This window comes from Pseudomonas sp. 14A, assembly GCF_018132745.1.
GTDB classification, from domain to species: Bacteria; Pseudomonadota; Gammaproteobacteria; order Pseudomonadales; family Pseudomonadaceae; genus Aquipseudomonas; species Aquipseudomonas mercuritolerans.
Genome location: NZ_JAGRQJ010000013.1, coordinates 1 through 209792 on the forward strand (window position 1 = coordinate 1; position 209792 = coordinate 209792).

The window sequence follows — 209792 nt, forward strand, 5'->3', positions numbered from 1 at the left end:
ATCGCATGTGCCCGGTTTACGACTGCTGCGCAGCCGAGCGGGGATGAATCCCCTCGCCACAGTCATCATTCCAGTCAAAACCGAGTGCTCCCTTCGATCGATACCGTGGCAATGGGATCCCTTGTGGCAATGCGATCCCCTGTGGCGAGGGGATTTATCCCCGTTGGGCTGCGCAGCAGACCCAAACCTTGAGAACCGGTTTCTCCAGGAGAATCGCATGTGCCCGGTTTACGACTGCTGCGCAGCCGAGCGGGGATGAATCCCCTCGCCACAGTCATCATTCCAGTCAAAACCGAGTGCTCCCTTCCATCGATACCGTGGCAATGGGATCCCTTGTGGCAATGAGATCCCTCGTGGCGAGGGGATTTATCCCCGTTGGGCTGCGAAGCAGACCCAAACCTTGAGAACCGGTTTCTACAGGCAAATCGCGTGTGCCCGGTTTACGACTGCTGCGCAGCCGAGCGGGGATGAATCCCCTCGCCACAGTCATCATCTCAGTCAAAACCGGGTGCTCCCTTCAATCGGTACCGTGGCAATGGAATTCCCTGCGGCAATGCGATCCCCTGTGGCCATGGGAACCTCTGTGGCGAGGGGATTTATCCCCGTTGGGTTGCGAAGCAGACCCAAACCTTGAGAACCGGTTTCCACAGGCAAATCCCGTGTACCGGTTTTACGACTGCTGCGCAGCCGAGCGGGGATAAATCCCCTCGCCACAGTCATCATCTCAGTCAAAACCGAGTGCTCCCTTCGATCAGTGCCGTGGCAATGCGATCCCCCGTGGCAATGGAATCCTCAGTGGCAATGGGAACCTCTGTGGCGAGGGGATTTATCCCCGTTGGGCTGCGAAGCAGACCCAAACCTTGAGAACCGGTTTCTACAGGCAAATCGCGTGTGCCCAATTTACGACTGCTGCGCAGCCGAGCGGGGATGAATCCCCTCCCCACAGTCATCATCTCAGTCAAAACCGGGTGCTCCCTTCGATCGATACCGTGGCAATGGGATCCCTTGTGGCAATGAGATCCCCCGTGGCGAGGGGATTTATCCCCGTTGGGCTGCGCAGCAGACCCAAACCTTGAGAACCGGTTTCTACAGGCAAATCCCGTGTACCGGTTTCACGACTGCTGCGCAGCCGAGCGGGGATAAATCCCCTCGCCACAGTCATCATCTCAGTCAAAACCGGGTGCTCCCTTCAATCGGTACCGCGGCAATGGAATTCCCTGTGGCAATGCGATCCCCTGAGGCAATGCGATCCCCTGTGGCGAGGGGATTTATCCCCGTTGGGCTGCGCAGCAGACCCAAACCTTGAGAACCGGTTTCCACAGGCAAATCGCGTGTACCGGTTTTACGACTGCTACGCAGCCGAGCGGGGATAAATCCCCTCGCCACAGTCATCATCTCAGTCAAAACCGAGTGCTCCCTTCAATCGGTACGGCTTTGATGGTGGCGCGTGGGCCTGATGTCGGCCCCGGCGCTGGCACGCCTTGCGCGGCGCTTGGCAATTGCGGCGCCTGCATGTCCGGCATCGCCCAGCTGCGTTCCGGTTGCAAGCCGCCCTGGGCGCGGCGCATGAAGTCGTAGCGGTTGAGGGTGATGCTGCGCCCCGCTTCGCTGTCGCGGATGATGTACGGGCGCAGGAACACCATCAGATTGGTCTTGGTGATCGCCCGACGTTCGTTGCGAAACAGCGCGCCGATGCCCGGCAGGCTGCCCAGCCACGGCACCGCATCATTGCTCTGGCTGTAGCCGTCCTGAAGCAAACCGCCGAGAACCATGATCTGCCCATCGTCGAGCAGAATGCTGGTATCAATCGCGCGCTTGTTGGTGACGATGCCCGCCGCAGTCACGCTGTTGGACGCGCGCTCATCGATGCTGCTGACTTCCTGATAGATATCCAGCTTCACCGTGCCGCCCTCGGAAATCTGCGGGCGCACGTTGAGCTTGAGGCCGACCTCTTCGCGGGTAACGGTCTGGAACGGGTTGTTGCTGGTGCCCCCGCCGCCGGTGACGTAGCTGCCGCTGACAAACGGGATGGTCTGGCCGACAAAAATGCTCGCCGCTTCGTTGTCCAGGGTCAGCAGGTTTGGTGTCGACAGCACGTTGGTGCCGCCCTTGCTCTTCAGCGCCCGCGCCAGCACTTTCAGGTCGAGAATCTTGCCGATGCCGGGGATGTCGACCGTGCCGTTGACGTAGCCAAGATTCAAACCCTGCGGCAGCACGTCGATGCTGTTCTTCGCCCCCGTATTGAGACCCGCACCACCCAGATTGGCGCCACCGATCACGCCTTTGCCGCCGAGATCACCGGTCTGCCACTGCACACCGAATTCACTGGCATCGTCCTCGCCGACCTCGACGATCAGGCTCTCGATCACCACCTGCGCACGGCGCTGATCCAGCAAATCGATAACCTCACGCAGATTGCGATACAGCGGTTCCGGCGCGGAAATCAGCAGCGTGTTGGTGGTGGCGTCAGCCTGAATCGTCACCCCGCCAGCGCTGAAGGCAACGTTCTGTTCGCTGCTCTGCGTACCGCCACTGTTGCTGCCGCCACCACCACCCTGCGCATAACTGCCGCCACTTGCGCCGCTGCCAGTCGTCGTTGAAGTGCCAGTGCTCGGCGTACTGCTCTGGCCGTTCTGCCCGGCATTGCCGCCAGTGCTGCTGCCCATCGCGCTGAGCACCGACCGCGCCGCGTCGCTGCTGCCGCTGTCGCTCTCGCCGGTAAGCAAACCGCGCAACGCCTGCGCGAGTTTCGCCGCTTGGGCGTTGCGCAGATAAACCACGTGCAGATTGCTCGGATTGCTCTGCGCGTTGTCGAGTTTGTAGATCAGGTTGCGCGCCAGCTCGGTGCGCTCGGGGCTGCCGGCGCGGATGATGATGGTATTGGAACGTGGGTCGCCAATCACGGCGATTTTCTGCGTCGGATCATTGCCCGGCGCGTCGAGCAAGTCGGCGACCATCGGCGCGATATCGGCAGCGATGCCGTTCTGGATCTGCACCACATCGGTGTCGATCGCGCTCGGCGTGTCGATGCTCTCGATCAACTGCGCGACGCGGGTGAGGTTCTCGGCGTAATCGGTGATGACCACGGTGTTGTTGCCCGGATAGGCATTGATCGGATTGTTCGGCGAAACGATCGGGCGCAGCACCGGGATCAGGTTCACCGCGTTCTCGTATTGCAGACGAAACGTGCGCGTGAGCATGCCGTTGCCGGCCGGTTTGTCGGCGCTGTAGATCGGCCCGCCGAGCAGTTTGGCGTCGGCCTCGGGAACCACCTGCGCCACGCCGCCGACATCGACCACGCTGAAGCCCTGCATGCGCAACGCCGCGAGCAGCATGTCATAGGCCTGACGGGCCGGCACCTGACCTTCCGAGACCAAGGTCAGATTGCCCTTGACCCGTGGATCGACGAGAAACTGTTGCCCGGTGGCCCGCGACAGCGCACGTACCACCGCCTGAATATCCGCCTCGACAAAATTCAGCGTCACCGGTTGCTCGCCCAACGGATTGCGCGGGATCGCATTGCTCGGCGCAACACCAGCACTGCGCCCACGCTGACTGATGTTGTGCAACTGCTTGGGCACCGGCCGCGCCTGAGCCTGCGCCCGTTCGCGATCGGCCACCGCATCGCCGCTGCGCTGGGTGTTGGCCAGCGGCCGCCCGAGTTCGCTGTCGACCAATAGCGGCGGCTGATTCTGCGGGGCCGTAGTGCTGTTGCACGCGCTCAACGCCATCAGCAACAACGGCAGCGCCAGACGTGCCGGTTTGCAGCGTGACTCCTTCATGAAGCTTCCTTAGCGCCCTGCGCCTGATCCATGCGAACGGTGCCTGACAATGTGCCGGCGGTGACATCGGTCGAGGTTTCGTTTGCGCGTCGCAACTGCGCCTCGACCACCTGCAGAGAAAGTTGTGATGGCTGGCTGAGCAGCCAGTCGAGCAGCGCATCGGCCGGCGCGGCGTCGACATTCAGCTGCCACGCGCCACCCTCCGCCGCTTGTAATTGGTAATGCCCGGCGAGCCCCGCCGCTTGCAGACTTTGCTCCAGCGACTGGCCAACGCTCTGCCCTTGCGGCCGCACATTGACGCTGCGCAACAGCACTTCCAGCGCCTCGGTTTGCGCGCGCAACTTGGGCGTCTCGCTCTGCCAAAAAGTGATCGTGGCCAACGGCGGCTTGACCAGCGTCAGCCAGATCAACAGACCGACAAGCAGCAGCGCCATGCCGCCGACCATGCGTTTTTCGCGCAGCGCCAACGGCTGCCAACGCGCCTGCAACTGGCTGCTGAGGCGCTGCCAGCGCGCACGGTAAATCGCCAGCGTCGCCCTACTCATCGTCTGCTCCGCTGTCGTCGTCTTCGTTGGTGTTTGCGCTGGATTCATCGCTCGGGCGCAGCGTCCAGCCAGCGTCATCGGCAGTGACGCTGATGCCGGCCTGGGCCAAGGTGCTTTGCCAGTCCTTGTCGTTGCCGCCACGGTTTGCATCGCTGAGCAACGCCAGCTGCAAGGCGCCGTCGCGGTAACTCAGGCGCTCGACACTGCCGGCCATGAACGGCATGCCGGTGCCTGCCTGCAACACCAGCCGATTGAAGTTCTGCGCCGGATCATCGACCGCGCCTTTTTGCCGTTGCTCGAGTTGCTGACGCGCCTGTTGCAGCGGGTTGAGAATCACCGGCAATTCGGGAAAGGCCTGCTTCACCCGCTGACTCATTTGCGTCTTGAGCTGCTGGCCCTGCCGCGCTTCGCGGGCGGCGTAGAGATTCAGGCCGACCACCCAGACCGCCACCGCCAAAGCCACACACCCGACAGCACGACCCCAGCCTCGTTGCTCGCCGCCGGTTTGCTGCAGACCTCCGTGCAAACCCCAACCGGGCAAGGGGCCGATCCAGCGTTGTGCTGATCCGGCTTCAAACGATGCCTCATCAACTTCGTCACCGAGCAACGGCTCAACCTGCGCACTGTTCAAACTCTCGCGCCGGAGCAAATGCCCGTCCGCCACACAAGCGACAACCCCCGGCAGCACTGGCAGGCTGTACGGCGCCGGATACAAACCGCGCAGCGTCAACCCCGCCTGCTTGAGTACCGCAGCCAGACGCTGCAAGTGCTGCCGCGCCACCCAGGCGATTTGCACCTGCCCACTCGCATCACGAGGACTGTGGCCGATATGCATCTGGCTGCTGTCGCCGAGCATCAACGCCTGCGCCGCACACTGCACAGCGGCCGCCGTTTTGTTCGCGGGCAGCGGCGGCAGATCAATGCTGGCGAGCAGGCTGTCGGCCGGATGCAGAAAACACAGCAGCGGTGGTTGCTTCGGCCGTTGCCCCAACTGACTCAAAGTGAGCCGTTCCTCACGGCTGACCTGCCCCTGCCGATCCAGCCAGGCGCAGCTCACTTTGCTGTGCAACTCCAGCTCCGCCAGCGGCGGCAACGCAACGCGCAACTGGCTCATGCGCCCACCCGCGACCAGATCACCTGCGGCAGCCGATCCTCGCTGCGGTGCAGCAAAGCGTCGAGACTGACCCGGCGCTGATCACGCCGCGCTTCACCGCGCAAACGAAACCAGTCACTGGTGATGCCGACCTTGACGCTGCTCATTTCCAGCTGCGGCATGCGCAAGCGGTTCACAAAATCGCCGCGATTGATAAACCAGCGCCCGGCGTCACGCTCGGCAATCAACGCCGTCGCCCGCTCCAGCGAAAGCCCCGGCACATACGCCGCCAGCACCTGCGCCGTCGCGGTGTTGCCGTTGATCCACGTCGTCGCCGGAATCACCGTCACGTACGGCGCCAGTTGGCCGATCAGCGCATCGGTCACGCCTTCGACGCTGCGCAAATCATCCAGCGTGCGCAGCATCGGCACCTTCGGCGGTTGCGGTTTGTGATCGGCATCCGGCGAAGTGGCGCGGCCACTGTCGAAACCGGCTTTGCCCGTCGCACCAATCTGCGCATTCAGCAGATGCGGATAACCGGCAATCACCCGTTGGCGGATGCGCTGGCCGACAACGGCGCTCACACCGATCAACTCGCACAACCGCTCGAACGCCTGCACCTGCGCCTCATCGATGCGCTCATTGGCGACCAGATTGCGCAGGTTGAACTTGCCCTGCTCGTCCTCCAGCCGCCCGGCAAAACCCGCCGCCAACAACGGCTGCGCCCAAGGCTGATCACGCCGGGTCAACGGATCACGCAGGCGCGCATCCCACAGCAACTGCCGGCTGATCTCCAGACCACCCTGCGCGACCCAACGCCCCTGCACCCGCTGCTGATCGGCCTCCAGCGCCCGGGTCGCCATGCTCTGACGCGTCAACATCCCCGCCGCAATCACCGCCACCACGGCGGCAATCAACAACGCGCTGATAATCGCCATGCCCCGTTGCTTCGCCCCGTTGAGCGAACCTGTGTTCACGGCCGGCCTTACAACTGCCAGGAACCGATATCGGCATTCACGCCATCGCCGTCAGGCTGGCCATCGGCGCCGAGGGAAAAGATATCGACCTCGCCATTCGCGCCCGGGTTGAGGTACTGATAAGGCCGGCCCCACGGGTCATTCGGCAAACGCTCCAGATACGAACGCCAGTTGCTGTTCTTCGCATCCGCCGGCCGCTCGACCAACACCTTCAGCCCCTGATTCATGCTCGGATACGTGCCGTGATCGAGGCGATACAACTTCAACGCCTGCATCAACCCACCAATATCCTGCTTCGCCGCCGTCGCCCGCGCCTGATCCGGCCGGTCGAGCACCTTGGGCACCACCATCGCCGCCAGAATCCCCAGAATCACCACCACCACCATGATCTCGATCAAGGTAAAACCCTGCTGCCCACGCGGCATGCGCGGCGACTGACTGAGCGTGTTCAAAGGTGCGATATCCATCTCGACATTCCCTGGCTTGATCCGAATTCGACGCGCAGTGTTGCAAGAAGATATGTCAGGGATGTTGAAAATCCTCGGGTGTTTCCGTCGTCAAGCCGTCAAGGACGGGGGTTAGCGTCGAGGGCTGGGTTTTGCTTTTAGGCCATGTATGCGCGCGCGAACGCGAGAGGAAGGATTCACCCTGATTGAAGTGCTGGTGGCACTGGCGATCATCGCCGTCGCCATGTCCGCCGCCGTGCGTGTGGCGGGGTTGATGACGCAGAGTAATGGGCTGCTGCGGGATCGATCGATTGCGCTGATTGCCGCGCAGAGCCGGATGGCTGAGCTACGGCTGGAAGGTCGATTGCCGAATGGGGTGAAGGCTGTTGAATGTGATCAAGGGCGGCTTATGTTGCGCTGCGAACAGGTGATCGCCAGCGTAGAGAATGGCCGACTGCTCAGGATTGGAATCCAAGTATTCGACCGCAACCAAGATGCGCCGCCATTGGCCAGGTTGGAAACCTTACTGACCCGCCCACCGTAGGAGCTGCCGAAGGCTGCGATCTTTTGATCTTCCCTCCCGCAACAAACACAAATCCCCCTGTGGGAGCGAGCCTGCTCGCGAAAGCGCCAGCCCAAACAACAAATCAACCCGCTGGCGCCCCGCACATCACATCACCCCGCCACCTCCAAATTATCCATCACCCGATTCACCGCCAGCTCCCCCAACATGATCAGTTGAGCAACCCCCAACAGCGCCCGCCGCTGCGGCGCCGGCAACAAACTGGAAATGTCCTGAGCAATCGTCTTCGCCGAAGCAAGCGTTTCACTAGCATCAGCCAGCAGTTCTTCATTCTTGGTATCCGCCGTCACCGCATACATCCCACGCGCCTTGCGCGGCGGAGGCAGGAGATTGTTTGGTGACAGGTAATGATCGAGTGCGCGGTCAGCGGCTTCGTGGAGTTTGTTGGAATCTAGGGATTCGTACGGGGATGTGGGATCGGTTTCGGGCGGGTTGGGGGTTGGTTTGATCATCGTGAAGCTCCTTGATGACTGGAGCCGCCACTGTTCGCGGTCAAACAAACAGGGTGGCAGCTGTACGCGGGTTGACCGACCGGACATCAAGGAATCCGGCACACCCGAAGGTGTCCCACGCACAGCCACCGCAACAGAATTTCAGACAATGCCTGAACAGGTGCAGAACGCTGGCGCGCCTTGATATTGGGCGGACGGTCAAATCCGATCGCTGGTTCGTCAGCGACCGCACCACAATAGATCCCGCCCCATAGGCGCACAAGCCGGCGGATTCTGGCGTAGCTGTAGGCAAAGGCGCAAGGATATGTAGCCTTGTAGCGTGACTGTAGATGTCTTTTAAACATTCGTGTTTATGAGCCTCAATCGCGCCCCGCTTGGCGGGACAGGTGCGCCCCGGATCGGCCTGTCAAGCTGACTTTTACCCTTGAGAACGGCAGCTTTCGGCTAAAAGCCGTCGTTCGCCATCAAGTTAATGCGATTGATGAAAAACAAAGAATGAATGCGCAGTTGGCCATCAAAGCTTCAACTCAGCCAGTGCCTGGCAGGTCGTTCGACACTGCTCGCGGAATCAAAAATCCTGCATCATAGGAGGCGCATCGTGTCGTCCCATGTTGTTTTCTAACCATTGAAATAATGGATCCTTTATTGTTCATTGTCTCGTCAGCGCCAGGAAGATCGAGCGGCTTCAAGACTACCCCTGACAAAAATGTCAGGGTCGCCTAATGCAGTAAATTGGCTATCCTTAAGAGGATAGCAAGATTGCGCCTATGATCCCCCGCTGCCATGTATTTTGAAGCCTGCAGCCAAAGACGGCTGGATGCCCTAATTTCCATATGACTACTGAACACCGAAGATGTTATATGTACGAGGAGGGATGGGCACTTTTGCGCAAGTAGAGCGCTCCGCGCCAACAGTAAAATACAAGGATAACCTTGAATGGAATATTTAACAGCTAGACACATTGAAAATTCCTGCGTGATTACAAACCCAAACTTGAGCAGAGATTTTAATCGCAATTGCAATTGCAATTGCAATTGCAATTTGGCGAAAAGGCAAAAAAACCAATAGAAAGGTGCTCAATGATGAATTATTTTAGCACTCTTCTGTAAGTACATAAAAAGATAGTGACCTCAATCTGCGGAGCGTCGAACGTATGAAGCTGGATAAGTTAAGTTATTTAAAGGTCGCACTTGATGAAGAGTTTACACAGCAGAATATTAAATGCATGGTTCACTTCAAGACCGAAGACCAATGGGTTGAATTGGATGGTGGGAGCGTATCCACATCCATAGCTCAAGGGTTGGAAAAGGCAAAAGGAGAAACTACGGCTTTCCATACTGCCAGCAGTTTGACCGCGCGATATTATCTGCAAGAGTATGATGCAGTTGTTTCGTTGACTTTCGGTAAGTCGCCACGAGCCGAGACGCGCAAAAGATACAGGGTGGCGATAGAAAAAATCCAAGAAGGATCGTCAAACGCCTATCGTGTATCTCACCACTCACTAACACATTTACTAGCAAAGGATGCGTTTCGAGATATCCTTAAAGCTTCATTGAGTAAGATAGAGGATAAATCATCGTCCGACTTTGAGGCTCAGGAAATTGAACAGCCAACCATTTTGGCTGTGATGGCTTTGGATATTGATTATTTCAAGCAGGTCAATGACACTTGGGGGCATTTATATGGAGATCAGGTACTTAAAACATTTGGAAAACGCCTGGAAAAATGTGCTTCACACATCAAGATATCTGCACCGTCATCGACAATTTTTATCGGACACCCCTCGGGTGAAGAGTTTTTGATAATGATGACTGCAAACGCTTCAAAGGAACAGTTTTCTTTATGGGCAAATCAATTCAGGACTTGTATATGCGACGATGTGCTCCCGACTGATCTTGAGTGGCAGTGGCTCACCAGGAGCGACAATCTTTCCGCATTGACTCCACCTCCTATTACTGATCGTGGAGTTTCAACAAGCATAGGAATCGCGTTTCACACCAGCATTGCTCAGATAGATTTCGATGAGGACCCCTCGGCAGGCTTGCTTGATTTAGCTGATACAGCGCTTTATAGAGCCAAAGCAGCAGGCCGAAATCAAGTTATATTTTACGATGACATACTATCTAGTTGCGGGAAAATTATTGAGCACAATTTGAAGACTGGCGTGGTAGCAATCGATATAGGATCTAACGTCGGAGTTAATGCTGGTCAAGAGTTTAAAGTTTACCACCCCACTTTTACAGGCAAGACGAAATTCACTATTAATGACGGGCGAACGACCCGAACACTGGGGATTTACCCAAGGGTTGAAAGCAGCCGGATTGTGGTATTTAATGCCCAGCCTGAAATATCGTTTGCATTCATTGATGCAGCAGAAAATACCAAACTAGAACTTGAAGCTGGCTCATACTTAGAAGCTATACCTGCCGGGAGCATCGGGCATTTGCTTCCTAATACGTCAAAATACTTGGCCACTGACCCAGAGTCAATTAAAAGCGCCGACATAACCACGCTACAAAATTATATAGAAGATCAGGTTGAGAACTCTAATTCACCATTCGCAATCGTTGTGCGATTTACGCGCGAAGGGGAGTACCTAAGAAAGTACGGCACAGCAGCTTTAAACAAGGCCTTGGCGAGACTTTACAGAGGGGCGCAAGTTTCATTTTCACCTAGAAACATCATTGCAGTTCTAGATAGCGGTTCGATTTGCATCGTTGGTGCTGGGGATACATATAGCGAATCCACCTTATCATCTTTCACCAAAGAAATCGCAATGGAACATCCCGCCCTAGAGGTTACGGCAGGTGTGTTTTGCGCTGATGACCTCGCTACTGTGAAAGAAATGAATAATATAGATCTAGAACCGCAGGGAGCAATAGAGCTTGCAAGATTCTCGGCTTCTGAATCAGCGCGGCAAAAAAACAATCCGATATGTCATTTTAGTCTAAAGATGGCATTGAGAGCACTTCAGGAGTCACGTAAGTCCCAGCTATTTGATGTCGCTTATACAGACTTTAATCGACTTATCAAATTGGGAGTAGAAACAGCTCCGATATATAACCTCGGAGGGTTAGTCGCAGGACGCCTAGGTCTTGATCAAAAAGCACTTAGCCATTATCAAATTGCGATTAATAAAGACCCATCCAAAGCAATATACAAAACAAACTATGCAATAATAGCTTTGAAAATCGGGGAAATTGATCTTGGCCTCAAAATGCTAAGTTCTCTGACTGTTGAGGATATGGAAAATTTGGAGATGACACATCCTTATGGTTACTTTGCATACGCAAGCCTACTAGCCAAAGCGAAACTATCAGGTTCGCACCTCTTCAACCAAGAAGTATTTTCAGCGATAGCAGATCGCGCCATAAATTTTCCTGAAGCAGAACATCTTCAAACTGCAGTAAGAGAAATAAAAGAAGTGCTAGCTGAATAGTCCGACTATACTCAAGTGTCTGATTGATTTTCTCGTTACAGACTCACGCATCAATCTTGTAGATTATGCGTGAGACTTTGAAATAACAGTTCTATTGGGCTTAGCTTACATATCGCGAGCAGGCGCTTCCGAGCAGAGGCTGCCGCTCGCAACGGACATAAAAAGGCGCGCCAAGAGGTATGTTCTACAGTCAAGCAAACCATCACCGACCTCTTGGTGAAACTGAACCAGTTATACGTCGATCAGTAAAAACTAGTTTCGTGCTGCAGAGAATAATCATGGATGCGCTCCATATGAATCAAAACCTAAAATCCCTTTCACAGCTACGAACATAGTAGTAACTTTGCTCACGTAAATTCAGAGCATCTGAGGGCGACAATGTAATAACCATACTAATTCTCAATACGCAATGTTCGCTATTATTTGGGGCGGTGCATTTTCATATCACTCCTCCATAAAACTGAACGTCCGCTTCTGGCCGAAAGCTGCCGGTTGCGATGATAGTAATCGGCAACTCGAGTTGTTTACACAAATCCTGAGGTGTCGAACGGCGAGGCTTTTAGTTTAATACAAGCATCTAGAAACAAGCTCCCCAGCGGAGAGATTTTAACGCCGCCGCGAATTACTCTAGCTTCATATTCGGTTTTTTCTGAAATACCGAGGAGTATTTTTTGGGTTTCTTCGCCACTTTCCAACCTAGCATACCCATCAGAATCGTGTAGACCATATACAGACAGAATCTCTATAAGCCCCAGACGCCGCAAATTGTCTATGTAGTAAGGGCTCATGTTAGGTAGTTCGCACTGTGCATCATCACCAAGGAAATTTATTAGTATCGTGTGGTCGTACCCCGCATTGTTTTCCTTGGATTCTGCTCGAATAGTTATTATTGGGAAAGCATTTCTATCTAAAAACAATTTCATTATTTTCGCTTCATCAGCCGTCATCTGGCGAATAATTTCAACGAAGGCAGGATGAGAAGATTCTGCTGTTGCTTTATCCATGGCTGTGGCCAAAAGATTGGCATATAAATCACTAAGTGCTTCTTGATGACCGATGTATCGAAGGGCATCCAATGCGGGCCCTGCCACATTAAGCTTAGGCGGTATTATGTCTTCAACCGGTGTATCTTTAAGCTTTTCCGCTACTTTTGTCGTCACAAATTTACTAAGTTGATCGTAACCCCAAACTAGAGTGCTAAGAGGTGATAATGCGATATTCACGGTCTTAGCTACAGTGTGTAATCCTTTCCCGATCTCTCGAACGGAGGGCTGCAGCAAGTCTTGATAAATTGGAACTTCTTTGACTAAGCCTGTGACTGCATCAATCGTGCTTTTGACATTGTCTGAATCGGACACATATTTCTCCCAGTGTTCATATGAGTGATTATTGTGCCATGCGTGCGCGGAATACGCACCGCTATATCCTTCTCCCTGCCAGTTCGCTAACTTGCGCGCAGTTGTCTTGAGTGAGCGTCCGCTTTTGGCTGATAGCGGACAAAGGTAGAAGCTAACGCTAAGACCTCGGGGTTGTCCCTTTTCCCACTTTACAACTCGGACCGCATCAACCTCGGCAAACCCACCCCCTCCCCCAACCTCTCCACCCCCAACCGCACCCTCTCCCCACCCCGCTCAATTACCACCCCATCCCCCTCAACCCCCACCAACTTCACCCCAACCCCAACCTTCTCCCCCACCAAAAAACTCCTCGGCGCGCCATCATTCAAACTCAATATCGCCACCGTCCCACTCCCGCCCGCGATCACTCCACTCACCTTGATATCCACCGGCGCGGTCTCATTGGAGAACCACTGCAACGCCGGGCTATCACTCCTCGCCGCGAGCACTTGCGGGGTGGCTGCGGGGGTGTGGGATTCCGCCGAGGTCAGCAGCAGCGACGACCACGTCGCGACGCCCACCAGGGCGGCGAGCAGTGCCAGGGCCTGGACGGTTTGCGCCGGGGTAATCCGTGCGGTGAGTTTCATGGGTTGTCGCTCCTTGTTGTCCCTGCTGCCAGCCTACGCGGCAATTCTCTCCGTTTTATTTCACATGCCTTACATGTTCGCCGGGCACGATGGGGTGGGACGCCAAGGAGCGCGTGGGTGATGAGCAGGCAGCAGGGTTTTACGTTGATCGAGTTGATGGTGGTGCTGGTGATTATTGGCATCGCCAGTGCGGCGATCAGTTTGAGTATCAGGCCCGATCCGTTGCAGTTGTTGCGCAAGGATGCCGAGCGGGTTGCGCAGTTGTTGCAGGTGGCGCAGGCGGAGGCTCGCGCGGATGGGCGGCCGATTGTGTGGGTGGCGGATGCCAAGGGGTTTCGCTTTGGTCGACGTGGGGATGGTGGCGTGGGGTTTGAGTCGTTCAAGGAGGATGCGCAGTTGCGGCCGCGTGTGTGGCAGAGTCCGAAAGTGGAGGTGCGTGTGGAGCCCCGGCAGACGGTGGTGCTGAATGCCGAGTGGATCAATCCGCCGTTGCGGCTGGTTTTGTCGGATGGGGCCAATCGGCTGAGTGTGCTGCGCGATGGCAGTGGGCGGATCAGTATTCAATGAAGACTCAGCAAGGGTTCACTCTGATTGAGGTGATGGTCGCGATTCTGCTGATGGCGGTGGTGAGTCTGATTGCCTGGCGCGGGCTGGACAGTGTGACGCGGGCGGACAGTCATTTGCTGGCGAGCAGTGAGCAGAGCGATGGGTTGTTGCGCGTGTTGAATCAGTTGCAGCGGGATGTGGACATGCGCGCGGGGGTCGAGTTGAGCGAGCCGCGCAAGGTCGGGGCTGAGGATGAGGCGCCGACTGCGCCGCCGGCGGTGACGGTGCGCAGTAGCGACAGCAAGGGGTTTCGGCTGGACATTATTCGTAGCGCGGCGGATCAGCCGGGGGCGTTGCAGCGGGTACGCTGGTGGGTCAAGGGGGATACGTTGTATCGGGCGGTGGCTGAGGCGCGCAGTCGCTATCCGTTGCCTGCGCCTGGGAATGGGGTTGCAGTGTTGAGTGAGGTGAGTGATGTGCAGGTGCGGGTTTGGGAGGTGGATAAGGGATGGCGGCAGTTGAGTGGCAATCGGCGGGAGGATCCGTTGGGGTTGGAGATTCGGTTGAGTCGGGGGACTGTGCAGGGGGTGGAGAAGTATCGGCAGGTGATTGGGTTGTTGCAATAATTTGGCGGTCACCAAGCAAATGTGGGAGCGAGCTTGCTCGCGATTGCGGTGGGTCAGTCGATGTTTTTGCCACTGGGAGATCGCTTTCGCGAGCAAGCTCGCTCCCACAATTGGGTTGTGGGCGGTCAGTTGCAGGTTGGGTGGCTGTTAGGCCGTCATCGCTGGCAAGCCAGCTCCCACAGGGATTGAGTGCGACCGGAAGATATTGGTCAGTTGGGTAGCCGCTCTCGCGGGCAGGCTCGCTTCCATAGAAAGCAAGATCAAAAGATCGCAGCCTTCGGCAGCTCCTACATTGGGACTGGGTGTAGGCAGTTGTGAGGTTGGGTGGCTGTTAGGCCGTTATCGCTGGCAAGCCAGCTCCCACAGGGATTGAGTGCGACCGGGAGATATTGGTCAGCTGGGAGACCGCTTTCGCGAGCAGGCTCGCTCCCACAGGAAGCAAAAGCAAGATCAACAGATCGCGGCCTTCGGCGGCTCCTACATTTGGGTTGGGTGTAGGCAGTTGGGGATTGGGTGGCTGTTAGGCCGTCATCGCTGGCAAGCCAGCTCCCACAGAAGGCAGGATCAAGATCAGAAGATCGCAGCCTTCGGCAGCTCCTGCATTTGGATTGCGCTGGGCTTTGGTTAGCTGAGCACTACGACGCCGCCGGGCAGTTCGGTGCATTTGACGCCGTACGCATCGCGGATCAGCAAGGCGACGCCGGCGAGTTGGTCGAGGTTGAAGCGGGCCTGGACGCGGCGTTGGCCGAGTTCGCGGTTGAGTAGCAGGAGCATGCCGGGGCGGTAGCGGTTGATTTCGTCGATCATCTGGCTGAGGGTCGCGCCGTTGAACACCAGCACTTGTTGGCGCCAGTTCATCACGGCGGCGGTGTCGACGGTTTGCACGGTGCCTACCTGACCTTTGTCGTAGGTGATTTGCTGGCCCGGTTGGAGGCGCAGGCTACGGCCTGCAACGTCCACTTCGACTGCGCCGTCGAGGCAGGTCACGCAGACTTGCTGATCGGTGTTGCGCAGGTTGAAGCGCGCCTGGCTGGCGCGCAACCACCCTGCTCCGGCCTGCATTGCCAGTGGCAGGCGTGCGGTTTGCACTTCGACTTCACCGCTGACCAGTTCAAAACCTTGCGCGCCGTTTTCGACGCTGCGCTGGTTGATGCGGGTCTGGGTGTTGAGTTCGAGGCTGACGCCTTGTGCCGGTTCGACCCGGCGTTGCTGGCCGACTTCGGTGATGTAGTCGGCGCCCAGTCCTTCGAAGCCACCGGGAATGGTGCCGCGCACCAGGAGGAATGCGGCGGATGCGGCAATCGCGCCGCCGAGAAATGCCCGCCGACCGAAGCTGCGTCGGCCCTGCAACGCTTCGGCGGCCGGTTGCAGGTGATGCCATAGCCGCTTGGCTTCTTCGAAGGCCCGGGCGTGTTCGCCACTCTGCGCGCACCATTCGCGCAAGGCGCGGGCGTCGGCAACGGTGGCACGGCCCGAGGTCAGCAGGATCAGCCAGTCGTGGGCTTCGCTGTGCAGCAACTCGGTGGCCGAAGGCTCGGCGGGTTTCAGTCGAAAGATGTTCAAACGCGCAAATTCTCAACGGATTAATCGGGTCACTATTCGCTAGACGGTTTTCCGGCCCCGCGACCGAACCGCTGAAACACTTTTCTTTCAAGTTTCGCTGCGCAGAAGCCCAACGCGGCTTTGATTTCCTTCTCGACCATGCGCGTGGAAATGCCGAAACGCTGTGAGATTTCCAAGTGCGGCGCCTCTTCCAGCCGCGCGGCGATGAAGATTCGCCGACGCCGTGCGGGCAGTTCGTACAAGGCGCTGAGCAGGGCCTGCATCTCCTTTTGCCCACCGACCACCCGCGCCGGGTCGAGGGCCTCGTCGCTCAGTTGCAGCAGTTCCTCGACTTCGGTGCCGGTGAGCAGGCGCGCATCGGCCTGACGGCGATCGGCGGCGATGTTCAGGGCCATGCGATACAGGTAGGCGTTGGGCTTGAGCAGGTTCGGCGGGGTCTCCATGCGATCGACCCGCAGCCAAGTCTCGTGCAGCACGTCATTGGCCAGGTCCTCGGAGCCGAGGCGGCGGCGCAGGCGCACGCGAAAATCCTCGTAGGAGCTGAGGAACAGCTGGCCCATCACGCTTTGTCCGGCGTCTTTCATCCCCCGGAAACTCCTTCCCATCTCGTGCATTCCATGCGTTTCCCTGACGACTCCGGTAACAACAGCAACGTGACCGGCTGGCGCAAGGCGCTGGGCGTCGGCCGATCGATTGTGAGGTTGCGAAAACTTTCCACCAGCGCGTTATCGCGCCGTACATCGCCGGTCGAAGTGACCAACCGGTTGTGCTGCACCACGCCGTCGCGCCCGACCCACACCTGCAACACCGCGCGATAACTGCCCGGCCGTGTCAGCGGCGAGCGGCACAGCTTGCGCTCGATCGCCGCTTGCACCGCCGTCGCATAACTGCGGTTGACCGCGACAGCGGCCGGCGTGGGTTTGTCCGTCGGCACTGGCAGGTCTTCCACCTGCGCCGCTTGTAGAGTGAACGCGTCGGCGCGGGCATAACGCGCCATCAACCCGGTGCCGCCGAGCAGATGGCGCAAGGCGTCGGCGGCGGTGAATTCGCCATCCACGGCGAGGGAGCGACGGCCCCGGCTCAACTGGCTGTCGACCAGCACCGCGACGCCGGTGGCGCGGCTGTATTGATCCAACGCCCGGGCCAGCTCCTGCGCCGGGATGTGCAAGGTCATGCGCATGTCCGCCGTTGCCGGATCAGCCTCGGCTGCGCTGGCCAGCAGACCGAGCAGCCACCCCAGACCAGCGCGGCGCACAAGCGTCGCCGAGCGCTGAAGACTGATCCGCGAACTGCCTCGCTGCACGACTGGCGCACCCCTGAAAATCGCTATCCTGCGGGGCATTTATGACTCTGGTATGACGGGCGGTGCAAAAAAACCATCACGGGTTTTGCCCCGCGCTTGCACTAGACTCAAACCCATAGCGGCCCAATCGGGCGGGCCAGGAGGCGGACATGAAAACGCGGTGGATGTGGGTCTTGCTGATGACGGTGGGCGCGGCGCAGGCCGAAGAGCCGCTGGGCTGTGTCGAAGTCACGGTCGGCGGTTACAAGGCGCCGAATTACGATTGCCTGAGCCAGCAGATGGGCAACAATCCCGACGGCGCGGCGGCGGCGCAGAAGAACATGGAAGCGTTAAATGTGCCGGTGCACAAGCGCGCGCCGAATCAGGTGGGGCTGGCGACACCGGCGGCGACCAGTACGCGGATGGGCAATACATTTGGCACCTCGGTGAAACCGCAGCGGCCGGCGAATTAGGCAAGGTCAACATCAAAAGATCGCAGCCTTGGGCAGCTCCTACAGCGAAATGCGCATGAGCCCATGTAGGAGCTGCCGAAGGCTGCGATCTTTTGATCTTCAGTCACTCGGGGTCTGGCGGAAACTCACTGCCAACCGATTCCAGCTGTTAATGGTGCTCACCGCAACCGTCAAATCCACCAGTTCGCCTTCATCAAATTGCTCGCGCGCCTGCTGGTAGACGTCATCCGGCACGTGGCTTTCGGCCAACAGCGTCACCGCCTCGGCCCAGGCCAGCGCCGCGCGTTCGCGGGGGTTGAAGAAGTTGCTGTCGCGCCACACCGCGATCGCGTAAAGGCGCCGATCACTCTCCCCGGCTCGCCGCGCGTCCACCGAGTGCATGTCGGTGCAGAACGCGCAGCCGTTGAGCTGCGAGGCGCGGATCCGAATCAGTTGCAGCAGCGACGCTTCGATACTCAGGTTGCTGGTCAGCGCCTCCATGGCAAGCATCGCTTTCATCGCCTTGGGCGACGCGTTGTAGTAATCCAGACGCAGGGACATGGCGCGGCTCTCGGCAGGCGGAATAATGAGTTCACGGTAAGGGCTGTGCAGGCTGTGTTACAGCCCCAATTCCACGAATTTCGGCTGCACCACTGAACCTCGGCCAAACGCAATACCTGTGGGAGCGAGCTTGCTCGCGAAAGCGGTTTCCCAGACAAATATTCATCCACTGCACCACCGCCATCGCTGGCAAGCCAGCTCCCACAAGGTTTAACGTCGTTCACAAGATTTGTGCACGCCGCAAAAACTGTGGGAGCTGGCTTGCCAGCGATAGCGGAGTGTCAGACAACGAATCTGTTCAATGACACACCGCCTTCGCGAGCAGGCTCGCTCCCACAGGGACTTGCGCCAATTTGCGGTTTTTACTCCACGCAACTACTGCCAAAAGCCCAACAACGCTAATCTGACCGACACTTCACTCAACACCCGGGAGCCTCGTCGGTATGGAACTTCATGTCGTGATCAACGGCCGCAAGGATCTTGCCGGTCAGTTGTATCAGCAGTTGCGCGCGGCGATTGAATCCGGGCGATTGGCGGCGGGTACGCAGTTGCCGCCGAGCCGCTTGCTCGCCGAGCAATTGGGCATCTCGCGCAAGACCATTTCCGACACCTATGCGCAGCTGACCTACGAAAATTTCCTCACCGGGGTGATCGGCAAAGGCACCTATGTCAACGCCCGCCCGGCGCAGGTGCAGCGCAAGCAGAGCCACACCGAGCTGGCCAGTGCCGAGGTGATCGAGAGTTGGCGCAATCTGCCGGTGTTCCTCCGTCACCCGACGCTGGAAGGTTCGCTGCGCTACGACTTCATCGGCGGCGCCACCAGCAAAGGCCAGTTCCCCCACGACGACTGGCGCCGCTGCGTCGCCCATGCGATGCGGCAGATGGCGCAGTCGAAAGGTTTCTACAGCGTCGCCGAAGGCTTGCCGGCGCTGCGCAATGCGATCGCCCGGCACATCGCCTTTTCCCGTGGCATCAATTGTCAGGACGAGGACATCGTCGTATGCAACGGCGCGCAACAAGCGCTGGACCTGATTGCCCGCGTACTGACCCGCCCCGGCAGTCTGGTAGCGATGGAAGATCCCGGCTATCCGCCCGCGCGCTTGTTGTTCGGCACGCACGGCGCCGAAGTGGTCGGGGTGCCGGTGGATGCCGAGGGTATTCAGGTCGAGCAGATTCCCGATGGCACGCGGCTGATTTACGTCACGCCATCGCATCAGTTTCCGCTGGGTATGGCGATGAGTCAGGCGCGCCGCGAGGCCCTGCTTGCCCGTGCCCACGAGCTCGGCGCGATCATCATCGAAGACGATTACGACAGCGAATTCCGCTACGAGGGCCGGCCCACCGATTCGCTGTACAACCTCGATCAGCGCGGTATCGTCGCCTACGTCGGCACCTTCTCGAAAACCCTGCTGCCGGAGTTGCGCCTGGGCTACGCGATCCTGCCGCCGTCGATCATCGAAGCGGTGATTCGCGCCAAACAGCTCACCGATTTGCACGCCTCGACCCTGCCGCAATGGGCGCTGGCCAAGTTCATCGCCGAGGGTTGCCTGCTCAAGCACATCCGCCGCTGCCACACGATCTATGCGCAACGTCGCGAACGGATCCTGGAGCGCATGGCGACGGATCTGGCGCCATGGCTGCAAGCCGTGCCGGCCAGTGCCGGGTTTCACATGGCGATGTTCTGCAAGGTGCCGATCGACTTGCCGCTGGTCATCGAGCTGGCAAAAAAGGTCGAGGTCGGTCTTTATGCGATCAGTGGTTTCTACTACCAGCAGCCGGCGAAAGAAGGCCTGTACTTCGGTTTCGGCGCCATCGAAACCCTGGACATCGATATTGCTCTGGATCGCCTGCGCGACATCCTCGAACAGCTGTCATGAGCCGTTGGTATAAGGCTTTTACCGCCGATTGGTTATTGGTGATTCATGGCGGCAGGCCTATTCTGCACAGGCGTTATCCCTCAGTGAGCAGGATTCGTCCGGCCTGATTCAGGAGTGTGAGCAATGTCCAACGAAGTGATCAACACGGTTGAGGTCAAGGCCGCTGCGGGCCGCTCGGAAGAGCTCGGCAAGCAATTGCAGAAGATCGTCGACACCTTGCGCGAAACCCCGGGCTGCGATTCCTACCTGGTCGACCGCTGCCCCGAGGACAGCCACCGCTGGACGGTCAGCGCGCGCTGGCAGTCGGAAGCGGCGATGCAGGCGCATTTCAACCGGCCCGAGGCTCAGGGGTTTATCGACCTGATCGATAGCCGGCTGGCCAATAGCGTTGATTTCAACAGCTTTCCCATCGTCTGATATGCCCCATTCGCGAGCAGGCTCGCTCCCACATTGAAATGCGATCAACTGTGGGAGCGAGCCTGCTCGCGAAGGCGATTTGCGCCGCACCGAAATCCTTCCGAGGCCAATTGGTCACCTGATCTTCCCGAATATTGGCCGTTTGAACCGGCCACATTGCGGCCTACTGTGATTACACCCCAACCATCACAGGTAACCCGCCATGAAAGCCCTGCCCCTCTTCGCCGCCGCCCTTGTCTTCACCCTTTCCGCTTCGGCAATGGCTCACGACCCATCCGAGAAAGTCACCGTCCTGCAGGAACAACTGCTGAAAAACGCCCCCGGCAAGAAAGCCATGATGATCGAAGTCGATTACAAGCCCGGCCAGTCTTCGATCGCACACAAACACGAGGGCACAGCGATGGCTTACGTGCTCGACGGCGAGGTGATTTCACAGGTGAAGGGCGAAAAAGCCACCACTTACAAGAAGGGCCAGTTCTGGTACGAGCCGGCCGGTTCCGAGCATCTGGTGTCGAAAAATGCCAGTTCGACCAAGCCTGCCAAGTTGCTGGTGTTCATGGTGCTGGCCCCGGATGAACAGGTGCTGATCCCGCTGGAAAACTGATGGCTGCCTGATCAGCCATAAACGAAAGGCGCGAATCGAGCATTTGCGCCTTTTTTATTGCCTTGGGGCATTAACTGCAAACGCTTAAAGCCAATAAAACTAACCTCGCACAGGTTATTCAGCCAACGGTCAGGCCGGCAGGTTTACCCTGAATATCCGCCGATATCTTCGGCCCGTGCACACTCATCGACAGACCTTGTTTCACGGGAGAAACACCATGAAACCTGCGCTTCCCGCCCTGCTGGCGATTTCCGTTTTGCTGCTCTCTGCCTGCTCTGTTCCCACTGCCCCGCAAGCCGTCTCATCCCTCGACACGCTGCTGCCGCACCCGACCGGTCGCAGCGCTGCCACTTTGGTCAAGAGCGGTCCTGGCGTCTCGCTAGGCGTGATTTACAGCCCCGGCACCCAGGCCAATCGGCAATACCTGCGCGAGTACCAGACGAAGGCCGGCACCGGTTTTGGTCAGAGCCTGCTGGTGCAACCGATCCACGACGCCTACGTCGCCAGCTCCAGCCCGGATCGCGCGGTCGAGTGGGTCAACGCTTCGCTGCAACGCCAGTTCGGCTCGGTGACGGTGTACCCGGACATGCAAAGCCTGCGTGCCGCCAGGCCGGATGTGGTGGCGATCGTCGATACCCATAGCCAACTGATCACCTCGCGCAGCTCGGATATCCGCGCGGATGTCAGTGCCGATTTTTACGATGCGCAATTGAACTACATCGGCACAGCAAAGGGCTCGCAGGCGCGGGAACTGACCCCGGTGTGGGCGGACTTCAAGCGCTCGGAAGAGATCGTGGCGGATATCAATCAGCAGGAGGAATTGCAGCTGGCGGCGTTGCACGAGTTTGACCGTTCGCTGAGTAATCTGGTTGTGCGGCCGGGGGAGAAAGTGTCGATGCTTGAGGGTAAACCAGCTCAAAAGTTGTATTGAATGTAAGTGCCTCTTCGCGAGCAGGCTCGCTCCAACATTTGGAATGCGATCAACTGTGGGAGCGAGCCTGCTCGCGAAGGCGCCAGACCAGACACCACAAAAACCCTCAGACATTAAATCCTCGCCAAGACTGGCCATCCCTTCTTCCAAATCCACAATCATCCCCCGTTGTCCACTGTCAGCTTTGACAGTGGACAGCTTGGCCGCAACCTCCCCTAATACCAGCACTGCGTTGATTTGGCCGGTGCATATCGACTGATCGCTTTACGCAACAACTGCGTACTCGAGGAGCAGATCATGACTGGAGCCAAAACACCCGGCGTGCATAAACTGGACCCCACTTTCGGCCCGCGAAAAAATGGCCTCACCTGGTTCAAATTTCCCGAGCATGAAAATGGCTCGGCCGAGGGAATCACTGTCGCGCCTGACGGCAAGCTGTTAATCGCCGGCCATGTCGGTAACAAGTTCTCCATCGTGCGATTGAACGCAAATGGCAAACAGGACACTTCGTTTTCAAAGGACGGCGTGGCCAGCGGTATTTTCGCCCCTGGTTACAGATCCTTTGGCGGCAGTGTCACCATTCTTGGGAACAAGAACCTATTGCTTGACGGTTTCTTTTATCTACATGAAAAGGCACAGGCGCAGCGCGGCCTGGCAATGTTTCGCAGTGACGGAACGCCCGACACCCGATTTGGCGATGACGGTGTAAAACTCGTTGATCCGATTCCTTTGCCTGTCCTCATCCCTCCCGACATGCAACCGAGGCAAAACCGGACCACGGCAGCCGACTTGAGTGGCCGTTCCATCGAACTGGACAATGGAAAACTGATGGTATTGAGCAACCATCGATACTCCGTCAATGACCAATGCGGCCTTTTGATCAGGCTGCAAAGCAACGGCGATCTGGATACTACCTTTGGTAAAGGTAAGGGATACGTTGCGATTCGATACCTCGCGAACTTCACGTGGACAGGGCCAATGATCCGACTCCACGATGGCAAATTTGCCATCGCAGGAAACGTTTCAGGCAATTTCGGCTATCGCGCAATGATTGCCCTGTTCAGCGCCGAAGGTGAACCCGTCCTTGAGTTCGGCGACAAGGGTTATGCGCTGTTTGACGACCTGGACACCTTCAGCCAGATAAACGCGCTCGTCGAAATGCCTGACGGCAATATTGTGGGAATCGGCAGCGCTACCGACGAATCATATGTCAGCAAGGGTGTGCTTGTTTGCGTCAATCGCAAGGGAGACTTCGTTCAAGGCTTCAATCAAGGCAAGCCTGTCCAGACATCTTGGCCAAACGCCCGTTACGGCATCCAGTGGACTTCCGGCAAGCTGCGAGATGGCGGGCGCATCATAGTGCTTGCCAGCACACACGGCGAAGAAAACTCCGAAATTGTCATTGCTCAGTTCAAATCGGACGGACGTCCAGACGATTTTGCGGATAACGGTGTGCTTGTCATCAATCTGACCAACGTTCTCGACATGGGAGAATCCATAGCTCTTCAGAACAATCGGATTGTCGTATCCGGAACTTCATTGCCCTATCCTGACGGCGTGCGCTCCTTCGCCTTCCGCTGCGCTGATACGTTCTGAATGACAGACAAGAAAAAGCCCCGCCTCTTTCGAGAGCGGGGCTTTTTCATTCAGCCACTATTTACGCCAGTTCAAGCTCGGCATTCGCAGCAACCGCAGGCACGATGACTTGCCCGCTCAACGCCAGATCCAGCAGTTCGCGGTTGGCCACCGCGTACATGGCGTAGTCCGTACCGCTCGCAGCACGGATTTCCACCAGCATGGCGCGCCAGCGTTCGATCATGCTTTCGTGCTGGGCCATCCACAGCGCCAGGCGTGCTTCCACGTCCTGGGAACCGTCGCCCTGTTGCAGGACGGAGATGGTGATCGCCCGTTGCTGCCAGTCGACGTCATCACGGAACGCTTCACGGGCCAGGGCTTGCCAGTTGTTTTCCACCGGCAGAGCGCTGATCTGTTGCAGGTACCAGGTGATGTCCAGCGCAGAGCCGACGGCGAAGTAAGCCTTGGCCACTTCGGCCGGGTCCTGCCCGGTGACGTCGGCGGCTTCGATGATCGGCAGCAGCGTGTACAGGTGCGAAGTGCCCGCAACCATACGCGCCAGCAATTCCGGCACACCGGCTTCGACGTAGGCCTGATAGCGCGACTGCCAGTTCTCGCGGATTTCGCCGCTGAGCAGTTCGTCGAGTTTCAGGCCCAGCTCTTTCAGGTGCGGACCGAAATGCGCGACGTCACGAGCAGCGTTCTGCTCGTTGCGGCGGGCACGCAGGAACCAGCGCGTGGCGCGACGGCCCAGACGCATCAGCTCGTCCATCAGCTCCAGCTGCACGTCAGCGGAAACCTGATAGTCCAGCGCTTCGATCTGACGGAACCAGTGCGGGAGGTGGAAGATGTCGCGCACGATCACGTAAGCGCCAGCCACGTTTGCCGGGCTCATGCCGGTCGACTCTTTGAGTCGCTGCACGAAAGTGATGCCCATATGGTTGACCAGATCGTTGGCGATCTGGGTGCTGACGATCTCGCGCTTCAGACGATGGCGACGCATGGCTTCGGAGAACTTGCTGACCAGGGTCGGCGGGAACGCCGTTTCCATGTCGCGGGTCAGGTAATCGTCGTCCGGCACCAGCGAGCCCAGCAGCTGCTCTTTCAGGTCGATCTTGCTGTAGGAGATCAGCACCGACAGCTCAGGACGGGTCAGGCCGTGGCCCTCAGCGACGCGCTCGGTCAGTTGCTCTTCGGTCGGCAGGAACTCGATGGCGCGGTCCAGCTTGCCCCGGCCTTCCAGATCGCTCATCAGACGCTTGTACTCAGCGATGCGTGCGTAGGCACGGCGCGCCGCCAGGGACAGGGCCTGAGTCTGCTTGTAGTTGTTGCCCAGCACCAGATTGCCGACTTCGTCGGTCATGCTCGCCAGCAACTGGTTGCGTTGCTTGTCGGTCATGTCACCGGCCTGAACCACTTCGTTCAGCAGGATCTTGATGTTCACTTCGTGGTCGGAGCAGTCCACGCCACCGGCGTTGTCGATGAAGTCGGTGTTGGAGCCGCCGCCATTCAAGCCGAATTCCACACGACCCAGTTGGGTCATGCCGAGGTTGCCGCCCTCGCCCACGACTTTGCAGCGCAGCTCGTTACCGTTGACGCGCAGTGCATCGTTGGCCTTGTCGCCGACATCGGCGTGGCTTTCGGTGCTGGCCTTGACGTAGGTGCCGATACCGCCGTTCCACAACAGATCCACCGGCGCCTTGAGCAAGGCATTGAGCAGTTCGGTCGGGGTCAGCTTGTCAGCCTGGATGTCGAAGCGTTCTTTCATCTGCGGCGAGATCGCGATGCTCTTCGCGCTGCGCGAGAAGATACCGCCACCTTCGGACATGATGCTGGTGTCGTAGTCGGTCCAGGCCGAACGCGGCAGATCGAACAGACGCTGACGCTCGACGAAACTGGTCGCCGGGTTCGGGTTCGGGTCAATGAAGATGTGCATGTGGTTGAACGCAGCGACCAGTTGCAGCTTGTCGGACATCAAAAGGCCGTTACCGAACACGTCGCCGGCCATGTCGCCGACGCCAACCACGGTGATGCTGTCTTCCTGAACATTGATGCCGCGCTCGCGGAAGTGGCGCTGTACGCCGACCCACGCGCCTTTGGCGGTGATGCCCATTTTCTTGTGGTCGTAACCGGCCGAACCACCGGAGGCAAACGCGTCACCCAGCCAGAAGCCGTAATCGATGGCAATGCCGTTGGCGATGTCGGAGAACGTTGCAGTGCCCTTGTCCGCCGCGACCACCAGGTACGGGTCATCGTCGTCATGACGCACGACATTGACCGGCGGCACCAGCGCGCCGTCCTTCAGGTTGTCGGTGATGTCCAACAGGCCGGAAATGAAGATGCGGTAGCAGGCGATGCCCTCGGCCGCGATCTCGTCACGGCTGCCGCCCAGTGGCAGGCGACGCGGCAGGAAGCCGCCCTTCGCGCCCACTGGCACGATCACCGAGTTCTTCACTTGCTGGGCTTTTACCAAACCGAGCACTTCGGTGCGGAAGTCTTCTTCACGGTCGGACCAGCGCAGACCACCACGAGCGACGTTGCCGAAGCGCAGGTGCACGCCTTCGACGCGTGGCGAGTAGACGAAGATTTCAAACTTCGGCACTGGCTTCGGCAGCTCAGGGATCGCATGCGGGTTGAACTTGAAGCTGAAGTACGACTTGTTCTGACCGTTGGCGTCAGTCTGATAGAAGTTGGTGCGCAGGGTGGCTTTGATCAGGTCGAGGTAACGACGCAGGATGCGGTCTTCGTTGAGCACCTGAACATCGTCCAGTGCGGTCAGAATCGCTTGTTCCAGACGCAGTTGCTTGTCTTCCAGATCATCTTCGCTGAGTTTGCGCGCCAGATAGAAACGGGTCTTGAACAACCGGGTCAGCTCGCGAGCGATGTCGGTGTGGTTGTTCAGGGTGCTGGCGATGTAACCCAGGTCGAAGCCCAGACGAATCTGCTTCAGGTAACGGGCGTAGGCACGCAGCAGCGCCACGTCGCGCCATGGCAGACCAGCGGTCAGCACCAGACGGTTGAACGCATCGTTTTCGGCATCGCCACGCACGATGTGCACGAACGCATCCTGCAGGGTGTCGTTGAGTTGCTGGATGTCGAGGTCCAGACCTTCTGCGGCGGTGAAGGCGAAATCGTGAATCCAGAATTCGCGGCCGTTGGTGTGACGCAGGCGATACGGGAATTCACCCAGTACGCGCAGGCCGAGGTTTTCCAGAATCGGCAGGACGTCGGACAGCGCCAGCGGCGTGTCGGCGTGATACAGCTTGCAATGCAGCTCGCGTTGGCCGGAGACCTGACCGAGCGGCTGATAGAAGCTCATTACCAGCGGATTTTTTTCGTTGAGGCTCAGCAGGTGCTGCATGTCGACCACGGCCGAATGCGCGGCAAAACGCTCGCGGTAACCGGCCGGGAAGCCTTTCGGGAAGTCGGCCAGCACGTTGGTGCCGTGGGCTTCGCCGAAGCTTTCGACGGTCAGTGCGGCGTAGTCGTCCTGCCAGCTGCGGCAGGCCTGAACCACTTCTTTTTCCAGCAGCACCGGGTCGATGTCGAGACGGTTCTTTGGATCGACGCGCAGGATCAACTGCACGCGGGCCAGCACGGATTCCGAGAAGAACGTCCAGAACTCGCAGTCGGAGGCCTTCAGGCGCTCCATCAGCACTTGCTGGATCTTCTGGCGGACTTCGGTGGAGTAGATGTCGCGCGGCACGTAGGCCAGGCAGTAGCAGAAGCGACCGTACGGGTCTTTGCGCAGGAACACGCGGATCTTGTTGCGCTCCTGGATCTGCACGATCGACATCACGGTGGTGAACAGTTCGTCGACCGGGGTCTGGAACAGGTCGTCACGCGGCAGCACTTCGAGGACCTGCGCCAGTTCCTTGCCCAGGTGAGCCTTGGACTGGAAGCCCGAGCGGCGCTCGATTTCTTCGACCTTGCGGCGGATGAACGGGATGACCCGCACGCTCTCGCCATACACCGAGGAGGTGTACAGGCCCATGAAGCGGTGTTCCTTGATGACTTTGCCGTCGGCGTCGATTTCGCGGATCGACACGTAGTCCGGGTAGGCCGGACGGTGTACGCGGCTCGGGTGCGCAGCCTTGGCGAACGACAGCAGGGTCGGTTCGCGCAGGTAGGACACGGCGTAGTCTTCGATGCGCAGGTCTTCGTAGGTCAGGCCGGTGCGCAGCAGTTTGGTCAGGCCGAGGAAGGAGCTCTGGTCGTACTCGATGTGGCCGCCATCGGCCTGATCGGTAACCACGAACTCTTCGTAGCCAAGGAAGGTGAAGTGGTTGCCCACCAGCCATTCCAGGAAGCTCTTGATTTCGTTCTTTTCGTCGGCATCGACCGGGTAGGCGCTGTTGTCGAGCTGGGTGAGGATGTCCTGCACCTTGGCTTTCATCGGCTCGAAGTCAGCGACGGCGACGCGCACTTCACCGAGCACCTGCTCAAGCTCTTTGCTCAGCACGTTCAGCTCGGCCGCGTTGGCGCAGCGGTCGATTTCCAGGTACATCAGCGATTCGTGCAGCACGCCTTCGCCGGTGCTGCCCTTTGGCAGGACTTCCAGCAATTCGCCCTTGCTGCCACGACGTACGCTGAGCACGGTGGTCTGCAGGGTGTGAATGCTGTAGCCGCGACGGTTCAGCTCGGTACGTACCGAGTCGACCAGAAACGGCAGGTCGTGGTGCAGCACTTCGACCGCGGTGTGGGTCGACTGCCAGCCGTGGCGTTCGTAATCGGGGTTGTAGACACGCACTTGCGGTTGCGCGTGATCGAAGCGCTCAAGCAGGCGCCACGCAGAGAGAGTACAGCCAGCGAGGTCGGAGAGGCGACGTTGAGTCAGCTCGTCCAGGGAAATGATGCCGAAGAATTGTTCAGCGAACAGCGCCACTTGTGGCAGTGCCTGTTCACTGATGTGCTGCGCCAGTGCCGCTTGCAGTTGGTGCTGGAAGTCGGCTTTGCTGGCTGCGGTGAAGAACGCCATCTGTGGTACTCCGCTTAAGCTTGTTATTGATGGAAAGCGTCGCGTGCAACAGCCCTTTCGGGCCTCGTGTCGCCCTGTTCCTGATTCTCGGGCAGAGGAAACAGGGAGACAGGTGGGTGAAGCTGGACGGGACACTCAGGTCACATTCACCTTCCATGAATGAGCATCTGCAAAAGCGACTGCCAGCACTGCGGGCAATGCCTTTACGGGTGCTCATCCGTTGCGCAGCTTAATGGGTGCGACAATGTGTCTGCTTGCGGTGCTGCGACATATTCGGTCATTGGCACGTAAATGCAGGGTTTGGCCTGCATCAACACTAGCAGGCGTGCGCCGAAATGCAGGTTCGAAACCCCGGTTTCACGGGACTTTCGTGCCAGGTCGGTCGCCGAGGACGTTACATATCCGGAAACGAAAACGCCCAAGGCCCTGTTATCGACCCTGAGCGTGGCATCCGGTTCAGCGCCAGCGGTTGACGCGGATCAGTCCGGCAGTTCCTCAAAGGCTCTGAATTTGCTCACCGTGGCGCAGTCGTAGCACATCGTCTGCAGGATCTGCTTGTCCATGCTGGCGTCGATGTTGCTCGAATCGCATTCGCGGCAGAACAGGCGCAGATGGCTGAGCAAGTCGCTGTCGAACGCCACGGCAGAAAAGAATTGCGGGACCAGTTCGTCACGCCAGTACATGCCCGGCGATTTGGAAAATCCGGCGCCGCTGTCCTTGAGCACCACGTCGTAGAGCAAGCGCTGCAAGGCCGTTTGCGGTACTCGCGCATCGCGATGGGCGTTCTTGCGCCAGTTGCGCGCGAGCGCGTCCTGCGCCGTGCCCAGCATGTTGCGCGGAATGGTGTTGGAGGCGTGACTGCGCCCTTTGGAATTGCCGGTGGCGTAGAAGTGCGCGGCGTTCCTCACCGCCAGTCGGGCGAAGTAATACAACTGACTCACCGAGAAGTCCTGCAGCAACTGCCCGACCACCTCCTCGGCACGGGCTTCGGCCGTGAAGGCAAAATCCACTTCGGCGGCCAGCACACGAATGTACTGAATGGACGCTTCGCGGGCGAGACTGAAGACCAGCGAATAGATTTCGCTCTTCCAGGCGGCTTTTACGCTGCCAGACAACTCCTGATACAGCACCCGGTACAAATTCTCGCGGGTACTGCGCGCCACGCCGTCGAGCGTGACGCTGGGCAGCCAGCGCACCGCGCTGTAGTCGCGGATATTGCAGCCCTCGCTGCGATCGAAGGCGTTGATGTCGGAATCGGGGGAAACTGCCAGCACTCCGGCTTCGTGCAGGCTTTTGAGCAACTCTTCACGGGCCTCGAACGTCAGGGCGAGCAGTTCTTCTCTGGATGGCGCATTCAACGGCGCAATCCATTCAACGGTCGCGCCGTAACCATCATCCAGCAAGGCGAGCAACGTCAGCTTCTGCACAAACCCCAGATTGGCGTAAGGCACTGCGGGGCATCGCGCGCCATATCGAGCTTCCAATTCCAGGCGATCACGCGCGGCCCGGGCGGCAAGCTGCTGCTGGCGCACCTTGAAACATTCTGTGCAGCTGCAAGTCGTGTGGCGGGTATTGGTGCCGGGAAGGCTTTGCTGGTGCTCACAGCGTACGCATTTGAATGTACTGCGCAGCGAAAGCGGAGTACCTCTGGCGTGTCGGCGGATCCACATCGGCAATTTGCAATAAGGACAGCTGAGGTTGGCACTGATAACCGGGGGCAGAACCTTGAGCAGACTGCGCACCGTTGCAGGGATCTGAAATTCCGCCATCAGCGCGGCAGTTTTTTCGCCTTCGAGATAGCGCTTGTAGATTTCCTCGATCTGCTCATCGGACAGGTGGCGAATTTCTTCGGCGCGTTCGAAATATTGAGTCATGGCAAAGGTCCTTTTTTGGGGTTTTGGTAACGCACTCCGTTGCGCAAGAGCGGCGAAACTAACGGTAAAAAGGCGGCGATCACAAGCGAAAAATCGCAATTTCGGGTGGATTTTGCCCATCCGGTAATTGCCTTACGCCGGCGTCGGATTTCCCCTTCTCGCTGCTCGGAGATGGGCGACGGAAATGTCCTGCTTTGCGACTTTTTGCCGATGCAGGCAGCGCAAATCGGTCGAGACTGGCAAAATCGCGCCTTCGAACAGACTCACCGCCGCCACTGCGCAGGATTTCCCCCATGCAAATGACCACCGCCCTACTGATCGTCAACCCGTGCGACGACGAAGAAGACAACATGGCCATGCTCTGCTGCCACAGCGACAAGGGCGAGATGTTCCTGATGAGCCGTTATCCGGATGAGGATGAGCTGGAGATCACCCTGGATGGCGAGCCTTCGACGCTGGAGGGGGTAAAGGTCACGCTGACGTCGAAACTGCTGAAGATCGAGATTGCTGCGGCGGATGCCGATGCGTTGAATGGCGATGATGTGCTGGAGATCGCGTTCAACCCGGATATGGTGGATATTGATGAGGTTGTCGAGACTTTGAAGAATATTCTCCATGGGACCGGGACCTTTATCAGCGAAGTTTGATGTTGACCGGGCTGGCCCTTTCGCGAGCAGGCTCGCTCCCACATTGGAATGCGTACATCAGACCCTGTGGGAGCGAGCCTGCTCGCGAAGAGGCCGGAACTGCCATCCGATAAATTTCCTGCTGACGGAAGATCAAAAGATCGCAGCCTTCGGCAGCTCCTACAGGGGATCGCATTCAAGCCGGGAAGCTGCCAAAAGCCGCGATCTTTTGCTCTTTTGCACAAAATGCCGTTAGTCGCCGCCCCCCACGATGGATTAAAGTAACGCCCCCAGCCCCGGCGTTATCCGAACACCCCGGCCACCCCCTTTCCAGGAACAGTCACCGATGGAACATCGTGAAGCGCTGCTGGCGCTGCGAACCTTTCTTTCAACGCAGATTCTCGGCCAGGAAAAACTCATCGAGCGTTTGCTCATCGCCCTGCTCGCCGACGGCCATATGCTGGTCGAGGGCGCACCCGGTCTGGCCAAGACCAAAGCGATCAAAGAACTCGCCGAGGGCATCGAAGCCCAGTTCCATCGAATTCAGTTCACCCCCGACCTGCTGCCGGCCGACATCACCGGCACCGAAATCTATCGCCCGGAAACCGGCAGTTTCGTCTTCCAGCAAGGGCCGATCTTCCACAACCTGGTGCTGGCCGACGAAATCAACCGTGCGCCGGCCAAGGTGCAATCGGCCTTGCTCGAAGCAATGGCCGAGCGCCAGGTCAGTGTCGGCCGCAGCACCTATGAGCTGTCGCCGCTGTTTCTGGTGATGGCCACGCAGAACCCGATCGAACAGGAAGGCACCTATCCGTTGCCGGAAGCCCAGCTCGACCGTTTCCTCATGCACGTCAAGATCGGTTTCCCCGACGCCGCTGTCGAACGGCGCATCCTCCAGCAGGCCCGTGGCGAGGCGCTGAACGGCGAGACCAAGCCCGAGCGCCGGGTCAGCCAGCAGGCGATCTTCGCCGCCCGCAAGGAAATCCTCGGTTTGTACATGGCCGACGCCGTGGAGGAATACCTGGTGCAACTGGTCATGGCCACGCGTAACCCGGCCAAGTTCGACCCGGAAATGGCCGAATGGATCGCTTACGGTGCCAGTCCGCGCGGTTCGATTGCCCTCGATCGCTGCGCCCGCGCCCACGCCTGGCTGGCCGGTCGCGACTTCGTCAGCCCGGAAGACATTCAAGCGGTGCTGTTCGACGTGTTGCGCCATCGCATCATTCTGTCGTTCGAAGCCGAAGCCGCTGGCATCGATCAGGATCGCGTGGTGCAGCGGATTCTCGACGTCGTCGCCGTCGCTTGACCCCCATGAACGCCGCCCTGCCCTCCGAACCCGGTATCCGCATCAGCCTCGCCGAGCTGATCGAGATGCGTCACCGCGTGCGCGAGGTGCAACTGTTTTCCACGCCGAGTCAGCGCAGCCCGCTGATCGGCCTGCATCACTCGAAATTCCGTGGCCGTGGCGTCGACTTCGATCAGGTGCGGGTGTATCAGGCCGGTGACGATGTGCGCACCATCGACTGGCGCGTCACTGCGCGCACGCAGGAGCCGCACACCAAGCTGTTCCATGAAGAACGCGAGCGGCCGATTTTCATCATGGTCGAGCAAAGCACGCGGCTGTTTTTCGGCTCGGGGCTGATGTTCAAGTCGGTGCTGGCGGCGCAGGTCGCGGCGTTGATCGGCTGGGCCGCGCTGGGGCACAACGACCGCGTCGGCGGATTGGTGTTCGGCGACAACGAGCACTACGAAATCAAGCCTCGCCGCAGCAAGCAGAGCCTGCTGCAATTGCTCAACCGCCTGGTCAAGGTCAATCAATCGCTGCACAGCGAGCGCGAGCCGGATCGCGATGCCTTCGGCGTGGCCCTGCGCCGCGCCCGAGAAGTGCTGCGCCCGGGCAGTCTGGCCATCGTCATTTGCGACGAACGCGCGTTGTCCGACAGCGCCGAGCAGCAGTTGAGTTTGCTGGCGCGGCATTGCGATCTGCTGATGTTGCCGCTGTCCGACCCGCTCGATCACGCCCTGCCCGCCGCCGGCCTGCTGCGCTTCGCCGAGCGTGGCGCGCAGCTGGAAATCGACACGCTGAATTTCGACCTGCGCCAGACCTACCGCGCCCAGGCCGAAGCGCGCATCGCCCGTTGGGAATTGCTCGCGCAAAAGCTGCGGGTGTTGCTGATGCCGTTGAGCACGCAGAGCGAAATGGTCGAGCAGATGCGCGAGTTCCTGAACCCGCAGCGTCCGGGGAAAGGTCGATGAACGGCCTCGAACAACTGCAACCGCTGATCTCGCCGCCGCCGATCGCCTTCTGGCCACCGGCGCCGGGCTGGTGGCTGCTGCTTCTGCTGTTGCCGCTGCTGGGTTTTGCCGTGTGGAAGCTGCCCCGCTTCATCCCGATGAAAAAACGCCCGGTGGTGCGCGCCGAGCAACCGCTGGATCCGGTGCGCATCGCCGCGCTCGCCGAACTGGCGCAAATGCCGAAACCCTACGACGGCGCTCCGGCCGGCGCCTGGCTGCAACAACTCAACGGCCTGCTCAAACGCCTGTGCCGCAACCACTATCCGTACAGCCAGAGCCACACCCTCAACGGCCGCAAATGGCTGGCCTTCCTCGATAACCGCTGTCCCGCTGCCGGCCTGACGCGCTGGATGGTGCTGGTCGAAGGCGCGTACAAGCCGGAATGCAAACTCGACGACAAAGCCATCGCCGGCCTGACCCAAGCGGTCGACACGTGGATTCGCAAACATGTTTGAGTTCGCCTGGCCGTGGATTTTCGTGCTATTGCCGCTGCCGTGGCTCATGCGTCTGGTCCTGCCGGTGGCCGACAGCGGCGAGCCGGCGCTAAAAGTCAGTTTCCTCGCCGACCTCGAAGGCCTCGCCCGCCGCCGCGCCCGCGCCAACTTGCCGGCCTGGCGGCAGCAGGCGCCGTTTATCCTGTTGTGGCTGATTCTGCTGATCGCCGCCGCGCGCCCGCAATGGCTCGGCGAACCGCTGCCGATTGCCGCCAGTGGCCGTGATCTGCTGGTGGCGGTGGACGTGTCCGGTTCGATGGATTTTCCAGACATGCAGTGGCAGGACGAAGAAGTCAGTCGCCTGTCGCTGGTGCAGCATTTGCTCGGTGATTTCCTCGAAAGCCGCGACGGCGACCGCGTCGGCCTGATCCTGTTCGGCAGCCAGGCCTACCTGCAAGCGCCGCTGACCTTTGACCGGCGCACCGTGCGCGTGTGGCTCGACGAGGCGCGGATCGGCATCGCCGGCAAGAACACGGCGATCGGCGATGCCATCGGCCTGGCCCTGAAACGCCTGCGCCTGCGCCCGGCACAAAGTCGCGTGCTGATTCTGGTCACCGACGGCGCCAACAACGGCGGCGAAATCAATCCGCTGACCGCCGCAAAACTGGCGGCCAGCGAAGGCGTCAGAATCTATCCGATCGGCATCGGCGCCAATCCCGAGGACAGCGGCTCGACCGGCCTGCTCGGGGTCAATCCGAGCCTCGATCTGGATGAACCGGCACTCAAGGCCATCGCCGAAATCACCGGTGGCCAGTACTTCCGCGCCCATGACGGCCTGGAGCTGCAAGCGATCAAGGACACCCTCGATCAGCTCGAGCCGGTGACTCAACAACCGACTCAGGCACGCCCGGCGCAAGCCTTGTATCACTGGCCGCTGGCGCTGGCGCTGTGGTTGAGTCTGTTGCTGGTCGTGCGCGAACTGTGGCCGGACAATCCGCTGCAACGCCTGTTTACCAAGCAACTGTATTTGCAAAGTCCGCTACCGGACTGGCGTCAGCGCTTGCAGCGTTTGCGCCTACGGAGGCGCCGATGATCGCGCTCTGGCCGCACTGGTTCCGCCCTTGGTGGCTGCTGCTGTTGCCGCTGCTCGGCTGGCTGCTCTGGCAACTCTGGCACCGACAGAAACGCGCCGGCCGCTGGCAGATGATTCTGCCGCCTGCATTTCACGCTGCGCTGCTCAGTGGCGGCAGCGGGCGCCAGAGCAAACTGCCGTGGATCGCCCTTGGCGTGGCGTGGTTGCTGACCATTCTGGCCTTGCTCGGGCCGAGCTGGGAGCGCGTCGAACAGACCAGCCAGAAACCCGCCGACCCGCTGGTGGTCGTGCTCGAATTGACCCCGGAAATGCTCGCCACCGACTCGCCACCGACGCGTCTGGAACAGGCGCGGCGCAAGCTATTCGACTTGTTGCAAGCGCGCAGCGATGCGCAGACTGCCATCGTCGTCTATGCCGGCAGCGCGCACACGCTAGTGCCGCTGTCGGATGATCTGGCGACCAGTCGCAATCTGCTTGACGCGCTGAAGCCGTCGCTGATGCCGGAAGCCGGCCACCGCGCCGATCTGGCCGTGGACAAGGCGCTGGCCTTGCTCAAGCAAGGTGCGCTGGGACAGGGACGGATTCTGCTGATCGGTTCGTCGCTCAACGAAGAGGAGCGGCGCGGTATTCGCCGTGCTCTGAATGGCGAGTCGACGCAACTGCTGATGCTCGGCATCGGCACCGCCGAAGGTGCGCCGATCGCCCAGGAGGACGGCAGCTTCCTCAAGGACGAGCAAGGCGCGATCCGCGTGCCGCAACTCGACAGCCCGGGCCTGGCGACATTCCTCAACAGCGTGGGCGGCGAGTATCACCCGGCGCGTCTCGACGAGGCTGATCTTGGCGCCCTCGGTTTGCTCAACGGCCCGCGCAGCCTGCGCGACGACGGCCAGACCGTGCGCCTCGATACGTGGGCCGATCAGGGTTACTGGCTGCTGTTGCCGCTGTTGTTGCTGGCGGCGTGTGCCGGGCGCCGTGGTTGGCTGTTCTGCCTGCCGCTGCTGTGGTGCCTGCCGCAACCGAGCTACGCTTTCGACTTCGAAGACTTGTGGTTGCGCCCCGACCAGCAAGGTTTGCACCTGCTCAAGCAGAAACGCCCCGCCGAAGCCGCGCAGCATTTTGAAGATCATCAGTGGCAAGGGGTGGCGTTGTACGAGGCCGGCGACTACAGTGGCGCCGCTCAGCGTTTTGCCGAGGGCAGCGATGCCCGCGCCCACTACAATCGTGGCAACGCTTTGGCGAAAAGCGGTGAGCTGGAAGCGGCGATTGATGCCTACGAACAGTCGCTCGAGCTGCAACCGGATCTGCGTCCGGCGCAGACCAACAAGGCGCTGGTGGAAAACCTGCTGAAGCAGAAAAACGCCCCGCCGCCGCCCGAACCGGACAACCAGCCCAACGAACAAAGTCTGCCCGGCGATGAGCCTTCGCCCACCACCGCGCCCCCTCCGGCGGTGAGCAGTGAAACCCAGAGCGAGGCGCAACCGGCCGAGTCGGCCAGCGAACCGCCGCCGACCGCCCCGCCGCTGCCAGGCCCTCACGAAATCCCCGGTAGCAACGAGGAAGAGGAAACCGACACGGTGCCGACCCTGCGCCCGAGCGAGAACAACCTCGAAGGCGAGCAGCGTCAGGCGCTCGAACAATGGCTGGGCAAGATCCCGGACGACCCGGGCGAACTGCTCAGGCGCAAATTCTGGTACGAACAGCAACAACATCAGGATCAGGAAAACAATCGATGACCCGCTTCACCGCTCTCTTGCTGCCCCTGCTGATCTGCACGGCCACCGCTCAGGCGGCCGAGCTGACCGCCAGCGTGGATCGCAGTCGCCTGAACTCCGGCGAGACGGTCGAGCTCACCCTCGAAACTGACGACGTCACCCAGTTCGGCAAGCCCGATCTGTCGGCGCTGGAAGCGCTGTTCGAAGTGCGCGGCACGCGCCAGGTCAACCAGCTCAACACCCTCAACGGCGACAACCGCGCGACCACACGCTGGATCATCACCCTGCTGCCGAAAGAAAATGGCAGCGTAGTGATTCCGCCGCTGCAACTGGGCGAAGCGCAGAGCCAGCCGATCACCGTGCAGGTGATCGCCAGCGACAACCGCGAAGACAACAACAGCCTCGATCCGGTGTTCATCGAAGCCAGCCTCGATCAGACCAGCGTTTACGTGCAGGCCCAGGCCATACTGACCCTGCGCATTTATCACTCGGTTTCGCTATACGACGACAGCAGCCTGAGCCCGCTGCAAATCGCCGATGCGCGCATCGAACAGCTCGGAGACACGCGCACCTATGAAAAGGACATCAATGGCCTGCGCCACGGCGTGATCGAGATGCGCTACGCGATCTATCCGCAACACAGCGGCCTGCTGACGATCGCCCCGCAGACGTTCAGCGCCACGCTGGTTGATACCGCGCCTTCAGCAGACGCCTCGGGGCCGAAGCCCGGCAAACTGATGCGCGTGAGCTCGGCGTCGATTCCGCTGACGGTCAAACCGAAACCGCTGACCTACCCGGTCGATGCGCCATGGTTGCCGGCGCGCAACCTCAGCCTCAGCGAAAGCTGGAGCCCGGAACCGGATCACACCCAGGTCGGCGATTCCCTGACCCGCAGCCTGACCCTGAAAGTCGAAGGCCTCGCCAGCTCGCAACTGCCAGCCCTGCCCGCCACCGACGTCAACGGCCTGCGCCGCTACCCCGACCAACCGGTGCTGAGCAACCAGAGCAGCGACCGCGGCATCATCGGCAGCCGCGAAGAACGCGAAGCCCTGGTGCCAAGCCGCAGCGGCGCGATCGACCTGCCAACCGTCGACGTGGTCTGGTGGAACACCTTCGAAGACCACCTCGAACACAGCAGCCTGCCCGCGCGCACCCTGCAAGTGGCGAACAACCCCAGCCTGCAAATCGACACCCCGGCCGGTACCCTGCAACCGAGTACGCCCGACAACGACACCCTGTGGTGGTGGAAACTCAGCACGCTGATCCTCGCCTGCACCACCCTGCTCGGCTTCGGCCTCTGGTGGCGCGCCCGCTGGCAACCGGCAATCCACCGCGCCGCTCAGACCGGCCCGAGCCCACGCACCCTGCTCGACGACATCAAACGCGCCAGCCAGGCCAACGACCCCCACGCCACCCGCCAGGCACTGGACGCCTGGGCACGGCAACAACCAGAGACTCTGGCAGACATGGCGGCGCGGTTTGTGCCGTTGTCGGATGCGTTGGACGGGCTGAACGGCGCGCTGTACAGCGAGACCGGGCAGCACTGGCAGGGTGAGGATTTGTGGCGGGCGATTCGAACTATTCCCGCCGCCGAGCGCGTGCAGGATCCGGTGAGTGAGAGTGGATTGCCGCCGCTTTATCCGAAGTGAAAAGCGAAAGATCGCAGCCTTTGGCAGGCCCTACGGATTGTGTAGGGGGCTGCCGAAGGCTGCGATCTTCTGATCTCAAAGTCGGGGATCAATACTCGAATTTCGTTTTGACTTGTTCGCCTTCGCGGTAGGAGAGGACGAATGACTTCCATGGCTCGCCGCGCTTGATTGCGCTGTCCTGTAATTCGCGGACCAGACGTAGAATTATCGCGCCGTTGATGTCTTCCTCGACATTCCAGTCCTCGACGCCATCTCTCTCAACGCACAGCTCCGTCTCGATGTAACCCTCCCCCAACTCCACGCCATAACGGAACGCGTCATAACCATGGACGATGCCGGCTTCGACCACCTGAAAGATCTCTTGGACGATCTTTATGTCTTCGGTAATCACTGTAAAACCTCCAGATTGCGGCGAATGCGGGTTTCCTCAGAGTGGCGGCACAGATGCAGAGATCGTGGGTTGCGCAGTTTGATCCGCTGTAGGAGTCTGTAGAGAGGTCAATAGCTGAAATTCGTTTTCACCTGTTCGCCCTCGCGGTATGACATGACAAAAGATTTCCAAGGCTCTCCACGTTGCACGGCGTTGGCTTTCAGTTCTTTTGCCAGAAAATACACGTCGGAAATATCAAAATCGATCTCGGCATCCGTCACTTCAATGCCGTTCTTTTCGACGGTCAACTCGGCCTCCATAAACCCCTCTCCCATCTCGATCTCGTAACGAAAAGAGTCGTGGCCGTGGACGATGCCGCCATGAACGATTCGGAAAATGCTTTTAATGACTTCTAGATCTTCGATGACCATGCCTGTCCGTTCGACGTCCCGTGGTTCAATAACCAAATTTCGTTCGCACTTGTTCGCCATCGCGATACGAGAGCACGAAGGATTTCCATGGTTCGCCCCTTACTGCTGCATTTTCGTGAAGCTTCTCCACGAGCATGTAGATTTTTGAATTATTGAAATCCGTTTCGGCATCCCATCTCTCAACACCATCTTTCTCAACGGCAAGTTCAGCTTCCATATAGTTACCGCCCCATTCGACGCTGTAGCTGAAAGCGTCGTAGCCATGAACGATCCCGCCTTCCACCAACCGAAAGATCTCTTGGACGATCTTCATGTCTTCAGTAATCACTGTAAAACCTCCAGAGTGCGGTGGAAGTGGAGTTTCCTCAGAGCCATGAAAATGAAGGATTACCTATCGGTAGGCAGGTTGATGTACAGGGATTTGATCAATGCGTCCTCACCGTCCTCGATGTCCGGTACATAAAAGCTTATACCAAATTCGCTAACGTCAAACCCGTCATCGTCAATGACAGGTTGAATGCCGTTACTGCGGAACAGACTCAGTATGCGAGACAATTTTTGTCCCACAAGTTTGTGCCCAATCCAGGTGACGCCGCTTCTTTCGAAAAACTCCGCACCTTTCACGACATCTCGATGGTCATAAAAGACATGCAAGTCGTATCTTACAAACGCATCCGTCGTATTCAACGAGGCAGCCGTTTTCTTGAACTCCTCAAAATCACCACCCAAAATGCTACGCACCTGCGTTCTGGACAAGGTGCCATTCAGAGGTCCTACCGTTCCAAATACCTGGAATGAAAAATCCACCGTCATTACCTCCTGAAATCGTTCGGATCTATTTTGGAGGCGTACTCCAACATTTGTCTGATTCCTTCATCGTACTTGTTGCCAAACTAACTTCTGATGTCGTTGACGTAAAAAGGGACAGACCACGTTTTCGGAGTACTTTCCAAACATGGTCTGTCCCATTATCCCTTTTCAGAGATTAAATACGGAGCGAACATGCTCGGCAAGTCCAGTTAAATCTTCGTAGGCCAGTGGACCGAGTGAAGGTTCATGAGTAGACAAGTAGACGGCTGCTGTCATATTTTTTTGCGAGCCACAATCACCAACTTCCACAACCTTGACGGTGCAATCATCCAGTTGATCCCTGGGAGCCCTTCTCGTGGCCGGCCTACAAGCGACCATGACAAAGCCCCCTCATAGCTCTCCACCGCGGCTTTCAACTTGTCGATGTCAACCTTGTTAATACACTTAAACCTGAAAGCGACGAAAGGTGGCAGCGCAGAATGATCCTCCCGCTGCATTTCATTGCCGACCCTAATTTTGGGAAACCGCTGTTGGTACTTTTGCCACTCCAAGACGGCAATTTCAGCAATATCGTTCAAGAGACGGCCTTCTTCATTCTCAACTGTCATAAATCAAAGACCTTTCAATTTATCTGAAATTCTAACACCGTCTGGATTCATCCCTTCGATGTGCGGCTCCCAATCACCTTTCGAGAGAACCGGGGACAGACCACGGATTGTTAAACGTGGTCTGCCCCGTTTATCCTCGCTGAACAATTTCCTCTTTAATGTATGAAGAGAAAATCCCATCGCCCTCATCTAAATGTAATCGACCACATTTTGGACAGCGATATACAGTAAAAGCCCCATCGCTTATCGCATCATAAAACCCTTCCTCGGAGAGTCCACGAGTTGAAAGGATGCCACCTATAGCATCTATCGTTGTCTCTGGAACCAGAGACAACTCGGATTCAGAAGTACCATGGGACAGGTTAATCACATGACCGCAGATACAAGCGAATTTCGACATGACTATTTACCTCCTTGAGGTCGGTTAAAGCGAACAACAGAGCCATCGGCTTTCTGGAAAAATATCGTCTTGATGTTCTGAGCGTTCGACTTACCCCACATACGACCCGCTATCGAAGACATATCCGCTGCGGAAATATCTGCCTGAACAATCACACCACTGGCCTGACTCGCTTTCTTTTCGATATTTTTCAGGATGTTTGAAGGATTAAGATTTTGTGGGGTATACACGTCAATCGGGCCTAGTCCTTCAATCATCAAATCAGCAGTACGTTGCCCCTGAATTCCTTGGGATGACGCGGTTGCGAGGAACGTAACATCATAACCCAGACGAGACAGTTCCTCCCCGGCCCGTACCTCGTTTGCGTCAGGTATGGCACCTGACTCCGTCGTTATCGTTCCAGCCGTGCTGTACATATTGCCTGGCGATGGGCCTGGATTTACGGCTGGGGACGTAGTGCTCCACCCTTCCCCGTTTTCAATTGTGCTTCCCCCTGTGCTGCTTGGCGAGGAAGGCTCAATGGTATATCCGCCGGCGCTGACAGGATGAAGAACGTCAGTATCGACCACAGGATTGATCAACGTCCCAAACTTGGGGTCCAGCATGTGTATTGGGAATGCCGTACCTAGTATGGTTTCCCACAACTCTGAGGCCAACTTGACACGTTCTTGTAGTTGCAACCCTGCATCTTTAGTGGCCTCCATCAACCCATTCACCGCCTCGCGCATCGCCTCCTGGTTCTGCGGCGAAGCTGCAACTGTCAACAGCGCTCCGGCAAGCACGGCCAATGCACCTCCGGCTGCCACTACAGGTAGAAACTGCGATTGCCCGGTTGCGGGTGTTTGCAGGCGCTTGAAGGCATACAGCAGGCTCAATGCTAACTCAGGATTGGTCTCTCCAATTTGGTTGATGCGGTCAATCATGGCTTGCGCCTCGGGAGACGAGGCGCCGTTCATCATGCTCGCGATCACTATCTTGATCGTTTCCTTTCGAGTGGATTCATTACGCATGCGCTTGAGAATCACTCGAGTAGCGGCTCGATTGGCCAGAACGAGATTCGCGCTATTGATTCCATTGCCAACGACGAAAGCGTTCGTGGCGAAAACCAGATCTACCAGTTTGTTCAACGACTCGAGGCTGTTCTCACCGTACTTCTCCGCATTTTCCACCCACTGATTGAATGTCTTTTCGGGATTCATGACAGCGCTGATCGAGGAGCTGCTCACGTAAAGATCCGTTCGGTGCTCGTCATCACGAGTCACCTCATAGGCTTTACCGACATCACGATTGAGCCCTGCGGTCGAGTCCTGGCCCGTCTGCTTATCGTGACGAACGACAATTTCACCCGTGCCCACCGTCGCATTGAGGGTTTGTTCACGATCCTTGTCATATTTGTAGCCCTCTACCGCCCAACTGCTTTTACCATCGCCTTCCATCCCCTTGTTGGGTTTGTCGGCTTGGGAACCACCGCCACTGCCGTAACTGCCGCTAACATTGAGGTAGTAACCGTGCTCGTTATCCTTGCCGGTGATATTGCGGTAACCGAGGGTGTCGGTATCGAGTTTCAAATTGCCGTTGTCAGCGGTAATCACCGAGCCATCTAGTTGAGTATGTTTTTCGGTTCGGATATCAATTTTGCTTTTGCCACTGATGGTGGTCTGGTTTTCGACCCAATTGGTTTTCCCGGTTGTCTGCCCATAACCGAGCGAACCACTGACAGTCGCGCCGATACTCACCGCCACGGTAAGGCTAGCGTCAAGTTCCTTGCCTTCGACCTTACCGGTATTGGGCACCGAGGTCACAGTAAGGTTACGCCCGACATCTCCTGTGACTTCGTCCCCTCGTAAAGTGGCACCGGCGATATTGGTATCACGGCCGCTCTCAAAATTCAGGCCCTTGCCTGCATACAGATAGGCTTCTTGCTGCTCAACCCCTTGACGTTTGAGATCCCCCAAACCGACGTTGACAGAGCCGTAGAAGCCGAAGCCGTCCTGCCCGGCGATCACTCCGCCCTCAGCGCCCCAGCTACGACGATTATGGTCACTGCTGTAGGCATTTTGTGTGGAGAGGATATTCAGATCATTGCCAGCCTTGAGATTTATATCGCGCTCAGCAATTGCCCTTGTGCCAATCAGCGTCAGATCGTTTTTGGCATCCAGGTTGATGCTGCCACCGGCATTGAGTTGTGTCGGCGTGGAATTACCCTGAGTGGAATTCTCTTCGCTTGCGGCGTTGCTGATACCAACGCCAAGCTTGAAGCCCCCCGTTGTGCCTCCCTTGAGGCCGCCTTTGCTTTGAGTCTGATTGCCTTCGCTACCGTCAGCACCATGGGCAACGTCAAGCGTGATATCGCGACCGGATATGTTGATGTTGCGGCCAGCGTCAAACTTGCTGCCGTGAACCACGACGTCATTACCCGCGTCAAGCGTGATGTCATTGGCTGCCGACAGTGTCGAAGGACGATTGGTAACCGATGTTTGCGTCCGGGTCTGGCTGATGCTCGACGCCCCCGCGTGGCTATCGAACGTCGCCCCGGCGAAAAACTGGCCCAGGGTATCGACCGACTTCAATACACTCGAGCCTTTGCTGACGCCATCCTGTCCTTTACCGGTGCCCTGGAGGGTGTCGAGTGTATTACCAATGTTGTAGGCGACCGTGGTCGTAGTACCGTTGCGTTTGATGCTGTCCCAAGTGGTGATCGCTTCGGCCTGCTCTGCCGCATCAATGTTGATGTCACGCTCGGCATTAATCTTCAGATCGATGCCCGACTGCATGTCCGACCCTTGCAGATTGACGTCACGACCGGCGTTGAGGTTAAGGTTCTGCCCGGCAGAAATCGAACTGCCCGCAGCGGTGTGCCCGCTGCTATTGACTCCGTTCTTGATGGTTTCATTGCCGACAAAAGTGCTGAACGAGTTGCTATCAATGGTTTGTTTGATGCCATAGCTTTTGTTGGTTTCCCAACTGTTGTCGCGGTGTTCATCTGTGCTTGCAACCACGTTTACATCGCGGCCGGCATGGAGATTCGCATCATGATTTGCATTGATGCCGCTTCCGATAATGTTGATGTCCCGAGTCGCTTTCAGGATTGCATCGTGACCGGCATTAATTTCGCTGCCAACACTCGTGGAACTCACGACTTCACGTCCGCCCTTGTGCGACGCATTAGCCGTGATATCGGCGCCAGCACCCGGGGTGCCCGCAAACAGTCCAACTGTGTCCTTCAGAGACAGACCCAGCTTTTTCTTGAACTCTTCAGCGCGGCTGTAGGCTTCGTTGTCAGCGGAGGAAAGATTGATGTCACCCGTCTTATCCAGAAGTCCGGCGTGCAACTCCGCATTGTTGTTGGCGTTGATGACGCTGGCATTGAGATTGATATCCCGGCCGCCGATGATAACGGCGTCGTGATCGGCATTGAGCTCGCTGCCGACCTGAGTAACGGTTGTTTGCAAATGGCTGCTGCCACTTTTCGACAGGCCGAAGGTGCCGGTTTTGGTTTTCTTGGTGTATGTACCGGTTTCTTCGGTGGCGGAAAGTATCGCCACGTCATTTGTCGCACCCAAGACGAGGTCGTTTTTGGCGTTGAGCTGGCTGCCAATGATGGTGACATTGCGCCCGCCATCCAGACTGACAGCGCCGTCTTCGTCCTTGGAGGCGTTGACGGTCAGATCACGGCCGGCCTCAATTACCGAGCCAACGTTTTCGCTCTCATAGCTTTCCGATTGAGTGGTTTTGCTTCGTCCGAACGAACCCTTTTTCTTCTTGTAGTAATAAGACGAACTCTCATCCTTCGCCGAAGCTACGGTGATGTCCTGTTCTGCATCGAGGCTGATGTCCTCGGTCGCTTTGATGCGGCTGGCAATGATGCCCAGGTCGTTGCCGGCGTTCAGCGCGATGTCACGGCCGGCGTTCAACACCGAAGACTGCTGCGTGATGCTATGGGTTTCGTTCGCGCGCTTCTTGCTGCGCGAAACGTAGTCGCTTTGATCGGCGGCCGAGGTGATGACGATATCGTTGCCCGAATCGACGCTGAGATCGCGCTTGGCGTCCAGTCGACTGGCCACAATCGCCACGTCGCGATCGGCACTGATCGACAGATCCCGCCCGGACGTCACTTCAGCGCCGTGCTGGGTGATGGTCTGGTTAAGGAAGTTGCTGCCGCGCGAGTCGGTGCGGCGATCCTGGACCGAGGTGATATTGACGTCGCGATCCGCATCAAGCGTCATGTCCTGACCGCTTATGAGCACACCGCCGATGTTATTGATATCGAGGCCGGCCTTGATCGTCAGATCGTTGGCTGCTTCGATTCGCGCGGCGTTGTCCAAGTAGTCACGATGGAACACGTTGCCACCGCGGCTGACATCTACGCTGTTGACGTCGCGCTGGTTGATCACGCTGCCGTTGGTGGCTGTCAGGCTGACATTCTTGCCGGAAATGATGCCGCCGGACTTGTTGATGATGTCGTTGCCGGCCTTGAGCGTCAGGCGTTCGCCCGCTTCGATCAGGCCGCTGTTGGTGAGGTTATTGCCTGCTTCTGCCGAGAGGTTGTTCGAGGCGCGCAGCGTACCCGCGTTATCGAGATTGCCGCCGGCGATCAGGGTCACGTCTCCACCCTGAATCAGTGCCCCATTTGGCGCCAACCGGTTATTGGCCTGGGCCAGATACAGCACCGGCACCAGCACTTTTTCACCATTCACTTCGTGCTCTTCAAGCCAGACGATGTCATGGGTCAGTGCTGCCACTTGCTGCGCGGTCAAGGTGACGCCCATCGACAGGTTGAGCTGGTCCTTGCTGGCGATGGCGTTGTTCATCAGGTACTTGAACATCGCTTCGTCGGAAGTCTGGCCGTCGATGAAGCGCTGACCAGTACGGGCGACCACGGCCTGCTGCACCAAGCGTTGTTCAAACAGGCCGTCGCCCAAGCGCTTGGCGCTAGTGTCGGGGTCGTAGCCGAGCTTCTGCAGCAGGTAATCCGAACTCTCGAATTTTTTCAGGTCGGTGAGTACCGGATTGGTTTCGATCAGGTATTTGTGTGGGTTGGAGCGCACGCTGGTGTCAGGCAGACCCTGTACACGTGGCACGTCAAAGGAAACATTGCCACGATCAGGCGCTGAAACCCGGACAAGTCCGCCGCTCTCGGCGGCATTGACGCTGATCATTGCGGTCTTGTCGTTGAGATTCAGCGACTGACGATCAGCCAGTGCCAGTTCACGGTTTTTCACCGAGACCGGGGCGTTGTCGTCGATCTTGAACTCGGTAGCATGTCGGACCGGCATCCCGCCCGCATGTGTCGAGGGTGCGGCGCTGATAGAGCTGATCTTCCAGGCTTCGGCGGCCACCATCGCCGGTTCGCTACCGTCCTTTTTGCTCAGACGGAACAGGCCGTTGTCGCCGCTCGGCAAGGTGAAGCCCGGCAAGGCCAGGGGGTTGACCTGCTGTTGGGCCAGATCTGGAGGTAGCTGCGCGTTGATGCGAATGACGGTTGGCGTGACCTGGCCGGCCAGTTGGGTGGACCCCAGGCGCGATGCTCCCCCGACCGATGCGTTGCCGTTGCGGACAACACCGTTGTCGATTTTGTTGGTTGCGTTTATGTAAACGGTGCCACCGGCCTGGACGACCGCGTTTGCATTCGATGTCGGGGTACTTTCAGTGACGGTGTCTCTGGTGAATACCGCGTTCTTGAGAAAGTCCGGGGCCTCTGCACGAACGCCGGTGTCATAACTGGGCGCAGCGTAATGGAGCTTTCCAGAATCGTATTCGACAGCGATCGAGCCGAACGTGAGGTATCTGATAGCTTCGCGACCACCCTGACGCCCGCCAATCCGGGTCAGCGACTCAACGTCATTCATATCCCAGACGTGAATATTGGGAACCATTGTTCTTTTGCCGTTCAGCGCTCCGATGTAACCGGAGTCGTAATCCGGATCGTTGGCCGCGTTGTAATTCAAAACGTCCTGCCAGAAGCCCCAGCTTCGGGCTGCACGCGGCGCATCTAGCCAACGCGTAACGGTGTAATCCCCCGCCGTCGCCCCTTGGTTAGTAAAATTCTCAACGTTGAATGTAAGATTTCGACCAGCGCTGACAACCGACGCATTATTGATGAATTCGCGTCCGTTCCCCGTAAGGTCGCGCCCGGCCGTCAAGGTGCCTGATGCCGAATCCCTGACAATGGTTGAGTGGTATTTTTCAACCCAGACCAAGTGACTCGGCAGGCGACTTTCGAAATTGATGCCACTGAACGAGGTGCACGTCGTGCATCGAACACCAATGGTTCCCGAGACCAGCCCGCCACCGGCAGCAACTTCAAACACATCCTTGCGATTCTCGATGTGATCGGCCGACAGACTCAGATCACCCACACTTTCGATGGTCGCCGAAATGTTATCGATCGAAGAACTCCAGCCGTTGCTGTCATCGCGGGCAATACTGATATTGCCTATACCGTAGATGTCGGCGTAACGATTGGTGAGCGACCCAACGCGCAGGTTCATGTCACGGCCGCTGAAGATCAGCCCGTTCTCGTTGAGCAACGAATCACTGTTGATCCGCAGCTTGCCGGCGCTGCCCAACGTCCCGTTGTTGACCAGCGACGCGGCATTAACGGCCAGGCTGTCGGCGGAAGTGAGCCGGCCCAGGTTGGACAGGGTGCCACGGCTGGTGACCGTGGCGGTCGATGCACCGGTGATGCTCGCCACGCTGCTCAAATCGATGCGCGAAGCCAGCAGCCCCAGATCGCCGACACTGCTCACCCGCCCATTGCCGCCGTAAGTCCCGCTCAACTGAATATCAAGCCCGCCATCACTGGCAATCAACCCCTCGTTCGTCCAGTTCCCGCCACGCCCCACCAACTGATTCGAAGCCAGCAATTGCCCACTGGCCGTCTGCACGAAATTGCCGACATTCACCGTCAAGCGACCCGCCTGGATCACGCTGCTGTTGGTCCAGCTGTCCGCGTTCAGGGTCAGGCCGCCACGGGTCACCAGTGAGCCGCCGGCGTTCATTACGTTGGTGGTGGAGATGCCGAATTCACCGAGGCCGACATGGGTCACTGTGCCGCCAGCGTTGAGCAAGCTCGGTGCGGCGAGGGTGAAGTCGGTGTTGGCGGTTTCCACCAGGCCGTTGCGGTTGTCGAACTGGCTGCCGATCTGGAAATCGGTTTTGCCGCTGCCGCCGAGGGCACGCAGTTTGCCGCTCTGGTTGTTGAGGTTGGCGGTGCGAATTGCCAGGGTGCTGGCGCTTTCGATCAGGCCGCCGTTGTTGGCGAGATTGCCGCCAAGGCCAATGTCGATGAGGCTGCCGCTGACTTGGCCGGCCCTGTTGTTCATTGAACCGGCGATGACGTTCACCTGGCCGCGGGCATAGATGCCGCCGCCACTGTTGTCGAGGGCGTTGCCGCCGGCGTTGAGCAGGATGTCGCCGCTGTTGGCGGCAATGCGCCCGCCGTCGCTGTAGATGCCGCCCAGTGCGCGCAGGTCGAGGCGGCTGCCTTCGATCTTGCCTGACTGGCCGTTGCGCAGCACACCGGTCAGACGGGTTTGCAGCAGACCTTTGAGGCTCGACAGCACGCCGCCTCGGCTGTCGAGGCTGGCGGCGGTGAGGTTCAGATCGCCGTTCTGCGCAATGATCTTGCCGCCCTGGTTGTCGATTGCGCCGTTGCCCGTGTTGACGGTCAGCGCGGTCATGCTTTGCGCCGCGCCGCCGGCGTTGTTCAGTGCGGCTGCGGTGAGGATGGCGTCGGCGGCGCCGCTGGAAATCAGGCCATCGCCGTCGTTGCGCAGCAGGCCGCCGGCGGTGAGATTCAGTTGGCCGCTGCCCGCGATGGTGCCGCGCTGGCTGTTGTTCAGATCGCCGCTGGTGAGCAGGCTCAGCAGGCTCTGGCTGATCATCTGGCCGCCACGGTTGTCGATGCTGGTCGAACGCGTCAGCACTAGCGGCCCGCTGCTGCCGAGCGTGCCGTTGACATTGGTCAGCGCGCCGAGCAGGTCGAGTGTGACGCGATCATCGCCGACCAGACTGCCGCCGCTGTTGTTCAACGCACCGCCGGTGAAGGTCAGGGCTTTTTTCGCGCTCAGGTTACCCAAGGCGTTGTTCAGACTCGCCGCCCGGATATCGAGGGTGTCAGCGCTTTTGATCAAGCCGCCGGAAGCGTTGCTGATTTCACCGCCGAGCACAGTTAAGGTCTGCTTGCCGTCGCTGGTCAGCGTGCCGGCGCTGTTGTTGAGGCTGGCGGCCTTGATGAAAAGCTCGCCCTTGCTGCCGACGCCACCCTGGCTGTGGTTGATCAGCGCGCCGCTGAGGTCGATGCTGACATTGCCGAGCTGGCTGGAGATCGCGCCTGCGAGGCTGTTATCGATGTTCCCGCCGGACAGGGTCACGCCAGTCCAGCCGGAGATGAGACCGCCATTGTTTTTCAGCTCGGCCGCCGTGAGGGTCAGTTGCTGATTGCTGATCAGGTTGCCGCCGCGATTGTCCAGGCTGTTGGCGCTGAGGCTGAAGCTGTTGACGCTGGAAACCTCACCTTTCTGGTTGTTCAGGTCACGCAGGCTGGAGATGCTCAGCACGCCTTTGCTGTTGATCACGCCGTCCTGGTTATTGAGGTCACGCAGATGCGCAATGCTCAACGCGCCTTTGCTGCTGATCACCCCGCCCTGGTTGTTGAGGTCCTGCGCGGTGGCGCCGAGGTCGATGGCAAGGCCAGCGGCACCCACCAGCGTGCCCTCCTCGTTGTTCAGGCCGGTGCTGTTGAGGGTCAGTTGTTGCGCGGCGCGGATGCTGCCCTTGTTGTGGTTGTCGAGCAGGCCATCGACGGTCACCGAGATATCGCTGTCACTGAGCAGTACGCCGCCATCACTGTTGTCGAGACTGGCCGCGCGAACCTGCAATGCTGCTGCCGCGATCGTGCCTTTGATCGAGGTCAGGGCCTTGTCGAGGGTCAGGCTCAGTTTCTGATTGCTCAGCACTTGGCCGCCGCTGTTGTCCAGCGATTTGGCAATCAGTTCAAAGGCCTGCTCGCTGGAAATCTCGCCGCCACGGTTGTTCACCTCAGCGAGATTTTTCAGCAGCAACTGCCCTGGCGCATTGATCACCCCGCCGTGGTTGTTCAGCGCACCACCGTGCAGGTCGACGCTGACGCTGGCGTGGCTGCTGAAGAGTTTGCCGCCCTGCTGATCGAGGCCCTGAATATCGGCAGTCAACGCATTGCCAGCGCCGAGGCTGCCAGCCGTGTTGGTCAGTTTGCCGGCGCTCAACTCAAGCTGATCGGCGGCGTAAATGCTCGCCTGACTGTTATTGAGTTCGCCGGTAGTGATGTGCAGATTGCTTTTGCTGCTGATCACGCCTTTCTGCTGGTTGTCCAGCGCGCTGCTGGTGAGCGTCAACGCTGCATCGGTCAACAACTGGCCACCACGGTTGCTGACCGCACCGCGTGTGTCGACGCTGAGCGCTTTGGCGCTGGACAGCGTACCGCCATCGTTATTGAGGCTTTGCGCATCGATCGCCAGCGCACCTTCGCTGAACAGACTGCCCTGCGCGTTGTTCAGCTCACCCGAAAGAGTGATGGCGAGGTCTTGTTGCGTGGCCAGGCGAGCGCTGTTTTCCAGACTTTTGCCGACCAGCGTCAGGCCGGTAGCGCCGGACAGCACGCCGTTGTTGCGGTTGATCACCTGGTTGACGGTCAACGCCAGATTGCCGCCCGCCAGCATGTAGCCGCTGTCGCTGTTGTCGAGCCAGGCGCCGATCAGGCTCACGCCGGCCTTGCTCGACAGTTCACCGCTGCGGTTATCGAGACGGTCGACGACCAGTTGCAGCGCTTGGGTCGAACCGACCAGGCCCTCGCGACGGTTATCCAGACGCGCCGCCGTGAGCGTCAGGCCCTCGTCGGCGATGACCACGCCAGCCTGGTTGTCGAACAGATCGGTGACGGTGAAATCTACCGTGCCGCGCCCGCGAATCTCACCGCCGCTGTTGTCGAGGCTGGCACTGCGCGCTCGGAGGCCAGCGGAGGCGATCAGGCCTTTTACGTTGCTCAGCGCACGGTCGATGACCAGGGTGAGTTTTTCATTGCTGAGCAGCTTGCCGCCGTCGTTGTTCAGGCTTTGTGCGTTGAGATTCCAGGCTTTGGCAGCGGAGATTTCACCAGCGCTGTTGTTCACATCCTTGAGGTTTTTCAGCAGCAGTTGGCCCGGCGTATGAATATTGCCGCGCTGGTTATCGAGCAGGCCATTGTTGAGGTCCAGGGTCAGGTCGCCGTTGCTGAACAGCTCGCCGCCGTCCTGCTGCAGCGAGGTGACGGAAGCCTGCAGAGTTTTCTGGCTGCCGATGATGCCGCCGGAGTTATCCAGATGCGCGGTGGTCAGCAACAGCGTGCCGTCTGTGGCGAGGCTGCCGCCCTGACGGTTTTTGAACTCACCGGTGTTCAGGGTCGAATCATCTTTGGCACTGAGGATGCCGTTGTCGCTGTTATCGAGACTGCCGCTGGTGAAGGTCAGACCCTTTTGCGAGGCGATCAGCCCGCCCTGATTCTGCACGCCAGCGACGCTGGTCAGTGCCATCGCTTCCAGGCTCGACAGCTTGCCCAGGCGATTGTCGAGGCTGCCGAGATTCAGGGTCATCTGCCCTTCACTGCTGATCAGGCCTTGCTGGTTGTCGAGGGCATTGTCGAAGGTCAGGTCCAGTGTGTTCTGGCTGACGATCCGCCCGCCCACGTTGCTCAAACCGATGCCGCTGAGCGTCGCCGCGCCTTTGCTGAAAATCAGGCCATTGGTGGCATTGATGATCTGCGCGACTTTCAGGCCCAGCGTAGTGTCGGACAGCACCTTGCCGCCCTCGCTGTTGTCCAGGCGTGCGCCATCGATATGCAGGTCGAGTTGGCTCGAAAGCGTACTGGCGCGGTTGTCGATCTGGTCGACATTGACGGTCAGGGTCTTGAGCGACCCGACCAGGCTGTCCTGGCGGCTGTTGAGAGTCTTGCCGGTGAGTTTCAAATTGCCTTCGGCAACCAGTTCGCCGGTTTGCTGAGTCAGGTTGTCGATGCTGGCGTCGACATCGCCCTTGCCGGAAATCCGTCCGGCATCGTTGGTGACATCCCGTGCTTTGAGGTTCAACAGTCCGGTCGAGGTCAGCAAGCCGCCGTTGCTGTTGTTCAGCGTACTGCCTTCGAAGGTCAACGCTGCCTTGCTCTCGGCGCGGCCCTTTTCGCGGTTATCGAGATTATCGATCAGCACCGTCATCGCTTTGTCGGCGCGCAACACACCCGCACGGTTGTCGGTGGTGGCGCTGCTGACGGTCAGGGTGTCGAGACCGGAAATCTTGCCGGCGCGGTTATCCAGGCGCGTGGCCTGCACGTCCATCGCACCGTTGGCCAGGATCAGGCCCTTGTTCTGGTTGTTCAACTGGTCGCTGATGCGCGTGGTCAGCGTGCCTTCGCTGGTCAGCTGGCCTTGCTGGCTGTTGTCCAGTTGTTGCGCTTTGATCGCTACGGCCTGTTTCGCGCCGATCCGTCCGGTGCGATTGTTGATGGCGCCGAGGGCGGTGATGTCGAGCAAACGGCCAGCGGTGATCAGGCCGGCGACGTTGTCCAGCGAGGTGACCGTGAGTACTACGTCGCTCTGGCTGCCAAGTTCACCGTTGCTGTTGAGCAACTGACCGATGTTGCCGGTGAGTCTGCCATTGCTGGTGAGCGTGCCTTGATTGTTCAGCACCTGATTGCCAATGAGGGTCAGGCTGTTGTTGCCCAGCACTTTGCCGGCGTTGCGGTTGTCCAGCGTGCCGGCAGTGATGCTTGTGGTCTGGCCACTGAGCAGACCATTCTGGTTGTTGAGGGTTTGCGCGGCGTTGACGGTCAGGTTGCGGCTGGCGCTGAGGCTCTTGCCACTGTTGTTCAAATTCTGTGCGCGAAGGCTCAAATCACCGTTGCTGTTACGGCCGCCGTCAGCATTGACGCCGGCTTCGATGGCGCCGGCGTTGGTCAGTTGCCCATCTGCGCTAAGCACCACGCTGTCGCGGGCGGCCAAGGTCTGGCGGTTGGTCAGGTTGCCTTGGGTCTGCACATTGAGCGACGTGCCGGCGTAGACCGGTCCTTGCGCCTCAAGGCTGGCCGCTTTGACGTTGACCGCGCCGGTAGCCGAGGTGTCGGCCAGGCTCAGTTGCCCGTTCGCATCGAGCTGAATATCACCACCACTGGCGATCATTTTGCCGTCGAGTTTCACCCCGACCCCGGCCTCGGTGCCGACCAGTTTGATCGCCCCGGCATACATGCCGCCGAGTGCCGAGGAGTCGATGGCCAGTTGCGGTTTGGCGCTGCCGTCGTCGGCGCGGGCCGTGGCGTTGAGGCTGTCGGCGTTAACGTCGTTGCGCCCGGCGACGATGGTCAGGTTCTGTGCTTGGATCTGCGCATTGATCTTCGCGCTGCGGGTGATGATTTCGAAGCGGTCGATATTGGTGGCGTTGATGCCCGCGCCTTCGATAGCCACGCTGCCCTGATCGACCTGAAAGCGATCCAGCCGACCGTTTTCCAGCACCGGTTTACCGGTAGTCAGCGTCACCCGTGGTGCGTTGATGAAACCGCAGCCATTGCAGGTAATGCCATACGGGTTGGCGACAATCACTCGCGCTGACTGCCCGGCCACTTCGGTGTAACCGCGCAACTGACTCGGGTTGCCGCTGATGACTTCGTTGAGAATCGCCTGCGCCGAACCGCTGTTTTTCAGGTTCGGGTTGCCGATGACGTGACCGCCCAGTTGCGTGTTCGAAGTTTGAGTCGCGCCGTTGTTGAGGATGACGCCCTGTGCGCCGACGTTGTAATCGTGGAACTGGTTGTGCGACAGGCCACTGGCGTTGGGCGTGGCGATGTTGACGATCGGCACGCCGTTGCCGGCACGGTCCAGCGTGGTATTCGGGTTGGCCACGACAATGCCGTCGGCCTGCGCCCACAGCGGTTGCCAGAACATGACGTTGGCCAGCAGGAAGGCCAGTCCGCGCTTGGGCATGCCGAGGAACTGCTCGCGTTTGGCCGTAGCGGCAGAAGGCTGGCGAGCGAGGAATGCGTACTGGCGAACGTCCATGTAGAAGATCCTGCAACGGGCAATAATCGGTCTGATCAGGTGCCATGCTCGGCCGTACAGCGGCTCGGATGAGCGCAAAGCGTCGCTGGCATCCCTGCAATAGCGCACTAGTATCAAAATAGTGGCGCGATATTAGATGGCCACTATTTTGGCGTCAATTAATGGATGCGTTGAAGAATCGATTTCGATGAGCGGTACAGCTCAAATCCGTAGGCAATGAGCTTGTTAACGGATCTATTTATCAGCGTCGGTTTGCGAGCGCGGGTACGCCTTCAGGGTTACTCACGGTTCATCCGAAGTAACCTCTGTAAGATTCCGGATGATCCCTTGTAGGTTTCATCCCGAGTGTTCGATTCCTACGCAAAACACAGAACGATCTGACTGCTGTCGTTTTTCAGATACACGCACATTTCTCTGTCACAAACAGACACAGGGAAATGTGCTCAATGATGCACCCCGCCAACCTCGCGGCAGCCGCCGCGTCCAAAGCCCCGATCATCGGCCCCGCCGCCTGCCCCTTGCGCAACACCCACGTGCAACTGCTACCCCTCGCGTACGGCCTTGTCGAAAAACCCTTCGACCCCAGCAGCGAACTCACGCTGCCGTACACCCTGACCACGCGCCCCATGGGCATCCGCCGCCTGCGCGATGGTTGGCTGTACATCGTCGACAGCCTCAGCGGTGAGCTCTATGAATACCGCGTGCTTGAAGGCGTCATCAGCGCAATGCTGCATCGCGGCAAAAGCGTCAGCGAGGAGCAGCGCAGCGCCATCGAAGAACGTCCGGCGTTGATCTTTTCGCGCAAGAGCACCCTTTACGTGACCTTTGCCGACGTGCAGTTGAGCGCGGCGAAGTGCCAACAGGTGCTGGACAGCGCGGAGGAACGCGAGCACTTCATGCAGGCGGTCGATCTTGGCCCGGTGCATTGTCTGATCGGCGGCGAGCATTTGCTCACCGTGGCCCAGGCGAAACAGTGGCTGGCGGAAGTGGCCTGCACAGCGAAACCGCTGGCCGAGGCCGACGCCACGCGGATGCCGACGGTGCAGGTCAGCGATGCGCCGGAGCACGAACGCGAACCCTATCTGTGGGAAAACCCACGGCGTTTTCGCGAGGCGCATATCGGCGAATTTCTTGGTCGGGTGCGCGGGCCTTATCAGGACGACACGCTGTTTCTGCTGGTCAACGACGACCTCGGCGTGATGCGTGATCTGGCTGATTATCAGGACCTGGTGGTCGGCTGGGTCGAGCAGTGGAGCAACACCGACAACAACGAGCGCGACTATCTGTTGGCCAGTTACATCGAGTCGCTGAGCCAGTTGGGGGCTCAGGATTTCGACTCCTTGGCCAAGGCCAGCGACGATCCGCGCGCCCAGGCATTGTTTGCTGAACTGGAGCAATTGCCCGAGCCGGATCGGGAAAATACCCGGCAGGCGCTGCTTGAGTATTTGAACAAAGGTGGTGAGGTTGTCCCGACCGATACTCAGGCTCGACCTGAACTGCAGCAACAGCGCGAAAAGGCTTTGGACGAGTCATTGGCGCTGAACCGTTTCGACGGCGTCGCCCCGGATTTCACCGCGCACGCTCGCGTCACCGCCGAGGCGGACCGACGCTTTTACACCCGCGAATATTTTGCTGAAGTCGCCCCGGCCGACTTCGTCGAGCGTCATCTGAGCACACTGGTCGAGCTCGGCAAGGATCAGAACAGGCGCATGAAAGACGTGCTCGACGGCCCGCTGCTCAGCGGCAAACGCGGCATCAACGACCTGATCGACCGTCCGGCCATGGACGAGGTGCTGAACAGTCATCGCGACAACCTCGGACGCTGGAATCGCCTGCTCGAACGCATCACCGCCGACCGCGCGCAACTGCTGTGCGCCGGGCGTTTCCATCGCTCGGCGTGGTATTTCGACGGCCAAGTGCAGATCGATCAGGCGCTCGCCAGCGAATACGCCTGCCTCAAGGACATCGGTCGCAGCGACGCGGCCAATGAGCAAATGCTCGGCTACCTCGAACAACACCCGCAACTGACCCGCCCGCTGTTCTACACCTTGCCGCTGCGCTTGCAGACCGAACAGGCCGGGCAATATTCAACGCTGTTCAACGCCGGCATGGCGATGTTCAACAACCTGCCGGACTGGCTGGCCAAATTGAAGAGCATCGAGCAGCCGCAGCTGCCGGCCCTAGACGATCTGCCGGCACACAGCCGCGTGCTCGCCGATGCCGTGCAGGACACCTACAGCCCGGCGCTGAACCTCGGCCTGAGCCGGGCGCTGGAAGGTTTTGATCTTGCCGGCGAGAAAATCCCCGACCTCGACGAACTGTTCCAGCGCCTGCCCAAAGCCCTGCGCCTGCGCGTCTTCGACGCCGCGCGAACCAGCGGCGTGACCTTCACTGTGTCCACTCCGGCGGAACAAGCGGCGCTGCAAGCCACGATCAAGGAAGTGCTGCGCGAGCGCGACTACCTGAAAACCCTCAACCGCGAACGCAACCAACTCACCCACAACAAAAACCGCCAGGGCCACAAAACCGCCCGGGCGGTGGAATTGCAGCAGGAAATCGTCCGCGTGCGCACGCAATTGGCGCTGTTCGAAGGCCGCCTTGCGGCAGCGTTAAGCCCGATTGACGAACTGCCAGATCGCTCGGCCCGACTGTATGGCGCCACCCCGGCGAAAGCGGGATTGACGGTGGTGTTTCCGCCGGCGCAGCAAGGGGAATTGCGCGGGTTGCTGGAGAATATTCGCGCGGGGGTGGCGGGGGTTTCGAAGGCGAGTCTGGTGCGGACGGAGGGGATGGGATTGTTGGTGGTGTTGGTGCAGGTGGTGAATTTGGTGGGGGCTTTGCGGGAACTGCGTAGGCAAACAGCGAATAAACGAGTTTGGCAGCCATTCGCCAATGCGATTGTCGCTACTGGGGCTGCAGGATTTACTGCCGCGCAAAGTCTTGGGGATACAGCCTTGAAAAACCGCAGTTCATTTCTGGCGACGAATCTTCAGCAGGCGGCGCTGAAAAACGTGCATGTGCAGTTGGGGAAACTGCATATTGGTCTGGGCAGTTTCACCTATGCCTTGGGTTTCCTGTCTTCGCTGCAAAGCGTGAAAAGCCATTATGCAAACTGGCAACAGGCCGTTCGCGGCGGAAGCTTTCACGCCGAGAAAAGCACTGCGTTGGCCGCGATTGGCGCGTTGGGTTCAACTGCCAATAACGGGTATGCCTTGAGCCATACCATTCACGCCGGGCACAGAGTTTTGATCGCCGAAAACGCAGCGGCAAGAGCCGCAGCCTGGGCCGCTGCTGGCACACGCCTGTCTACTGTTTTCTTTCGTTTTAACCTGGGCGGTGCGTTATTCACTGTGCTTGAACTATCGGGGGTCTGGCTGTTCAGCCGTTACAACATCAGCGCGCATGATAAATGGCTGAAAATAACGCCATGGAGCCGGGATCCGGATATGCGTGGTGATCATTCGCTCAAGGATTATCAAAATTATCTGGCTTTTTTGATTCACGCGCCCTATGTGCAACTCGGCGTGCAAGCGCATGACTCTCGACTTAAAAGCTTGCTGCTGAAAGCCAAGCCCAGCGATATCCATCTGGTCCTGCCTCGATTGACCTTGAAGGATCTGACACCTCCCTTGGGTGGGAAGCCGACGCATCACTTAGGTATCGGCGCGCACCGCATTTCAGTTCCATTACACAGCCGAGGAACGCCACGAGAACAGCGGGACGTCATCAGCGACGAAATCGTAAAGAGTCTGCGCATCGTCAAGTCCATGCCGGAGGGACTGGTGCTCTGTCTTCAGTACCCGGTAGCGCCCGACTCGGAATTTACCCCAGCAAAAGAAACACTCGAGCTGGCCATCCGCATTCAGGCTCTGGATGAGAATGGTCAATGGGTATCACGAACTCGGGTGATACATGTTGAGCCTCGCGGGAAAGGTCATTTTCCGGTGGTTTCACCTGAGCTTGTAAAAGACAAACCACCTGTACTGTTCATCGAAACACAGTTTCTGGACCCAGCCGACCATGCCGAATGACCAAGACAACGCAAGCAACCAGGCCAGGCAGGCGGGAGATATCGAACCGTTTCCAAGCGGAAAAATTATTTATCTGGCACCGTTGCCATTGCCTACCGTACAGCAACCCTTTGGACCGCAAATCGGTGAACTGAATCACGTCTTCATGGAATTCGGGATAGGACCGCCGCAAGTGTTCATGTGGCAGGTAACAGTAGGGTTGCCCTTTAGTGCAACCTTCATGATCACGTGCCTTTTTCCCGCAATTGCTGGTTTTATGTTTTTTCTGGCAGGTTCGGGGTGGAATGACATATGCGGCGCCATCGAAGGAGTTTTCGATGCTTTGATTGGTACGGGCTCTTTGACCATTTTTTGTTGTTTGTGTATTAACCTGGGCGTCTGGCACCACGTCCACAAAAAACGCCTCTCCCTCATCCCAACCCGCTTCAACCGTCAACGCCGCGAAGTCTGCTTCATGCCCGAAGGCGCCACCGAACCAGTCTTCGTTCCATGGGAATCGCTGTCCGCCTGGATCATCGAAGCCAAAGGTGCCAGCCAGTTCGGCGTCCATCGCCAATACGGCATGGGCATCGGTTTTGATCACGGCGAAACCCTCACCAGCCTCGAATTCCAATGCGCCGGCCTGGAGCTTGCGATCAGTCACTGGGAAGCGATTCGCGGTTACATGGAGTACGAAGTCAACGACCTCAAATCGATCCAGGACCTGCAAGACCTTCAAGGCCTGGACGACCCGCCCCACGAAGGCCTGCATACTTTCCGCAATGCCCGCGCGCGGATGCATCAGCAGATCCGTGAAGGCCGCCGCTCGCGGTTGTCGGGGTTCTTCTGGTACCTGTATCACGTCATGACTTTATGGACGATTCCAAACCGTCTGCTCGAATGGGAAATTCGTCGGCTGGAAAGAATCGGCAAACAGGCGCTGCCGGAAATCATGCGCGAATGGTCCGAGCCATTGCCGAAAGAGCAATGGGCCAAGCCCAGCGAAGAGCTGTTGCGACTGAGCGAACAAGTGCGGCAGATGCACAAGCGCCAGCCGCATCGGCAGATTACCGAAATATTCGCCGCTGTCGGTGCAAGCAGACACACGACAAGGCAAGGGGCGTGATTTGCCAGTAAACTCCCCTCCTCTCGCCGCCCTTTGTTCCTCGCGGCCACCCTCTTGATCAAAATGCGGAGTCCACCTTGCGTCTGTTCCACACCTCCGACTGGCACCTTGGGCAAAACCTGCACGGCCAGGAGCGCGATTTCGAGCACGCGTGTTTTCTCGAATGGCTGCTGCGCCAGTTGCACTTGGCGCAGCCGGATGTGCTGCTGATCGCCGGCGATATCTTCGATACGGTCAATCCGCCGGTCAAAGCTCAGGAACGCCTCTACGATTTCATCGTCAGCGCACACGAACAGCAGCCGCTGCTGACCATCGTGATGATCGCCGGCAACCATGATTCCGGCTCGCGGATCGAGCTGCCGGCGCCGTTGATGCGGCGTTTGCGTACTCACGCGTTGGGTCGGGTGCTGTGGCTGGATGACGGGCAGCTCGACGCCGAACGTTTGTTGCTGCCGCTGCCGAATGCGCAGGGAGAAATCGCCGCGTGGTGTCTGGCGCTGCCGTTCTTGCGCCCGGCGGAAGTCACTGGCGCGCATTTGGGCGACAACTATCTGCGCGGCATCGGTCAGGTGCATGAATGGCTGATCGCGGCGGCGGATGCCAAGCGCCAGCCCGGTCAGGCATTGATCGCTATCAGCCACGCGCACATGGCCGGGGGTTCGGTGTCGGAGGATTCCGAGCGCAGCCTGATCATCGGCAATGCCGAAGCCCTGCCCGCCAGCCTGTTCGGCGAAAGCATCAGCTATGTCGCCCTCGGCCATTTGCACAAGCCGCAGAAGGTCAACGGTGAGGAGCGCATCCGCTACAGCGGTTCGCCGATTCCGCTGTCGTTCTCCGAAATCGGTTATCAGCATCAGATTCTCGATGTGGTCCTAGACGGTGAAACTCTGGTCAGCGTCGAGCCGAAACTGATCCCGCGCTCGGTCAATCTGCAGCGCATCGGCCCGGCGCCGCTGGCCGAGATTCTGCTGCAACTGGCCGACCTGCCGAACATCGATCTGCTCGCCGAAACCCAGCGCCAGCCCTGGCTCGAAGTGCGCGTGCGCCTGGATGAGCCGCAACCGGATCTGCGCCATCAAGTGGAAACCGCACTGCAAGGCAAAGCCGTGCGTCTGGTGCGCATCGCCGCTGAATACGCCGGCAATCGCGGCGCCGATGGCAGCGATGAAAGCAACACGCTGATCGAACTCGACCAGCTCACCCCGCAGGAACTGTTCAGCCGCGCCTGGCTCGACAATTACGGCAACGAGGTCGACGAGCAGACGCTCAAGGACTTCGCCGAACTGCTGCAGGACGTGCAACTGGAGGGCGAGCAGCCATGAAAATTCTCGCCATTCGTTTGAAGAACCTCGCCTCGCTGGCCGGGCCGTTCGAGATCGATTTCACCGCTGAACCGCTGGCCAGCGCCGGCCTGTTCGCAATCACCGGCCCGACCGGCGCTGGCAAAAGCACGTTGCTCGATGCATTGTGCCTGGCGCTGTTTGGCGCTGTACCGCGCCTGAACAACACCGGCCGCGATGCCAAAGTCCCGGATGCTGACGGTGAAATCGCCACTGGCGACCCGCGCACCTTGCTGCGACGCGGCACCGGTGAAGGCTATGCCGAAGTGGATTTTGTCGGCGTCGATGGCCGCCGCTATCGCGCGCGCTGGGAAGCCAATCGTGCTCGCGAGAAGGCTGGCGGCAAGCTCCAGGCCAGTCGGCAGAGCCTGCGCGACATCGATCAGGATCAACTGCTCGCCAGCCAGAAAGGCGAATACAAAACCCAGCTGGAAGCCGCGCTGGGCCTGAACTATGAACAGTTCACTCGCGCTGTGCTGCTGGCGCAGAGTGAGTTCAGTGCGTTCCTCAAGGCTGACGACAACGACCGCAGTGAACTGCTGGAAAAACTCACCGACACCGCGCTCTACACCCGCCTAGGCCGTCGCGCCTTCGACAAGACCAAAGAAGCCCGCGAAGCACACAAGCTGTTGCAGGATCAGGCCACCGGTGTGACGCCGCTGGCACCGGAAGCCCGCGCCGAACTCGACGAGCGTTTCAACACCGCGCAGCAACAGATGAAGGCGCAACAGGCGCAGCTCAAACAACTTGAGCAACAACACAGTTGGCTGAAGGATTTGCGTCAGTTGCAGGACGCGCAAAAAGCCGCCAGCGAACAACTGCAAACCGCGCAAAAGCAGTGGCAGGCACTGGCCGGCGAGCGGGTGAAACTGGCGCGTCTGGAACAGCTTGGCCCGCAACGTCATCAGTTCGCGCGCAAGGCTGAGCTCGATGCGCTGCTGACGCCACTGGCGACGCAGATTGCCGCGCACACCCAACAACACGCGACGCTGGGCGAACGCCAGACGCAACTTGCGCAAAACCTCGACGCAGCGAAAGTCGCCCTGAGCGAAGCGCAACAACGCCAGAGCGAAAACGCGCCGTTGCTGCGCCAGGCGTTTGAAGAGCAAAGCACCCTCGCCCGCCTGATCAAGGACACCGCCAGCAGCGCCGAAGCCCGGCAAGCGGCCGAGCAAGCGTTCAAGGATGGCCAGAGCACGATTCAGGCTTTGCAGGAAAAACAGGCTGAGGTCGCCGAGCGTTTGCAACGCATCGCCACCGAGCTTGAGCAGAGTGCCCATCTGGCGCCGTTGAGCGATGCCTGGAGCGCCTATCGCGATCGTCTGCAACAGCTGATGCTGATCGGCAACCGCTTGAACAAGGGCCAGAGCGAACTGGCGTCCCTCGAACAGAACGCCGCGCGCAGTGCTGAGCAACTGGCCTCGCACAAACAGCAACTGGAAGTGCTGTTCAAAGAGGCTGGCGCAGAGCCGGACGCAGTCGCCGAACAGATCGGCCTGCTCGGCACCTTGCTGCAGGACAACCGCAAACAGCTGCGCGCAGTCGAAGACCTGGCGCGCTTGTGGGCGTCTCAGCAGGATCTCGACAAGCGCAGCGCCGAGTTGCAACAACGTCAGCTCGACGCGCAGCAGCAACGCGAACGCCTGACCCAAGACGGGGTGAAAACCAAGGCCGAACTGACCGTCGCCGAGCAGACCCTCAGCGTCACTCGCGAACTGCTCGAGCGGCAGCGGCTGGCGCGCAGTGCCAGTGTCGAAGAGTTGCGCGCGCAGTTGCAGGACGATCAGCCCTGCCCGGTCTGCGGCAGCAACGAGCATCCCTATCACCAGCCCGAAGCACTGTTGCAAAGCCTTGGCCGTCACGATGAAAGCGAACAGGCCAACGCCCAGCAAGTGGTCGATCAGCTCAAGGAAAAACTGATCGAGCTGCGCGGCGAAGTCGGTGGCGTGATCGCGCAACAGAAAGAGCTGCTGCAACAACAGGAACAACTCGCCGCCCAGCAACAAGCCCTCGCGCCAAGTCTTGACGCGCATCCGCTGGCCGCGCAGCTGTTCAACCAGGACGCTGACAAACGCGACGCCTGGCTCAGCCGCCAGACCGAGCAATTGAACCAGAGCATCACTCAGGACGAACAACGCCAGAGCGCCCTGCTCACCTTGCAACAGGACGCGGCGCGCTTGTCGCAGCAATTGCGTCAGGCTGAAGCGGCGCATCAGCAAGCGGCGCAACAGCTGAGCCATCAGCAGCATGAACTCAACAGCGATCGTCAGCGCCTGGAAGAAGAACTTGCCGCGTTCGGCCCGCTGCTGCCCGCTGACACGCTTGAAGCCTTGCGCCTGGAGCCGGCGGCAACGTTCATGCAGCTGGACCGGCAGATCGCCGAGCGTCTGGCTCAGCTTGAACAGCAAAAGGAAGAACTGGGCGAACAGCAGCAACGCCAGCAAACTTTGGAGAAAGAACAGGATCGCCAGCAGCTGCGCACTCAGCAGCTGCACAGTGCCGAGCAGCAATTCGCGGCGTTGACCGAGCAGCAGCAAAGCTGTCAGGAAAAACTGGCGCAACTGATCGGCGAACACAGCAGCGCCGAACACTGGCAGCAACAGCTGGAACACTCGGTGGAACAGGCGCGCACCGCCGAAACCAGTACGGCTGAAGAGCTGCAAAGCGTGCGCACGCAACTGGTGCAGATCGCCGCTGAGCTCAAGGCCCAACAGGAACGCCTGCAAGCACTGCAAGCTGAAGACCAGGCACTCGCCGGCAAGATCGCCGATTGGCGCGCCAGCCATCCGGAACTGGATGACGGCGGCCTCGAAGACTTGCTGCGCTTCGACGACGCGCAAGTCGCCACGCTGCGCCAGACCCTTCAGCACAACGAAAAAGCCATCGAACAGGCCCAGGTCCTGTTGCAGGAGCGCGATCAGCGTCTGCTCGATCACCAGACCCGGCAGGACGGCAATCTTGACGCCGAACAGCTGGACAGCGCCCTCGCCGAGCTGCAAAAGCAGTTCGCCGTCAGCGAGCAGCAGTGCGCCGAACTGCGCGCCGAACAGGTTGAAGACCAGCGCCGGCAGAACGCCAATCAGGCGCTGGCCCAGCAGATCGCCGACGCCTATGCCGAGTACCAGCGCTGGGCGCGGCTCAGTGCCTTGATCGGCTCGGCCACCGGCGACACCTTCCGCAAGATCGCCCAGGCCTACAACCTCGACCTGCTGGTGCATCACGCCAACGCGCAGCTGCGCCAACTGGTCAAACGCTATCGCCTCAAACGCGGCGGCAGCATGCTCGGTCTGCTGGTGATGGACACGGAAATGGGCGACGAACTGCGCTCGGTGCATTCGTTGTCGGGCGGCGAGACGTTCCTCGTATCGCTCGCCCTTGCGCTGGGTCTGGCCTCGATGGCGTCGAGCACGCTGAAAATCGAATCGCTGTTTATCGATGAAGGCTTCGGCAGCCTCGATCCGGAATCCTTGCAACTGGCGATGGACGCCCTCGATGGCTTGCAGGCGCAGGGACGCAAGGTGGCGGTGATTTCCCACGTGCAGGAGATGCATGAGCGGATTCCGGTGCAGATTCAGGTGCGGCGTCAGGGCAATGGTCTGAGTACGCTGGAGGTGAAATGAACACACTGTATTCGTTCCGCCGCTGCCCCTACGCGATGCGTGCGCGAATGGCCCTGCGTTATGCGGGCGTGCCGGTGGAGATCGTTGAGGTCAGCCTCAAGAACAAACCGGCGCAGATGCTCGCGCTCTCGCCCAAGGGCACCGTGCCGGTGCTGAATGCCGATGGCGTGGTGATTGATGAAAGTCTGCAGATCATGCGCTGGGCATTGGCGCAGAATGATCCGGATGATTGGTTGCTGGCCGGCGACTCGTTCGCAGCGCTGTGGATGGAAAAACTTATTGAGGGTAATGATCAGATTTTCAAATCGGCATTGAATCGCTACAAGTACGCCGAGCGCTACCCCGAGCAGCCGATGGAAGCTTATCGAGCTGAAGGTGCGTTGTTTCTGCACAGGCTGGATGAGCTACTTGAAGGCCGCGATTATTTGCTCGCCGATCACCCAAGCCTCGCCGACATCGCCCTGCTGCCCTTCGTCCGACAGTTCGTTCATGTTGATCGCGAGTGGTTTGCGCAGACCCCTTATGTGCGCTTACAAGCCTGGTTGCAGCGCTTGCTCGAATCCGAGCTGTTCACCTCGATCATGAAAAAATAACCCTCTCTCCCTCTTGATCGTTCCCACGCTCCGCGTGGGAATGCAGCCGGGGACGCTCTGCGTCCCATTGGAACGCGGAGCGTCCCTTGAGGCATTCCCACGCAGAGCGTGGGAACGATCTTCGTCAGGCCAGGGCGTTACACATGCCCAGCGCCATGCAATCCACTTCAAACGGCCCGAGAAAATCCACCGCGACCTTGACCGGTGGATTGCCGGCCATCAGCCCCAGCGTGTTGGCGCGTTCAATGTTGTGCGCGATGTTGTGGTTGGCCTCTATGGCCCGGGCCAAACCGCCCACCGAGCCCTGGCCAAACCCCAACAGTGAGGCGCCGTTGGTCATCAGCGCGAGGCTGGCGATGACCCAGAGTCTGTAGCCTTTCATGCGCCACCGACTCCTGCGAGTTCGGCCCTGTCGACCATCGCGCTTTGCGAGCGCAATTCGAACTGGATGCCAGGATGGGCGACGTCGATTGGGGCGTCGAAGCTGTGTTCCATTTGCGCGCCGATGCTGACGAACAGCACCACGGCCAGGTACAGACCGATGGCCAGGTAGGCGCCGCGTTTGGCGGAAGTGAGGATTGCGCTGGCCATGGTGTTCTCCGTGGGCAAAGGTTTCGATGGCCACAGAATCAATCAAAAAAGCCGGAGCAACCACTCAGGGTTTGCAATGATGAATATCAGCTTCGTTGATTATTTACCTGCTCTATTCCCTCGCTTGAAGAAACCTATGACCAAATGCCACGCATACGTGTAGGAGCTGCCGAAGGCTGCGATCTTTTGATTTTGCTTATGAAAAACAAGATCAAAAGATCGCAGCCTTCGGCAGCTCCTACAGGAGAACGGTGCGCTCAGGCTTGGGTTTTGTGATCCAGCGCAGCGTAGAAGTTGGCGCTTTGTTGCAGGTATTTCTGGGTGTAGCTCTGGGTGTGGGATTTTTTGCTGGCGATTTCGACGTTGGCACCGGCTGGCAATACCACGGTGGCAGAAATGGCGGAAGCGGCGATGACGGAGAAGAGATTGAAGTTCATGGCGGTAACCCTCGTGTTCGTTTGCTTGGTTTGCCCGGTCGGGCTGTGAAACAAACGTAACGCTCGAGGGTTGCTCGCTTGAAATCTTTTGTAGCATTAGCCGTTATCAGTGCAATTAATACAACGATGCAGGCCCCGCAGACCGGGGCCTGTGGCTTATTGTCGCACCAGGAATTTCAGATCGCTTGGCGCGTCGATCAGCAGTTTTTGCACGGTTTTGCCCAGCAGACCGGTCTTGGCATCGCGCTCGACGACGACAATCTGGTTGCTCTTCTGGTTGGCAATCAAGACGAATTTACCGCTCGGATCGAGGGCAAACTCGCGCGGGTGATCACCTTCGACCGAGCGCTTTTGCAGCTCTTTGAGCTGACCGGTCGCCGGATCAATGCCGAACACTACGAGCTGATTGGCCGTGCCGCGATTGCTCACGTAGAGAAACTTGCCATCAGCCGAGGCATGCAGCGCCGCGCCGGCCTTGTCCGAGGTTGGCTGGCCCGCTGCCAGATCGACCAGTTGCGTCTGGGTCAGCACGCCGTCCTTGTAGTCGAACACCGCAACCTGCGCGCTCATCTCCATGGTCAGCCAGGCGTGTTTGCCGTCGGCGCTGAACAGCAGATGACGCGGGCCACTGCCGGCCGGCAGCGCTACCGAGGCGGTTTTCGCCGGGGTCAGCGGCAAGTGCGGGTTGGCCTTCGGGTCGTACTGATAGATGAAAACCTTGTCCGCGCCCAAATCATTGGAGAACACGTAGCGACCGTCCGGTGAGGACACAGTCGAATGCACGTGGTTGGAAGCCTGGCGCTCAGGGTTGACCCGACTGGCCGGGTGGCCGCTCATCTGCACCACCGGTTTCAGCTGGCCGTCGGCATCGACCGGCAATACCGCCAGGGTGCCGCCCGGATCTTCCATCACCGAGTAGTTGCTGACGAACAGGTGTTTGGCATCAGCGCTGAGGCTGGAATGGGTCGGCTCGTTGCCCAGGCTCTGCACTTGATTGATCAGGCTCAGCGCACGGGTTTTCGGGTCGATGACGAAGCTGCTGACGCGGCCGACCGGGTCAGTCTGGCCCGGGCCGTTTTCGTTGACCACGAACAAACGCTTCTGGTCTTTCGAGAGGGTCAGCCACGAAGGGTTTTCGGTCTTGACCACTTGCAGCGGCTTGGCGTCGATCTGGCCGGTGGCGCTGTCGAACTGCATGCGGTAGATGCCCTGGCTGGAACCGGCAGTGTAGGAACCGACCAGCAACTGCAAGGTGTCGGCAGAGGCACTGGAAAGCCCCATCGCGCCGACGCTGCCGGCCATCAGCAAAGGCCAGAAGTTACGCATTTTCATTATTGTCATCCTCATCGTCGCTGCTGCTGACTACGTCGCCGAGGCACACCAGACGATGCTCGCCCGTGGTCTTGGTGTCGCTGGCGTAACCGACGATCAGCCAGCTCTGCAGCGTCTCATCGAACGTCGCCGCCGCAACCTGCGCCGGGGTGAATTCCCAGTGCTTGGCTTCACGGCCATCGATGCATTCGATGTGCAGGTTATCGACCTCGTCGAGGGCGAATTCGAAGGCGTGCAGGCCGTCGATTTCGACCATACCGCAGTGTTCGAGGGCGTTGAGAAGGGTTTGGGCAGTCATGGCAAACAGTCTTTCTAGGGGGGAAAGGGCCAATGATAGCCCAATGTGATCCAGAGGCCCCTGCTGGAACCTCTGTGGGAGCGAGCCTGCTCGCGAAGACGGTGTGCCAGCTAACAAATAACTGGCTGATATTCCGCGTTCGCGAGCAGGCTCGCTCCCACAGGGGACATCGGCTTGGCTTTAGATCGCCTCACGCGATGGCTTGCCATCCACCAGACGCTGAATCCGCAGCGGGTTGGCGTTTTTCAGTGGTTCGGGCAGCAAGCTGTCCGGGTAGTTCTGGAAGCACACCGGGCGCAGGAAGCGGTCGATCGCCAGCGTGCCCACTGACGTGCCGCGCGCATCGGACGTCGCCGGGTACGGCCCGCCGTGCACCATCGAATCGCACACTTCGACACCGGTCGGATAACCGTTGAGCAGGATGCGCCCGACCTTCTGTTCCAGCAGCGACGTCAGTTCGGCGAATTGCTCGAAGTCAGACGGCTCACCGATGATCGTCGCGGTCAATTGACCGTGCAGGCCGTGCAGCGCTGCGCTCAGTTGTGCCTGATCGGCCACTTCGACGATCACTGTGGTCGGACCGAACACTTCTTCCTGCAGCACTTCATCGCCGTTGATCAACAGGCTGACATCAGCCTTGAACAACTGCGGCTGCGCCTGATTGCCCTGCTGCGGATTACCGGCCAGATGCTCGATGCCGCTGTGCGCGAGGAGTTTTTCCAGGCCTTTGCCATAGCTGCCGAGGGTGCCGGCGTTGAGCATGGTTTGCGCCGGTTGATCACCGATTGCAGCGGCGACTTGTTGGACAAACGCGCTGAACTGCGGCGAGCGAATACCGATGACCAGACCCGGGTTGGTGCAGAACTGACCGCAACCCTGAACCACCGAAGCGGTCAGATCGCGGGCGACGGTTTCCGAGCGCGTGGCCAGTGCCTCCGGCAGCACGATGACCGGGTTGATGCTCGACATCTCGGCGAACACCGGGATCGGTTGCGGACGTGCGGCAGCCATGTCGCACAAGGCGCGACCGCCCTTCAGCGAACCGGTGAAACCAACGGCCTGAATTGCCGGATGCTTGACCAGCCATTCACCGACGCCGCCACCGTAGATCATGTTGAACACGCCAGCGGGCATACCGGTTTTTTCTGCGGCACGAATGATCGCGTCGGCGACCAGTTCAGCGGTGGCCATGTGGCCGCTGTGGGCCTTGAATACCACCGGGCAACCGGCGGCCAGTGCTGCTGCGGTGTCGCCACCAGCGGTGGAGAACGCCAGCGGGAAGTTGCTCGCGCCGAACACCGCGACCGGGCCGAGGCCGATGCGGTACTGACGCAGGTCCGGACGTGGCAGCGGCTGGCGATCCGGCAGTGCCAGATCGATCCGTGCGCCGTAGAAATCACCGCGACGCAGGACTTTGGCGAACAGACGCATCTGCCCGCTGGTGCGACCACGCTCGCCCTGAATGCGACCAGCCGGCAGCGCGGTTTCGCGGCAGACCACGGCGACGAAATCGTCGCCAAGCGCATCCAGCTCATCCGCGACTGCGTCGAGGAACTGCGCGCGACGTTCGGCGCTGAGGCTGCGATAGGTCGGGTAAGCCGCAGCGGCGGCCTTCGCGGCGGCGTCGACTTCTTCGGCCGTGGCCTGAATGAAATCGTGCGGCAGGGCTTCGCCAGTGCTGGCGTCGACCGAGTGCAGTTTGACGCTGCCGGCGGCGCTGCGCTGACCGCCGATGTAGTTGTGACCGAGAATCTGAGTCATGGGATCTCCTTAAAGGGTGCCGATGCTGTCCGGTTCAAAAGCCGCTTCGACCGGTGCGATGCCGTTGACCAGCGGAGCGCCGAAGTCGCCCTGGCTGATCTCGAACGTGTCGCCCGGCTGGGTGCGGATGCCGTCGGCAAACGACAGGGTCGCAGTGCCGAAAAAGTGAATGTGCACGTCGCCCGGACGCAGGAACTGACTGTACTTGAAGTGGTGGTATTCGAGGTTCGCCAGGCTGTGGCACATGTTGGCCTCGCCGCTGAGGAACTCGTTCTGCCAGAGCACTTCGCCGTCACGCAGGATTCGGCTGGTGCCGGCAAGGTGTTGAGGCAATTCACCGGTACGAAGTTCCGGGCCATAACTGCAACTGCGCAATTTCGAGTGTGCGAGGTACAGGTAATTCTTGCGTTCCATGACGTGGTCGGAGAACTCGTTACCGACGGCGAAACCGAGGCGATACGGCTTGCCATCGTTGCCGATGACATACAGGCCGGCCATCTCCGGCTCTTCGCCGGCGTCTTCGGCGAACGGCGGCAGCGGGAACGGCTGCCCCGGACGCACGACAATGCTGCCGTCGCCCTTGTAGAACCACTCTGGTTGCACGCCGGCCTGCCCCGCCGCTGGTTTACCGCCCTCCACGCCCCATTTGAAAATGCGCATGGTGTCGGTCATCGCCGCTTCATCGCCGGCCTGCTGGTGCATCTTGTCGCGGGCCGAAGCGCTGCCCAGGTGCGTCAGACCAGTACCGCTGACCAGCATGTGTGCCGGGTCCGGGTGATCCAGTGGCGGCAGGATGCGCAGGTCTTTGAGCAACTGCGCGTAGTCGTGGCTGGCACCGAGGCCGAGGCTTTGCACTTGCTGCTCAAGGGAGCTGCCGGCCTCGATTGCGGCCAGGGCCAGATCACGGACACTGCGGGCGTCCTCGACTTCGCGGACCTGACCGTTGTCGACCACGCCGACACGGCGCTCGCCGTTGGGTAATTCGAATTGAACCAGATGCATGATTTTCTCCTGTTCCATCAAAAACGCCGCCATCCCCTGTGGGAGCGAGCCTGCTCGCGAAAGCGGTGTACCAGTCACCAGCAGTGTTGAATGTGATGGCCTCTTCGCGAGCAGGCTCGCTCCCACAGGGGCCAGTGTTGGTCAGTCAGGTTCGGGTCGCGCCACGGGCGCTGGCGGCGAACTGGTCGACGGGCAGCACATGCTTGCGTTCCAGAACGCGGTAGACGATGCCGGTCAGAATCAGCCCGAACACCATCACGCCCGAGAGAAAGTACAACCCTGAAGCCAGATTGCCGGTGTATTCCTTCAACGCGCCAATCACGAACGGCCCGATATAACCGCCGAGGTTGCCGACCGAATTGATCAAGGCAATCCCCGCCGCGGCACTCGCGCCAGCAAAGAAGCGCCCCGGCAAGGTCCAGAACACCGCGGTGCACGAGAACAACGCGAACGCCACCAGACACAGTGCCGCCAGTTGCGCCGCCGGCAGCGACAGCCAGGCACTGAGGAACAGGCCCAGCGCACCGAGCACATAAAGCACCGCCAAGTGGCCGTAGCGATCATTCAAACGGTCGGAGCTGCGCGGAATGATCAGCAGGCCGATGATCCCGAAAATGTATGGCACCGAAGAGACGAACCCGGTGACCAGATCGCTGCCGCCGAACTGTTTGATCAAGGTCGGCAGCCACAGGCCCAGACCATAAATGCTCAGGGTCACCGGCAGATAGAACAGCGCCAGCAGCAACACGCGCTTGTCTTTCAGCGCATGCAGCGGATTGCCGTGACGGGTCTGGCCGTACTCCTGCAAGTCCTTTTTCAGTTCGCCGGTCAGCCAGTCTTTTTCCGCCTGATCCATCCACTTCACTTGCTGCGGGCCGTCCGGCAGCCAGCGCAGCACCGGCCAGGTCAGCAGGATTGCCGGGGTGCCGATGACGATGAACAGCCACTGCCAGCCGTGCAGACCAAGGATGCCGTCCATGCCCAGCAAGCCACCGGACACGGGACCAGTGATCATCATTGCAATCGGTTGCGAAAGGATGAACAGGCCGAGGATCTTGCCGCGATGGCGCACCGGGAACCATTGGGTGATGTAGTACAGCACGCCAGGGAAGAAGCCCGCCTCGGCCGCGCCGAGCAGAAAGCGCATCACATAGAAGCTGTGCGGCCCTTGCACGAAGGCCATGCCGATGGTGATCGCGCCCCAGGTGATCATGATTCGTGCGAACCAGCGCCGTGCGCCGAAGCGTTCGAGCATCAGGTTGCTGGGAATTTCCAGAAGAAAGTAGCCAATGAAAAACAGCCCGGCACCGAGGCCGTAGGCGGCATCGCCAATACCGATGTCGGCGCCCATGTGCAGCTTGGCGAAGCCGACGGCGGAGCGATCCACATAGGCGATCAGGTACAGCAGGATCAGGAAGGGAATCAGTTTCAGTGTGATGCGCCGGACAAGCCGCAATTCCTGGCTCATGAGATCGGTCTCCGATTGTTGTTTTTATAGAACCTCGGGGGACGCCTCTCGCCAAAACAGCCAGGGCCATCCCTCCGTCGAAAACGACTATATAGTAATACTAATTACCCAACAACACTTCCAAAGCGCGGATTTTGAGCTTAGATTAAGCGTCAGCTCGCAAACAATAGTCTTACAATAAGAGAATCGATCATGTCTGATAAGAAACCCACCCTGCGCTCCGCCCAATGGTTTGGCACGGCCGACAAGAACGGCTTCATGTACCGCAGCTGGATGAAGAATCAGGGCATCGCCGACCATCAGTTCCACGGCAAGCCGATCATCGGCATCTGCAATACCTGGTCGGAACTGACCCCGTGCAACGCGCACTTCCGCCAGATCGCGGAGCACGTCAAACGCGGGGTGATCGAGGCCGGTGGTTTTCCGGTGGAATTCCCGGTGTTCTCCAATGGCGAATCGAACCTGCGCCCGACTGCCATGCTCACCCGCAACCTGGCGAGCATGGACGTTGAGGAAGCGATTCGCGGCAACCCGATCGACGGCGTGGTGCTGCTGACCGGTTGCGACAAAACCACTCCAGCACTGCTGATGGGCGCGGCCAGTTGCGACGTGCCAGCCATCGTCGTCACCGGCGGGCCGATGCTCAACGGCAAGCACAAGGGCAAGGACATCGGTTCCGGCACCGTGGTCTGGCAGCTCAGCGAACAGGTCAAGGCCGGCACCATCACCATCGATGACTTCCTCGCAGCCGAGGGCGGCATGTCGCGTTCGGCGGGCACCTGCAACACCATGGGCACCGCGTCGACCATGGCGTGCATGGCTGAAGCGCTGGGCACTTCGCTGCCGCACAACGCGGCGATTCCGGCCGTAGATGCGCGGCGTTATGTGCTGGCGCACATGTCCGGCATGCGTGCGGTGGAGATGGTGCGTGAAGACCTGAAACTGTCGAAGATTCTCACCAAGGAAGCCTTCGAAAACGCTATTCGTGTCAACGCTGCCATCGGCGGTTCGACCAACGCCGTGATCCACTTGAAAGCCATCGCCGGGCGCATCGGCGTCGAGCTCGATCTGGACGACTGGACCCGCATCGGTCGCGGCATGCCGACCATCGTCGACCTGCAACCGTCCGGGCGCTTCCTGATGGAAGAGTTCTACTACGCCGGTGGCTTGCCAGCGGTGCTGCGCCGCCTGGGTGAAGCCAATCTGATCCCCAACCCGAATGCACTGACGGTCAACGGCAAATCCATCGGCGAGAACACTAAGGACGCACCGATCTATGGCGAAGACGAAGTGATCCGCACCCTCGACAATCCGATTCGCGCTGACGGCGGCATCTGCGTGTTGCGCGGCAATCTGGCGCCACTGGGCGCGGTGCTCAAGCCGTCCGCCGCTAGCGCTGAACTGATGCAGCATCGCGGTCGCGCGGTGGTGTTCGAGAACTTCGACATGTACAAGGCGCGGATCAACGATCCGGAGCTGGACGTCGATAAGGATTCGATTCTGGTGATGAAAAACTGCGGGCCGAAGGGTTATCCGGGCATGGCTGAAGTCGGCAACATGGGCCTGCCGGCCAAGCTGCTGGCAGAAGGCGTGACCGACATGGTGCGTATTTCCGATGCACGAATGAGCGGTACGGCGTATGGCACAGTGGTTTTGCACGTTGCCCCGGAAGCCGCAGCGGGCGGGCCTTTGGCGGCGGTAAAGGAAGGCGACTGGATCGAGCTCGATTGCGCCAGCGGCCGTTTGCATCTGGACATTCCGGATGCTGAACTGGCCGCGCGTATGGCTGATCTGCAAGCACCGCAGCAGTTGCTGGTGGGCGGTTATCGTCAGCTATACATCGATCACGTGCTGCAGGCGGATCAGGGTTGCGACTTTGACTTCCTCGTCGGTTGCCGAGGCGCTGAGGTTCCGCGTCACTCTCACTAAAAGCGCAATTCCCCGGTGGGAGCGAGCCTGCTCGCGAAGAGGGAGTGTCAGTCGACATCTATTTGACTGATATGCCGCCTTCGCGAGCAGGCTCGCTCCCACAGTTGCTTTTGCGTATCGCCTCAAATCTGTGCCGTGCCTGCTATGATGCGCGGCATCTCCATCGCTCAGGATCGCGCCACTCCCCATGGATTACCGCAAACCTTCCGACCGTAAAAGCATGCATTCGCGCATCGTCCAGGAACTGGGCATGCAGATCGTCTCCGGACGCTTTTTGCCCGACGACAAACTGCCCGCCGAAGCCCTGCTTTGCGAGGAGTACGCGGTCAGTCGGCCGGTGTTGCGCGAAGCGACTCGAGTGCTGGTGGCCAAGGGGCTGGTGTATTCCAAACCGCGCGTCGGCACAGTGGTCAAGGCCCGCCGCGAATGGCACATGCTCGACCCGGACGTGCTGCACTGGCTGATGCAGAGCAGCCCACAGAATGAATTCTTCAACGTGCTGACCAGCGTGCGCAGCATCATCGAACCGGCAGCCGCCGCCCTCGCCGCCCAGCATGCAACCGATGCCGACATCGCCGCGATCAACGAAGCCTATCAACGCATGGAAGCCGCGCCGACTCCGGAAGCGCTGTTGCAGCCGGACCTGGACTTCCACAGCCGCATCGCCGATGCGACGCACAACGACCTGCTGGCGAACCTGTGCAACATGTTGGCGGTAGCGATTGCCGAGGCGTTGAAGCATTCCAATCAACGGCCGAATCTGCATGAACTGGCGTTGCCGAGGCACAAGGCGATTCTGACCGCCATCGAGAACCGCGATGCCTTGGGGGCCCGGCATGCCACGTTGGTGCAGCTGGATGATGCGCGTAGTGCGTTGAGTGTTGTGCTTGGCGCAGAGCTTTCTTAGGGCTTGAGACCGCTTGCCCTCACCCTAGCCCTCTCCCAGAGGTAGAGGGGACCGATTGGGGGATATTTGAGATTTACGCCGACTTGAACGATTTGCGCTGAATCCAACATCGCTTGGTATTGCAGGTCCAGTGATTTGCTTTGAATCCATAATCGACCCGATCTTTCAGGTCGGTGTATGGCGAGAGACACCGCGGTCAGTCCCCTCTCCCTCCGGGAGAGGGCTAGGGTGAGGGGCTCTTGATCTTGAAGCACAAAAAAAGCCGCAACCCCCAAAGGTTGCGGCTTTATCGTTTCAGCCTGTCAGATCAGTGGGCAAACAACGAGTTGCCCTTCTGCCCTGCCAGCTTTTCAGGCTTGATCAGGAACTTGGCCAGCGCCGGCAGCAGCCACAGCGCACCGAACATGTTCCACAGCAGCATGAAGGTCAGCATCAGACCCATGTCGGCCTGGAACTTGATCGCCGAGAAGATCCAGGTGCACACGCCGATCGCCAGGCACAGGCCGGTGAACAGCACTGCTTTACCCGTCGACTTCAGCGTCTGGTAATAGGCTTCCTGCAACGGCAGCCCGGCACGCAGGAAACTTTCCAGACGGCTGTAGATGTAGATGCCGTAGTCGACGCCGATCCCCACACCCAGCGCCACCACCGGCAGCGTCGCGACTTTCACGCCGATGCCCATGAACGCCATCAGCGCGTTGCCGAGGACCGAGGTCAGTACCAGCGGCAAGACGATGCACAGGGTTGCCGCCCATGAGCGGAAGGTGATCATGCACATCACCGCCACGCAGATATACACCAGAATCAGGATGGTCAGCTCAGCCTGTTTGATGACTTCGTTGGTGGCTGCTTCGATCCCGGCGTTACCGGCGGCGAGGATGAATTCGAGGCCGTCCTTGTTGTTTTCCTTGGCGAATTCCTGCACCGCACTCACCGCACGGTCGAGGGTTTCGGCCTTGTGGTCGTTGAGGAACACCAGCACCGGCGCCAGCGAGCAACTGTTGTTGTACAGGCCGTCGGCACGGGCGATCGAGTTGTTCAGCACGTCCGGATTGCGCGACAGGGTTTCCCATTTCAGGTTGCCCTCGTTCATGCCCTTGATCATCTGCTTGGACACGGTCACCAGCGAGATCGCCGACTGTACGCCCTCGGTGTTCTGCATCTTCCACATCAGCTGATCGATCGGCGCCATGGCTTCGTAACGCGAGCAGCCTTCGGCCTTGGTCTTGACCATCACCACCAGCACGTCGGAGCTGGTCGAGTAGTTGCTGATGATGAAGTTATTGTCCTTGTTGTAACGCGAGTCCGGACGCAGTTCCGGCGCGCCCTGGTCGAGGTCGCCGATCTTCAGGTTCTGGCTGTACCAGAGGCCGCCACCGAAGGCGATCAGCGCCAACGCTACCGAAATCGGCGCAACTTTCGGGCTGGCGAAGTTCGACAGCAGACGCCAGAACGGGTGTTCGCGGTTCGCATCTTTCTTGCTCTTGGCAATCGCGCGCTTGCTGATGCCGACATAGGAAATCGCCACCGGCAGCAGGATCAGGTTGGTGAACACGATCACCGCAACGCCGATAGACGCGCCGATCGCCAGTTCACGGATCACGCCGATGTCGATGATCAGCAGGGTAATGAAGCCCACCGCATCGGCCAGAATCGCGATCATCCCCGGCAGGAACAACTGGCGGAAGGTGCGTCGTGCAGCCGTGAGGGCGTTATCGGCCTCGCTGGATTGCAGGGCGATACCGTTGATCTTCTGCACACCGTGGGAAATGCCGATGGCGAAAATAAGGAACGGCACCAGCATCGAATACGGGTCGAGGCCGAAGCCGAAGAAGTGCATCAATCCGAGTTGCCAGACCACCGCCACCAGCGTCGTGCTCAACACCGCGATGGTGCTGCGCAGGCAGTTGGTGAACCACAGCAGCAGGATCAGGGTGATGACAAAGGCGACACCGAAGAACAGCACCACCATCACCAGACCGTCGATCAGGTCACCGACCTTCTTGGCGAAACCGACGATGTGGATCTTGATGTTGGGGTTCTGCGCTTCGAACTTGTTGCGGATCTTGTCTTCGAGCTCATGGGAGAACTGGCGATAGTCCAGCGCCAGCAACTTGCCCTGATCCTGCGGGTCCGGATAGGCCTCCAGCAGCGGGATGTCGACGATGCTCGACTTGAAGTCGTTGGCCACCAGACGCCCGACCTGGCCGGACTTGAGCACGTTGTTGCGCAGCAGATCGAGGCTGTCCTGCGAGCCGTTGTAGCTCTGCGGAATCACTTCACCGCCGGCGAAACCCTCTTCGGTCACTTCGGTCCAGCGTACGCTCGGGCTCCACAGGGATTTGAGGCCGGAACGATCGACGCCGGAAATGTAGAACACTTCGTCGTTGATCTGGCGCAGGGTCTCCATGTACTCCTTGGAGAAGATGTCGCCGTCGGTGGCTTCCACCGAAATACGCACGGTGTTGCCCAGGTTCGCCAGATCGTTGCGGTGCTCCATCATCTTTTCGATGAAGGGATGCTGCAGCGGGATCATTTTTTCAAAACTGGTCGACGGCCGAATCAGCGTGGCCTGCCAGAACAGGAAAATGCTCACCACCAGGCAGATCAGGATCACGGCCGGACGGTTGTTGAAGATCAGGCGCTCGAGAACCGTCGCCTTTTCCTGCTGAGGAGTGATCAAGGAAGTCATAGCCCCGCCTTCTTGTTATTGGTCTCGGCACCGTTTGGCTGGGTGATGTGCAAGCCACCCTGCCCGGTCAGAATCAGGTTGCCGTTGCCGGCGGCGGTGACCGACGACAGCGAAATGCGATCCGGGCGGTTGAACACGCTGAAGGTTTCGCCGTTGTCGCTGCTGCTGATCACCGAGCCGCCGTTGCCGACGATGACGATCGAGCCGTCTTCCAGCAGCGTGCCGCCGGACAGGCCGAACTCCAGCGCACCGCGTGCGGCTTTGAGTTCGACCTGCTCCCAGTTGCTGCCGAAATCAGTGGAGCGATAAAGATTGCCGCGCAAGCCGTACGCCAGCAGGGTTTGCGGCTGCGCCGTGCCGATCACGCCGAACAGTGAACCTTCGTACGGGCCTTCAAGCTTTTCCCAGGTCTGGCCGTCATCGGCGGAGCGGAACATGCTGCCGGACTCGCCGACGATGAACAGCCCGGCGTCTTTCACGGCGGCGATGGCGTTGAGGTGGAACTGGTCTTCGTTGTCGAGGCGATCGCTGACGTCTTCCCAGTTTTTGCCGCCGTCGGTGGTTTCCAGCAGCGTGCCGTAGGCGCCCACGGCAAAACCGCTGCTGGCGTCCTTGAACCAGACGTCGAGCAGCGGCGATTCGCGTGCGAGGTCTTCGAATTGTTTGGTCCAGGTCAGACCGCCGTCTGCACTGGCGAGAATCTGCGCGTCGTGGCCCACGGCCCAGCCGTTTTTGTCGTCGACGAAATACACGGCGGTGAGCAGTTGCCGGGTTGGCACCTTGGCCTGGGTCCAGGTCTTGCCCTGGTCATCGGAATAGACGATGTGCCCCCGATCGCCGACCGCGACAAGACGCGCGCCGGCATGGACGACATCGAGAATCAGGCTTTTCGCGGCCTTGCCCGATTCGGTGGCATAAACCACGTCAGCCGGGGCCTCGGCGGCAATCACAGGTGCCGATAACGTGGCAAAGCCCAGCAGTGAGAGTGCTGTGGCCAGCAACGCGGTGTTGCGTAACGCCGGCGGGCGGCAACGACTCATAGACCTTCCCCTATTTATTATTGTTGGGCCATCGGGCCTTCAAGGGCGCCGCAAGGGTGCTCGGCTAGTGGCAGATCAGAAGCATCATCCTGAAACCCGCAATCCAGAGCCCCTTCGGAAGCTGGCTCATCCTATCGGGCTTTGCAAATGTCTGACAATCGGCGCCACGTTATCTTTTGTTAACCGAAAGCGGCCCTCTGTAACCAATCATTTTCCCTGTGGGAGCGAGCCTGCTCGCGAATGCGATGTACCAGTCACCCTGTTTATTGGCTGACCCACCGCTTTCGCGAGCAGGCTCGCTCCCACAGGGGTTAGGGGTGGTCTTGGTATTTGTAGTTGTCAGTGAATGCAGGGCCATTCGCCGGATGGATACGGCAAATCTTGCGAAGGGGACTTGCAGGATCGGTATTATGGTATACCATCAGACGCACAGACACTCTCAATCCCCCAACGGAGCAGCTCATGAGTTTCGAAATTCGCAAGATCGTCAGCTATGTCGAAGAAACCTTCATCGAAGGCGGCAAGGCTACTGACAAGCCGGTGACCATGGTCGGCCTCGCCGTGGTGATGAAGAACCCGTGGGTGGGCAACGGTTTTGTCGAAGACCTCAAGCCGCAGATCCGCGCCAACTGCTCCGACCTCGGCGCAATGATGGTCGAACGCCTGGTCGGAATCATCGGCGGTGCCGAGAAAATCGAGGCCTACGGCAAAGCGGCCGTAGTCGGCGCTGATGGCGAAATCGAGCACGCGTCGGCGGTGATCCACACCCTGCGCTTCGGTAACCACTATCGCGAAGCGGTGAAAGCCAAGAGCTACCTGAGCTTCACCAACAAGCGCGGCGGTCCGGGCACGTCGATTCAGATCCCGATGATGCACAAGGACGACGAAGGCCTGCGTTCGCACTACATCACCCTGGAAATGCAGATCGAAGACGCGCCGCGTGCCGACGAAATCGTCGTCGTGCTGGGTTGCGCCGACGGTGGCCGCCTGCACCCGCGCATCGGCAACCGCTACATCGATCTGGAAGAACTGGCCGCCGAAAAAGCCCAGTAATCACAACAAGAAAGGCATTGCAGGAGCGCTCCATGATTCGGCTCACCGCTGAACTCACCCCGGCTGGCACCAGTTACCTGGCGACCGGCCAAGGCCAGCCCGTGGTCTTGATCCACGGCGTGGGCCTGAACAAAGAAATGTGGGGCGGGCAGATTGTCGGCCTCGCCAGCCAATACCAGGTGATCGCCTACGACATGCTCGGCCACGGCGCCAGCCCGCGCCCGGCCAGCGGCACCGACCTGCTCGGTTACGCCGATCAGTTGCTCGAGCTGCTCGATCACTTGAACGTGCTGCAGGCAGCGGTGATCGGTTTCTCCATGGGCGGTCTGGTCGCGCGGGCCTTCGCCCTGCATTACCCGGAGCGCCTGCAAAGTCTGGTGGTGTTGAACAGTGTGTTCAACCGCAGCGAAGAACAGCGTGCCGGCGTGATTGCGCGCACTGCGCAGGCTGCCGAACACGGCCCGGACGCCAATGCCGAAGCCGCCCTGTCACGCTGGTTCAGCCGTGAATATCAGGCGGCCAATCCGGCGCAGATCGCCGCGTTGCGCCAGACCTTGGCCAACAACGATCCGCAGGGCTACCTGACCACCTACGAATTGTTCGCCACCCAGGACATGTACCGCGCCGACGACCTGAGCAGCATTCAGGCGCCGACGCTGATCGCCACCGGCGAACTCGACCCCGGCTCGACCCCGGAAATGGCCGAGCAACTGGCCCGGCGCATCCCCGGTGCGAAGGTTGCCGTGCTGCCCGAGCAACGGCATATGATGCCGGTAGAGTCGCCGCGTCTGGTCAACCAGATGCTGCTGGAATTCCTTCAGTTCGCACACTCCCGACAAAACCATATAAAGGGGATCGTTGCATGACACTCGCACGCTTCCAGATGTGCATCGGCGGAGACTGGGTCGACGCCCTCTCCGGCAAGACCTTCGAAAGCCTCAACCCGGCCTCCGCGCAAGCCTGGGCGGAACTGCCCGACGCCGATGAAGCGGACGTCGAACGCGCCGTGCAAGCGGCGCAAACTGCTTTTGACAGCCCGGCGTGGCGCGGTCTGACCGCCACCGCGCGAGGCAAACTGCTGCGCCGCCTCGGTGATCTGATCGCAGAAAACAAGGAACACCTGGCGCAGCTGGAAAGCCGCGACAACGGCAAGCTGATCCGCGAAACCCGTGGCCAGGTCAGCTATCTGCCGGAGTTCTTCCACTACACCGCAGGCCTCGCTGACAAACTGGAAGGCGGCACCCTGCCGCTGGACAAGCCTGACCTGTTTGCCTACACCGTGCACGAAGCCATGGGTGTGGTCGCCGCGATCATTCCGTGGAACAGCCCGCTGTACCTGACCGCAATCAAACTGGCCCCGGCCCTCGCCGCTGGTAACACCATAGTGATCAAGCCGTCCGAGCACGCCTCGGCGACCATTCTCGAGCTCGCACGCTTGGCCCTCGAAGCCGGGATTCCGCCGGGCGTGGTCAACGTCGTTACCGGTTACGGCCCGAGCACCGGCGCCGCCCTCACCCGCCATCCGCTGATCCGCAAGATCGCCTTCACCGGCGGCGCGGCCACGGCGCGGCATGTAGTGCGCAGCAGCGCCGAGAATTTCGCCAAGCTTTCGCTGGAGCTGGGCGGCAAGTCGCCGAATATCATCTTCGCCGACGCCGATCTGGACAGTGCAATTAACGGTGCGATTGCCGGCATCTACGCGGCGTCCGGGCAGAGTTGCGTGTCTGGTTCGCGCTTGCTGGTGCAGGACGAAATCTACGACGAATTCGTCAATCGTCTGGTCGAGCGCGCCCAGCGCATCCGCATCGGCAACCCACAGGAAGACAACAGTGAAATGGGGCCGATGGCCACCGCGCAGCAACTGGCGGTGGTCGAAGGTCTGGTCGCCGATGCGATCGCCGAAGGCGCGCGTTTGCGCACCGGTGGCAAGCGTCCGGCGGATCTCGGCGAAGGCTGGTTCTACGAGCCGACGCTCTTCGAATGCGATCGCAATTCGATGAAGATCATGCAGGAAGAAGTGTTCGGCCCGGTGGCTTCGGTGATTCGTTTCAAAGACGAAGCCGAAGCGCTGGCGATCGCCAACGACTCACAGTTCGGCCTCGCCGCCGGCATCTGGACCCGCGACCTCGGTCGCGCCCATCGTCTGGCCCGCGATGTGCGCTCGGGGATCATCTGGGTCAACACTTACCGTGCGGTGTCGGCGATGGCGCCGATCGGCGGCTTCAAGAACAGTGGCTATGGACGCGAAAGCGGCATCGATTCGGTGCTGGCCTACACCGAACTGAAAACGGTGTGGATCAACCTCTCCCAGGCGCCAATGCCTGATCCGTTTGTGATGCGCTAGGAGTCCTGCGAAATGATCGAACCCGGCATTTACAAAGACGTCATGAGCTCGTTCCCGTCCGGCGTCACGGTGGTCACCACCCTCGACCCTGACGGTGGCATCGTCGGTATCACCGCCAGCGCGTTCAGCGCGCTGTCGATCGACCCGGCGCTGGTGCTGTTCTGCCCCAACTATGCGTCCGACACCTACCCGGTGCTGCGCGACAGCAAGAAATTCGCGATCCATTTGCTCTCCGCCGAGCAGACCGCCGAAGCCTACGCGTTCGCCGGTAAGGGCAAGGAAAAGGCCAAGGGCATCGAGTGGCACCTGAGCGACCTGGGCAACCCGATTCTGGCCAAGGCCACGGCGATCATCGAGTGCGAGTTGTGGCGTGAATACGACGGCGGCGATCACGCGATCATTGTCGGCGCAGTGAAGAACCTGATCCTGCCCGAGCAACCGGTGACGCCGATGATTTATCACAAGGGCAAGCTCGGCCCGTTGCCGACTCTGGCCTGACAGCCAGACACGATTGCCAATGTGGGAGCGAGCCTGCTCGCGAAAGCGGTCGATCATTCAACATTTGCATCGACTGACACGACGCCTTCGCGAGCAGGCTCGCTCCCACAGGGAACACCTGTGGATTGGAGGAATGATGAGTAACGAGAAGTATGAAAAAGGTCTGAAAATCCGCACCCAGGTATTGGGCGAAGCCTATGTTCAGCGCTCGATCGAGAACGCCGACGACTTCACCCGCCCGCTGCAGGAAATGGTCACCGAATACTGCTGGGGCCATGTCTGGGGGCGTGAGGGTCTGTCGCTCAAGGAGCGCAGCATGATCAACCTGGCGATGATCTCGGCGCTCAACCGCCCGCATGAACTCAAGCTGCATGTGCGCGGCGCCTTGCGTAACGGCCTGAGTCGTGAGCAAATACGCGAAATTCTGCTTCAGGTCGGCATTTATTGCGGCGTTCCGGCGGCCGTGGACAGTTTCCGGCTGGCCCGTGAAGCCTTTGCCGAAGCCGACGCCGAGGCCTCCAGTTAACCCTCGGCTGTTTTGATGCCCGTCTGGCATGGACAGCCAAGCTCAAGAGCGGACCCCATGAAACGCCAGCCACTCGACGACAGCTTCAAGGTCAATCGCAACCCCGTTACCCTGCGCGAAATCGTGCTGGACAAACTGCGTAGCGCGATCATGAATTTCCAGCTCATGCCAGGTGATCGTCTGGTCGAACGCGACCTCTGCGATCGCCTCGGCGTCAGCCGCACTTCGGTGCGCGAAGCTCTGCGCCACCTTGAATCCGAAGGTCTGGTCGAATTCGCCGACGCCAAAGGCCCGCGCGTAGCCATCATCACCCTCGACGACGCCGTCGATATCTACGAACTGCGTTGTGTGCTCGAAGGCCTGATCGTCCAGCTGTTCACCCTGCGCGCCAAAGCCAAGGACATCAAAGCCCTGGAAAAAGCCCTCGATGACAACCGCAAAGCGTTGAAGGACGGCGAGCTGCAACAGGTCATCGACTCGGTGCAGGGCTTCTACGACGTGCTGCTCGAAGGCTCGGGCAACCATGTCGCCGCCACGCAATTGCGTCAGTTGCAGGCGCGCATCAGCTATCTGCGCGCGACCTCGGTCTCCCAGGAAAACCGACGCGGCGCGAGTAATCACGAGATGGAAAAAATGGTCGAGGCGATCAAGAGCGGCGATCCGCTGGCGGCGCATCAGGCCTGTGTCGATCACGTCCGCGCGGCCGCCGCCGTGGCCCTCGATTACCTCAAGCGCAAGCAGGAAGAGACAGGCGTCGCCGTCAAAGGTACCCCGGCGATCACCCTGCCGATCGCGCTGAAAGAACCCCGCATAGGTCAATGACATGTTCAGCCCGAGCTTTTGCCCGAAATGCGGTGGCCCTGACCTCGGTCAGCAGACGCCGCCGGGCGATACGCACGAGCGCCTGATGTGCCGCGGCTGCGGCTATATCCACTACGTCAATCCGAAGATCATTGCCGGCTGCATCATCGAGCAGGACGGCAAATACCTCTTGTGCCAACGGGCGATCCCACCACGCCCGGGCACCTGGACGCTGCCGGCCGGTTTCATGGAAAGCGGTGAGACCACCGAACAGGCGGCGCTGCGCGAAGTCTGGGAAGAAAGCGGCGTGCGTGCGGAAATCGTCTCGCCGTATTCGATTTTCAGCGTGCCGAAGATCAGCGAGGTGTACATCATCTTCCGCGCCATCGCCCTAAAGATCACCGGGCAGTACGGGCCGGAAACCATGGATTACAAGTTCTTCGCCCCTGAGGAGATTCCGTGGGAGCAGATCTACTACCCGGCGATCCGGCAGATTCTCGAGCGCTATATCGAAGAGCGCCAGGCTGGGGTCTACGGGATTTACATGGGGAATGATGACAGCGGCAAGATTCATTTCATGCGCTGACATTTGCCTGAACACAAAACCTGTGGGAGCGAGCCTGCTCGCGAAGGCGTCGTGTCAGTCAATACAAATGTTGAATGTTCGAACGCATTCGCGAGCAGGCTCGCTCCCACAGGATGGTGGTGTGGCTCAGTTCGGGGCAACGCCCTCGACGATAATGATCTCCGCCTTCGCCCATTCCTCGCGATAACTCTTCGCCTCCTGATACGCCGCCGAGTGGTAGCACGCCACGGCTGTTTCGTAGCTTTCAAACTCGATGATCACGGTGCGCTGTGGCGTCTGCCGTCCTTCCATCGCTTCGCTGCGCCCGCCTCTGGCCAGAAACTTGCCGCCGAAAGCAGCAATCGCCTGCGGGGTGCGCTGGGTGTATTGGCTGTAGTGCTCGGCATCGGCTATATCCACATGTGCAATCCAGTACGCCTTCATAGTGACCTCTTTGTTGATTTTGTATTATGGTATACCAATATATTTCCAACGAACCCTGAGAGTCCAGCATGGCCTTCAACAGCATCGAAGAAATCATCGAAGATTATCGCCTCGGCAAAATGGTCCTGCTGGTCGATGACGAAGACCGCGAGAACGAAGGCGACCTGCTGCTGGCCGCTGATCGTTGCACACCGGAGGCTATCAGCTTCATGGCCCGCGAGGCACGCGGGCTGATCTGCCTGACCCTGACCGACGAACATTGTCAGCGCTTGGGCCTTGAGCAAATGGTACCCACCAACGGCAGCGTGTTCAGCACTGCATTTACCGTGTCGATCGAAGCGGCGGTCGGCGTGACTACCGGCATTTCTGCCGCCGACCGGGCCTGCACCGTTGCCGCCGCCGTCGCGCCGAATGCCCGCGCCGAAGACCTGGTGCAGCCCGGCCACATCTTCCCGCTGCGCGCCAAGGAAGGTGGCGTGCTGACCCGCGCCGGGCACACCGAGGCCGGTTGCGATCTGGCGCGTCTGGCCGGTTTCACCCCGGCCTCGGTGATTGTCGAAGTGATGAACGACGACGGCACCATGGCGCGCCGCCCGGATCTGGAGCAGTTCGCGCGCAAGCACGGGATCAAGATCGGCACCATTGCCGACCTGATCCACTATCGCCTGAGCACCGAACACACCATCGAACGCATCGGTGAACGTGAGCTGCCGACGGTGCATGGCACGTTCCGTTTGATCACTTTCGAGGATCGCATCGAAGGCGGCGTGCACATGGCGATGGTCATGGGCGACTTGCGCCGTGAAGAGCCGACGCTGGTGCGTGTGCATGTGATCGATCCGCTGCGCGACCTGGTCGGCGCCGAGTACAGCGGGCCAACGAACTGGACGCTGTGGGCGGCGCTGCAACGGGTCGCGGCGGAAGGTCATGGGGTTGTGGTGGTGCTGGCCAATCATGAATCGTCGCAGGCGTTGCTCGAACGCGTGCCGCAGCTGACCCAGCCGCCACGGCAGTTCAGCCGTTCGCAATCGCGGATTTATTCCGAGGTCGGGACTGGGGCGCAGATTCTGCAGAACCTTGGAGTGGGCAAGTTGCGCCACCTCGGCCCACCGCTGAAGTATGCGGGGTTGACCGGGTATGACCTTGAGGTGGTTGAGAGCATTCCGTTCACTGAATGACGCCGCCCTCACCCCAGCCCTCTCCCAGAGGGAGAGGGAGCCGACCGCGTTGACCGGTCGCTATACATCGACCTGAGATACCGAGTCGAACTCAAATTTTGAACAGCACAAAAATCGGCTCCCTATCCCCCTCTCCCATTGGGAGAGGGCTGGGGTGAGGGGCTGGATCTCACATTCACAAAATATCTCAGGCCGAACGGCTCAAAAAAACCAACCTGCCAGATAACCGGTAAGGCAAAGTGCTTGCACAAAGTTTGGAATACCATAATATGATATTCCATAGACCGGACGACCTGAAAAACCGTCCAGCTACTGCTCCCGACAGGCGGGCAACAACGCAAGGCCCGCTCAAAAACACAACAATGAGGGCGTGAACATGGTGTTGAACAAAGCTGCAACCGCGATCTTTTTCGCGGGACTGCTCAGCGTTACCGGCCAGGCTGCAATGGCTGCCGAAAGCGTGAATTTTGTCAGCTGGGGCGGTAGCACCCAGGATGCGCAGAAACAGGCCTGGGCCGATCCGTTCAGCAAGGCCAGCGGCATCACCGTCGTCCAGGACGGCCCCACCGACTACGGCAAACTAAAAGCCATGGTCGAAAGCGGCAACGTTCAGTGGGACGTGGTCGATGTCGAAGCCGATTTCGCCCTGCGCGCCGCTGCCGAAGGCCTGCTCGAACCCCTCGACTTCAAAGTCATTCAACGCGACAAAATCGACCCGCGCTTCGTCAGCGACCACGGCGTCGGCTCGTTCTTCTTCTCCTTCGTCCTCGGCTACAACGAGGGCAAGCTGGGCGCCAACAAGCCGCAGGACTGGAGCGCGCTGTTCGACACCAAGACCTACCCCGGCAAACGCGCCCTGTACAAATGGCCAAGCCCCGGCGTGCTCGAACTGGCGCTGCTGGCCGACGGCGTTGCGGCTGACAAGCTCTACCCGCTGGATCTGGATCGCGCCTTCAAGAAACTCGACACCATCAAGAAAGACATCGTCTGGTGGGGCGGCGGCGCGCAGTCGCAGCAACTGCTGGCGTCCGGCGAAGCGAGCATGGGCCAGTTCTGGAACGGTCGGGTGCACGCTTTGCAGGAAGACGGCGCACCGGTCGGCGTGAGCTGGAAACAGAACCTGGTCATGGCCGACATTCTGGTCATCCCCAAAGGCTCGAAAAACAAGGACGCGGCGATGAAGTTCCTCGCCAATGCCAGCAGCGCCAAAGGCCAGGCCGACTTCTCCAACCTGACCGCCTACGCGCCGGTCAACCTCGACAGTGTGGAGCGTCTGGATTCGACGCTGGCCCCCAACCTGCCGACGGCTTACGCCAAGGATCAGATCACCCTTGATTTCGCTTACTGGGCCAAGAACGGTCCGGCTATCGCGACACGGTGGAACGAATGGCTGGTCAAATGAAAATCGCGGCCACTGCGCCCCGTCCTTCAACTGCCACCGGGAGCGCCGCCGGCGCTGCCGGTTCGGCCTTCAAGCAACGCTGGCGCGGCGCCGGCAACCTCGTCCCGGCGCTGCTGTTCCTCGGCCTGTTCTTTCTCGCGCCGTTGATTGGCCTGCTGTTGCGCGGTGTGCTCGAACCTGTGCCTGGCCTGGGCAACTACGAACAACTGTTCGCCAACTCGGCCTATGCGCGAGTGCTGCTCAACACCTTTTCGGTGGCCGGGCTGGTGACGCTGTTCAGCCTGCTGCTGGGCTTTCCGCTGGCCTGGGCGATCACCCTGGTGCCGCGCGGCTGGGGGCGCTGGATCCTCAACATCGTGCTGCTGTCGATGTGGACCAGCCTGCTCGCCCGTACCTATTCGTGGCTGGTGTTGCTGCAAGCCTCGGGGGTGATCAACAAGGCGTTAATCGCCATGGGCATCATCGATCAACCGCTGGAGATGGTGCACAACCTGACCGGCGTGGTGATCGGCATGAGCTACATCATGATCCCGTTCATCGTGCTGCCGTTACAAGCAACCATGCAGGCCATCGACCCGATGATCCTGCAGGCCGGCTCGATCTGCGGCGCCAGTCCGTGGACCAACTTCTTCCGGGTGTTCCTGCCGCTGTGCCGGCCGGGTCTGGCCTCAGGTGGTTTGATGGTGTTCGTGATGTCGCTCGGTTATTACGTCACCCCGGCACTGCTCGGCGGGGCGCAGAACATGATGCTGCCGGAGTTCATCATTCAGCAGGTGCAATCGTTCCTCAACTGGGGCCTGGCCAGTGCCGGCGCCGCGTTGCTGATCGCAATCACCCTGGTGCTGTTCTACTTCTACCTGAAGCTTCAACCGGAATCCCCGGTTGGCGCCAGTAACGCGAGGTAAGCCGACATGCTCCTGACCCCAAATGCCATGAGCCGGCGCATGCGTTTCGGCCTCTACGCGACTACTGGACTGATCGGTTTGTTCCTGCTGTTGCCGATCGTGTTCATCGTGCTGCTGTCGTTCGGCTCCTCGCAGTGGCTGGTGTTCCCGCCACCGGGCTGGACGCTGAAATGGTACGGCCAGTTCTTCTCCAACCCCGACTGGATGAACGCCGCTGCGGCCAGCCTCAAGGTCGCCGTGCTGACCACGATCTGCGCCGTGGCCCTCGGTTTACCGACCGCGTTTGCGCTGGTGCGCGGGCGTTTTCCCGGCCGCGAGATGCTCTACGGCCTGTTCACCCTGCCGATGATCGTGCCGCTGGTGATCATCGCCGTGGCGGTGTACGCGCTGTTTCTCAAGCTCGGCTACACCGGGACGATGTTCGCTTTCGTCGTCAGCCACGTGATCGTCGCGCTGCCGTTCACCATCATCTCGATCATCAACTCGCTGAAGCTGTTCGATCAGTCGATTGAAGACGCGGCGGTGATTTGCGGTGCCTCGCGCTTGCAAGCGGTGTTCAAGGTGACGTTCCCGGCGATTCGTCCGGGGATGGTCGCCGGCGCCCTCTTCGCCTTCCTCGTTTCGTGGGACGAAGTGGTGCTCAGCGTGATGATGGCAAGCCCTACTCTGCAAACCCTTCCCGTGAAAATGTGGACCACCCTGCGCCAGGACCTGACCCCGGTGATCGCCGTCGCTTCGACGCTGCTGATCGGCCTGTCGGTATTGGTCATGGTGATCGCCGCCGCCCTGCGCCGGCGCAACGAAATCAGCGCCTGAGCGCCCAGGAGTACGACATGAGTGCCGTGATCAAAGACGCATCCCAGCAGAACGACAAACCCCTGGTCAGCCTGCGCAACCTGAACAAGCACTACGGCGATTTCGCTGCCGTCGACAATATCTCGCTGGACATCAAGGACGGCGAATTCCTGACCTTTCTCGGCTCCAGCGGCTCGGGCAAGAGTACGACGCTGTCGATGCTCGCCGGTTTCGAAACACCGAGCAGCGGCGAGATCCTCGTCAACGGCCAGTCGCTGGTCAATGTGCCGCCGCACAAGCGCGACATCGGCATGGTCTTTCAGCGTTACTCGCTGTTCCCGCATCTGTCGGTGCGCGACAACATCGCCTTCCCTCTGGCCATTCGCAAACTGGCTGCGGCCGAGCGCGAAAAGCGCGTCGATGCGATGTTGAAACTGGTGCAGCTCGAACAGTTCGCCCATCGCCGCCCTTCGCAACTGTCTGGTGGTCAGCAACAGCGTGTCGCCATCGCCCGGGCGCTGGTTTACGAACCACGCATTCTGCTGATGGATGAACCATTGGGCGCGCTGGACAAGAAGCTGCGCGAGGACTTGCAGGATGAACTGCGCCAGCTGCACCGGCGCCTGGGCATCACCATCGTGTACGTGACCCACGACCAGGAAGAAGCCATGCGGCTGTCGCAACGCATCGCGATTTTCAGCCACGGCAAAATCGTTGGCCTGGGCAGTGGTTACGACCTTTACCAGAATCCGCCGAATGCGTTTGTTGCGTCGTTTCTGGGCAATTCGAACTTCCTCAAGCTCAAGGCGCAAGGCAATGCGGCAGCGAGTTTCGAGGGACAGTCATTGTCGATTCGGCTGACGTCCGGGTTGCACACTGATCAGGATGTGCTGCTGATGGTGCGTCCGGAAAAGGCCTTGGCGCTGAGCACGCAGCAGGCGCTGGATGAGCCGCTGGCGGCGGGCTGGAATGAGGTGTCGGCGAATGTTGTGGAGGTGCTGTTTCTGGGTGAGAGCCAGACGTGCAGCGTGGTCACTGCGGGCGGTACTTCGATGACGGTGAAGGCTTTGTCCGCCGCCGGCATGCCGCTCAAGGCTGGCGATCCGGTCCGGGTGCGCTGGGCGACGGCGGATGCTTGTGTTTATACCGAATGGACCGAGAGCGATTTGAACAAGGCTGCCGGTGCTCACTGATTGCGCTGAGTCAGTTGGATCTACCCCCTCACCCCAGCCCTCTCCCCCCACGGGGGGCGAGGGGGAAAGGGAGCCGATCTTCATGCTGTTCAAAATGTAAGTTCGACTCGATATCGCACGTCGGCGTATCTTGCAACAACACCTCGGTCAGTCCCCTCTCCCATTGGGAGAGGGCTAGGGTGAGGGCAAGCAGGCGACACGGTATTAGCCAATGGCCCGGTACCCTTCAATCTCATCCGGCCAAGCCGTCAGCACTTCAAACCCGCTCTCCGTCACCGCGACCATATGCTCCCACTGCGCCGACAAGGAGCCATCCTTGGTCAGCACCGTCCAGCCATCCGGCATGTTCTTCACATGGCGTTTGCCGGCATTGAGCATCGGTTCCACGGTGAAAATCATCCCGGCCTTGAGCTTCAGCCCTTGATTGGGAAAGCCGTAATGCAGGATTTGCGGTTCGTCGTGATAGACCTTGCCGATGCCGTGGCCGCAGTATTCGCGTACCACGCTGAAGCCCTCCGCCTCCGCCAGGCTCTGGATCGCATGACCGATATCCCCCAGCGTTGCGCCCGGTTTCACCGCGCGAATGCCCGCGCACATTGCATCGTAAGTGGTCTTGATCAGGTGCTGCGCCTCGGGGCTCGCCTCACCCACGACGTACATGCGGCTGGTATCACCGAACCAGCCATCCTTGATCACGGCGATGTCGAGATTGACGATGTCGCCGTCCTTCAGTGGCGTACCCGATGGAATGCCGTGGCACACCACATCGTTGACCGACGCGCAGACGGTTTTCGGAAAGCCGTGATAACCGACGTTGGCCGGCACGGCTTTCTGCACATTGACGATGTAATCGTTGCACAACCGGTCCAGCTCATCGGTGGTCACCCCGGCCTTCACATGCGGCACCAGCATCGCCAGTACTTCAGCGGCGAGCTTGCCGGCGGCGCGGGATTTTTCGATGTCGGCCGGCGTGTTGATCTTGATCTGGTTTCTCATGCGCTGACGGCTTCCTGAGTCAGTTGTTGCAGATCCAGTCCGCCGTTCTGTTCGGCGCGGATCAGCAGGCGGCAAATGGCGCTGTGGTCGAGGTTGGGATGCAGCTCGGCGAGCATGCCGATGCGCATCCAGTGCTCGGCCTGCGCGTTGATCGAGCGGCTGAGGGCGTTGCTGGAGATGCGCAGATTCTCGTGCATGTCCTCTGAAATCTTTACGATGCCCATATATGAATCCGATACGATGTGTATATGGATCGTATATTAGCCAAGCTTACCCCCGGATTGCAAACGCTCCTCCACGGAAACATGCGCCCGTGTAGGAGCTGCCGAAGGCTGCGATCTTTTGATCTTGCACGTTAAAGACCAGATCAAAAGATCGCAGCCTTCGGCAGCTCCTACAAAGGCAGATTCGGCTCCACTTGAGCGGCCTGATCGACTACCATGCCCGCGCCGGTTTCCACACGGAATTAATAGGGAATCCGAAATGCTTGCACAGCATCAATCGGAACTGCCCCCGCAACTGTAGGTGCCGAGCCTGCTCCTCGACTGCCACTGGGTGAATCCCGGGAAGGCCGGAGCGTGGCGATGACGCATCAGTCAGGAGACCTGCCGGCACAGTGACTGACTAACCGGCGGGGTGTCCGGGAAGGACATCGTGCCGTGCGCATTTTCCCCGTGCCGGCCTTGCGCAGTTTCCACGACCGCGCCCGAGGTGTGTTTCCAACCGTACCCGCCCGCTCCCGTACGGTTCCCCTGGAGACTGCCCCATGCTGCTGCCCCGCGTTGCCACCCTACTCACCGCTCTGAGCCTTTGCCCCCTGGCGCAAGCGGCGCCGACTGCGTATCCGCTGACCGTCGAAAACTGCGGCAGCAGCCTGACCTTTCAGCACGCGCCCACTCGCACGGTGACCATCGGCCAGGCCGGCACCGAAATGCTCTACGCTTTGGGTCTGGGCGACAAGGTCGTCGGCACCTCGTTGTGGTTCAACGACGTGCTGGGCACATACAAAGCGCAGAACGACAGGATCGAGCGCCTCGCCGACAACGAGCCGAGTTTCGAAGCGGTGATCGCCAAACGCCCGGAGCTGGTTGCCGTCGAGCTGGAATGGATGGTCGGGCCGCAAGGCGCGGTCGGCACTCGTGAGCAGTTCCATGAACTGAAGATTCCCACCTACCTGCTCCCCTCCGATTGCGAAGCCAAGGACAACCTCGTCGGTTCGGACGGCACGCGGCTGGCGCCGTTTCGCAGCGACAGCATCTACAAAGCCGTGAGCCAGCTCGCTGCAATTTTCGACGTGCAGGCGCGTGGCGAGCAGCTCAATGAGCAGCTCAAAGCCAGCCTCGCGCAGTCGATCGCCACGGCGAAAAAGCAGCAGCGCAAAGACGTCAGCGCCCTGGTGTGGTTCTCCAGCGCCGAGATGGACATCGAGCCGTTCGTGGCCGGGCACAAAGGCGTTCCCGATTTCATGCTCAGCACCCTCGGCGTGCGCAACGTGGTCGAGTCGGATGAAGAATGGCCGACCGTCGGCTGGGAAACCATCGCCAAGGCCAACCCGACTTTCCTGGTCATCGCGCGCATGGATCGTCGACGTTTTCCGGCGGACGACTATCAGAAGAAACTCGCGTTCCTGCGCAGTGATCCGGTGACGCGCAACATGGACGCGGTCAAGCACAACCGCATCATCATCCTTGACGCCATGGCCATGCAGGCCAGCCTGCGCACCTTCGACGGCCTCGAACAATTGGCCAGCGCCATCAACGGCTACGACCTGTCGCCATGAGCAGACGCCTGATCCGTTTGCTGCTGGTGCTGTTGACGCTGTCGGTCGCGCTGATTGGCGGCGTGGCCATTGGTGAGACTTCGATCGAGCCGAGCGTAGTGTTGCAGGTGCTGGCCAACAAGCTGTGGGGCGCCGGTTATGTGCTCGACCCGATCGACGAAGGCATTGTCTGGAACTATCGCCTGACCCGCGCGCTGGTCGCGGCGGCCTGCGGCGCCGGCCTGGCGACGTGCGGGGTGATCCTGCAATCGCTGCTGCGCAATCCGTTGGCCGATCCGTATCTGCTGGGTATTTCTGCAGGCGCCTCGACCGGCGCGGTGATGGTCGCCCTCCTCGGCGTCGGTGCCGGGGCGATTTCATTGTCGGTCGGTGCCTTTGCCGGCGCGGTGACAGCGTTCGTACTGGTGATTCTGTTGGCGCGAGTCAGCGGCTCGGCCAGCGGCACCGGGCAGATCATTCTCGCCGGGATCGCCGGCTCGCAATTGTTCAATGCCCTCACCGCGTTTCTGATCACCCGCTCGGCCAGCTCCGAACAAGCGCGGGGGATCATGTTCTGGCTGTTGGGCAATCTCGGCGGCGTGCGCTGGCCGTCGGTGTGGCTGGCAGTACCTGTGGCTGTATTGGGATTGGTCGTTTGTCTGTGCCACCGGCGAGCACTGGATGCGTTCACCTTTGGCGCGGATTCGGCGGCATCCCTCGGCATTGCCGTGCGCCGCGTGCAGATTCTGTTGATCGGCTGCGCCGCGCTGGTAACGGCGGTGATGGTATCGATCGTCGGCTCGATCGGTTTTGTCGGGCTGGTGATTCCCCACGCAGCGCGGTTGTTGCTCGGCACCGGTCATGCGCGTCTGCTGCCGGCCAGTGCGCTGGGCGGCGCGGTGTTTCTGATCGCCGCCGATGTGCTGTCGCGCACCCTGATAAAGGGTCAGGTGATTCCGGTCGGCGTGATCACCGCACTGGTCGGCGCGCCGGTGTTCGCGCTGATTCTGGTAGGCCGGAGATCGGCGCGATGAACACGGTTCTGAGTTGTGCGGGTGTGGGCTTCAAAGTGCGCGGCGCCGAGTTGCTCAATGGTGTCAGTCTCGATGTTCAGCGCGGCGAGACCCTGGGCATTGTCGGGCCGAACGGTTCGGGTAAATCCACGTTGCTCAAATTGCTGGCCGGACTGCGTGACCCGAGCGTGGGCCATGTGCAGCTCGACGGTCAGGCGCTGGGCAAGATGTCACGGCGCAGCATCGCGCAGACACTCGCAGTGGTTGAGCAACAGGCCGATACCGACGATGGCATTCGCGTGTTCGACGCGGTGGCGCTGGGGCGCACGCCGTGGTTGTCGGCGCTGCAACCGTGGTCGCCGGCCGATGACGCCATCGTCGAGCAAGCGCTGGTCGACGTCGACGCCGTGCACCTGCGCAACCGCCTCTGGCGCAGCCTCTCCGGCGGTGAACGCCAACGCGTGCACATCGCCCGCGCACTGGCGCAGCGCCCGCAGATCCTGCTGCTCGACGAGCCGGCGAATCACCTCGATATCCAGCATCAGTTGAGCATTCTGCAAGTGGTGCGCGCACTGCCGGTGACTACGCTGATCGCCCTGCACGATCTCAATCAGGCGCTCAAATGCGATCGCCTGGCGGTGCTGGAGCGCGGGCGTCTGGTCGCGCTTGGCGAGCCGCTGCACGTGCTGACGCCGGAGCGGTTACAGACGACTTTCGGGGTCAGGGCGCACTATCTGACGGACCCGTTCGATGGTGCGCCGATATTGCGCTTCCTCGCTTGATGCATGTGTAGCTGACACACCACTTTCGCGAGCGGGCTCGCTCCCACAGGGGTTTTGTGTATTGCAGTGAGTGCCGAGTAAAACGCGAATTGTGCAGGCTCAGTCCTGCGAAGCGCTACGCACGCAACGCTTGCGGCTCGCTGACCGTCCTGGCGAGCACGGCCACCTCCTCGCATTTCTGTACGGCGAACGCCAGCCAGCTTTTCAGTTCCGCATCGAGGTGGTCTTGCCGGCTCAACTCCTCCGGGCTGTGCAGCAACGAGCAGGACGGCGCCACCCACAAGCGATCGCCCAAACGCTCATGAGCATGGCGCAGCGTCGCCAGCGCGTTTTGCAGATCGCAGCGCCAGACGTTACGACCGTTGACCACACCCAGCGACAGCACTTTATAGGCCGGCAGACGATCCAGAATGGTCGGGTATTGATCCGCCGCGCGCACCAGATCGATGTGCAGGCCATCGACCGGCAGGTTCGCCGCCAGACCGAGGTTTTCTCCGAGACCACCGAAGTATGTGGCGAGCAGTTTTTTCAGCGGATCGCGCTGGATCTGGTTGTAGGCGCGTTCGAAAGCATTCTTCCAGTCCTGCGGCAGATCGAGCACCAGAATCGGCTCATCGATCTGCACCCACTCCACACCCAACGCCGCCAGCCGCGCGAAGATCTGGCCGTATAGCGGCAGCAGGCGATCAAGCAAATCGAGCTTGTCGAAATCGGCGCCTTTGGTTTTGCCCAGCCACAGATAGGTCAACGGGCCGAGGATCACCGGTTTGACGTTGTGCCCCAGTGCACGGGCCTCTTCGGTTTCTTCAAACAGCTGCTCCCAACCGAGCTGGAATTGCTGATCGACGCTGAATTCCGGTACGAGGTAGTGATAGTTGGTGTCGAACCATTTGGTCATTTCCTCAGCGTGGCCGTCGCTACAGCAAGCATTGCTGACGCCTCGGGCCATGCTGAACAGGGTCTGCAGCGTGGCTTCGCCGTCATGCGGGCGGAAGCGCTCGGGGATCACGCCGAACATCAGCGAGTGGGTAAGCACCTGGTCGTACCAGGCGAAATCGCCGACCGGCAGCAAGTCGATGCCGGCGTTTTTCTGCAAGTCCCAATGGACCTTGCGCAGCTCACGCCCGACGTCACGCAGGCCCGCCTCGTTGAGTTCTCCTTTGCAGAACGCCTCTTGCGCTTTCTTCAGTTCGCGGTCGCGGCCGATGCGCGGAAATCCAAGGGAATGGGCCAGTGCCATGACAAACAACTCCAGATGCTTATTCGATGGCGGGTATTGTCGGGAACCGTGCTTAGTGAAACAAACTCAATAAATTCTAGATCATCACAAGTTCTACTCATGTAAAGACGGCCGTGTAGGAGCTGCCGAAGGCTGCGATCTTCAGCCCATAGGGACGCAGGGCGTCCCCGCCTGCATTCCTACGCGGAGCGTGGGAACGATCAGAACGTCTCAGGGCAACAAGCCGGTTTTCGTTCTATCGTTAGATCCAAATGGCTGGATTTTCCAAGGATTAAAGGTTGCGAGAGAAGATGTCTGCGCCTAATTTGCACGCGAGTCTTTTCCCCGCGATCGGAACGCGATCAACACCATAAAGAGGTGAAGAAATGTCGAAGGAATCACGCCCTGCCGTGCTTGGGCTGATAGGCAATACTCCGCTGGTTCAGGTCACCCGCTTCGATACCGGACCCTGCACGCTGTTTCTCAAACTCGAATCGCAGAACCCCGGCGGCTCGATCAAGGACCGTATCGGTCTGGCGATGATCGACGCTGCCGAACGTGACGGTCGCCTGCAACCGGGCGGGACGATTGTCGAGGCCACTGCCGGCAATACCGGTCTGGGTCTGGCGCTGGTCGGCCGCGCCAAAGGCTATCGTGTGGTGCTGGTGGTCCCGGACAAGATGTCCACCGAGAAAGTCCTGCACTTGAAGGCAATGGGCGCCGAAGTGCACATCACCCGCTCCGATGTCGGCAAGGGCCATCCCGAGTATTACCAGGACGTCGCCGCGCGTTTGGCCAAGGACATTCCCGGCGCGTTTTTCGCCGACCAATTCAACAATCCCGCCAACCCGCTGGCCCATGAATGCAGCACCGCACCGGAAATCTGGGCGCAGACCGAACATGATCTGGACGCCATCGTCGTCGGCGTCGGTTCGGCCGGAACCCTGACCGGATTGAGTCGTTTCTTCAAACGTGTGCAACCGAATCTGGAAATGGTCCTCGCCGACCCGATCGGCTCGGTGATGGCGCAATACAGCCGCGACGGCACCTTGCCGACGCCCGGCTCGTGGGCGGTCGAGGGCATTGGTGAAGACTTCATTCCGTCGATCACTGACCTGTCCAGCGTGCGCCACGCCTATTCGATCAGCGATGCAGAAAGCTTCGATCACGCGCGCCAGTTGCTCAAGGCCGAAGGCATTCTCGGCGGCTCATCGACCGGCACCCTGTTCGCCGCCGCGCTACGTTATTGCCGCGAACAGACCGAGCCGAAACGCGTGGTCAGCTTCGTCTGCGACACCGGCACGCGCTACCTGTCGAAGGTCTACAACGACCAGTGGATGACCGATCAAGGCCTGTTGCAACGCAAAGGCTATGGCGACCTGCGCGACTTGATCGCACGGCGTTTCGAGGATGGTCGAGTGATCAGCGTCGGCCCGGACGACACCCTGCTCACAGCGTTCCAGCGCATGCGCCTGGCGGACGTTTCGCAACTGCCGGTGCTGGTCGAAGGCAAGCAACTGGTGGGCGTGATCGATGAGTCCGACATCCTCCTCGGCGTGCACGAAGACGCCGCACGTTTCAGCCAGTCGGTGTCGAGTGTGATGACCGACAAACTGCAAACCCTCGCCCCGACTGCGAGCCTGGCCGAGCTGGAATCGGTGCTCAGCCGTGGCCTCGTCGCGATCATCGCCGACGCCTCCGGCTTCCATGGCCTGATCACCCGCACCGACATGCTCAACCAATTACGGAGATCCCTTGCATGAGTCAGCACGACGATAAATCCCAAGGCTTCGCCACCCGGGTGATCCACGCCGGGCAAGAACCGGACCCGACCACCGGCGCGCTGATGCCGCCGATCTATGCCAACTCCACTTACCTGCAAGACAGCCCCGGTGTGCACAAGGGTTTCGACTACGGCCGCTCACACAACCCGACGCGCTTTGCCCTGGAACGCTGCGTCGCCGATCTCGAAGGCGGCACTCGCGCCTTCGCCTTCGCCTCAGGCCTGGCGGCGATTTCCACGGTGCTGGAACTGCTCGATGCCGGCTCGCACATCGTTTCCGGCAATGACCTGTACGGCGGCACATTCCGCCTGTTCGACAAGGTTCGTCAGCGCAGCGCCGGGCATCGTTTCAGCTTCGTCGACCTGACCGATCTGTCGGCGTTCGAAGCCTCGCTGCAGGACGACACGCGCATGGTCATGGTCGAAACCCCGACCAACCCACTGCTGAGCCTGTCGGATCTGGCCGCGATTGCACGCATCTGCCGCGCGCGCGGGATCATCTGCGTCGCCGACAATACTTTCGCCAGCCCCTACATCCAGCGCCCGCTGGAGCTGGGTTTCGACATCGTCCTGCACTCGACCACCAAATACCTCAACGGCCACTCTGACGTGATCGGCGGCATTGCCGTGGTCGGGCAGAACGCCGAACTGGCGGAAAAACTCGGTTTCCTGCAGAACGCCGTCGGCGCGATTTCCGGGCCGTTCGATGCGTTCCTGACCTTGCGCGGGGTGAAGACCCTGGCGCTGCGCATGGAGCGCCATTGCAGCAACGCCCTGGACCTGGCGCAGTGGCTGGAGCAGCAACCGCAGGTCAAACGCGTCTACTATCCGGGCCTGCCCTCGCATCCACAGCACGCACTGGCCAAGCGGCAGATGCGTGGTTTTGGCGGGATGATTTCTGTTGATCTGAACAGCGATCTGGCCGGCGCACGGCGGTTTCTGGAAAACGTGCAGATCTTCGCATTGGCGGAAAGTCTGGGCGGTGTGGAAAGCCTGATCGAGCACCCTGCGATCATGACCCACGCGACGATTCCACCGGAAACCCGCGCAAAGCTGGGGATTGGTGATGGGCTGGTGCGGTTGTCGGTGGGGGTTGAGGATGTTGAAGACCTGCGCGCCGATCTGGCTCAAGCACTGGCGAAAATGTAGAACGCCGCAAACTACAAAGCCCGCATGACGCGGGCTTTGTGCTTACAGAGGCTCACAGGGCATTTTCGACCGCCTCGCCTTGTCGATCACGCAACCCGCGCAACGTCGCGCGCAGCTCTGCCGGACGCACCGGTTTCGACAGAATCGCAATCTGTCGATCGTGCAAGGCAGCCTGAATCTTCTCGATGTCATGCCCGGTGATGATCATTGCCGGCACCGCCCAACCGCGCCGCCTGCGCATTTCATCAATGCATTCGATGCCAGTGGCGTGGGTGCCGAGGTCATAGTCGGCGACGATGATGTCGCAGTCGGTGTGCAGATCTTCAGCAGACCACTCGGCCTGCACCACACAGCCCCAGCGTTCAAGCAATGCTGAAGTTGCCAGCAACACGTTGCGGTCATCCTCCACCAGGCACACTTTCAGCCCCGTCAGCAAACCCACCTGCCGCGCCTCATCGCGAACGAACAGTGACTGCGGCGCCGCGACGATCGGCAAACCGGCAAGGGCCACCGTTGTGCCGCGTCCCAACTGTGATCGCAGCGCAACTTCTAGCCCGATCAATTCAGCGAGACGCTTGATGATCGACAGCCCCAGCCCCACGCCTTCGACGTCTTTATCGCGTACTTGCCGCACGCGATAAAATTCCTCGAAGACCTTCTGCAGATGTTCTTCGGCGATGCCGTTGCCGCAGTCATAAATGACGATCGCCAGCCCTGCTCCGCGTCTACGCACGCCGATCAGCACCGGCCGTTGCGCGCCGTACTTGAAGCAGTTGGAGAGCACGTTCTGCACCATGGTCGCCAGCAGCGCCGGGTCGGTTCTGACCCAGTAGTTGCACGGTCGCAGCCGCAGTTCGACACCCGCCCAACGCGCTGCTTCCTGATGTTGGCGGACCAGGTCGGCGAGCCATTCACCGAGGCTCAGTGTTTGCCATTTCGCCTCGACCCGACCGTTATCGAGGGTGTAGAGGTCGAGGATGGAACGGAACAACTGCGAGACGTTGAGCAGCGATCGATCGATGTTATCCACCAGCCGGCGCTCGCCATCGCCCAGGGACGATTCGCGCAGACAGGCAGTAAACAAGCCGATCGAATGTATCGGCTGACGCAGGTCGTGACTGGCCTGCGCGAGGAAGCGCGACTTTTCCAGATTCGCCGCCACCGCTTCTTCGGACGCCTTGCGCGTACGCTCCAACAGCAAGTGCGCATAAAACGGGATCACCGTGCTGGTGATCAGCAGCATCAACACCATGAACGGCTGCGCCTGCCAATAGGGCGTCAGGCGATAGACCACCAGCAGCGCCGTAAGCGCCAGGCCGGTGGCGATCGCCAGATAGCGCGAGCCGTAGCGCATGCCGTTGCCGAGATTGACCCAGACCATCACCGCGTACAGTGGCAACGCCGCTTCGCCGCCGATCACCAGCCCGAAACAGGTACCGGTGTAATCGTGGACCATGGCAAAAATCCGCCGCGCCGGGTAATGCCCCGGCCAACGCGCAATGGCCTGGCGGAACATGATGGAGGCCAGCAGAAACAGGCTGATGTAGGTAATGACCGGCAGGTAGGTCTCGAAGCGATGGCCCGGCAAAAAGACCAGTACGACCATGTAAACCACCGCGATGGCGGCGATGATGATGCGCAGGTTGGCCTGGTCGAGTTCGGTGTTTTTCTCGAACTTCATGGGAAACGTCCTTGTGCAGCGATTGCAGTTTCGGAAGCAGCCTACAGGCAACCTTCGCGTCCAGTGCTAAGGTGCAGGCCTTGAATCACGCCTGACCCAGGGAGGGTCGCATCATGACGTGCCGGATCATCATAGCCGACGATCACCCACTGTTTCGCGAAGCGATGTTGCGCACTGTGCAGCGCTTGCTGCCGAGTGCGGATACCGAAGAAGCCGGCGACTTCGACGCTGTGCTGGGGCTGTTGGCGCTGGGTAACGAGCCGGACACGTTGATGCTCGATCTGCGTTTTCCCGGGCTGACCTGCATCAGCCAGCTCGCCGACTTGCGCCAACGATTGCCGCGCACCACGCTGATCGTGGTGTCGATGGTCGACGATCAAGCGCTGATCAGTGAAGTCATGGCGGCGGGCATTGACGGTTTTATCGGCAAGAACATTGCGCCGGATGAAATCGGCCAGGCGATTCTGGCGATCCGCAATGGTGAAGTGCTGGTGAAGTCGGCGCCGTCCGGCCTGTTGCCGCTGGAAACTGCGACGACGCTGACGCCGCGTCAACAAGACGTGCTGCGTTTGATCGCGCAAGGCAAAACCAACAAGGAAATCGCTCGTGAACTGGATATCTCCCCGTTCACGGTACGCATCCATGTGTCCTCGTTGTTGCGTACGCTGGATGTGCCGACGCGGGCGGCCGCGGCAGTAAAGTTTTCCGCAGGATTCTGAGGCTCAGCCGTGCAGCCCCGGCTCTTGGATATTGGCCTGATTGGCTTACTGGCGATCGGTATAGATCGCGTCACTGGTGAATGGTAAAGCCAGCAATGTCGCCTTTGCTCAAGCATTGAACACAGGCGTAGTAAAGGCAGCCATCGCCCCAGGGTTTGACCAACGTGCTGACCGACGGCGTGGTGGCGTTGTCGCTGTATCTGGAGGTGACCGCACCGGCGGCGCTGTAATTGCGTGACTCGATGTCCTGGGTTGATGCCGCAGGTTCCAGCATGATTCAGACAGGCCTGTTTCGCCTGCCTGTAAAGATTCAACGGGCCAGATGAGCCACTCGGCTAATCGCGCCAATCAGGCAAAATCTGCTTTGGGCATTTGGCAGTCCGGGCATAGCCAGTCTTCATGAACGTCTTGCCAGGCCGTACCGGGCGCAATTCCGTTTTCCGGATCTCCGGTCGCCGGATCGTATTCGTAACCGCAAACGGTGCAGGTTTTAGTCTGTTCTTGCGTCAACATCATCAATCTCCTTCTGTTTAAAGTGCGACGGTTGAAATCAGGCCGGCAGCGCCAAGGATGAAGCCAATCAATGCGCCGCGTTGCGGCAACTCGCGGAGCATGGCGTAGATCACAATAGGCTCCAGCACCAGCAACAACGTCAATGAAGCGACCGTTACCACCCAGATATTCCCGGTACCTTGATAGCCGAGCCAATAAGCCAGAACCAAACTGATCCCGGCTATGCATATCAAGAACATCGGTTTGATGAACATGCCGGGGGTTTCCATGACCTTGCCCGGAAGCTTGGAGGCGTAGACCTCACTGTAGATTGTCAGTATCTCGCCAAAGACCATCAGCAAAAGAGCGATGATTATGTAATGTTCTTTTTTCACAAAGATCTCTTCTGCAGAATTGACAGGATTTCATTGATAACAATTTCGCCTACTTCGTCGCTGTCCAACTGAAAATGTGGGCCATCGTGGTCAAACAGAAACGTGTTTTTGTACTCCCCCCCTTCAAAGCCGCCGATTTTCCGCAGGATGCTCTCCGCCCGATCAAGCTTATCGGCGTGAAAGGTCTTTAAGATTTTTATCGCATTGCCAAAATGAATGGCTTCGTCGGCGATCAGGTTCTTGATCCACAAGTTGAATCCGGGATGGCCGAAGTCCTGGTAAAAGGTGTCTTTCTTGTACGTTTTCACCGAAACGTATTCATCGTAAGCGAATAACAGGAGCAGATTGAATTCACTGGCAAGTATGTCTTCAAGCCCTGTGAAATCGCCAACACGACCTTTCAGGTAATTGATGAGTTCACGTTCGTCAGCGCCAAAGACCAGCCGGTTCAGCTCGAAGAATCCGTCCGCGTGATTGCGCTCATCGGCATACCAGAAATCCAGGTACTGAACGAAATAAGGGGAAAATTCTCTACGCCGGGTGTACAAAAAATTATAGAGATTCACAGAGTCGTATTCAGACACAAGATCGGCCATAAAAAACGCCTTAAAAGACTGATCGATGCCAGGATTGATCCATCCACTGGTAGCGACATCTTCGAAAATAGCCCTTGAACTCCAGTTACGCTTTTTCAAGAAAGCCGCTTCCATGCTATTTCTCTCCCGATCTCATGCAGTCATTCACTGAATTTTTTTACAATTGCCGGAATAATCATGTCCTTGATTTCCTGCCGGGAAATCGGGAAATCCGGCGCGTTATGATCCAAAACGAATGTTCCGGTGTAACTGGGCTTCTCGAAATCAATTTGAAAAATCTCCTCGAGTATCGCAGGCACTTCCTGAATTCTTCGCGGATACAATTCCCTGGCTTTTTTTACGAAGGCGAAGAAGTGCGTTACTTCGTCTTTTTTGGTTTTACGTATCCATGCCGACAACTGTTCCGAATTGAAGTTATCGTAGCTTGCGATGCTGCGATGATAAACGTGCGTCGTGATGATCTCGTCATAAGCAAGAGTCACCAACAGCTTTAGCGGATCAGCCGCAATGTTATCGACAATGCTGAAGTCCGGCTTGCGCAGCTCAACACTCAGTGAAACTTCATCAAAAGGAATAGCCGAATACGAAGCATAAATAAGCGCAAAACCGTAGGCATGGTCAATTTCATCTTTCAACCAAGGATTGAGCACGTCTTCGAGGGATTTGAAGACCTCTGGATAATTACCTTCCAGATACCAGTACAACCGGCGCGCGTCATATTCTGTGATTACCGAATCGAAAAATATCTCCCTCCATTCCTCGCGCTCCGACTCGTTCAGTTCCACTGCGGGAAAGCTGAATCCAGACAAGACTGCGGAAGCATCGGGAGTGGTGCGCGTGATCGCGCCGGTTGCCATCGACATACATTCTTCCTTGATAGATTGAACAAGAACCTGGAAAACACTCAGACCAGAAAATTGCCAAACAACAGTGCATCAGTGGCGGCATCCGGTCGCCATTCGGTCTGCTGAAAAACAATCGGCTGCCAGTACTTTTCAACGATTCCGTAGATGAACTCCCAGTCCAGATATTCACTTTCCAGAATTCCGGCCCGAGGATTGGCCTGCGCCCACGCCATTCCAGCGACAATACTGGACACCACCTGCAGACTCGTGGCGCTGTTGTATTTGGCCATCTTGCGTGCCTTGCCAATGGACAGATTCGAGCCCATCCACACTGACGGATACTTGTCACTGATCAGAAACACGCCCAGTTCATCGATACCGGAAACAATGCCGTCTTTTAGTACCTCCTTGGTTAACACCCGCTGTTCATTTCCATTGTCCAGCAGGGACATTGAAGCCACGGCCTGATCACAGGGGTGGTATGCGTAATAAACGGTAGGGCGATAGCGGGGGTTATCGCCATCGCCTACGGTCAGATATTCGGCAATCGACAGCGACTCATTGTGGGTCAACAGGTAACCGGAAAAGTCCAGATAGTTCGGAGACCAGCTTCTGACTCTGACCTCACGCCCTTGCTCACTCATGGCTATCGCGTAATCGTTGCGAATCGCCGCTTCAGGCAATCTGACCTCATGACTGCCCCAGCCCAGTTCTGCTGGCTGCAGGCATTCGGTAATCAAACCGTCCACCGACCAAGTGCACATGAAGTGCTGTTCCGGACGCTGATCTCCGCAGACTTGAGTATCGCGCTCGGATATCTGGATGACCCTGATACCCAAGCGCTCGGCCAGTTCAGCCCAATCTTCGCGATCCCCGGTTTTATAAGCAACGTCATTGACCGCGGCCATTTGCGTCAATGCTTTTTTCAGCAACACGGAAATGAATCCCGGATTGGCACCGTGAGCGACAACAGCCGTTGCACCATCAGGGCGTTGCTGTTTTGTAAAACGCTTGAGACCCTCCCGCAAAGCAAAATTGCTGGTCAGGCCTGATTCGACTTCGGCTGTGTATTCCCAAGGTTCGATGCAAGTATCCAAATACAGTGCATCGTGCCTCTGAGCCAACATTATCAATGATTGAGTGGAGACCGAAACAGCCAGATTCAACAAAAAAACCTGGTCATTCAGAAAAGGCCCTATAACCTCTTCAAAGTTATGCGGGGTAATCAGTTTCTTTATCAAAGTCGCTGAATATTCTTGCGCAATGGCCTGTTTGGAGACGTCCAGATCTTTATCAAAGATTACAACATCGACCTGAAAACGTTCATTAATCAGGGGCAGCAAGGCCTGGGCAATGCTACCAAATCCGACAATGACAATCCGACTTATAGTTTGCATACGTAGAGTCCTTTACGTAAATCCTATTCACATACAGGCGCGCGGTCGCGAAGTACCAATATTGCAAAAACTATCGACACTCGGCAGTCGATAATCGCTGAGTCTGCGACTGACCACTATAGGTTGATGTCTGCGAAGACGATGTCCTTATAACTCTCGTAGTACCAAGCTTCATGCCCGGTATCCATGCTTGCGAAAATTGGATCCTAAACAGCCGACTGCGGCATGGCAACCCCAAAACAAGAATATTTTTGAGCGTTTTTCGCGGACAAAATGCTTGTTCTCAAACCTGACAATCACTAACTAATTGATAAAAATCAATTAAACCCGATAAGACCGTTGCATCACTTCCGTGAACAACCTCACCTCGGTAGCCGCTGGAGCTGCGATGCTTCGATTCGTTATGTCCACACATGTGCTCTGGACTAAGGGTCAACCTGCGCCATCAACTCCGGCACCGACTCCGGCCGGCGCGCATAACGCTGTGCCAACACTGCGCAGACCATCAGTTGAATCTGGTGAAACAGCATCAGCGGCAGAATCAGCACGCCGATGGTGCTGCCGGCAAACAGCACCTGCGCCATCGGCACGCCGGTGGCCAGGCTCTTTTTCGAGCCGCAGAACAGAATGGTGATGCGGTCTTCCTGGTTGAAGCCGAACGCTTTGCTCAACAGAATTGATGCAACCAGAACCAACGTCAGCAGGATGCAGCAGACCACCACCAGACCGAGCAACTCGAACAACGGAATCTGCTGCCAGATGCCCTCGTTGACCGCTTCGCTGAATGCGCCGTACACCACCAGCAGAATAGAGCCCTGATCAACGAATTTCAGCCAGTTCTTGTTGCGCCCTACCCACGCGCCGATCCAGCGGCGGGCGATCTGCCCGGCAATAAATGGCAGGAGCAATTGCACACTGATCTTGACGATGGCATCGAGGGTTGAACCGCCGTCACCGTGAACGTTGAGCAGCAGCGTTACCAGCAGCGGCGTGAGAAAAATCCCGAACAGGCTTGAAGCCGCCGCACTGCAGATCGCTGCCGGAATATTGCCCCGCGCCAGCGAAGTGAAGGCAATCGCCGACTGCACAGTGGCCGGCAACGCGCAGAGGTAGAGCATGCCCATGTACAGCTGATCACCGATCAGCGGTGACAACAGCGGTTTCAGCGCCAGACCGAGGATCGGGAACAATACGAAGGTCAGGCCGAACACCAGCAGATGCAGACGCCAGTGGCCGGCGCCGGCGATGATCGATTCGCGCGACAGCTTGGCGCCGTGCAGGAAAAACAGCAGGGCGATGGCCATGTTGGTCAGCCAGCCGAAGCCGACCGCGACTTGACCGCTGGCGGGCAGGAAGCTCGCCAGCAGCACAACGCCGATCAAGGTCAGCGTGAAGTTATCGGGCAGAAAACGTGGGCGCGTCATGAGATTCATCCGGGGGTTGCCAGTGCGTGCCGACGACTCTAACGTGACTGGCAATTACCGACTAACGCCGAAGAGCCGCAAGATGCCGCCTAAAGGACATTCCAAAAGCGTTCGCCGCAGTGTTCCCGGGTTGCCCAGCCTGCCGCGCCCCGTGTACGGACGCACCGAATCGCTGCCGAATCGCGCCCTCACCCGCCGCCACAGTCATCCGTGGGTGCAGTTGTCCTACGCGATTCAGGGCGTGCTCGAAGTGCAGACCAGCGCCGGCCGATTCGTCGCGCCGCCGGAGCGTGCGGTGTGGATTCCGGCCGGCGTGCCGCACCGGGTGTTCAGCGCACCACACACGGAAATGCGCAGCCTGTATATCGACAGCAGCGTCACCGGTTGGGCCGCCGAGCATTGCCATGTGCTGGGCGTCAGCGATCTGCTCAGGGAGTTGATCCGCGCCTTCAGTCAGGTCCCGGTCGACTATGACGAGAACGGCCCTGACGGACGCCTGGCCCAGGTCATCCTTGATCAACTCGGCGACGCGCCGACCATCGACCTGATGCTGCCGCTGCCGCAGGACGCTCGCCTGAAGCAGATCTACCAGAGCCTGGAGCAACACCCGGAACAGCAGACCACGCTGAGCCACTGGAGCGAAAAATTTGGCGTCACCGAAAAGACTCTGACGCGCCTGTTTTTGCGCGACACCGGCCTGACCTTCCGCGCCTGGCGTCAACGCCTGCGCTTGCTTGGCGCCCTGGCCCCGCTGGAAAAAGGCGAGCGAGTGACCGATGTTGCGCTGGCCTGCGGATACGACTCGACCTCGGCGTTTATCGCCGCGTTTCGTCAGCAGTTTGGCGAAACGCCGGGAGAGTTTTTCCGCTGACACTTCGTTTTTGCCGAACTGTCCGTCAGGAATAAACGATTTTTCTTTGCTCCAGATCCGTCGCTAGCATGGCCCCGTCTGACTTTGATCGAGAGGGTGCAGTGATGCCAGTGGGAGCGAGCCTGCTCGCGAACGCGGGGTGTCAGGCAACCTCCATCTCACTGACCCACCGCATTCGCGAGCAGGCTCGCTCCCACAGGAGATGTGCTTGCTGCAAATAAAAAGACAGGGGAGCGTGCCATGCCTGCCACGAACATCAATATCGGCGAACCCTGGATGTGGGGTGCCTTCATCATCTTCGTTCTGGCCATGCTGGCCCTGGACTTGTTTGTCTTCGGCGGGCGCAAGGCGCACCGGGTGTCGGTGCGGGAAGCGTCGGCCTGGGTGGTTGCCTGGTGCCTGTTGGCGCTGAGCTTCGCGGGATTGCTCTGGTGGTATCTGCACGGCGAATTCGGCGGTGAAATCGCCCGACAGAAAACCCTGGAATTTCTCACCGGTTATCTGATCGAGCAGTCGCTATCGATCGACAACATGTTCGTCTTCGTGATGATCTTCAGCTACTTCGCCGTGCCGCCGGAATTGCAACGACGCGTGCTGCTGTACGGCGTGCTGGGCGCGATTGTCATGCGCGCGATCATGATTTTTGCCGGTGTGTGGCTGGTGTCGCAGTTCGAGTGGCTGCTGTATGCATTCGGTGTGTTCCTGATCATCACCGGGATCAAGATGCTGGTGTTCGCTGATCATCAACCGGATCTGGAAAAGAATCCGTTATTGCGCTGGGTTCGCGGGCATATGCGCATCACCAGTGGCTTTCACGGCGAGAAGTTTTTCATCCTGCAGAACGGCGTGCGCTGGGCGACGCCGATGTTTTTGGTTCTTGTGCTGATCGAGGCCAGCGACCTGATGTTCGCCGTCGACAGTATTCCGGCGATCTTCGCCGTGACCACTGACCCGTTCATTGTTTTCACCTCGAACATCTTCGCGATCATGGGCCTGCGTGCGTTGTACTTCCTGCTGGCAGACATGGCTGACCGCTTTCACCTGCTCAAGTATGGCTTGGCGATCGTGCTGGTTTTCATTGGCGGCAAGATGGTGCTGATGCCGTGGTTCCACATGCCGGTGGAATGGTCGCTGGCAATCGTCGGGACGGTGATTCTCGGGTCGGTGCTGTTGAGCCTGGTGACCAGCCGCGAGGCAGAACGCCGCCCTGAATGACACAACACAACCCACCTGTGGGAGCGAGCCTGCTCGCGAATACGCCGGATCATTCAACATAGGAGTTGAATGACACACCGCTTTCGCGAGCAGGCTCGCTCCCACATTTGAAGTGCGGTGCTCTTATTTATCGGACTTGATACTGGTCCACACTCGCGTGCGCACCCGCTCCATTTTCTGCGGCAACGGTTGCACCACATACAGGGTTTTCAGCGCTTCGCTGGTCGGGGTCAGGTTGGGGTTGTCGGTGATGTCCTTGTTGACCAGCGGCATCGAGTCCTTGTTGGCATTCGGGTAACCGAGGAAGTCACTGATCGGTGCGATCACTTTCGGGTCGAGCAAGTGGTTGAGGAATTCGTGGGCCTCGGCGACGTTCTTCGCGCTCTTCGGAATGGCGAAGGTGTCGAACCAGATCGGCGCGCCCTCCTTTGGCAGACGCCAGTCGACCACCACGCCGTTGCCCGCCTCTTTGGCGCGATTGCCGAACTGGTAGAAGCTGCCGGAATAACCGATCGCCACGCAGATGTCGCCGTTGGCGATGTCGGTCATGTACTTGGCCGAGTTGAAGTAGGTCACGTAAGGACGAATCTTCATCATCAAGGCCTTGGCCTTTTCATAGTCCGCCGGGTTCTGGCTGTTCGGGTCGAGGCCGAGGTAATGCAGGGCCAGCGGCAGGATCTCCGACGGCGAATCGAGCATCGCCACGCCACAGGCCTTGAGCTTTTCCATGTTCTCGGGCTTGAACACCAGATCCCAACTGTCCACCGGCGCGTTGTCGCCCAGGGCAGCCTTGACCTTGGCCGGGTTGAAGCCGATCAGCACGGTGCCGTACATGTACGGCACGCCGTACTGGTTGCCGGGGTCGTTGGCGTCGAGCAACTTGAGCAACGCCGGATCCTGGTGCTGCCAGTTCGGCAATTTCGACTTGTCGAGTTTCTGGAACACGCCGGCCTTGATCTGGGTTTCGATGAACTGGTTGGACGGCACCACTAGGTCGTAACCGGAGTTGCCGGTGAGCAGTTTGGCTTCCAGGGATTCGTTGGTGTCAAAGGTGTCCCAGGTCACTTTGATCTTGCTTTGCTCGGCGAAGTCCTTGGGCACTGACGGCAGAATGTAATCCGCCCAGTTGTACACCCGCAGTTCGCGCTGCTCGGCCTGGACGGCGCTGGCCAGCAGCGTCAGGCCACACACGGTGGCGCCCAGAATGCGTTTGATCGTGACCATGGTTGTTTCCCCGAATGCGACGTGAGATCGATGGTTTTTATGTTCTGTACACGGCAGTGGCTGTAACGATAGCCAAGGGCAAAAAAGGTCGAGCCTGTTGTTATGGTTTCGATTCTTGCTGACAGCGTAGCGCGATGACAGTAGGCGGCAGGCCAAAAGGGGATCGATATGGCCAATTTGCGTGACCGCTGAAATACGCAAACAAAAATGCCCGGCACTGGGCCGGGCATTGTCGGTTGGCGTTTGGATCAGTCGGTATAGCCGAGTCTGGCCGCCCTGCTCTGCTGCGCCTGACCACGGGTTGCGAGGCAGTAATACAGCGGCACCGTTACCACCAGACCGACCAGCCAGGACAGGTCGGCACCTTCCACCAGATTGGCGTACGGCCCGACATACAGCGAGGTGTTGGCGAACGGCAGCTGCACGATGATGCCGATGAAGTAGGCAATGATCGCGTGCAGGTTGAAGCGCCCGTAGATGCCACCGTCGGCGCGGAAGATCGAGGCGATGTCGTAGTTGCCACGCTTGATCAGGTAAAAGTCGATCAGGTTGATCGACGCCCACGGCACCAGCACCAGCAACAGCGCGAGAATCAGTCCTATGAATTCGGAAATGAAATCCGCCGAGGCACCGAGGGCGACCACACAGCATCCGGCCAGGATCACGCTCGACAGCACCACGCGCACCTTGATGCTCGGCGTCCACTGGCTGGCGAACGTCTGGATCGAGGTGATGATCGACAGCACCGCGCCATACAGATTGAGCGCGTTGTGGCTGATGATGTTGAGCAGAAACAGCACCATCAGAATCGGCCCCAGCCAGCCGGTGGACTGCTTGACGGCCGCCATCGCTTCAGTGCCTTCCGGCGTCGCCAGCACTGCCACCGCGCCAAAACTGAACGACAGAATCGTGCCCAGCGTCGCGCCCAGATACGTCGCCCAGAAGGGTTTGGCGATACCGATGTCTACTGGCAGATAACGCGAATAGTCGGAGACGTATGGCGAGAAGCTGATCTGCCAGATGATCCCCAGCGACACCGTCGCCAGCCAGCCGGACAGATTGAAACTGCCGCGCGTCAAAAAGTCCGCTGGCAGTTCATGGGCGAAGATATAGATGAACCCGGCGAGCAACGCGCCACCCATCACCCAGGTGCCGATGCGATTGAGCGTGTGGATGAAGTTATAGCCGATCACACCGATCGCCGTGGCGGCCAGGGCGCCGATCAGAATGCTCAGCGGTGCCGGCACTGACGGCGCAATGCCGACGATGGATTTACCGGCCAGCACGATGTTGGAAATGAAGAAACCAATGTAGATGAGCGCTGCGAAGAACACGATCAGCAGCGCGCCATAGCGGCCGAACTGACCGCGACTCTGGACCATTTGCGGAATGCCCATGCGCGGACCCTGCGCCGAGGCCAGCGCAATCACCACGCCGCCGATCATGTGCCCCAGCGCAATCGCCAGCAGCCCCCAGAACAGATTCAGATGGAACACCTGGACCACCATGGCGCCGGTGACGATGGGCAGTGGCGCGATGTTGGTGCTGAACCAAAGAGTGAACAGATCGCGGGCCTTCCCGTGGCGTTCCGCGAGTGGGACGTAATCGACCGTATGATTCTCGATCAACGGATCTTGCCGGGACATCTGGGACATATGCATGAACTCGAGTTTGTCTGTTTTTATCTTTGTATGAAGCCAAACCGGGAGGACTCTTGGGTCGCCCCTCAGATGCAGACCATATTATGGTATTCCAAACTTTGCACAAGCCTGATCCGCTGATTCTGTTGCTCTCTGATCCGCTATCCTCGCTGATCCCACCCCTGACCGGCTAGCTGAAAGCCCCGTAAACACTGAATTTACGACGAAAGTGGCACGTTTATCGGTTCACCAGAAAAGCTCTTGCAAGATATGTATTACGGTATACCATCAGACCTACAAACCATAAAAACCGCGTCACACCACCCGAGGACCACCCAATGATCGATGCTGCCATTTACAAACAAGTCATGGGCTCGTTCCCGTCAGGCGTCACCGTTATCACCACCCTGGACGACGACGGCCAGATCGTCGGCCTGACCGCCAGCGCGTTCAGTTCTTTGTCGATCGACCCGGCGCTGGTTCTGTTCTGCCCCAACTACAGCTCCGACTCCTATCCCGTGCTGATCAAGAACAAACGCTTTGCGATTCACCTGTTGTCCAGCGTGCAGCAAAGCGAGGCCTATGCCTTCGCGCGCAAAGGCAAGGACAAGGCGCAGGGCATCGAGTGGACGTTGAGCGAACTGGGCAACCCGATCCTCGCCAATGCCACGGCGGTGATCGAGTGCGAGTTGTGGCGTGAATACGAAGGTGGCGACCACGCGATCATGGTCGGCGCGGTGAAGAACCTGATCGTCCCCGAGCAGGTCGCCGGACCGCTGGTGTATTGCCACGGCAAGATGGGTGCGTTGCCGGTTGTGGCGTGATTTCACCAGATCTCGGATATCCCATGTGGGAGCGAGCCTGCTCGCGAATGCGATGGGTCAGTTGTTACATTTTTGACTGACCCGACATCTTCGCGAGCAGGCTCGCTCCCACCGGTTTTGGTGTTGCCTGGGCGACCGTGTCAGGTCCTAAACCGGCTCACCAACTGATTCAACGTCTGCGACAACGCCGTCAGGTTCTGCGCATCCTGGCGAGTTGAATCCGCCAGGCTCGCCACCAACTGCGCATCGCCATGAATCTGGCTGATGTGCCGATTGATGTCTTCCGCCACTTGATGCTGTTCCTCCGCCGCCGTGGCGATCTGCGTGTTCATGTCGCGGATCACGTCGACCGATTCACGTATCAATTCAAAACTCGCCCGCGCCTCGTTGATCGACACCACGGTTTCCTGCGAGACCTCGAGGCTGGCGTGCATCTGCTTGCCCATCTGGTGGGTGCGCCGCGCCAGATTGCCAAGCAGTGCGTCAATCTCACCGGTGGAGTCGGAAGTGCGTTTGGCCAGCGCGCGAACTTCATCGGCGACCACGGCAAAGCCCCTGCCCTGTTCACCGGCGCGCGCGGCCTCAATGGCGGCGTTGAGCGCGAGCAGATTGGTCTGCTCGGCAATCGATCGGATGGTGCCGAGGATCGACTGGATGTCGTTGCTGTCCTGCTCCAGTTGCTGCATCGACTCGGCGCTGTGGCCGATCTCCTGACTCAAGCGCCCGACGTTACTCACCGCCGCGTCGATCTGCTGCTGCCCGGTGTGAGCCTGACGCTGACCGTTGTCTGCCGAGTCGGCCGCCTGACTGCACGAGCGCGCAACCTCGTTGGAAGTGGCGACCATTTCGTGGAATGCGGTCGACACCATGTCCACCGCCTCACGCTGACGCGAAGCGACGTCGGCCATTTCCGCCGAGACTTCGGTGGCGCTGCCAGAGCTGCTGTGAATCTGCCCCGCTGCCTGGCCGATGCGCTGAATCAACGTACGAATCGCTTCAAGAAACTGGTTGAACCAGCCGGCCAGTTGCGCGGTTTCATCCTGCCCGCGTACTTCCAGTCGCGCAGTCAGATCGCCCTCGCCTTGAGCAATACCTTCGAGACCACTGGCGACACCACGAATCGGCTTGACCATCAGTCCGGCAAACCACGCACCGACCATCGCAAACAGCAACGCGCAAACCACAGCGATAGCGCCGATCAGCCAAGTCAAACGCGTCGCCCCGGCCATCACTTCACTGGCTTTCACCAACCCGACAAACCGCCAGCCCAACGCCTGCGACGGCCAGACCAGCGCCATGTAATCCTCCCCGGCCAGTTGCACCTCGACCAGGCCTTTGCCCGCCTCGGCCAGTTGCTGATAACCGTCGCCGAGATCGCTGAGTTTCTTGAAGTTGTGCGCCGGGTCGCTTGGGTCCACCAGCACGGTGTTGTTGGCTTCCATCAGCATCAGATAACCGCTCTCACCGAGGCGGATCTGCTTGACCAGGTCGGTCAATTGCTTGAGCGACACATCGATGTTGACCACGCCGGCATTGCTGCCCAACTGGTTATTGAAGCTTCGCACGGTGCTCACCAGCACCACGTCATCCGCCGCCCAGTAATAGGCCTCGGTGCGCAGGGTTTTGCCGGGATTGGCCATCGCGGTTTTGTACCAGGGGCGGGTGCGCGGATCGTAGTTCGCCAACTTCGCATCGCCCGGCCAGAACAGATAACCGCCCTGCTCGGTGCCGACAGATAGATAGGTGTAGGCCGGGTGCGCCTTGGCCAGACCCTCGAACAGCTTGAACAGCTGTTGATCCTGCGGCCCCATCGGCACTTGCGCGGCGTCGCTGCTCAGGTAGCGTTTGAGGCTGGTGTCGATGCTCTGCAGTTGCGGATGCTCGGCCAGATAGGCAACGTTTTGGCTGATGCCCTCGAAAAATAGCTGCATCGCGTTTTCCACCTGACGCACCTCGCGCCCGGTGCTGTCGGTAAAGGTGTCGCGCGCGCCCTCGCGGACATTGAGGATGATCAGCGCTGCCACCAGTAACACCGGCAGGCTGGCGATTACCGCAAACGCCAGAGTCAGTTTTTGTTTTATGTTCATTGCTTGCGCCTTCCTTGTTCGAAGTGTCGGTCAGAAATATTTTGCGGATATTCCGTATTATGGTATACCAATATTCAATCAACCGAACAGCCGTCCTCGAAGGCGTGCTTGAATGGTGAGAAGACTCGCGAGCGCAACGCGTTCACGTCAGTTCGACAGGCCCGCACACGACCGGCCAATTACAAAAGACTCGAGGTAGCGTCATGAAATTTTCCCTGTTCGTACACATGGAACGCTGGGACGAAAGCGTCAGCCACCGCCAACTGTTCGAAGACCTGACCGAACTGACCCTGATGGCCGAGGCCGGCGGTTTCAGCACCGTGTGGATCGGCGAACACCACGCCATGGAATACACCATCTCCCCAAGCCCGATGCCGCTGCTGGCCTACCTCGCAGCGAAAACCACGACCATCCACCTCGGCGCCGGCACCATCATCGCGCCGTTCTGGCACCCGCTGCGCGTCGCCGGCGAATGCGCCCTGCTCGACGTGATCAGCAACGGCCGCATGGAAGTCGGTCTCGCGCGCGGCGCCTATCAAGTTGAATTCGACCGCATGGCCGGCGGCATGCCCGCCTCGAGCGGTGGCCAGGCCCTGCGCGAAATGGTCCCGGTGGTCCGTGCCCTATGGCAAGGCGACTACGCCCACGACGGCGACATCTGGAAATTCCCCACCTCCACCAGCGTGCCGAAGCCGATCCAGAAGCCGAACCCACCCATGTGGATCGCCGCCCGCGACCCGGATTCGCACAACTTCGCCGTCGCCAACGGCTGCAACGTGATGGTCACGCCATTGATGAAAGGCGACGAAGAAGTCCTCGACCTGAAGAACAAATTCCAGACCGCACTGGACAACAACCCAGACGTACCGCGCCCACAATTGATGGTGCTGCGCCACACCCACGTGCACACCGCTGATGACCCGGACGGCTGGAAAGTCGGCGCCAAAGCCATCTCACGTTTCTATCGCACGTTCGATGCGTGGTTTGGCAACAAGCAAACACCAGTCAACGGCTTCCTTGCGCCGAGTCCGGAAGAGAAGTTTGCCGGACGTCCGGAGTTTGAACTGGAGAGCCTGCACAAGACGGCGATGATTGGTACGCCGGAAGAGATCATTCCGCGCATCAAGTACTACCAGGAACTGGGGGTGGATGAGTTCAGTTTCTGGTGTGACAACAGCTTGCCGCATGAAGAGAAGAAGAAGTCGCTGGAGTTGTTTATCAAGCATGTGGTGCCGGCGTTTCGCTGATTACTCGTCGGACGGTCTCTGACCCACTAAAAGGCCCCGGACTTGTCCGGGGCTTTAGTTTTTAGAGATCACGGGAATGCGCTGGCCCGGCTGGGTGACATCGTAAACACGCTGCTCGCAACCCCGCCCAACAAACTGAAACTCCACCAGGTAGACCTTGCTTCGCTCCGGCGTAAAAGTACTGTTCAGCGGCCCGCGGCTATAAGTATCGCAGGTGCCCATGCCGTTGGAACGCCCCGACACCTCGAAGGGTTCGTCGGCATTGGCTTGCATTTCCAGCTGAGGGAAGTGCTTGAACGTGGCGCTATTGGCCGCTTCGCTGAGTTTGGCGATCCAGCCGAATACCTTGCTCCGTCCGGAATCCACCACAGTACCCAGCACTTCCATTCGTTGATAGGGATCTGAAGCCCGGCGAACCGAGAACTCGACAGGGTATGTGTAGCCTGTAGATTTCATGATGACTTTGACGTGTTGTGCATCTGGCGTTGCCGTTCTTTGCTGAAGTTGGACACCATCCTTTTAAACGCTGGGGGAAGAGTCTCTGACGTTTGCATAGCAGCCCAGCAGTGGGAGAGCCAGCATTAATTGCAAAAGGATTACTTTGCAGTTACCTCTCACTCCTCACCTCTCATCCGCTGATTTAAACGTAGGCTTTTCATAAGAGGACTCTCGCCGCCAGTAATCTCGATTTTAAACTTGGCGTACGCTGTTTCAAGGTCGCGGTATTGTTGTAGCCCTCCTTCAATAAAGGCGTAGGTGCCTGGAATGTCGTTCCATTGAACGGGCATTACAATTGCCCCCGCACGAGCATCTGCTATCAAAGTCGACAATGCTTTATGCAAACAACTAACTTTCGCATCAGATGCATATTTAGAGATGACTTCCTCCAGATACTCCGCGCTTTCCCTCAACATAATCTGGTCCATATCCAACCTCAATTTCTAATTGTTCCAACCAGTTCCGGAGCCGACCATGGCCCGCGATTCGGCACGATATATTGTGTAGCGCCACCTGGCCTGGTCATCAACCCTCCCAATTCAGTGGTCGGCGCTACTTTACTGACGAAGACCGGCGATGGCACGCTCGGGGAGATCTTATAGACATCATAGACCGGGGAATCACTTTTTATCGGTAAGCCGAAATAATCAGCGAGGCTATATCCAGATTTTGAGGCTGCTTTCAGGTCGGCTTCCGTTGTGAAAAATGGAGAATAGGGAGAAACACCGTCGCCTTTAGGGACGATTTTAACGAGAGGCGAATTTGTAATTAACATCTTTGGCGCACCTGATCCGGAAGTTAACTGCCCAACGGCTCGCATGACTATGTTACTCAAATCGGCAGATGGATCAGCGGCAATGAGTTGACTTAGGAGCTCTCGTCCTTCGGCGGTTTCCAAGTAGTGGTCAGCTGTTGCTCGATCTATACCCGACGTCTTGAACGTGCTGACACTATCGATTTCCGCCGCATAGGTTGTACGAAGTGTTGCCAGCTTTTTCGCTGACTGCGACTTCGCCAGCACCTCCAACACTGCATCGACAACAGCCTTACCACCTCGGACCCCGGTCATCGAGAGAAGAACGTCGTCAATGGCGCTGACTGACAATATCCCTTTACCTGCTATCGATCCCAATCGATCTGCGGCGTCAGATACATCAGAAACGTAAGTCGAAAGGTTGACTAACTCGTTTTCATAACGAGTTGTCTGGTCTTTGCCAAACTGCTTCCAGTGCTGATAAACCGCTCCGGGGCCATAAGTACCTTCGGCGTTAAACAGGGTTGAATCGTTGAACTGCTCGTCTGTCGCGTTAAACGCAAACACCGGTGCACCGTTTGCAATAATCGGTCGTCCGTCACTCCAGGTAAGCGGGATCTTCTGATCGGCTAACTGATTGATAGCGACATAAGCGTCACCCATATCTTCGGCGAAATTTCTAGACTCCGGATCATTCCCGACAGCCTTGCTCATCACGCTCTTGAGATGCGCCAGACCCACAGCATCGACTTCAGCACCGGCCGCAAGCAGCAGCAAATCTTCCCAACGCGCGCCCGAACGAGACGGCCCCCGCGCAGCCAACTCTTCGGCTTGTTTCTTAAGCAGAGGAACCTCCTGTTGCCTATGCAACTGGCGGTTGAACGTCTCTACGCCAGACGCGCTGTTGGCTGCGGTTGTTGCCCCGGCAGCTCCACCACTAGATCCTGCTGCTGCGCCAAGCCCGGAAGCAATCAGAGTGCCCAACGCATCCTGTTGCTCTTCGCTCAACCCACTGTCTTTCAGTAGCTTGGCAATCATTGGCATCAGCGCAGCGGAGACACCAGCACCCAGTGCGCCGGCGGCAAGGCTACTCCCCGACAACCCCATCACCGCGCCGACCAACGAATGCAGCATGACACGTGCAGCCCCACCCTCGGCCCATGCCGCGCGAGTCACGCTATCGGTCGCGTCGTGTTCTTGCTTGTCAGCGTAATCACCGATTTTCTTGAAGGCGTCATTAGCAGTTGTGTTAGCAACGACCCCGATAGCAGTCGTACCGCCCACGGCTCCCAGGCCCACAGCAATCAAACCTGCCGCGACATCCGCCATGATGCGTTTGTCACCGCCCACCGCCCAACTCGTGTACTCATCGAACGCAGCCTTGCGCTCTTCGTCGGTGGTGGCTGACTTCATTTTGTCAGCAGCCGCTTGCTGCTGGGCGTTGGCCACTTTGCCGATGATGTTTCTCGACAGCGAGACCGTGCTCTGGATCAGATCAATCCGCTCTTGAATGGCTTGTTGATCAGGTTTGTCCAGGGCCTCATTCGCATGCGCCGTATCACGATTCAGACCCACCAGATCATTCACGCCTGCAGCGTTGCGCACGATGATGGTGCCTTCGCTGACGGCACTGCGGGTCTTGCTCTGATCCGAGTCTTCAAGCGCCAGCGGAACACTGCCTCCGATGCTCGTGCCGGATTTTCCGCCATATGACACTGAGATGCCGGCAGATTGAGCACTGATATCACTTGTATTTTTTATGTCGCTAACGAACAGCCGATCGGTGCTGAGCAGGTTTTTGTCTGGCGTTGCGTCACTGGCAATGACAGCACCCTGCAAGGTGGTGTTTTGGCCAACAGTAATGTCGTAGCCACCCTTGCCAGCGAATAACCCGCTCTGATCCGTCACCGCTTTGTAGTCACTGTTCATGTTGCCAGCGGAAAGGCTCGCAGAACCGGTGACTGGTGCTCCGTAGCAAAATGGAGGTATGCAAATGCTGGCACCGAAGCCTGCACTGCCTTGTTTGCTGGTCTGAGTCTCCGTGTCCTGACGAGATGTGATGGTCAGATTGCCGTTTATCAGAGCCTTGATGGTGTCAGCTCGAACTTGCGCGCCCGCCAGCGTAGTGTCGTTGCCGCTCTGCAGGGAGAGAGAGCCCGTGTCGACGGTCGTGTTGACTTGAGTTACAGAGCTGCCGGTGCCTTTGTTTTTGGCAACAGACGCTCCGAGGTCAAGGGTAAAGCCATTCTGTTCGCCCAGGTTAAAGCTGGCGCCGATGGCGGTTTTATTATTGCTGCCGTCGTTAGTCCAGTCGGCGGTGTTCTGCGCACTTTCCAGAACGATCGTGTTCTTCGCAATCAACGCAGTGTCAGCGGCTTTCAAGCTACTGCCGACGATATGGATGTCACCGGCCGTTCCCGGCGCCCCGCCATCAGCGATGATCAACAGGCTCTGGCCAGCATTGATCGTGCTTTGTTTCGCTGTCTGACTGGTGTACTCGCTGATGCTCTTGCTATGGGTGTTTGCCAGTTCAGTGCCGATCTTTATCAACGAACCATTGCTGGCGGAACCTTGTTTCTTGCCATAATCAGAGCCCGCACCTTCGGCATTTCCCGCAGCGCCGCCAAGATCATTTAGCGCCATGGCGGCTTGCGCGTATTTGACCGCTTGAAGTCGCGGATCATCGGCGTTCCTGGCCGCCTCTACCGAATTGTGGATTGTATTGACCGTATCAACGATCATGCCTCCGATGACGCGCCCCACTCCTAAGTTACTGGATTTGTCGGCACTACTTTGACTTGAGCTTTCCATGCCCGCAGCAATGGTTACCTTTGATCCAATAAGGGTCATATCCTTGGTACTGACCAGATCACTGGCGATAACGCTTAGCTCACGACCACTTGAAAGCTTCACATTGCCTGCGCTGGATCCGATTGTGCTGCCGGTCAACGTTATCTGGGAATACTGGCCGTTGTGACTTTGGCTACCAACAGACAGATGTTGATTACCGGTAATGTCATCGACACCCAGATTGTTTGCCGTCAGCACCCCACTAAGATCGCGACTTTTCTCCTTGTGATACTCGTTTCGAGTAAACGTGTTCTCCGCCGCTTTGATGGTCAGATCGCGACCAGCCTGCACAGTTAAATCCTCTGTGCTTACCAAAGCCGAACCGGTAATCATGACGTCGCGGCCAGATACAACGTCCACGGTATTACCTGAGATCATGCTGCCGACCGCAGTGGTTTGCGTCTCGGATACTCGGTCCTTCACCTTGCTGGATTTCAGGCCACCCAGGCTTTTTTTACTCGAACTGCTCTCGTGGCGAACTGTTTGCGAATCCGTGACAGCAACGATTTCAACATCATTGCCTGCGACCAGCTTTACTCCTCCCTCAGCAGAAGCGACTTCGCTACCTTTGATAAGAAGATCTTCATTAGCGACTAGGCTGATGTTACCGCCCGCAGTTATGGAGCTGGCGATATTTGTGGTGCTAGCCGTCTCATCAAGCCGACTTTTCTTACCCGAAGAACTTTTTTTGGTCTTGGTGTAGAAGCTGTAGTCGCTGTCTTCCGCTGACTGAAGCGTCAGATTTGCACCCGCTGTCAAATAGGCTTCGTTTCCGGCGCTGACCCGACTGGCAATCAGATCCAAGTCCTTACCGGAATTGAGCATTACGGTGCTACCTGCAGTCACCGTTGCAGAAACCTGCCTCACCTCATCATCCTGACGAGACATCTTCTTGTTGGCAGAACGCGAGTGCTCTTCATCCGCCGCCGAACTGATCACCAGATTCTCATTCGCCGACATCGACACATCACGCTTGGCGTCAATCGCACTGGCAATCACGTTGATGTCACGTTTGGCATCCGCTTTGAAATCACGCCCCGCATCAATATCGGCGCCCAGTTGCGTGACGCTGCTGACGGCTCCTCTCCAGCCAAGCGATGCGCTGTTGTCGATCTGCACCGCCGCCACGTTAACATCGCGACCGGCACTCAATGCCATGTCCTGACCGCTTTTCAAAACACCACCGATGACGTTGATGTCCTTGGCTGCTTTGATGGTCAGGTCGTTGGCAGCCTCGATCCGTGCGGCGTTATCGGCGTAATCCGTATGCTGGGTGACGGAGCCGTATTTGTCGTCCACCGAGGTGATGGTCCGTTCGTTGATCACATCGCCCGTGCGCGTGGTCAGGCTGACGTCCTTGCCGGCAATGATGCCGCCGGCCTTGTTGACGATGTTGTTGGTGGCCAGCAAGTCCAGACGGTTGCCCGCCTCGATCGAACCGCTGTTGACCAGATCCTTGCCCGCAGTGGCGGACAGATTATTGGTGGCCTTGAGCGTCCCGATGTTGTCGAGGTTTTCCCCGGCAATCAGCGTCACATCATTACCGGCAATCAGCGCCCCGGTCGGGCCCAAACGGCCGTTGGCCTGGGCCAGATACACCACCGGCACCAGCACTTTTTCGCCGTTCACTTCGTGTTCTTCGAGCCAGACGATGTCGTGGGTCAGTGCCGCGACTTGCTGCGAGGTGAGCCCAACGCCGACGGAAAGGTTGAGCGCGTCCTTGCTGGCGATGGCGTTGTTCATCAGGTACTTGAACATGCCTTCGTTGGAGGTCTGGCCGTCGAGGAAAGCCTGGCCAGTGCGTGCGGTGACGGCTTGCTGGATCAGGCGTTGTTCGTAGAGGCCATCACCGAGGCGTTTGGCGCTTTGGTCTGGGTCGAAGCCGAGTTTTTCCAACAGGTAATCGGAGCTCATGAACGACTTGAGCTCGGTCAGCACCGGATTGGTTTCGATCAGGTATTTGTGCGGATTGGACGGTGCCGTGGTGTCCGGCAGGCCGGTGACACGAGTGACCGGACGGGTGTCAATCGACTCCTTCATGTCGTTGCCGCGACTCGGCATGCCCGACCCGGCACTGCCCTCGGGCACCTTGACGTCGACCGTACTGGCAACCGCCTGAACCATGCTTGGGGTGCGCTGGAAGGTATCAACGGCGCGCGTGCTGTCAGACACCGGTGCCGGGGCATCGATGAACAGGTTGCGCGGCCCGCCGCTGCTGGCGGCGACCAGATGGTCCTGGGCATTTACCGCAACATTACCGACCGTCCACGTTGGTGCTGGCCCGGTATTGCTGGCTACGGTACTGCTGGAGCCCTGCCCGCTCAGGCGGAACAGACCGTTCTCACCCGTCGGCAGGGAGAAGCCCGGCAGGCTCAGCGGATTGACCTGTTGCTGGGCAAGATCCGGCGGCAGTTGGCTGTTGATGCGCACGACAACAGTACCGCTGTTGCCGACGTTGGTATTGGCGACTTTATTGGTGCCACCGTTAGCGCTGTAGTCCTGATGAATGACGCTGTTGGCGATTTCCTGGGTGGCGGTTATCGAGACATTACCGCCGGCCTGAATCACTGCATTGCGAGAGTTCGCGACGTCGGTAGCACCGGTACTGTTTACGGGCTTCTCGACAGCGACGCCTTGTTGGTAAGGCGCCAGCTCACTCGGTATCGCCATCAGATTATTCGGGTCGTACAACGACGGCGTTGAAGTCTCAAAGCCCGCGCTGTATCCGGACATCGCCCGGCCGTATTTGCGACTGCCGACGTTCTCGCCTGTCTCGGCATCAACGATGACGATGCCATTGCCGACGGTTTTGGCGATCGCTTTACGGATCAAACCCTCGGGCGCGATAACGTAATAGACGAACGGAAAATCAGGATTGTTGCGCTGGTTGTACGGCAGGATCACGTTGGCCATGAATTGCGCCGTTGTGCCTGTGCCCATCTCGAAGTTGTACTGACGCGTGACTTCAACGGTTCCGCTCTTCGCACCGATGTTCTTCAGACTATCGGCGATGATGTTGATGTTGCCGCCCGCCGCGACCGTACTTTTGCTGTTGAGGAATGTGCCGCCCTGGAAGGTGAAATCCTTGCCGACGTTGAACATCGCCGAGGCGCTGCTATCTGTGTCGAAGAATTGATAAGTCTCACGGGTGGCGAGGAAGTTGTTGAAGGTGCCCCCGACGCAGTCACCGCAACTGGCGGCGATCAAGCCCGAGATCAGCTTGCGTTCAACCGACGCTGTCGGCCCTTCCGTACGGTTCTCAAACACATCCGCATTCATCGTGAAGCCGCGCCCGCTCTCCATCGAGCCGGAGATGTTGTATATCCCCGCCGCCCGTGCCGCGCCGCCATAGCCGCCCATTACCACATCGCCCAGGCCGTAGAAATCACCGTGCTGGTTGGTCAGCGTCCCGACGCCAAGCGTCATGTTGTTACCGCTGAAAATCAGCCCACGGTCATTGAGCAGCGAAGGCGTGTTGATGATGAGGTTCTGTGCCGCACCGAGGGTGCCGTAGTTGGCAACACCGCCCGCATTGATCGTCAGGTCTTCGCTGGAGGTCATGCGCCCGGCGTTGGTGAGCTGTCCGCCGATATTGACGGTCGACGTCGCGCCTACCGCAAAGCTGCCGCCCGCCGCGACGTTCATCTGCGCGGCAGAAACGTAAGCGCCGCGCTGACTGGTCAAGCGGCCGCTGCCGCCGTAGGTACCGCCGATTTGCAGATCGAGGAGGCCATCACTGGCGATCAGCCCGTCGTTGCTCCAGTTGCCGCCACGGATCTGCAGCGAATCCGAAGCCAGCAGCTTGCCGCTCGCGGTCTGGCTGAACTGCCCGACATTGACGTTCAGGCGACCGGCCTGAATGACGTTGGAGTTGCTCCAGCTGTCGGCGTTGAGTTCCAACAGTCCGCCGGTGACGATGCTGCCGCCGGCGCCGACGACATTGGCCGTGGAGATGTCGAACTTGCCGCGTCCGACATGGTTGAGTTGCCCGCCACCGTTGAAGAAGCTGCCGACAACCAGGGTCATGTCGGTGTTGGCCGTTTCCAGCACGCCGTTGCGGTTGTCGAGCAGACCGCCGATCTGGAACAGGGTCTTGCCAGTGTTGCCCAGCGAACGAAGACGACCGTTCTGGTTGTCGACGCTGGCGGCTTTTACGCTCAGTTGGGTTTCGCTTTCGATGACGCCCGTGCCGTTGCGCAACGCACCCGTCAGGCCGAAGTCAATGCGATTCGCGGCGATCTGGCCGCTGGCATTTTCCAGATTCGAGCCGGTGACGCCGAGCGATCCCTTCGCATACAGCACACCGCTGCTGTTATCCAGCGCGGCGGTGGTAATGCTGCTGTCAGCGGACTGTGCGGAAATGCGCCCGCCGTTGTTGTTCAGCCCGGCCAGTGCGGTCAGGGTCAGAGCCTGCGCCTGGATGATGCCGCCCTGACGATTGTTGTTCAGGTCAAAACCGTTGCGCAGCACGCCGACGGTGCGTGCTTCCAGTGCGCCTTTGATGCTGGAAAGAATGCCGCCACGGTTGTCGATGTTGGCAGCTTTGACAAAGACCTTGCCGTTTTGCGCGATGACCTTGCCGCTCTGGTTGTCGAAGTCAGCGCCGATGTCCAGGGTCAACGCGCCTTCGCTCTGGATCGAACCCTTGCCGTTGCCCAGGCTGGCGGCGCTCAGCTCTACGCCAGCGTTCTGGCTGTAGATCAGACCGTCAGCGCTGTTATTGACGGCGCCCGTTGCGATGATCTGCAACTGATCGTTGGCCGCGACCGTACCCTTGTTGCTGTTGTCCAACGAACCGGTACGCACCTCGAGGGTTTTCTGGCTGGCGATCTGCCCGTTCTGGTTGCGCAGGTCGGTGACGCCCTTGAGCAACATCGCGCCGCTGCTCGCCAGCTTGCCGGCGTTATTGTTCAGCTCGCCGCTCAGGCCGAGAGAGATTGCGTCGTTGCTGGCGATCTGTCCGCCACTGTTGTCCAGACGCGAGGCGGTTGCGGTGAAAGCCTGTTCGGCATTGACTGATCCGCCGACATTGGTGAACGCCGTGCTGACCACATCCAGTGCCGCGCCGCTGAAAATCAGGCCCTGGCTGTTATTCAGCGCACCACCCAATGTCAGGGTCTGCGCTGCGCCACTGCTGAGATTGCCCTTGTTGCTGTTGTCGAGGCTGCCCGCTTTGACGGTCAGGCTTCCCTGAGCAACCAGTGCACCGTTGCTACTGTTGAGCAGCGCGTCCTTGAGGTCGACCGAGACATCGGCGAACTTGCTGGAGAGCGTTCCGCTGTTGCGGTTGTCGAGGCTGTCGGCGTTGACGGTGAGTCCCTGCCAGCCGGAGATCAGGCCTTTCTGGTTGTTCAGTGCAGTGCCACGCAACAGCAGTTTTTCGCCGCTGATGATCTTGCCGGAAGTGTTGTTGAGCGCTTGAGCGATGAGATCGAAACCGAGGTTGCTGGAAATCTCGCCGCTCTGGTTATTCACGTCACGCAGGCGTTTGAGCGTCAGTGGCCCTTGGGCAGTGAGCAAGCCGCGCTGGTTGTCGAGATCGCCATTGGCAAGGTCGAGGGTCACGGCTTTGTCGCCCAGCAGGCGTCCGCCGTTCTGGGTCAGGGACGTGAGTTTCAAGTCCATGTCACCGCTGGCAGAAACCTCCCCGTCTTCGCTGGAGTCCAGCCCGGTGGCGATCAGGGTCAGGTTGCCCTGGCTGTTGATCAAACCACTGTCGCGGTTGTTCAACCCGGCACTGCTGATCTCGAGCGACTGCGCCGCGCTGATCAAGCCTTTGCCGTCATTGCGCAGCAAGCCGTCCACAGTCAGGTCGAGGTCGCCCCGGCTGACCAGGTTGCCGCCGGTGTTGTTCAGGCTTGCCGCGTGCGCGTCGATGGCGGCGGCGCCGATCATGCCTTTGACGTTGTCCAGCGCCGCCGCGATGCGCAGGGTCAGGCCCTGATTGCTCAAGAGCTTGCCGTCGCTGTTGTCCAGGCTTTGTGCAGTCAGGGTGAACGCCTCGGCGCTGGAAATCGTGCCGCCCTGGTTGTTGACGCCCTTGAGCTGCTTGAGCAGCAGCGCGCCCGGGGCGTTGATCAAACCACCGATGTTGTTCAACTGACCGTGGTTCAAATCCAGGCTAAGTTGCGTGTTACTGAACAGCTTGCCGCCTTGCTGATCGAGGCCGCTGACCGAAGCCATCAGCGCGTTTTGACTGCCGATACTGCCGTCGCCGCCGTTGGTGACCTGACCCGCCGTGAGGTTCAGGGTGTCGGCACTGCTGAGTCGACCGTTGCTATTATCAAAGGCGCCAGTGGTCACGGTGACCGCGCCTTTGCCGCTGAGCGTGCCCTTCTGGCGATTATCGAGGCTGGCGCCAGTCAGCAGCAGCATGCCATCGGTGACGATCTGGCCAGCCTGGTTATCGATGCTGCCGTCACTGTCCAGCTTCAGATCCGCCGCGCTGGACAGGCTACCGCCAACGTTAATCAATTTCGCGGTGTCGACCGTCAGCGTGCCTTCGCTGCTGACCTTGCCCGAGCTGTTGTCAACGGCGCCGGTGAGGTTCAGCGACATGCCTTGCTGGCTGAGCAATTCGCCGCTGTCGTTGGCCAGCGAGTCCCCCTGCAGGGTGAACCGGGCACCTGCATTGATCAGCCCTTTGCTGCGGTTGAGCACTTCGTCGACAGTCAGGGTCAGGCCTTTGCCTGAAAAAATCTTGCCGCCGTCGCTGTTGTCGAGTTTTGTGCCAGTGACCAGCAAATCGCCGCTGCTGCTGATTTCGCCGCCACGGTTGTCCAGGTCAGCGACGGTCAGGGTCATGTCCTTGCTCGAACCGAGCAAACCGTTCTGCTGATTATCGAGTTGACCGGCCTGCAGTTTGAGCACGCCGGTGGCGATCAGTTGCCCCTTCTGATTGTTGACGGTTTTGGCCTGCACGCCGGCATCGGCCTTGCCGGCGATGTTGCCTTCACGGTTGACCAGTTCATCAGCGTTGACGGTCAGTTGGCCGTCAGCGATGACCGTACCGAGCTGGTTATCCAGGGTCTTGTCGACCGTCAGCAACAACTCACCGCGACTGCTGATCAGGCCCTCATGGTTGTCGAGGCTGGCGCTGTGGCTGTCCAGCGAGGCGCCGGAGATCACGCCTTTGAGGTTGTTCAATGCCGCAGCGATGCGCAACGTCAGGCCTTGCTGGCTGAGCAGTTTGCCGTTGCTGTTGTCCAGTTCATGCGCAGCAATCGTGAAGGCTTGCTGACTGGAAATTTCCCCGCCCTGGTTGTTTACGCCGTTGAGGTTTTTCAGCAACAGCGTGCCGGGTGCATTGATCAAACCGCTCTGGTTGTTCAACTGGCCGTGGTTCAGATCGAGCGTCAGGTCGGTCTTGCTGAACAGTTCACCGCCCTGCTGATCAAGCCCGCTGAGCGAAACATCCAGCGCCTGCTGACTGGCGATGCGGCCAGCGGCGTTGTTGACCTGGCCGGCCTTGAGCGTCAGCGCGGCACCGCCAGTCAGTTTGCCGCCCTGACTGTTGTTGAATCCGCCGGTCTCGACCCGGCTGCTGCCTTGGGCGTAGATCACGCCTTTCTGGCTGTTATCGAGGCTGCCACTGTTAAGGGTGAGCACACTGTCGGTATTGATCACACCGGCGTTATTGAGCAGCGCGCCGGTGCTGGTCAGTTTTAGGCTACCGGCGCTGCCGAGGCTGCCGGTGCTGTTGTCGATGCGTGCGGCATTGATGGTCAGCGTGCCGTCGCTGTTGATCACGCCAAGAGAATTGCTCAGCGCATCATCAAGGGTAATCACCAGACCGTTGAGGCTGCTGAGCGTGCCGCCGCTGTTATCGAACGTGGTGCCGGTGATTGTCGCCGCGCCTTTGGTCGCGGCGATCAAGCCCTTGCTCTGGTTGATCAGTTTGCCGACGTTCAGCCCGAGATCGCTGCCGGAAAGAATCTTGCCGCCGTTGCTGTTGTCCAGACGCAGTCCTCTGACGTTCATCAACAGGCTGCTGGAGATTTCGCCGCTGCGGTTGTCGACGTCATCCACCGATAGGGTCAGTGCTTGGGTGGTGCCGACCAGTCCGCCGTTACGGTTATCGAGGGACTTGCCGCTCAGGCTCAGATTGCCTTGCGCGACCAGTTCGCCACCCTGTTGCTGCAGCAGGCCGATGGTTGCCAGCAAGTCGCCCTGGCTGGCGATGCGCCCGGCAGCGTTTTGGATCTCTGCGGCGGTAAGATTGACCGCGCCGGCTGCGCTGAGCAGACCACCGCTGTTGTCCAGACGATTGCCCACATAGGTCAGGCCTTGTTTGCCGCTGATCACACCCTTTTCGCGGTTATCCAGTTGCGCGACATTCAGGTTCAGTTGCTGGTCGGCCTGGATCACACCGCCCCGGTTGTCGACCGCGTCGCCGCGCACGGCCAGCGTGTTTTTACCGATGACTTTGCCGCCGCTGTTGAGCAGCGTGCCGGCCTGCAGATCAATGGCGCCTTTGGCCGAGATGTCACCTTTGTTGCGGTTGTCGAGGGTGCCACCGATGCGCGCCGTCAGGCTGCCATCGCTGACCACCGCACCGGCCTCGCGGTTGTCCAGACTCGCGGCTTTGAGATTGACCAAACGCCCCGAACCAAGAACGCCATCACGGTTGTCCAGCGCCCCGCTCAGGTCGATGTTCAGGCCCAGATCACCGAGCATCTGCCCGCTGCGGTTGTTGAGCATGCCGCCGCTGATGCTGATGTTTTGCGCGCTGAGCGTGCCGCTTTGATTGTCCAGAATCTGCGTTGCGCTGACCGTCAGGTTGCGGCTGGCGGTGAGGTCTTTGCCGCTGTTGTTGATGGCTTGTGCGCTCAGGCTCAAATCACCGCTGTTGTTACGGCTGCCGTCAGCATTGACGCCGGCTTCGATGGCGCCGGCGTTGGTCAGTTGCCCACCGGCGCTGAGCACCACGCTGTCGCGGGCGGCCAAGGTCTGGTGATTGGTCAGGTTGCCTTGGGTTTGCACATTGAGCGACGTGCTGGCGTAAACCGGAGCTTGCGCGTCGAGGCTGGCAGCCTTGACGTTGACCGCGCCGGTAGCCGAGGTGTCGGCCAGGCTCAGTTGCCCGTTCGCATCGAGCTGAATATCACCACCACTGGCGATCATTTTGCCGTCGAGTTTCACCCCGACCCCGGCCTCGGTGCCGACCAGTTTGATCGCCCCGGCATACATGCCGCCGAGTGCCGAGGAGTCGATGGCCAGTTGCGGTTTGGCGCTGCCGTCGTCGGCGCGGGCCGTGGCGTTGAGGCTGTCGGCGTTAACGTCGTTGCGCCCGGCGACGATGGTCAGGTTCTGTGCCTGGATCTGCGCATTGATCTTCGCGCTGCGGGTGATGATTTCGAAGCGGTCGATATTGGTCGCGTTGATGCCCGCGCCTTCGATAGCCACGCTGCCCTGATCGACCTGAAAGCGATCCAGCCGACCGTTTTCCAGCACTGGTTTACCGGTAGTCAGCGTCACCCGTGGTGCGTTGATGAAACCGCAGCCATTGCAGGTGATGCCGTAAGGGTTGGCGACGATGACCCGCGCCGACTGCCCGGCCACTTCGGTATAGCCGCGCAACTGACTCGGGTTGCCGCTGATGACTTCGTTGAGAATCGCCTGCGCCGAACCGCTGTTTTTCAGGTTCGGGTTGCCGATGACGTGCCCGCCCAATTGCGTGTACGTGGTCTGTGCCGCGCCGTTGTTGAGGATGACGCCCTGCGCACCGACGTTGTAGTCGTGGAACTGGTTGTGCGACAGGCCACTGCCGTTGGGCGTGGCGATGTTGATGATCGGCACACCATTGCCGGCGCGGTCCAGCGTGGTATTCGGGTTGGCAACGACGATGCCGTCGGCCTGCGCCCAGACCGGTTGCCAGAACATGACGTTCGCCAGCAGGAAGGCAAGTCCGCGCTTGGGCATGCCGAGAAACAACTCACGGTTTTTCACGACCGCATTCGGTTGATCTGCGAGGAAGGCAAACTGGCGAACGTCCATGTGAATGGCCCCGATTACTAGCGTTTAGATGAAGAAATCCAGGCGGAAATAGATCGGCGCTTCGCGCTCGGTCAGCGCGTCCGGTCGTTCCAGGGAATGGGCGAAAGTCACGCTGGCGGCCACATGCTGACCACGGGCGAACAACTCCAGCGAGTTGCTCGACATGCGCCCGTGCTGATCGCCGTTGTAGCGATCGCCGCGAATTACGCCCTGGTCGTAACCGAGGCTGGTGCCGTACTCGGCGAACACTGGCCGCAGCCATTCGGCAGTCACCGGGCGGCTCCAGCGCAGGTCGTTGCGCCAGTAGCCACCACTGTCGCCGGACAGCGACTGATCCTTGTAGCCACGGATCGACGCCGAGCCGCCGAGGCTGGTGCGCTGTGGGCTGAACAGCACATCTTCGCTGCGCTGGCCGGTCATCAGGCTGCTGAAGCTGAAGGACTCACCGAGTAATTTGAACGGCTGCAAATAGCTCAGGGTTGCGGTGTATTTGCGATAGCGTGCATCCGGTTCGCCGGGGCCGGGATCGTGACTGCCCTGCGCATCGAAAGCACCGATGCCCTCCTGCAAGCCAGCGTCGAAGTTGACGAATGCGCTGCCGACACGACGGCCATGGTTGAAGCCGAATTGCGCTTCGCTGATGCGATTGCTGCTCAGTTTGAGTTTGCTGTCTTCGATGAAGTTGTTAGTGCGCAGGTACGAAAGTCCCGCGCTGAGGGAGGTCTTGCTGACCGCGTCGCGATGGATCACGCGCTCGGCGCGCAGCTGATGGTTTTCGCTGTCGCCGGTCTGCTTGAAGTTGTAGCCGTTGGCGGCGATCTGCGAGCGGTACTCGCTCTGGCTGTAGGTGTAACTGAACGTCCACCAGCCCCACGGCAGACTGTAATTGAGCATGGCGTTGTTGGAGGTGTGCTGGTGATCGGTCATCGCATCGTGACCGCCGCGCAGGCTCAATTGGTCGGCGAGACCCAGCGGGCTGTCCCAGTCGAACGATGTGCCCCACTGCTGCTCGCCGGTGCTGCGCTGGCCGTCGTTGCTGCGCGAAAGGCCGGCGCGCCAAGGTTTCTGCGGCGTATTGGTGACGCGCACTTCGCTGCCGCCGACATTCTGCCCCGGCGCCAGCTCCATTTTGGCCTGGTTGGACGGCAGGCGATTGAGCTGGTCGACCATCTGCTCGATCTCGCGCAGGTTGACCAGTTCACCGCTTTTGCCGGGAAAGGCCATGGCCAGTTCGCGATCCGAGAGCCGGCTGTTTTCTGCGCCTTTCATGCCTTCGAGTTTGCCTTCGACCACCAGCACCTTCAGGTGCCCGGCGGACAGGTCTTGTTGCGGCAGATAAGCGCGGCTGGTGACCAGACCTTTTTCGATGTAGTGATCCGTGATGACTTTGAGCAGCTCGTTGAGCTGCGGCACGCCGAGGCATTCGCCGATATAGGGCTTGAGCAGGCGCGCCTTTTCACGCTCCGAAAGGCTGTCGGCGCCCTTGAGCTCGATGTCCTTGATGGTGAAGCAGCGAGTGTCGACAGGGGTTGTCGGCTGTACGGGTTTAGCGTCTTTGCCGGGCAGATCCTTGAGTTCTTCGAGGCGCCGCTGCTGCTCTTCGAGCAAACGGTTCTGACGTTCGCGGATCAGATCGGTTTCACCAGGAGTGGGCGCGGCCCAGGCAGATTCAAGCGGAGAAAGGCAGAGCAGCGCCAGGCACAACCGCGCCGTGAAGGCGGGTGAAAACATGTTCGATCCCTCGACATAAAAAGTGACATCAAAATAGTGGCGCGATATTAGATGGCCATCATTTTGACGTCAAACTTATGTTTGCGCCGTTCATCGGTGTTTGCCGCGCGTACATACGGGTGAAACCAGCACTTGCGTACAAGTGGCCGACACATTTTGCGCGGATAGTGGCGGTTGCCCATTCGGCATCTATTCTCGTCCACACACGATCACAAGGAGTTTGCATGAGCACCTTCAAGACCCAAGACGGCACCGAGATCTATTACAAGGACTGGGGCAGCGGCAAGCCCGTGCTGTTCAGCCACGGCTGGCCGCTGGATGCCGACATGTGGGAATACCAGATGGAATACCTGAGCAGTCGCGGCTACCGCACCATTGCCTTCGACCGCCGTGGTTTCGGTCGCTCGGAGCAGCCGTGGACCGGCTACGACTACGACACCTTCGCTGATGACATCGCTGGCCTGATCAACCATTTGGACCTGCGCGACGTGACCCTGGTCGGCTTCTCGATGGGTGGCGGCGACGTCAGCCGCTACATCGCCCGCCACGGCAGCGAGCGTGTTGCCGGCCTGGTATTGCTCGGTGCGGTGACGCCGCTGTTCGGCAAGAAGGCCGACTTCGCCGAGGGCGTCGACAAATCGGTGTTCGACGGCATCAAGGCTGGGCTACTGAAAGATCGCGCGCAGTTCATCGCCGACTTCAACGCGCCGTTCTACGGCACCAATCAGGGCCAGAAAGTCTCTGACGGCGTGCTCACGCAAACCTTGAACATCGCGCTGCTGGCATCGCTCAAGGGCACCGTCGATTGCGTGACCGCGTTCTCGGAAACCGACTTCCGCCCGGACATGGCCAAAGTCGATGTGCCGACCCTGGTGATCCATGGCGACGGCGACCAGATCGTGCCGTTCGAAACCACCGGCAAGCAGGCGGCCGCGCAAATCAAGGGCGCCGAATTGAAGGTTTATGCCGGCGCGCCGCACGGCTTTGCCGTGACACATGCGCAGGCGTTGAATGAGGATCTGCTGGCGTTCCTCAACCGGTAATTTGCGCTTGGCCCAAGCGGCCGGTAAATGCTGATCGACCAAGGCCCGCGCGATGCGGGCCTTGTGTTTTGCGCTATGGTATTTTTTCTGCGTCCACTACCGGAGAAGGAAATCCCATGCTGCGAATACTCGGCAAAGCCTCATCGATCAATGTGCGCAAAGTGCTGTGGACCTGTACCGAACTGGACCTCCCGTTCGAACGCGAGGATTGGGGTTCGGGCTTCAAGTCGCCGAACACGCCGGAGTTTCTCGCGCTCAACCCCTGCGCCATGGTGCCGGTGATCCAGGACGGCGATTTCACCTTGTGGGAATCCAACACGATCATTCGTTATCTGGCGACGCGTTACGGCGGCGCGCATTTGTATCCGGTTGAGCCCATCGCCCGCGCGCGGGTCGATCAGTGGATCGACTGGCAGGCCTCGTAGCTGAATCGCTCGTGGTCGTACCCGCTGATGGCGCTGGTGCGCAAGTCGCCCGACTATCAGGACCGCGACGCGTTGGCCGCCGGTTGCCGGGACTGGACGCGCAACATGCAAATCCTTGATCGCCAATTGGAGAAGACCGGCGCTTACGTCAGTGGCGAGCAGTTTTCCCTGGCGGACATTCCGATCGGACTGTCAGTGAATCGCTGGTTCGAAACGCCGCTCGATCACGGTGACCTGGCTGCGGTGCGCGCCTATTACGATCGCTTGAATCAGCGCGACGGTTATCGTTTGTACGGGCGCAACGGCACGCCATAAAGATGCGCTCGATCAGGCTTGCTCACGCACCACGCCCCGCTCTTCGAGCAAGCGCACGAACATGCTCAGACTGCGCGACACCGTGCCTCGGCGCCACACCAGCCAGGTGGTCAGATAACGAAAGTCCGCGGTCAGCGGCCAGACGCTGACCGTCGCGCTGCCGGGCATGCTCTGCAGCATTTTGCGCGGCATCAGCGCCAGGCCGGCACCGGCGCTGACGCAGGCGAGCATGCCGTGGTAGGACTCCATTTCGAAGATCTTGCCGGGTACGGCAGCGTCGGTGCTGAACCATTTTTCGAAATGGTGACGGTAGGAACAGTTGGAACGGAAGGCGTAGATATTCTCGCCGTTAACGTCCGCCGCACGTTCGACCGGTGAATGATTGAGCGGCGCGATGACGACCATTTCCTCCTCGAACGCCGGCACCCCTTCCAGGGCCGGATGCAGCACCGGGCCGTCGACAAATGCGGCGGCGAGACGCCCGGAGAGCACACCATCGATCATCGTCCCCGATGGCCCGGTTGAAAGATCGAGGTCGACCTTCGGGTGCTGCTGGTTGTACGCCGCCAACAGTTCGGGAATACGCACTGCTGCGGTACTTTCCAGCGAGCCCAACGGGAACGCGCCCTGGGGTTCCTCACCCGCCACCGTGGCTCGGGCTTCCTGCACCAGATCGAGAATGCGCCGGGTGTATTCGAGAAAACTCCACCCGGCCGGTGACAGGCGCAGACGGCTTTTCTCACGGATAAACAAATCGACGCCGAGGTCCTGCTCCAGCTGTTTGATCCGCGTGGTCAGGTTCGACGGCACGCGATGAATGTGCGTGGCGGCAGCGCTGATGCTGCCGTGCTCGGCCACGGCCTTGAAGATTTCCAGTTGCACCAGATCCACAGTCATTCTCCAATCGTGAAGGAAACGCTCTTTATTATTCAGTTTCCAGAAAACTAACGCCACCCTACTCTAGGCCCATCCGACGAACCTACAGGACAACGTCAATGAGCCAGATTTCCAGCCAGACCCACGCCATCTCCATCAACCCTGCCACCGGCGAGCAGATCGGTCATTACGCGTTTGAATCCGCCGCCGCCCTTGATGCGGCACTGACTCGCGCTGCCTTCGCTTTCGGCAAGTGGAAGCGCAAGCCGCTGCAGGATCGTTCGCGCCTTTTGACCGCACTCGCCGGCGCGCTGCGTGAAACCTCAGAAGCGATGGCGACCATGATCACCCAGGAAATGGGCAAGCCGATCGCCCAGGCCCGTGGCGAAATCGAGAAATGCGCCAAGCTCTGCGAGTGGTACGCCGAACACGGCCCGGCCATGCTCGACGCCGAAGCCACCCAGGTTGAAGGCGGCAAGGCGCGCATCGAGTACCGTCCGCTGGGGCCGATTCTGGCGGTGATGCCGTGGAACTTCCCGATCTGGCAAGTGCTGCGCGGCGCGGTGCCGACGTTGATCGCTGGCAACACTTACGTGCTCAAGCATGCGCCGAACGTGATGGGCAGCGCTTACCTGCTGCGCGATGCGTTTGTCCGCGCCGGTTTTCCCGATGGCGTGTTTGAAGTGATCAACGTCACCCCGGAAGGCGTTTCCAGCGCCATCGCCGATCCGCGCATCGCCGCCGTGACCCTGACCGGCAGCGTCCGCGCCGGCATGGCCATCGGTGCTCAGGCCGGTGCGGCATTGAAGAAATGCGTGCTGGAACTGGGCGGCTCCGATCCGTTCATTGTGCTCAACGATGCGGATCTGGATGAGGCGGTGCACGCGGCGGTGGTCGGCCGTTATCAGAATTCCGGCCAGGTCTGCGCGGCTGCCAAACGTCTGATCATCGAACAAGGCGTGGTCGAGGAATTCACCCGCAAGTTCGTTGAAGCGACACGCCAGTTGAAGATGGGCGATCCGCTGGAGGCCGACACTTACATCGGGCCAATGGCGCGGTTCGATCTGCGTGATGAACTCGATCAGCAAGTGCGCGATACCCTTGAAGAAGGCGCGACCCTGTTGCTCGGTGGCGGCAAGGTCGAGGGCGCTGGCAACTACTACGAGCCGACGATACTGGCCGATGTCACCGACCGCATGACCTCGTTCAAGCAGGAGCTGTTCGGCCCGGTCGCTTCCATCATCACCGCCCGCGATTGCGCACACGCCGTGGCCTTGGCCAACGACAGCGATTTCGGCCTGACTGCCACGATCTACACCGCCAACGTCGCGCTGGCCGAGCAACTGACCAGCGAACTGGACACCGGCGGCGTGTTCATCAACGGCTACTCCGCCAGCGACCCGCGCGTGACCTTCGGCGGCGTGAAGAAGAGCGGCTTCGGTCGTGAGCTGTCGCACTTTGGCGTACGCGAATTCTGCAATGCGCAAACCGTATGGCTGGATCGTAAATAAGCTTGGCGCTGTAAACCTGTGGGAGCGAGCCTGCTCGCGAAAGCGTCCTGTCAGTCACTGCTGCATCGACTGACACACCTCTTCGCGAGCAGGCTCGCTCCCACAGGGACACGGCTGCGCAGATGATTTGGCGCACGACTCCCACATGCTCTGCTTCGATTTACAGATACTTCAGCCAGCTGATGTCGCGCCGCCGCGCTTTCAATGCAGAGAACCAGCGCACTGCCGGGAACAGCACCACGGCAAGAACCACTGACGCCAGCCACACCGCCGTCACCGTCGAAAAGCCAAAATAGCTTCCCTGATTCAGGCCAAACAGCGCCACGCCAATCAGGTACAACACCTTCAACACGTACAAGTGCAGCAGATAGAAAAACATCGGCGCCGAACCGAACACCGTCAGCCAGCCAATCCAGCGGCGACTCTGCACGCGCTCAAAGGCGAGCAACAGCAACAGCCCTACGCTCACAGTCAGCGCGATGAACAGCAGCGACGGCGGGTATTTGGTGATATTGAAAAAGCTCATCAGTGTCTGCACCAGCGAATCGCTGATCGCCCACGGCTTTTCGCCGTAGCCATTGATCAAGCGCAGCGCCACAAAGCCCAGCAATCCAGCGACCCCGGCAATCAGCAAACGACGCTGACGCACCGCCGCGTCCATGCCGCGAGCAAACCACTGCCCCAGCGCATAGCCCAGGCCGATTACACCAATCCACGGCAGCAGCGGGTACGAGGTGCGCAGGCGCAGGGTTTCGCTGATCTCGATCCAGCCTCGATCATGCAGAATCGCCCAAGGCACATGCAGCGCCGACTCGACCGGAAAATGCACCGCGTCGAGCAGGTTGTGCCCGGCGATGATCGCCACGCTCAGCGTCAGCAGCAGCGCACGTGGCAACCAGACCAGCAGCGCCAGCGCGATCATGCTCAGGCCGATCGCCCAGATCACTTGCAGGTAGATCACGCTCGGCGGCAACTGGAAGGTCCAGGCGAAGTTGACCAAAGTGAATTCGAGCGCCACCAGAAACAATCCGCGCTTGAACAGAAACGCGCTGACATCGGCTTTGCCGGCGTATTTTTCACCGTACAGCCATGCCGACAGGCCGGTCAGCAAGACAAATACCGGCGCACACAAATGCGCCAATGTGCGGCTGAAAAACAGCGCCGGCTCGGTGCTGGCGATGTCCATCGGATCGGAGACCTGTCGGTGCAAGAGGAAGGTTTCGCGTACGTGATCGAGCAGCATGAACAGGATCACCAGGCCTCTGAGCGCATCAATGGATAGCAGCCGGCCAGTCGTCAATGGGGCAGAACGGGGAAGCACAGGGGTCATGGGTCTTTCGCAATCGAGAGGAATAACACCGGACAGCCACAACGCCGCCCGCAAATTTCGCGTTACCTTATAACATCAGAATAACAAAACCCAAACATCCAGCATCGAAGTTGCCCATCAGCGCCAGCCTTCTATAGTGAACAGATCCGCCCTGCCCTTGAGCGCTGTCCATGGTCAACACCGAACACCTGATCATCTGCGAGCACTGTGATTGCGTGTACGAGAAAGTCGTGCTCGGCAAACACCAGAAAACCCTGTGCGTGCGCTGCGGTGGCGTGCTGCAGCGCTTCAACGGCCTGACCATCGAGCAGCGTCTGGCGCTGACGTTCACGGCGGCGATGCTGTGGCTGTTCGCCAATTTCTATCCGGTGATGAGCATCAGCCTCAAAGGCATGAAGAACAGTGCGACCCTTTGGGATTCGGTGCTCGCGCTGAGCCAGGGGCCGATCACCTTTATCGCCATGGTCGCAGCGATCGCGATCATCATCGCCCCGGCATTTCAGCTAGTGTTGCTGATCTGGGTGTTGAGTTTCGCCCTCGGCATGAGGCGGGCACCGGGGTTCAATCTGTGCATGCGCTGGCTGGAAACCCTGCGCCCGTGGAGCATGCTCGAAGTGTGTCTGCTGGGGGCAATGGTCGCGGTGTTCAAACTTGCCGGCCTGCTCGATGTGCTGCCCGGGATCGGCCTGTTTGCCCTGGCGGTGCTGAGCCTGATGATGATCCGCATTGCCGGCCGTGACATCCGCGAACTCTGGGACATTTTATGAAGCGTCCACCGACCGCCAGCGAACTCAACCTGTGCCTGTGCCACAGCTGTGGTTTGGCCTGTGACATGACCAACGAGCCACACGAGTGCCCACGCTGTGATGCGCCGTTGCATCGGCGCAAGACCAATTCGCTGGCGCGAACCTGGGCTTACATGCTCGCCGCCCTGGCGTTTTATATCCCGGCCAATCTGCTGCCGGTGATGAATACGGTGATGCTCGGCAACGGCGCCGACAGCACGATCATGAGTGGCGTGCTGGAGTTCTGGGAGGCCGGAGCGTGGGACATCGCCCTGATCATTTTCATCGCCAGTATCGCGGTCCCGGGGGTCAAGTTCGTCGCCCTGACCTTGCTGCTGGTCACCGTACAGCGCAACAGCGATTGGGCGCGCAGGGAGCGTTCCAAGCTGTACCGCTTCGTCGAGCTGATCGGTTACTGGTCGATGCTCGACGTGCTGGTGGTCGCGCTGGTCGCGGCGCTGGTGAAGTTCCAGGCGCTGGGCGATATCGAGCCACGACCGGGCATCCTGTTCTTCGGCCTGGTCGTGGTGTTCACCATGCTCGCGGCGATGAGTTTCGACCCACGCCTGATCTGGGACAGGGACACCAGCAACACGCTCAGCGACGCAGCGTCTCCAGCAACACCTGCAACGGATGGCGCAGCGCCTGATCCGACTGGCGCTTGACCTGGCTGCGGCAGGAGTAGCCGGTCGCCAACGCCTCGCCCTGCTCCGCCGGAGCCTGCACCTGACGCGCCCACGATTGCTCGTAAATGATTGCCGAGGTCTGGCGATTACGTGCTTCGTGGCCGTAAGTACCGGACATGCCGCAGCAACCGGTGGCTTGTGTGGCCAGCTTCAGACCGGCACGTTCGAAGACCTGTTCCCACTGGCGGGTCGCGGCCGGCGCGTTGGTTTTCTCCGTGCAATGGGCGAGCAGACGGAACGCTTTCGGCTGAGCCTCAGGCGTCCGTTCTGGCATGACCTTGAGTAACCACTCCTGCACCAGGGCCACTTCTGGGCACTCATTCAGGCCCGGTACTTTCAGGTATTCCTGGCGATAGACCAGAGTCATCGCCGGATCCAGCCCCAGCAGCGGCACGCCGGTCTGCGCCAGCGCCTGCAATTGCCCGGCGTTGCGCAACGCCGCGCGATTGAACGCCGAGAGAAAGCCCTGCACATGCAGCGGTTTGCCGTTGGCGCTGAACGGCGCGAGATAGACCTGATAACCCAGACGCGAAATCAGCTCGACCAGATCAGCCAGCAGCGGCGCTTCGAAGTAGCGGGTGAAGGCGTCCTGCACGATGACCACGCTGCGTTCGCGTTGCTCCGGGGTCAGTGCCGACAGCGTTGCAACCGTTGCTGGCTGCACCTGCCAACGGCGCATCGCTGCGTGGAAATCGAAACGGCTGAGCAACGGCACATCGACCATGCCACCAATACGCGCCAACGCGCTGCGCACAAAGTCCGCGCCCATGACACCGTTGTACAGCCCCGGAATCCGCGCCATGTACGGAATGGTGTATTCCAGCGAAGCAATAAGGTAATCCCGTGCCGGACGCAGATAACGGCTGTGATACAGCTCAAGAAAGCGCGAGCGGAATTCCGGCACGTTGACCTTCACCGGGCACTGCCCCGCGCAGGATTTACAGGCCAGACAACCGGCCATGGCGTCATACACTTCGTGGGAGAAGTCCGCCGACGGATCGCGACTGTTGCGCCAGCGCTGCCACAGCGAGCGGAAAAACGCCGGTTTGCGAATCGCATCCGAGAGCACATCGACGCCCGCCTCGCCCTGCAACCGTAGCCATTCGCGAATCAGCGAAGCGCGGCCCTTGGGCGACTGCGCGCGTTCGCGGGTGGCTTTCCACGACGGGCACATGGCGTCATCGGGATCGAAGTTGTAGCAGGCGCCGTTGCCATTGCAGTGCATGGCGGCGCCGTAGCTTTGCCAGACTTTCTCGTCGATCTGCCGATCCAGCTCGCCGCGCAGGGTCACTTCGTCAATTTTCAGTAGCGCTGCACCGCTGTTGGCCGGCGTGGCGATTTTGCCCGGATTGAACTGGTTGAACGGGTCGAACGCCGCTTTCAAGGCTTGCAGCGCCGGGTACAATTCGCCGAAGAATGCCGGCGCGTACTCCGAACGCAGGCCCTTGCCATGCTCGCCCCAGAGCAGGCCGCCGTAGCGCTGGGTCAACGCGGCGACGCCATCGGACACCGGACGAACCAGCGCCGCTTGCTGCGGGTCTTTCATGTCGAGGATCGGCCGCACGTGCAGTACGCCGGCGTCGACATGGCCGAACATGCCGTACTGCAAACCGTGGCTGTCGAGCAGGTCGCGCAGCTCGGCGATGTATTCGGCCAAGTGCTGCGGCGGCACCGCGGTGTCTTCAACGAACGGCTGCGGGCGGGCTTCGCCGGCGACATTGCCGAGCAGGCCCACCGCCCGTTTGCGCATGCCATAGACCTTGTTCACCGCTGCCTGACCAACCGCCAGCGTATGGCCCAGGCGCTCCACGGTGCGGTCGTTTTGCAGATGTTCGAGGAACGCTTCGACGCGGCGCTGCAGGTCTTCGGGATCGTCACCGCAGAACTCGACCAGATTGATGCCCAGAGTCGGCCGCTCAGCGTTTTCCGGAAAATATTCGGCAACGCCGTGCCAGACGATGTCCTGCATCGCCAACAGCAAGACTTTGGAGTCGACGGTTTCAATCGACAACGGCTTGAGCGCCATCAACGCCCGCGCATCGCGCAAGGCATCCATGAACCCGGCGTAGCGGATGTTGACCAGCATGGTGTGCTTGGGAATCGGCAGCACATTGAGTCGCGCTTCGACAACAAAGCCAAGCGAGCCTTCAGCGCCACAGAGCACGCTGTTGAGGTTGAAGCGCTGATCGGCCTCGCGCAGATGCGCCAGGTCATAACCGGTCAGGCAGCGGTTGAGATCGGGAAAGCGTGCCTTGATCAGCTCGCCCTGTTCATCAATGATCTGCCGCGCACAACGATAGACTTCGCCGACGCGATCATCGCGGGCGCACTGCGCTGCAAGCTCATCCTCGGCCAGCGGCAGGCCGTGCAGACGCTCGCCGCCGCGCAGGATCATCTCCAGTTCCAGCACATGGTCGCGGGTCTTGCCGTAGGTGCAACTGCCCTGGCCGCTGGCGTCGGTGTTGATCATGCCGCCGACCGTGGCGCGGTTCGAGGTCGACAGTTCCGGAGCAAAAAACAGCCCGGAGGATTTCAACGCGGCGTTGAGCTGATCCTTGACCACCCCGGCCTGTACGCGCACCCAGCGTTGTTCAACGTTGATTTCCAGAATGCGGTTCATGTGCCGCGACAGGTCGACGACGATGCCGTCCGTCAGCGATTGGCCGTTGGTGCCGGTGCCACCGCCACGCGGGGTGATCACCACTTTTTTGTACGCCGGTTCGGCAATCAGCCGCGCCACCCGTGCAACGTCTTCGGCATCCAGCGGAAACACCGCCGCTTGCGGCAAGCGCTGATAGATCGAGTTGTCGGTCGCGAGCACCACGCGGCTGGCGTAATCGGCGCTGATTTCCCCGCGAAAGCCGCTGTCTTTCAGGGCGGCGAGGAATTGTTGGTAATCGCCGGTCAGGGCTCTGGCAGGCGACAGCTGGGCAATCATCGGTCGGGTCATCTCGGTCAAATCGGGCTGTGTGGCGGTGAACAGTTGTGCGCAAGGAATGATTGCGTCAGGCTCCGCCATCTGATTGCGCCCATGTTCATTGCTGGCCAGCCATGGAACAAGCGTAATTTCGACCCGCTATCGATGAGTTTTACGAATGAACCCGCGCACCCTCACACCGTCCATGTCGCTGCTGCTGGCTTTCGAGGCCGCCGCTCGCCATGAGAGCTACACCCGCGCCGCCCATGAATTGTCACTGACGCAGAGCGCGGTCAGCCGCCAAGTACAGATTCTCGAGAAGATGCTCGGCATGCGCTTGTTCAGCCGCGAAGGCCGGCACGTGGTGCTGACGGATGTCGGGCGCATGTATCAGCGCGAGCTCAGCGAAGCCCTCGGGCAGATCCGCAGCGCAACCTTGCAGGCGATGGCGTTTGGTTCGGGCATCCATAGCCTGCGCCTGGCGACGCTGCCAACCTTCGGTTCGAAATGGCTGCTGCCACGGTTGAAGGATTTCTACACGGCGCACCCGGGCATGACCGTGCACCTACACTCGCGGATCGAAACCATCGATTTCGACACCAGCGAAATCGACGCGGCCATCTGCGTCGGCGGCGGTGAGTGGCCAGGCCTGACCGCCCTGCCCCTGCACACCGAAGAATTGGTGGCGATTGCCAGCGCGCAGTTGTCGGCAACGGAACACGAGGAGGCCGAGCGACACATTGCCGGGCAGTTGTTGCTCAACGTCAGCAGCAATGCCCAGGCGTGGGCGGAATGGTTCAGCCATCACCAACTGCCACATCGCAGCATGCGGATCGGGCCGAGCTTCGAAATGACCTCGCACTTGATTCAGGCGGTACGCGCCAATATCGGCGTGGGCCTGGTGCCGCGGATTCTGGTCGAAGATGAGTTGCTCAAGGGCGAGTTGCTGCAACTGGGCGAGCCGATTACCAGCCGCCGCAGCTATTACCTGGTGTATCCGCCGCGCAATGAGAATTTGCCTTCGTTGAGAGCGTTTCGGGATTGGCTGGTTGATACCCTCTGAACGATCGCGTCGCGGCCATTCGCGAGCAGGCTCGCTCCCACAGGGAAATGTATGCCAAGTGTGGGAGCGAGCCTGCTCGCGAAGAGGCCAGTCGCAACGACCTCAAAACCTCGGCTTGACCGCCCGCCAATCCGCCTTGTACCGCTGCATCTGCCGCACATCATCCCTCTGGCGAATCCCGCACGTCAGGTATTGATCATGCAGCTTGGCCAGTTGCTCATGGTCCAGTTCCAACCCCAACCCCGGCGCACGGGTGATCTTCACGCAGCCATCGACAATCGGCAGCTTGCCGCCCTTGATCACTTCCTCGTCCGGCTCCTGCCACGGGTAGTGGGTGTCGCAGGCGTAATCCAGATTCGGCACCGCCGCCGCCACATGGGCCATGGCCATCAGGCTGATGCCCAAGTGCGAGTTGGAATGCATCGACACGCCGAGGCCAAACACATCGCACATTTTCGCCAGCGTCTGTGTATCCCGCAGGCCGCCCCAATAATGGTGGTCGGCGAGGACGATTTGCACGCTGTTCTGCGCAACGCTGCGGCGGAACTCGTCGAAATCAGTGACCACCATATTGGTCGCCAGGGGCAGACCGGTGCGTTTGTGCAGTTCAGCCATGCCATCAAGGCCCGGGGTCGGGTCTTCGTAATACTGCAGATCGTCGCCGAGCAGTTCGGCCATGCGAATCGCCGTCTCCAGTGACCAATTGCCGTTCGGATCAATGCGCAGCGGAAAACCCGGAAAGGCTTTTTTCAGCGCCTTGATGCAAGCCACTTCATGCTCCGGCGGCAAAGTGCCGGCCTTGAGCTTGATGCTCTTGAACCCGTACGCTTCGATCATCCGCGCTGCCTGCGCGACGATCTGTTGCTCGCTCAGCGCCTCGCCCCAGTTGTCCGGCTTGTAGGGCGAGTCGATATGCTCGGCGTACTTGAAAAACAGGTAAGCGCTGAACGGCACTTCATCGCGGATCGCCCCGCCGAGCAGGTCCACCAGTGGCACGTTCAGGTAGTGCGCCTGCAAATCGAGAAAAGCTACTTCGAATGCCGAGTAGGCATTGCTCACCGCTTTGCTGGCGTGGGAACCGGGCGCCAGTTCGGCGCCGGCAATGCTCGCCGTTTTATTCGCCGCCACGGTGGCCTGCACGATCGCGCGCAATTGATTGAGGTTGAACGGGTCGAGGCCGATCAACTGGCTCTGCAGCTGTTGCTGGATCGCCAGCGCCGGGGCATCGCCGTAGCTTTCGCCGAGGCCGATGTAGCCGTTGTCACTTTCAATCTCGATGATCGAGCGCAGGGCAAAGGGTTCGTGGATGCCACTGGCGTTGAGCAGTGGCGGATCGCGGAAGGCAATCGGGGTGACGCTGACACGGGTGATTTTCAAGATAACGCTCCTGACAGATCAACAATCGATTCAGTGGCTCGCAGCCGGACGAGCCGGCGCCACAACGGCGGCTTCGTCACTTGGCTTTGCCGGGGTTTTACCTTTGGCGCCAGGCGCCGTGCGGGCGAAGAAGATCACCACGGCGGCGATCAGCGATGTCGCCGCCAGGCCATACAGGCCGCCCTCGATGGAGCCGGTGGTTTGTTCGAGAATGCCGAACGCGGTCGGCGCGACGAAGCCGCCAAGGTTGCCGCTGGAGTTGATCAGCGCGATCACCGCCGCAGCGATGCGCGCATCCAGATAGCTTTGCGGAATCGGCCAGAACAGCGCCGATGCAGCTTTGAAACCGATGGCGGCAAAGCAGATGGCGACGAAGGCAAACACCGGGCCGCCGGTGGTTGACATGAACATACCGATGGCGGCGATCACCAAGGTCAGCGCGACCCAGGCCTGCTGGAATTTCCATTTGCCGGCCATCGCTGCGAAGACGTACATGGCGACAATCGAAATGATCCACGGAATGGAGTTGAGCAATCCGACCTGGAAGTCGCCGAGATTGCCCATCTTCTTGATCATGCTCGGCAACCAGAACGTCGCGCCGTAAATGGTCAGGGCAATAGAGAAATAGATGAAGCAGAACAGCGCAATCTGCCGGTCGGCCAACAGCTTGAACATCGACGGCTTGGCGACTTGTACCGCTTCGCGAGCGCGCTGCTCCTCGGCAATCGCCGCGACCAATGCGTCTCGCTCCTCCTCGCTCAGCCACTTGGCTTGACGCGGGTGCGATTGCAGCCAGAACCAGACGAAAGCACACAACACCACCGACGCTGCGCCTTCGATGAGAAACATCCACTGCCAGCCGTGCATGCCCAGTCCGCTGATATGCAACAGCGCACCGGACACCGGGCCGGAAATCACCGAGGCAATCGCCGAGCCGCTGAGAAACACCGCCATGGTTTTGCCGCGCTCGGACGCCGGCAGCCATTGGGTGAAGTAATAAATGATCCCCGGGAAGAACCCGGCCTCAGCCGCACCGAGGATAAAGCGCAGCACGTAGAAACTGGTTTCACCCTGAACAAAAGCCATGGCCATGGCCGCAGCGCCCCAGGTGAACATGATTCGGGTCAGCCAGGCCCGCGCGCCGTAGCGCTGCAACAGCATGTTGGACGGCACTTCGAACAGTGCGTAACCGACGAAAAACAATCCGGCGCCAAGTCCATAAGCCGCTGCGCCAATGCCCAGATCGGTTTCCAGATGGCTGCGCACGAAACCGATGTTGACCCGGTCGATGTAGTTGACGATGAACATCACCACGAACAGCGGCAGTACGTGGCGTTTGACCTTGGCGGCGGCGCGGGCGAGCACCGTGATGTCCGGTGGACTCTGAAGGGTTTTCAAGGGGCGACTCCCGATCTTGTTTTTTTAGGGATGACTTGAAGCAATGAGCCGATCATGGACGTCGCGCATTGATCCCGTCTAATCTAAACAGGCATTCGATTGATACCCGGATTAGATCAATGTTCGAGCTCACCCAACTGCGCTGTTTCACCACGGTCGCCACCGAACTCAACTTCCGCCGCGCCGCCGAGCGCCTGAACATGACCCAGCCGCCGCTGAGTCGGCAGATTCAGCTGCTGGAGCATCACCTTGGCGTCGAATTGTTTACCCGCAGCACCCGAAGCGTTGCTCTGACGGCAGCGGGCCGGGCGTTTTTCGTTGAGGCGCAGAATCTGCTGGAGCGCGCCCAGCAAGCAGCGATCACCGCACGCCGGTTTGCCGAGGGCGACATTGGTTCGGTGAACATCGCATTCGTCGGCAGCGCGGTGTATGAGTTTCTGCCCAAGGTGATCGCCGAAGCGCGACTAAAACAGCCTCAGGTGAAAATCGATCTGGCGGAGATGAACACCTATCAGCAGCACGAGGCCTTGCGTGCCCGCCGCATCGACCTGGGCATTGCCCGGGCGCCATTGCAGGAACCGGGCTATGCCACCGAATGCCTGGTGCGCGAACCGTTTGTGCTGGCGGTGCCGAGCGGGCATCGGTTGGCCAATGCAGCTGAGGTGTCAGTGAATGATCTGGATAAACAACCGTTTCTGATGTACTCCCATGAAGCCTATCCGCCGTTCAACGAACTGTTGACCGGCACGCTGCGCTCAGCGCGGGTGGCGCCGGATTACGTGCAGTGGCTGGGCTCGTCGCTGACGATTCTGGCGCTGGTCAACGCTGGCATGGGTCTGGCGCTGGTACCGCGCTGCGCGACCAGCGTGGTCTTCAGGAATGTGGTGTTTCGGGAGATCGATCTGGGCGAAGGAGTGCAAAGCGAACTGCATCTGATCTGGCGGGAGAACAATGACAACCCGGCGTTCGCGATGTTGCTGGAGGCGATTCGCCGGGCGGTGGTGCAGGGTTGGGGCTGAAGAAGTTTATCGTCTAGACCGTGGTTTCAGAGGCGGCGGCGCACTGGGGCCTTTGATCAAGGGCACGTCCAGCATTTTTCCGTCCGGCCCGACAAAGAGTCGCTCTAAATGCTTTGGCATGGGTTGTGGTGCTCTGGCAGTTGGCATGTTGATCCCTCTGATACTGGGCTGAACTCGACCCATTTGACTTTCGCGGAATCTATCAACAAAAACTCCGCGCCAATAGATGCAGGTTGGCCATCATCCGTGAGCCAACGCGGATATTTCATGACGAACTGACCATTGGACGATTCCCGTGGCCACTCGACCGGCCAGCCAAATACGCGCCTTTCATCGTTTAAATGAAGAGTTATAAAGCGCTCATGTTGGGCGAAAGCGCAGAACCATTCACTGGGGAAAGAAGATTGTTTCGTGACGTTTCGCTTACGTAACCAGCCGTGCAATTTGTCACTCGTAGCCAGGTAACAGGCAAACAAACCCAGCAATAGCGAAAACACAAATGCCCAGAGTGTTTGCGCCCGATCATTCCAGCTTCCTAATGAAACCCCTGTCGAGCCGATCCACAGGCACAGGTTGCCCACTGCCAACACCGCGCCCTGAATCACAAATGTAAATATCAGCGCCTGCACGATCTGCCCAAACGTATCCGGTCGCTTGAATGCAGTGAGGGAATAGAAGATCCAGGTCGATAGAAACCCGGGGATGAGGTACTGCAACAGCGGAATGATTTCCTTGACCAGATCATCCATGATCCGAGGCTCCTTTGAGTCATGCCGATCCCGTCACGGGCCGACATTCAAAGCCTAGTCAAGGATCCGGCAGCGCTTCCCGGATAACTGTCACAGACCATTGCGGTGGCTGGCCGCAGCCTCCATCCCATGAAAAAGGCAGACAACGAACTTCGGTGTCTGCCTTTTTTGCGAATCGAGCGCCTTTTCTAAAGGCAATCACGCACCGATTGGCGCAGCGACCCGGACTTGGCCCATGGCGGCCCCTGGTAGAGGGACACTTTGCTTCCGTTTTTATATTTGACGATATCGAGAATTTCATCCGCCGTGATGATGCTCGGCGCGGTAATCCGGTAGCCGTTGGAAATCGACGCCTGAGAAGTCTTCGCGACGTCCTTCTGCCACAACGGTAACAAACACGCAGCATATTCCCTGGGAGGCTTTTCACTGGTCTTGCTGAGGTTTGGCTCACCTGGCACCAACGACGCCGGTAACGAGCAACCCGTCAACAGAGCCAGGCTCAAAGTGCCGATCCATACGCGCATGCTGTTTACCTGTTTCGAAAAAACGTGAATGTACCGTTTAACCGTGTGCACATCCATCGTGGCACCCCGCCGTTACCGACGATTGGACAATTTTTCACATCCGTTCAGCCGGGCGTCAGATGACCTGGCTGCATCTGCAAAAATGCGACTACTCTTTTCTACCGAGAATGTTCTGGAGGTGATCATGCGGCTCAATGAATATGAACACGAACTTCAACGGGATCTGCAAAGCGTGGCGTCGGACCTGAGGTGGTCGGCAGTCGACCTCAAGCGCATCGCCGAACAGCTGCGCAAATCCGGTAACGAGGCAGACGCCCAGACTGTGTTGCGTTCTTGCGAAATCCTGCAAAGCGACGAGGAGAGATTGCAGATCTATGCCAAGGAGGTAAAAGCCCGGACCATCAGCCGAATCAAGGTTCACTGAGACTTAGTTCAAACAGCAAGCCCCGGGACGCACCCGGGGCTTTTTCGTTACGACGCGTCAACTGACATTTTGCCTTTGCACCTGCCTGGGACGTTGCCTGTAACCGGGAAGCGCTGCCGCATAGGCCATCGCCTCTTCCCTGGTGGTAAATGACGCCAGTCGATCACCTTCAGTGCAGACCCGCCATGGGCCGTTGTTCACGCTGAGCACGTCGTAACCGTTCATGTGCAGCTTGTTCAGCATTGGAATGCTCATGAGCACCTCCTTTTTGCCAACGGGTATTTTCGGTGTAAGTGCTCACCTTACACCCGCTCCCCGCTGCGCTGTAAACCGGATATCGCGCGCCGTCCCGTCAATAGGCTGGCACTTTTCCGTGTCGAAATGGCTCCCAATTCAAAGGGAACCTTTAAACCCGCATGCGGCTCGAATATTGCAGTTTGATTACAGTTTTATGACACGCACCAGCAGGGCATTCATGAAAGTACGCGCCACCGTCATTTGCGAGCAGGATCGGCACATCCTCCTGGTTCGCAAACCCCGCCATCACTGGTCATTGCCCGGCGGCAAGGTCGAGCCCGGGGAAACCCGTGCGGCGGCGGCCGTGCGCGAATTGCAGGAAGAAACCGGGTTGAATGCTGACGAAGTGCTGTACTTGATGGATCTGCAGTCGGGGAGTACGCGGCATCACGTCTATGAGGCTTCGGTGGTCAACATTGACGATGTCCGCCCACAGAACGAAATCGTCGACTGCATCTGGTTTCCGCTCGATGCCGTGCACAATCTTGAGACCAACGACGCGACACGGCGCATCGTGCGGGCCTTTCAACGGCGTTTATAGCGATCAACCGGCGAAAGCTCGGCGCCCCGCGTTGATTTCCGTGCGCAACTCACCGATGAAGTTGGAAATATCGCGAATCGTGACCAGATGCTCGGGAGATACGCCATCCAGCAACAGTTCTACACGCCCGCTGCCCGGCTCATACACCTTGATGCGCAACAACCCCTGCTCCGTTGGCGCGCAATCACATTTGTACGTGGGAAAGCCTGACTCGACGATGCGGCAAATATCGGCAATGGCAAGCATGGACGGGCGCCTCGCAGGCGGAGAATCGATCCATCGAGCATAGATGCAGGAAGTGCTTATTGCCCGGCCCGCAAATGCCAAGTCGATCACAAAGTACTCACGGCACTCAATGCGCGTCGTGATCCCAGATCCAGTTCCACATTCCGGGCAGATTCACCGGTTCAGCGCTTTGCTGAACAGTACGCGCCAGCGCGGCTTTTTCCAGCGCGGCCTGATCGTCGTAGAACGGCTTGTCCGCCAGTCTGACCCCGGTCGCCGCCGCGCTATCGAGCAGAATCTGCAGATATTCCCGGGTGTGGCGCGCCGTGTAACGATTGAGATCATGGAACGTCACGACCAGCGGAATCACGCCGTCTACCGTGGGCAATTGACCAAGGGCGATACGTTCGCGCACTTCCGATAACTGCCGCAGCATGTTTGCGCGGCGCCGCGGGCTGGCGTTAAAGCCCCAGATCTTGCCGTCATTGGCACTCAAATCCGTGAGCAAGACGTGCAAGCCATGTTTCTGATAGGCCGAAAATGTGCGTTTGTCATAGTTCCAGAACGGCGGGCGCAACAGCTTGGGCGGCGCCCCGGTGATCGCGGCGATGTCAGCACTGCCATCGGTCAGCGACTGCTCCAGTTCCTGCGGGTCGAGTGAGCGATGGTTGGTGTGCCAGTGGGTCGCGGTGTGAAAAGCGAGAACATGTCCCTCTGCCTGTTCGCGATGCATCAGGCTGCGGCCGATCTCGCTGTCGCCTGCCCTGGGTGCTCGGGTCTACACAAAAAACACGGCTTTGATGTCTGCTTGCACCGGATTGCTTTTGAGGCTGTCGAGAACAGTGGCGGTGGGATTCCAGAATCCTGAAGCGCTTGGACCATCATCGAACGTCAGCAGGAAACGCACGGGCGCCTGGGCTCGCAGACGGCTCTCGGTTTGCGCGGTCATTTCGATCGGCGCGGCGATGCAGCCGGCCAGACCCAACGCGATGAGCGCAGCACAAAGAAGTTTGCATCCGGAAATCATGTCTTGCCCTGAGGCCGCGGCCGTCGTGTGATCGAATGGCAAAACTCCCTCGCCCTTTGTCCATCCCTGCGCAGCTATCTGCGAGCGCAGGTTGGATACGGTACACAGGGTTTGGTTCCGGTGCTGGTTTTCAGTGCGTCAAGGCTTGTTGAAATGAAGTGTCGATGATGCCCGCCGTGGCCAGCGGTGCCGGCAGTGCCTTGACTTTGAACAGGAAGTCCGCCGTGCTCTGCAGATCCGCAGCCGCCTGTTGATCCACCGGCCCGACGCTCATGTGCGCCTGGCGTAACCAATGTCGTGAGACCTGTTGATCGAGGTTGGCCTTTTTCGCCCAGAGGTCAGCGTACTCGTCGGTGTGGTTATCAACCCAGGCGCGCGCCTGTTTCAATCGTCCGAGAAAATCGGCAATCGCCGCACGCTTGCTGTCGATGGAAGGAGTCGACGCAGCGATGGCGCTCAGCCCTGGCATCAGGTTTTTCGCCGTCAGAATCGGTCGCGCACCGGAGAACACAATCTGTTGCGAGATATACGGCTCCCACACCGGAAAGGCGTCAATGCTGCCCTGTGGCAGCGCGGCGGCCGCGTCGATCGGCATCAGCTTGACGAAGTCGACGTAGTTTTCCGGTAACCCGCCCTGCTCCAGCGCGCGCAAAGTCAGTTGCTGACTCCAGGCTCCCGGCCAGTAGGCGACCTTTTTGCCCTTTAGATCGGCAATGGTTTTCACCGGCGAGTCCTGGGCACCAGCAAGGCAATGGTGTCGGGGTTCTGCCGCGTTACGCCGATCAGTTTCACTGGTGCCTGTTTAGCAACGAGAAACAGAAAACCCGAATCGCCGAGAAACCCGAGGTCCAGCGAACCGCTCTGCAACGCCTCGGCGAGCGGCGCGGCAGCCTGGAAGTGCTTCCAGTCGACCGTATAAGGTGCGTCTTTCAACACTCCCGAGGCCTCAATCGAAGCGCGGATATTGTAGTAGTTCTGATCGCCGACATGCAGGACCAGAGGCTCCGAGGCGTAAGCAAGTGGTGAGATCAACAAGGCAACGGTCAGCGCGCGGCGGAGGAAACAAGACAACTTCATGGCGAGTCCTGCAGATGGGATTTACATAGACCATAACGCTCTTGATTTCAGTTTTTAAATTCTAATTTTGCATAACGTAAGCACGGTATTACCGCACGGTGGAACCATCCACGCAGGCGCAACTAGACTGAGATTTCTCGAGGAGATTTCAGTCATGTGCGGAAGACTCACGCAGTACCGCGGCATTCACGATTTCGTTGCGGTGTTGAGCATCCCCGATGCTTTGATCAATCACGTTGGCGATGCGCCGCTGGATCGCTACAACGCGGCGCCCACCACGGCGCTGGCGGTTCTGCATCAACACGAACGGGCCATCCATGCCGACAATTTGCGCTGGGGCTGGCGCCCGCACTGGGCCAGGGATCGTGCCCCGCCCATCAACGCTCGGGTGGAAAAAGTCGCCCACGGCGCGTTCTTCCAAGCGATCTGGCGGCAGCGGTTGATCGTGCCGGTGGACAACTGGTTCGAGTGGGTTGATACCGGGGAAAAATCCCGACAGCCGTGGTTGATTCGTCGCGCGGACCACACCCCGGTTTTCTGCGCGGGCATCGGCCAATTTCCGGCACCAGCGGCTGCGCCGAGGGAGGACGATGGATTCGTCATCATCACCGCCGACAGCCTGGGCGGCATGCTCGATATTCATGATCGCCGCCCCGTGGTTTTCGATTCGGCACGAGCTCGGGAATGGCTTGATCCGGCTACGCCAGTGGACCGCGCCGAGCAGATGTTGCTGTTTGAGGGCGAGCCCAGCGAGGCCTTCGAGTGGTACAAGGTCGGCAAAGCGGTCGGTAATACGCGTAATCAGGGTGCGCAGTTGATAGAACGAGTCGACTAAATAATCCGTGCATCCTTGCGTTAATCAACCAACGGCTCCGCTGAGTCCTCCGCGTTACAGAAAGCGTTTCACCCGCGATACAACCCTCATGAAACAGCCGTTTGAGCGAATCAACCGCCTGTCAGACATTTCGACAGTCATACATACATTTTTCCGTACTGCGGATAGCATGCGCGCCGCCTTTCCGATTGGTATACCAGTTGACCAAAGAGTCAAAGAAATCAGGAATCCATCAACAACTTTCAAGCCTTGCAGAGAAATAAGTGAGCGACGATTTTGCAATCAAACAGGTCAGCGGCCTGAAGTGTGTCCATCTGTCCAAGACAGAACGCCTGGAACTCGACTGTTTTATCGGCCATTACATCAAGACCCGAAACCTGCACAGCGTGCCCGACATCGAACGCACCCTGCGCAGCACCCTTGAGGGTTATCCCGGCCATCCGCCGGTGATGGTCAATGAGCTCAATGCGTGGATCGATCGAACGTTGGGGTATCGCGCGACATACCCGGACTTCACGCAGCTGGAAGACCTCTGAAACGCAAAGAGCCCCGCTGACTGCGGGGCTCTTCACATGCTTTGTTCAAGGTTTCAAAGGACGCTCCTGATCGCGGTCCGACAGCTCGCGGCTGTCATCGCGCTTCCAGGTTTTTTCCTGTCTATTTTGCCGCTCGATCTCTTCCTCTGTTGGCTCATCTTCTTCCGGACGCGTTTGCTCGTTTGCCATGTCCACTGCCCTCACAACAGTTGATCATTGTTAAGGGTAGAACACATTTCTTCGCCCAAATTCACCACCGAATGTTGTCCCGCGCGGCGTACCATAGCGCCATCCATCTTTAAGTCAGGAAGACGCCATGCTTTACCGAATCGCCGCCGACGGGCTGGTGCTGTTTCACCTGTGTTTCATCTTGTTCGTGCTGTTCGGCGGGCTGCTGGTGCTGCGCTGGCCACGGCTGCTATGGCTGCATTTGCCAGCGGCCGCATGGGGAGTGGCGGTCGAGGTGTTGCACCTGACTTGTCCGCTGACCTACTGGGAAAACCTGATGCGCCACGCGGCCGGGCAGACCGAATACGCCGATGGCTTCATCGAGCATTACATCTGGCCGATCATTTACCCGGCCGGTCTGACCCCGCAGATACAACTGGCACTCGGCAGCGTGGTGCTGGCGGTCAACCTGCTGGTGTACGCACGACTGCTGCGCTCGTGGAAACTGCGCCGCGCCCGACGCATTCCGTTTTAACGCGCGGCTGGCTTCAACGTCTCCAGCCACTGCGGATCGAAGCGTGGCTGTTCAGGATCGAGGCCCAGCGCCTGCATCCGCGCCTTGTGCTGTACGACTTCGTCACGCAATTGCCCGTGATCGCTGGAGTTGCCATCCAGCTCATGCATTTGCAGCAATCCGAGGTGATAGAAACGCAACACCTTCATCGCCGTCGGATCGTTGTTCTGCACCGCCGCTGTCACCTGATGCATGACATTGGTGATGCTCATCAGATTGCGCTTGAGGCGCCAGCTGTACACCGCCGGCGCCATCCAGGTCTGGTGCCAGAACCGCCCGCGCAACAGCGCCGCCGTCAGCAGGAATGCCACGAATACCCCGCCCACGTTGAATCGCAGATTATCTCCGTCCGGCTCACCGAACACTGCTACCGCAACAGACGAAAACAGCATGGCCAACAGCAGAAACAGCACGGCGATGATGATCGTGCTGCGGCGGGTCTGCTGACGAAAGGTAGCGGGGTCCATCGGCTGAATCTCGAACATCGAAAATGACTTCCCTGAGTGACAAAAGGCGCAACGGAAAAAACTCGCCGGCGCATTATCGCATCGCACCGGGTTTTAGCTATGCTGGGGCTCCTTTTCATCTTTTCAGCGTCCAACGGGGACATGGCGGTACAGCGCAGATCGTGCCATCTTCATTCATGGATACACACTATTCGGATGCCATCCGCTGCGTTGTGGATGACATCGTTTTAAGGATCACTGCATGACCCAACGACACGTAATCAATGCCTCGGTCAGCCCGAAAGGCAGCCTGGAAACCCTTTCTCAACGTGAAGTTCAGCAACTGAGCGAAGCCGGATCCGGCAGCACCTATACCCTCTTCCGCCAGTGCGCCCTGGCCATCCTCAACACTGGCGCACATGTCGACAATGCCAAGACCATCCTCGAAGCCTACAAGGACTTCGAGATCCGCATTCACCAACAGGATCGCGGTGTGCGCCTGGAGCTGCTGAACGCTCCGGCCGACGCGTTCGTCGATGGCGAGATGATCGCGAGCACCCGCGAAATGCTCTTCAGCGCCCTGCGCGACATCGTCTACACCGAAAACGAACTCGACAGCCAGCGCATCGACCTGAGCAATTCCCAGGGCATCAGCGACTACGTGTTCCACCTGCTGCGCAACGCGCGCACCCTGCGCCCGGGCGTCGAACCGAAGATCGTGGTGTGCTGGGGCGGCCACTCGATCAACACCGAAGAATACAAATACACCAAGAAAGTCGGCCACGAACTGGGCCTGCGCAGTCTCGACATCTGCACCGGTTGCGGCCCTGGCGTGATGAAAGGCCCGATGAAGGGCGCAACCATCGCCCATGCCAAGCAGCGCATTCACGGCGGTCGCTACCTCGGCCTGACCGAGCCAGGCATCATCGCCGCCGAAGCGCCTAACCCGATCGTCAATGAGCTGGTGATCCTGCCGGACATCGAAAAGCGTCTGGAAGCCTTCGTCCGTGTGGGCCACGGCATCATCATTTTCCCGGGCGGCGCCGGTACGGCCGAAGAGTTCCTGTATCTGCTCGGCATCCTGATGCACCCGGGCAATGAAGGTCTGCCGTTCCCGGTGATCCTCACCGGGCCGAAGAACGCTGCGCCGTATCTCGAACAGCTGGATGCGTTCGTCATTGCAACCCTTGGCGAAGCGGCGAAGCAGCATTACGAGATCATCATCGACGACCCGGCCGAAGTGGCGCGGCAGATGACTCAAGGCTTGAAAGCGGTGAAGCAGTTCCGCCGCGAGCGTAACGACGCGTTCCACTTCAACTGGCTGCTGAAGATCGACGAGGGCTTCCAGCGCCCGTTCGATCCGACCCACGAAAACATGGCCAACCTGAAACTGCATCGCGACCAGCCGGCCCACGAATTGGCCGCCAACCTGCGTCGGGCGTTTTCCGGAATTGTCGCTGGTAACGTCAAGGACAAGGGCATTCGCCTGATCGAAGAACACGGGCCATATCAGATCCGCGGTGATGCGGCGATCATGCAGCCGCTTGATGCGCTGCTCAAAGCCTTCGTCGCCCAGCACCGGATGAAGTTGCCGGGCGGCGCGGCGTATGTGCCTTGCTACCAGGTCGTCGCATAGTCTCAAGCCGTCACAAAACCCAATGTGGGAGCTGGCTTGCCAGCGATAGCGGTCTTTCATTCACAGAGACGTTGAATCAGACGAGGCTTTCGCGAGCAAGCTCGCTCCCACAGGATTTATGGTGTGGCGCAAATTGTAGTCACAACCTAAATTCCCCCTGTGGGAGCGAGCCTGCTCGCGAAGAAGCCCGAAAGAACACATCAATCTTTCGGGCTATCCACCAACCGCCGAGCCAACGCTTTGGCCTGCGCAGCGACGTCCGTCACCGCCGTACTCTCCCACCACATCCCGCGCAACGGCGGGCCCATGGCGAACAACCGAGCGCTCACCTGCCCTTCGGCATCCACCACTGCGCCGTCCTTTGCTGTGATCCCCAGCGCCAGCGGCCCCGGCTGCACCAGTCCCCGCGCCAGCAATTGCTGCGGCAACGGTCGTGCGACTCGCCGCCAGTCGTATTCGATACCGCTGGAGTTGATCAGCGCCGCACCGCTCACTGTAGATGTTTCAGTCTCACCCCGCGGACGGATGCGAATGGTCACAGCATCGCCCGCGCCGGGCTCAATGCCCTTGAACGACGCTGCATGAATGCGCAAGCGCCCTTCTTGGTGCAGCCGTTCGATCAACTCGGCACTCAGTGGCGGCGAACGATGGTGATGACTCTCCCACCATGGCCGTACATGCCGTACGAATTGTCGACGCTGCACGTCAGTCGCCTGACTCCACAACCGCGCGATGTGCGCGCGAACCGTATCCAGCGGCGCCTGCCAGTCGATGCCTTGGGCGATTGCGTCGCGACAATGTCGGCGCAATTCGCGCAACAACTGGCGGGGCGTACGGATGCTGTGATCTGCTGCCAGAAAATCCACCCAGGCCGGCGGTTGACGGCGCACGTGCGGCAGCAGGCCATGCCGGGAGAACACCTCGATCGGCCCGCGATGCCCGGCCTGCTCGAGCGACACCACGGCATCAACCATGGTCAGACCGGAGCCGATGATCAGCACGGTGGACTGCGGGTCGAGTTCACGCATGGCCGCCACATCCCAAGGATCGAGCGCGGCGGCGTTAAGGCCACTGGATTGCGTCTGCGGCGTGCGAGCGGCAGGATACATGCCGGTGACCAGCACTGCCTGCGATCCACGCAAAATCTGGCCATCGCTCAAGGTGAGCTGCACTGAACCAGCATCAACTTGCAGGTCGACGGCTTCAGCACAAATATGTTCAACGGTCGAACCTTGCAGGGCACCCACTGCCCTGGCTTCGGCAAGACGCTGTTGCACATAGACCCCGAACAGTCCACGCGGCGGAAACAGCTCACTGACCGGCACGTCCTGCTCGGCAGATTCAGGCCAGCCGCCGCCGGCAATATGCGCGGTCAGCCACTGCGTCAGATCATCAGGATTATCCGGGTCGACGCTCATCCGCGCCGCGTTGCCGTTCAGCGTATGCCCCAACTCGACGGCACTGTAAGCCTCGCCCCGGCCCAGTTCAGCGCGCGGCTCGATGATCAGAATCCTTCGTTGCCCAGGCAGGTGTAACAATTGCACCGCCAGCATCGCGCCACTGAGGCCGCCGCCGATGATCAGGATCTCCGCAGGCTGCTCCATTCAGATCACCACATTACGTACGAACCGCGCGGCCACATCGCCATCGTTGCGGTAGGCATGCGGCTGATTGCTGGCGAACATGAAAAACTCTCCTTTGTTGATGTGCTGCGGCTGCTCGCCGAGCATCAGCGTCAGGCAACCCTCAAATACGTAAATCTGCTCGCTCCAGCCATCGGCGTCCGGTTGCGACGGGTAGACCTCGCCCGGTTGCAGACACCACTCCCATTGCTCGACTTCTCGGCTCGCGGTGGCTTTGGACAGCAGCACGGCCCTGCTGCCGGGAATCGTACCCGCCCAGGCAACCTCATTGATGCGACTCGGGTCGCGCGCATCGGGGGCTTGGATCAGATCGCTGAAGGCAACGTCAAGCGCTTCGGCGACGCGATCAAGCGTGGTCAGGCTGACATTTTTTTCGCCTGCCTCGATTGCCACCAGCATCCGTCGGCTCACCCCAGATTTTTCCGCCAGTGCGGTCTGGCTCATATCCGCAGCATGGCGCAGGCGTCGAACGTTCTGGCTGACGTGTTGCAGAACGGAGGCTCGCTGAGTCAAATCTTTGTGCACTATATTGCTCACTCGGTGGGGTTGGGCAGTATACTGCGCAACGTTGGCGGCATTGTGCGGCCTCCCTTTTAATGTGCGCAAGGTCATGATGTCGCCAAACAATTCTGCGTCCCGAATCCGCTTCTCCCACTTCAGCAAAGCCGAGTGCGTGCTGGTGCTGATCACCATGATCTGGGGCGGCACGTTTCTGATTGTGCAACATGCCATGACGGTCAGCGGCCCGATGTTTTTCGTCGGCTTGCGCTTCGCCGCAGCGGCGGCGATCGTGGCGATGTTTTCCTGGCGGCACTTGCGCGAGTTGACCTTGTTCGAAGTCAAGGCAGGGTCGTTCATCGGTGTCGCGATCATGCTTGGTTATGGCTTGCAGACGGTCGGGTTGCAGAGCATTCCGAGCAGTCAGTCGGCGTTCATTACCGCGTTGTATGTACCGTTTGTGCCGCTGCTGCAATGGCTGGTGCTGGGACGGCGTCCGGGGTTGATGCCAAGTATCGGCATCATGCTGGCGTTTACCGGTTTGATGTTGTTGTCGGGTCCTTCGGGGGCGGCGCTGAATTTCAGTCCCGGAGAAATCGCGACATTGATCAGCGCCGTTGCGATTGCTGCTGAAATCATTTTGATCAGCACTTTCGCCGGGCAGGTGGATGTGCGGCGAGTGACGGTGGTGCAACTGGCGGTGACGGCGGTGTTGTCGTTCTTGCTGGTAGTCCCGACCGGTGAAGTGATTCCGGATTTTTCCTGGTTGTTGCTGGCGACCGCTTTGGGCCTGGGCGCGGCTAGTGCGGCGATTCAGGTAGCGATGAACTGGGCACAAAAGAGTGTTTCGCCGACTCGGGCGACGTTGATCTATGCCGGTGAACCGGTGTGGGCCGGGATTGTCGGACGGATTGCCGGGGAGCGCTTGCCGGCAATTGCGCTGGTTGGGGCCGGTTTGATTGTTGCGGCGGTGATTGTCAGTGAGTTGAAGACCAAGGGAAGGTCCGCCGAGGCAGAAGCTGAGCTGGAGCGGGAAACGCAGGGGTGACCCGCAATCTCTTCTGGCTGCACCCATGCTTTCGCGAGCAGGCTCGCTCCCACCTTTTGAAATGCATTCCAGTGTGGGAGCGAGCCTGCTCGCGAAAGCGCTGCTCCATCGTTACCTCTGAAACAACGCCAAACACACAATTCCCAACTACTTTGTAGGATTCTGAGACATCCTCGCGTTTGGTGATCAGGGAGCTGGCACGTATGATGCTTCACAAACTTCCGCAGATTAGAAGCCTATGTCCCTGATAGTTCTACTGCTTCTGCCGTTCATTGGCAGCTGTCTGGCAGCGGTACTGCCGCACAATGCGCGTAATGCCGAATCCCTGCTGGCGGGTCTGGTCGCTCTGATCGGCACCGTTCAGGTCGCAATGCTGTACCCGCAAATCGCCCACGGTGGCGTAATCCGCGAAGAATTCATGTGGTTGCCCAGCCTTGGGCTGAACTTCGTTCTGCGCATGGACGGCTTCGCCTGGCTGTTCTCGATGCTGGTGCTCGGCATCGGCACACTTGTCTCTTTATATGCCCGTTATTACATGTCGCCGGACGACCCGGTGCCACGCTTCTTCGCGTTTTTCCTGGCATTCATGGGCGCCATGCTTGGCCTGGTGATCTCCGGCAATCTGATTCAGATCGTGTTTTTCTGGGAGCTGACCAGCCTCTTCTCGTTCCTGCTGATCGGCTACTGGCACCACCGCTCCGATGCGCGGCGCGGTGCTTATATGGCGCTGATGGTCACCGGTGCCGGCGGATTATGTCTGCTGGCGGGGGTCATGATCCTCGGCCATGTCGTTGGCAGCTATGACCTCGACAAGGTCCTGGCCGCCGGCGATCTGATTCGCGCACATGCCCTCTACCCTGTTCTTTTGCCACTCATCCTGATCGGCGCGCTGAGCAAAAGCGCGCAATTCCCGTTTCACTTCTGGCTGCCTCACGCCATGGCGGCACCGACGCCCGTCTCGGCCTATCTGCACTCGGCGACCATGGTCAAGGCCGGGGTTTTCCTTTTGGCACGTCTGTGGCCGTCGCTGTCCGGCAGTGAGGAATGGTTCTACATCGTCAGCGGAGCGGGCGCCTGTACGCTGTTGCTCGGCGCGTACTGCGCGATGTTCCAGAACGATCTCAAAGGCTTGCTGGCCTACTCGACCATCAGCCATCTCGGTCTGATCACTTTGCTTTTGGGCCTGAACAGTTCACTGGCCGCGGTGGCGGCGGTGTTTCACATTCTCAATCACGCGACGTTCAAAGCTTCGCTGTTCATGGCCGCCGGCATCATTGACCACGAAAGCGGTACCCGTGACATTCGCAAACTCAGCGGCCTGATCAAGCTGGTTCCCTATACGGCAACACTGGCCATGGTCGCCAGCGCCTCAATGGCCGGCGTGCCGCTGCTCAACGGTTTCCTGTCGAAGGAGATGTTCTTCGCCGAAACCGTGTTCATCAACGCCACCGCGTGGGTCGAAACCAGTCTGCCGATTGTCGCGACCATCGCCGGCATGTTCAGCGTCGCCTACTCCCTGCGTTTCACCGTCGATGTGTTCTTCGGCCCCACTGCTACTGATCTGCCGCACACCCCGCACGAACCGCCACGCTGGATGCGCGCACCCGTCGAGTTGCTGGTATTCACCTGTCTGCTGGTGGGGATTTTCCCGGCGCAGATCGTCGGGCCACTGCTCGCTGCTGCCGCGCTGCCCGTAGTTGGCGGGGAGTTGCCGGAATACAGCCTGGCCATCTGGCACGGCTTGAACGCGCCGATGATCATGAGCCTGATCGCCATGTCCGGCGGCATCCTCCTGTATCTGCTGTTACGCAAGCAGTTCAAGTTGGGTCGCTTCAAGTACCCCCCGCTGGTGGGCCGCTTCAACGGCAAGCGTTTGTTCGAGCGCAGTCTGGTCGTAATGATGCGCATCGCCCGGCGCGTCGAGCGGCGACTGGGCACCAAGCGCTTGCAGATGCAGCTGTTTCTGATGGTATTGGCCGCCGTGCTCGCCGGCCTGATCCCGATGCTGCACAGCACCCTGACCTGGGGCGACCGGCCGAAGATCCCTGGTTCCATCGTCTTCGTGACCCTGTGGCTGCTGGCGATCGCCTGTGCGCTCGGCGCCGCCTGGCAGGCCAAATATCACCGTCTCGCCGCCCTGACCATGGTCAGCGTCTGTGGCCTGATGACCTGCGTGACCTTCGTCTGGTTCTCGGCGCCTGATCTGGCACTGACGCAATTGGCGGTAGAAGTGGTGACCACGGTGTTGATCCTGCTCGGCCTGCGCTGGTTGCCGCGACGCATCGAGGAAGTCTCGCCGCTGCCAAGCAGCCTGCGCAAGGCGCGCATTCGTCGTCTGCGCGACTTGCTGCTGTCGATCGCCGTTGGTGCGGGTATGGCGCTGTTGTCCTACGCCATGCTCACCCGGCAGACGCCGAACCACATCTCCTCGTTCTACCTCAGCCGCGCCCTGCCCGAGGGCGGCGGCAGCAACGTGGTCAACGTGATGCTGGTGGATTTCCGAGGCTTCGACACTCTCGGCGAAATCACCGTGCTGGTCGCCGTAGCGTTGACGGTATTCGCCCTGCTGCGCCGCTTCCGCCCGCCGAAGGAAAGCCTGCAATTGCCAGCGCAGCAACGTCTGCTGGCACCGGACGTGGTCACCGATCTGGTCAACCCGCGTTCGGCCAGCGACACCGCGCTCGGCTTCATGATGGTGCCGGCGGTACTGGTGCGCCTGCTGCTGCCTGTCGCGCTGGTGGTGTCGTTCTACCTGTTCATGCGTGGCCACAATCAACCGGGCGGCGGTTTTGTCGCCGGGCTGGTGATGTCGGTGGCGTTCATCCTGCAATACATGGTTGCCGGCACGCAGTGGGTCGAGGCACAAATGAGCCTGCGCCCATTGCGCTGGATGGGCACCGGACTGTTGTTCGCCACCGCCACCGGTCTCGGTGCGATGCTGGTCGGCTATCCGTTCCTGACCACTCACACCTGGCACATCAGCGTGCCGTTGCTCGGCGATATCCATATCGCCAGTGCGCTGTTCTTCGACATCGGCGTGTACGCCGTGGTGGTCGGATCGACGTTGTTGATCCTCACCGCCCTCGCCCACCAATCGGTGCGTGGTCACAAGACTGCATCGCTGCCCAAGTCCGTCGCCAGCAAAGGAGCCGTCTGATGGAAGAAGTCATCGCAATCGCCATCGGCATTCTTGCCGCGTCCGGGGTCTGGCTGATCCTGCGGCCGCGAACCTTTCAGGTCGTAATGGGCCTGTGCCTGTTGTCGTACGCGGTCAATCTTTTCATTTTCAGCATGGGCAGCCTGTTCATCGGCAAAGAGCCGGTGATCAAGGACGGCGTGACCCAGGACTTGCTGCATTACACCGACCCGCTGCCCCAGGCGCTGGTACTGACGGCGATCGTCATCAGCTTCGCCATGACCGCGCTGTTTCTCGTCGTATTGCTCGCCTCGCGCGGCTTGACCGGCACCGACCACGTCGACGGCCGGGAGCCTAAAGAATGATGGCGATGACTCACCTGATCGCTGCACCGATCCTGCTGCCGCTGCTGACGGCTGCGATCATGCTGATGCTCGGCGAGAAGCACCGGCCGCTGAAGGCGAAAATCAATCTGTTCTCCAGCCTCCTCGGCCTGTTCATTTCAGTGATGCTGCTGCAATGGACGCAGACCACCGGCGTGCCGGGATCCATCGGTGTGTACCTGCCGGGCAACTGGCAGGCACCGTTCGGCATCGTTCTGGTGGTTGATCGCCTGTCGGCACTGATGCTGGTGCTGACCGGCGTCATCGGCGTAAGCGCCCTGCTGTTTGCCATGGCCCGCTGGGACGGCGCCGGGTCGAGTTTCCACGCACTGTTCCAGATTCAGTTGATGGGCCTGTATGGCGCGTTCCTGACGGCGGATCTGTTCAACCTGTTCGTGTTCTTCGAAGTGTTGCTCGCCGCGTCCTACGGTCTGTTGCTGCATGGTTCGGGCCGAGCGCGGGTGTCGTCGGGGTTGCATTACATTTCGATCAACCTGCTGGCCTCGTCACTGTTCCTGATCGGCGCTGCGTTGATCTATGGAGTGACCGGCACGCTGAACATGGCCGATCTGGCGATGAAGATCCCGCTGGTGCCGGAAGCCGATCGTGGTCTGCTGCACGCTGGCGCGGGGATTCTTGCGGTAGCGTTTCTGGCCAAGGCTGGGATGTGGCCGCTGAACTTCTGGCTGGTGCCCGCCTATTCCTCGGCCAGCGCGCCAGTGGCGGCGATGTTTGCGATCATGACCAAGGTCGGCGTCTACACCCTGCTGCGCCTATGGACCCTGTTGTTTTCCGGTCAGGCCGGCGCCTCGGCATTCTTCGGCGGCGACTGGCTGATTTACGGCGGCATGGCGACCATGGCTTGCGCAGGGCTGGCGATTATCGCCGCGCAACGCCTGGAGCGCATGGCCAGCCTGAGCATCCTGGTGTCGGCGGGCATCCTGCTCTCGGCGATCGGTTTCGCTCAGCCCAACCTGGTCGGCGCTGCGCTGTTCTATCTGGTCAGCTCGACCCTGGCGCTGAGTGCATTGTTCATGCTCGCCGAACTGATCGAGCGCTCGCGCTCGGCCAACGAAATTCCGCTTGAAGACGAAAGCGAACTGCTGCCGCGCCCGCAGGAGTCGCTGCAACCGCCCAAGGGCATCAACCTCGACGACGAACAGAAAGCCGTGGTCGGCCAGGTCATACCATGGACGATGGCCTTCCTGGGCTTGAGCTTTATCGCCTGCGCACTTTTGATCATCGGCATGCCACCGCTGTCCGGATTTATCGGCAAGCTCAGCCTGATCGGGGCATTGCTCAACCCGCTGGGACTTGGCACTGCGGCGCCGCTGCCTCCCGGCGCATGGGGATTGCTGGCCCTGTTGATCCTGACCGGTCTGGCCTCCCTCATGGCCTTCTCCCGCCTCGGCATTCAGCGTTTTTGGACGCCGGAAGAGCGCCCGTCGCCGTTGCTGCGCAAGCTTGAGTGCGCGCCGATTTTTCTCCTGCTCGGGCTGAGCATTGTCTTGACGTTCAAGGCTGAGCCGCTGCTGCGCTACACCCAGGCCACGGCCGATGCCCTGAACAATCCGCAGCAATATGTGCTGGCCGTGCTTGGCACACGTGCGGTGCCGAGCCCGCAAGCCAGAGCCGACATGCTCGAGGTGCAGCCATGAATCGACTGTTTCCGGCGCCGTGGCTATCGCTGGCATTGTGGATTCTGTGGCTGACCCTGAACCTGTCGGTCAGCCCGGGCAACCTGCTGCTCGGCGCCGCGCTGGGTTTCGCCGCGCCGCTGATGATGCGCAAATTGCGGCCGAAACGTGCGCGCATCCGCAACCCCATCGCCATCTTGCGCCTGTTTTTCCTGGTCGGCCGCGACGTCATCATGTCCAACCTGGTCGTCGCCTGGGGCGTACTCAACGCCGGGCGTCGTCCGCCCAGCTCGTGCTTTATCAAGGTGCCTCTGGACTTGCGTGATGCCCACGGCCTTGCGGCACTGGCGATGATCTGCACCGTGGTGCCCGGCACCGTATGGTCGGAACTGGCGCTGGACCGCAGCGTTCTGTTGCTGCACGTCTGGGATCTGCACGACGAAGCGCAGTTCATCGAGCACTTCAAAAGCACTTACGAGCGGCCGTTGATGGAGATTTTCGAATGAGCCCATTGCTGTCGAATGCGATTCTGCTGACGCTGTTTCTGTACTGCCTGGCAATGGCACTGACCCTGGTGCGCCTGTTCAAAGGCCCGTCAGCACAGGATCGGGTACTGGCGCTGGATTATCTGTACATCGTCGCGATGTTGATGATGCTGACCCTGGGCATCCGTTACGCCAGTGACACCTACTTCGAAGCGGCGCTGCTGATCGCGCTGTTCGGCTTCGTCGGCTCGTTTGCCCTGGCGAAATTCCTGCTGCGTGGCGAGGTGATCGAATGAATGCCGAATTGTCTTTGTGGGTCGAGATCCCAGTGGCGGCCCTGCTGGTGCTCAGTGGCATTTTCACGTTGCTGGGCGCAACCGGATTGCTGCGCATGAAGGATTACTTCCAGCGCATGCATCCTCCGGCGCTGGCCTCGACGATTGGGGCCTGGTGCGTGGCGTTGGCCTCGATCATCTGGTTTTCAGCGCTGAAGTCCGGGCCGGTGGTGCATGCCTGGCTGATTCCGGTTCTGTTGGCTATCACCGTGCCGGTGACCACCCTGCTGCTGGCGCGGGCGGCGTTGTTCCGCAAGCGGATGGCCGGGGATGATGTGCCGGCCGAGGTGAGCAGTCGTCAGACTGAAAGTGGTAACTGATGATTTTCTGGCGCCTGTGATGGCGCCATCGCTACAGTAGGAACGCGCCCTCCATTGTGGGAGCGAGCCTGCTCGCGAAGAGGCCAGTCGGGGCATCGCCAATTCCGGATCGGCTCAAACCCACGCTACTGCCAACAACCCCGCCCCCAGCAGCGCACACAACGGCGAGTACACCCAGGTATCCAGCCGCGCGAATCGCGAATCCTTCACTTCCTTGAAGAACCCGACCAGATTCGAATCACCGATCGCCCGAGCAAACATCAGCAACGCGATCGCGCTGATCACCCATTGCAATGCCTTGTGCTGCACCGCCGGCACGCCCCAACCGACCCGCATACAAACCAGCGCCGCAATGACCAGCAGCGCAGCGGCGACTGCCAGCGTCAGCCAGCCTGAGGGCTTGAAGGCCGGGCGTACCGTGGCGACGAAGCCCGACACCGGCACCTGCGGCACCACCACCGCAGCCGCCCATTGCCCACCCAACGCCCAATACACATGCATCAGGCCGATTGCCGCGAACACAGTCACCAGCCATTGAGCCAACACAAAGGTCATGGTTGAAATCCTTCAAAGGGATTTGAACAAACCATCGTAGTCGGATTTTTTGGCCGTGCACGACCGGTCGGCGGTGCACGGCGTTGACCGCGTTATTTCAGATCAGCCGTCACCTTGTCGGCCACATCCCTGGGCAGCCACGCCTGCCACACATCCGGATGCGCCTTCATGAACGCGACCGCCGCCTCACGAGGCGCGGTGTGCTTGTCACTCATCTCCGCCAGTGCCTTGTTCAGCGGCTCGATGGGAAAATCGACCTTGCTGAAGAACTCGGCAATTTGCGGGTTCTGCTTTTGAAACGGCGTAGACACGCCAATCGACAGCTTGGATGCCAGCGATCGGGTGGGCTTTGGATTGGGGTTATCGGCGTCGGTCAGCGTCTTCCACGCCTCGGCATCGAACGGCGGCTCTTCCAGTTGCACCAGTTTGAATTTGCCAAGCAGTGGCGTCGGCGACCAGTAATAGAACAGCACTGGTTTGCCGCGACGAATCGAAGAGCTGATCTCGGCATCCAGCGCTGCACCCGAGCCGCTGCGGAAGTTGGTGTAGTCGTCCTGCAAGCCATACGCCGTCAGCTTCTGCTTGTTGACCACTTCCGACGTCCAGCCGATCGGGCTGTTGAGGAAACGCCCTTTGCCCGGGCTTTCCGGGTCCTTGAACACGTCCTTGTATTTCTTCAGATCAGTGACACTGCGCAGATCCGGCGCCAACGGCTTGATGCCTTTGGCCGGGTCGCCCTTGATCACGTATTCCGGCACCCACCAGCCTTCAGTGGCACCCTTTACCGTATCGCCCAGACCGACGACCTTGCCCTCGGCTTCGGCCTTGACCCAGACCGGACTGCGCCCGGCCCACTCCTCTCCAATCACTTGGATGTCATTGTTGGCCAGCGCGGTTTCAAGGGTAATGGTGGTACCCGGCAACGTATCGGTCGGCAAGCCGTAGCCTTTCTCGACGATCACCCGCAGCACCTCGGTGATCAGGCTGCCGCTTTCCCAGTTCAGGTCGGCAAAGTGGATCGGCGCCTGTGCCGCCTGCAGCGATTGCGCTGACGTCAGCAAACCGAAGGTGGCCACGCTGGCGGCCAGTAACCGTCGAAATCCGTTCATGCATTGCACCTCGTGCTGTTCACAGCTATGGCAAGTCTGGCCTGACGGGAGCGCAAGCCTCTGAATAACTCAGTCAACTGACTTTAGCCGAGGTTCCTGCTTTTTCCGGGGTTTGCTGCGCACGGGGCTACGTTTCAGAATTTTCCTGCAGGCTTTGCAGCTCACGCCTGACCATGCTGGCGTAAGCCGCCGGTTGCAACGCGTAAATCTGCGACGCAACCCAACCAAGCCAGGCTCCTTGCAGTTCAGCCTTGCGGGCGAACAAACGCTGCGCTTCGGCGCGTGCGCTGTCGAGATTTTGCGAATGAAAGTCTGCGCGCTTCACTCGCTGGCCTTGAAGGTCACCAATTCGCCCTTGCGCCATTTGGCGGCCTTGGCGGTGACGGCCTTCAAGGTTTTGGTCAGGCCTTCCTGCAGTTGCTCATTGGCGGCGAACACGGTCACCACGTTATGGCCTTCCTTGAACAGGATCGCGTGACCATCGGCCGTACTGCCGAAGGCGTAGTCGCCCAAGCCGTAGACCGTCAGTTTGATGTCGCGAAAACGAATGTCCATCTTGCCGCCTTCGCGGCTGGGCAGAACGGACGCGATGAAATGGTCGCCAACCTTCAGTTTGAGCCCCGGTTTGTCATCGACCACCAATGCACTTTCGGTATCGATTTCGGCGATGTAAATGCCTTCTGCGTTTTGCTCGGTGATGTAAACAAAACGTGATTGAAATTGCTTGACCAGCTTTGCACGCAAATCACCCAGCACGAACAAAGCATGCATATCGAGGTTACTGACTGCCAAAGAAACATCCCCACATTTGAAAAACCGTGCCGCGGAAAAACGCGCACGGCAAAGAAACGGCAATGCCGATGAAACTGCAAAAACACTCAAAAACCCGAAGCGAGCAAAGCGCTCTTGAATCGCGAGGTTCGTAGACTACTGGATTGTCATTGATGAAACCCGCTCTGAAATCGCCAAACCTTGAAGGAAAAAACCTCAAGTGCGACTGGAGCAAATCTGACTACGAACTTTAGGGAAATTTCTCACGAAAAAAAGCATTTTTCCGACATATCGCTGGCGAAAAATTGCTTTAGATAAGCCCGGTCGTCAACAGGTACTGGCGATTCTAGAGCAGCGATGCTCATTACGACTACCCGCAACGGCCGTTAAATCCCGGCCGACTGATGAAAAGGACTTCACATGTGCACTTTGACTCATTTTGCCACGTCGCCTGAGGCGCGAATCAACACACCTCTGACAATGCAGGTTGCCAGCCTGGATCACCTTCCGACATCTTCTAACAATCACCGAACCCCGCATTTTCAGGTGGTGCCGGCGGGCATCGCGTTCTTTCACATCAAAGAGATATCCACGGGACGTGTCAGAGGTTTCCGCGGCAATCACAATGAAGCGTGCGCCCTCGCCCGCTCGCTGGAATCAAAAATCGAACTCCACGCCAACGGCTGCCTCTGATAAGGGGAGTGAACGTACAAGCCGTACCGGCACCGACCCAGGAGTAGATGATGGAACTGCCAACCGAGCTTAACCTGACCACCCTTTTCGATCAGTTGGGCCTGCCGTCCGATGAAGCGTCGATCAATGACTTTGTCGAAGCCCATCCGCTGGACTCTGACACCAAGCTGATCGATGCCGATTTCTGGTCGCCTCAACAAGCGCAACTGCTTAAAGAGTGGCTGCGTGCGGACGGAGAGGAAGCACCAATTGTCGATGAGCTGAACGTGCGCCTGCATCGCGGCAAGTAAGTACGATCAGTGCAGGCTGTCGCCGGGCTCGATGTTCAATTGTTCGAGCCAGGCAGCCTTGCACTCCTCCGCTTCATTGCGACTGGCGAAGGCTGTGCCGCGTCGCTCACCGTTGAGCAAAACCACCCAGCACACACTGCGCCCCATCGCGCGCATTCCGGCCGGGACCCCGCTGCCGATCATCACTGCCACGTCTACCCTGCACTGCATGTGCCCTCCGAAATAATTAGCTACCTAACTAAGTCGTCAGGTTAATGCTTTCCTTCGAGAGGAAACAGCAACCCCCGTGCACAGATTCATTGCGCCAACGGTAACAATCTCAGCGCGGATTATCAGGTTTGTAGCCCAGACGCAAACCGCCCCAGTGTCGTCCCTTGATCATGATCGGCACCGATAGATCATGCATCAGCTCACCGGTGTCGCGCGTGTAAGTCTGCAGCAGCACAGGTTGTTGATGGCTGCCGCAGCGGATGCCGGTGCGGTCGGCGAATTTGCGTTTGGTGCGGTTATTCACCGTGTCGACCTGCACATCACCGGTCAACGGTTGGCTGAATGCCTGATTATGCGTCGGCACATAACCCTGCTGCGTGCATGCGATTGCGAATACCAACCCCTCATGTCGCAGCAATAAAGGCTCTTGAATCGCTGGCAGTACCTGATCGGTATATCGATCGAACCGGGTCTGGAACTTGGCTGGCTGGGTTGCGGGGATCGGCTGGTATGTCCGGTCGAACAAATCATCGAGGCTGATCCGTCCCTGCTCGACATCCGCTTCGAAACGCGCGGCAATCTGGCTCGCACCTTCACGGGCCAAGTCGTAGATACGCTGGTGATAGTCATCCAGGCCGACCTCGGCCAGGCGCTCGCTAATGGTTTCCGCCTGCCCTTCCATCTGCACCGCGGCCTCGGCGAGACGGCGGGTCTGCTGATCGCTGATTGCCAGATCGCTGCGCATTTGCTCGATGGCGATGAACAGCGCGTCAAGCTGCTCGCGATTGGTCTGCGCGCCTCGGGCAATCTCGCTGACCTGGGTTTCCACTCCGGCGGCAAGTCGCGCGATGTTTTCCAGATGCTGACCGGTGTGCTCGACCTGTTCGACGCCGGTGTGCAGATCGCTCGACAACTCGCGAATCTGCCCCACCACTTGCGCGGTGCGTTGCTGAATGTCAGCGACCATCTCACCGACCTCACCCGTGGCCGCCGCCGTGCGTGCTGCCAACCCGCGCACCTCGTCGGCGACCACGGCAAAACCGCGACCGTGCTCGCCGGCCCGGGCGGCTTCAATCGCAGCGTTCAACGCCAACAGATTGGTCTGGCTGGCAATCGATTGAATTACCAGTGTCACGCGCTGAATATCGTCGCTGCGCACACTCAAGGCCTCGATCAATTCGCGACTGGCGTTGGCGCGTTGACTGAGTTGCTGCATGCGCGCAATCGAGTCGAGCAGTTCGCTGCGCCCCGCCGCGCTGCTGTGATGCGCTTGGCTGGCGGCATCCAGCGCATCGCGACTGAGCTGTGAAGTCGCCTGTTCAGTGGCGATCATCACCTCGGCGTTGCTGACGATCTGCGCCGCCGCGTCGAGTTGCGATTCAAGTTTGCCTGCGAGCGCTTTGACCGAGAACGCCACGCCGGCCGCAGACAGTGCGTTGTGGCTGGTGGTATAGGAAAGATCGCGAGTCAGTGCGGACAATGCGCTCGCACTATCGACCGGGGCAGCAGCAGGAGCATTGCGCGAGCGCAGGCGCGGCAGCCAGACAATCAACACCGCCAGCGGCATGCCGATGTACAGCGACCACTCGGCCATGGCCATGCCGGCCAGCAACAGCATCAGGGCGACGCTTTGCAGGGTCGGCGCGATCCAGCGGTTTTTCGGCAAAAGCACTGGTGCAGGCAGCGCCGCAACCAGAGATCCATCTCTCGTCATCTTGATCACCCCACGTTTGTTCTCATTGTTGTGACTGCATTAAACGCCACTACAACGCCATTATCCATGGTCCGTTAGTCGTGGGGTCGGTGGCAGGTCAATGGAACGACGGGGAAATATCGCAGACGAGCAAAAACAAAGATCGCAGCCTTCAGCAACCCCATGTGGGAGCTGCCGAAGGCTGCGATCTTTTCAAGGTGCCCCTGTTGAAGGGGTCACCCCACAGAATCAGGCCTGACGCTGGTGCTTGTCGATCTGCTCGTGACGCTCTTGAGCTTCGATGCAGTACTTGGTGGTCGGGCTGATCAGCAGGCGTTTCAGGCCAATGGCCTCGCCGCTGTCGTCGCACCAGCCAAAGCTGTCGTCCTTGATGCGCTCAAGAGCTTGTTCCAATTGCGGCAGCATGCGCTGGTCGCGATCGATCGCGTTGACCAGCCAGGTGCGCTCTTCTTCAACCGAAGCCGCGTCCGCCGGGTCAGCCGGGGTGTCCAGGCTTTCGATGGCGATACGGTTTTGCTCAATGCGCTCGTGGGTTTCGACTTTCATGTTCTGCAACAGCTCAGTGAAGAAAGCGTGTTGCTCTGCATTCATGTAGTCATCTGCCGGCATAGCCAGCAACTTGTCCTTTGTCATTGATATCTCTATAAAAAAACGTGCATTAAGGCGAATAAGGGAGCGTTTCGGCGAACCGTGTCGGGCCGTCGAAAAGGCATCGTTTTATTGCAAACGCCACCCGGCACTCAATTTACGAGGGGCGGCAGTCTAAGGCCCGATCAAGACCTCAGCAACTGTAAATACAGGGAATTTGTCCGACAGGACCTGGAAACTGCTCTGACACACGCTTCACACGGCCATCGGAGTGCGTTTATAGCAAGAAATTCAGTCGAGCGGCTGTATATAGAAGACAAACGGCTAACCAACCCGCCAGCGACAGCCGGGATTATTCTCGCAAGGTGCATCGTTTCAGCCCGGCAGAGCTTACGCAGCCCTTCTATTATCAGGCCCACCGCGTGCTCAACTCGCCTGAAGGATGCTGCCCATGCCCCGCCCCGCTCTGCCGGCCACAGCCGAAATTTCCTTCGCCAGCGCGCCGGTCAACGCCGAGCGCCTGCTGCAAATGATCAGCGAAGAGTATGACGCCCTGCCGCGCCAGCTCAAACGCGTGGCCAGCTACATCAGCCAACAGAGCGAGCGAATCATGGTCGAGCGCATCAGCGACATCGCCCGCGAGTGCGAAGTGCATCCGTCAGCCATTGTGCGTTTCTCGCAACGTTTCGGGTTCAGCGGCTTCAGCGAGATGCAGGCGCTGTTCCGCCAGGCCTGGACGCACAAAGCCACGCCAGCGCAAAACTATCAGCAACGCATCCGCAGCATGATCGCCAACAACTCGCAGACCGCCAACAACGGCGAACTCGCCCGCGAGTGCATTGATGCAACGCTCTCGGGCATCGAACGCTTGGGCCGCGAACTCGACGAGGCTGCTTTCGATAAAGCCGTCGATCTCATCGTCAATGCCGACGACATTTATGTTGTCGGGGTCCGCCGTTCGTTCGCCGTCGCCGACTATCTGGTTTACAACCTGCAACACACGCAGAAGCGCATTCATCTCGTTTCCGGCATCGGCGGCAGCTATCGCGAGCAAATGCGCAGCGTGCGCGCCAACGATCTGGTGATCGCCATCAGCTTCGTGCCCTACGCCAAGGAAACCCAACACTGCCTGCGCTTCGCCCGGCAGCAGAACGCCAATGCCCTGATCATCACCGACAGCCCTCTTTCGCCACTGGCAAAACTTGCCAATAGCGTGTTGCTGGTCAATGAAGGCAGTGCGCTGGCCTTTCGTTCGCTCAGTGCAACGCTGTGTTTGTGCCAGGCGCTGTTTGTGGCAGTGGCGTATCGGCTGGGCTTGAACGTCGATGAAATTCACGAGCAGGCCGGATTCGACGACTGACAATTGCCTCAGGCTCGGCTAGGTTATGCGTTCCCCACCGGTTCGACTTGAAGGAACGCGTCATGAAACTGATCGGCATGCTCGACTCCCCCTACGTGCGCCGCGTAGCGATCTCCGCCAAATGCCTGGGGATCGACCTCGAACACGAGTCGGTCTCGGTGTTCCGCCATTTCGAGCAATTTCAGCAGATCAACCCGGTGGTCAAGGCGCCCACATTGATCCTCGACGACGGCGTGGTCCTGATGGACTCGACCCTCATCCTCGATTATCTCGAAGCCAGCTCCGGCAAAAGCCTGCTGCCAAGCGATCTCAAACAACGCGCTCAAACCCTGCGCCTGATCGGCCTCAGCCTCGCCGCCTGCGAAAAAGCCGTGCAGCTGTATTACGAACGCAACCTGCGCCCGGCGGAGATTCAATATCAACCTTGGGTTGAACGCGTTGAAGGCCAACTCGCCGCCGCGTTTACAGCGCTTGAAAAGGAACTGGAGCATCGCCAATTCCCCGTCGACGGCTCGCTCGCCCAGGATGGCATCAGCCTGGCGGTTGCCTGGAGCTTCACCGACCTCGTCGTGCCCGATCAGATCGACGCCACACGCTATCCGCGAATTGCCGAATACACCGCCTACGCAGAAAGTACCGATGCGTTCATCAGCACACCGATGAACTGATCATGAGCTCCAACGACAGCGCCGCCCCGGCGTTAAAGGAAATCTTCAATGCCGAGCGCTTGCAGCACATTGCAGACGAAATGAGCGCGGTGTACCCGGCGTTCAAAGCCAAGGCTTTTCTTGCGCACGCCAACCATGGACTGACCGAGATGTCGGTGATGCAACGCATGGCCCGCGTCGCCGAGAGCCTGCACGCCGTGCTGCCGCTGAAGTACGAAGATACGCTCGACGTCTTGCGCGAACTCGCGCCGCGCCTGAACAGCGGCTTCGTCAGCATGTGCCTCCCACATTACGTCGCGAGCTATGGCGGTCACGCCTTCGACACCTCCATGGACGCCTTGAAGTACTTCACCACCTTCGGCTCCTCCGAATTCGCCATCCGCCACTTTCTGCGCAGCGACCTCGAACGCTCACTGGAAAAGATGCACGACTGGACCCGAGACGAAAACCATCACGTGCGTCGCCTCGCCAGCGAAGGCAGCCGCCCTCGCCTGCCCTGGTCGTTTCGCCTGGAAGCGGTACAAGCCAATCCGCAATTGGCCGCCGGGATATTGGATCGGTTGAAGGCGGACGAGAGCTTGTACGTGCGCAAGTCCGTGGCGAATCATTTGAATGATGTGACGAAAGTGCATCCGGGGTGGGTGTTGGACACGGTTGAAGGTTGGTCGCTGAACAACAAGCACACGGCCTGGATTGCCAAGCATGCGCTGCGCAGTTTGATCAAACAGGGCGACGTGCGCGCGCTGACGGTGATTGGCGCAGGGGCGAAGGCTGAGGTTGAGTTGTTGGATGTGCGGGTCGAGCCGGCGGTGGTGAGGTTGGGGGAAGCGATTACTTTGTCGTTTGTGGTGAAGTCCACGGTGGCGCATGAGCAGCGGTTGGTGATTGATTATGCGATTGACTATGTGAAGGCGAATGGCGGGGTTTCGGGGAAGGTTTTCAAGTTGAAGACTTTGGGATTAGCGGGGTTCGGGACTGAGGTAGTGCGACGGAATCAAGTCATCAAGGATTTTACGACGCGCAAGCATTTCGCTGGGCGGCATGGGGTGCAGGTGATGGTTAATGGGGAGGTGTTGGGGAGTGCGGCGTTTGAGGTTTTGATTTGAGGCGTGAGTTATTTATTCACCGAACGGAGGGTAGCGGATCAGTGCACTGGCGGCCGTGCTTCGACATTGCGCACGGCGGCACAGTGGACGAAGCACGGCTTCAGCGCTTACCAACTTCCGTACGGAATGCCGAATTTCTCGATATAGCGCTTGGACTTTTCACTGACGGGATATGCGTAGCGACCATCGTTTTTCCCAAGCTCCGGCCCTAGCGGCTCAATCTCGCCTTGCGCTCGAGCAACCTTTATCGGTCGATGACATGAGTCTCTCACCCACACCTGAACAACACCGCCCGGAGCAAGTCCCAGGTAAACAGAGGCCATGAAGCGTGCTGTCCTGTCAGGTCTCTCGGGGCACCGTTGATTGGTAGAAGTCACCATTATCTGTCTGGCATTCTCTGGAATATCCACCCACGCTTGCCACGTTTTCTGTTCAACGATTGATTGCCAGCGAACGTAGATACGAATGGGTAGATCGGCCCCCACCACTCTTTTACCGCTGCCCCCCACCCCTGTCCAGCCGCGGGCAGAGTCAGTACCGTCTTCAGGCTCTCCGCCAGCAGCAGTCCCTCCACCGGTTCTAAAGAAAACTCTGCCGGTTATGTCCTGCACCGAACTGTCCTCCACCCATACCTTCATGTAATCGGGCTCAGTGAAAGCCAGCTCCCACCATTTCGATTTTGGATCGCTCTTGGCTGAGAGCAGATCAGAAGACTGGCAACCCGTTATGCAGACGCCAAGTAGCAGGGCGACAAATAATTTCATTACCAAAGAGTCCAGTCAGGTACGTGAGGATGCTGCACGCGAATCGCGTCTGCGGTGGGCGCATTGATATAGACGGCGCGGACTCCACTGCCATCTCTTCTTCCAAGAGGGTGATTCCAATTTGCGGACATGTGAATGTATTTCAACCTCAGCAGGTTCTCCTCTTGCTGAGTTGTGGTGTAGTCACCTGCGACAAATCGATCGCACAACGCCTGAAGCTCTGACGGGACCGCCAAAGCAGCCGTGGCTGGAATATCATCGAAGCGAACCCCCTTCTCTTTTGCCAAGCTATGCATCACCCGAAGATATACCCTCGACAACAACCCGCTTACGGTACGTTTGAGTTGCAGAGCTGCATAGACGCGCTTTCTACGGGGACTGAGCCGGTCCTGTTGATCGACGGGCAGGAGAAGCGCGTCCGGCGTAACAATTTCCAGCAGATCTTCGGGCCACCCCCTTGAGATCCACTCATTTTTAATAACCATGGCATCGCGGTAGATCGACGTAGTAGATACATCAGTAAACTTCGAGACCTCAAGCGTTTGCATTGGACTGACGAGTACACACTCCTCAATGTCATCGCGGTAACCGCCGCCGATGTCGGAATGCACCCCTGGAAGAATGACTTCCAAGTGGTCGGCTTTAACGCGACTCAATGCGAAATTAGCGCGATATTCGTCCCGCGCCGACAGCTGAACGACGTCAGTAAAAAACCGCCGGTCGAGGTAGAGCTTGATACCCGTGGCCACAGGACTCTTAACGTTGCCAAAATTCGACCAGCCTGCAACCGACGGCACAGTGTCGAACAGCCCGATGAATCCCATGTTGATGCTGCCTTGGTACTGATCGATGAAGGTGCGACTAAAGTCGCTCGCATTGTTGCGCAATACATCTCCGAGTGGCCCTTGTTTTCCGCGGACGACTGCATTGGCAAAATGCCTCGCGGCAGCTGCGCCGCGACTAAATCCGAACGTATCGAAAGTCAGAGAGGTAATTTCACTGTTTGGATTTTCGTTAATTACATCTTCAATACGCGATTTGATTTCGCTGAATGATTGTTGCACACGACCCGCTATACCCGTGTCTCCGCGGCCCGTGCCCGCTCCGAATGTACTGTCCTCTTCTCCCGATTGAGTGCCAATCCCCTCTATGTACACCCTGCGAAACGCCCGCTTGTGCGAGCCGTCTCCTTCGGCTTTCTGAGGTGCGAAGTACAGTTCACTCAGTTTGTAAACGTTGGTTGTTTCATTGGCATAGCTACTATCTGGATTGCGCATGTAGGGCTTGCAACTGGCATCGATATCTTCAGGCGCAATCGGATGCTGTGCACCACACAACAACCCCGCAGCAGAGTTGTTCGCATTGTTGCCCGTGCCATCAAAGAAAACCCCGATCCTCAACGCAATCCCGATCTTCTCAGGTTCGCGCGCGGGTTCTTTCCCGTGTTTCTCATACTCGGCCCAATGCTGGGCGTGTATGTCGACGGGTTTGGCTTCTTCGTAACGATAATTTTTCGGGGGGGTTGGGTACGTAGCCACTCATCCGTGATTCCTGGTTCTGATCCTTGAGAACGGCCCGAAGGGTGACAGCCGAGACTGGGAGACGCAAGCTGTGGCCGCGTGCCAGCTAGGGTGGGCGGACGGGGTTCGACGAGGGCTTCCCCTCGCCGGGGTGCGGGTTAGCTGGCGATTTCGACGTTATCCAGTGCTTGGTTGACGGCGCAAGGCGTTGTAGGGCTTGGAAATGGCATTGAATATCAAATTCCAACGGCCGCTGTTTAAAAAAAACGTAACGGTGAAACTTAGTGCCCCGAAGGCTTTCAGCCTCAGGTGTTTCGATGAGTAAGTACCTGACATGGAATCCACGCCAGGCACGACTTCAGCTGAATGCTTATCGTGCATCCTCAACCGCGACTTTACTGATTGAGCTGCTGACCGTCGGATGTCAAACGGATACTTCAGTCACTTGATGGTGGCAACGATCAGAAACTCTAAGTTGCGTGTAATCAACAACCTCGTCCCCCACCAACCAAGTACGGTCCTTGAAGCTATATTTGACCGCTTCATTCCTTCCGTCCAAACCGATGTGTCGAACGTCGACGTCCAAAAAGGTAAATTTAACCAGTGCGGCAGCCAACGTATTGGCTGCATCATCGGGCGCTTCAAAAAACCGTCCATCGACGCCATCGAAATAAATGGTCTGGAAGGCCAGATCCACAGCATTGACCACGCCTTTCTCAGTGATGACACGCACTTGACCGACAGCTTCATCCGGACTTTCGGAATCAGGCAGATGTACCGTGCACGTGCCAATTTTCAGCTTGTTTTCTTCCAGCTTTACTTCGATGCTGCCCAGTGCAGTCGCATCGAACTCCCAGTTCGATTTACGCTTCCTTCCCGTCTCATTTTGAAAGACCGATGTCTTGATGTGAATTGTTGCCCCTGCCAAGAGATGAATCAGATAATGACCACCACCCTTGCCTTGCAGACTAACTACGGTTTCTTCGGCTGGGGATGGATGGAAATTAATGCAGGCTGCCATGACATCCAGCTCTAATGTTTCGATGCTGTCAGAAGTGTTGTTGTGCAAGTTTGTCATTGTATCGCTCCGAAAATTGCCGACTCAGTTATCTGAAATGAGAGTGCGGCTCTGTGATCAAACGTTCATAGAGCGATGTTCGACAAAGTGAAGCTATCGTGTGCGGTATATATGTATGTCACCTGGAAGAATGCCTACCCCGACGAGAGCGAAGGTTGCGATTATTGTTCGCTATGTTGATGAATCATTTGAGGCGTTGTGCTCAGCGCGGTAGAAAGCAGGAGGCCGAGCCTTTTTTTTGTCTCCGCTCATGCTGTTGGCTCCGTTTGCTTGCTCATCGACAAAACCGGCGAAGACTCCACGGGATTCAATTCTCGAACATCCTGAACCCGTTCCTCCAGATCATAGGCGGCCAGATCAACATAGCGTTTTATCCGCAGTCTTTGATAGGGCGTGCTTTGAATGCCGTCCCAGACCAGCCAGTAGATGAACAATGCCCCCGCAACGGGCATGAGGACGAGCGCGCCCTTTGGACCCAAAAAGAACTTCGTCGCTTTGATCAGCTCAGTGGACAGCCCGATCATCAGTCCGAAGAGGGAAACGAAGCCCAGATTTTGTGATAGGGCAGGTTTGACTGGCGCGACGGTCAGGTCTGAATACGCCGACAGCTCCCGCAGTTTGGCGGACGTGTAGCCTTCCTCCTTCACAATCTGCAAAAAGAACGCATAACAAAGAATGTTCTCTTGTTCGCCCCAGGGTTGCTGGTCGATGGCATGTTCCGCGAACTGCGTGGGATAAACCGTGCGAATAGCGTGAAGTCGAGTGAAGAACAATCCGCCTGCCCACACCGCAAGCAAGGCATAGGAGATCGGGACGAGGATCGGGTACTTGATACCGAAGGCCGACAAAACAACAAGGGGCAGCGTTGAAGCGGCGGCCGTCCACATTGGCCATAAACGGCGAGCATTTTTCCATGTAAACAGCAACTTGTTCGGCTGTTTGCGGCTGCGTTTGTACAGCGCCGTCAATTCCGCCCATTCCTTGAATTTCATGACCAACACTTCCTTGAGTTTACCCGTCACATGGTGATGACCGGTATCCTAGGTGAATCGGCCAGCATTTGCAGCCGGCTCATTCATGCTGCAAAAGCGCCACTCAAATCGAACGCTGGTTAACCCGCGCCATCAACTGTTCAGCACTCTCCTTGCGCTCGGAATAACGATCGACCAGATGCGCCTGCTGCCCCCGCAGCAGCACGGTGAACTTCACCAACTCCTCGATCACATCCACCACCCGATCGTAAAACGGCGAGGGTTTCATCCGCCCTTCTTCATCGAACTCCATGTAGGCCTTGGGTACAGAGGACTGATTGGGGATGGTGAACATGCGCATCCAGCGGCCGAGGACGCGTAGTTGGTTGACCACGTTGAACGACTGCGAGCCGCCGCAGACTTGCATCACCGCCAGGGTTTTGCCTTGGGTCGGGCGCACAGCGCCGAGTTCCAGCGGGATCCAGTCGATCTGCGCCTTGAACACGGCGGACATCGCGCCGTGGCGTTCTGGCGAGCACCAGACCTGGCCTTCCGACCACAGCACCAGATCGCGCAGTTCCTGGACCTTGGGATGGTCGACGGGAACGTCATCGGGCAGTGGCAGGCCGGACGGATTGAAGATGCGCGTTTCGGCGCCGAAGTGTTCAAGCAGGCGTGCGGCCTCCTCGACCAGCAAGCGGCTGAACGAGCGCTCGCGGGTCGAGCCGTAGAGAAGAAGGATGCGCGGTTTGTGTTCGCCGACATTCGATGGCTTAACAGCGTCGATCAGACTTGCGTCGAGGTTGGGCAAATGATTTGTCATTTAGCCTCCTTACAGCGTGCCGATGCGATCGAGTTCGGCTTTCAGTTGCTCGCGACTGAGCGAGTGAAACGGCAGATCGAGGAAGGCTTGGCAGCGTTCACCGATGCGCATCAAAGTGGCTTGGAATGCCGCGTCGATTGCCGCTTCGTCGCCCTGCACTTCGGACGGATCTCCCAGTCCCCAATGCGTTTTCAGTGCCGGGCCGAAATACACCGGACAGGTTTCCCCGGCGGCTTTGTCGCAGACAGTGATGACGATATCCGGCGGGTTGTTTGCGAAGGCATCGTTGCCTTTGCTGTGCAACCCGTCGATGGCGATGCCGTGCTTTTGCAACGTCGACAGGCTGCGCGGCAGAACCTGGCCTTTGGGAAAACTGCCGGCACTCACCGCTTGGAAACCAGCGGGAGCCAGGTGATTGAACATGGCTTCGGAAAGAATGCTGCGGCAGCTGTTGGCCGTGCACATGAACAGGACTCGCATCGATGCGCTCCGTAGAAAGTGGAAGATTCAGCAGCAGGCGCGTTCGCGCACGGGACGGCCATCCATGTTTTGCAGGCGCGCGGCGTTGTCCTTGAGCCAATCGGCATTGGCCTTCGCGGTCACCTGAAGGATTTCGCCGATCCATGCCGGCAGCTCCGGGTTCAGGCGGTAATACACCCACTGGCCCTGACGGCGGTCGAGCAGCAAACCATTACTGCGCAGCTGCGCGAGATGGCGGCTGATTTTCGGCTGGCCGTCATCGAGCGCACACATCAGCTCGCAGACGCAGAGCTCACCTTGCCCAGCGATGAGCAAGATGGCGCGGACGCGGGTTTCGTCGGCGAGGCTTTTGAAGACTTCGGTGGGGGTGATTATGGTGATCGGCTCGCCATATGCGGGAAAACGAATATACGGATATCCATATATTTATCAACCCGCGAAAGCAGCCAGGATGAATACCCCTGTGGGAGCGAGCCTGCTCGCGAAAGGGGTGTGTCAGTCAGCATCGATGTTGCTGAAAGATTGCCTTCGCGAGCAGGCTCGCTCCCACAGGGGGGACGGAATGCATCAGGTTAGCCGCGCAATAGACCCTGCTCTGCCTCACACAACCCCACCACATAATCCCAGACCACCCGCAGCCGCACCGATTTGTGCAGCTCCCGCCGTGTGCTGATCCAGTAGCTGCGCTCGATGCTTTCATCCGGCAACAGCGCCACCAGATTCGGGTCGGACGCGGCCATGTAACACGGCAGCACAGCGATGCCCAATCCTGATCGAGCGGCTTCCTGCTGGGCGATGACGCTGGTGCTGTGAAACACCACACGCGGGCTGCGACAGAAGCTGTTGAGGAACATCAGTTCCTGACTGAACAGCAGATCGTCGACATAACCGATCCAGGCATGTCGGCCCAGGTCTTCGCGGCTGTGCAGCGGCGGCGCTTTGTCGAGGTAGGTTTGGCTGGCGTACAGCGCGAGTCGATAGTCGGTGAGTTTGCGCGTGACCAGCATGTCGGCGGATGGGCGTTCGAGGTGGATGCTGATTTCCGCTTCGCGGTTGAGGATGCTGACGAAGCGCGGCACGGCGACCAGTTCCACCTCCAGCCCGGGGTAGCGCTCGAACAGACCGATCATGCGGCTGGCGAGGAACTTGATGCCGAGGCCTTCGGTGACGCCGACGCGGATCTTGCCCAGCGGCGCGGTGGACTGGGTGATTTCTTCCTGCGCCAGCAACGCGACGTTTTCCATCGCTTCGGCGTGCTTGAGCAGTGCCTCCCCCGCCGGGGTCATTTCATAGCCCTGGGCGTGCTGGACGAACAGCGCAGTGCCGAGACTTTTTTCGATCGATTCAATATGCCGCGCCACTGTCGCGTGGGTTGTATTGAGCCGGCGCGCGGCGGTGAGCAGGCGGCCGCTGCGTTGCAGCTCGAGAAAAAAGCGCAGGTCGTTCCAGTCGAACATGGCAGGTCCTTGTCAGCTATCGTCACTTCGGGCTGTTTGAAAACGCACAGCGGCTGCGCAAAAACTAACATTCTTTTAACGAAAGCTAACAACTAGAGTGTCCGACAATAAAAACAAAAAGCGAGGTCAGGGCATGCAGACGTCCCTGGATGAATTCGACTACATCGTGGTCGGCGCCGGCCCCGCCGGTTGCTTGCTGGCCAACCGGCTCTCAGCGGATCCACAGCAACGGGTGTTGCTGCTCGAAGCCGGCGGACGCGACAACTACGCCTGGATTCACATTCCTGTGGGTTACCTGTTCTGCATCGGTAACCCGCGCACTGATTGGTGCTTCAAAACCGAAGAACAACCTGGCCTCGACGGTCGCGCGCTGAGCTATCCGCGGGGCAAGGTGCTGGGCGGCTGTTCATCGATCAACGGCATGATCTACATGCGCGGCCAGGCCGGCGACTATGACGGCTGGGCGGCGGTGGGCAATCCGGGCTGGGCCTGGAAAGACGTGCTGCCGCTGTTCAAACAGAGCGAAAACCACTTTGCCGGCGGCGCTGAATTTCATGGCGATCAGGGTGAATGGCGGGTCGAGCAGCAGCGCCTGTCGTGGCCGATTCTGGATGCCTTTCGCATCGCTGCCGAGCAAAGCGGCATCGCCAGCATCAATGACTTCAACCAGGGCGACAACGAGGGCTGCGGCTACTTTCAGGTCAACCAGAAAGCCGGGGTGCGCTGGAACGCGGCCAAGGCCTTTTTGAAACCGCTGCGCAGCCGGGCGAACCTGACCGTGCTGACCGGCGTCGAGGTTGATCGTGTGTTGCTGGAGGATGGCCGCGCGGCGAAAGTCAGCGCGCAGCATGAAGGCCAGACCAGACAGTTCAAGGCGCGCAAGGAGATTGTCCTGTGCGCCGGCTCAGTCGGCTCGCCGAGCATTCTGCAGCGCTCCGGGATCGGTCCGCGGCCGCTGCTCGAACGCTTAGGGATAGGCGTGATTCATGAGCTGCCGGGCGTCGGCGGCAACCTGCAGGATCACCTGCAACTGCGCCTGATCTACAAGCTGGAAAACGCCCGCACCCTGAACCAGATCGCCGGCAGCGTGTGGGGCAAGATGGGCATGGGCCTGCGTTATCTGTACGACCGCAGCGGGCCGTTGTCGATGGCGCCGAGTCAGTTGGGCGCGTTTGCCCGCTCCGGTCCCGAGCAAACCTCGGCGAACCTGCAATATCACGTGCAACCGCTGTCGCTGGAGCGCTTTGGCGAGCCGTTGCACAGCTTCCCGGCGTTCACCGCCTCGGTGTGCGACTTGCGCCCGCAGAGCCGTGGGCGCATCGAGATCCGCTCCGCCGATCCGCAAGCGGCGCCGCTGATCCAGCCCAATTACCTCAGCCATCCAGAAGATCTGCGCGTCGCCGCCGATGCAATTCGCCTGACCCGGCGCATCGTCAGCGCCCCTGCCCTGCAAGCGTTCAAACCGGTCGAATACTTGCCCGGCGACAGCCTGCAAAGCGAAGAACAATTGCATGAAGCGGCGGCGAAAATCGGCACGACGATTTTCCATCCGGTCGGCACCTGTCGCATGGGCAACGACGGTGACGCAGTGGTCGATGCGCAATTGCGCGTGCATGGCGTGCCGGGTCTGCGCGTCGCCGATGCGTCGATCATGCCGAGAATTACCTCGGGCAATACCTGTTCGCCTACGCTGATGATTGCCGAGAAAGCGGCACAACTGATACTGGCTGGACCTGTACACAGTACAAATGTGGGAGCGAGCCTGCTCGCGAATGCGGTAGCTCACTCAGCCTAGGAGTTGACTGGCAAAAAGCTTTCGCGAGCAGGCTCGCTCCCACAGGAATCATCATCACCAGACTCAGGCATCGCGCATTACCGGACACGCAACACCAGTGGAACAACAAAAACAATCACTGTGAGGGATACCGATATGTCAGAACACGTTCAGCCGCTGGACGCTGCGGGCAGCGCCGAGACCAGCAACGCAACGCAGAAAGTCATCTTCGCCTCATCACTCGGGACAGTGTTCGAGTGGTATGACTTCTTCCTCTACGGCGCTCTCGCGGCGGTGATCAGCAAGCAGTTTTTCGCCGGGGTCAACGACACCACGGCGTTCATCTTCGCCCTGATGGCATTCGCCGCCGGCTTCATCGTGCGGCCATTCGGCGCGCTGGTGTTCGGCCGTTTGGGCGACATGATCGGGCGCAAGTACACGTTCCTGGCGACGATCATTCTGATGGGCGTGGCGACGTTCTGCGTCGGCCTGCTGCCGACCTACGCCAGCATCGGCATCGCCGCGCCGATCATTCTGGTGGTGCTGCGCATGCTTCAGGGCCTGGCGCTTGGGGGCGAATACGGTGGTGCGGCGACCTACGTGGCCGAACATGCGCCTATCGGCAAACGCGGCTTCCACACCAGCTGGATTCAATCCACCGCGACCCTCGGCCTGCTGTTGTCGCTGCTGGTGGTGCTCGGCTGCCGCTACTTCACCGGCGACCAGTTTGAAGTCTGGGGCTGGCGCATTCCGTTCCTGCTGTCGATCGTGCTGTTGGGCATTTCCACCTGGATTCGCCTGAGCCTGCACGAGTCGCCGGCCTACCTGAAAATGAAGGAAGAAGGCAAAACCTCGAAGGCGCCGATCCGCGAATCCTTCGGCAAATGGGAAAACCTCAAAGTCGTGCTGATTGCGCTGTTCAGCATCAATGCCGGGCAAGCGGTGACCTTCTACGCCGCGCAGTTCTATGTGCTGTTCTTCCTCACCCAGTTCCTGAAAATGGACCCGGCGGTGGCCAACAGTCTGCTGATCATCAGCGTGGTGATCGGCGCGCCGTTCTTTATCTTTTTCGGCTGGCTGTCGGACAAGGTCGGGCGTAAACCGGTACTGATGCTCGGTCTGTTGCTGGCGACCGCGCTGTACTTTCCGATCTTCAAGTCCTTGGCCCACTACGCCAACCCGGCGATCGATCAGGCCAGCCGTCAGGCACCGATCACCGTCCTCGCCGACCCCGCCACTTGCACCTTCCAGTTCGATCCGGTGGGCAAGGCGAAATTCGACAGTCCGTGCGACAAGGTCAAAACCTTCCTGGTCAAACAAGGCCTGCCCTACTCCAGCGTCGCAGCGCCTGCGGGCAGCGCCGTGCAAGTGAGTGTCGGCGACGTGAAGCTGGATGGCTTCGATGAGGCGGCACTGCGCGGCGCGATTACCCTCGCCGGCTACCCGCAACAAGCCGATATGCAGCAGATCAACAAACCGATGATCGTCGCCCTGATCGTCGCGCTGATCATCATCTCGGCCATGTGCTACGGGCCGCTGGCGGCGCTGATGGTGGAACTGTTCCCGACCCGCATTCGCTACACCTCGATGTCGCTGCCCTATCACATCGGCAACGGCTGGTTTGGCGGATTCCTGCCCACCGTGTCGTTTGCGCTGGTGGTGTACACCGGGGATATTTTCTACGGGCTGTGGTATCCGGTGCTGATCACCGGGGTGAGCCTGGTGGTGGGGATGATCTGTCTGCGTGAGACGAAGAATATCGATCTCGACAAGAACTGAAAAACCCGCTGACACAATGGCGAGGGAAGCGATTCTCTCGCCATTTTTTTGCTTCAGGCGTGCGCCTTGATCACTTCGAATTTCACCTGGTCCGGATAAAAGGCCACGTAGTCGCGGATCGGTGCGACGGAGACCTTCGGGTTTTCGTACGTCCACACCGCGTTGGCACCCTCATGTCCGGGCACTTGCAGGCTGAAATAGTTGGCGTCGCCCTTGTACGGGCAATAGCTGGTGTGGTCGGTGCGGGCGAAGTATTTTTCGTCGATGTCTTCGCGCGGGATGTAGTACACCGGCGGATAGTTGGCTTCGTTGAGGATCATCGCGTGAGAGGACGCGGCGACCTGGATGCCGTGGAACTTCACCAGCAGGCAGCCGGCAAGTTGTTCCAGGCTGATCACGGGACTGGGGCTTTTCATGAGGTTCTCCTGAGCACAGCGAAGAGACCGGTTCAGGTATAGCTGATGGGCTCGGGTCTGGTTGAGATTGCAGCCGAACGGCGAAAACCTTTGGCAATGGTTTTATCTGTATATCCATACAGATAAAAGTTGCTCGCGCCGCAGACTCCAGCCATCCTGTGCGCTCCCACAAACCAACCAGCGATGGTAGCTATGCGGCTGTACCTCTGTGAAAAACCTTCCCAGGCCAAAGACATTGCGGCCGTGCTCGGCGCCAGGCGTCGCGGCGACGGCTGCTGGTTGGGGACGGACGTCACAGTGACCTGGTGCATCGGCCATTTGCTCGAAACAGCACCGCCGGATGCCTACGACGCGCGCTACAAGCGCTGGGTGCTGGCGGATCTGCCGATCATTCCCGACAAATGGAAAATGACCGTCAAGCCGCGCACCGCCAGCCAGTACAAAGCGGTGAAGCGTCTGCTTGGCGAGGCCAGCGAACTGATCATCGCCACCGACGCCGACCGTGAGGGCGAGATGATCGCCCGGGAACTGGTCGAGCACTGCCGCTATCGCGGGCCGATCCGCCGCTTGTGGCTGTCGGCGCTGGACGAGGCATCGATTCGCAAGGCCTTGGCCGCGCTGAAACCGGGAGCCGAAACATTCAGCCTGTATCACTCGGCACTGGGCCGTTCACGCGCGGACTGGCTGATCGGCATGAACATGAGTCGACTGTTCACCTTGCTGGGCCGGCAGTCGGGTTATCAGGGCGTGCTGCCTGTGGGCCGAGTGCAGACGCCGACCCTGCGACTGGTGGTCGACCGCGACCGCAGCATCGCCGATTTCGTCCCCGTACCGTTCTGGGCAATCGACGTGGATTTGCTGCACAACGGCACGACGTTTACCACACAGTGGCGCGCACCATCAGACGCTTGTGATGATCAGGATCGCTGCCTGAATCAGGCGTTGGCGCAGCAAGCGGCAGCGGCGATCAGCAGTGCAGACAGCGCACGGGTGATCAAGCTGAAAACCGAGCGCATGCGCGAAGTGGCGCCCCTGCCCTTCGATCTCGGCACCTTGCAGGAAGTCTGCTCGAAAAAGCTTGGCCTTGGCGCCCAGGAGACCCTCGACATCGCACAGGCCCTTTACGAAACCTACAAAGTCATCACCTATCCGCGCAGTGATTGCGGCTTTCTGCCGTTGAGCCAGCACAGTGAGGCGCCATCGATCCTCACAGCGTTGCGCCAGGCCGATCCGAGCCTTGAACCTTTGCAGAGGCATCTCGAACCGCAGCGGCGCTCGCGGGCCTGGAATGACGCCAAGGTCAGCGCTCACCACGGCATTATTCCCACCATCGCCGCGAAGAACCTTGAACGCCTGACCGGCAAGCATCGCGCGGTGTACACGCTGGTTCGCGCGCGCTATCTGGCGCAGTTTCTGCCCAATCACGAATACGATCGCACCCAGGCCGATTTCGATTGCAACGGGCAGGCGTTGCGCGCGGTGGGCAAGCAGATCATCGAACCAGGCTGGAAGCGCGCATTGCCCGAAGCACTGGCGCCGGCCAAGGGCCGCGAAGCACCAGCACCGCAAACCTTGCCGGCCCTGAGCCAGGGCGTCGAATGCGCTGTGGCGAAAGTGAATCTCAAGAATCTTTGGACGCAGCCACCAAAACCCTACACCGAAGGCGATCTGATCAAGGCGATGAAGAACGTTGCCAAATTGGTCGAGGATCCGCTGCTGAAACAGAAACTCAAAGACACCACCGGCATCGGCACCGAAGCCACCCGCGCGTCGATCATCCAGGGCTTGCTTGATCGCGGTTATCTGGTGAAGAACGGCAAGGCACTGGCGGCGACACCTGCGGCGTTCAGCCTGATCGATGCAGTGCCGCGCGCGATCGCCGATCCTGGCACTACGGCGATCTGGGAACAGGCGCTGGACATGGTGCAAAGCGGCGAGATGAGTCTGGAAGAATTTGTCACCAAACAGGCTGCGTGGATGAGCAAGCAGGTCAGCCGCTGCTCAGCCATCAGCCTGACCATCAGTGGCCCGCCGCCAGCCGGCAAAGCCGCAGCGCCGTGGAAGAAAAAGCGCAAGTCGACGGCCAGCAAAACCGCCGGTACGCGCAAACGCACGGCGCGTCCGACGACTCGCTGAATTCCTCGAGGCTCCCTTCTCGACGTTGCTGAAACGGATCTTTTCTCATTCCAAAACAGCTTTGTCCGACAATATGTAGTGCTTGAAAATAATCACTACAAAACCGTTGACGGCATCGTTTTGCTTTTGCATGATGAAGACGTTCCCCGATCGGGAGCACTGGTAACACGCTTGAGCAAACTCGTCTGACCGCCGAGTTGTTTTTTCCGGATACACGCTGCCCACAAGGCAGATTGAAGAAGCTGACCTGGCCTGAACGTCCAGTACAAGGACGAGAAGCGCTGGCGAAAATTCTCAAGACGCTTGTGGCCGACACTGGATTGTCGTCAAGGAGCCTCCCGGTTTTCGCTGCTTCTCCTCGTTGTGACGCTATTGCGTAGCAGTTATTCAACACGACTACATGCAACAGATGCATGACCCCGTACTTCATACGGGCGAGCGCTGACGTCCTGGTTTCGGTGCCAGGGATCAACTAACCGATGGGCTACCTGTATTAGCGAATCAACTTTGAAAGATCACCAGACTGGTCAAGGGGCATAACAATGAATCTGAACAATCAACCCACTATCGAAGAACTGGCTCGTATGTTCGCGGCGCAGAAAGACAGCCACGACAGCCATATTCTCTGGATCAGCAAGTCGGGCCAGGTGCACATCGACTGCCTGTCGCCCCACGCTGGCGAAGAGGAATTCGACCGCAACCACCAGAACCTGCTGGCCCGCCTGAAGATGTACCGCCGCGGCCACGGTTATGTCGGCAAGAAGGCTGCGGCCGACAAGGACTTCATTGGCAGTGTGCTGCAGACGCTGAAACAGGCGTGGGATTCGATGCAGAATCAGAACGAAGTTCGGGTGATTGATCGGTTGTATTGAGTAGTAGATTATTTGACTAAGGGCCTGCTTCCGATTGGGAGCAGGCCCTTTGTTGTTCTTTTGAGTTTTGCGGCGTGAGTGCCCCCGTCGCCCCTCACCCCAGCCCTCTCCCGAGGGAGAGGGAGCCGACCGAGTTGCCTCAGCTCAACCGTAGACCTGAATGACCGTGGCGATTATGAGTCAACGAAGCTCGTTCAGGTCGGAGTAACTTGACCAAACACCTCGGTCAGCCCCCTCTCCCGCTGGGAGAGGGTTAGGGTGAGGGGCTTTTCATGCCGAGCACCAGCTCCACAAACGCCAACGCCGCCGCACTGTGATAATTATTCCTGCGCCGCAACAACGCCGCGCCACGCTGTGGCGCCTCCCCTTCGACCCGCAAGCGGCGCAATGCGCGGTCTTCGCTGGCAATCGCCTCGGGCAGCATGGTCGCCAGCGGCGCATGCCGCACCACTTCCAGCAACGTACTCACCGAATTCACTTCAATCCGCACCTGCGGCGTAATCCCCTGCTCACGGAAATACTCATCAACCGATAACCGCGTGATGAAGCCCGGCGCCAGCAAGGCGAAATCCATTGAAGCCAATTCCGTCGACGTCAACACCGAAGGGCTGTCATAGAGCGGATGCCCAGGCCCGACCATGATCCCCAGCGTCTCGGTAAACGCCGGTATGCATTCGATATCGGCATTGCGCACCGGCGTGAACGCGATCGCGACATCCAGCGAATCATCCGCCAGTCCTGCCTCGATGTCGTCCATCGACAACTCGAAGATCTCCAGATGAATCCCGGGAAACCGCGCGGTGTAGTCGCGCACCAGTGGCCCGACCAGATACGCCATGAACGTCGGCGTCATCGCCAGGCGCAGGGTGCCGCGCGACAAGTCCTTCACGTCGTGCAAGGCGCGCTGCCCGGCCTCCAGCTCCACCAGCACGCGCCGCGCGCACTCGATGTAAGCCACGCCGGCATCCGTCGGCTTCACCGTGCGTGAGGTGCGATCGAACAGGCTGACGCCGAGGGTTTCTTCCAGTTGCCGGATCTGCTGCGACAACGTCGGCTGCGATACATGCAGCGCTTCGGCCGCCCGGGTGAACCCGCCGTGATCGGCAACGGCGAGCAGATAACGCAAATGTCGCAACAGCATGAGGACACCATCTATAGGAAGGGCTTATGCGAAGTATTGTATATCGGTCTTGGACGCTATGAATCGACCGGCGCAACATTGCTTCCACACACAGCAAGCCAACCCCTGAAAGGAGTGACACCATGCAACAGTCCCACGCCTACAACGACAACAGTCTGGCCCTGACCACCCGCGTTCTCGACGCCAAGGCGAAAAAAGATCTGTCGTGGCAGGATCTTGCTGACGGCACCGGCCTCAGCCTGGCCTACGTCACCGCCGCCCTGCTCGGCCAGCATCCGCTGCCGGAAAACGCTGCTCAAGTGGTCGGCGACAAGCTTGACCTCAACGCCGATGACGTCGCCGCTCTGCAGATCATTCCTTTGCGCGGCAGCCTCAGCGGCGTGCCGACCGACCCGACCATCTACCGTTTTTACGAAATGATCCAGATCTACGGCACCACGCTGAAGGCGCTGGTTCACGAGCAGTTCGGTGACGGCATCATCAGTGCGATCAACTTCAAACTGGACATCAAGAAAGTCGAAGACCCTGAAGGCGGCTCCCGCGCCGTGGTGACCCTCGACGGCAAGTTCCTGCCGCTGCGCCCGTTCTGATGCGCCCGGCCCGCACCCTGCGTGCGGGCCATCCGATTTCCGCAAAGAGGACACGCCCATGAAAGCCCTGATCGACGGCTTCCTGAAATTCCAGAACGAAGCCTTCCCGCAACGCAGCGAACTGTTCAAACATCTGGCCACGACCCAGCAACCCGGCACGCTGTTCATCACCTGTTCCGACAGCCGTGTAGTGCCTGAGCTGCTCACCCAGCAAGAGCCCGGCGAACTGTTCGTGATCCGTAACGCCGGCAATATCGTGCCCTCCTACAGCCCGCATCCGGGCGGGGTCTCGGCGACGGTGGAATATGCGGTGGCAGTGCTGGGAGTGACCGATATCGTGATTTGCGGCCACTCCGATTGCGGCGCAATGACCGCGATTGCCCAGTGCAAATGCATGGATCACCTGCCCGCCGTCAGCGGCTGGCTGCAGCATGCCGAGTCGGCGAAGGTGATGAACGAAGCGCGCGTGCATGGCAGCGACGCGGCGAAATTGAGTTCGATGGTGCGCGAGAATGTGATCGCGCAACTGGCGAATATCCAGACCCACCCGAGTGTGCGCCTGGCCCAGGAGCAAGGGCGGCTGAATCTGCATGGCTGGGTGTATGACATCGAGACCGGTTCGATCGACGCGCTCTCTTCCGACCGCCGCACCTTTGTGCCGCTGGCGCAGCAACCTGAGACCTGCGCGATCAGCGCGCAAGCCAGCCACGCTGCCTGACTCCCCACCGTGATCGTTCCCACGCTCTGCGTGGGAACGATCAACAGATCAGCGTTTCACCGTGAGATCAACCTGAGTCATCCGGCTACGCACGGTAAACACGCCATCGCCGGAAAGAATCGCACTGCGCGCAAACAGGCGCCCGCTCTCCCAGTTCGAAAGGCCCAGTTCCGGCTTGTTCAACGCGTACTGGCCATCGACCCAACGGGTGATGCCGTTGCCTACGAACGGCGCATTCACTGCGTTGTAGAAACGTTCCTGAACCGCCGCCGCCTCGCTGATCAACGACACGGTGAATTGCGGGCTGTAACGGTTGAACAGCGCAATCGCCTGATCCAGATCATCGACAATCATCAGGCTGACTTCCGGGGTTTCTTCCCATTCCCACTCGCGGCCCAGCTCCGACTCGGGCAAAGACTCGGCCAGCGCTTCGGTCTGGTAACCCTCGGCGCGATAAACCTCGACTGTTGCGTTCTGCCATTCGCTTGGCAGGCAACTTTCACTGCCCGCGACGATGTGCAATTTGCAGCCTTGGCCGCGCGCAGTACCGGCGTCTTTCAAAGCTTCAAGGAACAGCGGCACCAGCTCATCGGCGCGTTCGCGCTGAATCAGGCAGACATTCAGGGTATTACAGACCTTGCGGTCCAGCGAGTTGCGCACCACTGCCGCGAAGCGAGTGGCGTCGGCGTCACGGTCGGCGATCAGCCACGCACCGCCGGTGCCGTGCAGGCTGACGGCAGTGCCGGCCTGCTGAGCAATGCTGCCCAACTGACTGACCGCACGGCCCGAGCCGCGCGCCACCGCCAGCGACAGACGCCGATCGGCAAACATCGCCCAACCGGCAGCATGATTGACACTTTCAACCAACGACACCGCCCCCACCGGCAAACCGGCTTCGGCCAGCGCCGGGTTCAAGGCGTGAGTGACGATGGCTTGCGCAGTGCCCAACGCATCGCTGCCGATGCGCAGCACAGCCGTATTACCGGTGCGCAACACCCCGGCGGCGTCGGCAAATACGTTGGGTCGGCCTTCGAAGACAAACGCGACGATGCCCAGCGGCGAGACCACTTGCTCAACCTTCCAGCCATCGTGCTCGACACTGCTGATCACTTTGCCCCGGGTCGGTGGCGCATCACGCCAGGCGCGCAGCCCGGCGATCATGTCGCGGCGCATGCGCTCATCGGCGAGCAAGCGTGTGGTCGAGCGGCCGCGCGCCTTGGCTCGCTCGATGTCGGCGCGGTTGGCGGCTTCGATCTGCGTCCAGCATTCAGGGCTCTCCAGGCGCTGGGCAAACAGGTCGAAGAACCGGCTGATGGCTTCATCGGAGACCGCCGAAAATGCTGTGAATGCCGCAGCCGCACGCTCGATTGCCACCGAGGCGGCCTGTTGATCGGCCACGGGGATCAGCAACAACTCGCCACTGACCTGCTCGACCAGCAGATGGTCACCGGGCTGAAACCGCGCGGCCAGTTCGGGGCTGACCACGGTGACGCGGTTACCAGCGAAAGGGATCGGCGTGCCAGCGACTAGACGTTCGAGCGCAAGAGACATGAAGCGGATTCACCATGCAGAGGGCGGCCGGAAAATGTATAGAACACGATCCTGCAAAGCAACACTGCACCCGGTGGGAGCGAGCCTGCTCGCGAAAGCGGCCAGTCAGACGACATCGATGCTGAATGTACCGGCCTCTTCGCGAGCAGGCTCGCTCCCACACTGGAAAATCGTGGTGTGTCTTTAGAAGACGGACCAGCCAATCCGCGAGCTCAGCAGCTCCAGCGCCGCCATCCCCGCCAGCGAGTTGCCGGCGGCGTTCAACTCCGGCGACCACACGCACACGCTGAACTGCCCCGGCACCACCGCAACGATGCCGCCGCCGACCCCGCTCTTGCCCGGCAGGCCGACGCGATAAGCGAAGTTGCCCGCCTCGTCATACAGACCGCTGGTGGCCATGATCGAGTTGACCTGCTGGGTCTGGCGGCGCGTCAGGATCTGCTCGCCGCTGTGCTTGCAGAACCCGTCATTGGCCAGAAAGCAGAACGCCCGGGCCAGATCGATGCAATTCATCCGCAGCGCGCAGTGGCTGAAATAGCTGCGCAGCACCGCTTCGACATCGTTGTGAAAGTTGCCGAACGACTGCATCAGATAGGCCATCGCCGCATTACGCGCACGGTGCTGGTATTCGGAGTCGGCGACCTTGCCGTCGATCATGATTTGCGGATTGCCGGACAGACGCCGGACGAAGTCGCGCATCGACAGTGTCGGCGCAGCGAATCGCGACTGGTTGATGTCGCAGATCACCAGCGCCCCAGCATTGATGAACGGATTGCGCGGGCGGCCGCGCTCGAATTCCAGTTGCACCAGCGAATTGAACGGCTGGCCGGACGGCTCGTGGCCAAGCCGTTCCCAGATCGCTTCGCCGGAGTGATCGATGGCCTGCACCAGGCTGAATACCTTGGAAATACTCTGCACCGAGAACGGCGTTTCAGCGTCGCCGGCGCAATACATTTCGCCGTCGTTACTGTACACGGCGATGCCCAACTGGTTGGCCGGCACCGTGCCGAGGGCGGGAATATAGTCAGCAACTTTGCCCTGCCCGATCAGGGGCCGGACGGCGTCAAGGATCTCGTTCAACAGCGCTTGCATGCCGGGTTCCGAAAGTCTCGCCCCATGGGATCGCGGGGACACTGGGGCTAGACGCTGCGCCCGCCGGTCGCATCACACCGGCAAGCATCAGGCAGAATGTTCTAGGCTGAAGCGGACCATTCAGACACAGGAGAGCACCATGCACCTCGAAGGCTCCTGCCATTGCGGCGAAGTCACGTTCAGCCTCGACAGCGCCCATCCTTATCCCTATCAACGCTGCTATTGCTCGATCTGCCGCAAGACCCAGGGCGGCGGCGGTTATGCGATCAACCTTGGCGGCGACGCGACCACTCTCAAGGTTCGCGGAGGCAAAAACATCAGCATCTATCACGCGAAGATGAAAGCTGACGGCGATAAACGCGCCCATCGCAGCAGCGCCGAACGCCACTTCTGCTCACTGTGCGGCAGCGGCCTGTGGCTGTTCAGCCCAGAGTGGCCAGAGCTGATTCATCCATTCGCCTCGGCGATCGACACGCCACTGCCGGTGCCGCCGGAACACACGCACCTGATGCTTGGTTCGAAAGCGCCGTGGGTTGAGGTCGAGGCGAAGCCGAAGGATCAGCAGTTTGATGTATATCCCGAAGAATCGATTGCCCAGTGGCATGAGCGACTCGGTGTAACTCGCTGAACACCGCGCCCTTCGCGAGCAGGCTCGCTCTCACATTTGGATTGCGATCACCTGTGGGAGCGAGCCTGCTCGCGAAGGGGCCGGGTCAGGCAATATCAATCAGTCCAGATGCGCCCAGGTCATCCTGAACAACGCCCCGCCCCACACCGATTCGCCAACCTCAACCTGCCCGCCATGGGACTGCGACACCCGCCGCACCAGCGCCAGGCCCAGTCCGAAACCCCCGGTGCGCCGATCCCGACTGGCATCCAGTCGGGAAAACGGTTCGAAGATTTTCTCCCGCCCTTGCAGCGGCACACCCGGGCCGTCATCGCTGACCCGCACTTCATAGTCATCGCCATTGCGCAGCAGCGACACCTCAACGCGCTGCTCGGCATAGCGAATGGCGTTGCGCAAAAGGTTGATCACCGCCCGCGCCATGAAGCGCGGTTCGATGCTTACCGTGTCGACCTGGCAACCGGCGATCGACAACTGCACGCCCACTGCTTCGGCCTCCAGCGCCACACTACCGACAACGCTGTCTAGCCAGTCGGCCGCGTGAATATTCTCCCGTTTGATCACTGTCGCGCCGTGCTCGAGGCTGGCGTAGGTCAGCAGCTCCGAGACCATCTCCTCCAGCTCACCAAGGTCGGCATACATGTCGGCGATCAGCTCGCGATTCTCGCTGGCGTCCGGTAGCTGTTTGAGCTGATCAAGTTCGAACGACAGCCGCGCAATCGGTGTGCGCAATTCGTGAGACACCGCGTTGGTCAGTTCGCGCTGGTTGGCGATCAAGCCTTCGATGCGCGCCGCCATCAGATTGAAGTGCTCGGCCAGATCGCGGATGTTTGAGCGCCGCGATAACTGGATGCGCACCGACAGATCATTGTCGCCAAAACGCTCGGCCGCCAGCCGCAGCTTTTCCAGATCGCGCCAGTGCGGGCGCACCCAGAAAAACAGCACGATGCCAATCAACACCGCGAGCATCATGTACGCCGCAGTGATGTAGAACGGCATCAGGCTCGGCTCCGGCGGCAGCTTGATGCTGAGCAGTTGCGAGCCACCATCGATATTGCTAATGAACTGCGTGTAATCGTCGCGGATCACCAACAGGTTCCGCGCGAGCTCGGCTTTTTCCTGCGGTGTCAGGGCGAGTTGATCGGCCTCGACCAGACTCAGCGACAGACCGTAGTGCGCGCGCAATGAATCGAGTTTCTGTTCACGCTCGGCGCCCTGGCGGCCTTGCAGATGATCGACCAGCGACCACGCCTGACCGCGCACGGCTTCACGGTTGTAATCCTGCGTCTGGCTGTCGAGCAAGGCGTTGAAGGTGTGCTCGACCGTCTGCAAGGCCAGCACCAGTCCTACCGTCATTACCAGAAACAGCCCGAGAAACAAACGCAGCATCTACAGCTCCCACGCGAACGGATTGAACAGATAGCCCTTGCCCCACACGGTCTTGATGCACACCGGCTCGCGGGGATTGTCCTTGAGCTTGTTGCGCAATTTGCTGATGTACACGTCGACGCTACGGTTGAGGCCGTCGAAGGCAATGCCGCGCATGCGATTGAGAATGTCATCGCGAGAAAGGATTTTGCCCGCCGCGCTGGCCAGCAACCAGAGCAACTCGAACTCCATGGTGGTCAGCTCGATCAGCTCACCGGTCAGGCGCACTTCCCGGCAACTGCGGTCGATGCTCAATTGCCCGAACTCGAGAAAACTGACCACGCTGCTGTCCGGCGTCTGCCGCCGTTGCAACGCCCGCAGCCGCGCGAGCAACACCGGCGGTTTGATCGGTTTGATCACGTAATCGTCAGCGCCGGATTCCAGACCGAGGATGTGATCGAGATCGTCTTCCTTGGCGGTGAGGATCACGATCGGCGTGTCCGAGACACTGCGAATTTCCCGGCAGACCTGCAAACCGCTCTGCCCCGGCAACATCAGATCGAGCACGACCATTTTCGGCTTGAATTCGAGAAACGCAGCCACGGCCAGATCCCCCCGATGCACCGTGCGTACCTCGTAGCCGTGTTGTTCAAGAAAGTGCGCGATCAACGCGGCGAGACGCTCATCGTCTTCGACCAGCAGCACCTTGCCGAAACCCAGGTTATCCATAATGACCGTTGCCAAGCCAAATGTGAAAGGGCCGATATTATGCGGGCAATCATTGATCAGGCGCTGACGCCAGACAGCAAAAACCGGCCACGCGGGCCGGTTTTCGGTGATGCTTCATACTTTTAAGATTTTTTTACAATCCGACAATGATGTCCGATTGGATTGCGGCAGCTCCTACCCGATCATGCGGCGACCGGCACACCGCTGTGAAAGCGGAATTCTTCGTCCGGCGACTCGATCAACGCTTGCTCGGCAGCACGGACGCGCTCAATCACCTGCGCGACATCCTTGGCATCACCATACTGATAGGCCAGTTTCAGATAACCCTGAAAGTGCCGCGCCTCGCTTTTCAGCAAACCGAAATAGAACTTGCCCAGTTCTTCATCCAAATGCGGCACCAGTGCTTCAAAGCGTTCGCAACTGCGTGCTTCGATGAAAGCGCCGACTACCAGCGTATCCACCAGTTTCACCGGTTCGTGACTGCGCACCACTTTGCGCAGGCCCGAGGCGTAGCGGCCGGCGTGCAGCTGACGCAACTCGATCTTGCGCCGTTTCATGATGCGCATGACCTGCTCGTGATGCACCAGTTCTTCCCGGGCCAGGCGCGACATCATGTTGATCAGGTCGACGTGGGCGTGGTACTTGGCAATCAGGCTCAGCGCAGTACTGGCGGCCTTGAACTCGCAGTTCTTGTGGTCGATCAGCAGGGTTTCCTGATCGGCCAGTGCCGCCTGGACCCAGGCGTCGGGGGTGCGGCAGCCAAGGAATTCGTGGATTTCGGGAAGGATCATGGGGCTCACGGTAAAAAGGTGTTCGAGCGAAGGGCGCCGATTATACCGGCCTGCCCGCAGACCACCAGCGGCGGCTGTTGATATGCATCAAGTCGCAGACGTTCGGGTAGCAACTATAGTTGTGCAACGCCGTGCCTTTTCTTTGCTGGAGACTCCGCTCATGCAAGCCATTCGCAGCATTCTGGTGGTCATCGAACCTGAACATGCAGAAAGCCTGGCGCTCAAACGCGCCAAGCTGATCGCCGGTGTCACCCAGGCTCATCTGCATTTACTGGTGTGCGACAAGAAGCATGACCATGCCGGCCTGCTCAGCGTGCTCAAGGCTGCGTTGCTCGCCGAAGGGTACAGCGTGACCACCGAACAGGCGTGGAACGAGAGCCTGCACGAAACCATCATCGATGTGCAGCAGGCCGAGGGTTGCGGCCTGGTGATCAAACAGCACTTCCCCGACAGCTCGCTGAAAAAAGCCTTGCTGACCCCGGCCGACTGGAAGCTCCTGCGCCACTGCCCTACCCCGGTGCTGCTGGTGAAAACCGCCGGCTCCTGGAAAGACAAAGTGATTCTGGCTGCGGTCGATGTCGGCAATGCCGATGGCGAACATCGGCACTTGCACAGCACCATCATCGATCACGGCTACGACATCGCCAGTCTGGCCAAAGCGCATCTGCATGTGATTGCCGCGCATCCGTCGCCGATGCTTTCAGCCGCGGACCCGACATTTCAGCTCAAATCGACAATAGAAGCCAAATACCGCGAGCAGTGCCGGGCGTTTCAAGCAGAGTTCGATGTCGATGACGAGCACCTGCACATCGAGGAAGGCCCTGCCGATGTGTTGATCCCGTTCATGGCGCACAAGCTGCAGGCAGCGGTAACGGTGATTGGCACAGTGGCGCGCAGTGGTTTGTCAGGCGCGTTGATCGGCAATACGGCGGAGGCGGTGCTGGATACGCTGGAAAGCGATGTGCTGGTGCTCAAGCCGCAGGAGGTTGAGGATCATCTGGTGGAACTGGCCGTGAAACATTAAGAGCAAAAGATCGCAGCCTTCGGCAGCTCCTACAGGTAGAACGCATTCCCATGTAGGAGCTGCCGAAGGCTGCGATCTTTTGCTGTTCAGGCGCCGAAGGCGTCTTTCAGGAAGCCCGGGGCGATGTAGCGCTGATAATGCGCTTCCGACAGCAGGAAGAATTCCCGATCAATGGCATCACGCAGTTCCGGCAGGTTCCAGTCGCGGAACTCCGGCAGCAACACCATCCCGTAGGCCTCAAGATTAATGATCACCCGCGCACCTCGGGCAATCAGCTGATAGGCCCAGCAATATTCCGACTGATGCGGTACGAAGCGGATCTTGCGCTGCTCGAGTTGCTCGCGCAGGCGCGCCGAATCGAAAATCTCGACCTTGGCCGCCATCACTTGTGACAGCAATTGCTCCAGACGCAGCCAGACCGCACGCTTTTCCTCCTCGTTGTACCCGTTCCAATGGATCACTTCGTGGTGGAAACGCTTGCAGCCACGGCACACCAGGTCACCGTAAACGGTGGAGCAGAGGCCGACGCAGGGGGTCTTGATGGTCTGATTGGGCATAAATGGGCAGAACACTGAAACGCGGAACAGGCCGGCATGTTAGCCCTTTGTCGGGCATTGATCACCCCTCAAACAGCAAGGTCTCGCCGGCGTCGCAGGTTTGCTCCGGCCGCGCTGATTGCCACGAAAGTCCAATAGAGCGCGACTTACCTTTAAATTTTTTTTGCCGTAGAATCAGCCAGCCTTTTAAGGCGCCAATGTCCGTTAGAAGCTGTTTTCAAAGCGTCACGAGCACAGTCGTTCCTTCAGAGCGGTGTTGGCGAAGGGTTTTTCCAGCGGGGAAAAGCCCAACGCCAACCCTCATCAGCTCCCCGTTCTGCAGGCGTAAAACTTTGAAAGCAGCTTCTGTAAGGAATTGCCGGTAATTCTGGCCGAACGACCCACAACGTCGTGAGGCGCATGAGTACGGCAATTTCGGGATGAGCGTCCCGGACACCCATTTGGGACCACTGATGAGGGTAATAACTGTGCTTGAAGCCTACCGCAAACATATCGAAGAGCGTGCAGCCCTGGGTATCGTTCCCCAGCCGCTTAACGCCGAACAAACAGCAGGCCTGATCGAGCTGCTGAAGAACCCTCCGGCTGGCGAAGAAGCTTTCCTCGTTGACCTGATCACCAATCGCGTACCACCTGGAGTGGACGAAGCCGCCTACGTCAAGGCCGGTTTCCTGTCTGCCCTGGCCAAGGGCGAAGCCACCTCCCCTCTGCTGGACAAGAAACGCGCTGTAGAACTGCTCGGCACCATGCAGGGCGGCTACAACATCGTCACCCTCGTTGAACTGCTGGACGACGCCGAGCTGGCGCCAGTCGCCGCCGAAGAACTCAAGCACACCCTGCTGATGTTCGACGCCTTCCACGACGTCGCTGAAAAAGCCAAGAACGGCAACGTTCACGCCAAGGCCGTGCTGCAATCCTGGGCTGACGGCGAGTGGTTCAAGAAGCGCCCGGTCCTGGCCGACAAGATCAGCCTGCGCGTATTCAAGGTCACCGGCGAAACCAACACCGACGACCTCTCCCCTGCGCCAGACGCCTGGTCGCGTCCTGACATCCCGCTGCACGCCCTGGCCATGCTGAAAATGGCCCGTGACGGCATCGTTCCGGACGAGCAAGGCAAGACCGGCCCGATGAAGCAGATCGAAGAAATGCGCGGCCAGGGCTTCCCGATCGCCTACGTCGGTGACGTGGTCGGTACCGGTTCGTCGCGTAAATCGGCCACCAACTCGGTGCTGTGGTTCTTCGGCGACGACATCCCTTACGTGCCGAACAAGCGCGCTGGCGGTTTCTGCTTCGGCAGCAAGATCGCTCCGATCTTCTACAACACCATGGAAGATGCCGGCGCCCTGCCGATCGAGTTCGATGTGTCGAACATGAACATGGGCGACGTGATCGACCTGTACCCGCACGCTGGCAAAGTCTGCAAGCACGGTACCGACGAAGTCATCACCACTTTCGAAATGAAGACCCCGGTGCTGCTGGACGAAGTCCGTGCCGGCGGTCGTATCCCGCTGATCATCGGCCGTGGCCTGACCGAGAAGGCTCGCGCCGAGCTGGGTCTGCCAGCGTTCGACCTGTTCAAGAAGCCTGAAGCTCCGGCTGAAAGCACCAAGGGCTTCACCCTGGCGCAGAAAATGGTCGGCAAGGCTTGCGGTCTGGCAGAAGGCCAGGGCGTGCGTCCTGGTACCTACTGCGAACCGAAGATGACCACCGTGGGTTCCCAGGACACCACAGGTCCGATGACCCGTGACGAACTGAAAGACCTGGCGTGCCTGGGCTTCTCCGCTGATCTGGTGATGCAGTCGTTCTGCCACACTGCGGCTTATCCAAAGCCGATCGACGTGACCACCCACCACACCCTGCCTGACTTCATCATGACCCGCGGCGGCGTTTCCCTGCGTCCGGGCGACGGCATCATCCACTCGTGGCTGAACCGCATGCTGCTGCCGGACACCGTCGGTACCGGTGGTGACTCGCACACCCGTTTCCCGATGGGCATCTCGTTCCCGGCCGGTTCCGGTCTGGTCGCGTTCGCCGCTGCCACTGGCGTCATGCCGCTGGACATGCCGGAATCGATCCTGGTGCGCTTCAAAGGCAAGATGAAACCTGGCATCACCCTGCGTGACCTGGTTCATGCCATTCCGTACTTCGCTATCCAGAACGGTCTGCTGACCGTCGAGAAGAAAGGCAAGAAAAACGCCTTCTCCGGCCGCATCCTGGAAATCGAAGGCCTGGAAGGTCTGACCCTGGAGCAGGCGTTCGAACTGTCCGACGCCTCGGCCGAACGTTCGGCTGCCGGTTGCACCATCAAGCTGTCGAAAGAGTCGATCACCGAGTACCTGCAGTCCAACATCACCCTGCTGCGCTGGATGATCGGCGAAGGCTACGGCGATGCGCGCACTCTGGAACGCCGCGCTCAAGCGATGGAAGCCTGGATCGCCAACCCGCAACTGATGGAAGCCGATGCCGACGCCGAATACGCCGAAGTCATCGAAATCGATCTGGCCGAAATCAACGAGCCTGTGCTCTGCGCGCCGAACGATCCGGACGACGCCCGTCTGCTGTCCAGCGTTGCTGGCGAGAAGATCGACGAAGTGTTCATCGGTTCGTGCATGACCAACATCGGTCACTTCCGCGCTGCCGGTAAACTGCTGGATCAGGTCAAGGGTCAGCTGCCAACCCGTCTGTGGCTGTCGCCGCCGACCAAGATGGACGCTCACCAACTGACCGAAGAAGGCTACTACGGCATCTACGGCAAGGCCGGCGCACGCATGGAAATGCCAGGCTGCTCGCTGTGCATGGGTAACCAGGCACGCGTTGAGCCGAACAGCACCGTGGTCTCGACGTCGACCCGTAACTTCCCGAACCGTCTGGGCGACGGCGCGAACGTCTACCTGGCCTCGGCCGAGCTGGCGGCCGTTGCTTCGATCCTGGGTCGCCTGCCGACCGTCGAGGAGTACATGGAATACGCTGGCAAGATCGACAGCATGGCGGCCGATGTCTACCGCTACCTGTCCTTCGACCAGATCGCCGAGTTCCGTGAAGCTGCTGCGAACGCCAATATCCCGGTCGTTCAAGCCTAACGCTGCAAGGCAATAAAAAACGCCGCCCATCGTGAGATGAGCGGCGTTTTTTTATGCCTGCGGGCAAGCATCACGCAAACCTTGTGGGAGCGAGCCTGCTCGCGATGGCAGGCTCGCAATCGCACAGGTCGGTCAGACAGCCAGCTTGTAAACCAGCGCCGAAATAGCCACCAGCCCCACCGCGGTAACAAACACGTTCGACGCCTGACCGCGATAGCGCGCCATCGCTGGCACCTTGCGAATCGCGTACATCGGCATCAGGAACAGGATTGCCGCAATCACCGGCCCACCGACCGTTTCGATCATGCCCAGGATGCTCGGATCAAGCGTCGCGACGATCCAGCAGATCACCAGCATGAACGCCGCCACGATGCGATCCAGCGTTTTCGCGCCCGGACGCTTGCCGCTCTTGACGATCAAACCCTTGAGGCCTTCGCTGGCCCCGATGTAGTGGCCGAGGAACGACTTGGAGATCGCCACAAACGCAATCAACGGCGCCGCAAACTCGATGGTCGGGTTGCTGAAGTGGTTGGCCAGGTACGACAGGATCGACAGGTTCTGCTCTTTCGCCTCAGCCAATTGCTCCGGCGACAGGGTCAGCACGCAACTGAATACGAAGAACAGCACCAAAATGACCATCAATGCATGAGCGCGCGCGAGGATCTGTGAGCTGCGCTCGTCGGCGTGCACACCGTAACGACGCTTCTGGTCCATCGCGAACGCCGAGATGATCGGCGAATGGTTGAACGAGAACACCATCACCGTAATCGCCAGCCACAGCGTATGCAGCAGCGCTGACGGCGCCGGCACTTGCGAGGCTGTGGCGAGGATGCCGCCGTTCCAGTGCGGGATCAGGTACACGGCGAGGAACAGCAGCGCGACGATGAATGGATAAACCATCAGGCTCATGGCCTTGACGATCGCCTGTTCACCGCAACGCACCACGGCCAGCAGGCCGAGTATCAACACGAACGACAGCAGCGCGCGCGGCGGCGGTGTGATGTGCATTTGGTGTTCGAGGAAACTGGCGACCGTGTTGGTCAGGCCGACGCTGTAGATCAGCAGGATCGGGAAGATGGCAAAGAAGTACAGCAGCGTGATCAAGGCACCGGCCTTGATACCGAAATGCTGCTCGACCACTTCGGTAATATCGGCACCTTCGCGACCGGACAGCACAAAACGGGTCAGGCCACGGTGAGCGTAAAACGTCATCGGGAAGGCCAAAAGCGCGAGGATAACCAGCGGCCAGAAGCCACCCAATCCTGCGTTGATCGGCAAAAACAGGGTGCCGGCGCCAATGGCCGTCCCAAACAGTCCCAGCATCCAGGTGGTGTCCTGGCGATTCCAGCTCGAAAGTTCAGCGGGTGCTGCTGCGTCGAAGCGCTTTTCGAGGCTATTGGCCTGATCATTCATCCGGTCGGATCTCCGCTTTCCGGTCACTTGCCACTCGGTCAGGACGCGTCGGAAAAAACCGACAGACATGCTCCGGCCGAAACAGGGGCGCGATTCTCCGTGATAAATCAATGCAAGCAAAGACTTAGCTGAGGAATGGTTGTGCGGGGCAGCCTGATTGGGCGTCGTTCATGGGAAAAACAGGGTCGCGATTGGGTATGTCAGACGCCGCTTACGGATACGTTTTTGCAATCAAGCCATGATTCATCGATCGCGCTCAGAGCGATATGCCAAGCATGAATCCCAACAAAATGCAGTACAGCCCGAAACCGAAGAGCAACCAGAGCTTGCCATTCTCTCTTTTATCTCTGTTGCGCACCGTTTCCTCGTATTCCGCGAACTCCCGTTCGATTCGTTCCAGTCGTGCCTTGCGGTCATATGTGCTCATACAGATTTATCCCTTGGATAATGCGCCTGAGTGGTCTCAAGCATGAATACTCAAAACTTGAAGAACACGCCTGCGACTGCGGTGATCGCAGTCAACACTCCGCCAAACACCGCAATTGGATAGAGCTTCGTCTCCCTTGATAACTTTTTCTCTTCAGCCTGAAGCTTTTTCCATTCAGCCACGAGTTTCCTTGATTCGTTTTCCAGCCTGTCGAGCTCCAGATTTTCGCGATCGTTATGAAACATTTGCCCTCCTTGGCTGCCGGCGGATGGGGCCAGCACTCGCATGCACATCGACGGCTTTCGTCATGCCCTTATCATCAAACTTTTCCATTTACGCTGACCAGCAGACGCATCTGCCATTCCCGTAGGCAAAATCCGCGAGTCACGTAAGCCTCCTCATACACGGAATTTGCGATATTCCAGACCAATTACCTGCCAGAACCCTGCCCTTGATCTAGCGTGTGAGAAGCCATAACCCAAGGAGCCTCCCATGCCACTGGTCCGCATCGACATCCAGCAAAACCCCGACCCCACTTTCGCCAGGCGCATCGGCGAACAGATCTACGCCGCCCTGCGCAGCTGTATCGATGTGCCAGAGCATGACAACTTCCAGATTCTCAACGAGCACGACGGCCAGCATTTCGTGTACGACCCGCAATACCTCGGCATCGAGCGCAGCGACGGCGTGGTGTTCATTCAGATCACCATCAGCGAAGGGCGCAGCGTGGAAAAGAAACAATTGCTGTTCAAAACCATTGCCGAGAGCCTGCATGCGCAACTGGGCATCCGTACGGAGGACGTATTCATCAATCTGGTAGAGGTGAAAAAGGAGAACTGGTCGTTCGGCAATGGTGTTGCGCAATACGTCAGCTGATGGGTCGTGCGCCATGCCTGCGTACTTGCTTGTTCCACGAACCCGTCCAGAATCAAAGCACCACTGCGTGAATGCAACGATTGCCAAGCCGCTGCGGATTCAGCACTCTGAGTCGACTTTCGCGACCCACCCGCCGCCAATCACAGGAGCCGCGCAATGCCCGCAACCGTTCTGGTACTGGTTGAAACGATCAATGATTATCTGCCGATTCTCGAGCATCAGGGATTCCACCTGATCCTTGCACCAACGCCAGCCGAACGTGCACAAGCCATCGTTACCCATGGCAGCCGCATCGACGCCGTGCTTACTCGCGGGCCGCTGGGCCTCACCGCCGACGAGATCAGCGCCCTGCCCGCCTTGAAAATCATCACGGTGATTGGTGCGGGCTATGAACAGGTCGATCTGCAAGCAGCCAGTGACCGTGGCATCACCGTCACCAATGGTGCCGGGGTCAACGCCTCGTCGGTGGCCGATCATGCGATGGCACTGTTGCTGGCATTGGTCCGCGATATCCCACGCTGCGATGCTGCGGTACGCCGCGGTGAATGGCCGAAAATCATGCGCCCGTCGCTGGCCGGCAAGCGTCTGGGCATCCTCGGGCTGGGCGCCGTGGGCATGGCGATTGCCAAACGCGCCGAGCTGGGTTTCGACATGCAGATCAGCTACCACAACCGCCAGGTGCGCAGCGACGTTTCCTATGCGTTCTGCTCGACACCGACCGATCTGGCGCGAGCCTCGGATTTTCTAGTGGTCGCCACGCCCGGTGGGATCGGCACGCACAACCTGGTGACGCGAGCGGTGCTCGATGCGCTCGGACCGAATGGCTTTATCGTCAACATCGCCCGGGCCAGCGTCATCGCTACGGCGGATCTGATCACCGCACTTGAACAACGTCGTATCGCCGGTGCCGCGCTGGATGTGTTCGATCACGAACCGGAAGTGCCCGATGCCCTGAAAAGCCTCAGCAACGTTGTGCTGACTCCCCACGTCGCCGGCCTCTCCCCCGAAGCCACGCAAGGCACGGTTGAGCTGGTGGGCAAAAACCTGATGGCGTTTTTCTCCGGACAACCAGTGCTGACTCCCGTCGCCCTGCCGCCCAGGTTGAACAACCAGCGCGTGCATTAACGCGCCTGGCATCGTCGAACCGCGCCGATCTTTGGCCCATTCTCAAAGTTGATTATCCAGCAACACGCTAACCTATAAGACCGACCCGCGCTTGTGAGCACCCGAGCGCGCCATTAGATTAGCCAATGATGTCTGGCCTCCAAAATAAGCAGAAGGGATAAGCATGGCGCTTACTGACCAGTCCACCCGGATCCGCGCGGGCGAAGAACTCGATGCCAGCCTGATCGATCCGTACCTCAAGGCGCACATTCCCGGCCTGACCGGCACTCCGCAGATCAGCCAGTTTCCCGGCGGCGCGTCGAACCTGACTTACCTGCTGGAATACCCCGAGCAAGAATTCGTTCTGCGCCGCCCGCCGTTCGGCCACAAGGCCAAATCCGCCCATGACATGGGCCGTGAGTTCCGCATTCTCAACCAACTGCGCGACGGCTTTCCGTATTGCCCGAAGGCCTACGTGCATTGCACTGACGAGGCCGTCATCGGCGCCGAGTTCTATGTGATGGAACGGGTCAAGGGCATCATCCTGCGCGCCGAACTGCCGTCGGAACTGGGCCTTGATTCGGCGAAAACCGAAGCGCTGTGCAAAAGCTTCATCGACCGCTTCGTCGAACTGCATCGGGTTGATTACAACGCCTGCGGCCTCGGCGACTTGGGCAAACCCGAAGGCTACGTCGCGCGGCAGATCAAGGGCTGGAGCGAGCGCTACGAAAAAGCCCTGACCCCGGACGCGCCGCACTGGGAAGCAGTCAAAGCCTGGCTCAACGACAAGATGCCGGCCGACCACCCGACGTCGAGCATCGTCCACAACGACTACCGCTTCGACAACGTCATCCTCGACCCGGCCAATCCGATGCAGATCATCGGCGTGCTCGACTGGGAACTGACGACCCTCGGCGACCCGCTGATGGACCTGGGCAATACCCTCGCCTACTGGATCGAAACCGGCGACCCGGCACCGGTGCAACTGATGCGCCGCCAGCCAAGCCACGCACCGGGCATGCTGACGCGCCGCGAATTCGTCGACTACTACGCCGAGCGCTCGGGCATCCGCATCGACAATTTCGACTTCTACTACACCTACGGCCTGTTCCGCCTGGCCGGCATCGTGCAGCAGATCTACTACCGCTTCTACCACGGCCAGACCCAGGACAAACGCTTCGCGCAGTTCATTCACATGAACAAACTGCTGGAGCAGATGAGCCTGCAGGTCATCCAGAAATCCAGCCTCTGACCCAGGCCTACAACAAGACTTCCAACAAGGGAAACCCATGTCCAAGACTCAGTTGTTCGACCTCGACGGCAAAATCGCTTTCGTCTCCGGCGCCAGCCGTGGCATCGGTGAAGCCATCGCCAAACTGCTGGCCCAGCAAGGCGCCCATGTGATCGTCTCGAGCCGCAAGCTCGAAGGCTGCCAACACGTCGCCGACGCCATCATCGCCGCCGGCGGCAAGGCAACAGCCGTGGCCTGCCACATCGGTGAGATGGAGCAGATCAGCCAGGTCTTCGCCGGGATCAAGGAACAATTCGGCCGCCTCGACATCCTGGTCAACAACGCCGCGACCAACCCGCAATTCTGCAACGTGCTCGACACCGATCTGGGTGCATTCCAGAAGACCGTCGATGTGAACATTCGCGGTTACTTCTTCATGTCGGTCGAAGCCGGCAAGCTGATGCGCGAAAACGGTGGCGGCAGCATCATCAACGTCGCCTCGATCAACGGCATCTCCCCGGGCATTTTCCAGGGCATTTACTCGGTGACCAAAGCGGCGGTCATCAACATGACCAAAGTCTTCGCCAAGGAATGCGCGCAATTCGGCATCCGCTGCAACGCCCTCCTCCCCGGGCTGACCGACACCAAATTCGCCTCGGCCCTGGTCAAGAACGATGCGATTCTGAAACAGGCACTGACGCAGATCCCGCTCAAACGCGTAGCCGACCCAAGCGAAATGGCCGGCGCGGTGTTGTACCTGGCCAGCGATGCGTCGAGCTACACCACCGGCGTGGCGCTGAATGTGGATGGCGGATTCCTGTCCTGATATCTGTCCCGTGTGGGAGCGAGCCTGCTCGCGAAAGCGTTGTGTCAGTCAGCTATGTTTTGACTGACACCACGCTTTCGCGAGCAGGCTCGCTCCCACAGGGTAACTGCTGGGTTCCTGGCCTCGTGCAATCGAGGATTCGCGAATCTTATTGGGTTATGCAACGGGTAGTGGTGATGTGGCGCGTCACCTGCCCATCTACATACATATCCCCGGCAACCTCAGTATTCTCCAGCACCTCACACCGACGTTCCGGCTGTGGCGGCGGCGCGACAGGCGCAGGTGGTGGGGGACTGGCACAACCGGCCAACAAAATTGCAAGAAAAGCCAACGGCAATACGCGTTTCCCAGGATTATTCATAGGACGACCCGCGGTAATGGAAGACAAACTCCCGCAACCCGACCGGCCGCGGAAGACCTGACCACTCATTCTTTATAGCTGAGCACTTTGTTAGCGCCAGTGGATTGGGGTGATTGGCTGGGATTGGCTGTCGGTTTTGCGGGGATTTTCCAGCAGAAGCCTGGATTGGGATTATGGTTGTCGGCGAGGGCCTCAGGCTCACTCCTACAGTTTTGATCGAGTGAATTCAGTAACAACCAGGTCGGCTGTCAGGCCGCCTTCGCGAGCAGGCTCGCTCCCACAGAAAAGCAAAAGCAGCGCAGCTGCCCGCGGCGAAGCCGCCCCACTCAACAATGAGCGCAAGCTCGAGTAGCTTTTGATCCTGGAGCCCGTCGGCAGGCTGAGTGGAGGGATTGATCCGGGCGTGGGAGCGCAGCGACCGTCTGGCGCAGCCAGACACAGCGGAAGGAGGTGCAGCGAAGCAAACCGTAGCCGCTGCGCCAGGATCAATCCCGGAGCGAAGGAACCCCGAGCCTCAGCGAGCGGGCCGAACGTCAGGGCGAAGACCTTTTGGTTCCTTTTGGGGCGTTTGCCAAAAGGGACTCGCCGTAAGGGCGAAACCGCCAGCCGCAACACCCAAAAAAACGGATATACCCCCCCCAGAGCATGGCCGGCCCAAAGGCCGCCAAGACCAAAGCGCGCTTAAGCCAAATCCGGATCCCGCGAAGAACGCAAGGAATTGCTCTCAAGCTCATACCGCAACTCCCCCACCAACGCCTCAACCGCCTCAGGCGAACGCAGCGAAGCCAGATCCAGCCCACTGATCACCAGATCCACCTGCCCCGAATCAGGGTGATACAACTTGACCGTCAGCGAATGATCACCATCCACCGAACACTCACAAGCCAGCGGCGCAAAACTGTGCTCGAGCCGAGCGCGCAACTGCGCAAGATTCATCATTGACGTTGTTCCTATGACTGTTTCAGAAGGGGCACGATCGCAAACCCGAAATGGTCTACACCGCACCCCACCAGCCTAAGAACACAACGCCTTGGCCAATACATGAATTTGCACCCTTGTAACTAGTGCATTTGCACCCCTCAGCGCTGGCCCTTGGTGCCCCACTCTCCCGAAAACAAGCCGCGCTCCCGAGCCCAGACGATCGCCTCGCTGCGGCTATGCACGTCGATTTTCGAGTACACAGTGGCAACATGATTGCGCACGGTATTGGGCGCCAGTTTCAACCGCGCGGCGATCTCCTTGTCCGCCAGTCCTTCACAGATCAGTCCCAGCACATCGCGCTCACGGGCCGTCAGGTCAGTGAACGAGGCACTTGGCAGCTGCGGCGAGTTGATCTTCTTCACGTTGGCCAGCTTCTCGATCAGCGTCCGGCTGAACCACGACGCATCCTTCATCACCTCTTCAATCGCCGCGACCAGCTCAAGCTCAGTGCGCTTGCGCTCGGTCATGTCCATCAGCACCAGCAAATAGCAGGACGTGTCGTGAATGTTCACGGTGTCGGCCGAGACCGCACATTCCAGCAACTCCTCGTCCTTCTTGCGCACCGGCACATCTACCCGATCGACCCGACCGCTCTTCGCCAACGCCGACAATAACCGGGTGCGCGCGCCGTCATCGTGGATGAAGCTCAACTGCGTCACGGTTTTGCCAAGCACGTCATCGCTGTCATAGGCCAGGGTATCGAGGAACGCCTGGTTGACGTCGATGACCTCCTGCTTGTCAGCGGTGCAGATCAGAATCGGTACCGGAGTCAGACGAAAAGCCTTGGCAAAGCGCTCCTCGCTCTGACGCAAGGCCACTTCGACCCGGCGCCGGGGCTCCATGTCGACGAAAGAGAACAGCATGCAATTCTCGTCATTGAGCAGCAGCGGCTGACCGGCCACGATCACCTGTTTACTGCCACCGTCGGGTAGGCGCAGTTCCGCCTGCATCTGCGGAATGGTAGCGACATCGCGCAAGCGCTGAACAGCCAGATCGCGCTGGTCGGCCTGCTCGAAAATGTCGATTTCGTAGGCGGAGGTACCAATCACCTGATCGCGGGTATAGCCGGTCATTTCCAGAAAGCCCGGGTTGACCTTGATATAGCGCAAATCGCTGAGACGACAGATCACTGCCGGCGCGGGGTTGGCGTTGAAGGTTTTTTCGAAACGCAGCTCGGCGTTGGCCCAATCGGTGACGTCGCTCATGATCAGCACCAGCGACTCGGGCTGGCCGACGCGGTCGGTCAGCACCATGCTGCGCACGCTGTGTACCCAGACCCGCTCCGGGTCGTCCACGGACGAGACTTCGATCAGCACATCATTGAACGCCTCGCAGCGGGCGACACGGCTGATCGGGTAGTTGTCCGGCGGCAAGACATGATTGTTGCGATAGCGCAGCGTGAAGCGTTTGGCGTACTCGTCGGCGTTGCTGCCCAGATCACCGATGGTGCTGACACCGTGCATGGTCAGCGCCGCTTCGTTGGCCCAGAGAATGCTTTTGTCGAGTTCCAGCAGAATCACCCCGTCCGACAGCCCGGCGATGATCTGCTGCAACTGGCGACGGTTGGTTTCGGTGGTCAGGACTTCCTGGCTCATTGGATCTCCACACTGTGATGCGGCTAGGTGAAGAGTACGACCGCAGCGGTTCGGGATCGTGCCGCGGCCTCAAAATCGCCAGAAATCCCCTGTGGGAGCGAGCCTGCTCGCGAAAGCGCTGGGTCAGATAGACCATTCGGTGACTGACCCGGCGCATTCGCGAGCAGGCTCGCTCCCAC

At 59.4% G+C, this 209792-nt stretch carries 171 protein-coding genes, 6 pseudogenes and 1 riboswitch; of the genes and pseudogenes, 84 read left to right on the forward strand and 93 right to left on the reverse strand.

Features of this window, described 5'->3' with window-relative positions; all coding sequences use genetic code 11:
* Nucleotides 1–1400 precede the first annotated feature (1400 nt).
* Genes gspD through gspG form a run of 5 tightly spaced genes read right to left on the reverse strand, consistent with a single transcriptional unit; the run spans nt 1401 to nt 6864 of the window.
* Nucleotides 1401–3782: a type II secretion system secretin GspD gene (gene gspD / locus PS14A_RS13760; RefSeq protein ID WP_212616484.1), complete on the reverse strand. Its 2382-nt coding sequence runs from the start codon at nt 3780–3782 to the stop codon at nt 1401–1403.
* Nucleotides 3779–4327: a type II secretion system protein GspM gene (gspM, locus tag PS14A_RS13765; protein WP_212616485.1), complete on the reverse strand. Its 549-nt coding sequence runs from the start codon at nt 4325–4327 to the stop codon at nt 3779–3781. Before gspM ends, gspD begins: the two co-directional genes overlap by 4 nt.
* Nucleotides 4320–5441 carry a type II secretion system protein GspL gene (gspL, locus tag PS14A_RS13770; RefSeq protein ID WP_212616486.1) on the reverse strand — a complete coding sequence of 374 codons (1122 nt, stop codon included), beginning with the start codon at nt 5439–5441 and terminating at the stop codon, nt 4320–4322. The genes gspM and gspL overlap by 8 nt, the downstream gene beginning before the upstream one ends.
* Nucleotides 5438–6358, reverse strand: coding sequence for a type II secretion system minor pseudopilin GspK (gene gspK, locus PS14A_RS13775; protein ID WP_212616487.1), 921 nt, complete (start codon nt 6356–6358; stop codon nt 5438–5440). The genes gspL and gspK overlap by 4 nt, the downstream gene beginning before the upstream one ends.
* A gap of 47 nt (nt 6359–6405) precedes the next feature.
* Nucleotides 6406–6864: a type II secretion system major pseudopilin GspG gene (gene gspG / locus PS14A_RS13780; protein ID WP_076562599.1), complete on the reverse strand. Its 459-nt coding sequence runs from the start codon at nt 6862–6864 to the stop codon at nt 6406–6408.
* A gap of 148 nt (nt 6865–7012) precedes the next feature.
* Here gspG and gspI point away from each other — a divergent pair, with 148 nt between their 5' ends.
* Nucleotides 7013–7387, forward strand: a complete 375-nt coding sequence (gene gspI, locus PS14A_RS13785; RefSeq protein ID WP_212616488.1) for a type II secretion system minor pseudopilin GspI — start codon at nt 7013–7015, stop codon at nt 7385–7387.
* A gap of 131 nt (nt 7388–7518) precedes the next feature.
* Here the strand turns inward: gspI and PS14A_RS13790 are convergent, their stop codons facing one another.
* The gene (locus PS14A_RS13790; protein ID WP_016774969.1) at nt 7519–7878 is read right to left on the reverse strand and encodes a DUF6124 family protein; all 360 of its coding nucleotides are present in this window, start codon (nt 7876–7878) and stop codon (nt 7519–7521) included.
* A gap of 1153 nt (nt 7879–9031) precedes the next feature.
* Between PS14A_RS13790 and PS14A_RS13795 the strand changes: the two genes are divergently transcribed.
* Nucleotides 9032–11317, forward strand: a complete 2286-nt coding sequence (locus PS14A_RS13795; RefSeq protein ID WP_212616489.1) for a GGDEF domain-containing protein — start codon at nt 9032–9034, stop codon at nt 11315–11317.
* 524 nt (nt 11318–11841) lie between these two features.
* Here the strand turns inward: PS14A_RS13795 and PS14A_RS13800 are convergent.
* Together PS14A_RS13800 and PS14A_RS13805 are read right to left on the reverse strand one after the other, a co-directional pair.
* Nucleotides 11842–12675, reverse strand: coding sequence for a DUF4393 domain-containing protein (locus PS14A_RS13800; protein ID WP_212616490.1), 834 nt, complete (start codon nt 12673–12675; stop codon nt 11842–11844).
* A 188-nt stretch (nt 12676–12863) separates the two neighbouring features.
* Nucleotides 12864–13301 (reverse strand): type II secretion system protein N, encoded by a 438-nt coding sequence (locus tag PS14A_RS13805; RefSeq protein WP_212616491.1) that lies wholly within the window; start codon nt 13299–13301, stop codon nt 12864–12866.
* Between the two features lie 120 nt (nt 13302–13421).
* Between PS14A_RS13805 and PS14A_RS13810 the strand changes: the two genes are divergently transcribed.
* Both PS14A_RS13810 and PS14A_RS13815 read left to right on the forward strand, forming a co-directional pair.
* Entirely contained in the window at nt 13422–13868 is a 447-nt protein-coding gene (locus PS14A_RS13810; protein WP_212616492.1) for a GspH/FimT family pseudopilin, read from the forward strand.
* A complete protein-coding gene (locus PS14A_RS13815; protein ID WP_212616493.1) occupies nt 13865–14473 on the forward strand; it encodes a prepilin-type N-terminal cleavage/methylation domain-containing protein in 609 nt (202 codons plus the stop codon). The genes PS14A_RS13810 and PS14A_RS13815 overlap by 4 nt, the downstream gene beginning before the upstream one ends.
* A 624-nt stretch (nt 14474–15097) precedes the next feature.
* On the opposite strand, the gene PS14A_RS13820 is transcribed toward PS14A_RS13815, so the two are convergent.
* From PS14A_RS13820 to PS14A_RS13830, 3 genes are read right to left on the reverse strand one after another with little or no spacing between them, the layout of a single operon-like run.
* Nucleotides 15098–16036, reverse strand: coding sequence for a FecR domain-containing protein (locus tag PS14A_RS13820; RefSeq protein ID WP_212616494.1), 939 nt, complete (start codon nt 16034–16036; stop codon nt 15098–15100).
* A 32-nt stretch (nt 16037–16068) separates the two neighbouring features.
* Nucleotides 16069–16620: an RNA polymerase sigma factor gene (locus PS14A_RS13825; RefSeq protein WP_095180176.1), complete on the reverse strand. Its 552-nt coding sequence runs from the start codon at nt 16618–16620 to the stop codon at nt 16069–16071.
* Entirely contained in the window at nt 16617–17339 is a 723-nt protein-coding gene (locus tag PS14A_RS13830) for a secretin and TonB N-terminal domain-containing protein (RefSeq protein ID WP_212616568.1), read from the reverse strand. Before PS14A_RS13830 ends, PS14A_RS13825 begins: the two co-directional genes overlap by 4 nt.
* A gap of 164 nt (nt 17340–17503) precedes the next feature.
* Here PS14A_RS13830 and PS14A_RS13835 point away from each other — a divergent pair, with 164 nt between their 5' ends.
* Nucleotides 17504–17791 carry a hypothetical protein gene (locus tag PS14A_RS13835; RefSeq protein ID WP_224787249.1) on the forward strand — a complete coding sequence of 96 codons (288 nt, stop codon included), beginning with the start codon at nt 17504–17506 and terminating at the stop codon, nt 17789–17791.
* A gap of 99 nt (nt 17792–17890) precedes the next feature.
* Here PS14A_RS13835 and PS14A_RS13840 read toward each other — a convergent pair whose 3' ends face one another.
* Nucleotides 17891–18331 (reverse strand): carboxymuconolactone decarboxylase family protein, encoded by a 441-nt coding sequence (locus PS14A_RS13840; protein ID WP_212616495.1) that lies wholly within the window; start codon nt 18329–18331, stop codon nt 17891–17893.
* 443 nt (nt 18332–18774) lie between these two features.
* On the opposite strand from PS14A_RS13840, the gene PS14A_RS13845 reads away from it, so the two are divergent.
* The 5 genes from PS14A_RS13845 to PS14A_RS13865 all read left to right on the forward strand — a co-directional run bounded on the left by PS14A_RS13845 (nt 18775) and on the right by PS14A_RS13865 (nt 23756).
* Nucleotides 18775–20208 (forward strand): PLP-dependent aminotransferase family protein, encoded by a 1434-nt coding sequence (locus PS14A_RS13845; RefSeq protein ID WP_212616496.1) that lies wholly within the window; start codon nt 18775–18777, stop codon nt 20206–20208.
* A 123-nt stretch (nt 20209–20331) separates the two neighbouring features.
* Nucleotides 20332–20625: a putative quinol monooxygenase gene (locus tag PS14A_RS13850; protein ID WP_129999486.1), complete on the forward strand. Its 294-nt coding sequence runs from the start codon at nt 20332–20334 to the stop codon at nt 20623–20625.
* Nucleotides 20626–20827: 202 nt separating this feature from the next.
* Nucleotides 20828–21229, forward strand: coding sequence for a cupin domain-containing protein (locus PS14A_RS13855; protein WP_212616497.1), 402 nt, complete (start codon nt 20828–20830; stop codon nt 21227–21229).
* A 217-nt stretch (nt 21230–21446) separates the two neighbouring features.
* The gene (locus PS14A_RS13860) at nt 21447–22160 is read left to right on the forward strand and encodes an ATPase (protein ID WP_212616498.1); all 714 of its coding nucleotides are present in this window, start codon (nt 21447–21449) and stop codon (nt 22158–22160) included.
* A 297-nt stretch (nt 22161–22457) separates the two neighbouring features.
* A complete protein-coding gene (locus tag PS14A_RS13865) occupies nt 22458–23756 on the forward strand; it encodes a hypothetical protein (protein ID WP_212616499.1) in 1299 nt (432 codons plus the stop codon).
* Nucleotides 23757–23817: 61 nt separating this feature from the next.
* Here the strand turns inward: PS14A_RS13865 and PS14A_RS13870 are convergent, their stop codons facing one another.
* Nucleotides 23818–28713: an NAD-glutamate dehydrogenase gene (locus PS14A_RS13870; protein WP_212616500.1), complete on the reverse strand. Its 4896-nt coding sequence runs from the start codon at nt 28711–28713 to the stop codon at nt 23818–23820.
* Between the two features lie 479 nt (nt 28714–29192).
* A complete protein-coding gene (locus tag PS14A_RS13875; RefSeq protein WP_212616501.1) occupies nt 29193–30587 on the reverse strand; it encodes a hypothetical protein in 1395 nt (464 codons plus the stop codon).
* A gap of 293 nt (nt 30588–30880) precedes the next feature.
* Here PS14A_RS13875 and PS14A_RS13880 point away from each other — a divergent pair, with 293 nt between their 5' ends.
* The 7 genes from PS14A_RS13880 (at nt 30881) to PS14A_RS13910 (ending at nt 38396) form a co-directional block, all read left to right on the forward strand.
* Entirely contained in the window at nt 30881–31234 is a 354-nt protein-coding gene (locus PS14A_RS13880) for a hypothetical protein (protein WP_212616502.1), read from the forward strand.
* 325 nt (nt 31235–31559) lie between these two features.
* Nucleotides 31560–32519, forward strand: a complete 960-nt coding sequence (locus PS14A_RS13885) for a MoxR family ATPase (protein ID WP_007913915.1) — start codon at nt 31560–31562, stop codon at nt 32517–32519.
* A gap of 5 nt (nt 32520–32524) precedes the next feature.
* Nucleotides 32525–33469 (forward strand): DUF58 domain-containing protein, encoded by a 945-nt coding sequence (locus PS14A_RS13890; RefSeq protein WP_016774988.1) that lies wholly within the window; start codon nt 32525–32527, stop codon nt 33467–33469.
* Nucleotides 33466–33963, forward strand: a complete 498-nt coding sequence (locus tag PS14A_RS13895) for a DUF4381 domain-containing protein (protein WP_212616503.1) — start codon at nt 33466–33468, stop codon at nt 33961–33963. The genes PS14A_RS13890 and PS14A_RS13895 overlap by 4 nt, the downstream gene beginning before the upstream one ends.
* A complete protein-coding gene (locus PS14A_RS13900) occupies nt 33956–35035 on the forward strand; it encodes a VWA domain-containing protein (protein ID WP_122610882.1) in 1080 nt (359 codons plus the stop codon). The genes PS14A_RS13895 and PS14A_RS13900 overlap by 8 nt, the downstream gene beginning before the upstream one ends.
* Nucleotides 35032–36768 carry a tetratricopeptide repeat protein gene (locus PS14A_RS13905; protein ID WP_212616504.1) on the forward strand — a complete coding sequence of 579 codons (1737 nt, stop codon included), beginning with the start codon at nt 35032–35034 and terminating at the stop codon, nt 36766–36768. The genes PS14A_RS13900 and PS14A_RS13905 overlap by 4 nt, the downstream gene beginning before the upstream one ends.
* Nucleotides 36765–38396, forward strand: a complete 1632-nt coding sequence (locus tag PS14A_RS13910) for a BatD family protein (protein WP_122698113.1) — start codon at nt 36765–36767, stop codon at nt 38394–38396. The genes PS14A_RS13905 and PS14A_RS13910 overlap by 4 nt, the downstream gene beginning before the upstream one ends.
* An 88-nt stretch (nt 38397–38484) precedes the next feature.
* On the opposite strand, the gene PS14A_RS13915 is transcribed toward PS14A_RS13910, so the two are convergent.
* From PS14A_RS13915 to PS14A_RS13945, 7 genes are all read right to left on the reverse strand, one after another.
* The gene (locus PS14A_RS13915) at nt 38485–38787 is read right to left on the reverse strand and encodes a hypothetical protein (RefSeq protein WP_212616505.1); all 303 of its coding nucleotides are present in this window, start codon (nt 38785–38787) and stop codon (nt 38485–38487) included.
* 107 nt (nt 38788–38894) lie between these two features.
* A complete protein-coding gene (locus PS14A_RS13920; RefSeq protein ID WP_212616506.1) occupies nt 38895–39197 on the reverse strand; it encodes a hypothetical protein in 303 nt (100 codons plus the stop codon).
* 25 nt (nt 39198–39222) lie between these two features.
* Nucleotides 39223–39525, reverse strand: coding sequence for a hypothetical protein (locus tag PS14A_RS13925; RefSeq protein ID WP_212616507.1), 303 nt, complete (start codon nt 39523–39525; stop codon nt 39223–39225).
* 59 nt (nt 39526–39584) lie between these two features.
* Nucleotides 39585–40004, reverse strand: coding sequence for a hypothetical protein (locus PS14A_RS13930; RefSeq protein WP_212616508.1), 420 nt, complete (start codon nt 40002–40004; stop codon nt 39585–39587).
* 275 nt (nt 40005–40279) lie between these two features.
* Complete coding sequence (locus PS14A_RS13935; protein WP_212616509.1) at nt 40280–40615, reverse strand: hypothetical protein; 336 nt, start codon at nt 40613–40615, stop codon at nt 40280–40282.
* Between the two features lie 130 nt (nt 40616–40745).
* Nucleotides 40746–41015, reverse strand: a complete 270-nt coding sequence (locus tag PS14A_RS13940) for a hypothetical protein (protein WP_249121301.1) — start codon at nt 41013–41015, stop codon at nt 40746–40748.
* Between the two features lie 2 nt (nt 41016–41017).
* Nucleotides 41018–54076: a hemagglutinin repeat-containing protein gene (locus PS14A_RS13945; protein WP_212616510.1), complete on the reverse strand. Its 13059-nt coding sequence runs from the start codon at nt 54074–54076 to the stop codon at nt 41018–41020.
* Between the two features lie 446 nt (nt 54077–54522).
* On the opposite strand from PS14A_RS13945, the gene PS14A_RS13950 reads away from it, so the two are divergent.
* The 5 genes from PS14A_RS13950 (at nt 54523) to PS14A_RS13970 (ending at nt 64765) form a co-directional block, all read left to right on the forward strand.
* On the forward strand, nt 54523–58107 hold the full coding sequence (locus PS14A_RS13950; protein ID WP_212616511.1) for a toxin VasX: 3585 nt from the start codon (nt 54523–54525) through the stop codon (nt 58105–58107).
* Entirely contained in the window at nt 58097–59212 is a 1116-nt protein-coding gene (locus PS14A_RS13955) for a hypothetical protein (RefSeq protein WP_212616512.1), read from the forward strand. Before PS14A_RS13950 ends, PS14A_RS13955 begins: the two co-directional genes overlap by 11 nt.
* Before the next feature lie 77 nt (nt 59213–59289).
* Complete coding sequence (locus PS14A_RS13960) at nt 59290–60534, forward strand: exonuclease SbcCD subunit D C-terminal domain-containing protein (protein ID WP_212616513.1); 1245 nt, start codon at nt 59290–59292, stop codon at nt 60532–60534.
* A complete protein-coding gene (locus tag PS14A_RS13965) occupies nt 60531–64172 on the forward strand; it encodes an AAA family ATPase (RefSeq protein WP_212616514.1) in 3642 nt (1213 codons plus the stop codon). The genes PS14A_RS13960 and PS14A_RS13965 overlap by 4 nt, the downstream gene beginning before the upstream one ends.
* On the forward strand, nt 64169–64765 hold the full coding sequence (locus PS14A_RS13970; protein ID WP_212616515.1) for a glutathione S-transferase: 597 nt from the start codon (nt 64169–64171) through the stop codon (nt 64763–64765). The genes PS14A_RS13965 and PS14A_RS13970 overlap by 4 nt, the downstream gene beginning before the upstream one ends.
* A gap of 124 nt (nt 64766–64889) precedes the next feature.
* On the opposite strand, the gene PS14A_RS13975 is transcribed toward PS14A_RS13970, so the two are convergent.
* The 8 genes from PS14A_RS13975 to PS14A_RS14010 form a co-directional block, all read right to left on the reverse strand.
* Nucleotides 64890–65147 carry a hypothetical protein gene (locus PS14A_RS13975; RefSeq protein WP_039763921.1) on the reverse strand — a complete coding sequence of 86 codons (258 nt, stop codon included), beginning with the start codon at nt 65145–65147 and terminating at the stop codon, nt 64890–64892.
* A complete protein-coding gene (locus PS14A_RS13980) occupies nt 65144–65356 on the reverse strand; it encodes a hypothetical protein (RefSeq protein WP_039763920.1) in 213 nt (70 codons plus the stop codon). The genes PS14A_RS13975 and PS14A_RS13980 overlap by 4 nt, the downstream gene beginning before the upstream one ends.
* Before the next feature lie 257 nt (nt 65357–65613).
* The gene (locus tag PS14A_RS13985; RefSeq protein ID WP_016775003.1) at nt 65614–65793 is read right to left on the reverse strand and encodes a hypothetical protein; all 180 of its coding nucleotides are present in this window, start codon (nt 65791–65793) and stop codon (nt 65614–65616) included.
* A gap of 156 nt (nt 65794–65949) precedes the next feature.
* Nucleotides 65950–67125: a lactonase family protein gene (locus PS14A_RS13990; RefSeq protein WP_212616516.1), complete on the reverse strand. Its 1176-nt coding sequence runs from the start codon at nt 67123–67125 to the stop codon at nt 65950–65952.
* Nucleotides 67112–67423 carry a DUF5629 family protein gene (locus PS14A_RS13995; RefSeq protein WP_212616517.1) on the reverse strand — a complete coding sequence of 104 codons (312 nt, stop codon included), beginning with the start codon at nt 67421–67423 and terminating at the stop codon, nt 67112–67114. The genes PS14A_RS13990 and PS14A_RS13995 overlap by 14 nt, the downstream gene beginning before the upstream one ends.
* 180 nt (nt 67424–67603) lie before the next feature.
* Entirely contained in the window at nt 67604–69184 is a 1581-nt protein-coding gene (locus tag PS14A_RS14000) for an aldehyde dehydrogenase (NADP(+)) (protein WP_212616518.1), read from the reverse strand.
* Nucleotides 69185–69193: 9 nt separating this feature from the next.
* Complete coding sequence (gene araD1 / locus PS14A_RS14005; protein WP_212616519.1) at nt 69194–70186, reverse strand: AraD1 family protein; 993 nt, start codon at nt 70184–70186, stop codon at nt 69194–69196.
* Between the two features lie 145 nt (nt 70187–70331).
* Nucleotides 70332–71654, reverse strand: a complete 1323-nt coding sequence (locus PS14A_RS14010) for an MFS transporter (RefSeq protein WP_130911257.1) — start codon at nt 71652–71654, stop codon at nt 70332–70334.
* 192 nt (nt 71655–71846) lie between these two features.
* Here PS14A_RS14010 and PS14A_RS14015 point away from each other — a divergent pair, with 192 nt between their 5' ends.
* Nucleotides 71847–73583, forward strand: coding sequence for an IlvD/Edd family dehydratase (locus PS14A_RS14015; RefSeq protein WP_212616520.1), 1737 nt, complete (start codon nt 71847–71849; stop codon nt 73581–73583).
* Between the two features lie 187 nt (nt 73584–73770).
* The gene (locus tag PS14A_RS14020) at nt 73771–74490 is read left to right on the forward strand and encodes a FadR/GntR family transcriptional regulator (protein ID WP_024013185.1); all 720 of its coding nucleotides are present in this window, start codon (nt 73771–73773) and stop codon (nt 74488–74490) included.
* A 307-nt stretch (nt 74491–74797) separates the two neighbouring features.
* Here the strand turns inward: PS14A_RS14020 and PS14A_RS14025 are convergent, their stop codons facing one another.
* Both PS14A_RS14025 and PS14A_RS14030 read right to left on the reverse strand, forming a co-directional pair.
* Nucleotides 74798–77182: an RND family transporter gene (locus PS14A_RS14025; protein WP_137214977.1), complete on the reverse strand. Its 2385-nt coding sequence runs from the start codon at nt 77180–77182 to the stop codon at nt 74798–74800.
* The gene (locus tag PS14A_RS14030; RefSeq protein WP_212616521.1) at nt 77179–78222 is read right to left on the reverse strand and encodes a YCF48-related protein; all 1044 of its coding nucleotides are present in this window, start codon (nt 78220–78222) and stop codon (nt 77179–77181) included. Before PS14A_RS14030 ends, PS14A_RS14025 begins: the two co-directional genes overlap by 4 nt.
* A gap of 462 nt (nt 78223–78684) precedes the next feature.
* On the opposite strand from PS14A_RS14030, the gene PS14A_RS14035 reads away from it, so the two are divergent.
* From PS14A_RS14035 to PS14A_RS14065, 7 genes are all read left to right on the forward strand, one after another.
* Nucleotides 78685–79275: an amino acid synthesis family protein gene (locus PS14A_RS14035; RefSeq protein ID WP_007968626.1), complete on the forward strand. Its 591-nt coding sequence runs from the start codon at nt 78685–78687 to the stop codon at nt 79273–79275.
* A 32-nt stretch (nt 79276–79307) separates the two neighbouring features.
* Nucleotides 79308–80141, forward strand: a complete 834-nt coding sequence (locus PS14A_RS14040) for an alpha/beta fold hydrolase (protein ID WP_212616522.1) — start codon at nt 79308–79310, stop codon at nt 80139–80141.
* Nucleotides 80138–81619, forward strand: coding sequence for an aldehyde dehydrogenase (locus tag PS14A_RS14045; RefSeq protein ID WP_125927343.1), 1482 nt, complete (start codon nt 80138–80140; stop codon nt 81617–81619). The genes PS14A_RS14040 and PS14A_RS14045 overlap by 4 nt, the downstream gene beginning before the upstream one ends.
* Before the next feature lie 12 nt (nt 81620–81631).
* The gene (locus PS14A_RS14050) at nt 81632–82117 is read left to right on the forward strand and encodes a flavin reductase family protein (RefSeq protein WP_071172702.1); all 486 of its coding nucleotides are present in this window, start codon (nt 81632–81634) and stop codon (nt 82115–82117) included.
* 136 nt (nt 82118–82253) lie between these two features.
* Nucleotides 82254–82643, forward strand: coding sequence for a carboxymuconolactone decarboxylase family protein (locus PS14A_RS14055; RefSeq protein WP_007968634.1), 390 nt, complete (start codon nt 82254–82256; stop codon nt 82641–82643).
* 57 nt (nt 82644–82700) lie between these two features.
* Nucleotides 82701–83465, forward strand: a complete 765-nt coding sequence (locus tag PS14A_RS14060) for a GntR family transcriptional regulator (RefSeq protein WP_016775014.1) — start codon at nt 82701–82703, stop codon at nt 83463–83465.
* A 1-nt stretch (nt 83466) separates the two neighbouring features.
* Complete coding sequence (locus PS14A_RS14065) at nt 83467–84030, forward strand: NUDIX hydrolase (protein WP_212616523.1); 564 nt, start codon at nt 83467–83469, stop codon at nt 84028–84030.
* Between the two features lie 126 nt (nt 84031–84156).
* Here PS14A_RS14065 and PS14A_RS14070 read toward each other — a convergent pair whose 3' ends face one another.
* Nucleotides 84157–84453: a DUF1330 domain-containing protein gene (locus tag PS14A_RS14070; RefSeq protein WP_137214971.1), complete on the reverse strand. Its 297-nt coding sequence runs from the start codon at nt 84451–84453 to the stop codon at nt 84157–84159.
* A gap of 68 nt (nt 84454–84521) precedes the next feature.
* On the opposite strand from PS14A_RS14070, the gene ribBA reads away from it, so the two are divergent.
* The 5 genes from ribBA (at nt 84522) to PS14A_RS14095 (ending at nt 89926) form a co-directional block, all read left to right on the forward strand.
* Entirely contained in the window at nt 84522–85631 is a 1110-nt protein-coding gene (ribBA, locus tag PS14A_RS14075; RefSeq protein ID WP_212616524.1) for a bifunctional 3,4-dihydroxy-2-butanone-4-phosphate synthase/GTP cyclohydrolase II, read from the forward strand.
* Nucleotides 85632–86007: 376 nt separating this feature from the next.
* Nucleotides 86008–87033: an ABC transporter substrate-binding protein gene (locus PS14A_RS14080; protein WP_122602413.1), complete on the forward strand. Its 1026-nt coding sequence runs from the start codon at nt 86008–86010 to the stop codon at nt 87031–87033.
* Complete coding sequence (locus PS14A_RS14085) at nt 87030–87938, forward strand: ABC transporter permease (protein ID WP_212616570.1); 909 nt, start codon at nt 87030–87032, stop codon at nt 87936–87938. The genes PS14A_RS14080 and PS14A_RS14085 overlap by 4 nt, the downstream gene beginning before the upstream one ends.
* A 6-nt stretch (nt 87939–87944) precedes the next feature.
* Complete coding sequence (locus PS14A_RS14090) at nt 87945–88754, forward strand: ABC transporter permease (protein ID WP_007918021.1); 810 nt, start codon at nt 87945–87947, stop codon at nt 88752–88754.
* A gap of 17 nt (nt 88755–88771) precedes the next feature.
* Nucleotides 88772–89926 (forward strand): ABC transporter ATP-binding protein, encoded by a 1155-nt coding sequence (locus PS14A_RS14095; RefSeq protein WP_071172706.1) that lies wholly within the window; start codon nt 88772–88774, stop codon nt 89924–89926.
* A 204-nt stretch (nt 89927–90130) separates the two neighbouring features.
* Here the strand turns inward: PS14A_RS14095 and map are convergent, their stop codons facing one another.
* Together map and PS14A_RS14105 are read right to left on the reverse strand one after the other, a co-directional pair.
* Nucleotides 90131–90922: a type I methionyl aminopeptidase gene (map, locus tag PS14A_RS14100; protein WP_024013195.1), complete on the reverse strand. Its 792-nt coding sequence runs from the start codon at nt 90920–90922 to the stop codon at nt 90131–90133.
* Nucleotides 90919–91146, reverse strand: coding sequence for a ParD-like family protein (locus PS14A_RS14105; protein WP_007918027.1), 228 nt, complete (start codon nt 91144–91146; stop codon nt 90919–90921). The genes map and PS14A_RS14105 overlap by 4 nt, the downstream gene beginning before the upstream one ends.
* Before the next feature lie 209 nt (nt 91147–91355).
* A riboswitch (cobalamin riboswitch) is annotated at nt 91356–91550 on the forward strand.
* Between the two features lie 138 nt (nt 91551–91688).
* Here PS14A_RS14105 and PS14A_RS14110 point away from each other — a divergent pair.
* From PS14A_RS14110 to PS14A_RS14120, 3 genes are read left to right on the forward strand one after another with little or no spacing between them, the layout of a single operon-like run.
* Nucleotides 91689–92702: an ABC transporter substrate-binding protein gene (locus tag PS14A_RS14110; RefSeq protein ID WP_212616525.1), complete on the forward strand. Its 1014-nt coding sequence runs from the start codon at nt 91689–91691 to the stop codon at nt 92700–92702.
* A complete protein-coding gene (locus tag PS14A_RS14115; protein ID WP_137214966.1) occupies nt 92699–93715 on the forward strand; it encodes an iron ABC transporter permease in 1017 nt (338 codons plus the stop codon). Before PS14A_RS14110 ends, PS14A_RS14115 begins: the two co-directional genes overlap by 4 nt.
* Entirely contained in the window at nt 93712–94476 is a 765-nt protein-coding gene (locus PS14A_RS14120; protein WP_212616526.1) for an ABC transporter ATP-binding protein, read from the forward strand. The genes PS14A_RS14115 and PS14A_RS14120 overlap by 4 nt, the downstream gene beginning before the upstream one ends.
* Nucleotides 94477–94603: 127 nt before the next feature.
* On the opposite strand, the pseudogene PS14A_RS14125 reads toward PS14A_RS14120, so the two are convergent.
* Nucleotides 94604–95716 (reverse strand): annotated as a pseudogene (locus PS14A_RS14125) (5-methyltetrahydropteroyltriglutamate--homocysteine S-methyltransferase); the annotation flags it as partial.
* A gap of 365 nt (nt 95717–96081) precedes the next feature.
* Here PS14A_RS14125 and PS14A_RS14130 point away from each other — a divergent pair.
* A complete protein-coding gene (locus tag PS14A_RS14130; RefSeq protein ID WP_137214965.1) occupies nt 96082–97458 on the forward strand; it encodes a pyridoxal-phosphate dependent enzyme in 1377 nt (458 codons plus the stop codon).
* Nucleotides 97455–98627 carry a cystathionine gamma-synthase gene (locus PS14A_RS14135; RefSeq protein ID WP_212616527.1) on the forward strand — a complete coding sequence of 391 codons (1173 nt, stop codon included), beginning with the start codon at nt 97455–97457 and terminating at the stop codon, nt 98625–98627. The genes PS14A_RS14130 and PS14A_RS14135 overlap by 4 nt, the downstream gene beginning before the upstream one ends.
* Before the next feature lie 52 nt (nt 98628–98679).
* Here the strand turns inward: PS14A_RS14135 and PS14A_RS14140 are convergent, their stop codons facing one another.
* Nucleotides 98680–100308 carry a hybrid sensor histidine kinase/response regulator gene (locus PS14A_RS14140; protein WP_212616528.1) on the reverse strand — a complete coding sequence of 543 codons (1629 nt, stop codon included), beginning with the start codon at nt 100306–100308 and terminating at the stop codon, nt 98680–98682.
* A 113-nt stretch (nt 100309–100421) separates the two neighbouring features.
* Here PS14A_RS14140 and PS14A_RS14145 point away from each other — a divergent pair, with 113 nt between their 5' ends.
* The gene (locus tag PS14A_RS14145; protein WP_137214958.1) at nt 100422–101027 is read left to right on the forward strand and encodes a response regulator transcription factor; all 606 of its coding nucleotides are present in this window, start codon (nt 100422–100424) and stop codon (nt 101025–101027) included.
* A gap of 70 nt (nt 101028–101097) precedes the next feature.
* On the opposite strand, the gene PS14A_RS14150 is transcribed toward PS14A_RS14145, so the two are convergent.
* The 7 genes from PS14A_RS14150 to PS14A_RS14180 form a co-directional block, all read right to left on the reverse strand.
* Nucleotides 101098–101301, reverse strand: coding sequence for a hypothetical protein (locus tag PS14A_RS14150; RefSeq protein ID WP_212616529.1), 204 nt, complete (start codon nt 101299–101301; stop codon nt 101098–101100).
* A 74-nt stretch (nt 101302–101375) separates the two neighbouring features.
* Nucleotides 101376–101540: a rubredoxin gene (locus PS14A_RS14155; RefSeq protein ID WP_130910057.1), complete on the reverse strand. Its 165-nt coding sequence runs from the start codon at nt 101538–101540 to the stop codon at nt 101376–101378.
* A 17-nt stretch (nt 101541–101557) separates the two neighbouring features.
* The gene (locus PS14A_RS14160) at nt 101558–101896 is read right to left on the reverse strand and encodes a hypothetical protein (RefSeq protein WP_130910061.1); all 339 of its coding nucleotides are present in this window, start codon (nt 101894–101896) and stop codon (nt 101558–101560) included.
* 14 nt (nt 101897–101910) lie between these two features.
* Nucleotides 101911–102624, reverse strand: a complete 714-nt coding sequence (locus PS14A_RS14165) for a hypothetical protein (protein ID WP_249121302.1) — start codon at nt 102622–102624, stop codon at nt 101911–101913.
* A 26-nt stretch (nt 102625–102650) separates the two neighbouring features.
* A complete protein-coding gene (locus PS14A_RS14170) occupies nt 102651–103373 on the reverse strand; it encodes a hypothetical protein (protein WP_130910056.1) in 723 nt (240 codons plus the stop codon).
* Nucleotides 103374–103414: 41 nt separating this feature from the next.
* Entirely contained in the window at nt 103415–104752 is a 1338-nt protein-coding gene (locus PS14A_RS14175) for a saccharopine dehydrogenase C-terminal domain-containing protein (RefSeq protein ID WP_137214957.1), read from the reverse strand.
* A gap of 425 nt (nt 104753–105177) precedes the next feature.
* Nucleotides 105178–106176, reverse strand: a complete 999-nt coding sequence (locus tag PS14A_RS14180; RefSeq protein ID WP_212616530.1) for a bile acid:sodium symporter family protein — start codon at nt 106174–106176, stop codon at nt 105178–105180.
* 82 nt (nt 106177–106258) lie between these two features.
* Between PS14A_RS14180 and PS14A_RS14185 the strand changes: the two genes are divergently transcribed.
* Together PS14A_RS14185 and PS14A_RS14190 are read left to right on the forward strand one after the other, a co-directional pair.
* Nucleotides 106259–107047, forward strand: coding sequence for a helix-turn-helix transcriptional regulator (locus PS14A_RS14185; RefSeq protein WP_212616572.1), 789 nt, complete (start codon nt 106259–106261; stop codon nt 107045–107047).
* 240 nt (nt 107048–107287) lie between these two features.
* On the forward strand, nt 107288–108262 hold the full coding sequence (locus PS14A_RS14190) for a TerC family protein (protein WP_130912106.1): 975 nt from the start codon (nt 107288–107290) through the stop codon (nt 108260–108262).
* Nucleotides 108263–108385: 123 nt separating this feature from the next.
* Here PS14A_RS14190 and PS14A_RS14195 read toward each other — a convergent pair whose 3' ends face one another.
* Nucleotides 108386–109486: a polyamine ABC transporter substrate-binding protein gene (locus PS14A_RS14195; RefSeq protein ID WP_016775035.1), complete on the reverse strand. Its 1101-nt coding sequence runs from the start codon at nt 109484–109486 to the stop codon at nt 108386–108388.
* A gap of 248 nt (nt 109487–109734) precedes the next feature.
* On the reverse strand, nt 109735–111141 hold the full coding sequence (locus tag PS14A_RS14200; RefSeq protein ID WP_212616531.1) for a cytosine permease: 1407 nt from the start codon (nt 111139–111141) through the stop codon (nt 109735–109737).
* Between the two features lie 323 nt (nt 111142–111464).
* Here PS14A_RS14200 and PS14A_RS14205 point away from each other — a divergent pair, with 323 nt between their 5' ends.
* On the forward strand, nt 111465–111950 hold the full coding sequence (locus PS14A_RS14205; protein WP_212616532.1) for a flavin reductase family protein: 486 nt from the start codon (nt 111465–111467) through the stop codon (nt 111948–111950).
* A 140-nt stretch (nt 111951–112090) separates the two neighbouring features.
* On the opposite strand, the gene PS14A_RS14210 is transcribed toward PS14A_RS14205, so the two are convergent.
* Complete coding sequence (locus PS14A_RS14210; protein WP_212616533.1) at nt 112091–114037, reverse strand: methyl-accepting chemotaxis protein; 1947 nt, start codon at nt 114035–114037, stop codon at nt 112091–112093.
* A 203-nt stretch (nt 114038–114240) separates the two neighbouring features.
* Here PS14A_RS14210 and PS14A_RS14215 point away from each other — a divergent pair, with 203 nt between their 5' ends.
* The gene (locus PS14A_RS14215) at nt 114241–115284 is read left to right on the forward strand and encodes an LLM class flavin-dependent oxidoreductase (protein WP_039763087.1); all 1044 of its coding nucleotides are present in this window, start codon (nt 114241–114243) and stop codon (nt 115282–115284) included.
* Nucleotides 115285–115338: 54 nt separating this feature from the next.
* Here the strand turns inward: PS14A_RS14215 and PS14A_RS14220 are convergent.
* From PS14A_RS14220 to PS14A_RS14235, 4 genes and pseudogenes are all read right to left on the reverse strand, one after another.
* A pseudogene (locus PS14A_RS14220) lies at nt 115339–115866 on the reverse strand (hypothetical protein).
* 32 nt (nt 115867–115898) lie between these two features.
* Entirely contained in the window at nt 115899–116210 is a 312-nt protein-coding gene (locus tag PS14A_RS14225; protein ID WP_241662937.1) for a hypothetical protein, read from the reverse strand.
* 8 nt (nt 116211–116218) lie between these two features.
* Nucleotides 116219–129382, reverse strand: a complete 13164-nt coding sequence (locus PS14A_RS14230; RefSeq protein WP_212616534.1) for a hemagglutinin repeat-containing protein — start codon at nt 129380–129382, stop codon at nt 116219–116221.
* A 24-nt stretch (nt 129383–129406) separates the two neighbouring features.
* Nucleotides 129407–131113: a ShlB/FhaC/HecB family hemolysin secretion/activation protein gene (locus PS14A_RS14235; protein WP_212616535.1), complete on the reverse strand. Its 1707-nt coding sequence runs from the start codon at nt 131111–131113 to the stop codon at nt 129407–129409.
* Between the two features lie 224 nt (nt 131114–131337).
* Here PS14A_RS14235 and PS14A_RS14240 point away from each other — a divergent pair, with 224 nt between their 5' ends.
* On the forward strand, nt 131338–132156 hold the full coding sequence (locus PS14A_RS14240; protein ID WP_212616536.1) for an alpha/beta hydrolase: 819 nt from the start codon (nt 131338–131340) through the stop codon (nt 132154–132156).
* Between the two features lie 116 nt (nt 132157–132272).
* Nucleotides 132273–132896, forward strand: a pseudogene (locus tag PS14A_RS14245) (glutathione S-transferase).
* A 12-nt stretch (nt 132897–132908) separates the two neighbouring features.
* Here the strand turns inward: PS14A_RS14245 and PS14A_RS14250 are convergent.
* The gene (locus PS14A_RS14250; protein ID WP_212616573.1) at nt 132909–133787 is read right to left on the reverse strand and encodes a LysR family transcriptional regulator; all 879 of its coding nucleotides are present in this window, start codon (nt 133785–133787) and stop codon (nt 132909–132911) included.
* Between the two features lie 104 nt (nt 133788–133891).
* Here PS14A_RS14250 and PS14A_RS14255 point away from each other — a divergent pair, with 104 nt between their 5' ends.
* Nucleotides 133892–135283, forward strand: coding sequence for an aldehyde dehydrogenase family protein (locus tag PS14A_RS14255; RefSeq protein ID WP_212616537.1), 1392 nt, complete (start codon nt 133892–133894; stop codon nt 135281–135283).
* 160 nt (nt 135284–135443) lie between these two features.
* Here the strand turns inward: PS14A_RS14255 and PS14A_RS14260 are convergent, their stop codons facing one another.
* Nucleotides 135444–136613, reverse strand: a complete 1170-nt coding sequence (locus PS14A_RS14260; RefSeq protein ID WP_212616538.1) for a DUF1624 domain-containing protein — start codon at nt 136611–136613, stop codon at nt 135444–135446.
* A 170-nt stretch (nt 136614–136783) separates the two neighbouring features.
* Here PS14A_RS14260 and PS14A_RS14265 point away from each other — a divergent pair, with 170 nt between their 5' ends.
* Both PS14A_RS14265 and PS14A_RS14270 read left to right on the forward strand, forming a co-directional pair.
* Nucleotides 136784–137380, forward strand: a complete 597-nt coding sequence (locus tag PS14A_RS14265; protein WP_212616539.1) for a paraquat-inducible protein A — start codon at nt 136784–136786, stop codon at nt 137378–137380.
* Nucleotides 137377–138063, forward strand: a complete 687-nt coding sequence (locus PS14A_RS14270; protein WP_212616540.1) for a paraquat-inducible protein A — start codon at nt 137377–137379, stop codon at nt 138061–138063. The genes PS14A_RS14265 and PS14A_RS14270 overlap by 4 nt, the downstream gene beginning before the upstream one ends.
* On the opposite strand, the gene PS14A_RS14275 is transcribed toward PS14A_RS14270, so the two are convergent.
* Complete coding sequence (locus tag PS14A_RS14275; protein WP_212616574.1) at nt 137996–141022, reverse strand: FAD-binding and (Fe-S)-binding domain-containing protein; 3027 nt, start codon at nt 141020–141022, stop codon at nt 137996–137998. The genes PS14A_RS14270 and PS14A_RS14275 overlap by 68 nt on opposite strands.
* 157 nt (nt 141023–141179) lie before the next feature.
* Between PS14A_RS14275 and PS14A_RS14280 the strand changes: the two genes are divergently transcribed.
* Nucleotides 141180–142064, forward strand: a complete 885-nt coding sequence (locus PS14A_RS14280; protein ID WP_137214940.1) for a LysR substrate-binding domain-containing protein — start codon at nt 141180–141182, stop codon at nt 142062–142064.
* Nucleotides 142065–142166: 102 nt separating this feature from the next.
* Here the strand turns inward: PS14A_RS14280 and PS14A_RS14285 are convergent, their stop codons facing one another.
* A complete protein-coding gene (locus tag PS14A_RS14285; protein ID WP_212616541.1) occupies nt 142167–143441 on the reverse strand; it encodes a glucarate dehydratase family protein in 1275 nt (424 codons plus the stop codon).
* Between the two features lie 30 nt (nt 143442–143471).
* Nucleotides 143472–144839: an MFS transporter gene (locus tag PS14A_RS14290; protein WP_212616542.1), complete on the reverse strand. Its 1368-nt coding sequence runs from the start codon at nt 144837–144839 to the stop codon at nt 143472–143474.
* Between the two features lie 119 nt (nt 144840–144958).
* Here PS14A_RS14290 and PS14A_RS14295 point away from each other — a divergent pair, with 119 nt between their 5' ends.
* Nucleotides 144959–145858, forward strand: a complete 900-nt coding sequence (locus PS14A_RS14295) for a LysR family transcriptional regulator (RefSeq protein WP_130911520.1) — start codon at nt 144959–144961, stop codon at nt 145856–145858.
* Between the two features lie 104 nt (nt 145859–145962).
* Here the strand turns inward: PS14A_RS14295 and PS14A_RS14300 are convergent, their stop codons facing one another.
* Together PS14A_RS14300 and PS14A_RS14305 are read right to left on the reverse strand one after the other, a co-directional pair.
* Entirely contained in the window at nt 145963–146607 is a 645-nt protein-coding gene (locus tag PS14A_RS14300) for a DUF6338 family protein (protein ID WP_212616543.1), read from the reverse strand.
* Between the two features lie 188 nt (nt 146608–146795).
* Entirely contained in the window at nt 146796–147131 is a 336-nt protein-coding gene (locus tag PS14A_RS14305; RefSeq protein ID WP_137214936.1) for a hypothetical protein, read from the reverse strand.
* Nucleotides 147132–147315: 184 nt separating this feature from the next.
* Between PS14A_RS14305 and PS14A_RS14310 the strand changes: the two genes are divergently transcribed.
* Nucleotides 147316–147555: a hypothetical protein gene (locus PS14A_RS14310; protein ID WP_041480783.1), complete on the forward strand. Its 240-nt coding sequence runs from the start codon at nt 147316–147318 to the stop codon at nt 147553–147555.
* Between the two features lie 57 nt (nt 147556–147612).
* On the opposite strand, the gene PS14A_RS14315 is transcribed toward PS14A_RS14310, so the two are convergent.
* The gene (locus PS14A_RS14315) at nt 147613–147810 is read right to left on the reverse strand and encodes a DUF2188 domain-containing protein (protein WP_130911930.1); all 198 of its coding nucleotides are present in this window, start codon (nt 147808–147810) and stop codon (nt 147613–147615) included.
* 220 nt (nt 147811–148030) lie between these two features.
* Here PS14A_RS14315 and PS14A_RS14320 point away from each other — a divergent pair, with 220 nt between their 5' ends.
* Nucleotides 148031–148393 (forward strand): NUDIX hydrolase, encoded by a 363-nt coding sequence (locus PS14A_RS14320; protein WP_130911931.1) that lies wholly within the window; start codon nt 148031–148033, stop codon nt 148391–148393.
* 3 nt (nt 148394–148396) lie between these two features.
* Here the strand turns inward: PS14A_RS14320 and PS14A_RS14325 are convergent, their stop codons facing one another.
* The 3 genes and pseudogenes from PS14A_RS14325 to PS14A_RS14335 form a co-directional block, all read right to left on the reverse strand.
* Nucleotides 148397–148639 carry a DUF1652 domain-containing protein gene (locus tag PS14A_RS14325; protein ID WP_130911932.1) on the reverse strand — a complete coding sequence of 81 codons (243 nt, stop codon included), beginning with the start codon at nt 148637–148639 and terminating at the stop codon, nt 148397–148399.
* A 106-nt stretch (nt 148640–148745) separates the two neighbouring features.
* Nucleotides 148746–149645: pseudogene (locus PS14A_RS14330) on the reverse strand (polysaccharide deacetylase family protein).
* A gap of 130 nt (nt 149646–149775) precedes the next feature.
* A pseudogene (locus PS14A_RS14335) lies at nt 149776–150722 on the reverse strand (ABC transporter substrate-binding protein).
* Between the two features lie 154 nt (nt 150723–150876).
* Between PS14A_RS14335 and PS14A_RS14340 the strand changes: the two are divergent.
* Both PS14A_RS14340 and PS14A_RS14345 read left to right on the forward strand, forming a co-directional pair.
* The gene (locus PS14A_RS14340) at nt 150877–151557 is read left to right on the forward strand and encodes an SOS response-associated peptidase family protein (RefSeq protein WP_212616544.1); all 681 of its coding nucleotides are present in this window, start codon (nt 150877–150879) and stop codon (nt 151555–151557) included.
* Nucleotides 151558–151820: 263 nt separating this feature from the next.
* A complete protein-coding gene (locus PS14A_RS14345) occupies nt 151821–152093 on the forward strand; it encodes a hypothetical protein (RefSeq protein WP_042606722.1) in 273 nt (90 codons plus the stop codon).
* 45 nt (nt 152094–152138) lie between these two features.
* On the opposite strand, the gene PS14A_RS14350 is transcribed toward PS14A_RS14345, so the two are convergent.
* Entirely contained in the window at nt 152139–152282 is a 144-nt protein-coding gene (locus tag PS14A_RS14350) for a hypothetical protein (RefSeq protein WP_212616545.1), read from the reverse strand.
* A 127-nt stretch (nt 152283–152409) separates the two neighbouring features.
* Here PS14A_RS14350 and PS14A_RS14355 point away from each other — a divergent pair, with 127 nt between their 5' ends.
* The gene (locus PS14A_RS14355; protein ID WP_212616546.1) at nt 152410–152796 is read left to right on the forward strand and encodes a DUF2784 domain-containing protein; all 387 of its coding nucleotides are present in this window, start codon (nt 152410–152412) and stop codon (nt 152794–152796) included.
* Here PS14A_RS14355 and PS14A_RS14360 read toward each other — a convergent pair.
* Entirely contained in the window at nt 152793–153320 is a 528-nt protein-coding gene (locus PS14A_RS14360) for a DUF3087 domain-containing protein (protein WP_212616547.1), read from the reverse strand. The two genes, PS14A_RS14355 and PS14A_RS14360, sit on opposite strands and share 4 nt — an antisense overlap.
* A gap of 223 nt (nt 153321–153543) precedes the next feature.
* Between PS14A_RS14360 and ppnN the strand changes: the two genes are divergently transcribed.
* Nucleotides 153544–154917 (forward strand): nucleotide 5'-monophosphate nucleosidase PpnN, encoded by a 1374-nt coding sequence (ppnN, locus tag PS14A_RS14365; protein ID WP_125918542.1) that lies wholly within the window; start codon nt 153544–153546, stop codon nt 154915–154917.
* A gap of 200 nt (nt 154918–155117) precedes the next feature.
* On the opposite strand, the gene PS14A_RS14370 is transcribed toward ppnN, so the two are convergent.
* On the reverse strand, nt 155118–156521 hold the full coding sequence (locus tag PS14A_RS14370) for an FAD/NAD(P)-binding protein (RefSeq protein ID WP_212616548.1): 1404 nt from the start codon (nt 156519–156521) through the stop codon (nt 155118–155120).
* The gene (locus PS14A_RS14375) at nt 156522–157085 is read right to left on the reverse strand and encodes an XRE family transcriptional regulator (protein WP_212616549.1); all 564 of its coding nucleotides are present in this window, start codon (nt 157083–157085) and stop codon (nt 156522–156524) included.
* Nucleotides 157086–157170: 85 nt separating this feature from the next.
* Here PS14A_RS14375 and PS14A_RS14380 point away from each other — a divergent pair, with 85 nt between their 5' ends.
* The 7 genes from PS14A_RS14380 to PS14A_RS14410 all read left to right on the forward strand — a co-directional run bounded on the left by PS14A_RS14380 (nt 157171) and on the right by PS14A_RS14410 (nt 164402).
* On the forward strand, nt 157171–158106 hold the full coding sequence (locus tag PS14A_RS14380) for a DMT family transporter (protein ID WP_212616550.1): 936 nt from the start codon (nt 157171–157173) through the stop codon (nt 158104–158106).
* Nucleotides 158107–158344: 238 nt separating this feature from the next.
* On the forward strand, nt 158345–161263 hold the full coding sequence (locus PS14A_RS14385) for a monovalent cation/H+ antiporter subunit A (RefSeq protein WP_212616551.1): 2919 nt from the start codon (nt 158345–158347) through the stop codon (nt 161261–161263).
* Nucleotides 161263–161607 (forward strand): Na+/H+ antiporter subunit C, encoded by a 345-nt coding sequence (locus PS14A_RS14390; protein WP_016775082.1) that lies wholly within the window; start codon nt 161263–161265, stop codon nt 161605–161607. Before PS14A_RS14385 ends, PS14A_RS14390 begins: the two co-directional genes overlap by 1 nt.
* The gene (locus PS14A_RS14395) at nt 161604–163283 is read left to right on the forward strand and encodes a monovalent cation/H+ antiporter subunit D (RefSeq protein ID WP_212616552.1); all 1680 of its coding nucleotides are present in this window, start codon (nt 161604–161606) and stop codon (nt 163281–163283) included. Before PS14A_RS14390 ends, PS14A_RS14395 begins: the two co-directional genes overlap by 4 nt.
* Nucleotides 163280–163768 (forward strand): Na+/H+ antiporter subunit E, encoded by a 489-nt coding sequence (locus PS14A_RS14400; RefSeq protein ID WP_137214925.1) that lies wholly within the window; start codon nt 163280–163282, stop codon nt 163766–163768. The genes PS14A_RS14395 and PS14A_RS14400 overlap by 4 nt, the downstream gene beginning before the upstream one ends.
* Nucleotides 163765–164043, forward strand: coding sequence for a K+/H+ antiporter subunit F (locus tag PS14A_RS14405; protein ID WP_071172757.1), 279 nt, complete (start codon nt 163765–163767; stop codon nt 164041–164043). Before PS14A_RS14400 ends, PS14A_RS14405 begins: the two co-directional genes overlap by 4 nt.
* Complete coding sequence (locus PS14A_RS14410; protein WP_212616553.1) at nt 164040–164402, forward strand: Na+/H+ antiporter subunit G; 363 nt, start codon at nt 164040–164042, stop codon at nt 164400–164402. Before PS14A_RS14405 ends, PS14A_RS14410 begins: the two co-directional genes overlap by 4 nt.
* A 114-nt stretch (nt 164403–164516) precedes the next feature.
* Here the strand turns inward: PS14A_RS14410 and PS14A_RS14415 are convergent, their stop codons facing one another.
* The 4 genes from PS14A_RS14415 to PS14A_RS14430 form a co-directional block, all read right to left on the reverse strand.
* A complete protein-coding gene (locus PS14A_RS14415; RefSeq protein WP_125918547.1) occupies nt 164517–164957 on the reverse strand; it encodes a DUF3995 domain-containing protein in 441 nt (146 codons plus the stop codon).
* Nucleotides 164958–165049: 92 nt separating this feature from the next.
* On the reverse strand, nt 165050–166066 hold the full coding sequence (locus PS14A_RS14420; protein WP_130910236.1) for an ABC transporter substrate-binding protein: 1017 nt from the start codon (nt 166064–166066) through the stop codon (nt 165050–165052).
* Between the two features lie 127 nt (nt 166067–166193).
* Nucleotides 166194–166391, reverse strand: a complete 198-nt coding sequence (locus tag PS14A_RS14425) for a hypothetical protein (protein WP_137214924.1) — start codon at nt 166389–166391, stop codon at nt 166194–166196.
* Nucleotides 166388–166837, reverse strand: a complete 450-nt coding sequence (locus PS14A_RS14430) for a hypothetical protein (RefSeq protein ID WP_212616575.1) — start codon at nt 166835–166837, stop codon at nt 166388–166390. The genes PS14A_RS14425 and PS14A_RS14430 overlap by 4 nt, the downstream gene beginning before the upstream one ends.
* 420 nt (nt 166838–167257) lie before the next feature.
* On the opposite strand from PS14A_RS14430, the gene PS14A_RS14435 reads away from it, so the two are divergent.
* Together PS14A_RS14435 and PS14A_RS14440 are read left to right on the forward strand one after the other, a co-directional pair.
* Nucleotides 167258–167530, forward strand: coding sequence for a hypothetical protein (locus PS14A_RS14435; protein ID WP_130910012.1), 273 nt, complete (start codon nt 167258–167260; stop codon nt 167528–167530).
* Nucleotides 167531–167580: 50 nt separating this feature from the next.
* A complete protein-coding gene (locus tag PS14A_RS14440; RefSeq protein ID WP_137214922.1) occupies nt 167581–167820 on the forward strand; it encodes a DUF2789 family protein in 240 nt (79 codons plus the stop codon).
* Nucleotides 167821–167826: 6 nt separating this feature from the next.
* Here the strand turns inward: PS14A_RS14440 and PS14A_RS14445 are convergent, their stop codons facing one another.
* The 3 genes from PS14A_RS14445 to PS14A_RS14455 all read right to left on the reverse strand — a co-directional run bounded on the left by PS14A_RS14445 (nt 167827) and on the right by PS14A_RS14455 (nt 170377).
* Nucleotides 167827–168030: a hypothetical protein gene (locus PS14A_RS14445; RefSeq protein WP_137214921.1), complete on the reverse strand. Its 204-nt coding sequence runs from the start codon at nt 168028–168030 to the stop codon at nt 167827–167829.
* Between the two features lie 109 nt (nt 168031–168139).
* Nucleotides 168140–169744, reverse strand: a complete 1605-nt coding sequence (locus tag PS14A_RS14450) for a methyl-accepting chemotaxis protein (protein ID WP_212616554.1) — start codon at nt 169742–169744, stop codon at nt 168140–168142.
* Nucleotides 169745–169972: 228 nt separating this feature from the next.
* A complete protein-coding gene (locus PS14A_RS14455; protein WP_016775095.1) occupies nt 169973–170377 on the reverse strand; it encodes a TraR/DksA family transcriptional regulator in 405 nt (134 codons plus the stop codon).
* Between the two features lie 406 nt (nt 170378–170783).
* Here PS14A_RS14455 and PS14A_RS14460 point away from each other — a divergent pair, with 406 nt between their 5' ends.
* From PS14A_RS14460 to PS14A_RS14470, 3 genes are all read left to right on the forward strand, one after another.
* A complete protein-coding gene (locus tag PS14A_RS14460; RefSeq protein WP_130910008.1) occupies nt 170784–171692 on the forward strand; it encodes a MurR/RpiR family transcriptional regulator in 909 nt (302 codons plus the stop codon).
* Between the two features lie 62 nt (nt 171693–171754).
* Complete coding sequence (locus PS14A_RS14465) at nt 171755–172360, forward strand: glutathione S-transferase (protein WP_212616555.1); 606 nt, start codon at nt 171755–171757, stop codon at nt 172358–172360.
* Nucleotides 172361–172362: 2 nt separating this feature from the next.
* Nucleotides 172363–173466, forward strand: coding sequence for a DNA alkylation repair protein (locus PS14A_RS14470; protein WP_212616556.1), 1104 nt, complete (start codon nt 172363–172365; stop codon nt 173464–173466).
* Between the two features lie 107 nt (nt 173467–173573).
* Here PS14A_RS14470 and PS14A_RS14475 read toward each other — a convergent pair whose 3' ends face one another.
* The 8 genes and pseudogenes from PS14A_RS14475 to PS14A_RS14510 all read right to left on the reverse strand — a co-directional run bounded on the left by PS14A_RS14475 (nt 173574) and on the right by PS14A_RS14510 (nt 180559).
* Nucleotides 173574–174230 (reverse strand): DUF2931 family protein, encoded by a 657-nt coding sequence (locus PS14A_RS14475; protein ID WP_130911181.1) that lies wholly within the window; start codon nt 174228–174230, stop codon nt 173574–173576.
* Nucleotides 174230–175772, reverse strand: a pseudogene (locus PS14A_RS14480) (DUF2235 domain-containing protein). The gene PS14A_RS14475 and the pseudogene PS14A_RS14480 overlap by 1 nt, the downstream one beginning before the upstream one ends.
* A 402-nt stretch (nt 175773–176174) precedes the next feature.
* On the reverse strand, nt 176175–176828 hold the full coding sequence (locus PS14A_RS14485; protein WP_130910157.1) for a hypothetical protein: 654 nt from the start codon (nt 176826–176828) through the stop codon (nt 176175–176177).
* 248 nt (nt 176829–177076) lie between these two features.
* Nucleotides 177077–177820, reverse strand: a complete 744-nt coding sequence (locus tag PS14A_RS14490; RefSeq protein ID WP_212616557.1) for a hypothetical protein — start codon at nt 177818–177820, stop codon at nt 177077–177079.
* A 103-nt stretch (nt 177821–177923) separates the two neighbouring features.
* On the reverse strand, nt 177924–178622 hold the full coding sequence (arsH, locus tag PS14A_RS14495; RefSeq protein WP_212616558.1) for an arsenical resistance protein ArsH: 699 nt from the start codon (nt 178620–178622) through the stop codon (nt 177924–177926).
* A gap of 9 nt (nt 178623–178631) precedes the next feature.
* Complete coding sequence (locus tag PS14A_RS14500) at nt 178632–179102, reverse strand: arsenate reductase ArsC (protein WP_212616559.1); 471 nt, start codon at nt 179100–179102, stop codon at nt 178632–178634.
* 27 nt (nt 179103–179129) lie between these two features.
* A complete protein-coding gene (locus tag PS14A_RS14505) occupies nt 179130–179477 on the reverse strand; it encodes a metalloregulator ArsR/SmtB family transcription factor (RefSeq protein ID WP_212616577.1) in 348 nt (115 codons plus the stop codon).
* A 197-nt stretch (nt 179478–179674) separates the two neighbouring features.
* The gene (locus PS14A_RS14510; protein ID WP_122703935.1) at nt 179675–180559 is read right to left on the reverse strand and encodes a LysR family transcriptional regulator; all 885 of its coding nucleotides are present in this window, start codon (nt 180557–180559) and stop codon (nt 179675–179677) included.
* Between the two features lie 133 nt (nt 180560–180692).
* Between PS14A_RS14510 and PS14A_RS14515 the strand changes: the two genes are divergently transcribed.
* On the forward strand, nt 180693–182354 hold the full coding sequence (locus tag PS14A_RS14515; RefSeq protein WP_212616560.1) for a GMC family oxidoreductase N-terminal domain-containing protein: 1662 nt from the start codon (nt 180693–180695) through the stop codon (nt 182352–182354).
* 135 nt (nt 182355–182489) lie between these two features.
* On the forward strand, nt 182490–184112 hold the full coding sequence (locus PS14A_RS14520) for an MFS transporter (protein WP_024013261.1): 1623 nt from the start codon (nt 182490–182492) through the stop codon (nt 184110–184112).
* Nucleotides 184113–184165: 53 nt separating this feature from the next.
* On the opposite strand, the gene PS14A_RS14525 is transcribed toward PS14A_RS14520, so the two are convergent.
* The gene (locus PS14A_RS14525) at nt 184166–184528 is read right to left on the reverse strand and encodes a DUF427 domain-containing protein (protein ID WP_130910035.1); all 363 of its coding nucleotides are present in this window, start codon (nt 184526–184528) and stop codon (nt 184166–184168) included.
* A gap of 192 nt (nt 184529–184720) precedes the next feature.
* On the opposite strand from PS14A_RS14525, the gene PS14A_RS14530 reads away from it, so the two are divergent.
* Both PS14A_RS14530 and PS14A_RS14535 read left to right on the forward strand, forming a co-directional pair.
* Nucleotides 184721–186664, forward strand: coding sequence for a DNA topoisomerase III (locus PS14A_RS14530; RefSeq protein ID WP_212616561.1), 1944 nt, complete (start codon nt 184721–184723; stop codon nt 186662–186664).
* 542 nt (nt 186665–187206) lie between these two features.
* Nucleotides 187207–187536, forward strand: a complete 330-nt coding sequence (locus tag PS14A_RS14535) for a hypothetical protein (RefSeq protein WP_041480831.1) — start codon at nt 187207–187209, stop codon at nt 187534–187536.
* Between the two features lie 253 nt (nt 187537–187789).
* On the opposite strand, the gene cynR is transcribed toward PS14A_RS14535, so the two are convergent.
* Nucleotides 187790–188677 carry a transcriptional regulator CynR gene (cynR, locus tag PS14A_RS14540; protein WP_212616562.1) on the reverse strand — a complete coding sequence of 296 codons (888 nt, stop codon included), beginning with the start codon at nt 188675–188677 and terminating at the stop codon, nt 187790–187792.
* A gap of 122 nt (nt 188678–188799) precedes the next feature.
* Between cynR and cynS the strand changes: the two genes are divergently transcribed.
* Nucleotides 188800–189267 carry a cyanase gene (cynS, locus tag PS14A_RS14545; protein WP_122751030.1) on the forward strand — a complete coding sequence of 156 codons (468 nt, stop codon included), beginning with the start codon at nt 188800–188802 and terminating at the stop codon, nt 189265–189267.
* A gap of 58 nt (nt 189268–189325) precedes the next feature.
* A complete protein-coding gene (locus PS14A_RS14550; RefSeq protein WP_137214909.1) occupies nt 189326–189985 on the forward strand; it encodes a carbonic anhydrase in 660 nt (219 codons plus the stop codon).
* Nucleotides 189986–190033: 48 nt separating this feature from the next.
* Here the strand turns inward: PS14A_RS14550 and PS14A_RS14555 are convergent, their stop codons facing one another.
* Both PS14A_RS14555 and glsB read right to left on the reverse strand, forming a co-directional pair.
* Nucleotides 190034–191536, reverse strand: a complete 1503-nt coding sequence (locus PS14A_RS14555) for an aldehyde dehydrogenase family protein (RefSeq protein ID WP_212616563.1) — start codon at nt 191534–191536, stop codon at nt 190034–190036.
* 183 nt (nt 191537–191719) lie between these two features.
* Nucleotides 191720–192628 (reverse strand): glutaminase B, encoded by a 909-nt coding sequence (glsB, locus tag PS14A_RS14560; protein ID WP_024013269.1) that lies wholly within the window; start codon nt 192626–192628, stop codon nt 191720–191722.
* 139 nt (nt 192629–192767) lie between these two features.
* On the opposite strand from glsB, the gene PS14A_RS14565 reads away from it, so the two are divergent.
* The gene (locus PS14A_RS14565) at nt 192768–193256 is read left to right on the forward strand and encodes a GFA family protein (RefSeq protein ID WP_212616564.1); all 489 of its coding nucleotides are present in this window, start codon (nt 192768–192770) and stop codon (nt 193254–193256) included.
* Between the two features lie 99 nt (nt 193257–193355).
* On the opposite strand, the gene PS14A_RS14570 is transcribed toward PS14A_RS14565, so the two are convergent.
* From PS14A_RS14570 to miaE, 3 genes are all read right to left on the reverse strand, one after another.
* Nucleotides 193356–194642 (reverse strand): ATP-binding protein, encoded by a 1287-nt coding sequence (locus tag PS14A_RS14570; RefSeq protein ID WP_130910599.1) that lies wholly within the window; start codon nt 194640–194642, stop codon nt 193356–193358.
* On the reverse strand, nt 194643–195350 hold the full coding sequence (locus PS14A_RS14575; protein WP_130910600.1) for a response regulator: 708 nt from the start codon (nt 195348–195350) through the stop codon (nt 194643–194645). It lies immediately after the preceding gene.
* A gap of 182 nt (nt 195351–195532) precedes the next feature.
* Nucleotides 195533–196141 (reverse strand): tRNA isopentenyl-2-thiomethyl-A-37 hydroxylase MiaE, encoded by a 609-nt coding sequence (gene miaE, locus PS14A_RS14580; protein WP_122612531.1) that lies wholly within the window; start codon nt 196139–196141, stop codon nt 195533–195535.
* 160 nt (nt 196142–196301) lie between these two features.
* On the opposite strand from miaE, the gene PS14A_RS14585 reads away from it, so the two are divergent.
* On the forward strand, nt 196302–197165 hold the full coding sequence (locus PS14A_RS14585; RefSeq protein WP_130910601.1) for a universal stress protein: 864 nt from the start codon (nt 196302–196304) through the stop codon (nt 197163–197165).
* An 86-nt stretch (nt 197166–197251) separates the two neighbouring features.
* Here the strand turns inward: PS14A_RS14585 and PS14A_RS14590 are convergent, their stop codons facing one another.
* Nucleotides 197252–197722: a DUF1289 domain-containing protein gene (locus PS14A_RS14590; RefSeq protein WP_064117650.1), complete on the reverse strand. Its 471-nt coding sequence runs from the start codon at nt 197720–197722 to the stop codon at nt 197252–197254.
* 467 nt (nt 197723–198189) lie between these two features.
* Between PS14A_RS14590 and acnB the strand changes: the two genes are divergently transcribed.
* On the forward strand, nt 198190–200799 hold the full coding sequence (acnB, locus tag PS14A_RS14595; RefSeq protein ID WP_212616578.1) for a bifunctional aconitate hydratase 2/2-methylisocitrate dehydratase: 2610 nt from the start codon (nt 198190–198192) through the stop codon (nt 200797–200799).
* 132 nt (nt 200800–200931) lie between these two features.
* On the opposite strand, the gene PS14A_RS14600 is transcribed toward acnB, so the two are convergent.
* From PS14A_RS14600 to PS14A_RS14610, 3 genes are all read right to left on the reverse strand, one after another.
* Nucleotides 200932–202212, reverse strand: coding sequence for a serine/threonine transporter (locus PS14A_RS14600; RefSeq protein ID WP_212616565.1), 1281 nt, complete (start codon nt 202210–202212; stop codon nt 200932–200934).
* 256 nt (nt 202213–202468) lie between these two features.
* Nucleotides 202469–202639 carry a hypothetical protein gene (locus PS14A_RS14605; protein WP_178084490.1) on the reverse strand — a complete coding sequence of 57 codons (171 nt, stop codon included), beginning with the start codon at nt 202637–202639 and terminating at the stop codon, nt 202469–202471.
* A gap of 50 nt (nt 202640–202689) precedes the next feature.
* Nucleotides 202690–202884 (reverse strand): hypothetical protein, encoded by a 195-nt coding sequence (locus PS14A_RS14610; RefSeq protein WP_133336570.1) that lies wholly within the window; start codon nt 202882–202884, stop codon nt 202690–202692.
* 247 nt (nt 202885–203131) lie between these two features.
* Here PS14A_RS14610 and PS14A_RS14615 point away from each other — a divergent pair, with 247 nt between their 5' ends.
* The 4 genes from PS14A_RS14615 (at nt 203132) to PS14A_RS14630 (ending at nt 206676) form a co-directional block, all read left to right on the forward strand.
* Nucleotides 203132–203515, forward strand: a complete 384-nt coding sequence (locus PS14A_RS14615) for a tautomerase family protein (protein WP_137214902.1) — start codon at nt 203132–203134, stop codon at nt 203513–203515.
* A 156-nt stretch (nt 203516–203671) separates the two neighbouring features.
* A complete protein-coding gene (locus PS14A_RS14620; protein ID WP_130911426.1) occupies nt 203672–204640 on the forward strand; it encodes a 2-hydroxyacid dehydrogenase in 969 nt (322 codons plus the stop codon).
* Between the two features lie 163 nt (nt 204641–204803).
* Entirely contained in the window at nt 204804–205871 is a 1068-nt protein-coding gene (locus PS14A_RS14625; RefSeq protein ID WP_212616566.1) for a phosphotransferase family protein, read from the forward strand.
* A gap of 37 nt (nt 205872–205908) precedes the next feature.
* A complete protein-coding gene (locus tag PS14A_RS14630) occupies nt 205909–206676 on the forward strand; it encodes an SDR family oxidoreductase (protein WP_041480848.1) in 768 nt (255 codons plus the stop codon).
* A gap of 1042 nt (nt 206677–207718) precedes the next feature.
* Here the strand turns inward: PS14A_RS14630 and PS14A_RS14635 are convergent.
* Both PS14A_RS14635 and PS14A_RS14640 read right to left on the reverse strand, forming a co-directional pair.
* Entirely contained in the window at nt 207719–207976 is a 258-nt protein-coding gene (locus PS14A_RS14635) for a DUF1652 domain-containing protein (RefSeq protein ID WP_137214898.1), read from the reverse strand.
* A gap of 140 nt (nt 207977–208116) precedes the next feature.
* Nucleotides 208117–209613: a helix-turn-helix transcriptional regulator gene (locus PS14A_RS14640; RefSeq protein ID WP_212616567.1), complete on the reverse strand. Its 1497-nt coding sequence runs from the start codon at nt 209611–209613 to the stop codon at nt 208117–208119.
* Between the last annotated feature and the right edge of the window lie 179 nt (nt 209614–209792).

Coding starts and splice junctions, on each gene's coding strand:
- gspD (WP_212616484.1), bottom strand. CDS start 3,782: ATGAAGGAGTCACGCTGCAAACCGGCACGTCTGGCGCTGCCGTTGTTG.
- gspM (WP_212616485.1), bottom strand. CDS start 4,327: ATGAGTAGGGCGACGCTGGCGATTTACCGTGCGCGCTGGCAGCGCCTC.
- gspL (WP_212616486.1), bottom strand. CDS start 5,441: ATGAGCCAGTTGCGCGTTGCGTTGCCGCCGCTGGCGGAGCTGGAGTTG.
- gspK (WP_212616487.1), bottom strand. CDS start 6,358: ATGGCGATTATCAGCGCGTTGTTGATTGCCGCCGTGGTGGCGGTGATT.
- gspG (WP_076562599.1), bottom strand. CDS start 6,864: ATGGATATCGCACCTTTGAACACGCTCAGTCAGTCGCCGCGCATGCCG.
- gspI (WP_212616488.1), top strand. CDS start 7,013: ATGCGCGCGCGAACGCGAGAGGAAGGATTCACCCTGATTGAAGTGCTG.
- PS14A_RS13790 (WP_016774969.1), bottom strand. CDS start 7,878: ATGATCAAACCAACCCCCAACCCGCCCGAAACCGATCCCACATCCCCG.
- PS14A_RS13795 (WP_212616489.1), top strand. CDS start 9,032: ATGAAGCTGGATAAGTTAAGTTATTTAAAGGTCGCACTTGATGAAGAG.
- PS14A_RS13805 (WP_212616491.1), bottom strand. CDS start 13,301: ATGAAACTCACCGCACGGATTACCCCGGCGCAAACCGTCCAGGCCCTG.
- PS14A_RS13810 (WP_212616492.1), top strand. CDS start 13,422: ATGAGCAGGCAGCAGGGTTTTACGTTGATCGAGTTGATGGTGGTGCTG.
- PS14A_RS13815 (WP_212616493.1), top strand. CDS start 13,865: ATGAAGACTCAGCAAGGGTTCACTCTGATTGAGGTGATGGTCGCGATT.
- PS14A_RS13825 (WP_095180176.1), bottom strand. CDS start 16,620: ATGAAAGACGCCGGACAAAGCGTGATGGGCCAGCTGTTCCTCAGCTCC.
- PS14A_RS13835 (WP_224787249.1), top strand. CDS start 17,504: ATGTGGGTCTTGCTGATGACGGTGGGCGCGGCGCAGGCCGAAGAGCCG.
- PS14A_RS13840 (WP_212616495.1), bottom strand. CDS start 18,331: ATGTCCCTGCGTCTGGATTACTACAACGCGTCGCCCAAGGCGATGAAA.
- PS14A_RS13845 (WP_212616496.1), top strand. CDS start 18,775: ATGGAACTTCATGTCGTGATCAACGGCCGCAAGGATCTTGCCGGTCAG.
- PS14A_RS13850 (WP_129999486.1), top strand. CDS start 20,332: ATGTCCAACGAAGTGATCAACACGGTTGAGGTCAAGGCCGCTGCGGGC.
- PS14A_RS13855 (WP_212616497.1), top strand. CDS start 20,828: ATGAAAGCCCTGCCCCTCTTCGCCGCCGCCCTTGTCTTCACCCTTTCC.
- PS14A_RS13860 (WP_212616498.1), top strand. CDS start 21,447: ATGAAACCTGCGCTTCCCGCCCTGCTGGCGATTTCCGTTTTGCTGCTC.
- PS14A_RS13865 (WP_212616499.1), top strand. CDS start 22,458: ATGACTGGAGCCAAAACACCCGGCGTGCATAAACTGGACCCCACTTTC.
- PS14A_RS13870 (WP_212616500.1), bottom strand. CDS start 28,713: ATGGCGTTCTTCACCGCAGCCAGCAAAGCCGACTTCCAGCACCAACTG.
- PS14A_RS13875 (WP_212616501.1), bottom strand. CDS start 30,587: ATGACTCAATATTTCGAACGCGCCGAAGAAATTCGCCACCTGTCCGAT.
- PS14A_RS13880 (WP_212616502.1), top strand. CDS start 30,881: ATGCAAATGACCACCGCCCTACTGATCGTCAACCCGTGCGACGACGAA.
- PS14A_RS13885 (WP_007913915.1), top strand. CDS start 31,560: ATGGAACATCGTGAAGCGCTGCTGGCGCTGCGAACCTTTCTTTCAACG.
- PS14A_RS13890 (WP_016774988.1), top strand. CDS start 32,525: ATGAACGCCGCCCTGCCCTCCGAACCCGGTATCCGCATCAGCCTCGCC.
- PS14A_RS13895 (WP_212616503.1), top strand. CDS start 33,466: ATGAACGGCCTCGAACAACTGCAACCGCTGATCTCGCCGCCGCCGATC.
- PS14A_RS13900 (WP_122610882.1), top strand. CDS start 33,956: ATGTTTGAGTTCGCCTGGCCGTGGATTTTCGTGCTATTGCCGCTGCCG.
- PS14A_RS13905 (WP_212616504.1), top strand. CDS start 35,032: ATGATCGCGCTCTGGCCGCACTGGTTCCGCCCTTGGTGGCTGCTGCTG.
- PS14A_RS13910 (WP_122698113.1), top strand. CDS start 36,765: ATGACCCGCTTCACCGCTCTCTTGCTGCCCCTGCTGATCTGCACGGCC.
- PS14A_RS13920 (WP_212616506.1), bottom strand. CDS start 39,197: ATGGTCATCGAAGATCTAGAAGTCATTAAAAGCATTTTCCGAATCGTT.
- PS14A_RS13935 (WP_212616509.1), bottom strand. CDS start 40,615: ATGACAGTTGAGAATGAAGAAGGCCGTCTCTTGAACGATATTGCTGAA.
- PS14A_RS13940 (WP_249121301.1), bottom strand. CDS start 41,015: ATGTCGAAATTCGCTTGTATCTGCGGTCATGTGATTAACCTGTCCCAT.
- PS14A_RS13945 (WP_212616510.1), bottom strand. CDS start 54,076: ATGGACGTTCGCCAGTACGCATTCCTCGCTCGCCAGCCTTCTGCCGCT.
- PS14A_RS13950 (WP_212616511.1), top strand. CDS start 54,523: ATGATGCACCCCGCCAACCTCGCGGCAGCCGCCGCGTCCAAAGCCCCG.
- PS14A_RS13955 (WP_212616512.1), top strand. CDS start 58,097: ATGCCGAATGACCAAGACAACGCAAGCAACCAGGCCAGGCAGGCGGGA.
- PS14A_RS13965 (WP_212616514.1), top strand. CDS start 60,531: ATGAAAATTCTCGCCATTCGTTTGAAGAACCTCGCCTCGCTGGCCGGG.
- PS14A_RS13970 (WP_212616515.1), top strand. CDS start 64,169: ATGAACACACTGTATTCGTTCCGCCGCTGCCCCTACGCGATGCGTGCG.
- PS14A_RS13975 (WP_039763921.1), bottom strand. CDS start 65,147: ATGAAAGGCTACAGACTCTGGGTCATCGCCAGCCTCGCGCTGATGACC.
- PS14A_RS13980 (WP_039763920.1), bottom strand. CDS start 65,356: ATGGCCAGCGCAATCCTCACTTCCGCCAAACGCGGCGCCTACCTGGCC.
- PS14A_RS13985 (WP_016775003.1), bottom strand. CDS start 65,793: ATGAACTTCAATCTCTTCTCCGTCATCGCCGCTTCCGCCATTTCTGCC.
- PS14A_RS13990 (WP_212616516.1), bottom strand. CDS start 67,125: ATGAAAATGCGTAACTTCTGGCCTTTGCTGATGGCCGGCAGCGTCGGC.
- PS14A_RS13995 (WP_212616517.1), bottom strand. CDS start 67,423: ATGACTGCCCAAACCCTTCTCAACGCCCTCGAACACTGCGGTATGGTC.
- PS14A_RS14000 (WP_212616518.1), bottom strand. CDS start 69,184: ATGACTCAGATTCTCGGTCACAACTACATCGGCGGTCAGCGCAGCGCC.
- araD1 (WP_212616519.1), bottom strand. CDS start 70,186: ATGCATCTGGTTCAATTCGAATTACCCAACGGCGAGCGCCGTGTCGGC.
- PS14A_RS14010 (WP_130911257.1), bottom strand. CDS start 71,654: ATGAGCCAGGAATTGCGGCTTGTCCGGCGCATCACACTGAAACTGATT.
- PS14A_RS14015 (WP_212616520.1), top strand. CDS start 71,847: ATGTCTGATAAGAAACCCACCCTGCGCTCCGCCCAATGGTTTGGCACG.
- PS14A_RS14020 (WP_024013185.1), top strand. CDS start 73,771: ATGGATTACCGCAAACCTTCCGACCGTAAAAGCATGCATTCGCGCATC.
- PS14A_RS14025 (WP_137214977.1), bottom strand. CDS start 77,182: ATGACTTCCTTGATCACTCCTCAGCAGGAAAAGGCGACGGTTCTCGAG.
- PS14A_RS14030 (WP_212616521.1), bottom strand. CDS start 78,222: ATGAGTCGTTGCCGCCCGCCGGCGTTACGCAACACCGCGTTGCTGGCC.
- PS14A_RS14035 (WP_007968626.1), top strand. CDS start 78,685: ATGAGTTTCGAAATTCGCAAGATCGTCAGCTATGTCGAAGAAACCTTC.
- PS14A_RS14040 (WP_212616522.1), top strand. CDS start 79,308: ATGATTCGGCTCACCGCTGAACTCACCCCGGCTGGCACCAGTTACCTG.
- PS14A_RS14045 (WP_125927343.1), top strand. CDS start 80,138: ATGACACTCGCACGCTTCCAGATGTGCATCGGCGGAGACTGGGTCGAC.
- PS14A_RS14050 (WP_071172702.1), top strand. CDS start 81,632: ATGATCGAACCCGGCATTTACAAAGACGTCATGAGCTCGTTCCCGTCC.
- PS14A_RS14055 (WP_007968634.1), top strand. CDS start 82,254: ATGAGTAACGAGAAGTATGAAAAAGGTCTGAAAATCCGCACCCAGGTA.
- PS14A_RS14060 (WP_016775014.1), top strand. CDS start 82,701: ATGAAACGCCAGCCACTCGACGACAGCTTCAAGGTCAATCGCAACCCC.
- PS14A_RS14065 (WP_212616523.1), top strand. CDS start 83,467: ATGTTCAGCCCGAGCTTTTGCCCGAAATGCGGTGGCCCTGACCTCGGT.
- PS14A_RS14070 (WP_137214971.1), bottom strand. CDS start 84,453: ATGAAGGCGTACTGGATTGCACATGTGGATATAGCCGATGCCGAGCAC.
- ribBA (WP_212616524.1), top strand. CDS start 84,522: ATGGCCTTCAACAGCATCGAAGAAATCATCGAAGATTATCGCCTCGGC.
- PS14A_RS14080 (WP_122602413.1), top strand. CDS start 86,008: ATGGTGTTGAACAAAGCTGCAACCGCGATCTTTTTCGCGGGACTGCTC.
- PS14A_RS14085 (WP_212616570.1), top strand. CDS start 87,030: ATGAAAATCGCGGCCACTGCGCCCCGTCCTTCAACTGCCACCGGGAGC.
- PS14A_RS14090 (WP_007918021.1), top strand. CDS start 87,945: ATGCTCCTGACCCCAAATGCCATGAGCCGGCGCATGCGTTTCGGCCTC.
- PS14A_RS14095 (WP_071172706.1), top strand. CDS start 88,772: ATGAGTGCCGTGATCAAAGACGCATCCCAGCAGAACGACAAACCCCTG.
- map (WP_024013195.1), bottom strand. CDS start 90,922: ATGAGAAACCAGATCAAGATCAACACGCCGGCCGACATCGAAAAATCC.
- PS14A_RS14105 (WP_007918027.1), bottom strand. CDS start 91,146: ATGGGCATCGTAAAGATTTCAGAGGACATGCACGAGAATCTGCGCATC.
- PS14A_RS14110 (WP_212616525.1), top strand. CDS start 91,689: ATGCTGCTGCCCCGCGTTGCCACCCTACTCACCGCTCTGAGCCTTTGC.
- PS14A_RS14115 (WP_137214966.1), top strand. CDS start 92,699: ATGAGCAGACGCCTGATCCGTTTGCTGCTGGTGCTGTTGACGCTGTCG.
- PS14A_RS14120 (WP_212616526.1), top strand. CDS start 93,712: ATGAACACGGTTCTGAGTTGTGCGGGTGTGGGCTTCAAAGTGCGCGGC.
- PS14A_RS14130 (WP_137214965.1), top strand. CDS start 96,082: ATGTCGAAGGAATCACGCCCTGCCGTGCTTGGGCTGATAGGCAATACT.
- PS14A_RS14135 (WP_212616527.1), top strand. CDS start 97,455: ATGAGTCAGCACGACGATAAATCCCAAGGCTTCGCCACCCGGGTGATC.
- PS14A_RS14140 (WP_212616528.1), bottom strand. CDS start 100,308: ATGAAGTTCGAGAAAAACACCGAACTCGACCAGGCCAACCTGCGCATC.
- PS14A_RS14145 (WP_137214958.1), top strand. CDS start 100,422: ATGACGTGCCGGATCATCATAGCCGACGATCACCCACTGTTTCGCGAA.
- PS14A_RS14150 (WP_212616529.1), bottom strand. CDS start 101,301: ATGCTGGAACCTGCGGCATCAACCCAGGACATCGAGTCACGCAATTAC.
- PS14A_RS14155 (WP_130910057.1), bottom strand. CDS start 101,540: ATGTTGACGCAAGAACAGACTAAAACCTGCACCGTTTGCGGTTACGAA.
- PS14A_RS14165 (WP_249121302.1), bottom strand. CDS start 102,624: ATGGAAGCGGCTTTCTTGAAAAAGCGTAACTGGAGTTCAAGGGCTATT.
- PS14A_RS14170 (WP_130910056.1), bottom strand. CDS start 103,373: ATGTCGATGGCAACCGGCGCGATCACGCGCACCACTCCCGATGCTTCC.
- PS14A_RS14175 (WP_137214957.1), bottom strand. CDS start 104,752: ATGCAAACTATAAGTCGGATTGTCATTGTCGGATTTGGTAGCATTGCC.
- PS14A_RS14180 (WP_212616530.1), bottom strand. CDS start 106,176: ATGACGCGCCCACGTTTTCTGCCCGATAACTTCACGCTGACCTTGATC.
- PS14A_RS14185 (WP_212616572.1), top strand. CDS start 106,259: ATGCCGCCTAAAGGACATTCCAAAAGCGTTCGCCGCAGTGTTCCCGGG.
- PS14A_RS14190 (WP_130912106.1), top strand. CDS start 107,288: ATGCCTGCCACGAACATCAATATCGGCGAACCCTGGATGTGGGGTGCC.
- PS14A_RS14195 (WP_016775035.1), bottom strand. CDS start 109,486: ATGGTCACGATCAAACGCATTCTGGGCGCCACCGTGTGTGGCCTGACG.
- PS14A_RS14200 (WP_212616531.1), bottom strand. CDS start 111,141: ATGTCCCAGATGTCCCGGCAAGATCCGTTGATCGAGAATCATACGGTC.
- PS14A_RS14205 (WP_212616532.1), top strand. CDS start 111,465: ATGATCGATGCTGCCATTTACAAACAAGTCATGGGCTCGTTCCCGTCA.
- PS14A_RS14210 (WP_212616533.1), bottom strand. CDS start 114,037: ATGAACATAAAACAAAAACTGACTCTGGCGTTTGCGGTAATCGCCAGC.
- PS14A_RS14215 (WP_039763087.1), top strand. CDS start 114,241: ATGAAATTTTCCCTGTTCGTACACATGGAACGCTGGGACGAAAGCGTC.
- PS14A_RS14225 (WP_241662937.1), bottom strand. CDS start 116,210: ATGGACCAGATTATGTTGAGGGAAAGCGCGGAGTATCTGGAGGAAGTC.
- PS14A_RS14230 (WP_212616534.1), bottom strand. CDS start 129,382: ATGGACGTTCGCCAGTTTGCCTTCCTCGCAGATCAACCGAATGCGGTC.
- PS14A_RS14235 (WP_212616535.1), bottom strand. CDS start 131,113: ATGTTTTCACCCGCCTTCACGGCGCGGTTGTGCCTGGCGCTGCTCTGC.
- PS14A_RS14240 (WP_212616536.1), top strand. CDS start 131,338: ATGAGCACCTTCAAGACCCAAGACGGCACCGAGATCTATTACAAGGAC.
- PS14A_RS14255 (WP_212616537.1), top strand. CDS start 133,892: ATGAGCCAGATTTCCAGCCAGACCCACGCCATCTCCATCAACCCTGCC.
- PS14A_RS14260 (WP_212616538.1), bottom strand. CDS start 136,613: ATGACCCCTGTGCTTCCCCGTTCTGCCCCATTGACGACTGGCCGGCTG.
- PS14A_RS14265 (WP_212616539.1), top strand. CDS start 136,784: ATGGTCAACACCGAACACCTGATCATCTGCGAGCACTGTGATTGCGTG.
- PS14A_RS14270 (WP_212616540.1), top strand. CDS start 137,377: ATGAAGCGTCCACCGACCGCCAGCGAACTCAACCTGTGCCTGTGCCAC.
- PS14A_RS14275 (WP_212616574.1), bottom strand. CDS start 141,022: ATGATTGCCCAGCTGTCGCCTGCCAGAGCCCTGACCGGCGATTACCAA.
- PS14A_RS14280 (WP_137214940.1), top strand. CDS start 141,180: ATGAACCCGCGCACCCTCACACCGTCCATGTCGCTGCTGCTGGCTTTC.
- PS14A_RS14295 (WP_130911520.1), top strand. CDS start 144,959: ATGTTCGAGCTCACCCAACTGCGCTGTTTCACCACGGTCGCCACCGAA.
- PS14A_RS14300 (WP_212616543.1), bottom strand. CDS start 146,607: ATGGATGATCTGGTCAAGGAAATCATTCCGCTGTTGCAGTACCTCATC.
- PS14A_RS14305 (WP_137214936.1), bottom strand. CDS start 147,131: ATGCGCGTATGGATCGGCACTTTGAGCCTGGCTCTGTTGACGGGTTGC.
- PS14A_RS14310 (WP_041480783.1), top strand. CDS start 147,316: ATGCGGCTCAATGAATATGAACACGAACTTCAACGGGATCTGCAAAGC.
- PS14A_RS14315 (WP_130911930.1), bottom strand. CDS start 147,810: ATGAGCATTCCAATGCTGAACAAGCTGCACATGAACGGTTACGACGTG.
- PS14A_RS14320 (WP_130911931.1), top strand. CDS start 148,031: ATGAAAGTACGCGCCACCGTCATTTGCGAGCAGGATCGGCACATCCTC.
- PS14A_RS14325 (WP_130911932.1), bottom strand. CDS start 148,639: ATGCTTGCCATTGCCGATATTTGCCGCATCGTCGAGTCAGGCTTTCCC.
- PS14A_RS14340 (WP_212616544.1), top strand. CDS start 150,877: ATGTGCGGAAGACTCACGCAGTACCGCGGCATTCACGATTTCGTTGCG.
- PS14A_RS14350 (WP_212616545.1), bottom strand. CDS start 152,282: ATGGCAAACGAGCAAACGCGTCCGGAAGAAGATGAGCCAACAGAGGAA.
- PS14A_RS14355 (WP_212616546.1), top strand. CDS start 152,410: ATGCTTTACCGAATCGCCGCCGACGGGCTGGTGCTGTTTCACCTGTGT.
- PS14A_RS14360 (WP_212616547.1), bottom strand. CDS start 153,320: ATGTTCGAGATTCAGCCGATGGACCCCGCTACCTTTCGTCAGCAGACC.
- ppnN (WP_125918542.1), top strand. CDS start 153,544: ATGACCCAACGACACGTAATCAATGCCTCGGTCAGCCCGAAAGGCAGC.
- PS14A_RS14370 (WP_212616548.1), bottom strand. CDS start 156,521: ATGGAGCAGCCTGCGGAGATCCTGATCATCGGCGGCGGCCTCAGTGGC.
- PS14A_RS14380 (WP_212616550.1), top strand. CDS start 157,171: ATGATGTCGCCAAACAATTCTGCGTCCCGAATCCGCTTCTCCCACTTC.
- PS14A_RS14385 (WP_212616551.1), top strand. CDS start 158,345: ATGTCCCTGATAGTTCTACTGCTTCTGCCGTTCATTGGCAGCTGTCTG.
- PS14A_RS14390 (WP_016775082.1), top strand. CDS start 161,263: ATGGAAGAAGTCATCGCAATCGCCATCGGCATTCTTGCCGCGTCCGGG.
- PS14A_RS14395 (WP_212616552.1), top strand. CDS start 161,604: ATGATGGCGATGACTCACCTGATCGCTGCACCGATCCTGCTGCCGCTG.
- PS14A_RS14400 (WP_137214925.1), top strand. CDS start 163,280: ATGAATCGACTGTTTCCGGCGCCGTGGCTATCGCTGGCATTGTGGATT.
- PS14A_RS14405 (WP_071172757.1), top strand. CDS start 163,765: ATGAGCCCATTGCTGTCGAATGCGATTCTGCTGACGCTGTTTCTGTAC.
- PS14A_RS14410 (WP_212616553.1), top strand. CDS start 164,040: ATGAATGCCGAATTGTCTTTGTGGGTCGAGATCCCAGTGGCGGCCCTG.
- PS14A_RS14415 (WP_125918547.1), bottom strand. CDS start 164,957: ATGACCTTTGTGTTGGCTCAATGGCTGGTGACTGTGTTCGCGGCAATC.
- PS14A_RS14420 (WP_130910236.1), bottom strand. CDS start 166,066: ATGAACGGATTTCGACGGTTACTGGCCGCCAGCGTGGCCACCTTCGGT.
- PS14A_RS14430 (WP_212616575.1), bottom strand. CDS start 166,837: ATGCATGCTTTGTTCGTGCTGGGTGATTTGCGTGCAAAGCTGGTCAAG.
- PS14A_RS14435 (WP_130910012.1), top strand. CDS start 167,258: ATGTGCACTTTGACTCATTTTGCCACGTCGCCTGAGGCGCGAATCAAC.
- PS14A_RS14440 (WP_137214922.1), top strand. CDS start 167,581: ATGGAACTGCCAACCGAGCTTAACCTGACCACCCTTTTCGATCAGTTG.
- PS14A_RS14445 (WP_137214921.1), bottom strand. CDS start 168,030: ATGCAGTGCAGGGTAGACGTGGCAGTGATGATCGGCAGCGGGGTCCCG.
- PS14A_RS14450 (WP_212616554.1), bottom strand. CDS start 169,744: ATGACGAGAGATGGATCTCTGGTTGCGGCGCTGCCTGCACCAGTGCTT.
- PS14A_RS14455 (WP_016775095.1), bottom strand. CDS start 170,377: ATGACAAAGGACAAGTTGCTGGCTATGCCGGCAGATGACTACATGAAT.
- PS14A_RS14460 (WP_130910008.1), top strand. CDS start 170,784: ATGCCCCGCCCCGCTCTGCCGGCCACAGCCGAAATTTCCTTCGCCAGC.
- PS14A_RS14465 (WP_212616555.1), top strand. CDS start 171,755: ATGAAACTGATCGGCATGCTCGACTCCCCCTACGTGCGCCGCGTAGCG.
- PS14A_RS14470 (WP_212616556.1), top strand. CDS start 172,363: ATGAGCTCCAACGACAGCGCCGCCCCGGCGTTAAAGGAAATCTTCAAT.
- PS14A_RS14475 (WP_130911181.1), bottom strand. CDS start 174,230: ATGAAATTATTTGTCGCCCTGCTACTTGGCGTCTGCATAACGGGTTGC.
- PS14A_RS14485 (WP_130910157.1), bottom strand. CDS start 176,828: ATGACAAACTTGCACAACAACACTTCTGACAGCATCGAAACATTAGAG.
- PS14A_RS14490 (WP_212616557.1), bottom strand. CDS start 177,820: ATGAAATTCAAGGAATGGGCGGAATTGACGGCGCTGTACAAACGCAGC.
- arsH (WP_212616558.1), bottom strand. CDS start 178,622: ATGACAAATCATTTGCCCAACCTCGACGCAAGTCTGATCGACGCTGTT.
- PS14A_RS14500 (WP_212616559.1), bottom strand. CDS start 179,102: ATGCGAGTCCTGTTCATGTGCACGGCCAACAGCTGCCGCAGCATTCTT.
- PS14A_RS14510 (WP_122703935.1), bottom strand. CDS start 180,559: ATGTTCGACTGGAACGACCTGCGCTTTTTTCTCGAGCTGCAACGCAGC.
- PS14A_RS14515 (WP_212616560.1), top strand. CDS start 180,693: ATGCAGACGTCCCTGGATGAATTCGACTACATCGTGGTCGGCGCCGGC.
- PS14A_RS14520 (WP_024013261.1), top strand. CDS start 182,490: ATGTCAGAACACGTTCAGCCGCTGGACGCTGCGGGCAGCGCCGAGACC.
- PS14A_RS14525 (WP_130910035.1), bottom strand. CDS start 184,528: ATGAAAAGCCCCAGTCCCGTGATCAGCCTGGAACAACTTGCCGGCTGC.
- PS14A_RS14530 (WP_212616561.1), top strand. CDS start 184,721: ATGCGGCTGTACCTCTGTGAAAAACCTTCCCAGGCCAAAGACATTGCG.
- PS14A_RS14535 (WP_041480831.1), top strand. CDS start 187,207: ATGAATCTGAACAATCAACCCACTATCGAAGAACTGGCTCGTATGTTC.
- cynR (WP_212616562.1), bottom strand. CDS start 188,677: ATGCTGTTGCGACATTTGCGTTATCTGCTCGCCGTTGCCGATCACGGC.
- cynS (WP_122751030.1), top strand. CDS start 188,800: ATGCAACAGTCCCACGCCTACAACGACAACAGTCTGGCCCTGACCACC.
- PS14A_RS14550 (WP_137214909.1), top strand. CDS start 189,326: ATGAAAGCCCTGATCGACGGCTTCCTGAAATTCCAGAACGAAGCCTTC.
- PS14A_RS14555 (WP_212616563.1), bottom strand. CDS start 191,536: ATGTCTCTTGCGCTCGAACGTCTAGTCGCTGGCACGCCGATCCCTTTC.
- glsB (WP_024013269.1), bottom strand. CDS start 192,628: ATGCAAGCGCTGTTGAACGAGATCCTTGACGCCGTCCGGCCCCTGATC.
- PS14A_RS14565 (WP_212616564.1), top strand. CDS start 192,768: ATGCACCTCGAAGGCTCCTGCCATTGCGGCGAAGTCACGTTCAGCCTC.
- PS14A_RS14570 (WP_130910599.1), bottom strand. CDS start 194,642: ATGCTGCGTTTGTTTCTCGGGCTGTTTCTGGTAATGACGGTAGGACTG.
- PS14A_RS14575 (WP_130910600.1), bottom strand. CDS start 195,350: ATGGATAACCTGGGTTTCGGCAAGGTGCTGCTGGTCGAAGACGATGAG.
- miaE (WP_122612531.1), bottom strand. CDS start 196,141: ATGATCCTTCCCGAAATCCACGAATTCCTTGGCTGCCGCACCCCCGAC.
- PS14A_RS14585 (WP_130910601.1), top strand. CDS start 196,302: ATGCAAGCCATTCGCAGCATTCTGGTGGTCATCGAACCTGAACATGCA.
- PS14A_RS14590 (WP_064117650.1), bottom strand. CDS start 197,722: ATGCCCAATCAGACCATCAAGACCCCCTGCGTCGGCCTCTGCTCCACC.
- PS14A_RS14600 (WP_212616565.1), bottom strand. CDS start 202,212: ATGAATGATCAGGCCAATAGCCTCGAAAAGCGCTTCGACGCAGCAGCA.
- PS14A_RS14605 (WP_178084490.1), bottom strand. CDS start 202,639: ATGAGCACATATGACCGCAAGGCACGACTGGAACGAATCGAACGGGAG.
- PS14A_RS14610 (WP_133336570.1), bottom strand. CDS start 202,884: ATGTTTCATAACGATCGCGAAAATCTGGAGCTCGACAGGCTGGAAAAC.
- PS14A_RS14615 (WP_137214902.1), top strand. CDS start 203,132: ATGCCACTGGTCCGCATCGACATCCAGCAAAACCCCGACCCCACTTTC.
- PS14A_RS14620 (WP_130911426.1), top strand. CDS start 203,672: ATGCCCGCAACCGTTCTGGTACTGGTTGAAACGATCAATGATTATCTG.
- PS14A_RS14625 (WP_212616566.1), top strand. CDS start 204,804: ATGGCGCTTACTGACCAGTCCACCCGGATCCGCGCGGGCGAAGAACTC.
- PS14A_RS14630 (WP_041480848.1), top strand. CDS start 205,909: ATGTCCAAGACTCAGTTGTTCGACCTCGACGGCAAAATCGCTTTCGTC.
- PS14A_RS14635 (WP_137214898.1), bottom strand. CDS start 207,976: ATGATGAATCTTGCGCAGTTGCGCGCTCGGCTCGAGCACAGTTTTGCG.
- PS14A_RS14640 (WP_212616567.1), bottom strand. CDS start 209,613: ATGAGCCAGGAAGTCCTGACCACCGAAACCAACCGTCGCCAGTTGCAG.